This window comes from Nocardioides albertanoniae, assembly GCF_006716315.1.
GTDB lineage: Bacteria > Actinomycetota > Actinomycetes > Propionibacteriales > Nocardioidaceae > Nocardioides > Nocardioides albertanoniae.
Genome location: NZ_VFOV01000001.1, coordinates 4,411,260 through 4,638,680, shown reverse-complemented (window position 1 = coordinate 4,638,680; position 227,421 = coordinate 4,411,260). Strand labels below are relative to the sequence as shown.

Here is a 227,421-nt window from a genome sequence, read left to right as displayed (position 1 = left end):
TGGAGAGGGCTCACCCCGTCGCGGTCGGCGATGCTCGGGTCGGCTCCGTGCTCGAGCAGGCTGGTCACGATGCGCTGCCAGCGGTCGGAGCCCTCGCCGAGGATCACGGCCTCGAGGAGAGCGGTCCAGCCGAGGTCGTTGACGTGGTTGATGTCGATGGCGGTCTTCGCGACCCGCTCCACATACTCGGCGTGGCCGCGCTCGCTGGCGGGGATGATCGAGAGGCCGCCGTAGCGGTTGCGCACGGTCAGATCCGGGTCGGCGGTGAGCAGCAGTTCGGCCATCGGGACGCTGCCGGTGACCCCGGTGACCAGCCACGGGGTGTCGTGCCGGCCGTCGAGCGCGTCGGGGTCGGCGCCGAGGTAGACGAGCAGCCGGGCCGTCTCGACGTGGTCGTCGGTGACCGCGAGCAGCAGCGGCGTACGCCGGTTGCCGTCACGCGTCTCCAGGTCAGCGCCGTCGCGCAGGGCTGCAGCCGCCGAGTCGGCATCCCCGGCCGACGCGGCACGCAGGAGCTGAGATTCGCCGTCGGCGACCTCGGAGGAAGCCGTACGCAGCGTCGACACGATCGCGTCGAACCCGCGCTCCTCGGCGTGCTGGAGGGCGGTCTTCCCGTCCCGGCCCGCCTCGATCGAGATGTCCACGCCGGCCGCGACGAGCACGCGTACGGTGTCGGCCGCGTCCGGGCCGTCGTCACCCAGCACGATCGCCTCGTGCAGCGCGGTCCAGCCCAGGTTGTTGACGTGATCCAGGTCGATCCCGGCCTGCACCAGGCGCCCGACGATGTCGGCGTGCCCGCGCTCGGCGGCGCGGATCAGCGCGGTGCCGTCGTAGGAGTCCTTGGCGTTCACCTCGGCGCCGTTGCGCAACGTCAGGTCGAGCAGGTCGACGTAGCCCTCGCTGGCGGCGATGAGGTAGGCGCTCTGCTCGGTGTCGTCGGTGTGGTTGACGTCCGCGCCGGCCTGGATCAGCTCGCGGGCGCGGGCGACGTCGTTGTCCCATGCGGCCTTGATCAGCTGCTCGTTCATCCGCTTCTGCTCCTCGGGGTCGGGGGAGTTCTTGGTCGTCCCCTCCACCGGCTTGGCGTCGGCGGAGGAGGCGGACGGGCTGGCGGACGGCTCGGCGCCGTCCTCCGGCGCCGCGGCGCAGCCTGCCATGAGCACGGCCAGCACCGCGGACGCCGTCACGGTCGCCACTGTGCCGAAACCAGCCGGCGACCGTCGCAGAGAGGAGGTGGTCATCGCGGCATCCGAGCGGTGACGATCTCGTACGGCCCCTGCGCGGTCTGCTCGTCGAAGTGGCTGTCGACCAGCAGCATCCGGCCATCGAGCAGCTTGCCGGTGGTGAAGACGCGGTCCGGGTCGGTCGCCCGCGACGAGACGTGCTCGGCGGAGGTCGCGGACCGGTTCAGCTCGAGGTGCACGATCTGCTTGTCGAAGTTGCGGATCACGGCGAGGTCGCGGCCCTGCCGGATCAGGCCGTCGGCGTTGCGCAGGTCGGCGCCGTCGGTGTCGATCTCGCTGACCTCACCGGTGGCGATGTCGAAACGCCAGAGCTGGCCGGTGTTGCCCTGGGCGACGACGAACGCGGACTCGTCCGTGCTCGTCACGATGCCGCCGAGGTTGAAGCCCTCCTGCCGGGTGATCTGGTCGCTGCCGTCGGCCCACTCGGTGGCCTCCCAGCCGTTGTCGCCTTCGGCGACGCGGATGATCGTAGGGTCGTTGGAGTTGGTGAAGTAGGCGGCGCCGTCCGGCCCGATCGCGACGTCGTTCAGGAACGCGTCGTTGTCCGGGACGCGGAGGGCGGTGAGCAGCTCACCCCCGGGGCTGTAGACCCACAGGTCGGGGCGGTCGTTGCCGGTGCCGTTCGGACCACCGGCGATGTAGATGCGGCCCTCGTCGTCGACGGTGATGCCGCGGGCGGTGTAGCGGCCGTCGGCGCCGTCGCCGGCCAGCCACTCCTCGGCCTGGGCGCGGTCGGCGGAGCCGCGCTGGATCTCGCCGCCGGTGGCCTCGCTGACGTAGAACTTCCCGGACTCCTGGTCCACCCCGATGCCCTCGAACTTCGATCCGCCCTGGGCCGACGGGTCGCCCTCGAGCAGGTAGGTGGCCGGGCGGCCGGTGCGCTCGGCAGCGGTGGCCGTGCCGGCCGCGGTGGCGGTCAGAGTGGCCGAGACGGCGATGCCGGCCAGGCCTGCGATGGCGGCGACTCGGGACGTACGCATGGTGGTTCTCCTCCGGTTGGTCGAGCTGGTGCAACAACCTTCGCCGGGAGGGCGGGGTGCGGACATCGGGCGACCGGCGACGCCTGGATAGCCGGGCGGTGACACTCCGGATAGCCGATCGGATGATGCTGGCGCGACGCGGCCCGGCCTAGCCTGGGAGCACCATGACCGAGACTGCGGCGACGCCGACCCCAGTGCCCGCCGGTGGGAACGTGCCCGCGCGCGGGATCCTCGCCGGCCAGAGGCTGCTCGACCGCTGGCTCCACATCTCGCTGGTGGTGCTCGTCGTGGCCTCGGTCGTGCGCTATCTGCAGGGTCACGGCCTCGGCGACCAAGCGGCGGTGGTGCTGCCCGGCGCGGCCCTCCTCCTGGTCGCGTACGCCGCGGGCCGCCGCCTGACCGGCACGGCCGCGATCGTCTGGCTGGCCGCGGTCGTCGCCTGCTGGACGCTGCTGGCGCTGATCGCGCCGTCGTTCTCGTGGGCCGCGGTGCCGCTGGTCTTCCTGGCGCTGAGGGTGCTGCCGTTCCGCTGGGCCGTGGCCGCCACGGTGTTCCTGGTGGCGGTCGTCGCGGTCGCCTGGAGCCGGATGACCGGCCTGGCCGACCCGACGGTGCTGCTCGGCCCCGTCTGTGTCGCGGTGCTCGCGGTCACCGCCTACCGGGCGCTGGAGCGCGACGCGGCGACCCGGCGGGCGCTCCTCGCCGACCTCGAGTCGGCCCAGGACGAGGTGGCCGACGCCGAGCGCCGTGCTGGTGTGGTCGCCGAGCGCGCTCGGTTGAGCCGGGAGATCCACGACAGCGTCGCCCAGGGCCTGACCAGCATCAACCTGCTGCTCCAGGCGGCCGATCAGGAGTGGGAGGTGCGCCCCGACGACGCCCACAGCCATGTCGACCAGGCCGCCACCATGGCCCGCTCCTGCCTCGACGAGGCCCGCCGGGTCGTCCGCGACCTCGCCCCCGCCGAGCTGACCGGCGGATCGGCCCTGGTCACCGCCGTACGCCAGGTTGCCGGCGACGTCGCCGCGACCACCGGGTTGTCGGTCCCGGTCCACGTGCACGGCGAGCCGCACGAGGTCGGCGGCCGTGTCGCCACGGCCGTCGTACGCACCCTGCGCGGCGCCCTCGCCAACGTCGCCGAGCACGCTGCTGCGACGACGGCGGTCGTCTCCCTCACCTTCCACGAGGGCGGTGTCGCTCTGGACGTTCGTGACGACGGGGCCGGGTTCGATCCGGCCGCGATCAAGGAGTCCGACGGCCTGCGTGGGCACGGGCTGGCCGGCATGCGGGCCCGTGCGCGGCTGCTGGGCGGCGACCTGGCCATCGAGAGCGCGTCTGGTGAGGGCACCGTGGTCGCGGCATCGTTCTCGGCCGGACAGTTCGACAGCGAACAGGCCGCCAAGAAACAATCTGCTGCCAAACGATCCGATGTCGAACCATCCGCCTCCGACACCCAGGGAGAGCCTCGTGACTGAGCCACACATCCGGGTCGTGCTGGTCGACGACCATCCGGTCGTCCGGGCCGGCGTACGGGCCCTGGTCGACGGCCAGGACGATCTGGAGGTAGTCGGTGAGGCGGCCGACTCCGCGGAGGCCGTCGCGGTCGTCGCCGAGACCGAGCCCGACGTGGTGCTGATGGACCTCAGCCTCGGCGACGGACCGAGCGGCGCCGAGACCACCCGGATGGTCCGCGACCTGCCGTCGCCGCCGCAGGTGCTGGTGCTGACGACGTACGACACCGAGGCCGACGTGCTCGAGGCCGTCGACTCCGGAGCGGCGGGCTACCTGCTGAAGGACGCGCCACCTGACGAGCTCTTCCGGGCGATCCGTGGCACCGCCAGGGGAGAGACCGTGCTGGCGCCGTCGGTCGCGACCCGGCTGCTGCGGCGGGCCGCCTCGCCGACGCCGAAGGTGAGCCCGCGCGAGGTCGAGATCCTGCGGCTGCTCGCCAAGGGTCTGGGCAACAAGGAGATGGCCCGCGAGCTCCTGGTCAGCGAGGCGACGGTCAAGTCGCACCTCTCCCACATCTACACCAAGCTCGGCGTCGACACCCGCGCCGGCGCTGTCGCCACGGCCATCGAACGCCGCATCCTGCGGCCCTGACTTCCGTTAATCTCGGGGTCGTGCCGGTGAACATGCATTTGGTCGTGGGTTTCCTGCTGCTCTCAGCCCTGCTGTCGGCGGTCCCCGGGCCGTCCGTGCTCCTGGAGACCAGTCGGGCCATCACCCGTGGCCGCCGGTCGGCGATGTGGATCGTCTTCGGCAACGCGCTCGGTGGCATGGTGCTGCTCGCCTTGGTGCTCGCGGGCCTCGGCGCGATCGTCGCGACCTCGGCGCAGCTGTTCCTGGTGCTGAAGATCGTCGGCGCTGCCTACCTGCTGTGGCTCGGGATCGCGGCGATCCGCTCGGGTCTCTCGGCGCCGGACGAACAGCACCTCGATGCGGCCGACGAGCTACCGGCCAGGCGAGGCGCCGCCGTACGCCAGGGTTTCGCGGTAGGCGTCGCCAACCCCAAGAGCATCGTGTCCCTGATGGCAGTCCTACCCCAGTTCGTCGACCTCGACCTGGGCAACCCGACGCTCCAGATGCTGATCATCGGTCTGGCCGGCGGTCTCGCCCAGGTCGGCATCGAGACGATCTGGGTCGTCGCAGCCGGGACCTTACGGTCATGGTTCCAACGGCGACCCGTCCGGATCCGCTACCTCAAGGCAGCTGGGGGCGTGGCCATGATCGGCCTCGCCGGGAAGCTGGCAGTCGCTCGCTAGCGCCGACCTGGGGAGGGTGAGCCGCACCAGGTACGCCTCACCCTCCCCGGCTTCAGCAGGTCGCCAGCAGCATCGGCTCGAGCAGCAGGCCGAGGTCGTAGGGCGGCTCGGTGGCGCCGGTGTAGTCGCGGCCGGTCCACGCGAGGCTGATCTGGCGCTTGCCGTCGCGCGAGCTCCAGTTGATCGACTCGGTGCCGAAGTGCGCGCCGTCGTGGCCGTAGAGGTATTCGCCCTCCGTGCAGGGGTCTGCGACGCGATAGATGCCCAGCCCGTACTCGGGATCGGCGCTGCCCGCGCGAGGCGGGAGCATGGCGTCGACCGACGCCGGCGAGACCAGGTCACCGGTCAGCAGCGCCTCGTTGAGCGAGGCCAGGTCGCGGGTGGTGCTGGTCGCGGCGCCGGAGGCACGGAAGACGCTCGGGTCCAGGTCGGTCAGCGGCTGCCATCCGGTCTGGTCGATCGTGACCGCACCTTCGAGGAACGGACCACGGTTGTGCGAGGTCTCGGGGTAGTCGGACCGGTGCATCCCGGCCGGCTTGAAGATGCGCCGGCGCAGCAGGTCGTCGAGCTCCTGCCCGGTCTCCTCCTCGAGCATGACGCCGAGGGCGACGTAGCCGTAGTTGGAGTAGCTGAAGTCCGTGCCCGGCTCGAAGAGCCAGTCGACCGAGCGCATCGCGGCCAGGTGCTCGGCCTCGGTGTAGTGCTGCTTGACGGCGTCGATGAACTGCTCCCACGAGTCGGGGTCGTCGATGCGCGTCAGCAGCAGCTCCTCGGGCCCGCGCGGAGCGCCGGAGGTGTGGCTGAGCAGATGCTGGATCGTGACGCCGTCGGGGAAGATGCCCGGCAGCACGTCGTCGGCGGGCGTGTCGAGGGTCCACGTGCCCCGCTCGACCTCCTGCATGACCAGGGTCGCGATCATCGTCTTGGTGTTGCTGGCGACGTGGAAGCGGTCGCCGTCCTTGACCGGCTTGTTCTTCCCGACCTCACGTACGCCGCCGGACCCCGACCACTCCAGGTCGGGCGCCTCGACCCGGGCAGTCACCCCGACGGCTCCGTCGGCGATGAGGGAGTCGACGGCCGCGTCCAGGTCGGTGGCGGTTGGAGCCGCAGTCTTCGCCTGCAGGCCCTGCTTCGCGGCAGCTGCCCGCTCGGCGGCCGTCCGTTCGGCGATCGCGGTCGCCTCCCGGGTCAGTGCGGTCGGGTCCTGCCAGGTCGGGGAGGGCTTCGGTGCCGGATCGGCGTACGCCGCCGGGACGGCCGTCAGAGGGAGGAGCACCGCGGCCAGCGCCGCGGTGCTCGTGCGGAGGATCTTCCGAGACATGCCTGCTCCTGTCGTCGTTGACTGTCACAGGCATCGTTGCGCGCGCACACCCCGGCAGGCATCAGCCTCGAGACTGAGATCGGCGGCGCCGGCGTCAGTCTCTGAGCTGACGTCGAAGCGCGCGGGCCGCCTTGCCCTTGCGGGAGAAGAGGTCGCGGCGCTCGGCAGGAGTCATCGGGGCGAGCTTGTCGATGACCGAGGAGGGGAACCCGGCCACCTCGGGAGCCTCGCCGATCGGCACCGTGGTGTGGACGACCGGTGCTCCGGGCACGCCGCCGACGCCCTCGTCGTAGAGGTGCACCAGCGAGATCGCCTGGTGTCCGTCGACGGAGGCGGAGTAGCGGTCGACGGTCGCCGGAGCGGCCGTGTAGCAGCTCGCCGAGGCGACCGAGACCGGGATGCCGGCGAAGGTCGTGCTCGTCGAGTAGTGCAGGTGACCTGCGAGGATGGCGCGTACGTCGGTGCCGGCGAGCACCTCGGCCAGCCGGTCCTGGCCGTCGAGCTCGATGATCACGCTGGCCTCGTTGAGCGGCAGCGGCACCGGCGGATGGTGCATCGCCAAGAGGGTGCCATGGGGCGCGGGCTCCTTCAGCACGTCGGCGAGCCAGTCGAGCTGGGCGTCGGTGAGATCACCGTGGTGCCAACCGGGCACGGTGGTGTCCAGCACGACGATGCGCAGGCCGCCGATCTCGTGCACGCGGTCCTGCGGGGCGTCGGAGCTCTCGCCGAAGAGCACGTCGGAGTAGACCTCGCGCTCGTCGTGGTTGCCCATCACCCAGATGAGCTCTGCGCCGAGCTCGGCCGCGACGGGCTCGACCTGCTTGCGGAGGCGTACGTAGGCGTCGTGCTCGCCCAGGTCGGCGAGGTCACCGGTGAAGACGATGGCCTGGGGTGGCGTGACCATCCCGCGGAGCCGCTCGAGGGCGAGCCTGAAGCCCGGCTCGGGATCGACCTTGCCGAAGATCAGCCGGTCCCCGGCGTAGAGATGGGGGTCGGAGAGGTGGGCGATCGCGTGGCGCGGAGCGGGATACTGGCCGAATTGCACGTCCTCAGCCTAGAACGACGCCGAAGTGGCGGCGGGCTGGGAAACTCCGGATGCTCGGGAAAACGAGCAGGTGGCCCTGGCTGTGCCTTTCGGCACGTCCAGGGCCACCTGTCAGATTCGACCAAGTAGATCCGTAAGGGCTAGATCACCGGGTCGAGGGTGTGTCGTCTCAGAAGATTCCGAGAGCCGACATCGGGTTCGGGATCTGGTCCGTCGGGACGCCGTCGAGGGCCGCGCTGTCACGCGGCATCAGGAAGGAGACCTGGTCGAGCTCGTCGGAGGACAGCTCGGAGGGGAGGGCCCCACCGGCGATCTTGTCCATGACGATGCCGGGCGCACCGACGTAGACGCCGGCGACGACCATGGCGGCACCGGTGCCGACCTGGTGTGCGCCACCGTCCCAGTTGACCCACGCCTTCTTCTGTGCGGGGCTCAGGTCGCTGCCGGTGGCACCGGCGAGGATCAGGCCCGGGGCACCGACCCAGGCGCCGCTGACCATGCGGGCGCCGCCGCCGGTCACCTGGCCGGCGCCGCAGATGAAGTCGGCCCAGGCCTTCTGGCTCGAGGGCGAGAGGTCCGAAGCGCCGCCGGTGTTCTCCTCGACGCACTCGGTGGCGGTGCGGTTGTGGTCGTTGGTGTGCGTGAGCGGAGCCGCGTTGGCGGTCCCTGCGCTCATCGCGACGGCGACACCCGAGAAGGCGGCTACGGCCACGACGCGGCGCAGCAGCCCTGTCTTGTTGTTCATCTTGCTACCTTTCGATCAAACTAAATTGGATCAAACACATGCGAACGCGCCCCCGGATCGACGAAGCATGAAGTCGATACGTTCACGTACGCAGTGCGACGATATGGGAAATAAAAGAGATAACCGTTAGCGACACGGATGTTTCGGTGTCAACCAAAAGAATCCGAGGCCGAGACCAGTGACCTGGCCTGGTGGTCCGGTCGACGGTGACGGTCGGGAAGGGAGCTGCCGACCGGCACCGTCGCGGGCCGACTGGATCAGAGGGACCCGAGGGTCATCGGGTTCGGGATCTGGTCGGCGGGGATGCCGTCCAGGGCCGGGCTGTCCTGCGGGATCAGGAACGAGACCTTCTCCAGCTCGGCCGGCGAGAAGTCGGCCGGGCTCGCGCCGCCCTCGATCTGGTCGATGATGTAGCCGGGGCCACCGATGTAGGCGCCGGCGACGACCATGGCGACACCCATGCCGACCTTGTGGCCGCCCTCGTCCCAGTTCTGCCAGGCCATCATCTGCTCGGGGGTCAGCGGCTGGCCGGTGGCGCCGGCCAGGATGAGGCCCGGGGCGCCGACCCAGGCGCCGCTGATCATCTGGGAGGCGCCGCCGGCCGCGATGGCGCCGCCGGCGATGAAGTCGTCCCACGCCTTCTGCGTCGAGGGCGAGATGTCTGCCGACGAGACGGAGGCAGCGGTGGGCACCTCGGCGGTCGCCGGAGCGGCCGTGGCGGTGCCGGTGGTCAGTGCGAGAGCGACACCCGAGAAGGCGGCGACGGCCGCGGCGCGGCGGAGCAGCCCTGTGTTCTTGCTCATTTTCATACCTTTCGTTGGTCAGGCCGAATGGAAACAACATCAGCGACCACGGTGCGTCGGCGCTTGTTGCGTCGACTCGTCCCAGGCCGGTTACTGACGCTATGAATCCCAACAGATAGAGGGAGAGAACGACACGGTCTATCGGTTACCAAGCAGACGTAAACGTTCCATACCGATGGGTAATGCCGTTAGGGGGATATGAAGATGCGCCGTACGACTGAATTTCATCCAATGCACTGGTGAACGGAGCGCGCCGTCATGACTGCGTTCACCCCCGACGGCGAGCGTTGCGGTCATGGATCATGCTGCGGCCGTCGGGCTGGCCCTCGGCGCGTGTGTCCTCTTCTCCCTCTCCGCCGCGGTGCAGCAGAGCGCCAGCACCCGCGCCCCCGGGCGCAGCGGCGGGATAGCCGGCGTCGAACAGCTGATGCTCGCGCTGGTGCGCAACCCGCTGTGGGTGGTCGGTGCCGGGATCAACGCCGTCGGGTTCGGTACGCAGGCGGTGGCGCTCCATCTCGGGTCGGTCTCGGTGGTGCAGTCGGTGATGCCGACGCAGCTGCTCTTCGCGCTCGTCTTCGCGGCCGTTGCCGCTCGACACTGGCCGACGGTGGCCGACTGGGGCAGCGGTGCGGCCATCTGTGCCGGCGTCATCCTCCTGGTCACCGACGACCATCGCGGAGGCACCTATGCCGACGTCGGTCGGGTCGCGCTCTTCGCCGCGTTCGTGGCGGTGGTGATCTGCGCCCTCCTGCTGGTGGCGCACAGGTTCCCGCCGCCGATCGCGGCCGCGACCACTGCGGTGGCGGCGGGATGCTCGTTCGCGACTACCTCGGTGCTGCTGAAGATCACCGCCGACCGCGCCGCCACCGACGGCTTCCTGGGGCTGCTCACGCTGCCGGCGTTCTACGGCCTGCTGTGCACCTGCGGCCTGGGGATCGTGCTCACCCAGGCGGCGCTCGCCGCCGGACCGCTGCCCTGGGCGATGGCGGCGATGACGATCACCAACCCCACCGTCTCCTACGCCGCGGCCGTCATCGTCTTCGGGGCCTCGGCTCCCACGCTGTGGGTGGCGGTGTGTGCCGGGGCGCTGTTGGTCGTCGGGATCATCGGGCTCGCTCGGTCACGCTCGGCGGCGAGGTGGACCCCTGGGCAGCCGGGCGCGGCCGGATTCGTCCCGGACGAGCTCTCTGCACGGAAATGATCCGGTCGAAGATGATCCGCTGAGGAATCATCGGATCAGCAATGATCTGCTGAAGACTAGTCGTGCTCCTGCATCGACCGCGGCCACGAGCGCCGCCTCGTCGATCGGGGCTTGAGGTGCTCGGGGAGCGCGCTGATGTACGGCGCGGCATGGCGACAGGCGCTGCAGGTGACGTCGCGGTAGTCGTAGGAGGTCGACGGATCGTCTCCGTAGGCCCGGCACACCGCGCCGAAGGAGTCGGCGAAGTGAGTCTGCTGCGTCGGCAGCGTGGTCATTGGTACGGCTTCGACGGCGGTCGTCGAATCGCTCATGCTGGCCCCCCCGAGTGGTCATCGGCATCAAAGCCTGGGTCGCCGACGAGACCCCACGTCTCGTGGTTCATGCCGGCGGCGGCCGGCGTCCCCAGGCGAATCCCGTCCACCATAGGCCCGGAACGACCCGCCTACGTGTGGGCGAAACGTGAAATCTTGTGGAGATCCCGTTGCCTGTAGTGATCGCTCAGGCATAGCGCCGAGACCGTCGGGCCGCCTGGCGCTGCCGCGAACGTGCGAGCACATAGGTGGGCGCCGACTCCCGGGCGAGGCTCTCGTGGAGCGAGAGCATCTCCTCGATCGTCCGTGCCCACGGGAACTGCTCGGCCCGCTCGCGGGCCGCCTGGCGAGTCGCCGTCACCGGCCGCTCGGCGACATCGATGACGGCGTCGGCGAGCGCCGCGGGGTGCGCCGCGCCCCAGGCTCCGCACCGGCGGTCGACGAGCTCGCGGGCTCCGCCGCGATCGGCGGTCACCACCGGCGTACCGCTGGCCAAGGCTTCCAGCACGGCGAGCCCGAACGTCTCGCGGGGGCAGACGGAGAGCGCGACGTCGGCCTCGGCCAGGGCGCGGGCGATCCGCTGCCGGTCGGAGACGTGCCCGTGGAAGACGACCGGCGCATCGCCAGCGAGCGCCTCGATCTCCGCGCGGTGGGGCCCGTCGCCGTAGACATCCATGCGTACGTCGAAGCCCCTGCGATGCAGCTCGACCGCGGTGGCCACAGCGAGGTCGGGCGACTTCTCGCGGGAGAGACGCCCGACATGGATGAGGTTCAGGGTGTCGCCGCGGTGGGCGAGCGACGGCCGGAAGAAGTCGAGATCGACCCCGAGCGGCACCTGCGCGATCGGGCAGCCGACGGTCGCGGCCAGCGGCTCGAACTCGTGGCGGGCGTAGTCGGAGGTCACCAGCACCTGGTCGAAGGAGCGCACCAGCATCCGGTTGAGGAGCGCGGTGGAGACCTTCGAGGTGGTGTCCATGCCGGTGTAGGTGGGCATGTACTCGTCGAGCCGCTCATGCGAGAAGAGCACGGTCCCGATGCCCTGGCGCCGGGCCCAGCGCGAGACCGGCAGCATCGTGAACTTGTCGCTGACCTCGAGGCTGGTCGGGTTGAAGCGGCTGAGCACGTCGGTCACCCGCCACGGCTCGATGATCAGCCGGTAGCCGCCGCCGACCCGTGGGGCCCGCAGCTGAACGACCTCGCCGAGCTCGGTCGACGTGACCGCGTCGTAGGGGCCGGGCACGACGAGAAGACGGTCGTGGCCGGCGTCGAGGTAGCCACGGGCGAGAGCTTCCAGGGCCGTCTTCATCCCACCGGAGGTGGGGCCGACGAAGTTCGCGAGCTGAGCGATGAGCACGGCCACATCGTGGGGCACCCAGGTATCCCCACGGCGACCTCGATGTGACGCCGGCATGGCGGGGCAACGTATGAGGCGGCGTACGGGGCGACGTATGGGGCGAGGTACGGGCAGGGTTTTCGGCGCGGTCTCATCTGCCCGGGGGTAGCGTTTGGGCATGACCAACCTTGACCCACATCCCACCCCGGTCGAGTGTGTCGGGGGCACAGGTGAGGAAGGCGTCGAGATCCAGATCATCGCGCCGCGCGACGTCCCGCTGGGAGGCCCGCGGGCGATGAACGTACGCCGCACCCTGCCCGCCCGCGCGCGGTCGCTGATCGGGGCGTGGTGCTTCTTGGACCATTACGGTCCCGACGACGTCGTCGTCTCGGGCGGGATGGAGGTGCCTCCCCACCCGCACACGGGGCTGGCGACGGTCTCGTGGCTGTTCACCGGCGAGATCGAGCATCGCGACTCGGTCGGCACGGTCGCGATGGTGCGTCCGGGTGAGGTCAACCTGATGACGTCCGGCCGGGGGATCTCCCACTCGGAGAACTCGACCGCAGACACGACCGTTCTCCACGGGGCCCAGCTGTGGGTCGCGCTCCCGGACGAGTTCCGCGACGCCGAGCCGGCGTTCCAGAACCATCGGCCCACGCCGATCGAGCAGGACGGTGCGACCGTGCGGGTCTTCCTGGGGTCGCTCCTGGGCGCCACCTCACCGGTGCGGACCCACTCGGAGATCCTCGGCGCCGAGATCCTGCTCGAGCCCGGCGCGCGTCTCGAGATCCCGGTCGACGACCGTTTCGAGCACGGCGTGCTGGTGGACACCGGCGTCGTGGAGATGACGGGCGTGGGTGCGGCCGGTCCGGCCTCGGCGACGGTGGCGAAGGACTCGCTGGCCTACGCGCCTCCGGGAGCCGAGACGCTCGTCCTCCAGGCCGACGACGCCTGGACCCGGGTGCTCCTCCTCGGTGGGCCGCCGTTCGGCGAGTCGATCATCATGTGGTGGAACTTCGTGGGGCGCACCCACGAGGAGGTCGTCGCCTACCGCGAGGAGTGGCAGGACCAGATCACCCGCGGCGGTGCGGTCGTCGACGACTCGCAGGAAGTGGCCGACGGCCGCTTCGGGGTGGTCGAGGGCAACCATCAACGTCCGATCCCGGCACCCGCGCTCCCCAACGCCCGCCTCCGCTCCCGCTCCTAGACACGGGCGTCGAGTCGGCTCGTCAGAACGAGCCGACTCGACGGAGATCTCGGTCAGGACGAGCCGACTCGACACGTCGGGCCGACCCCCGAGCCCTCGGCCCAGCCACGCTCGAGCCCTAGACTCGTACGCGTGAATGTGGAGCAGCCCGACCCCGGAGTAGTCCTCGCCGTCGCCGTCGGTCGCAGCCGCAGCCAGGCAGCGCTCTTCGACCTCGCGGGGCGCGAGCTGGCAGGTGACACGCGCGACCATGAGGTCGGCATCTCCGCCGAGGCGCTGATGCCCGAGGTGGTCGAGCGGCTGACGAAGATGGTCACCGCGGTCGACCTGCCGGTGCTGGCCATCGGGATGAGCCTGCCCGGCGTGGTCAACCCGGATCTCGGTATGAGCATCGACACCCCGGCGATGGGCGGCTGGGACGGCGTACAGCTGGCCGTGTACTTCCAGTCGCTGACCGACGCCCCGCTGATCCTCGCCCACGACGCGCACGCGCTGGCGCGCTCGGAGCTGTTCAACGCCGACCATCCCGTACGCAACGCCTTGGTCGTCAAGGCCTCGACGGGCCTCGGCATGGGCATCATCGCCGACGGCAAGGTGATCACCGGAGCGCTCGGGGCGGCCGGCGAGATCGGCCACACCCGTATCGACGCGGCCGGTGACCGGCCCTGCCGCTGCGGTTCGACCGGCTGCCTGGAGACGGTCGCCTCCGGCTGGGCGCTGGCCCAGCGGCTCACCGACTCCGGCGTACCCGCCGGCCACGTACGCGACCTGGTGGCCGCCGCGCTCGCCGGCGACGCCGTCGCGCGCGGGCTGCTGCGCGAGGGTGGCCGCCAGCTCGGCGAGGTGGTGGCCACGGCCGTCAACCTGCTCAACCCCGAGGTGATCGTCATCGGGGGCGACATGGCGGGTGCCTTCGACCTCTACACCGCGGGCGTGCGCGAGAGCGTCTACGCGCGCGCCAACCCGATCGCCACGCGTGAGCTCACCTTCATGGCTCAGCTCCACGGCGACTCGTCCGGGCTGGCGGGCTGCGCCGCGATCGCGATCGAGCACGTCCTGCAGACCTGACCGACCACCGGCCACGGGTGAGGGCGCTCACGTTCTGCGGGCCCTCGTGCGGCGCTGCGACGGCGCCGACCTGCGGGATCGTTAACGTGGCCAGGTGATCACAGGTCTGCTCTGGCTGCTCGGCTGCCAGCTCGCCGGCACGGCGATCGTCGACGTCACCGGGATCCCGCTGCCGGGGCCGGTGGTCGGCATGCTGCTGCTCTTCATCGTGCTGGTCGTACGTCGACGCGGCGGCGAGGATGACCCGATCATCCAGGTCGGCGACTACTTCCTCTCCCACCTGCAGCTCTTCTTCATCCCGGCCGGTGTCGGCGTGGTCGTCTACTTCGCGATCATCCGCGACGCGGCGCTGCCGATCGTGGTCGCGCTGCTCGGGTCCTGGCTCCTCGGGCTGGCGACGGTCGGGTGGGTGCTCACCCTCGCGCTGCGCCATCTGCCCGGTGTCGGCTCCGAGGGCGCGCCGGGGGAGGAGATCGAATGACCCTCATCCTGTGGCTGTTCGTGACGGTCGCCGCCTACGAGCTCGGGCGATGGATCCGCAAACGCACCGGATCCTCGCTGGCGCAACCGGTGGCGATCGCGATCGCGATCATCGGTGTCCTGCTGGCGGCCAGCGGCACGGCGTACGACGACTATGCCGACGCCACCACGCTGATCAGCTTCCTGCTCGGTCCGGCGACGGTCGCGCTGGCGATCCCGCTCTACCACCAGACCGCGCGGCTGAAGGGCATGGTCGTACCGGTGCTGGTCGCGCTCGGAGCGGGCGCGGTCGTCTCGATGGTCAGCGGCATCCTGCTGGTGCGCTGGCTCGGCGGCAGCGACGCGCTGGAGCGCACGATGGCGACCAAGGCGGTCACGGCGCCGGTGACGATCGCCCTCGCCGACCGGCTGGGTGGCTACCCGGAGCTGTCGGCGTGCTTCGCGATCGTGATCGGCATCGTCGGCGCGATGCTCGGGCCGCGGCTGCTGACGCTCCTCGGTGTGCGTGACCCGCGGGCGCGCGGCGTCGCCGTCGGTGCGGTCTCCCATGGCGTCGGCACCGCTCGGATGCTCGAGGAGGGCCGTGTCGAGGGCGCCTTCTCGGGGCTGGCGATGGGGCTCACCGCGGTCGTGACGTGCCTTCTGCTCCCACTGGTGGCACACCTCCTCCTCTGAGCCTTCCCACGCCTTAACGTTGGTGCCATGGCTCGCGTGCACGCATTCACCGATGACGTCCTCGGCAGCCTCGACGCCGTCGGGGTCGCCGAGGCGGTGCGGCGCGGTGACTTCACGGCGCTCGAGGCGGTCGAGGCCGCCATCGCCCGGATCGACGCGGTCGACCCGGAGCTGGGGGCGATGGCCTACCGCACCTTCGACGGAGCGCGGGTGCAGGCCGGGTCGCCGCGCTCGGGTTTCTTCGCCGGTGTGCCGACGCTGATCAAGGACAACACCGACGTGCTCGGCGTGCCCACGCGCAACGGCACCGACTCCTACGCGGCCGGCCCGGCCGCCCGCAACGCCGAGGTCGTCAAGATGCTCGGCAAGCTCGGGCTGATCTCGCTCGGCAAGAGCCAGCTCTCCGAGTTCGGCTTCTCGGCGACCGCCGAGCACCCACGCTTCGGTCCGGTGCGCAACCCGTGGGACACCTCACTGGTCTCCGGTGCCTCCTCGGCAGGCTCGGGGGCCCTGGTCGCCGCCGGTGCCGTGCCGCTCGCCCACGGCAACGACGGCGGCGGCTCGCTGCGCATCCCGGCCTCCTCGTGCGGCCTGGTCGGGTTCAAGCCGACCCGCGACCGGCTCCCGAAGAACCCGATGTACGGCCTGCTGCCGGTCAACCTCGTCGTCGACGGCGTCCTGTGCAGGTCGGTGCGCGACGCCGCCGCGTTCATGCGGGAGGCCGAGCGGGCCCATCACACCAGCCTGCCGCCGATCGGTGACATCACCGGTCCGTCGGCGAAGCGGCTCCGGATCGCGATGTACACCGAGGCGCTCGGCCGGTCGGCCTCGCCCGAGGTCGCCGACCTGGTCAAGAAGACCGCCTCGGTGCTCGAGGAGCTCGGCCACGTCGTCGAGGAGGTCGTGCCGCCGGTGCCGGAGACCTTCGACGAAGACTTCGTCCTCTACTGGGGATCCCTGGCGGTGGCGCTGGCCAACGCGGGCCCGTTGCGTGGCCGTTCCTGGGACCGTACGCGGCTGGACAATCTCACCCTCGGCCTCTCCGCGGCCACGCTCAAGAACGCCCGGCAGGTGCCGGCCGCGATCAACCGGCTGCGCCGGTCCACCGCGGTCGCGGAAGGTTTCCACGCCGTCTACGACGTGGTGCTGACGCCCACGGTCGCGCACGTCACTCCCGAGGTCGGATATCTGGCGCCGACCCAGCCCTACGACCTGGTGATGAAGCGGCTGATGGACTGGGTCGCGTTCACGCCGTGGCAGAACGTGACCGGTGGTCCGGCGGTGTCTCTGCCGCTGCAGCAGACGGCCTCCGGAGTGCCTCACGGGATGATGTTCGGCGCTGCGCCAGGGCGGGAGAGTTTGCTCCTGGAGCTCGCTTTCGAGCTCGAGGAAGCGATGGGCTTCGCCGATTTGTTGAGCGCCCCGCCCCTGCCGTAACGTTCTCTCACGCAACGCCCCTTTAGCTCAGTCGGCAGAGCGTCTCCATGGTAAGGAGAAGGTCTACGGTTCGATTCCGTAAAGGGGCTCTGGAGTTCGGGACCCGCAGTAGGAATACTGCGGGCCTGATTCCTGTTGAGGCGGGGTAGCTCAGGCGGTTAGAGCGCACGACTCATAATCGTGAGGTCGCGGGTTCGATCCCCGCCCCCGCTACCGCCAAAGACCGCATCACCTCGATCAGCACCGTAAGGATTCTCCCGTGGCCAGCAAGAGCAGCGACGTTCGCCCGAAGATCACCCTCGCTTGCACCGAGTGCAAGGAGCGGAACTACATCTCGAAGAAGAACCGTCGGAACGACCCCGACCGCATCGAGCTCAACAAGTACTGCCCGCGTTGCCGCAAGCACACCGCGCACCGCGAGACCCGCTGAACCCAGCTTCACACAGAGCGCAACGCTGATTGGCGCTCCGAACGCCCCGCTCCGCCACTGAGTTCCAGATGGCAGCGAAGCGGGGCGTTCGTCATTTCAAAGCTCGAGAAGTCACTCCCGCAGGCCGAGAAGTCACCCCTGCAGGTCGAGACGTCGACGCGGTGCCAGCTCGACCTGCAGAAGTGACGCTTCGGGCGGCGTACGTGACTTCTCGACGGGCCACTAGAGTTGTACGCATGGCAGTCGATGGGTCGCTCGTAGGGCGCGTGTTTCCTCCGACCAGGCCCTATCGGGTCACCGAGGAGAAGGTGCGGGAGTTCGCTGCCGCCTCCGGTCTGGGCTGGGAGAGCGGCGACCAGGTGCCGGCGACGTTCCCGATCGTGCTCGCCTTCGACGCGATGAACGCCTTCCTCGACGATGTCGAGGTCGAGCTGTCCCGGATCGTGCACGGCGAGCAGAAGTTCTCCTACGCCCGGCCGATCGCGCCCGGCGACGTGCTCACCACCTCCCTGAGCGTCGCGACGCTGCGCCAGATCGGCGGCAACGACATCATCGGCACCGTCTCGGCGATCACCGACGAGGCTGGCGCGCTCGTGTGCACCACCTCGGCCACTCTGGTCCACCGAGCGGCGGAGGTCGCGTGATGGCGCTCGAAGCAGGCGCCGAGCTGGCCCCGAAGACCTATCCGATCACCCGAGCGTCGCTGGTGCGCTACGCCGGTGCGAGCGGCGACTTCAACCCGATCCACTGGTCCGACCGGGTGGCCACCGCGGTCGGTCTGCCCGGCGTGATCGCTCACGGCATGTTCACCATGGCCCTGGTCGCCCGCGCGGTCGCGGAGTGGACCGACGGTGCCGAGGTCGTCGACCTGGGCGCCAAGTTCACCAACCCGGTCGTCGTGCCCGATGACGACGAGGGCACCGCGGTCACGGTCGACGGCACGGTCAAGTCGGTCGACGACGGGCTCGTGACCATCCAGCTCACCGTGACCAGCGGCGACCAGAAGGTCCTCGGTATGCCGAAGGTGACCGTGCGTGCCTGAGAACGTGCCTGAGAACGTGCCTGAGAACCTCGCCGAACACACCACCTTCCACCTCGGCGGCCCGGCGGCCGAGTTCGTCACCGCGACGACCGAGACGGAGATCATCGAGGCGGTCACGGCCGCCGACGAAGCCGGCAAGAACGTGCTCGTGCTGGGCGGCGGGAGCAACCTGATCGTCGCCGACGCCGGGTTCCCCGGCACCGTCATCAAGCTCGCGACCACCGGTGTGGTGGCGGAGACGGTCGAGGGCGGCGTACGCGTGACCGTGGCGGCAGGGGAGGCCTGGGACGAGTTCGTGGCGACCGCCGTCGACAAGGGCTGGAGCGGCGTCGAGGCGCTCTCGGGCATCCCCGGCAGCGTCGGCGCCACCCCGATCCAGAACGTCGGTGCCTACGGCCAAGACGTGTCGCAGACCATCGAGAGCGTCAAGGTCTTCGACCGTGGGCTGCGCGAGCTGCGTACGTTCACCGCGGAGGAGTGCCGGTTCGGCTACCGCTGGTCGCTCTTCAAGGCAGACCCGGGCAGCAGCGTGGTCCTCGAGGTCACCTTCCGGCTGGGCACCGACGGCGAGACCGGCTCGCCGATCGCCTACGCCCAGCTCGCCGGCGCCCTCGGTGTCGAGCAGGGCACCCGGGTGCCGTCCAAGCACATCCGCGAGGCCGTGCTCGACCTGCGCAGCAGCAAGGGCATGGTCATCGACGAGGCCGACCACGACACCTGGTCGGCGGGCTCGTTCTTCACCAACCCGGTGGTCTCGCCCGACGACGTGCCCGAGGGCGCCCCCGCCTACCCCCAGCCCGACGGCTCGGTGAAGACGTCCGCCGCCTGGCTCATCGACCACGCGGGCTTCAAGAAGGGCCACGCCCCGGCCGGCCTGGAAGGCCGGGTCTCCCTCTCGACCAAGCACACGCTCGCCCTCACCAACCGCGGCAACGGCACCACCGAGGATCTCCTCGTCCTGGCGAGGGAGATCCGCGACGGCGTCGAGGCGGCGTACGGCATCGTGCTGGTCAACGAACCCGTCATGCTCGGCGTACGCCTCTGAACCTCCCTCCCACGCGGCGTCAGCGACGCTGCAGGAGCACGAGCACCTCGTGGTGGTCGGTGTTCGGGAACATGTCGAGCAGTCGCGCCGAGACGGGTCGCAGCGAGGGCATCTCACCCAGGTCGCGGGCGAGGGTGTCGACGTTGCAGGAGGAGTAGACGACGTGCTCGACCCCTGACGCCTCGAGCCATCCGGCGAGCGCGGAGCCGATGCCGCGCCTCGGTGGGTTGACGATGACCAGCTCGGGCGCGGTGGCCGAGGAGGTGGCGTACGCAGCGGCGTCGCCGGCCACCCAGCTGGTGCCGGAGAGGCCCAGGTCTGCGGCGGTCGAGGCGGCCGCCTCGATGGCCTGCTCGCTCGACTCGACGCCGAGCACCTCCCGGCCCGGCGCGGCGAGGTGCAGCCCGAAGCCACCGACGCCGCAGTAGAGGTCCCAGACCGACGTCGAGGCCACCGAGGTCACCAGGTCGCGGGCGTGACGGTAGAGGGCGGCCGCGACGGCGGTGTTGGTCTGGAAGAACGAGTGCGGGCGCAGCCGCAGCCCGATGCCGTTGACCTCCATCGTGAGCGCCTCACGATCGGTCAGGAAGATCTCCTCGGGCCCCTCGATCACGGCCTTGTGCTCCGGCTGGATGTTCGCCGAGGCGACGGCGATCGGCAGCTCCTCCAGGAGCGCGGGCAGGTGCTTGCGCAACCGGGAGATCGCCTCGGTCGAGCGCAGCACCCAGCGCACCATCAGCTCGCCGCTGGGCGCCTCGGTGAGGATCACGTGCTTGAGCTCGCCGCGCCGCTCCGGCACCGAGTAGGGCGTCATCCGTGCGGTGGTGACGAACCGTGAGAGCACCGGCAGCGCGGCCTGCAGCCCCGGCGTGTGCAGCCCGCAGGCCAGCAGGTCGACGCCGAGCCCGTCGTGCGACAGGATCCCCAGCGTCGGCGCCTCGACCGAGCCGGCGACGACCATCTTCGCCTTGTTACGGAAGCCGGCCTCCGGGCTCGAGACCGGCTCCTCCCAGCGCAGGTCGTACGCGGCGAGCGCGGTCTCGACCCGCCGCTGCTTCTGCGTCAGCTGATCCGCGTATGCCGTCTCCAGCCAGCGGCAGGAGCGGCAGGCACCCGCGGTGAAGTAGGCGCAGTCCATCCCTCAGAGACGGCTGCCCAGCATCGCGTCGACGCTGTCGAAGGAGCTGCTCTCGCCGATGCCGTTCACGACCATCACGATGATGAACACGATGTAGGCGATCCAGAAGAGCATGTAGAGCCCGCCGAAGATCGTGCCGATCAGGCCGGTGATGAAACCCGCCTGCGCGTTGCCGCGACCGCTGTAGGCGGCCGGGTTGGCGTCGATCTCGCGCATCACCCGCCGGCCCTTCGCCCAGCCGAACGGCGCGACGAAGACGCCGATGCCGCCGCACATGACCGAGAGGCAGAGCCCGACGATGCCGAAGACCATCGCCGTGTTGGCCTCGGGGTGCGGCGGCGCCTGCGGGTAGCCGTAGGGCGCCTGCGCGTAGGGCGGCTGCGGGGTGGCCCCGTATCCGGCAGGCTGGCCGTAGCCGGGCTGGTTCTCGGGAGGAGGCGTCGTCATCCTCAGATCCCGCTGTCGTAGGGCTCGTAGGAGGACGACGGGTCGTCGAAGCCGCCGCTGATGCCGATGATCACGAGGCCGACGATCAGCAGGATGCCGAGCACCAGGATCACGGTGCCGATGATGCCGAGGATGAAGCCGGCCTGCGCCTGGCCACGGCCGGTGAGGCCACCGTTGGACGCGTCGATCCGCTTCTTGGAAGCCAGGCCGAGGAACAGGGCGAACGGCGAAGCGAGCAGCGGCAGGTAGCAGGCGAGGCCGCCCGCGACGCCGATGATGCCCAGCACCATCGCCGTGGTCGAGCCGGAGTCGGGCTGGCCGACACCGGCCCCGTAGGGAGCCTGCCCGCCGTAGGGCTGGGCGCCGTAGCCGGGCTGGGCGCCGTAGGCGGGCGGCGGGGGCGGCGGGGTGCCGTAGGACGCTGCCGGCGGCTTCTGGTCGAAGGTCGCGCCACCGTAGGGGTTGGCCGGCTGCTCACCGTAGGTCTGGCCGTACGCCGGCTGCGTCGGGTCCGGCTGACCCGGCTGCTGGGCCTGCTCCGGGGCAGCGTCGGGCGAGGCCGGAGGCGGCGGGGTCGAGCCGTCGGCCGGCTGGTTGGGGTCGGGCTGGTCGTCGGACGGGTTCGTCATGTCCGACATTGTGTCTTAACTCTGCCGCTCGGTGGTCTGCGAGGGCGTGTTGATCCAGTCGTCGACCTCGGTGAGCAGCGTCTTCTTGGTCGCCTCGGGTGCGGCAGAGGCGGTGATCGACATCCGCGCCAGGTCGGCGAGGGTCTCGTCGGTGAGCTCGTGAGCGGCCCGCATGGTGGCGTACTGGGCGGCCAGGCGAGAGCCGAACAGCAGCGGGTCGTCGGCCCCGAGAGCCACGGTGGCCCCGGCGTCGAGCAGCTGCGGCAGCGGCACCGAGGTGAGGTCGGAGTAGACCCCGAGCGAGACGTTGGAGGTCGGGCAGACCTCCAGTGCGACGCCCGCCCGCACGATCTCGTCGAGCAGGGCCGGATCCTCGGCCGCACGTACGCCGTGGCCCAGCCGGGTCGCGTGCAGCGAGCCGAGCACGGTGCGGATGTGCTCGGGCCCGCGCAGCTCGCCGCCGTGGGGCATCAGCCGCAGCCCGGCCCGTTCGGCGATCCGGAAGGCGTGGTCGAACTCCTCGGTGCGCCCGCGACGCTCGTCGTTGGAGAGCCCGAACCCGACCACGCCGTGGTCGACGTACTGCCCGGCGAGGCGCGCCAAGATCCGCGCGTCCATCGGGTGCCGGGTGCGGTTGGACGCGATGATCACCGCGATCCCGAGCCCGGTCTCCCGCTCGGCGTCGGCGACGGCGTCGAGGACCAGATCCGTGAACGTGGTGATCCCGCCGAACTTCGCCGCATAGCCCGACGGGTCGACCTGGATCTCGAGCCATCTGCCACCGTCGCGTACGTCGTCCTCGGCGACCTCCATGACGAGCCGCCGGATGTCGGCCTCGGTGCGCAGCACCGACCGCGCCACGTCGTAGAGCCGCTGGAACCGGAACCAGCCCTTCTCGTCGGCCGCGCTCAGCGTCGGCGGCCAGTCGGAGACCAGCTGCTCGGGCAGCCGGATCCCGTCCCGGGCGGCCAGCTCGAGCAGCGTCTCGTGGCGCATCGCGCCGGTGAAGTGCAGGTGCAGGTGAGCCTTCGGCAGCGTACGCAGGTCGCGGCGGTCGTGCTCGGAGCGGTCACCGCTCATGCGAGCAGCTTCTCGGCCGCGGCCAGCTTCACGCACACGGTGACGACCTCCGTCGCTCCCTCGACCTGCTCCAACGGCGGGAAGCTCGGGGCCAGCCGGATGTTGGTGTCGTCCGGGTCGTGCTTGCCGGGGAAGGCCGATCCGGCCGGGGTCAGCGCGACGCCGGCACCCTTGGCGAGCTCGATCACGCGGGAGGCGGTGCCGGGCAGCACGTCGAGGCTGACGAAGTAGCCGCCGGCCGGTCGGGTCCAGGACGCCACGTCGAGCCCGGCGAGCTCACGGGCGAGCTCGTCCTCGACGGCGGCGAACCGCGGCGCGAGCAGGTCGCGGTGCTTGGCCATGTGCTCACGCACACCGGCCGCCGAGCCGAAGAACTCGGCATGGCGCAGGTGGTTGACCTTGTCGGGGCCGATCGCGCCGTGGCTGAGGTGGTCGAGCCACCAGGCGACGTTGTCCTTGGACCCGCCGAAGAACGCGACACCGGCGCCGGCGTAGGTCATCTTCGAGGTCGAGGCGAACAGCAGCGGCCGGTGCGGGTTGCCGGCGGCGTTGGCCAGCGAGACGATGTCGGCGGTCTTGGTCTCCGCCGGGGTCAGGTGGTGCAGCGCGTAGGCGTTGTCCCAGAAGATCTTGAAGTCGGGAGCTGCGGTCGGCATCGAGGAGAGCCGCTCGGCGATCTCCTGCGAGGTGACGTCACCGGTCGGGTTGGCGTAGGTCGGCACCAGCCACATGCCCTTGATCGACGCGTCGTCCTTGACGAGGGCCGCGATCGCCTCGGCGTCGGGTCCGTCGGCGCCCATCGGCACCGGCACCATCTCGATCCCGAACCACTTCAGCAGGGTGAAGTGGCGGTCGTAGCCGGGCACCGGGCAGACGAACTTCACCGTCTCCTCGCGGCCCCACGGGCGCTCGCTGTCGACGGCGCCGTGAAGCCAGAGGTAGGTCAGCGTGTCGCGCATCATCGTGAGGCTCGAGCTGCCTCCGGCGATGAGCTGGTCGGTCTCCAGGCCGAGCAGCTCGGCGAAGATCTCGCGGATCTCGATGCCGCCGGCGAGGCCGCCGTAGTTGCGTGTGTCGGTGCCGTCCGGGGCGGTCGTCGACTTGGGCAGCTGGAGCATGCCGTCGGAGAGATCGAGCTGGTCCGCCGAGGGCTTGCCCCGGGTCAGATCGAGCTTCAGGCCCTTGCTCACCAAGTTGTCGTACGCCGTGCGCTGCTCCGTTGCGAACGCTTCGAGTTCCTCGCGTGAGAGTTCGGCGAGGGGACGGGATTGAGAGGTCATGCCCGCAATCCTAGGGGTCACGGGTGCCCAGTTTGGAACGTGTTAACCCGAGTGCGTAGACTCACCGACGGTGGTCTTCCCACATGGTTAGTTGCGCCCTCAACCGCGCCTCTGATGCAGACCTCCGTAGGGCACTAGCTCAACTGGCAGAGCATCGGTCTCCAAAACCGAAGGTTGGGGGTTCAAGTCCCTCGTGCCCTGCAAAGCCGGACCAGCGATGGAAACGTTTCGAGAGAAGGTGACGGCGTGACGGACAGCAAGGCAGTCCCGACTCCGAACGAGAAGAAGTCGGAGAAACGCACCAGCATCCCGACGTTCTACCGCCAGGTCGTGGCCGAGCTCCGCAAGGTCGTGTGGCCGACGCAGCAGCAGCTCACGACGTACTTCATCGTGGTCCTGGTCTTCGTCCTGGTCATGATGGCCATCACGGCCGGCCTTGACCTCGGGTTCGGCAAGTTGATGTTCTGGGTGTTCGGCGGCCGCGACGCGTGATCGCGTGGGCCCCGGCCCGCGGACCACACCCGATATACACATTCAACGGTTTGGAGCAGCACGTGTCTGAGCAGGACTACACCGAGGAGACCGAGGTCCTCGAGGCGGCCGATGCCGCTGCTGACGTGCCTGCCGAGGCTGCGCCGGAAGAGGCCGCAACCGAGGAGGTTGCGCCCGAGGAGCTCACCGACGAGGCGGGCACCGAGGAGACCGACGCCGAGGAGACCGGCGACGAGACGTTCGACGAGATCGTCGAGGGCGAGGCCCCCGAGGCCTCCGACGACGACCCGCTCGAGGCGTTCCGCCGTGAGCTGTGGGCGAAGCCGGGCGACTGGTTCGTGATCCACACCTACTCCGGCATGGAGAACCGGGTGAAGTCCAACCTGGAGAACCGCATCGTCTCCCTCAACATGGAGGACTACATCCACGAGATCGTGGTCCCCACCGAAGAGGTCCCGGAGATCAAGAACGGCCAGCGCAAGATGGTCAAGCGCACCGTGCTCCCCGGTTACGTGCTGGTCCGGATGGACCTCACCGACGAGTCCTGGTCGGCCGTACGCCACACCCCGTCGGTCACCGGCTTCGTCGGTCACAGCCACCAGCCGGTGCCGCTGTCGATGACCGAGGTCGAGAACATGCTCGCCCCCGCCGTCGTCGCCCAGGCCGAGGCCGAGGCTGCCGCCGCCGGCGAGGCCGCCACCGCCACGCCTGGTGCCACCGGCACCGCCAAGAAGCCCATCGAGGTCGTCGACTTCGCCGAGGGCGACTCGGTCACCGTGGTCGACGGCCCCTTCGCCACCCTCCACGCCACGATCACCGAGCTCAACGCCGAGTCCCAGCGCGTCAAGGCGCTCGTGGAGATCTTCGGCCGCGAGACCCCCGTCGAGCTCTCGTTCAACCAGATCGAGAAGGTCTGAACGTACGCTTCGAGCGCCCTGCACCATGATGGTGCAGGGCGCTCGGCATTTGGTGACCCGACGCTAGCGACTGTTCAGGCGGGAGAAGCGCATGCTCAAGTGGGTGCTGGCCGCTGTTGGGATTGTCGTGGCGATGATCGCAATCTTCATCGGCGTCGTGCTGTTCCTCTTCAACAGAGAAGGGCCCGACATGAGCAACTTGACCGAGCTCCACAGTGCCGAGGTGCTCGATCTGACGGACCTGGGAAGCAGCTACCGGGTCGTCTATGAGTACACGTACCAAGGAGAGACCTTCTACGGCCGCAAGACGATCAACGGCAACAGCCTTCATCGCGGCAGCACGTTCGGCATCTGTCTTGACCCGTCCGATCCGGCCAAACACGCCCACACTCACACTGATTGTGGTCCCGGTGGACCTCTCGATCCGAAAGAAGGGCTCAAGGAGAAGCCTGAGCTCTGAGGGACTCCCTACGGCAGTGTGTTGATCAACCAGCGGACGTACCCGGAGATGTCGGTGACGACACCGGGGGTGGCGGCGTTGGCCTGGGGGACGGTCTTGCCGATCATCCGGATGCTGCATGCCTCGACGGCGCGGTTGGTGTCCCAGCCGGCGGCGAGGTCGGGGAACCGTGCGGACAGCTCGGCGGCGCAGATGGCGTGGCGCTCCGAGAGGGTGGCCCAGCTGCCGTCATCGGTCGGGGTCGCGCTGGGGGTGGGGGATGCCGGGGCGTCGGTGTCGGGTTTGTCGGCCGGCTGAGCGCCGGAGGTGGGTCGCGGCTTCGGCTTCGAGCTGGGCTTCGTCGCGCCGGGGCGCTTCTTCCCGGCGTCTGCGCCGTCCTTCGAGCGGCCCTTCGTGCCGGAGCCGGATGGGCTCGGCTCGGCGTGCGCCGGTGCGGCGGTGAGGGCGATGTCCTCGCTCCCGTAGGGGCTGTCGGCATAGCCCTTGGCGATCTTCAGCACCGTCGCGACGTACGCCTTGCTGTGGTTGTAGCGGCCGAGCGCGGCGCGCTTCCCCTTGTCGGTCGAGACGTCGTCGTCGCCGGAGCACAGATAGACGGCGGCGGCCAGGGCGGCATCGTCGATGTCCTGCGGGTCGCGCCGGCCGTCGCCGTCTCCGTCGACGGCCACCAACGGCCATGTCGCGGGGACGAACTGCATCGGCCCGACGGCCCTGTCGCCGCTGGTGAGCTTGTCGACGGCGCCACCGTCGGTGTCGGGCGCGGGGTCACCGGCGGGGGAGGTGAGCGACGGTCCGTAGATCGGGGGAGTGGCCCTGCCGTCGGCGTCGAGCCGGCTGCTCTTGAGGCGCCCGTGGTCGGACTCGACCATCCCGACCGCGGCGACGAGGGTCCAGTCGAGGGCGCAGGCGCGGTCGGCGGTGGTCACCACGGACGCCGCCCGCTGATAGGCGGCGAGCGCGGTCATCGGGATGCCGCTGCCGTCGGCCATCGCGATCGCGACGGCGCCGGTCCGCGCGCCCCGGTGGGCGCCCTGGGCCGGGGCGGGCTCGGTGAGGCTCGCCGGCTGCTCGATCGCGGAGGTCACCATGGCCTCTCCGCCGGGCAGCGTCACGGCCCCGCCGGGGTCGAACCCGGCTCCGGTGGTGGCGGCCGTCCAGCCGGCGGAGAGCGCGGCGAGCGGTACGAGCGCGGCGAACATGGACAGTTGACCGAGACGCTTGCTGAACAACGACACTCCCTCGTGAAATCCCCGGGGGAGTATGGCAGAACGATGTGTCGGTCGTCACCACAGGGTCCGTGGCGGCGCAGGTCGCGCGCTGATTTCGCGAACTCGGCCGAGATCACGGACAATCGACAAGTTGCGCGAGCAACACAGCAGGTGGCAGAGGCCGAAACGTACAAGCGGCTTCGTCATGACCACGAGAAGGAAGAGATCTCAAGAATGCCTCCGAAGAAGAAGATCGCAGCGCTCGTCAAGGTGCAGCTGCAGGCCGGCTCCGCGACCCCGGCTCCGCCGGTCGGTACCGCGCTCGGTCCGCACGGCGTCAACATCATGGAGTTCTGCAAGGCGTACAACGCCCAGACCGAGTCCATGCGCGGCAACGTCATCCCCGTAGAGATCACCATCTACGAGGACCGCTCGTTCACCTTCATCACGAAGACCCCGCCGGCCGCCGAGCTGATCAAGAAGGCCGCCGGCCTCAAGAAGGGCTCCTCGGTCCCGCACACCGACAAGGTCGGCAAGCTGACCAAGGACCAGGTCCGCGAGATCGCGACGACCAAGCTGCCCGACCTCAACGCCAACGACATCGACTCCGCGATGAAGATCGTCGAGGGCACCGCCCGCTCGATGGGCGTCACCACCGACTGACCGTGGGAGAGCCGCGCTGGCTCGCTAACCACATCTCCTCTTAACCACTAAGGAATTCATCATGCAGCGCAGCAAGACCTACCGCGCGGCGTCGGAGACGTTCGACCAGAACGAGCTCTACGCCCCGCTGGACGCGATCAAGATCGCCAAGTCCTCCAGCAAGAAGAAGTTCGACGAGACCGTTGACGTCGTCATGCGTCTCGGCGTCGACCCCCGCAAGGCCGACCAGATGGTGCGCGGCACCGTCAGCCTGCCCCACGGCACCGGTAAGACGATGCGCGTCATCGTCTTCGCCGCTGCGCCCGACAAGGCCGAGGCCGCCCGCGCGGCCGGCGCCGACGTCGTCGGTGGCGACGAGCTCATCGAGAAGGTCTCCGGCGGCTGGCTCGACTTCGACTCCGTCGTCGCGACCCCCGACATGATGGGCAAGGTCGGTCGCCTCGGTCGCGTGCTCGGCCCGCGTGGCCTCATGCCGAACCCGAAGACCGGCACCGTCACCCCGGACCCGGCCAAGGCCGTGACCGACATCAAGGGCGGCAAGATCGACTTCCGGGTCGACCGTCACGCCAACCTTCACTTCATCATCGGCAAGGCCTCCTTCTCCGAGGCTCAGCTTGCTGAGAACTACGCCGCTGCTCTCGAGGAGGTGCTTCGTCTGAAGCCGTCCTCCTCCAAGGGCCGCTACCTGAAGAAGGTCACCGTCTCCACGACCATGGGCCCCGGCATCCAGGTCGACCACAACCGCATCAAGAACGTCGCGGGTGAGGACGAGGCCTGAGCCTCTGGATCTCATCAGATGGACCGCCACCTTGAGGGGTGGCGGTCCATCTGCGTTCAAAGAGTCGTAGAGTGCGGCCCATGAATCTGCGGAAGCTGGCTGCTGCCCTCACTGTTCCTGCTCTGGGACTGGCTCTCACCGCGTGCGGCGGCGGTGATGAAGCGGGCAAGTCGCCCTCCGGTGCGAAGCTGGTCAAGGCCGATACCTTGACCATCTGCACGCACCTCCCCTACAAGCCGTTCGAGTTCAACGAGGGCGGCGAGGTCGTCGGTTTCGACATCGACGTGCTCAAGATCGCGGCCGACGCCGAGAAGCTCGAGACCGAGGTCGTCAACATCGGCTGGGAGACCATCGTCTCCGGTGAGGCGCTCAACTCGGGCAAGTGCGACGTCGCCGCCGGCGCGATGACGATCAACGAGGAGCGCCAGAAGGTCATGGACTTCTCCGAGCCCTACTTCGAGGCGACCCAGGCACTGCTCACCAAGAAGGGTGCCGGCTACGCCGCGCTCGACGACCTCGGTGGCAAGACCATCGCGGTCCAGGAGGCCACCACGGGTGCCGACTACGTCAAGGAGAACGCTCCCAAGGACACCAAGATCATCACGCTCGAGGACTCCGCGCTGATGATGCAGGCGGTCAAGTCGGGCAAGGCCGACGCCGGCGTCAATGACAACGGTCTGCTCTACGACTTCGTCAAGGACAACTCCGACATGGAGATCACCGGCGAGTTCCAGACCGGTGAGGCGTACGGCTTCTCGGTCAAGAAGGGCGGCAACGACAAGCTGGTCGACGTGATCAACAAGGCCGTCAACGACAAGACCGCCTACGACAAGGTCTTCAAGAAGTGGTTCGGGGAGGCTGCCGCCCAGTGACTGACGCGGCGGTAGTTCCCAAGAAGCGGCTCTCGCCCCGCCGACGTGCGGCACTGACCAGGTACGTCCAGTACGCCATCTTGGTGGCGATCGTGGTCGTCCTCGCGTTCATCGCCGACTGGGGCGAGATCCGGCGCGCGTTCCTCGACCTCGACATCGGGGCGCAGCAGTTCCCCAACGTCATCGTGACCGCGCTGAAGAACACGATCATCTACACCGCCTGTGGGTTCGCCTTCGGGTTGGCGCTCGGACTGGTGCTCGCGCTGATGCGGCTCTCGAGCGTCGGCCCCTACCGGTGGATCTCGACCGGCATCATCGAGCTCTTCCGCGGGCTGCCGGCGCTGGTCGTGTTCCTGGTGCTCGGGCTCGGGCTCTCGCTGGCCTTCGGGATCCAGCTCTCCAACCTCAGCACCGTGACGCTCGCGCTCGGTCTGGTCGGTGGTGCCTACATGGCCGAGACGATCCGGGCCGGCATCCAGGCGGTGCCGAAGGGTCAGTACGAGGCGGCGCGCACCCTGGGCATGACCCACACCCGGGCGATGGTCACCATCGTGCTGCCGCAGGCGTTCCGGGTGATCCTGCCGCCGCTGACCAACGAGCTGATCCTGCTCACCAAGGACTCCTCGCTGGTCTACATCCTCGGGCTCTCGCTGGACGAGTACGAGCTGACCGCGTTCGGTCGTGAGGCGATGAACTCCAACGCCAACCTGACCCCGATGGTCACGATCGCGCTCTGCTACCTGCTGATCACGGTGCCGCTCTCGATCGTCGTACGCCGCATGGAAGCCAAGTCAGGGAAGGCCCGCTGATGACTCAGACCGAAGCGACATCGGTCGCCGAGCGCGGCGCCGCCGCGATCGACGTACGGCAGCTGCACAAGTATTTCGGCAAGAACGAGGTGCTCAAGGGCATCGACTTCCACATCGGTCGCGGCGAGGTGGTCTGCGTGATCGGCCCCTCGGGGTCCGGGAAGTCGACGCTGCTGCGCTGCGTCAACCTGCTCGAGCAGCCCACCAGCGGCACCATCCTGGTCGAGGGCGACGAGATCACCGACCCGGACGCCGACGTCGACGCGCTGCGCGCCCGGATCGGGATGGTCTTCCAGCAGTTCAACCTCTTCCCGCACATGACGGTGCTGCGCAACCTCACCGTCTCGCAGGAGAAGGTGCTCAAGCGACCGCGGGCCGAGGCCACGCAGATCGCGAAGGCCAACCTGGAGAAGGTCGGTCTCTCCGATAAGGCCGACGCCTACCCGGCGCACCTCTCCGGCGGCCAGCAGCAGCGCGTCGCCATCGCGCGGGCGCTGTCGATGAGCCCCGACATGATGCTGTTCGACGAGCCCACCTCCGCGCTCGACCCTGAGCTCGTCGGCGACGTGCTGGCCGTCATGAAGGACCTCGCCTCCGAGGGCATGACGATGATGGTCGTCACCCACGAGATGAGCTTCGCCCGCGAGGTCGCCGACAAGGTGGTCTTCATGGACGGTGGCGTGATCGTCGAGGAGGGCGCGCCCGACGACGTGCTCGGCAACCCGCAGCACGAGCGCACGCAGGCGTTCCTCGCCCGCGTGCTCTGAATGCTCACCGAGGTGACTCGGTCCAGCTGTGCTTGCTTCGTGGAGCTCCGCGAAGCAAGCGGGCCGTGACTGAGCTACCTCGGTGAACATACGGCGGTCGCCGCCGCCGTGGTCGCGGTGAGCACGAGACAGAGGGCGGCTCCGGTGAGCCAGACCGTCGGCGTGCCGTGCGACATCAGACCCGTCGCGAGCATCGGGCCGACCGTCTGCGCGATCCCCCAGCAGGTGCCGTACGCCGCCAGATAACCCGCCCTCGACGCGTCGGTCGCCAGGCCGGCCACGAGTGCGATCGGCGGACCCAGGAGGAGCACCTCGCCGAGTGCCACGATCGCTGTTCCGAGGGCGAGGAGCGGCAGCGGTGCTGCGTACGCGATGACGGCGAAGCCGACGGCCATCAGCACGAGTCCGGCGCGGATGAGCGTGAACGGCCGGGAGGCGGCCCCGCGGAGCAGGCGTTGGCCGGCGATGGTGACGAGGGCGGCGACCAGCAGCAGCCAGCCGGTGGCGGCAGCGTCGTGCCCGCGGGCGGAGACGGTGAGCGGGAGGGCGATCGTGCTCAGGATCCATGCGGTCGCGAACCCGGTGCCGAGCGCGAGCATCGTCAGGAGCCGGCGGTCCCGCCAGGGGCTCGGCCCGGTCCGCACCATGCCGTCGCTCCGCGCGGTGGTGTCACGCACGAGGGCGAGCACGAGCGCCGCCGCGCACAGGCAGGTGAGCGCGTCGGCGACGAAGAGAAACCGCAGGTCGATGCCGCCCACGAGGGCCGCCAACGCTCCGGCGGCGACGCCGGCGACGGCCATCGCCGCGCCGTAGAGCCCGAAGGCCTGGGGTCGCCGCTCGGCCTCCACCGACTCCGCGATCAGTGCTTGGGAAGCCGGTTCGTAGATCTCGTAGGCCAGCCCGAGCAGCGTCGCGCCGATCAGCGCGCCGGTGATCCCGGGGGAGGCGGCGATGACCAGCTGGGCAGCCGCACAGGCGAGCAGCCCGATCACGATGGTCGCCCGGCGGCCCACTGTGTCGGCCATCCGGCCGCCGAGGAGCCGTGAGGGGATGGTGGCGACGCCGAAGGCGGTCACCACGGCGCCCGCGGTGGCGAGCGATGCGCCGTGCACCTCGACGAGGGCGACCGCCATGAACGCCATCGCGAACGAACCCAACCGGTTCACCGCCCTGGCGATCACCAGTGCGACGAGAGAACGCGGCCACCGCGTGCCCTGGTGACTGGTCAATGGTTGAATGACGGTCATGGAGGAGACGGTAGGGCCGGAACTCGTGACTGGTCAAATACATTTCGACAGTCACGTGCATACGGTGACCGAGCAAGCGTGCAAGCTCGTCAACGCCCTGACCCCGGGCCACGACGGCACCCGGGTCGTGGCGACGCCACCGGTCGGCCGGCGCGCCGAGGTCGTCCGTGACCTCCTCGCCCGCCCCGACTACAAGCCGCAGGTCGGTGAGGCCGCCGCCGACGGGATGGTCGCGCTCGCCGAGTCGCTCCGGATCGTGTTCGCCGCAGCGGCTGTCGGTGACCTCGACACGGCCGCCACCACCGTCAACGTGCTGCTGCGGGAGATGGGTTCGGTCCCGCAGCTCGATCGTGCCCGCGGCGGAGGCTGGGCGCTCCACTTCCACGGTCGCGAGCCCGACCTCGTCGTCGGCTGGGGTGCCGGCATCGCCGCCGGACTCGCGCTGGCGATCGGCTCCGACCTCGCCGGCCGCCTCGGCCTCTGCCAGGCCGACCCCTGCGACCGAGTCTTCGTCGACACCTCCAAGAACGCCGGCCGCCGCTTCTGCTCCACCCGCTGCCAGAGCCGCATGAAGGCCGCGGCGCACAGGGCCCGGCAGAAGTAGTCCCAGACGCTTCGGCCCTCATACCGGCGGGTAATGGGCGGAAACGTCCGGGACCATCTCCTAGGGTTGCGGCGCACAGGCCTACGCCGCGCTGACCGGCAGAGAGCCGCAGCCCTACTTCGACGTGATGGACCTGGTCGGGTTCCTCCCGCCGCCGGGCAAGCCACCGATCTGGTCGGACCCGGCGATGCTGGTCCGTCTCGAGGAGCGGCTCGCAGCGGTGCTGCCACGCTGCCAGTAGGGTCTGCGGCGTGTTGACGACGGACGACTACTTCGTGACCCTCGGTGAGCTGCAGTCGGAGTTCGCGGACGTGTTGAGCCGGGCCGACCCCGATCTGCCGGTGCCCTCGTGCGGTGACTGGTCGGTGGGGGACCTGGTCGATCATCTGGCCGGGATCCATCACTGGGCAGCGGCGATGGCGCTCGACGAGGACGAGGAGCCGCTGCCGGTGCCGTTGGACCTGGTCGCGACCTACCAGGCGCAGGCCGCCGGGCTGCGCGAGACGCTCACGACCCTGGGGCCGGAGGCGACCGGAAGGATCCTCAGCGGTCTGAGCGAGGACGGTCGTGGGCCCGTCTCGTTCTGGTTCCGGCGTCAGGTGCACGAGACCCTCATCCACCTCTGGGACATCCGGACGGCGCTGGGGCGCACGGCCCCTGAGGTGCCGGAGGAGCTCTGGGCCGACACCGTCGACGAGGTGGTGACGGTGATGTATCCGCGCCAGATCGCGCTGAAGCGTACGCGGAAGGTCGTCACCCGCATCGAGATCACCGCGTCCGATGTCGACCGTAGCTGGGCGATCGGGATGCCGAACGCGGTCCAGAAGGTCGCCGTCTCCGGGTCCGCGCGCGATCTGGCGTTGCTGCTGTGGGGCCGCTTGTCGCCGCAGTCCTCGAGTCTGGTCGTCACCGGTGACGCCGGGGCTCTCGCCGACGCCCTGACCCGCGCGATCGTCCCGTAGCCCGAGCGTCAGCGACCTGAGCGGAGCCTCAGCGACCCGCGAGGCGAGCTCGGTCGGCGCGACCGGTCCAGTGACCTACCCAGACCGCCCCGACGAGCGAGAAGATCCCGAGCGCGACGGGTGCGGCGGCGATCGAGAGCACGGCGGCCAGGCCGGAGACCAGGAGCGGTCCGCCGGTGCCGCCCAGGTCACCGCACAGCCGCCAGCCGCCCAGGAACTGCGCACGCCCGTCGGCCGGCGCCGCGTCGGCGCCCATCGTCATCACGATGCCCGAGCCGAGACCGTTGCCGAGGGCGATCAGCGCCATCACGGCGCCGAGGGTGAGCGCGTCGTGGGTGAGGGGAAGGAGCAGGCAGCCGACGCCGACGGTGACCACCACCGGGATCGCCACGACCTGACGCCCGCGGTGGTCGAGCAGCCAACCGCCCGGCAGGGTGAGGGCGATGTCGACCAGCGCGGCTCCGGCGAAGAGCAGCGACACCACCGAGGCGTTGAGGTGGATGTGGTCGGCCCACAGCGGGAGCAGACCGATGCGTACGGACCGGGAGATCCCGATGATCACGACCGCGACCCCGAGCGTGGCGAACGTGCGCCGATGGGCCCACAGCACGCTGCGTACGCTCAGATGCCCCTGCTCGCGCGTTCGGGACCGACCGAAGTCGGGCATCCACCCGCCGACCGCCGCGGAGCACAGCGACATCGCCGCGGCGAGCAGGAAGATCGAGGAGAGCCCGAAGAGGTGGATGAGGCCGGCGCCGATGAGCGGGCCGACGAAGACTCCGATGCGGAACGATCCGCCCAGCAGCGCCATCGCCCGGGCCCGGTGCGAGGGTGGGGTCGCGTCGATCAGGAAGCCCTGCCGGGCGATGAGGAACGCCGTCCAGCTCATCCCGCTCACGAACACCGCGACGGCCAGCACGATGACCGAGGTGCTCAGGAACGCCACCGTCATCGCGACCGCGTCGAGCGCCCCGGCGCCCATCAACGTACGCCGCTCCCCGATGCGCGCCACCAGCGAGCCGGCCGGCAGCGACGTCGCCAGCGAGCCGATCCCGAGCAGTGCCACCACGAACGCCGCCATCGACGCGTCCGCACCCAGGTCGGTGGCACGCAGCGCCAGGATGGGCATGACCGCACCGTGCCCCAGCGCGCTGACGATCGAGGGCGCGTACGCCACGACCGCGATGTCGCGGAACCGGAACTCCTCGGTCGTCTCCGTCGTCACACCTTTACTCTGCCCGATTCGTTACCAATGCTCACTATCAGGTCTGAGATGTGACCCTCGAACCTGCCGAGAAGTCACTCCTGCAGGCCGAAGCGTCACTCCCGCAGGTCGAGACGTCACGCGACGACGTCTCGACCTGCAGGAGTGACGCTTCGGCGAGGGGTGGTCACCAACGGGAGTGGATGGTCTCGCGGAAGTGGGTGTCGTAGATCCGGCGTACGCCGGCGAGCAGGTCGTCGGAGAGCGGCGGGAGGGAGCCGGCGGCGGCGTTGGCACGGGCCTGGGCGGGGTTGCGGGCACCCGGGATGACGGTGGTGACGCCGGGCTGCTGGGCGACCCAGGCGAGGGCGACCTGGGCCGGTGTCGCGCCGGCCGGGCCGTGTTCGGCCACCAGAGCGGCGAACTCCTGCGCGGCCTCGACCCCGGTGGCGAAGTCGACGCCCGAGAAGGTCTCGCCCACGTCGAAGGCGCCGCCGTCGCGATTGAAGGTGCGGTGGTCGTCGGCAGCGAACGTCGTCGACTCCGTGTAGCGGCCCGAGAGCAGTCCGGAGGCCAGGGGCACGCGCGCGATGATCCCGACGCCGGCGTCGGCCGCGGCCGGCAGCACGGAGTCGAGCGGCTTGTGGCGGAAGGCGTTGAGGATGATCTGGATGGACGCCACGTTCGGGCGGGCGAGGGCGGAGAGCGCCTGGTCGGACGTCTCGACGCTGACGCCGTAGGCGGCGATCACCCCCTCCTCGACCAGCCGGTCGAGGGCGTCATAGGTGGCGTCGGCGTCGATCGTCGCCGACGGCGGGCAGTGCAGCTGCACCAGGTCGATCGTGTCGACCCCGAGGTTCGCCCGCGAGCGGTCGAGCCACGTCCGGAAGTTCGCGAGCGTGTAGTTGGCCGGGACCTGATCCACCCGCCGACCCATCTTGGTGGCGACCATGAGGCCCTCGTGAGACGCGAGGAACCTGCCGATGACCTGCTCGCTGCGGCCGTCCCCGTAGACGTCGGCCGTGTCGAGGAAGGTCACCCCGTCGCCGACCGCCGCTTCCAGCACCGCGAGGGCGTCGGACTCGCTGACCTCTCCCCAGTCGGCTCCGAGCTGCCAGGTGCCGAGACCGATGATCGACGCCGAGCGACCGGCCCTTGCGAAGGTGTGGTTGTCCATGTCGCCAACGTACTGGTGCCGTCGATTTGGCGGCACTCGGCGGCGTACGCATAATTGATGCTCGAAACCAGAGACCGCCGGTTGTCAGGTGTGCATGCACCCGATCGAAGGCTCCGCGGATGCGGACGACCAGCGTAGGTGAAGAGCACGACGAGTTCGTACGTCACGCCCTGAGCCTGCGCTCGGGGCGTTTGTCGTTCATGGGCCCTCGCCGGTGGGATCGATTCCCGGAAGAAGGAGACCCATGGCGCGGGCTGAAAAGCAGGCTGCCGTTGCCGAGATCGCTGACGAGTTCAGCGCCTCGACCGGTGCCGTGCTGACCGAGTACCGCGGTCTCACCGTCGGCGACCTGAAGAATCTTCGTCGCTCGCTCGGTGAGCACGCAAACTACGCCGTGGTCAAGAACACGCTGACCAAGCTCGCTGCTGAGAAGAGCGGCATCAAGGGCTTCGACGACCTGCTGACCGGCCCGACCGCGATCGCCTTCATCAAGGGCGACGTCGTCGAGGCGGCCAAGGGTCTGCGTGACTTTGCCAAGGCCAACCCCAACCTTGTCATCAAGGGTGGATACCTCGACGGTAGGGCCATCGACGCTGCTGAGATCGGCAAGCTCGCCGACCTCGAGTCGCGCGAGGTCCTGCTCGCCAAGCTTGCGGGCGCGATGACCGCGTCGCTGTCGCAGGCTCTGTACGCCTTCAACGCTCTGCCCTCGAAGACCGCGCAGCTCGCTGCCGCTCTCGAGGCCAAGGCCGCGGAGGACCCCTCGATCCTCGCAGGTGGTGCCGCTGAGCCGGCTGCCGCCGAGGAGGCTCCGACCGAGGCCTGAAAGGCCCCTGTCGTAACTAACCACCACCTGTAATCCGGCACGCTGCACCCAAACCAGACGCAGCGGGCCACCAAGAAAGGAATGCCATCATGGCGAAGCTCACCACCGCCGAGCTGCTCGACGCTTTCAAGGAGCTCACCCTCATCGAGCTCTCCGACTTCGTGAAGGAGTTCGAGGAGACCTTCGGCGTCACCGCTGCCGCTCCGGTCGCCGTCGCCGCTGCTGGCGCCCCGGGCGCCCCGGCCGCCGCCGCTGAGGAGGCCAAGGACGAGTTCGACGTCATCCTCGAGTCCGCCGGCGACAAGAAGATCAACGTCATCAAGGAGGTGCGCGCCCTGACCTCCCTCGGCCTGAAGGAGGCCAAGGAGCTCGTCGAGGGTGCCCCCAAGGCTGTCCTCGAGGCCGCCAACAAGGAGACCGCTGACAAGGCGAAGGAGGCCCTCGAGGCCGCCGGCGCCACCGTCACCGTCAAGTGACCTGAGGGCTTCGGCCCTACGAGCCCGGGCTCGGCGGATTCCGCCGGGCCCGGGCTTTGTTACACGGTAGACACAGTTCGACCACAGATGAGCCAGGCCGCAGCGTGGGCCAGGCCGTCACCGCCCGCGGGTGGCTACTCCTGAGTAGCCACCCGCGGGTTGTTTTGGTTATCTTGGACACATACCGGGCGCGAAGGGTCGTAATCCGATCGTCGATGTGTTCGCTGGGGGACCTTGTCTCGGGTGGTGACCAACGTCTCCGTCCGCAGGGCAAAATGGTTTACAAAAGTGTGGCGTGTGTCGCAGGAGGGCCGTAACCCCCGTCACAATCTGCCGTTAATGGGGCAGTGGGGGCCTTGAGGGAGACCCTCGCGAACAGGAAGGGAGCCGGCCCGGATGGGTGTAGACGTAAAGATCGATGGGCTGACCAAGAGCTTCGGCAAGCAGCTCATCTGGAAAGACGTCACGTTGACGCTGCCTGCGGGCGAGATCAGCGTGATGCTCGGTCCGTCCGGCACAGGAAAGTCGGTGCTCCTCAAGACCTTGATCGGTCTGATCAAGCCCGACGAGGGCGCAGTGGTCATCGAGGGTGTCGACATCGCCACCTGCTCGGAGAAGGACCTCTACGAGATCCGCAAGCTGTTCGGCGTCCTGTTCCAGGACGGCGCCATGTTCGGCTCGATGGATCTCTTCGACAACGTCGCCTTCCCGCTTCGTGAGCACACGAAGAAGGGTGAGTCGGAGATCCGCGACATCGTCATGGAGAAGATGGACCTCGTCGGTCTCATCGGCGCCGAGAACAAGCTTCCCGGCGAGATCTCCGGCGGTATGCGTAAGCGTGCCGGTCTGGCGCGTGCGCTCGTCCTCGACCCCGAGATCCTGCTCATCGACGAGCCCGACTCCGGTCTGGACCCGGTGCGCACCGCGTTCATCAACCAGCTCTTCATCGACCTGAACGCTCAGATCGACGCGACGTTCCTCATCGTCACGCACGACATCAACTCGACGCGTACGGTGCCTGACAACATCGGCCTGCTCTACCACAAGCACCTGGCCATGTTCGGTCCGCGCGAGATGCTGCTGAGCTCCGAGGAGCCGGTCGTGCGTCAGTTCCTCAACGCGCAGACGATCGGTCCGATCGGCATGTCCGAGGAGAAGGACGCCGACGAGCTGGCCGCCGAGAAGGACATGGGCCTTCCGCCGCTGCCGCCGATCCCGATGCAGCTCGAGCCCTCCAACGGCATCCCGCGCACCTACCAGCGTCCTCCGGGCGCCTGGTGCCGGGAGAACGGCGTGACCCCGCCTCCGGGGTCCTTCCAGCCTGACCCGACGACCCCGATGTCCTCGTCTCAGGCCAATCCAACTGAGGCGCCTCACTGATGTCCTCTCTGACCGCCGCCAGGGTCCTGAAGCCGATCGGGACCGCTGGCACGCTCTTTGCGTTCGGGCTGGACGTGGGGCGAGCCGTGTTTCGGCGCCCCTTCCAGTTCCGTGAGTTCATCCAGCAGGCATGGTTCATCGCGTCGGTGACGATCGTCCCGACCGCGCTGGTCGCGATCCCCTTCGGTGCGGTCATCGCGCTGCAGGTCGGTGGGCTCGTGGTGCAGTTCGGTGCGCAGTCGTTCGTCGGGTCGGCCGCGGTCCTCGCGGTCGTCCAGCAGGCCGCCCCGATCGCGACCGCGCTGCTGGTCGCCGGTGCCGGTGGCTCGGCGATCGCTGCCGACCTCGGTGCCCGCAAGATCCGTGAAGAGCTCGACGCGATGATGGTCCTGGGCATCGACCCGATCCAGCGTCTGGTGGTCCCGCGTGTGCTCGCCGCGATGATGATCGCGGTCTTCCTCAACGGGCTGGTCTCGATCGTCGGCGTCATGGGTGGCTACGTCTTCAACGTCATCATCCAGGGCGGCACCCCGGGCGCCTACCTGGCCAGCTTCACCGCCCTGGCGCAGATGGCCGACCTGTGGCAGGGCCTGGCGAAGGCGCTCGTCTTCGGTCTGATCGCAGCGATCGTCGCCTCCTACAAGGGCATGAACGCCGGCGGTGGCCCGAAGGGCGTCGGTGACGCCGTGAACGAGTCGGTCGTCATCACATTCCTGTTGCTGTTCATCACCAACTTCGTGATGAGCGCGATCTTCCTGCAGATCATTCCGAGCAAGGCCGGTTAGGAGGGCGAGACGAATGGCGAACATCAAGTCGATCTACGAGAAGCCTGCCAAGAGCCTCGACCACCTCGGTGACGAGCTCGGCTTCTACCTGCGCGCGCTCTCGTGGTCCCCGCGGACCCTGACGCGCTACAAGAAGGAGATCCTCCGGATCCTCGCCGAGGTCACCCTCGGCTCCGGCGCGCTGGCCGTCATCGGCGGCACCGTCGGCGTGATCCTGGCGATGACCTTCTTCACCGGAGCCCAGGTCGGGCTCTCGGGCTACACCGCGCTCGACCAGCTCGGCACCAGCGCGTTCTCCGGCTTCGTGTCGGCCTACTTCAACACCCGTGAGATCGCCCCGCTGGTCGCAGGCATCGCGCTCGCCGCCACGGTCGGGTGCGGCTTCACCGCCCAGCTCGGCGCGATGCGGATCTCCGAGGAGGTCGACGCCCTCGAGGTGATGGCGATCCCGTCGCTGCCGTTCCTGGTGACCACCCGGATCATCGGCGGTCTGATCGCGATCGTGCCGCTCTACGTGGTGGGTCTGCTCTCCTCCTACGTCGCCACCCGGTTCACGGTGACGCTCTTCTACGGGCAGAGCGTCGGGACGTACGACCACTACTTCGACACCTTCCTGCCGCCCGGCGACGTGCTGTGGTCGTTCGGCAAGGTGCTGATCTTCGCCGTGGTGGTCATCCTGATCCACTGCTACCACGGCTACCACGCATCCGGTGGCCCCGCGGGCGTCGGCGTCGCGGTCGGCAAGGCGGTGCGCACCAGCATCGTCGCCGTCTCGCTGCTCGACCTGATGCTCTCCATGGCGATCTGGGGCTCCACCACGACAGTGAGGTTGGCGGGATGACGCAGACACTCACCTGGAGTCGGCAGAAGGGGAAGGTCCTCGGGATCATCTTCATCGTGTTGGTCCTCGCCGCGCTCGGCTTGACCTGGGCTCAGTTCACCAACAAGTTCGCCGAGTTCGAGAAGATCACGCTCAAGGCCGACCGCATCGGCCTCCAGCTCCCCGAGCGCGCCGACGTCAAGGTCCGTGGCCTGATCGTCGGTGAGGTCATCGACATGAAGCCGACCGACGGCGGCGCCGAGCTGACCCTGGGGCTGTTCCCCGACGAGGTCAGCAAGATCCACCCGGACGTCACCGGCGCGATCCTCCCCAAGACCCTCTTCGGGCAGAAGTACGTCTCGCTGATCCCGCCCAACACGGAGTTCACCGATCCGATCAAGCCGGGCGCAGTGATCAAGAAGACGAAGGTCGCCACCGAGGTCCAGGCCGTCCTGCGCGACCTCTACCCGCTGCTCCGTACGATCCAGCCGGCCGACCTCAACAACACGCTCAACGCGCTGGCCACCGCGCTCGAGGGGCGCGGCGACAAGCTCGGGGAGTCGCTCGACACCCTCGACTCCTACCTGAAGCGGCTGAACCCCGAGATCCCGGCGCTGATCGAAGACCTCGAGCTCGCCACGAAGGTCTCCGGCACCTATCAGGCGGTGCTGCCCGAGCTGGGCCAGATCCTCCGCAACACCATCGTCACCGCGACCACCCTCGAGGACCGTGAGGATCAGCTCAACAAGATGCTGACCGACGTGACCGCGTTCTCCAACACCGCTGACGACTTCCTCGACGACAACGGCGACACGCTGATCCAGCTCGGTCAGGTCGGCCGCCCGGTCACCAAGGCGCTCGCCCGCTACGCGCCGATGTTCCCGTGCCTCATCGGGGGCATGGACACACTGACCGACGAGTTCAGCGAGGTGTTCCGCAACTACACGGTCCACATCACGCTGGAGACGCTGCCACACCAGTCGCGTCCCTACTCGACCAAGGACAAGCCGCGCTACGGCGAGGACAGCGGTCCCAACTGCGGTGAGCTGCCGAACGCGTCCTGGAACCAGAAGAAGCCGTTCGCGCCATTTCCCAACAAGGACGACGGCGTCGACGAGCCCACCGGAAAGGGAGTCATGCGCTCCGCTACCGGGCCGACCGATTTCTCGGCCATGTCCTACGTCGGCACCTCGGCGGAGACCGACGTGATCAACGAGCTGTTCGCCCCGGGTATGGGCATGAGCGCCGACGAGGTCCCCGACCTCGGCGCGCTGATGCTCGGTCCGGCCGCACGTGGAGCCGAGGTGACCTACAAGTGAGCGCAGTGAAGCTCTTCGACGCCAAGACCTTCCAGGACTTCTGGAAGCTGATCATCTTCGTGATCGTCACGACGCTGGCCACGGGTCTGCTCGCGATCACGATCGGCAACGTCACCTTCGGTCAGACCGATGAGTACAAGGCGGTCTTCACCGACGTCACCGGCGTGAACAAGGGCGACGACGTACGCATCTCCGGGGTCAAGGTCGGCTCGGTCAAGAACATCGACATCTCCGACGACGCCCGCAGCGCGGTGGTCACCTTCTCTGTCGACCGCGCGCAGCAGATCGCGACGACGACCGAGGCGACGATCAAGTACCGCAACCTGATCGGCCAGCGCTACCTGGCGCTGACCAACCAGCTGGTCGGCGACGCGTCCGCGATGCAGGAGGGGCAGTCGATCCCCGTCGGGCAGACTCACCCGGCCCTCGACCTGACGGTGCTGTTCAACGGGTTCAAGCCGCTGTTCCAGGCGCTGTCTCCCAACGACGTCAACACGCTCTCCTACGAGATCGTCCAGGTCTTCCAGGGCGAGGGCGGCACCTTGGAGAGCCTGCTCTCCCACACGGCTTCGCTGACCTCGACGCTGGCCGAGAAGGATCAGATCATCAACGCGCTGATCGACAACCTGACCGAGGTGCTCGAGCACGTCGGTGACCGCGAGAAGGAACTCTCGAGCCTGATCGTGACGTTCCGCGACTTCGTCGGTGGTCTCAACAACGACCGCGAGGCGATCCTGGGCTCGCTCGACCAGATCTCCGCCCTCTCGGTGGAGACCGCCGACCTGGTGCACGAGGCGAAGGACCCGCTGCTGGGTGACCTGCGCGAGGCCAGGAGGTTCTCCGACAAGGTCGCCAAGGACAAGAAGGAGCTCAACGACGCTCTCGAGCTCCAGCCGATCAAGCTCGACAAGATCGGTGCGACGGCCAACTACGGCGGTTGGTTCAACTTCTACCTCTGTGGTCTGCGCGGCACCATCCGTGACCCCGAGGGCAAGGACCTCGACATTCCGATCTACAAGCCCGGTCAAGCGAGGTGCAACCTCGGATGATTCCGTTCCGCGAACGTAACCCCGTCAAGATCGGCGCCATCTCGATCGCCGTCCTCGTGATGATGATGGTGATGGCCTTCAAGGCCGACAGCCTCCCGCTGATCGGCGGTGGCACGACCTACTACGCCAACTTCTCCGAGGCCGGTGGCATGAAGACCGGCGACGAGGTCCGGGTGGCCGGCGTCCGCGTCGGCAAGGTCAACTCGATCGAGCTCGACGGCGACCAGGTCAAGGTCGGCTTCAAGATCCGCGAGAAGGTCAACTTCGGCGAGAAGTCCGGCGCCGGGGCTCGGGTCAAGACGCTGCTCGGCGACATGTACCTCGAGCTGCAGCCCGCGGGCGAGGGTCAGATGAAGGCAGGGTCCACCATCCCGGTCGACCGCACCGAGTCGCCCTACGACGTCGTCCAGGCCTTCGAGGGCCTGGCCGACACCTCGGCCAACATCGACAAGGACCAGCTCGCCGCAGCGCTCACCACGCTCGCCGACCTGACCCGTACGACACCTGAGGAGTTCCAGGCGGCGCTCACCGGTGTCTCCGACCTCTCGCGCAACCTGGCGGCGAAGGACGAGCGCATCGAGTCGCTGCTCACCCAGCTCGACCGGGTGACCAAGGTGCTCGACGAGCGCGACGACGACCTGATCACGCTGATGAACAACGCCAACCAGCTCTTCGCTGCGCTGGTCGAGCGGCGCGAGGCCGTCCACAACCTCCTGGTCTCGACCCAGCAGCTCTCCAAGGAGCTCTCCATGCTGGTCGACGACAGCCGCGCCGACCTCAAGCCGGCGCTCGAGAGCCTCGACGTGATCCTCGACGTGTTCACGAAGAACGAAGAGAACCTCGAGAAGTCGCTGCGACTGATGGCGCCGTTCTACAAGGTCTTCAACAACACTCTGGGCAACGGTCCGTGGTGGGACACCTACATCCAGAACATGCCTCCCGTCCCGGCTCTAACAGGGGGGAAGAACCCGTGAGCGAGCGTCAGCGAGTGAACCACAAGAACCTCTGGGCTACGGAGGTGGCGGCGTGAACAAGATCATCGTCCCGATCATCATCGGTGCCCTGATCGTCGCGGTCGGCTCCTGGGCCCTGGTGCGCGACACCGGCGAGAAGACGCTGGTGGCGCACTTCCCGCGCACGGTCTCCCTCTACGAGGGCAGCGACCTGCGCGTGCTCGGTGTGCCCGTCGGCAAGGTGACCGAGGTGAAGCCGAACGGCACCGACGTCAAGGTCACCATGGAATACGAGAACGACGTCGACCTGCCCTCCAACGCGAAGGCCGTCGTCATCTCGCCGTCGATCGTCGGTGACCGCTACGTGCAGGTCACGCCCGCCTACGACGGCGGCAAGAAGCTCTCCGACGGCGCGGTGCTGAGCACCGCGAAGACCTCCGTGCCGGTCGAGCTCGACCAGATCTACTCCAGCGTCGACGACCTGGTGGTGGCGATCGGCCCCGACGGCGCCAACAAGAACGGCGCGCTCACCGACCTTCTCCAGCAGACGGCGAAGAACCTCGGTGGCCAGGGTGAGAAGATCAACTCCACCATCGGCGACCTCGGCAAGCTGACCAAGACGCTCGACAACCGTGACGAGCAGTTCTTCAACTCCGCCGAGCAGCTGGAAGGTTTCATCGGCACGCTCGCCGAGAACGACCAGACCGTACGCGACTTCGCCCAGGCTCTCTCCGAGGTCTCCTCGATGCTGGAGGGTGAGCGTCACGAGCTGGCCGCGTCGATGAAGAACCTCTCCGAGGCGCTGACCAAGGTGACCCAGTTCGTGCGCGACAACAAGTCGATCCTGCGCGAGGACATCAAGAGCCTCAACCGGATCGGCAAGGTGCTCGTGCGGCAGCGCAAGGCGCTCGACGAGAGCCTCCACACGGCGCCGCTCGCGCTCAACAACCTCGGTCTCGCCTACAACCCGGAGACGGGCACGCTCGACACCAACGCCAACATCACGATGGTGCTCGACGAGATCCTGCAGAACCCTGCCTCGTTCCTGTGCAGCCTGGTCGACCAGGCGACCAACGGCAGCAGTGCCAAGACGTGCTCGGAGATCCGCCAGCTCCCCGGCCTGAACCGATCCGCGGCCATCGGTCTCGGCACCGGCTCCTCCTACGGGGTGCCCTACGACATGTCGCTCGGCGGCCTGGTGGAGGTGAAGGAATGAAGAAGACGATGAAGCGCGCCGCTCAGGCGTTCGTCGGTGTCGTCGCCGGTGCCCTGATGCTGAGCGGCTGTGGCACCTTCTCGGTCTACGACCTCCCGCTCCCGGGCGGCGTCGACGCCGGTGACAACGCCATGACGGTCACGGCTCAGTTCCAGGACGTCCTCGACCTGGTGCCGCAGTCGACGGTCAAGCTCGAAGACGTCGACGTCGGCAAGATCAACAAGGTGTGGCTCGACGACGGTGTCGCCACCGTCGAGATGAAGCTGAAGAAGGACGTCAACATCCCGGGCAACGCCCGCGCCTCGATCCAGCAGACCTCGCTCCTCGGTGAGAAGTTCATCTCCTTGGAGCAGCCCTCCGAGCCCGAGTCGACCAAGCTCGCCGACGGATCGATGATCCCGTTGTCGCAGACCGGCCGCAACCCGGAGATCGAGGAGGTCTTCAGCGCGCTGAGCCTGCTGCTCAACGGCGGTGGCGTGGCCCAGCTGAAGACGATCTCGACCGAGCTCAACAAGGCCCTCGCCGGCCGTGAGGACTCCGCTCGCTCGGTGCTGCACCAGGTCGAGGAGCTCGCCGCCGAGCTCGACAACAACAAGCAGAAGATCGTCTCGGCCATCGAGGCTCTCGATGCGCTGGCGAAGGCGACCAACGCGCAGATGGGTTCCATCGACGCGGCCCTCGACGAGCTGCCCTCGGCGCTCTCGAGCATCGACAAGCAGCGCGGTGACCTGGTCAAGATGCTCAAGGCCCTCGATCGGCTCGGCGACACCGGCGTACGCGTGATCCGGGCGTCCAAGGACAACACGATCGGCATCGTGAAGGATCTCAAGCCGGTGCTGTCGAACCTGGCCGACTCCGGTGACAAGTTCGTGCGAGCGATGAACACGATCCTGACCTACCCGTTCGTCGACCAGGCTGTCGGCGGTTCGCCCCAGGCTGCTCGCAACCTGCACATGGGTGACTTCGTCAACCTCGACGTCACCGTCGACCTCAACCTCGACACCCTGCTCGACAACGCTCCCGACCTCGGTGGCGCTGTCTGCTGGACCGTCGACGAGGTCAACCGCAACCTCGAGAAGGCCAACGGGGAAGACCTCGTCAACCTGCTCAAGCAGGTCAAGGACCTCGCGTGCGGCAAGAAGGGCCTCGCCGCTGCGGTGTCGGTGTGCCAGCAGAGCTTCACCGACTCGCTCACCGGCAAGTCGACCCTGGGCCAGCTGGCGACGGCGTGCGGCACGGCGGTACGAGAGGGCGTCGTCACCACGCTCAGCAACCTGCTCGGGTTGGACTCGACGTCCGGCGCGAAGGCGCCGAGCACCGGTGATGACAAGGGTCTGCTCTGCAACCTCCCGCTGATCGCCTGTCGTGCCGGGGCCAACGCGGACGGCACCCAGTCGGTCACGTACGAACAGCTGAGCAAGGAGCTCGACCCGGGTCTGACCTCGCTGATGATCCCGGCGTTGAGCACCTCGAAAAACACTCACGGGGAGGGCGTGTCATGATCACTCGCCGCACGAAGGTGCAGCTGATGGTCTTCCTGCTGATCACCCTCGTCGGGGTCAGCTTCGTCGGCGCGCGCTACGCGAAGCTGGGGTCCCTGTTCATCAAGGACAACTACGTCGTGACTGCTCACTTCGCGCAGTCCGGTGGCATCTACGAGGATGCCGAGGTCGACTATCGAGGCGTCAAGATCGGCCAGGTCGGTGAGCTCGTGCTCAACCGCACCGGCGTCGACGTGAAGCTGAAGATCGACAAGGACTGGCAGGGCAAGATCCCCGCCGACAGCCTCGCCGTGGTCGGCAACCGCTCCGCCGTCGGTGAGCAGTACGTCGAGCTGCAGCCGCAGTCCAAGGGCGAGCCCTTCCTCGAGGAGGGCTCCGAGATCGCCCGCGCCGCGACGACGACACCGCTGCCGACCGAGAAGCTGCTCGAAGACATCACCACGACGGTCAACTCCGTCGACCAGAAGGCGCTCACCACCACCGTCGACGAGCTCGGCAAGAGTTTCGCCGGCACGGGGCAGGACCTGCAGACCATCATCGACACCGGCACCGCCTTCGTGGAGACCGCCGATCAGAACTTCGGTCTGACCACGCAGCTGATCCGCGACAGCAACACGGTGCTCCAGGGCCAGGTCGACAGCACGTCGGCGATCAAGTCGTTCGCCAACGACCTGGAGCTGTTCACCGGCACGCTCGCGGGCTCCAACAAGGATCTGATCAAGCTGATCGAGAGCGGATCCGCGGGCTCCACCGAGCTGCGTACGTTCCTCGAGCAGAACAAGGTCGACATCAGCGAGCTCCTCAACGAGGTGCTGGTGACCGGCAAGGTGGTCAGGAAGAACCTGCCCGGCGTCAAGCACCTGCTCTCGATCTTCCCGACCGTCGTCGAGGGCAGCTTCGCCGTCGTCGACGTCGGCCACCCGGGCCTTGCCCAGGCTCACTTCGGGCTGGCGCTGACCACCCAGACGCCCTGTAAGCAGGGCTATGAGAGCACCAAGAAGCGCAGCCCTCTCGATCTCGAGAGCCGCCCCTTCAACACCGATGTCTCCTGCACCGAGGACCCGAGCAAGTCCAACCCGCGCGGATCCAGCCAGCTGCCGCGCGCCGCGGCCGGCGGCGCCGACTCGATGGGCAACTTCGACCCGGAGACCGGCAAGCTCACCTGGGGTGACGAGGAGACCAAGCCGGTCTCGAAGGCTGCCCCGACCTCCTACGGCAACGACTCGTGGAAGTGGCTCTACCTCCAGCCGATGGAGACCGAGTAGCCACACCAGCTCTCACACGCGGCCACCAGGTTCTCGGGACCCTGGACGCTGCTGAGTCCATCGTTTCGCGCGCAGCGTACGGTGATGACGCTTGGAATCGGCTCGTTGTCGAGCCACCACAGATCGAATGAAAGTGATCCCTTGAGCACCACCACCGAGCCCGTCCCCGACACGGAGACCGGCGCAGAGCCCGACCGGGCGGACGCCCGGCGAGGCGGTCTGCTGCGTTGGGGCATCCTGGTCCTGCTGATCGCAGTCATCCTCGCCGCCGGCGGCTATGTCGGCTGGCAGCTGACCCGCGGGGCGGACGACTCCGTGGTGAGCCAGCGCGAGCAGGTGATGTCTGCCGCCGACAAGTTCGTCGGTCGGGTCAACACCTACGGCCCCGACGACATCGGCAGCGACAAGAAGACGATGCCGGAATACCGCAAGAACGTCGGTGAGCTGCTCACCCCGAAGTTCGAGAAGAACTTCCTGAGCAACGTGGCCTTCGCCGAGGCCACCGTCGCTCAGCAGGGGGTCGGACGCACGACCAACGTGCACAGCACCGGTGTCGCCGGGCTCGACGAGGACAGCGCGACCGTCCTGGTCGTCGCCGAGCTCGCGGTCAGCTACCCGAAGTCGGAGGGCTCCAAGGAGCGCGTCGAGGCCGCTCGTCAGCTGGCGCGCACCGAGGTCGACCTCGTCAAGCAGAACGGGAAGTGGCTGGTCGACGACTGGTATCCCGCCGAGGAAGCGCCCAAGTCGGACAACAGCGAAGGGACGACGCCATGACGAGCCCGACCTGGTACGACCTGCTCGACGTCGAGCCCGACGCCGCCACCAGCGACATCCGCGCGGCGTGGAAGTCGGCGATCGCCGACCTCGATCCGACCGACCGTCGTTTCCGCCGGCTCAACGACGCTGCCGCGGTGCTCCTCGACGAGGACAAGCGCGCGGCGTACGACGCCGAGCTGGCCGAGCGTGAGGACGCAGCAGCCGACGAGGTGACTGAGGACGACTCCGAGGACGCCGCGCCCGAGGATACCGAGGCAGCCGCCGAAGAGGCCGACGAAGAAGCCGAGGTGGCACCGGTCGCCACCGCAGCCGACGGTGAGCCCGACGACGATGCCGATGACACGGACGACGCCGCCGACGCGGCTGGTGACGCCGACGACGACACCGACGCCGCCGACGAGAAGGCGTCGAGCGGCCGTACGCTTCCGCTGCTCCCGGTCTGGGCGCTGGTCGCCGCCGGAGCGCTCGCGCTGGCCGCGGTGATCGCCGCCGGCGTGGTGTTCTTCGGTCAGCCGAAGGTGACCACCGTCGCCAACAACAATGTCACGAAGAGCACGGCCGAGGGAGCGGTGGGCAAGGAGATCACCCGCAACCACAAGCTGCTCGTCGAGGAGGAGGGCGGCGACGCCCTCGCCGCCGCGAAGAAGTCGGTGGTGCCGCTGCTGTCCTACGACTACAGCAAGATGGACGAGTCGAAGAGCAAGGCTCACGCGGTGATCACGAAGAACTACCGCGAAGACTACGACCGGCTCTTCGCCGTGCTCGTCGACAACGTCCCCGAGACGAAGACCGTCGTGAAGACGCTCGCCCCGGTCGACGCCGGCGTCATCCGCGTCTCGGAGGACACCGTGCAGGTGCTGGTGCTGGTCGACCGCCAGGTCACCAACGCCCAGCGGAGCACGCCGATCGGCTACCAGGAGTACGCGATGCTCACCATGGCGAAGAGCGACGACGGGTGGCTGGTCGACAAGGTCGAGACGCAGCCCAGCCAGAAGTAGTCGGCCCCGGGACAGGTCCCGGTCAGCGCTTTGCGCTACCTGTCAAGTGATCGGAACAACAGTCCCGGACGGCGGACCGAATGGCGAGGATGCTTGACCCGGAGCCGCGATGAGCGCATGATCATCCGCGATGCTCGACAACGCAGTGTTCGGCAGCACCACGGTCGAACGCCGCAGGTGATGAGGCACGCCGGACTTTGAATTGGGTCCGGTGTTGTGAAGTGCGCTTTTGTGGCGTACGATGGCGCTTTGCGCATGCCCTCAAATGCCCCTCAGCCTGCCCGGTGGCTGTTCGGTGGTCGGCGTGCTGCGAATCCACCTGCGAACCTTGTCGAAGGATTCCTCTTGGCCGCGCGCACCTCGTCGGGTGACTCCACCCCTCGCCGCATCTCTTTCGCAAAGATCTCAGAGCCTCTCGAGCTTCCCAAGCTCCTCGCCCTCCAGACCGACAGCTTCGACTGGCTGATCGGCAACGAGCGCTGGCAGGAGCAGGTTGCCACCCGCGAAGCAGCGGGTGAGGACGTGTCTCACAAGTCCGGTCTACAGGAGATCTTCGAGGAGATCTCCCCGATCGAGGACTTCTCGGAGACGATGTCCCTCTCGTTCGAGAGCCCTGTCTTCTACGACCCCAAGTACACCGTCGAGGAGTGCAAGGAGAAGGACTTCACCTACTCCGCGCCTCTCTACGTCTCGGCGGAGTTCACCAACAACGACACTGGTGAGATCAAGGGCCAGACGGTCTTCATGGGTGACTTCCCGCTCATGACCGACCAGGGCACCTTCGTGATCAACGGCACCGAGCGTGTCGTCGTCTCGCAGCTCGTCCGGTCCCCGGGCGTCTACTTCGAGCGCACCGCCGACAAGACGTCCGACAAGGACATCTACACCGCCAAGCTGATCCCGAGCCGCGGCGCCTGGCTCGAGTTCGAGATCGACAAGCGCGACCTGGTCGGCGTCCGCCTCGACCGCAAGCGCAAGCAGAACGTCACCGTGCTGCTCAAGGCCCTCGGCTGGACCAACGAGCAGATCCGTGAAGAGTTCGGCGAGTACGAGTCGATGATGCTGACCCTGGAGAAGGACAGCACCACCGCGCAGGACGACGCGCTGCTCGACATCTACCGCAAGCTGCGCCCGGGCGAGCCGCCCACGCGTGAGGCCGCGCAGACGCTGCTGAACAACTACTACTTCAACCCGAAGCGCTACGACACCGCCAAGGTCGGTCGCTACAAGGTCAACAAGAAGCTCGGTCTCACCGAGGCTTTCGACCAGCAGACCCTGACCGTCGACGACATCGTCGCCACGATCAAGTACGTCGTCGCGCTGCACGACGGTCGCGAGCAGCTCGAGATGCCGCAGGGCATGATCGACATCGCCGCCGACGACATCGACCACTTCGGCAACCGCCGGATGCGTACGGTCGGTGAGCTGATCCAGAACCAGCTGCGTACCGGCCTTGCTCGTATGGAGCGCGTCGTGCGCGAGCGGATGACGACCCAGGACGTCGAGGCGATCACGCCGCAGTCCCTGATCAACATCCGTCCCGTGGTCGCTGCGCTGAAGGAGTTCTTCGGCACCTCGCAGCTCTCGCAGTTCATGGACCAGAACAACCCGCTCGCCGGCCTGACGCACAAGCGTCGTCTGTCCGCGCTGGGCCCGGGTGGTCTCTCCCGTGACCGCGCCGGCATGGAGGTCCGAGACGTCCACCCGTCGCACTACGGCCGGATGTGCCCGATCGAGACCCCTGAAGGTCCCAACATCGGTCTGATCGGTTCGCTGGCATCCTTCGGTCGGATCAACCCGTTCGGTTTCGTCGAGACGCCCTACCGCAAGGTGGAGAACGGTGTCGTCACCGACAAGATCGACTACCTGACCGCCGACGACGAGGACCGCTACGTCATCGCGCAGGCCAACGCGGCCGTCGACGCCAACATGAAGTTCGCCACCGAGCGCGTGCTGGTCCGCCAGCGCGACGGTGAGGTCTCCGAGCTCCTGGCCGACGAGGTCGACTACATCGACGTCTCGCCGCGCCAGATGGTCTCGGTCGCGACCGCGCTGATCCCGTTCCTCGAGCACGACGACGCCAACCGTGCGCTCATGGGCGCCAACATGCAGCGTCAGGCCGTTCCGCTGGTGCGCAGCGACTCGCCGCTGGTCGGCACGGGCATCGAGTACCGCGCCGCTGTCGACGCCGGTGACGTGCTCGTCGCCAAGAAGGCCGGTGTGGTCAAGGAGGTCTCCTCCGACCTGATCGAGACCCTCAACGACGACGGCACCTACACCAGCTACAAGCTGGCGAAGTTCGAGCGCTCCAACCAGGGCAACTGCGTCAACCAGCAGCCGCTGGTCGACGAGGGCGCCCGGGTCGAGGTCGGCTCGCCGCTGGCCGACGGCCCGGCGACCCAGGGTGCCGAGATGGCGCTGGGTGCCAACCTCCTGGTCGCCTTCCAGTCGTGGCAGGGCCACAACTACGAGGACGCGATCATCCTCTCCCAGCGTCTGGTGCAGCAGGACTACCTCACCTCGATCCACATCGAGGAGCACGAGGTCGACGCTCGCGACACCAAGCTGGGCCCGGAGGAGATCACCCGGGACATCCCGAACGTCTCCGAGGAGATGCTGGCCGACCTCGACGAGCGCGGGATCATCCGCATCGGCGCCGAGGTCACCACCGGTGACATCCTGGTCGGCAAGGTGACGCCGAAGGGCGAGACCGAGCTGACCCCGGAGGAGCGGCTGCTCCGCGCGATCTTCGGCGAGAAGGCGCGCGAGGTCCGCGACACCTCGATGAAGGTCCCGCACGGCGAGGAGGGCACCGTCATCGGTGTCCGCGTCTTCGACCGTGAGGAGGGCGACGAGCTGCCCCCGGGCGTGAACCAGCTGGTTCGTGTCTACGTGGCGCAGAAGCGCAAGATCTCCGTCGGTGACAAGCTTGCCGGCCGCCACGGCAACAAGGGCGTCATCGCGAAGATCCTGCCGGTCGAGGACATGCCGTTCATGGAGGACGGCACTCCGGTCGACGTCCTGCTGAACCCGCTCGGTGTCCCGCGTCGTATGAACATCGGACAGGTGCTGGAGCTCCACCTCGGCTGGCTCGCCCAGCAGGGTTGGGACCTCAACCTCTCCGACGACCCGGAGAGCTCCGACTGGAAGCAGCGCCTGATCAAGATCCACGCCGACAAGGCGGAGCCGGGCACCAAGGTGGCCACTCCTGTCTTCGACGGTGCGCGTGAGGACGAGATCACCGGTCTGCTCGCCTCGACCCTCCCCAACCGGGACGGTCAGCGTGTGGTCCGCACCGACGGCAAGGCCCGCCTCTTCGACGGTCGCTCCGGCGAGCCGTTCCCGGAGCCGGTCGCCGTGGGTTACATGTACATCCTCAAGCTGCACCACCTGGTCGACGACAAGATCCACGCGCGTTCGACGGGTCCGTACTCGATGATCACCCAGCAGCCGCTCGGCGGTAAGGCCCAGTTCGGTGGCCAGCGCTTCGGTGAGATGGAGGTCTGGGCGATGGAGGCGTACGGCGCCGCCTACGCCCTGCAGGAGCTCCTGACCATCAAGTCGGACGACGTGCCTGGTCGCGTGAAGGTCTACGAGGCGATCGTCAAGGGCGAGAACATCCCCGACTCGGGCATCCCGGAGTCGTTCAAGGTGCTCGTCAAGGAGATGCAGTCGCTGTGCCTGAACGTCGAGGTTCTGAGCCAGGACGGTTCGGCCATCGAGCTTCGTGACGCGGAGGAAGACGTCTTCCGTGCCGCCGAAGAGCTCGGTATCGACCTGTCCCGCCGCGAGCCCTCTTCCGTAGAGGAAGTCTGATCTGAATCCCCGGGTGGCATCCGGGCGTGATGCCCGGATGCCACCCCTCAGATCAGTCCTTACGAACTTTCCAAGAACTAACGAAGGAACTGGAAGCCACCGTGCTCGACGTCAACTTCTTCGATCAGCTCAAGATCGGCCTGGCCACCGCGGACGAGATCCGCGCGTGGAGCCACGGCGAGGTCAAGAAGCCTGAGACCATCAACTACCGCACGCTCAAGCCCGAGCGTGACGGCCTCTTCTGCGAGAAGATCTTCGGTCCCACCAGGGACTGGGAGTGCTACTGCGGCAAGTACAAGCGCGTGCGCTTCAAGGGCATCATCTGTGAGCGCTGCGGCGTCGAGGTGACCCGTTCGAAGGTACGCCGCGAGCGGATGGGCCACATCGAGCTCGCCGCCCCGGTGACCCACATCTGGTACTTCAAGGGTGTTCCGTCGCGTCTGGGCTACCTGCTCGACCTCGCCCCGAAGGACCTCGAGAAGGTCATCTACTTCGCGGCGTACATGATCACCTCGGTCGACGAGGACGCGCGTCACCGCGACCTGTCCTCGCTCGAGGCCAAGGTCGACCAGCAGCGCAAGATGCTGACCGGCCGGCTCGACGTGGCCATCAACGACCGCGCCAAGAAGCTCGAGACCGACCTGGCCGCGCTCGAGGCGGAGGGCGCCAAGTCCGACGTCAAGCGCAAGGTCAAGGACGGCGCCGAGCGCGAGATGAAGCAGCTGCGCGACCGCACCGAGCGTGAGGTCAACCGCCTCGACGAGGTCTGGGACACCTTCAAGAACCTGAAGATCCAGGACCTCATGGGCGACGAGCTGCTCTACCGCGAGATGAAGACCTGGTTCGGCAAGTACTTCGAGGGTCACATGGGCGCCACGGCGATCCAGAAGCGCCTCGAGAACTTCGACATCGCCGAGGAGGTCGAGAACCTCCGCGAGACCATCGCCACCGGCAAGGGCCAGCGCAAGGTCCGCGCCCTCAAGCGCCTCAAGGTCGTCGACGCCTTCCGCAAGACCGGCAACCAGCCGACCGGCATGGTGCTCGACGCCGTCCCGGTCATCCCGCCGGACCTGCGCCCGATGGTGCAGCTCGACGGTGGCCGCTTCGCGACCTCCGACCTCAACGACCTCTACCGTCGTGTGATCAACCGCAACAACCGCCTCAAGCGTCTCCTCGACCTCGGTGCCCCCGAGATCATCGTGAACAACGAGAAGCGGATGCTGCAGGAGGCCGTCGACTCGCTGTTCGACAACGGTCGTCGTGGCCGCCCGGTCACCGGGCCGGGCAACCGTCCGCTGAAGTCGCTCTCCGACATGCTCAAGGGCAAGCAGGGTCGCTTCCGTCAGAACCTGCTCGGTAAGCGCGTCGACTACTCCGGCCGTTCGGTCATCGTCTCCGGTCCGCAGCTCAAGCTGCACCAGTGCGGTCTGCCGAAGCAGATGGCTCTGGAGCTGTTCAAGCCGTTCGTGATGAAGCGCCTGGTCGACCTGAGCCACGCTCAGAACATCAAGTCCGCCAAGCGGATGGTCGAGCGCGCGCGTCCGGTCGTGTGGGACGTCCTCGAAGAGGTCATCACCGAGCACCCCGTGCTGCTCAACCGTGCGCCCACCCTGCACCGCCTCGGCATCCAGGCCTTCGAGCCGCAGCTGATCGAGGGTAAGGCCATCCAGCTTCACCCGCTCGTCTGCACCGCGTTCAACGCGGACTTCGACGGTGACCAGATGGCTGTCCACCTGCCGCTCTCGGCAGAAGCGCAGGCCGAGGCTCGCATCCTGATGCTCTCGACCAACAACATCCTCAAGCCGTCCGACGGTCGCCCGGTCACGATGCCGACCCAGGACATGATCATCGGTCTGTTCTTCCTCACCTCCGACCGTGAGGACGAGGTCGGCGAGGGCCGCGCGTTCTCGTCGCCGGCCGAGGCCATCATGGCCTTCGACCACCTCGAGATCACCCTGCAGTCGAGGATCCGGATCCGCCTCGACGACATCGTCCCGCCGATCGGCTACGACAAGCTGCCCGAGGGCTGGACCGAGGGCGACCCGCTCGTGCTCGAGACCACGCTGGGCCGGGTGATCTTCAACGACACCCTGCCGGCCGACTACCCCTTCGTGAACTACGAGGTCGGTAAGAAGCAGCTCGGCGCGATCATCAACGACCTGGCCGAGCGTTACACCAAGGTCGAGGTCGCCGCGTCGCTGGACGCCCTCAAGGACAACGGTTTCCACTGGGCCACCCGCTCGGGTGTCACGGTCTCGATCGACGACGTCACCACGCCGCCGAACAAGGCCGAGATCCTGGAGTCGTTCGAGAAGCAGGCTGCCAAGGTGCAGAAGCAGTTCGAGCGTGGTCTGGTCACCGACGAGGAGCGCCGTCAGGAGCTCGTCGAGATCTGGACCGAGGCCGCCAAGGTCGTCGGTGCTGCGATGGAGGAGGCGTTCGACCGTAAGAACCCGATCTTCATGCAGGTCACCTCGGGCGCTTCGGGTAACTTCAACCAGATCCGTCAGGTCGGCGCCATGCGAGGTCTGGTGGCGAACCCGAAGGGCGAGATCATCCCGCGGCCGATCAAGTCGAACTTCCGCGAGGGTCTCTCCGTCCTGGAGTACTTCATCTCCACCCACGGTGCTCGTAAGGGTCTGGCCGACACCGCGCTGCGTACCGCCGACTCGGGTTACCTGACCCGTCGTCTGGTGGACGTCTCGCAGGACGTCATCATCCGTGAGGACGACTGCGGCACCGAGCGTGGCCTGCCGAAGGTCATCGGTGTCGACGCCGGTGGCGTGGTCGTCAAGGACGACAACGCCGAGACCGCTGCGTACGCTCGTACGGCGGCTGTCGACATCGAGCACCCGGAGACCGGCGAGGTTCTCGCCGTCGCCGGTGAAGACCTGGGCGACGTCAAGATCGAGGAGCTGGTTCGCGCCGGCATCACCGAGGTCAAGGTCCGTTCGGTCCTCACCTGTGAGGCCCGCACCGGCACCTGCGCCAAGTGCTACGGCCGCTCGCTGGCCACCGGCAAGCTCGTCGACATCGGTGAGGCGGTCGGCATCATCGCCGCCCAGTCCATCGGTGAGCCCGGCACCCAGCTGACGATGCGTACCTTCCACACCGGTGGTGTGGCGTCGGCCGACGACATCACGCAGGGTCTGCCGCGTGTCGTCGAGCTCTTCGAGGCACGTACGCCGAAGGGCGTCACGCCGATCTCGGAGGTCGCCGGACGCATCGAGATCGAGGAGACCGACAAGGCCCGCAAGGTCCTGGTCACTCCCGACGACGGTTCCGACGTCATCGAGTACGTCGTCTCGCGCCGCTCGCGGCTGCGGGTCGCCGACGGTGACCACATCGGGGTCGGCCAGCCGCTGACCATCGGTACGCCGGACCCCAAGGAGGTCCTCCGTATCCTCGGTGTCCGCAAGACCCAGCAGCACCTCGTCGACGAGGTCCAGCAGGTCTACCGGAGCCAGGGTGTGTCCATCCACGACAAGCACATCGAGATCATCGTGCGGCAGATGCTGCGCCGGATCACCGTGCTCGAGTCGGGCGACACCAACCTGCTGCCGTCCGACCTGGCCGACCGGATCGACTTCGAGTCGGAGAACCGGCGCGTGGTCTCCGAGGGTGGCAAGCCGGCCTCGGGTCGTCCCGAGTTGATGGGCATCACCAAGGCCTCGCTCGCCACCGAGTCGTGGCTCTCGGCGGCCTCCTTCCAGGAGACCACCCGCGTGCTCACCGACGCTGCCATCAACGGCCGCTCGGACTCGCTGCGCGGTCTGAAGGAGAACGTCATCATCGGTAAGCTCATCCCGGCCGGCACCGGCCTCGAGCGCTACCGCAACATCAAGGTCGAGCCGACCGACGAGGCCCGCGCCGCGGCCTACTCGGTCACCGGCTACGACAACTACGACTACGAGTTCGGCAACACCGGCGGCCAGGCCGTCGCGCTGGACGACTTCGACTTCGGTTCCTACCAGTCGTAAGTAGTCATGCGTTGGCCCCGTCTCCCTCAGGAGACGGGGCCTTCGTTCGTTGGTGGGTCAGGGTGTCAGGCCTTGAGGGCGGCCAGGGCCTCGTCGGCATGGATCTCGGCCTTGAGCATGCCCTCGACCACGGCCTTGATGGTGCCGTCGGTCCCGATCGCGAAGGTCGTACGCTGCAGCGGACCGAAGCGCCCGAGCAGCGACGGCTTCACGCCGAACAGCTTGGCCGCCGAGCCCGCCGGGTCGGAGAGCACCGGGTAGTCGAGGTCGTGGTGGCTGGCGAAGCCGGCCTGCTTCTCGACGCTGTCCTTGCTGATCCCGATCCGTTGGGCTCCCACCTCCGCGAACTCGGATGCGAGGTTGCGGAAGTGACAGGCCTCCTTCGTGCACACGGTGGTCTCGGCAGCGGGGTAGAAGAAGACGACCACGGGCCCGTCGGCCAGCAGGGTCGAGAGAGTGACGGGCGTGCCGTCCTGGGACGGCAGCGTGAAGTCGGGTGCGGTGGCACCGATGGGGAGCGGCATGGCGCCCAACGTACTCCTGCGGGCCTGGATCACCACGGGTGAAAACTTTCTGAGATCGGGTGCAACGAAGCGGTCGCGCTGCGCGTCTCACGGATGGACGATGGTTGTCAGCACTTCATCTGCTACTCGGAGGAGCGAAGATGCGACACGTACGGCTGCTGGTGGTCGGCACCGGGATCCTCTGTGCTCTTGCGCTAGGGGGGTGCGGGTCGACGACGGACGGGGCTGTTGACGCGTCACAGCCTGCGTCGGAGACCGCTGATCCCACCGACGCAACCAGCGCACCATCGTCCTCGACTCAGTCCTCACCGGCGGCCACGGGGGGATCACCGGTGGGGACTGAGTCACCCTCTTCTTCGTCCAAGGCAGCGTCAAAGCCGGCGGCCGCCGACCCGGTGACGCCGAAGTGCACCGATCCCGACCTGAAGGCGGGCTATCGCAGCACCGACGCCGGCGCGGGCTCCCGCTTCGGTGAGATCACGCTGACCAACGTCTCCGACCACGCCTGCGCGCTGGCCGGGTTCGGTGGGCTCTCCTACGTGGGCGGCGGCGACGGCGACCAGGTCGGGAAGCCTGCGACGCGTGAGGGCTCGTGGCGCAAGGTCATCATGAAGCCCGGCCAGGTGGCGGTCAGCGCGATCTCCGAGGGCACCGCCGCCAACTATCCGTCGTCGACCTGCAAGCCGACGAAGGTCGACGGTTTCCGGGTCTACGTGCCCGACTCCTACGACTCCCAGTTCGTGGCGCACAAGACCACGGGCTGTGCGAGCAAGAAGGTCTCGCTGCTCTCGCACAAGGCGTTCCACTGAGCCGCTCCTGGGCTCTTCGAGGAATGGCAGGGCCGTCTGCCGTGAAATGACCTAGTGTCCGAGGTATGGCTGCTGACCTGGACAAACACGTCCGCGGGATCGTGGACAGCGTCGCCTACCTCGTGCTGGCGACATCCGACCCGGACGGCCGAGCGCGGACGTCGCCGGTCTACTTCTCCCACGACGGCTACCGAGACCTCTACTGGGTCTCGGCGTCAGACTCCCAGCACTCCCGCAACATCGTGCGCGACTCACGGGTCGCCGGGGTCATCTTCGACTCCTCGGTGCCGCCCGGCTCCGGGGCGAGCGCCGCCTACGTCACCGGGATGGCCCGCCAGGTGCCCGACTTCGAGCTCGAGAAGCGCTGCCAAGTGGCGTTTCGTCGCTTGGTCGGGACGGCACGGGCATTCGAGCCCCAAGAGCTGCGTGGTGACGCGTCGCTGCGGCTCTACGTGATGGACGTGGAGGTCTGGGAGGCACACCTGCCCGGGGTCGACCCGGAGGACGAGGCCGCGCCGGAGACCAGGGTCGAGGCCGACCCCGAGATCTGATCCGGGGGCGCCGGGCGGAAGAGGAGGTGGATCTCCCCGCGCAGCTCGAGCCGCTCGATGCCGATGTCGTAGACCGGCTCGAGGATCTCGGCACGGAGCACCTCGTCGACGGTGCCCCGGGCGGCGACCTTGCGCTGGTCGAGCAGGATCAGGTCGTCGCAGTAGCGGGCCGCCAGGTTGAGGTCGTGGAGCACCACGATCGAGGTCGTGCCCAGCGCGCGCACCAGCGACAGGATCTCGTGCTGATAGCGGATGTCGAGGTGGTTGGTCGGCTCGTCGAGGAGCAGATGGGTCGCCTCCTGCGCCAGCGCCCGAGCGATGAGCACCCGCTGTCTCTCCCCACCGGAGAGGCTGCCGAACGAACGCGGACCCAGGTGGCTGCCGCCGACCCGCGCCAGGCAGTCCGCGGCGATCTCCAGGTCGTGCTCACCGGCCCTCGCGAAGGAGGACAGATGCGGCGTACGTCCCAGGAGGACCATCTCGCCGGCGGTCAGCGTCGTGTCTGTGCCGGACTCCTGGACGACGACCGCCAGGCGGCGGGCGACCTCCTTGGCCGGCAGCCGCGGGAGATCGTCGCCGTCGATCCGGACGGTGCCGCGGCCGCGGAGGGCGCCGTAGAGCAGCCGCAGCAGGGTGGTCTTGCCGCTCCCGTTCGGGCCGATCAGGCCCAGCACCCGGCCATCCTGGGAGTCGACGGCGACGTCCTCGAGGATCGGGGTGGCGGCGTAGGACCAGCTGAGCCCCTCTGCCTCGATCATTGGCCGAACCTGTCGTTGATCCGCTCCAGGCCGTCGACCGAGAGCGCCGAGGGCGGCTCGGTGAAGTTGAACAGCTGCGCCATCACGTCGCCGTTCCTGACCGCGGTGAGATCCTCGGCCCCGGGCAGCTGGGTGATCGCCTTCTCGACGTCCTTCGGGTCGCCGGCGTTGTGGAGCAGGATGAGCACGTCGGGGTCGCGCTCGAGCAGGTCTTCGGTCGAGACCTCGAAGACCCGCTCGTCGACGTCGGCGAACACGTCGTCGAAACCGGCTGCCTCCAGCTGCGGGTGGGCCATCGACCTGGTGCCGTAGGCATAGGTCACGCCGCCTCCGACGGTCGGATAGAGCACCGCGGCCGTACGCCCCTCGCCGACCTGCTCCTTCTCGAGTGTGGTGACGCGTTTGCGCAGGTCAGCGATGGCCTTGTCGGCCACGTCCTGCTTGTCGAAGACCTTGCCGTAGGCCTCCAGCTGGGAGTAGACGTCGTCGAAGCCGGGGTCGTCGACGCCGTCGGGGCACATCGTGGGCTCCTCGAGGAGGTCGATGTCGACGGCGTCGAGGGTGGCGCGGGAGAGGTTGTCGACCTCGCCGAGCACCAGATCGGGCTCCTCGCCGATGACGACCTCTTTGGAGATCTGCAGGTGGCCGCTGGTGTCCATCTCGTCGGTGAGGAGCGGGATGTCATCGAGCTCGGCCCGGGTCTTGGTGTCGTAGTAGTCGGCGGGATAGTCGCCGGCGCGGGCGACGACGCGGTCCATCACGCCGAGGGTGTGCAGGTAGGGCACCGCCGAGCTCTTCAACATCACGACGCGCTCCGGAGGGGCATCGATGGTGACTTCCGCCCCGCAGTTCTTCGTCGTCAGCGGGAACCCTTCGGCGCCGGTGTGCTCGGCTGCGGAGCCGGTGCCGCACGCCGTGGTCGTGGCCAGCAGCAGGGCGGCCGGGGCGATGGCCCGGCGGATGAAGGTAGGGCGGATCACGGCGGTGGTCGTGAGGCGGGTCATGGGGTGGTCCTTGGGGTCGAGGTCAGGCGGCGCGCGCCGAGAAGCGCCGGATGAGGACGATGAGGAAGGGGGCGCCGAGCAGCGCCGTGACGATCCCGATGGGGATCTCCTGCGGCTGGAGGAGGACGCGGGCGACCACGTCGGCCCAGATCAGCAGGATGGCGCCCATCAACGCCGCCGCCGGGACGGCGGCCACGTGGGCGGCGCCGACGGCACGGCGGGCGAGGTGGGGCACGACGAGGCCGACGAACCCGATGCTGCCCGCGGCCGAGACCACGAGGCCGACGGCCAACGCCACCATGACCAGGAGCAGCGTGCGGAACCGGTCGGGGGAGATGCCGAGGGTGTGGGCGGTCTCGTCGCCGATCGCGAGTGCGTCCAGGCCGCGCCCGCACAGGGTCAGCAGCACGGTGGTGGCGAGCACCCCGATGGCGACGACCGCGAGCAGGCCGTCCCACTGCGCCAGGCCGAGCGAGCCGAGCAGCCAGAACATCACCGAGCGCGCGCCCTCGGCCGACCCGGAGGCGAAGATCAAGAAGCTGGTGAGGCCGTAGAGCAGGTAGCCGACCGCGACGCCGGAGAGCAGCAGCCGCAACGAGGTGACCCTGCCGCCGCTGCGCGCGAGGGCGAAGACCAGGAAGGATGCGGCGAGAGCGCCGAGGAACGCGGAGCCCGGCAGGGCGTACGTCCCGAGGCCGGTGCCCGCGCCGAAGAGGATCGCCGCGGCGGCGCCGCTGGAGGCGCCGGAGTTGATCCCGAGCAGGTAGGGGTCGGCGAGCATGTTGCGCACCATCGCCTGCAGGGCCATGCCGGTGACGGCCAGGCCCGCTCCGACCAGGCCGCCGAGGAGCACGCGGGGGAGGCGTACCTTCCACACGATCGCCTCCGCGGTCGCCTCCCAGCCGGTCTCCGGGAGCCCGAGAAGATGGTGCCCGAGGATCTGGGCGACCGTCGCCGGCGTGACGTACGCGGCGCCGAGCCCGACCGCGACGACGATGGTGATCGCGGTGGTCGCGGTGAGTGCGGCCAGCCAGATCGCGGCGCGCCGGCGACGGCGACGCACACCGAGGGGGTCGTGCACGTGGGGCCCTTCCGAGGTGCAGCGGGTGCTTGTTGCAAATATCTTGCAACAAGGTATCAGGCGCCGATCCGGCCGATGGTGAGGGTTCTGGATCGAGCGCTGGTGCGTTCTGGGAAGATAAGCAGCATGACCTCGTCCCTTCCGCACTCAGCTGACGTGCTCGTCGTGGGCGCCGGGCCCGCGGGCTCGGCGGCGGCGGCCTGGCTGGCACGCGCCGGGGTCGACGTCGTGCTGACCGATGCGGCGCTCTTCCCGCGCGACAAGACCTGCGGAGACGGCCTGACCCCGCGCGCGATCCACGAGCTCGTCCGGCTCGGCCTGGAGGACTGGCTGCGTGCCCATCCCGTCTCGAAGGGGCTGCGCGCGCACGGGTTCGGTCAGACGCTGCACCTGCCCTGGCCGGGCGGCAGCCTGCCCGACTGGGGTTCGGCGGTGCCGCGCACCGAGCTCGACGACCACCTGCGCACCGTGGCGATCAAGTCGGGCGCGACCGCCGTCGACGGCGTGCGCGCTGTCGACGTGCGCCGTGACGGCGACAGGATCGCGGCAGTGGTCTTCGCGACCGGCCGCGACGACGAGCGGGTCGAGGTCGCGTGCCGGTCGGTCGTCGTGGCCGACGGGGTGCGCTCCCCGCTCGGCAAGGTGCTCGGTCGCGAGTGGCATCGCGACACCGTCTACGGCGTCGCGGGACGGGCCTACATCGACTCCGACCAGGCCGACGACGAGTGGATCTCCTCCCACCTCGAGCTGCGTGACGAGTCCGGCCAGGCGCTGCCCGGCTACGGCTGGATCTTCCCGCTGGGATCGGGGGAGGTGAACATCGGTGCAGGCGCGTTGGCCACCTCCAAGCGACCGGCTGACGTGGCGATCAAACCCCTGATGAGGCACTACACCTCGTTGTGCCGCGACGAGTTCGGCCTCCGGGGCGAGCTGCGCGCGGAGAAGTCTGCGCTGCTGCCGATGGGTGGCGCGGTCTCGGGCGTCGCGGGCGCCAACTGGGCGCTGATCGGTGACGCCGCCGGATGCGTCAACCCGCTCAACGGCGAAGGCATCGACTACGGCCTCGAGACCGGGCGACTGGTCGCCGACGCCATCGTCGCCGGTGAGGACCTGGCCACCGCATGGCCGGCGACGCTGCGTGAGCACTACGGCGAGGCGTTCTCCGTGGCCCGCCGCCTGGCCGAGATCGCCACCCGACCCAAGCTCGTCTCCACGCTCGGACCTGCGGGGATGCGCTCCGACTGGCTGATGACGCTGGCGCTGCGGTGGATGGGCAACCTGGTCACCGACGACGACCGTGACCGGGCCGCCAAGGTCTGGCGCTGGGCCGGCCGCCGTTCGTTGGCCATCGACTCCCGTCCCCCGTTCAGCTGATGGCCGGGCGCAATCGGGGCCGCGGCGGGCGGCGACGCAAGCTTCCGCAGGTGCAGCGGGTGGGGGCCTATGCCGTCATCATCCGCGCCGGCGCGGGCGAGGAGCCCGAGATCCTGCTCAGCCGGCTCTCGGAGAAGGTGACGCCCGAGGAGCGCTGGACGCTGCCCGGCGGCGGGATCGACCACGGCGAGGACCCGCGTGACGCGGTGGTGCGCGAGGTCTACGAAGAGGCCGGAGTGCCGGTCGAGGTCGGCACCGAGGCGCGGGTGCAGTCGGTGCACCAGGCCAAGGCCTGGCGGCTGGGCCGGCGGGTCAACTCCCATGCCATCCGCATCGTCTACGACGGCTGGGTGCCTCACGACGCCCCGGAGCCGCAGACGATGGAGGTCGACGGCTCGACCGCGGAGGCGGCCTGGCTCCCGCTCGCAGCCGTGACGAGCGGTGAGATCCCGACGTCTCCGCTGGTCACCGATGCCCTCGACATGCACCGGCCGGCGCGGATGCAGCGGCTGGCGGCGTACGCGTTCATCACGCGGGCGTCCGACGACGCGATCCTGCTGACCCGCATCTCGCCGCGCGGCTATCACGCGGGCTCGTGGACCCTCCCGGGCGGCGGGCTCGACTTCGGTGAGCACCCGCGGGAGGCGCTGGTGCGCGAGGTCGCCGAGGAGTGTGGCCTCACCTGCGCGACCGGCAAGCTGCTCGACGTGCACGACGTCAACGTCGTCGGCACCGCGCCCAGCGGTCGCCACGAGGAGTTCCACGGCGTGCACCTCATCTTCGCGGCGACGGTTCCCGAGGATGCCGAGCCGCGGGTGGTCGAGCAGGACGGCACCACCGACGCCGTACGTTGGGTGAGCCGCGACGAGCTGGCGAGCCTGCCGCTCCTCGACGTGGTCACCGCCGCCCTCGACGCCGAGAAGAAGGCCGCAAGCTAGGCGTGACGGGTGCGGCAAGTCCGCACTGGGCCCGCGGCGTCGCTCCTAGCCCAGGTCGGCGTGGGTGCCGACGCCGTGCTGCTCGGCCGCGGCCAGGATCACTGCTGCCGCGGCGGCGTCCTGGACGCCGACGCCTACGGAGAAGTAGGTGACCGGGTCAGCGGTGCCGCGGTCGAGGGTGGCGGTGCCGGTCAGGAGCGCACCGAGGTCGGTGATCCGGTCCGGGTCGACCGACCCTGAGGCCAGGGCCTCGACCACGGGGCCGGAGTCGGTGAGCGCGGACGCGCGATAGTCGACCACCACTGTGGAGCGCGCCAGCAGCGACGGCGGCAGCTCGACGCGGTCGGGCGCGAAGGAGCCGACGCTGGCGACGACCGTGCCGTCGGTGACCCAGGCGTCCTCGATCACCGGCGTCAACGACGACGTGCAGAGCACCACGACGTCGGCAGCGCCGACGGCCGCCTCGAGCTCGCCGGCCACGGCGGCGCCGTGGTCGTCGGCGACCTCGGTCGCCACAGACGTACGCCGCCCCCAGACCGTGCGTGCAGCGCCAGGGTGGGAGACCGCGAAGGCGTCCAGATGGGCCCGTGCCTGGGCGCCGGTGCCGACGACGAGGATCCGGGCAGCATCCGGCGCCAGCTGCTGCATCGCGAGGGTGGTCGCCGCCGACGTACGCAGTGCGGTGACGCTGTCGCCGTTGATGATCGCCCGCGGTGCACCGGTCTCGGGATCGAGCACCGTGATGACCGAGTGCACCGCGCCGAGGCCGCGGGCGGCGTTGGCCGGGTTGACGCTGCCGAACTTGCTGACCGCCGGTGCGTCGGGAGCGAGCCGGGAGGAGTAGCAGAACGAGACCGACGAGTCCGGCCCCGGCACGAGCAGCCGGGGAGGCTGGCTCGCCTCGCCGGCGCCCAGTCGGGTGAACGCCTCGCGCTGGGCCTCCAGCGCGAGGCGGGGCGTGAACAGGCTGCGTACGTCTGCTGCGGAGAGGATCCTCACGGTCAGCCGCCGACCGCCGTCTTCTCCGAGGCCTCCTCGAGCACGACGTCCCTGGTCTCCTTGCCGATCAGCAGCGAGACCAGGGTGATCACGGCCATCACGGAGAGGTAGACACCGACCAGGAGCGGCGACCCGTCGGCCTGCTTCCACAGCGCGACCGCGATGAACGGGGCGACCGCGGCGCCGAGGATCGAGGCGACGTTGTAGGAGACGCCGGAGCCGGTGTAGCGCACGCTGGTCGGGAACAGCTCGGGCAGCAGCGCACCCATCGGACCGAAGGTGAGACCCATCAGGGAGAAGCCGAGCACCAGCCAGAGGAGCACGCCAGGGGTGCCGGCGTCGACCAGCGGCACCCAGAGCAGACCGAAGACGATGATCGCGAGGGTGACGACGATCAGCAGCCGGCGTCGACCGAACCGTTCGGCGAGCGGGCCGGAGACCATGGTGAAGATGCCGAAGAAGATCACGCCGAAGATCAGCATCAGCACGAACGTCGTGTAGCCGTAGCCCAGGCCGGGCACGGCGATGTCCTTGGCGGCGGTGCCGAACGAGAGCGAGAAGGCGGTCATCAGGTAGAAGAGCACGTAGGTCGCCAGCATGAAGAACGTGCCGAGCACGAGCTGCTTGCCCTGGTTGCGCACGACCGAGGCGAGCGGCACCTTGCGCACCAGGCCGGCGTCCTGGCTCTTGGTGAACACGTCGCTCTCGACCAGGCGCAGCCGCACCCACAGGCCGACGGCGACCATGACCGCGGAGAAGAGGAACGGCACGCGCCAGCCCCAGTCGAGGAAGGCCTGCGACGGCTTCGTCGGGTCGGCACCCTCGGCCGAGAGCAGCGCGGCGATGGTGAGGAACAGGCCGTTGGAGATGATGAAGCCCAGCGGTGCGCCGAGCTGCGGGAAGGTGCCGAAGATGGCGCGCTTGCCCGCAGGCGCGTTCTCGGTCGCGACCAGCGCGGCCCCGCTCCACTCCCCGCCGAGCGCGAAGCCCTGGGCCAGCCGCATCAGCACCAGCAGCGCGGTGGCGACCCAGCCGACCGACTGGTACGTCGGGAGAGCGCCGATCAGGAAGGTCGCGATGCCCATCGTGAGCAGCGAGATCACCAGGGTCGTCTTGCGGCCGAGGCGGTCGCCGAGGTGCCCGAAGAAGATCGCGCCGATCGGGCGGGCCACCATCGCGGCACCGAAGACGGCGAAGCTCGCCAGCAGGGCCGTGGTCGGGTCGCCGGCGGGGAAGAAGAGCGCCGGGAAGACGAGGACGGCGGCAGTGGCGTAGGCGTAGAAGTCGTAGAACTCGATCGTCGTGCCGATGAGGCTGGCGACGAGCACGCGTGAGCGTGGGTTGGCCGGTGTGGCGGTGGCGGACATGGTGATTCTCCGAGGTGAGGGTGGGGCCCGCCTCTCGCGGGTCATCCCATTATATGAGAGTCGCGTATCGTTGATTGAGACGGGTGTGGTTTCAGGTCACACGTTACGGCTGGTGACCGCGGACGGTGGTCGGATCGGTCAGATCGGTCTGTGAGAATGAGCGGGTGAACGCGACTGCCTCGGATCTGGTCAATGAGCTGCGCAACCACGGGATCAGCCGGGTCGACGACTCGCCCCTGGCGAAAGCGCTCTACTCCAGTGACGCGAGCCTCTACCGGGTGGTGCCCTCGGTGGTCGTGCGACCCCAGTCTCGTGACGAGCTGCTCGGGGTGCACGCTGTGGCCAGGTCGGTCGGCGCGCCGGTGACCATGCGCGGTGCCGGCACCTCGATCGCGGGCAACGCGGTCGGGCCGGGCATCGTCGTCGACACCCGCGACCTGCGTACGATCTACGAGATCGACCCGGAAGCGCGGACGGCACGGATCGACCCGGGCGTCATCCACGCCGACCTGCAGCGGGCGGCGGCGCCGCACGGGCTGCGGTTCGGCCCCGACCCGTCGACGCACACCCGCTGCACCATCGGCGGGATGATCGGCAACAACGCCTGTGGCAACCGTGCGCTCGGCTATGGGCGCACCGTCGACAACATCGAGGCATCGACTGTGCTCTTCGGCAACGGCGAGCAGGCGACCTACGCCGATGGCACCTCGGCCGGCGCGACGGCGGAGCGGTTGCAGGCGCTCGTGGGTGCCAACCTCGGCCACGTGCGCACGGAGTTCGGGCGCTTCGGGCGGCAGGTCTCGGGCTACTCGCTGGAGCATCTGCTGCCGGAGAAGGGTGGCCGGGTCGACAGGTTCCTGGCCGGCTCCGAGGGCACCCTGGCCACGGTGCTGGAGGCGACGGTGCGGCTCGTCGAAGACTCGCCTGGGCGGCTGCTGCTGGTGCTGGGCTACCCGACGATGCCGGAAGCGGCCGATGCTGTGCCCGCCCTCCTCGCGGTGGCGCCGGGGCGGCTGATCGCGTGCGAGGGGATGGACGCCCGCATCGCAGACCTGGTGCGTGCCAAGGGTCGCGGAGTGCCCGATCTTCCGCGAGGCGCCGGCTGGCTGATGGTCGAGGTGGCCGGTCAGGACGCTCCTGACCTGGTGAGACAGCTCGCCGCTGCGTCGAACGCGCTCGACTCCCGGGTGGTGACCGACCCGGCCGAGGCGGCCGCGCTGTGGCGCATCCGCGAGGACGGTGCCGGGCTGGCGGGAGTCTCGCTGCCGACGCCTGCCCACTCCGGCTGGGAGGACGCCGCCGTGCCGCCGGAGCACCTCGGCGCCTGGCTGCGCGACTTCGAGCAGATCCTCGCCGACTTCGGCCTGCACGGTTATCCCTACGGCCACTTCGGCGACGGCTGCCTGCACTGCCGCATCGACTTCCCCTTCGCGCCGGACGCGCCCGAGTCGGCGCAGGTGTTCCGCGAGTTCATGACCGCGTGCGCGACCCGGCTCGTCACCTACGGCGGCTCGCTCTCGGGTGAGCACGGTGACGGGCGGGTGCGTTCCGAGCTGCTCCCGCTGATGTACGACCAGACCTCGATCGACCTCTTCGAGCAGGTCAAGGCCATCTGTGACCCCGACGACCTGCTCAACCCCGGCAACATCGTGCGGCCGGCGTCGATCACCGACGACCTGCGTCCGACCCGGCCGCGCTCGTCGCCACGCACCAGCCTGCGGCTGATCCACGACTCCGGCGACCTGGGTGCGGCCGTGCACCGGTGCACCGGTGTCGGCAAGTGTGTCGCGCCCAAGCCCGCCGGGGTCATGTGCCCCTCCTACCTCGCCACGCGTGAGGAGAAGGACTCGACCCGCGGTCGCGCCCGGGTGCTGCAGGAAGCGCTCGACGGGTCGCTCGTCGGCGGGCTCGGCACGCCCGAGGTCAGCGAGGCGCTCGACCTGTGCCTGGCGTGCAAGGGGTGTGCGTCCGACTGCCCCACGGGCATCGACATGGCGACGTACAAGTCGGAGGCGCTGCACCAGAAGCACGACGTGCTCGGTGAGCGGCGGCCCCGGTCGCACGCGATGCTCGGTCAGCTGCCGAAGTGGGCGCGGCTGGCGGCGCCGTTCACGGGTCTCGCCAACGCGTCGCTGAAGGTCTCGCCGCTGGCGAAGATCGCCAAGAAGACCGCCGGGATCGACCAGCGGCGCTCCATCCCCACCTTCGCACCCAAGACGCTGAAGCGGTCGGCGGCGACCGCAAGGCTTCCGGAGACGCCCGACGTGTGGATCTGGGCCGACTCGTTCACCGACCACTTCTTCGCCCAGTCGGGTCACGGCGCGATCGCGTGGCTCGAGTCGCAGGGCCTGACCGTGCGCGTGATCGGCGAGAAGGCCTGCTGCGGACTCACCTGGATCACGACCGGCCAGCTCGACGACGCCCGCACGATCATGGAGAAGACCGTCCGTACGCTGGCGCCCTATGTCTCCTCCGGTGTGCCGGTCGTGGGCCTGGAGCCCTCGTGCACCGCGACGCTGCGGTCCGACTCGGTCGAGCTCTCGGCGCTGCCGGAGGCAGAGGTCGTACGCGACGGGATGCTCACCTTCGCCGAGCTGGTCACCCGGCTCGTCGACGAGGGGCGCGTGACGCTGCCCGACCTGACCAGCGTCGAGGTCGTCGCGCAGCCCCACTGCCACCAGCACGCGGTGCTCGGTTGGGCCGCCGACGAGGCGCTGCTGACCCGGGCGGGGGCGAAGGTCAACCGGGTCTCCGGGTGCTGTGGCCTGGCCGGCAACTTCGGGGTCGAGGAGGGGCACTACGAGGTGTCGGTGGCGGTCGCGGAGACCAATCTGCTGCCGGCGGTCCGGTCTCGTCCCGATGCGGTCGTGCTCGCCGACGGGATGTCGTGTCGGGTGCAGCTCGACGATCTCGCCTCCGTGCCGTCCATGCACCTCGCCGAGCTCTTCGCCTCGCGGGTCTGAGGCCGGCCGACCGGCGGCGCCCGCTGTAACACGTCGTTCGTAGAACTACTCGCCCTATTCAAACGACCGGATAGTCCTACGAACGACGTGTTACAGCAGGCGGGCGACCTCGCGTGGATGGGCGTTGCCGTCCGCTCGCGCCTAGACTGAAGCGGTGAACCCGCGTTATCGCCGAATGATCATTCCCGGCGCGCTGGTCGCCCTGCTGGTGCTCGTCGTGGTTGCGGGGGTGCTGAGTTGAGCAGGGAGTCCGAGCCGCTGCTGCGTGCGCTCAACCGGATGCGGTCGGTGATCCTCGACCCGGCGGCGCTGGTCAAGGCGGTCGCCTCGGGCAAGCAGCGTGGCACCACGCCGAAGTGGCGTCGTGCCGAGCTGCGCTACGTCGACCTCAAGGCCGGCCGGCAGCTGCAGATCACGACGTACGACGCGACCCAGGCGTTCACTGCGAATCATCCCGTTGGAGATAGTTCGGCATTGGACGATCTGCTCGACGTACCGTTCGCCAACTGGATCGTGACGACCGAGACCGAGCAGACCCAGGTCCAGGCGAAGACACCGACCACGGCCCTGGTCTCGACGACCGAGCTGAGTGCGCCGGTCGAGGCCGACCGTGGCCACGACCAGCCCAAGGAGCGGCTGCTGCCCGTGTCCGACCCGGTCTTCCGGGTGCTCGGGCTCTCCGACAAGGACGGGAAGCTGAAGCCCTCACGCCAGGCGAAGTATCGCCAGGTCGAGGAGTTCCTGCGTCAGCTCGACGCGGCCCTGACCGACGCGATGAAGTCGGGCAAGGTGCGTCGGCCGAGCACCGAGGAGCCGCTGCGCATCATCGACCTCGGCGCTGGCAACGGCTACCTGACCTTCGCCGCCCAGCGCTACCTGACCGAGGTGCGCGAGCTGCCCGTCGTCGTCACCGGCGTCGACGTCAAGGAGCAGTCGCGAGAGCACAACACCAAGATCGCGGCCGAGCTCGGGGTGGCGGCGGAGTTCGTGGCCGGGACCATCGACGGGGTGCAGCTCGACCAGCAGCCCGACGTGGTGCTCGCCCTGCATGCCTGCGACACCGCCACCGACGACGCCCTGGCCCGCGCGGTCGAGTGGGAGGCGCCGCTGGTGCTCGCCGCGCCCTGCTGTCACCACGACATCGCCGCCCAGCTGCGCAAGGCCCCGACCCCGGCGCCCTACTCGATGCTCACCCGCCACGGCATCCTCCGTGAGCGCTTCGCCGACACGCTCACCGACGCGCTGCGCGCGAGCCTGCTGCGCCTGGCCGGCTATCGAGTCGAGGTGGTGCAGTTCGTCGAGAGCCAGCACACCCCACGCAACACCATGCTCCGCGCGATCCGCACCGGGTCGCCGGTGAAGGGCGGCTCGGTGAAGAAGCAGTACGACGAGCTGGTGGCCGAGTGGGGCGTACGCCCCAAGCTCGGCGAGCTGCTCTCGGGCCGATGAAGGCGGTCGTCGCCGCCGGCGCGCTCGCGCTGGTGCTGATCTCGACCGTGCCCGCAGGTGCCGCCGGCGACGACGTGCTCTTCGCGTTCTCCGACCCGACGATCAGCGAGGCCAGCGCGCTGACCCCGCTCGGCAAGGGTCTCTTCGCCACCACCAACGACTCCGGCGACAGCGGCCGCGTCTTCACCGTCGACTCCCGCGGCGACACGGTCGGGGTGACCCGCTGGGCCGACGACCCGGTCGACGTCGAAGGCCTCGCGCCCGCCGGCCGTAACCGGGTCTGGGTCGGCGACATCGGCGACAACAGCAGCGTGCGCGACTCGATCAGCATCGCGAAGGTGCGGGTCGGGCGCGGAGACCGCACGACCTCGCCGACCGTCTACGAGCTCGTCTACCCCGACGGCGCGCACAATGCCGAGGCTCTGCTGGCCCACCCCGACGGGCGCGTCTTCGTCGCCACGAAGGACTGGGGTGGTGGGCGTCTCTACGCCGTGCCGAAGCATCTCGACCCCGATGGTCCCAACCGGCTGAAGGAGATCGGCCCGGTCCTGCCGATGGCCACCGACGGCGCCTTCTTCCCCGACGGCAAACACCTCGTCGTGCGCGGCTACTACTCCGCCGTCGTCTACGCCTGGCCCTCGATGGATCGGGTCGGCTCGTTCCGCACACCCGACCAGGAGCAGGGCGAGGCCATCGGCGTCGCGTCGAACGGCGATGTCGTCGTCACCAGCGAGGGCATCCGCGCTGAGGTGATCCGTGTCGAACCTGGACTGGTGAATCAGGCTCTCGGGACTGCCTCCGCCTCGACCGCACCCTCTTCCCCGGCTGACGAGTCTGAGAGCCCGGCCGAGGACGGCGACCCGAGCGAGGACGGCGGCGGTGACGCGGACGGTGGCGGCCCCGCCGGGCCGATCGCCCTGGTCGTGCTCGCCGCTGCTGCCGCTGCGTACGTCCTGCTGCGCAAGCGCAGATAGCGCCGAGCCGACTCGACCCGGGTCTTGATCAGAGGCGGTCGACGACCCAGTCGATGCAGGTGGTGAGGGACTCGATGTCGGCGGCGTCGACGGAGGGGTACATCGCGACGCGGAGCTGGTTGGTGCCGACGCCGCGGTAGGCGTCGAGGTCGACGATGCCGTTCTCGGCGAGGATGCGGCGCAGCAGGTCCTTGTCGATGCCGGTGTCGAGCTCGACGGTGCCGACGACGAGGGAGCGGTGGGCGGGGTCCTCCACGAAGGGGCGCACGTACGCAGCCTTCTCGGCCCAGGCGTAGAGCGCGTCGGAGGAGGCGGTGGTGCGGGCGACCATCGCGTCCAGCCCGCCGGAGGAGTTCATCCAGTCGAGCTGCTCGGCCATCAGGAAGAGCGTCGCGACGGAGGGGGTGTTGACGGTCTGGGCGCTGCGCGACTGCTTGATCGCCTCGGTCAGCGAGAAGAACGACGGGATGTGCCGCCCGCTCGCCGCGATCTCCTCGGCGCGCGCGATCGCGGTGGGGGAGAGCAGCGCCAGCCAGAGGCCGCCGTCGGAGGCGAACGACTTCTGCGGCGCGAAGTAGTAGACGTCGCTCTGGGTCACGTCGAGCGGCAGCCCGGCCGCACCCGACGTCGCGTCGACGATGGTGAGCTGGTCGGCGCCGGCGCCGGCGGGACGCACGACCGGGGCCATCACGCCGGTCGAGGTCTCGTTGTGGGTCCAGGCATAGACGTCGACCGCGTCGTCGGCACCAGGCACGGCCAACCCGCCCGGGTCGGCCGAGATCGCGGACGGGTCGGCCAGCCACGGCGCCGCCTTCGCCGCGGAGAGGAACTTCTTGCCGAACGCCCCGAAGACGGCATGCTGGCTGCGCTCGTGCACCAGGGCATAGGTCGCCAGGTCGAAGAACGCCACCGAGCCGCCGTTGCCGATGACCACCTCGTAGCCCTCCGGCAGCGAGAAGAGGTCGGCGAGACCGGACTGCACGCGGCGTACGAGATCCTTCACCGGCTGCTGCCGGTGGGAGGTGCCCACCACTGACGCACCGGTCGCGGCGAGGGCCTCCAGGCGGCCGGCGGGCACCTTGGAGGGGCCGGATCCGAAGCGACCGTCGGCGGGGAGGAGATCGGCGGGGATCTGCAGCGTCATAAACCCATTCTCGCAAGAGCCGGGCATGGGTCAGAATGCCGACGTGCCTGTTGAGATTCGCCGGGTCGCCTACGACCACCCGGATGCCCAGAAGCTGGTCGACCGGGTCCAGGAGTTCTACGTCGAACGCTACGGCGAACCCGACGACGACCCGACGCAGCCGGCGATGTTCGAGCCGCCCGCCGGCGCCTACTTCCTCGCCTACCTCGACGACGTCCCGGTCGCCTCCGGCGCATGGCGCCGCTCCGAGGAGGCCGCCCTCGGGGTCACGGTCACCGCCGAGTTCAAGCGGATGTACGTCGTGCCGGAAGCCCAGCGCCGAGGGCTGGCCAAGCGCATGCTCACCCACGTCGAGGCCTCCGCGCGCGAGGCCGGCTTCGCGGTCATGGTCCTCACCACCGGATCCTTCCAGCACGAGGCGATCGCGCTCTACGGCGCAAACGGCTACGTCGAGGTCGAGCCGTTCGGCTTCTACAAGGACGACCCGCTCGTACGCTGCATGGCCAAGCGTCTCGACGGCTGACTGACCCTCCCGAAACGCCGGAACCGACCGGCATGATGCCGGTCGGTTCCTCAGGCGTGGGTGGTCACTTCGCCCAGTCGGCGTTCCAGCCGTCGATCGCGTCGGCGGGGCGCGCGGAGGGGCCGGTGTAGATCGCGGAGGGACGGATCAGGCGACCGGTCTTCTTCTGCTCCAGGATGTGGGCCGACCAGCCGGCGGTGCGGGCACAGGTGAACATCGAGGTGAACATGTTGGCCGGGATCTGGGCGAAGTCGAGCACGATCGCCGCCCAGAACTCGACGTTGGTCTCCAGCACACGGTCGGGCCGGCGGGCGCGAAGCTCCTCGAGGGCGGCCTTCTCCAGGGCCGCGGCGACCTCGTAGCGGGGAGCGTTGAGCTCGCGGGCGGTGCGGCGCAGCACCCGCGCGCGCGGGTCCTCGGCGCGGTAGACGCGGTGGCCGAAGCCCATCAGGCGCTCGCCGGAGTCGAGCAGGCCCTTCACGTAGGCAGAGGCGTCGCCCGACTTCTCGACGTCCTCGATCATGCCGAGCACGCGCGAGGGCGCACCGCCGTGCAGCGGGCCGCTCATCGCACCGATCGCGCCGGAGAAGGCCGCGGCCACGTCGGCGCCGGTGGAGGTGATCACCCGGGCGGTGAAGGTGGAGGCGTTCATGCCGTGCTCGGCCGCGGAGGACCAGTAGGCGTCGATCGCGTGCGCGTGGGCCGGGTCGGCCTCGCCGCGCCAGCGGATCAGGAAGCGCTCGGCGAGGGTCTTGCCGTTGTCGACGTCACGCTGCGGGATGACCGGCAGGTGGATGTCGCGGGCCGACTGGCCGGCGTAGGAGAGCACCATGACGGCCACCCGGGCGAGGTCCTCGCGGGCCTGCGCGTCGGAGATGTCATAGGTCTGCCCGAACCCGAACGCGGGCGCGAGCATCGGGATCGCGGCCTGCACGTCGACACGCACGTCACCGGTGTGCACCGGCAGGTTGTAGGCCTCCGCCGGCGGCAGGCCCGGGCCGTAAGAGCCATCGATCAGCAGGCCCCAGACGTTCTCGAACGGCACGCGGCCGACGATGTCTTCGATATCGACCCCGCGATAACGCAGCGCCGATCCTTCTTTGTCCGGCTCCGCGATCTGGGTCTCGAAAGCCACGACGCCCTCGAGACCGTGCTGTACCTGGCTCACTGCCTTCTCCAATTCTTCTAGTGTCGCTCCGCATTCTGCCCCACTCGCCCAGCAGATAGGCTCGACGGCATGGATCTGGCGGCCGAGCTGGCAGCAGCACGAGAGAACTACACCCGCAGCGGGCTCCACGAGGACGACCTCACCAGGGACCCGTTCGAGATGTTCGAGCGATGGTACGCAGAGGCACGCGACGCGGGCATCGTCGAGCCCAACGCGATGGTGGTCTCGACCGTCTCAGCGGCCGGCGCACCCTCGTCGCGACTGGTGCTGCTCAAGGGGTTCTCCGAGGACGGTTTCACCTTCTTCACCAACACCGCCTCCCGCAAGGGCGAGGAGCTGGCGGCCAACCCGCGCTGCGCGGTGCTCTTCCCGTGGCATCCGCTGGAGCGCCAGGTGCGCATCGACGGGGTCGCCCACGAGCTGCCGCGGGCCGCGGTCGAGGGCTACTTCGCCCAGCGCCCGCGCGGCTCCCAGATCGGTGCCCACGCCTCCCACCAGAGCAAGGTCGTCTACGGCCGTGAGGAGCTCGAGCAAGCCTACGAGAGCGTCGAGGCACGCTTCGGTGACGAGTCGGTGCCGGTGCCCGCGGAGTGGGGCGGCTATCGCATCGAACCCGACGCGGTGGAGTTCTGGCAGGGCCGGCCCGGCCGGATGCACGACCGGCTCGTCTACCGGCGCGAGAGCGAGAAGTGGCGTACGGAGAGGCTGGCCCCGTGACCGGCATGCAGCGCGTCACCGAGGCGCTCGGCGGTCGGATCGCCTATGGCGCCGACTACAACCCGGAGCAGTGGCCGGAGGAGGTCTGGGACGACGACGTACGCCTCATGCAGGAGGCCGGGGTCAACCTGGTCAGCGTGGGGATCTTCTCCTGGGCCCTGCTCGAGCCGGCGCCGGGGGAGTATGACTTCGACTGGCTCGACCGGGTGCTCGACAAGCTGCACGACGGCGGCATCGCCGTCGACCTGGCGACGGCGACCGCGAGCCCGCCGCCGTGGTTCTACCGGCAGCATCCCGAGGCCGCGATGGTCGATGCCCAGGGCGTACGCCGGTCGTTCGGCAGCCGGCAGGTCTACTGCACTGCCTCGCCGGTCTTCCGGGAGGCCTCGACCCGGCTGGCCGCCGAGATGGCCAAGCGCTACCACGACCATCCGGCGGTGGTGATGTGGCACGTCGGCAACGAGTACGGCAACCACAACGCCCACTGCATGTGCGACGTCAGCGCGGTCGCGTTCCGGGCGTGGCTGCGGAGCCGCTACGGCACCGTCGAGGCGCTCAACGAGGCCTGGATGACCACCTTCTGGAGCCAGCGATACACCGACTGGGACCAGATCGACCCGCCGCGCGAGGTCTCTAACAACTCCCACCCCAACCCCGGCCACCAGCTCGACTTCTGGCGCTACTCCTCCGACGCGCTCCTGGAGCTGTTCAAGGCCGACGCCGACGCGGTGCGAGCGATCTCCGACAAGCCGCTGACCACCAACTTCATGGGGTTCTGGAAACACTCCGACCCGCGCCCGTGGGTGGCCGAGGAAGACCTGGTCTCCAACGACCACTACCTCCTCGCCGAAGACGACGACCGCACCCAGCAGCTCGCGATGACCGCCGACCTGACCCGCTCGATGGCCCACGGCGATCCGTGGCTGCTGATGGAGCACTCCACCTCAGCGGTCAACTGGCAGCCGCGCAACATCGCCAAGACCGCCGGCGAGATGCGCCGCAACTCCTTCCAGCACATCGCCCGCGGGGCCGACGGCGCGATGTTCTTCCAGTGGCGCGCCTCGCTGGGCGGTTCGGAGAAGTTCCACTCCGCGATGGTGCCGCACGCGGGCACCGAGAGCCGGCTCTGGCGAGACGTCGTACGCCTCGGGGCCGACATCGCCTCGATCGCCGAGGTCGCCGGCACCAGGGTCGAGCAGGCCAAGGTCGCGATCGTCTTCGACTGGACCTCGTGGTGGGCGGCGACCTTCGACTCCCACCCGTCGGTCGACGTCGACCCGATGACCACCGCGCGGGCATGGCACAAGGCCTGCTGGGCGCGCAACCTCGGGGTCGACATCGTCGGTGTCGCCGACCCGCTCGACGGCTACGACGTGGTCGTCCTGCCCGCGCAGTACCTCCTCGACGACGCCACCGTCGCCCGGTTGACCGCCTTCGTCGAGGCCGGCGGCACCCTGGTCGCGACCTACTTCACCGGCATCGTCGACGAGCGCGACCACATCCGCCCGGGCGGCTACCCGGGTGCTCTGCGCGACCTCCTCGGCGTGCGCATCGAGGAGTTCTGCCCGCTTCCGGAGGGCGACGAGATCGCCCTGACCTCCTACGGCACCGGCACGATCTGGAGCGAGCGCGGCCGCGCGCTCGGGGCCGACGTCCTGGCGACGTACGTCACCGGCGACTGTGCCGGCGACCCGGCCGTGACGCGTCGCCGGGTCGGCGAGGGCACGGCCTGGTATGTCGGCACCGAGCTCGGTGCCGAGGCCCTCGACACGCTGGCCGCCCAGATCCTCACCACGACCAAGCCGGTCGTCGACGGGCTCCCCGAGGGCGTCGAGGCCATCCGCCGGGTCGGTGAGCAGGGGGCGTACGGGGCGTACGTCTTCGTCGTCAACCACACCCACGAGGCCGTCATCGTGCCGGTGCGGGGCACCGACCTGCTGACCGGGAACGAAGCCGGCCCGCACATGGTGCGGGCCGGCTCGGTCGCGGTCATCCGCGAGGCGTAGGTTCCCCGGTCGACCGGGGAAACCTGGACTTGTCGGGTGTTTCAGTGCCCGTCAAGTCCATGGATACCCGGTCAACCGGGTATCTATGGGGCTGATGTGACTAACGCCCGACCGCCGCCTTCGCGTTGACGATGCCGTCGCCGTAGAAGCCGTTCGGCGCCTCGCCACCCTCGCAGGTGTGGGTGGACGTCGAGGTCGAGCCGTCGGGCAGGTGACGGACGTAGGTGTAGTCCGCCGGCACCGGGCAGGCCTTCTTGGTGGCCGACTTCCGCAGGATCTTCTCGACCTTGTCGGCGGAGAGGGTCTTGCCGGAGAAGTCGTGCTTGCCGTACTTCCCGACGATCAGCGCGGCCACGCCGGCGGCGTGCGGTGAGGCCATCGAGGTGCCCTGCAGATACTGGTAGTAGGAGCACTCGCCGCTGGAGCAGTCGGAGACCGCCCACGGCACCAGCACCTCACCCGTCTCCGGGTCGATCGCACCCTCGGCGACCGCGAGGTCGCGCGGGTAGGCGGCGAGGATGTTCGCGGCGTAGTCGCGCGTGCCCTCGGCCGTGTCGTACGCATCGCCACCAGGTGCCGCGACGTCGACGAAGCCGTCACCGAAGCTGGAGTAGTAGGACTTGCGCTCGGAGGGGCCGGTCGCGCTGACCGCGATCACCCCGTCGGCCTCGGTGGGCATCGAGACGCAGGACTCGGGGTCGAGCAGATCGCGGACGTAGGGCTCCTCGCCGGGCTCGCTGGCGAAGTCGGGGCTGCTCGCGTCGGTCTGCGGCTTGGTGTAGTCGATCGCCTGGTTGCCCGCGGCGGCCACCAGGGTGACGCCGCGCCGGTGGGCGTAGTCGAGCGCACGCTGCATCGCGGTGATGATGGTGGTCTGCTCGGCCTGGTCGGCGGCGGAGTCTGCCGGGTGGCTGGTGCAGTTGAACAGCCACGGGTCGACGTAGTAGCTCATGTTGACCACGTCGATGCCGTTGTGGGCGGCGTAGGTCAGCGCATCGACGGAGGGCTGCAGGAAGAAGTAGCCGGAGTCCTGGCCGACGCGCAGGTTGACGATGTCGGCCTGCGGGGCGACACCGGAGATGCCGACACCGTTGACGGGCGAGGCGATGGTCGAGGCGACGTGGGTGCCGTGACCGTTCTCGTCGACGTCGGCCGCGTCCTCACAGGAGCCGTCGGCCTCTTCCTCGCAGGGGCCGTCGACGGCGGCGCCGTTGGCGTCGGTGGGGATGTCGGTGGTGAAGTTGCGGCTCAGCCGGGCGTCGAAGTTGGGCGCGATGTCGGGGTGCGACCCGTCGACACCGGTGTCCATGATGCCGACCCGCACGCCCTTGCCGCGCTCGGTCTTGTTGGCCGCGCCGGCGTCGATCTGCTTCATGTCCCACTGCAGACCGGAGAGCGGCTCGCCCTTGGGCTTCGGCTTCGGAGCCTTGGGGCCGTGGCCCTTGGCCCCGGTGCGGAACTCGGTCTCGACCTTCGACACGTCCTGCTTGCGCGCGTCACGCGCGGCGTCGGGGGTGGTCGCTGCCACCACGCGGTCCTGAGCGGCGCCGACCAGCGCCTTCGAGGCGTCGGCCTTCGCGGCGAACCCTTCGCCGGCGGTGACCGTCGCGACCCCGATGTCCTTGTTCTCCGAGACGATCTCGCCGCCGGCGTCGCGGACCGCGGCCCGCGCGCTGGCGGCCGAGGAACCCTCGGCGTATGCCACGATGTAGCGGATCTCCTCGTCGGCGGTGGCGCTTCCCGAGTTCGCCATGACGAGCGTGCCGGTGACCCCCAGCGCGACCGCGGTCGCGCCTGTCAACAACCTACGCATGCTGCCTCCATTCCGGATTCGGTGGCCGATCTTGTCGAGACCACCGCTGTCGGGGCCCGTGTCGGCCCGGCAGTGGGCCCAGCATGCCCTAATCGGCATCCGGCGGACAGGGTTTCCGGAGAGGGGGTGGCCGATAAATGAGTTGTGAGTGAGTGCTCACTCACATAGGATCTGGCGCTGTGGAAGAACGACGTACGCGGGCCAAGCCGATTCCCGCCGCAGACCGACGTGCCGCGATCGTCGCGGCCACCGAGGCGCTCCTGGTCGAGCACGGCTCGGCGACGACCACGAAGCTGATCGCCGAGGCCGCCGGGGTCGCCGAGGGCACGATCTTCCGGCACTTCCGCGACAAGCGGGAGATCTACTGTGCGGTGGCCGAGAACGTCTTCAACCCGTCATCGACAGCTCATGTCATGGCAGAGGTCGTCGAGGGCGAGCCCGACATCGAGGGCAAGCTCCGGGCCGTGATCGACCTGCTCGCCGAGACGACCCAGCGCAACCTCATCATCATGATGTCGGTGCGCTCGGCGCTGGCCGAGGCGGCAGGGCACGACGGCCTGCGCCCGCCCGGCGGTTCGCCGAACACGTTGATCGAGGCCAACAAGACCTTGATCGACGATCTCGCCCGGCTGGTCTTCGAGCCACACGCAGCCGAGCTGCGACTCACGCCCTGGAAGGCCGCGATGGTGCTGCGCAGCCTCACGATCGGGGCCTGGCTCCCCGGTCTGAACCGAACGAACCAGCCGCTGAAGAGCGAGGACGTCATCGACGTGCTGCTCGGCGGCATCTTGAACAGAGAGACTCCCTGAATGCTCCTCCGACTGTTGCGGGACTATCTGCTCCCCTACAAGAAGTTCCTGGTCGTCATCGCGGTCTTGCAGCTCTTCTCGACGACCGCGTTCATGCTGCTGCCGAGCCTCAACGCCGACATCATCGACAACGGCGTGGCCGAGGGCGACACCGGCTACATCCTCCAGATCGGCGCGATCATGCTCGGCGTCGCGCTCGTGCAGATCCTGTGCTCGATCGCCAGCGTCTACTTCGCCGCGCGCAGCTCGATGAGCTTCGGGCGTGACCTGCGGTCGGCGATCTTCGCGAAGGTCGGCTCGTTCAGCGCCCGCGAGGTCGGCCGTTTCGGCGCCCCGTCGCTGATCACCCGCACCACCAACGACGTGCAGCAGGTGCAGATGCTCGCCGTGCTCACCTGCACGCTCGCGGTGATGGTGCCGATGATGATGGTCGGCGGCGTCGTGATGGCGATCCGGGAGGACGCCGAGCTCTCCTGGCTGCTCGCGGTCGTGATCCCCGCGCTGCTCGTCTCGATGGCGGTCATCGTGCGCGGGATGGTGCCCAACTTCCGCAAGGTGCAGGAGCGCATCGACGCGGTCAACCGCATCCTGCGCGAGCAGATCACCGGCATCCGGGTGATCCGGGCGTTCGTCCGTGAGCGTCAGGAGACCGAGCGCTTCGCGAAGGCCAACGACGAGCTCACCGACGTCGCGCTGCGGGCCGGACGCTGGATGTCGACGATGTTCCCGGTGATGATGCTGGTCATCAACGTCGCCAGCGTCGCGGTGATCTGGTTCGGTGGCATCCGGGTCGACAACGGCGAGATGCAGGTCGGCCCGCTGACGGCCTTCCTGCAGTATCTGATGCAGATCCTGATGTCGATCATGATGGGCACGTTCATGCTCATGCAGGTGCCGCGTGCGGCCGTCTGCGCCGACCGGATCGCCGAGGTGCTCGACACCGAGACCAGCGTGACCCCGCCCGTGGCGGGAGTCACCGAGATCACGCGTCACGGTCACGTCGACATGCGGGGCGCCGGATTCACCTACCCCGGCGCGGACCACCCCGTGCTCCAGGACCTCACCTTCGAGGCCCGGCCGGGGCAGACCGTCGCGATCATCGGCTCCACCGGTGCCGGGAAGACGACCCTTCTGGGCCTCGTGCCGCGGCTCTTCGACGCGACGGCGGGTGTCGTGGAGGTCGGCGGGATCGACGTACGCGACCTCGACCCGGCCACGCTGCGCAGCACCCTCGGGCTGGTGCCGCAGAAGGCCTTCCTCTTCACCGGCACCGTCCGCTCCAACCTGCTCCACGGCAAGCCGGACGCGACCGACGAGGAGCTCTGGCACGCGCTCGAGGTGGCCCAGGCCAGCGACTTCGTCGCCAAGATGGCGCCCGAGGACGGCACCGGCCTCGACGCCGAGATCGACCAGGGCGGCACCAACGTCTCGGGCGGTCAGCGGCAGCGCCTGGCGATCGCCAGGGCCCTGGTGAGACGGCCCGACATCTATCTCTTCGACGACTCGTTCTCAGCGCTCGACGTCGCCACCGACGCCCGCCTCCGCGCCGCGCTCGCGCCGGAGACGCGCAACGCCACGGTGATCGTGGTCGCGCAGCGGGTCTCGACCATCCGAGACGCCGACAAGATCCTCGTGCTCGAGGACGGAGTCATCGTCGGCGAGGGCACCCACGAGCAGCTGCTCGCCGACAACGAGACCTATCAGGAGATCGTCTCCTCCCAGCTCAGCGCAGAGGAGGCCGCAGCATGAGCGACCAGAAGAGCGGCCAGGAGAACGGCCAGATGAAGAAGACCGAGCGGATCGTACGTCCCGGCGGGCCCGGGATGGGCGCCGGTGGCTCGGTCGGCGACAAGGCGATGAGCTTCGGTCCCTCGGCCAAGCGCCTGCTGCGCCGGATGGCGCCGTTCAAGGTGCACGCCGTGGTGACGATCGTCCTGGCCGCGGTCAGCGTGACGCTGATGTCGCTCGGCCCGTGGCTGCTCGGCAAGGCCACCAACATCATCTTCGGCGGCATCTTCTCCAAGGAGCTGCCCGCTGGAGTCACCCAGGAGGAGGCCGTCGAGGGTCTGCGTGCGAAGGGTGACGACAAGCTCGCCGACATGCTCTCGGGGATGGACTACGTCACCCCGGGGCAGGGCGTCGACTTCGACGCGCTGCGCAACGCGCTGGCGATCGTGCTCGTCGTCTACCTGGTCGCGTCGCTGCTCTCCTTCGTGCAGGGCTGGATCCTCAACTCGGTCGTACAAGGCACCGTGAAGGGCCTGCGTGAGGACGTCGAGAAGAAGGTGCACAGCGTGCCGCTGTCCTACTTCGACAAGCAGCCCCGCGGCGAGCTGCTCAGCCGGGTCACCAACGACATCGACAACATCAGCCAGACGCTGCAGCAGACGTTCAGCCAGGTGCTGACCGCGCTGTTCACGCTGGTCACGGTCTTGTTCATGATGTTCTGGATCAGCCCGGTGCTTGCTCTGATCGCGCTGCTCGCGGTGCCGGTCTCGGTGCTCGTCACGCGCACGGTGATGAAGCGGTCGCAGGGTCAGTTCGTGGCCCAGTGGCGTCACACCGGCAAGCTCAACGGTCACATCGAGGAGACCTTCTCCGGCCACGACCTGGTCAAGGTCTTCGGCCGCCAGGAGGAGGTCGAGAAGACGTTCGCCGAGGAGAACGACAAGCTCTTCGGCGCGGCCTTCAAGGCCCAGTTCATCAGCGGGATCCTGATGCCGCTGATGATGTTCGTCGGCAACCTCATGTTCGTGGTGGTCTGCGTGGTCGGCTCGCTCCGCGTCGCGAGCGGAGCGCTGAGCCTGGGCGAGCTGCAGGCGTTCGTCCAGTACTCGCGGCAGTTCACCCAGCCGATCACCACCCTCGCCTCGATGATGAACCTGCTCCAGTCGGGCGTCGCCTCGGCCGAGCGGGTCTTCGAGCTCCTCGACGCCGAGGAGGAGTCGCCCGACGCCGGCGCCCCGCGCACCGGGGGCGCCGGTGCCGGTGAGGTCCGCTTCGAGCACGTCTCGTTCTCCTACGACGAGCACAAGCCGCTCATCGAGGATCTCTCCCTGGTGGCCCGTCCGGGTCAGACCGTGGCGATCGTCGGTCCGACAGGTGCCGGCAAGACGACGCTGGTCAACCTGATCATGCGGTTCTACGAGCTCGACAGCGGCCGGATCACTCTCGACGGCGCCGACATCGCCTCGATCCCGCGCTCCGACCTGCGTGCCCGCACCGGCACGGTGCTCCAGGACACCTGGCTCTTCGAGGGCACGATCCGCGACAACATCCTCTACGGGCGGCCGTCAGCCACCGAGGAGGAGGTGCTGGAGGCAGCCACCGCGACGTACGTCGACCGGTTCGTGCACTCGCTGCCCGACGGCTACGACACCCTGATCACAGACGGCGGCGGCAACCTCTCCGCCGGCGAGCGGCAGCTGGTCACCATCGCGCGAGCCTTCCTCGCCGAGCCGTCGCTGCTGATCCTCGACGAAGCCACCTCGTCGGTCGACACCCGCACCGAGCTGCTGCTGCAGCACGCGATGGCCGCGCTTCGCTCGGACCGTACGTCGTTCGTGATCGCCCACCGGCTCTCCACGATCCGCGACGCCGACCTGATCCTGGTCATGCGTGACGGCGCGATCGTCGAGCAGGGCAACCACGCCGAGCTGCTCGAGGCGGAGGGCGCCTACGCCGAGCTCTACCGGTCGCAGTTCCGGCACGCGATCGTGGAGGAGGAGCCGGCGACCGCATGAGCTGATCGCTCCGTGAAATAAACCCTTTGAACCCGCCACCCCCAGACGCCTACCGTTGAGGCACACGGGAAAGGAGGTGATCCGATCAGATGAAGAACGATTGGATGCGTGAGGTGGCTGCTCGCTAGCAGCGCCCCCAACGAGGGATGTGGGCTGGCAATCCAACAGCAGCCACCCGACCCGCAGGCGTACCGGACTCATCCACCGGGTTGGCCAGAGGCCCGCCTGCGGGTCGTCCCATTTCGGGCGACCCGTGGGCGACCGATGGGCGACCGATGGGCGACCGATGTGACCGATGACAAGTTGTAGATCGCAACTAACCCGGCGTATATTAGTTGCTGTTCGTCAACCAATTCTTGAGAGCCGGTCGTCACTTGTCAGAGTCTTCGCCCCAGTCGTCGTCGCAGGCCACCGCGGCCCCGCAGATGACCCACCGTCAGATCATGGAGGTGCTCTCCGGCCTCCTGATGGCGCTCTTCGTCGCCATGTTGTCCAGCACGTCGGTCGCCAACGCCCTGCCGCGGATCGTCACCGACCTCGGCGGCACTCAGGGTGGCTACACCTGGATCGTCGTCTCGAGCATGCTGGCGATGACCGCGACCACGCCGATCTGGGGCAAGCTCGCCGACCTCTACAACAAGAAGGTGCTGGTCCAGGCCGCGCTGGGTCTGTTCATCCTCGGCTCGGCGATCTGTGGGCTGGCGCCGTCGATGCCGGTGATCATCACCGGCCGCGTCATCGCCGGCCTCGGCATGGGCGGCATCGTCGCCCTGATCCAGGTGATCATCGCGACGATCGTCTCCCCGCGTGAGCGCGGCCGCTACTCGGGCTACATCGGCGCGGTCTTCGCGCTGGCCACCGTGATCGGGCCGCTCGTCGGCGGCGTGATCGTCGACTCCCCGTTCGGCTGGCCGGGCGTCTTCTACGTCGGTGTGCCGTTCGCCGTGGTCGCGTTCGTGCTGCTCCAGAAGACCCTCCACCTCCCGCAGGTGCGCCGCGAGGTCAGCATCGACTACCTCGGCGCGTTCCTGCTGGTGGCCGGCGTCTCGATGCTGCTGATCTGGGTCACCCTGGGCGGCAGCTCCTTCGAGTGGACCTCGCTGACCTCGTACGCCCTGGTTGCCGGCAGCGTCGTGGTGCTCGCTCTCGCGATCCTGGTCGAGGGCAGGTATGCCACGGAGCCGATCATCCCGCTGCGGCTCTTCCGCGACCGCACCATGGTGCTCGCCACCATCGCCTCGTTCTTCGTCGGCGCCGGGATGTTCGGCGCGACCGTCTACCTGCAGCAGTACTTCCAGACCGCGCGCGGCATGACGCCGACCCACGCCGGCCTGATGTCGATCTGCATGGTGCTCGGGCTCTCCGGTGCCGGGATGGTCACCGGTCGCCTGATCAGCGCCACCGGCCACTGGAAGCGCTACCTGGTCTTCGGCGGCATCATGCTGCCCATCGGCCTCTTCCTGCTCAGCACCATCGACGAGCAGACCAACATCGCCGTGGTCGGTGCGTTCATGGCCGTCGTCGGCCTCGGCGTCGGTGCGACCAACCAGAACCTCGTGCTCGCCGTGCAGAACAACCTCGCCAACAAGGACATGGGCGCCGGGTCGTCCGTCGTCGCCTTCTTCCGGTCGATGGGCGGCTCGATGGGCATCGCGGCGCTCGGTGCCGTGCTCTCCCACCGTGTCGAGGACGTCATCAGCGACGGCGTCCCCGAGCTGGTCGCCAGCGGCAAGGTCACGCCCGCCGAGCTCGAGGCCCTCCAGGGTGGCGGCCTCGCCGACCCGACTAGCATGCCGAGCGCTATGCAGACCCTCTACGAGCACGCTTTCGCCGTCGCCACCGCCGACCTGTTCCTGGTGGCCCTCCCGTGTGCGCTGATCGCGCTGGTCGCGATCGTGGCCATCAAGGAGGTCCCGCTCAAGACCACCAACGACGACGTGCTCGTCGACGCCGCCGCCCCTGAGGTCACCGCCGAGCTCGAGACCGGGGGAGCCGTCCGGCGATGAGCTCCACGGACAAGCCCGGTGACGGTGGCGGTGCGGAGATCCGCGACGAGTCGCTGAGCCGGCTCGAGGCGGAGATCGGGGTGCTCCTGTGGCGTGGCAAGCGCGTGCTGCGTGCCCGCGGCCGGATGCTTCACCCCGACCTTCCGCCCGGTGGCTACCTGATGCTGACCTGGGTCGCCGAGCACGGTCCGGTGCGGGCTTCGGCCCTGGTCGACGGCCTCGGTTTCGACAAGGGCGCGGTCAGCCGGACGGTGCAGTCGATGACCGACCTCGGCCTGCTCGAGCGTCATCCCGATCCCGACGACGGCCGGGCCAGCCTCGTCTCGGTGACCGACGAGGCGCGCCAGGGGCTCGACCGGGTGACACGAGAGCGTCGCGTACGTTTCGAGGACCGCCTCGCCGACTGGAGCCCCGACGAGATCGATGCACTCGGCGGTATGCTGGCCAGATACAACGAGGCCCTCGAGCACGAGGGCCCGTAAGGGATCGCAAGCGTGGTCTCGTGGGCAGGGCGACGTCGTCGGGGGCGGTTTCTGCCTGGTTCGGTTTTACTTATGCGAGGACGTAGGATTAATTCGTGAGCGATCTCATCGACACCACTGAGATGTACCTTCGCACCATCTACGAGCTGGTCGAAGAGGGGATCATCCCGCTGCGCGCTCGCATCGCGGAGCGTCTCCACCAGTCGGGCCCCACGGTCTCCCAGACCGTCGCCCGGATGGAGCGAGACGGCCTGCTCACCGTCGAGGGCGACCGTCACCTGCAGCTCACCGACGAGGGCCACCGTCTGGCCACCCGGGTGATGCGCAAGCACCGTCTCGCCGAGCGCCTGCTCACCGACGTCATCGGTCTCGACTGGGAGCTCGTCCACGAGGAGGCGTGCCGCTGGGAGCACGTCATGTCGGAGACCGTCGAGAAGCGCCTGCTCGATCTCCTCGGCGACCCGACCGAGTCCCCCTACGGCAACCCGATCCCCGGTCTCGACGAGCTCGGCGGCAAGGCCACCGGTGAAGACTTCATGGCCGGTGTCCAGTCGCTCACCGCCGCGGCCGGCGCCGAGCGCGTCACCGTGCTGGTGCGCCGCATCTCCGAGGAGATGCAGAAGGACGAGTCGTTGATGAGCGCGCTGCGCCGGGTCGGTGCGACCCCCGACCAGACGGTCGCGATCATGGCGACCGCCGACGGGGTCATGCTCGGCTCCGGCGGCGAGACGGCCGAGATCATCCCCGAGGCCGCCGACCACATCTTCGTCAAGGCTCTCTGAGCTCTCTCGGCCCCACGAATCGGCTCCGACGGGGCAACGTCGGGCCTACGTGTGCAACGTCCGGTGAAATTATCTCGACGTCGGCAGAATCTGGCACATGACTCTGGACCGATTAGGTCCTAGATGCTTATGTTTGACGTGCGCGGCCTGCTGAGGACCAGTTCATCGATCTGGCTTCAGCAGTTGTCATGTCGAGACTTGCGGGGGTCTCCGGAGGGGAGAGCTCTATGGAGGTCGTTCATCTGCCCGCTCGTGGTCGCGAGCTGGACGAGACGTTCCGCCCAGTTGCCGTCCATCACACTGACACCGGTCTGACCCGCCATCTCGAGCGCGGTGAGGAGATCGTGCTCACCGACCTCGGTGGAGACTTCCACAGCGCCAAGGTGCTGCTGATCGACGAGGGCCCGGTCTACCACTTCTTCATCGGTGCCAGACTCTCCGTCGACGAGGCCGCCGGGCGCATGTCGAGCCTGGCCGAGTCACGCTCTGCTTGATTCTGGGCGTGAGTCTCGGCGCGAGGCCAGATCGGCGAGGAACTCGCTGGTGCCGGTCTCGAGCTTGTACGCCGCTTCCGCGTCACCCCTGGTGGCGCCCCGGTTGACGATGACGACCGGGGTCGCGGCCTTCGCGGCGCGGCGTACGAACCGGTAGCCGCTCATCACCGTCAGGCTGGAGCCGGCGACGAGCAGCGCCCCGTCGCACGTGGCCAGTGCGTCGACCGCGTCCGTGCACCGGGCGACCCGGTCCTTGGGCACGTTCTCGCCGAAGAAGACGACGTCGGGTTTGAGGATCCCGCCGCAGATCTCGCAGTCGGGCACCACGAAGTCCGCGGTCTCCTCGAGGGCGACGTCACCGTCGGGCCGGGTCTCCACGTCGGCGTGCGCCTCGGCCCAGCCGACGTTGAGCGGCTCCATGCGCGCCTGGAGATCGCGGCGTGCGCTCACCGTGCGACACGACAGGCAGATGACGTCGGCCACCCGACCGTGCAGCGGCACGATCCGTCGGTTCGCCGCCGGCGAGGGCGCCGCCTGCTCGTGCAGCCCGTCGACGTTCTGGGTGATCAGCAGGTCGGGGTCGATCGCCGCGACCGCCCGGTGGCCGGCGTTGGGTGTCGCGTTGCCCATCCGCCGCCAACCGAGGTGGCTGCGGGCCCAGTAGCGCTGCCGCTCCTGCGGTCCGGAGATGAACTGCTGATAGGTCATCGGCTGCCGTGCCGGGCTGCCGGGACTGCGATAGTCGGGGATGCCCGAGTCGGTCGAGACGCCTGCCCCGGTCAGCACCACGAGCGGTCGGTCTTCGAGGAGTGCCATCGCCGCGGCGTAGCTGCTGGCCTCGGCGGGCGCCCCCAGGGTCAAGAGGCGTACCTGCCCTCGGCGCGGGCCCGGCGCTTGGCGGCCTCGACCTCGCGGTTCTTCTTGGGCGCGTTGGTGACCAGGTCGTCGAGAAGATGCCGGGTGATGTGGGCGATCTCGGCGACGGCGTGGTCGAAGGCCTCCTGGTTGGCGGCAGACGGCTTCGTGGTGCCGCTCACCTTGCGTACGAACTGAAGGGCGGCGGCGGCGACCTCGTCGTTGGTGGCGGGCGGCTCGAAGTTGTGGAGCGGGCGGATGTTGCGGCACATGCCGACAACGGTACTCGGATCGCCGCAGGTCAGGTGCGCACTCGCGTCACCGGGAACGCTCCGGCGGACGCGACGCGGCCGGGCCGCGGGGGCGCGGAGGCTTCGGGCCGGAGCCAGGGCGAGCCTGTCGCGCATCGTCGGCCGGCGACGTCGGCCGGGGCACGACGCCGTCCTCGAGCAGCTGGCTCGCCATCAGCGCGGCCTGCGTGCGGTGGCTGACGCCGAGCTTGGCCAGCAGCCCGGTGATGTGGTTCTTCACGGTCTTCTCCGCCAGCACCAGACGCTCGGCGATCTGCCGGTTGGAGATGCCTTCGGCGAGCAGCACCAGGATCCGCCGCTGCTGCGGGGTCAGGTCGGCGACCACCTCGTGCATCCGGCGCCGTGCCTCGACGTTGTGCACGACCTTGGCGGCGGCCTCGGGGTCGAAGAGCGTGTGGCCGCTGGCCACGAGGCGTACGCCGGAGACCAGGCTGGCCGCCTCGATCTGCTTGAGCACGTAGCCGGCGGCACCGGCCATGATCGCCTGGCTCATCACCTGGTCGTCGGCGTCGGTGGCCAGCACCAGGCAGCGGATCTCGGGCGTCATCGTCAGCGCCTCGCGGCACAGCGCGACGCCCGAGGAGTCGGGCAGATGGGCATCGAGCACCAGCACGTCGGGGCGGAGCGTGGCGATCAACGGCCGCGCCTCGGCCGCGGTGCGCGCCTCGCCGACGACCTCGATGTCGGTCTCCGCGAGCAGCACCGATCGCACGCCGACACGCACGACATCGTGACTGTCGACGAGCAGCACGCTGATCGTCGCGTCGCCCACTTGGCTCGTCTCGCTCATCTCATTGTTGTGGATGGTGTCGGGCCGTTCGTCGATGCTGGTCTATCGCAACGCGACCTGCCTCGACAAACGGCTCTAGCGTATCGCCAATGATGCAACATTTGATGACCTGGTGACCGTGCCTTCCGCAGAATTCCCGGCTTCTGGAAAGGTAGCGGGCATGACGACTTCTCGCGATCTCGACATCGTCCTGTTCGGTGCGACCGGGTTCACCGGCGGTCTGGTCGCCGGCTACCTCGCCGAGCACGCCCCCGACGGTCTCCGCTGGGCGCTCGCCGGCCGCTCGCCCGAGCGTCTCGCGGGTGTCCGTGACTCGCTGGGATCTGCCGATGTCGAGCTGATCGAGGCCGACGTCAACGACTCCGCCTCGCTGGCCACGCTCGCGGCGCGAGCCCGCGTCGTGATCACCACCGTCGGGCCCTACCTCGAGTTCGGCGAGCCGCTGGTGAAGGCCTGCGCCGAAGCCGGTGCCGACTATGTCGACCTGACCGGCGAACCCGAGTTCGTCGACCGGATGTTCGTGAAGTACGACGCCGTCGCCCGTGCCAACGGCGCCCGCATCGTGCACGCCTGCGGGTTCGACTCGATCCCGCACGACCTCGGCGCCTACTTCACGGTGCGTGAGCTCGCGGCCCGTGGCGAGATCACCGAGCCGCTGGCGATGAAGGGCATCGTCCGCTCCAACGCCACCTTCTCCGGCGGCACCTTCCACTCCGCGCTCGGCCAGATCTCGCGGCCGCGGGAGATGGCGGCGGCCTCACGGGAGCGCCGGGCGCTCGAGGAGCGGCCGGTGGGGCGCAGGTCGCGAGCGGCGAAGCCCAGCCTGGGTCGCGAACGCGAGCTGGGCTACTGGCTGCTGCCGCTGCCGACCATCGACCCGTTCATCGTCGCCCGCTCCGGGGCGGCGCTGGAGGCGTACGGGCCGGCGTTCAGCTACTCGCACTTCGCCGGCACCAAGACGTTGAAGTACGCCGTCGGCGGCGTGGTCGGGGTCAGCGGTCTGGCGCTCGCGCTGCAGGTGCCGCCGCTGCGCGCCAAGATCGGCGAGCGGGTCAAGCAGGGCAGCGGGCCGTCGCAGGGCCGCCGCGAGAAGTCGTGGTTCAGCGTCGACTTCGTGGGGGAGTCGGGTGACCGACGCATCCACACCAAGGTCTCCGGCGGCGACCCCGGCTACTCCGAGACCTCCAAGATGCTGGCCGAGTCGGCGCTCTGCCTCGCCTTCGACTCGCTTCCCGAGACCGCTGGGTCGGTGACCACGGCGGTCGCGATGGGGGATGCGCTTCTGACTCGTCTTCAGGCCGCTGGGATGCGGTTCGAGGTCGTCGAGGGGTAGTGCTTGGTGCCCCAGGCAAGAGTCGAACTTGCGACCTTTCGCTTAGGAGGCGGCTGCTCTATCCACTGAGCTACTGGGGCATACCCCGATATCTTGCCATGACGTTGGGGGATACTACGGTTTGGGGTTCGATGCGCACTGGGGCCAGACTTGGGGCCCTCGCGTAGGTTGAGTCACCGTCGATTCAACCCGAATCCCCCGAAGCCAAGCGACGAGTGACGGTGATCTATGCCTGACCCCATGCCTCCCCGACGAGGGGGCGAGGACTCAGGCTCGGGCGTGTCCGGATTCGAGTGGATGTACGGCGCCGAGGAGCCCGAGGCGAACGAGTCCGGGGGCACTCGGGCTCGTGGCGCGCGGGCCGCTGACGTGCCGACCGACCAGCCGTCGGCCGAGCCTGGTGGTGGTCGTCGTGCTGCCCGCCCGGCCGCCTCGGAGTTCGTCTCACCCCCTCCGCCCGCGCCTCCCTCGCCGTCTGCACCGTCTGCGCCGTCCCCATCGGGCGGCGGCCGTCGTGCGGCCCGCCCGACGCCACCGGCGCCTGCTGCCCCGAGCCAGCCGGAGCAGCCCCGCGCCGAGCGTCCGCATCCTGCTCCGCCCGCCGTGCCGGCACGGCGCGAGCCGACCAGGGCCGAGCGCTACCAGGCGATGGGCCGGGAGGCCTCTGGCGAGACGCCGCGGCCCGCTCCGCCCGCGCCCCAGGAGTGGAGCGATCCGGACGTCACCGCCGTGGCCCGTCCGCTGCGCGACAACCCGCGACCCGGCCGTCACGTTCCGACGCCTCCGCCCGCGCCGGCGCCCTCGCCCGAGGAGACCGCGGTCGCACCGGTGCAGGACTGGTATCGGCAGGAGACCTTCCCGCCCCCCGCTCCGCAGGCCCCCGACCAGCAGCTGGCGCCTTCCGCCGCCCGGGAGTTCGACTGGAACGATCCGGGTGCGGCCGCCGCCCCCGCCGACCAGCCGCTTGGCCGTACGTCCTCCCGCGGTGAGCTGCACGAGGCCCGCCACGACGACTACCCGCCCGCGCGGGGCCGGTCCGCTGCCTTCGAACCCGGCTACGGCGACGAGGCCTATGACGACTTCGGCCCGCGAGAGAGCTACCAGGATCCGTACGCCGCCTATCCGCCGGGCGAGCACGACGGCCACGACAAGCCGCGCATCGGTGTCTGGCAGGTCCTCGGCTCGACGCTGCTCGTGCTGGCCCTCGTCGTCGGGCTGTTCACGGTCTACACCTATCGGCACCTCAAGTCGAACATCGACACCGTGAGCCTGGAGGGTTCGGGCGATGTTGGTCCCAAGGAGCCGATCAACATCTTGGTGATGGGGTCGGACAGTCGTGACTGCAAGGGATGCAACGTCGACGGTCTCACCAAGGACGGGCAGCGCTCCGACACCAATATCCTGCTGCACCTCTCCGCCAACCGGAAGTTCGCCTACGGGGTATCGATCCCGCGCGACACCATGGTCGACCGGCCCTCGTGCAATCGTGAGGAGGGCGGAAAGGCGGCCGCAGCCGACTACGTGCGCTGGAACGAGGCCTACTCGACTGCCGGCCCCACCTGCACGATCGCTCAGGTGGAGTCCGTGGCCGACGACATGTGCGGCGCGAAGTGCGACGTACAGGTCAACCATGTGGTCGTCGTCGACTTCTCGAGCTTCAAGGGAATGGTCGACGCCATCGACGGGGTCGACGTCTGCCTTCCCCAAGAGGTCGACGACCCTTACACCGGCGCACACTTCGACGCCGGTGATCAGACGCTGTCAGGCAAGCAGGCGCTCAACTACGTTCGTCTGCGTCACGGTCTCGGTGACGGCGGGGACCTCGACCGGTCGAAACGCCAGCAGGCGTTCATCGGATCGATGGCGGCAAAGCTCCTCTCCGGCGACACCTTGTCGAGCCCGACGAAGGTGCTCGGTTTCCTCAATGCCGCGACCAAGGGTCTGACGATGGATGAGGGCCTCAAGGACAACCTCGACTCGATGGCGAAGATCGGATCCGGTTTCCAGAGCGTCGGGATGGAGAACATCAAGTTCCTCACCATCCCGACCGTTCCCGACCCCGACAACCCTGAAGCCACGGTCGTGCTCGACGAGGAGAAGGCCAAAAATGTCTTCAAGGCGATCGCCAATGACAAGCCGCTGACCAAGAAGATCGCTGCGGGTGCGCTTGATGCCGGCCAGGCATCGGGCGCCAAGAAGAGCGAAGGCTCTGGCGACGAGGGCAGTGACGGTGAGACCGCCGATCCTGCTCCCACCGGCGAGGCGGAGTCCGGGGAGACCACAGGCGATGCCTCCGACGGAGCGAGCAGCGGCGCCTCCGAGGAGGAGCTCGATCAGATCGCTGAAGATGCAAAGGCTGCCCGCGATCGCGCGGGACTGTGCTGATGGCTGAGGATTCCTCGCCCGACGAAGCAGGACAGTCGGAGAAGCCGGAGCCCAAGGAGCCGGAGTGGAAGCGCAAGCAGCGGCTGGCGCGGATCTTCGGTGACGTGCTCCCCGAGACGACTCAGGACGAGCGGGAGACCTCCGCGGAGTCGGGAGAGTCGGCCTCCGACCGTTGGCTGAAATCACAGGTGCCGCCCCACCACGGAGGGTGAGGCGGCACCGACGAGGTGTTGATCAGCGGGCGGCCAGGCTGTCGCGGATCTGCTTGAGCAGGTCGACCTCGGTCTCGCCCGGCTCGGGGTCCGGGAAGTAGCGCTCCTTGGCAGCGGTGTAGGGCTTGACGATGCCGAAGTAGACGACCGCGGCGAGGATGATGAAGGCGATCAGCGCGGTGAAGAAGGCGCCGAGGTGGACGCCGCCCGGGGCCCAGCCGGAGAAGTCGGGCGTGCCGCCGACCTTGCCGATCAGGTCCATGATCACCGTGACGGTCGCGGTCACGACCGTGGCGAACGCCCCGCCCATGATGAATGCCACGGCGAGCTTGATCAGGTCACCCTGGAGCAGAAACTTCTTGAAACCGTCCATTGTCGTGCTCTCCTGTTGATCAGTGTGTGAGGTGAAGGATACTCCCGGAATGCGGCGCTGACCGGGGAAGTCAGTAGGCGAAGGTGAGGTAACCACCCACCCCTGCGGACGTGACGTCCTCGACACTGCTCGCGGCCACTCCGACGATGACCAAGCGGCCTGTCGACGTGTTCGCTGCGCCGATCCCTTCGCTCTTCGCTTGTGCTACCGAATCATCTCCGGTCGGCTCAGCGCGGTGAGGGAGGCTGAGGATCAGCGTGTCGGTTGTGACCTGGGCGGTCTCGGCGGTGGCGGGGTCGGTGGCGTAGAGATCCACGGTGTCGCCCACCCGGAGCAGCCCCGCCATCTCGGCGTCGGGAAGCCTGACGGGCACCGCAACCAGGTCAGGACGGCCCTCCGTCAGGTCGGGACCGACGAGGCGTACGTCGGTGACCGGCTCGCCGCGTCGCAGGGGTGCCGCCAGGCGCTCGCCGATCGGAGTCTCGGCCAGGTCGGCGGGCAGCTGGGACGGGTCGGTCTCGACCTCGGTCAGGTCGGCGGCGCCGATGACGGCGCCGACCGGCAGATCTCGTGAGGCCACCGCCATCGTCGTGGTGTCGGGCGGGTGCGGCCTCGCGGCCGAGAGTCCGATCGCGACCGCTGCCGCGGTCAGCAGGAACGCCAGCAGGCGTCGATGGGCGAGAACCCCGCGGCGTACGCGGCGGGCGGATGTGGTGAGGCGTGTGAACATCCCGGCACGCTAAGCCGCCCCTGGCATCCCCGCACCTCGCTATCCACACCCCCAAGACCCCTGTGAACAACCCTGTGGATAACCCACTGCCGAGGGGTCACTTCTGCAGGCCGAGGCGTCACCAAGGTGACGTCTCGACCTGCAGAAGTGACCCCTCGGCCTGCACGAGTGACTTCTCGGCGGGCGGGGGAAAGAGTGAGTCAGTCGGAGGAGCTGGAGGTGGCGGGGGCCGGCGAGGAGGAGCTCGAGTCCGAGGACGACGAGGACGACGACGAAGACGTCGACGAGGTGGAGGACGAGCCGCTGGAGCGGGAGTCGGTGCGGTAGAAGCCCGATCCCTTGAAGACGACGCCAGCGGCGCTGAAGACCTTGCGCAGCTTGCCGCCGCACTCGGGGCACTCGGTCAGCGAGGCTTCGCTGAAGCTCTGGAACTGGTCGAAGGCGTGGCCGCACTCGGTGCAGGCGTACTGATAGGTGGGCACGGGTCTCCTAGAACAGAAATCTGGCACTCGACAGGCGCGACTGCCAATGTTAGCGAACGCCTAGTCGAAGCGCCGCATTCCCTCCGCGCTCGCGGCCGCGGCCACGGCCCGGTCGTGCGCCTCCATGGGCACCGTGACGCCGATCTCCCATGGATACAGCAGAGCGCAGGTGAGCGTGCCGACGGGCACCCGCCCGAGCACGCGGTCGTAGGAGCCGCCGCCACGTCCCATCCGGTTGCCGCGCGCGTCGACGGCCAGGCCCGGCACCAGCACGACGTCTGCCTGAGCGATCGCCGAGACCCCCAGTCGTTCACCGCCGGGCTCGAGCAGCCCCCGCGCGGCGCTGACCAGCGACCCGTCGTAGACCGCCCAGTCGAGGTCGTTGTCGGGCAGCAGGCACGGAAGCAGCACGCGCTTGCCCGCCGCGTCGAGCTCGTCGAGGAGCGGTCCGGTGCCCGGTTCGCTGCCGATCGAGACGTAGAGCGCCACGGTCGCGGCGCGGCGTACGTCTGGGATGTCTGTCACCACGTGCGCCAGTGCCCGGGCCAGCTCACCGAGCTGTGGCACCCCGATGCGTCCCCGGCTGGTGATCAGCTGGTCGCGTAGGGCAGTCTTTCGCCCGATGAAGTCGGCGGGGGCTGGACCATCAGAACCCGGAGGCGTGTGTGAATCCGACACGACGACAGCCTAGGCTTTCCCCCATGGGTAGCCCAGGTTTGGCCAAGGCAATGGCTAAGATGCGCGACGCCGGCGTGGATGACGTCGCGGTGCAGACGTTCGCACATTACTACCGCCAGCTCGAGCACGGTGAGACCGGGATGATTCCGGAGGACACCATCGAGCCGGTCGACATCCCGTCGATCCACGATGCCGAGGTCTCCGACGACGAGGCCCACACCGCCATCTCGACCACCGCGGTCATCAAGCTCAACGGCGGTCTGGGCACCTCGATGGGCATGGACCGCGCCAAGTCGCTGCTGTGCGTGCGCAAGGGGCTGAGCTTCCTCGACGTGATCGCGCGCCAGATCCTGCACATGCGCGAGAAGTACGACGTACGCCTCCCGCTGCTGCTGATGAACTCCTTCCGCACCTCCGAGGACAGTCTGGCCGCGCTCGAGCGCTACGAGGACCTGCCCGTCGAGGGGCTGCCCCTGGAGTTCCTGCAGAACCGCGAGCCGCGGCTGCTCGTCAAAGACCTCACCCCGGTCGAGTGGCCCAAGGACCCCGAGCTGGAGTGGTGTCCGCCGGGCCACGGCGACATCTACACCGCGCTGCTCGACACCGGCCTCCTCGACCTGCTCATCGAGCAGGGATACGAGCGGGTCTTCGTCTCCAACTCCGACAACCTCGGTGCGGTGCCCGACGAGAAGGTCGCCGGCTGGTTCGCCAAGAGCGGTGCGCCCTTCGCGATCGAGGCCGTACGCCGCACCCCCAGCGACCGCAAGGGTGGTCACTTCGCGCGGCGCAAGGCCGACGGTCGGCTCATCCTGCGCGAGACCGCGCAGACGCTCGATGCCGACAAGGTGACTCTGCAGGATCTCAACCGCCACAAGTACTGCTCGACCAACAACATCTGGTTCGACCTCAAGGCGCTCAAGAAGGTCCTGGCCGAGCGTGACGGCATCCTCGGTCTGCCGATGATCCGCAACGAGAAGACCGTCGACCCGGCCGACCCGAAGAGCGAGAAGGTCGTGCAGATCGAGACCGCCATGGGTGCCGCGATCGAGGTCTTCGAGGGCTCGCAGCTGATCGAGGTGGGCCGCGACCGGTTCGTGCCGGTCAAGACCACCAACGACCTGCTCGTGCTCCGCTCCGACGTCTACGACATCGGCGACGGCTTCGTGCTCGACCAGGTCGCCGACGAGGTGCCGTTCATCGATCTCGACGGTGACCACTACAAGTATGTCGCCAAGTTCGACGAGCGTTTCCCCGAAGGCGCCCCGTCCCTGCGCCATGCGACCTCGTTGACCGTCAACGGCGACTGGACCTTCGGCAAGGGCGTCCAGGTCATGGGTGCGGTCACCCTCGACGGAGCCAACGCCGAACGCGTCGCGCCCGCGACCGTCCTCTCCGACCCCGCGCACTAGAGTCTCCGGGGTGACACCCCAGGAACATCGCCAGCGCATTCTGGACGACCTCGAGCCGATGCCGGCCTACCCGCAGCCCCTGATGGACTGCCTCGGGCTGGCGGTGGCCGAAGACGTGCATGCGGGCGTCTCGCTGCCGGGCTTCGACAACTCCTCGATGGACGGCTACGCCGTGCACTACGCCGACGTCGCGACGGCGTCGGCCGATGCTCCGGTGCGGTTGCCGGTGGTCGGCGAGATCGGTGCGGGACAGGCCTCGGTGCTCGCGTTGCCGCCCGGTGCGGCGGCGAAGATCATGACGGGCGCACCGATGCCGGCGGGCGCCGACACGGTCGTGCCGTACGAGTGGACCGACCGTGGCGTCGCCGCCGTCGAGATCCGCCGCACTCCGGACGAGGCCCAGCACGTGCGCTACGCGGGTGAGGATGTCGCCAAGGGTGACCTGCTCGTGCCTGCGGGCACGGTGCTGGGGCCGCGCCACCTGGGCCTGATCGCATCCGTGGGCCGCGCGCAGGTGGCGGTGCGGCCGCGCCCCAGGGTCGTGGTGCTCTCCACCGGCACCGAGCTGCGCGAGCCGGGCGACAGCCTCGGGCACGACTCGATCTACGACGGCAACTCCTTCCTGCTGGCCGCGGCCGCCCGCCGCGCCGGCGCGATCGCCTACCGCGTCGGGATCGTGCCCGACGAGCCGCGGGCGTTCATGGCCGCCCTCTCCGACCAGCTCGTACGCGCTGATCTGGTGGTCACCTCCGGCGGTGTCTCGATGGGCGACTACGACGTCGTCAAGGAGGCGCTGACCCCGCACGGCGTGTGGTTCGGCCCGGTGGCCATGCAGCCGGGCAAGCCGCAGGGGTTCGGCCGCGTCGGCGAGGAGCGCGTGCCGGTGGTGTGCCTTCCCGGCAACCCGGTCTCCTCGTTCGTCTCCTTCGAGCTCTTCGTGCTCCCGGCCGTGCGCCGGCTGATGGGGCTGACCCCGGAGGCCCGCCCCGTACGCCGCGCCACGCTGACCCATCCCGTGCGCTCGGCGCAGGGCAAGGAGCAGTATCTGCGCGGTTGGTACGACGGCTCGCAGGCGAGCGTGTCTCCCGTCGGCGGGCCGGGGTCGCATCTGATCGGTGACCTCGCCGCCGCGAACTGCCTGATCGTGATCCCACCGGAGACGGTCTCTCTGGGTGAGAATGCCGAGGTGGACGTGATCGAGCTGGATGCGGAGTTCTGATGGCCGACAGGCTGACCCATGTCGACGAGGCCGGCGCCGCCCGGATGGTCGACGTCTCCGAGAAGGCCGTCACGGCCCGGGTCGCGACCGCTTCCGGGCGGGTGCTGGTCTCTGCGGAGGTCGTCGCGCTGCTCCGTGGTGAGGGTGTGCCGAAGGGCGACGCGCTCGCCGTCGCCCGCATCGCCGGGATCATGGGGGCGAAGAAGACACCTGACCTGATTCCGCTGTGCCACCCGCTGGCGATCTCGGGCGTCAAGGTCGAGCTGAGCCTCGCCGACGACGCCGTCGAGATCACCGCGAGAGTCAAGACCACCGACCGCACCGGGGTCGAGATGGAGGCGCTCACCGCCGTCGCGGTCGCCGGCCTCACCGTGGTCGACATGGTCAAGGCCGTCGACAAGGGCGCGGTCATCACCGACATCCAGGTCGAGACGAAGTCCGGCGGGAAGTCGGGCGACTGGCAGCGAGACCAGCAGCGAGACCAGCAGCGGGGCGGGCGATGAGCCTGCGCGCCAGCGTCGTGGTCGCCTCCAACCGTGCCTCGGCCGGCGTCTACGAGGACACCACCGGTCCGCTCCTCGTCGCCTTCTTGGAGGAGCTCGGCTTCGAGGTCGCACCCCCCGAGGTCGTACGCGACGGCGACCCGGTCGGTGAGGCGATCGCCCGGGCCGCGCGCGAGGGGGCGAGGGTGGTGCTCACCACCGGCGGCACCGGGCTCACCCCGACCGATCTGACCCCCGAGGTGACCCGCCCGCTGCTCGACCGGGAGATCCCCGGGCTCGCGGAGGGCATCCGGGCGGCCGGAGTGGCCAAGGGGATCCCGACGGCGTTATTGTCCCGCGGTCTGGCAGGTCAGATCGGAGCGTGCGTGGTGGTCAACCTTCCCGGTTCACGGGGCGGCGTGAAGGATGCGATCGACGTCCTGCGCCCGGTGCTGCCCCACGCGGCGGAGCAGTCGGTCGGCAGCGATCACTCCCGGGGCAACGGCCAGTGACCGATCCGGGCTGGCCCGCCGTGCTCACGCACGGTGCGGTGACCATCCGCCCCCTCGACCGCATCGACGCCAAGGCGTGGACCGAGGCACGCCGCCGCTCGGCGGACTGGCTCCACCAGTGGGACGCCACCGTGCCGCCCGGTTCGGCCGCGCGCCCGACGACGTTCGCCGGCCTCGTACGTCGTCTTCGCCGGCAGGCCAAGCGCGGCGCCACCTATCCGTTCGCGATCGAGGTCGACGGCCGGTTCGCCGGTCAGATCACGGTCAACAACATCGTGCGGGGCTCGGCGCAGTTCGCGTCGATCGGTTACTGGATCGACGTGCAGTTCGCCGGGCGGGGCGTGATGCCGTTGGCGGTGGCCCTGGTCATCGACCACTGCTTCACCACCGCGCGGCTGCATCGCATCGAGGTCTGCATCCGGCCGGAGAACATCAACTCGCTGCGTGTCGTGGAGAAGCTGGGCATCGACGAGATCGGCTATGCGCCCAGATTCCTGCACATCGACGGCGCCTGGCGAGACCACCGGATCTTCGCGATCACCGTTGAAGAATGTCACCAGGGGATGCTCTCCCGGCTCGGATTGTCACCTGAATGATGCCCTGACCTCGGCGTGTCTGTCTGAAATCACACAAGTCACACGCGACACACCACAGCACATCCGCTTACGGGCTGGTCAAGGCTCCTACGCTTCTTGACGTGGACCCGAGCGCACTCATCTTCGTCGCCCTCGCCGTGGCGTGGGCGGTGTACTTGGTGCCAAAAGCGCTCGAGCAGACTGCTAGTGCAGAGGACGGTGCCAGGAGTCGGGCCAGCGCCGCCATCTCCGCATCGCGCCGAATTCTGGCGCGGCGAGAGGCCACCGGCAAGAGCTCGACCGACCTGGTGACCGAGAAGTCGTCGTCGAAGAAGTCGGGGCAGAAGGCTGCTCCGTCCGAGGAGCCGGCCCTGCGGCCGGTGCCGATGGCCGTACGCCGCAGGGCGGGCCGAGACGCGGCCAAGCGCCGCAGCATCGTGCTCGGTGTGCTTCTCCTCGGCCTCGTCGTGGTCGGCGCACTCGCCGGTTTCGGTGTCGTCAAGCCCGTCTGGATCGCGATCCCAGGCGGGATCGTCGTCGCCTGGCTGGTCACCTGCCGGTTCAGCGTCCGCCACCAGCAGGAGATCTGGGCACGCACCCCGTTCCCCGCCGACGTCGCCGAGCCCGAGCCGGTCACCCCGCCCCGGGTCACCTTCGACATCGACCATGACACCGGCGACCTGGTCGCCGTCGTCGAGCACGACGACACCGGCGAGCAGATCCCCGAGGGTTCCTGGAAGCCGGTCGAGACCCCGCTGCCGACGTACGTCTCCAAGGAGGCGGCGCCGCGCCGCAGCGTACGCACGATCGACCTCGACGCCACCGGCGTGTGGAGCTCGGGCCGCAACGCCGCCGACTCCAAGCTCGTCCGCGAGGCCGAAGAGGCCGAGCGTGCCGCTGCCGAGGCCGCCGACGCGGCCCGCAACCGCGCCACCGGCTCCTGATGCCTACTGATTGGGAATCACCAGCGGCGAGGTGCTAACGTTTCACATCGCTTGGGGCTGTGGCGCAGTTGGTAGCGCGTCTCGTTCGCAATGAGAAGGCCAGGGGTTCGAATCCCCTCAGCTCCACCAAGAAATACCAGGTCAGAGCGGGCATCCGGCATCCAGAACCAAGGATGAACAGATGCCCGCTCCGCGTTTACTCCGCGAATTCAGCCAAACCACCGCTCAGCTCGAGACGACATGGTCGAGGTGCCTCGGGCCGTCTCGGCCACTCGCGGCAGGCTCGGTGCCTTGGGGTGCATGGACACCAACCACAACGCCCACGACAACCCCGACGCCTACGACGCCCACGCCGCGACTGCGCCGTTCGGAGACGTGCTCACCCTCTCCGAACTCTGCGCCCACCTCCACGTCCCCATCCAGACCCTCTACGACCTGCGCTCCCAGGGCCGCGGGCCGCGGGGATTCCGAGTCGGCCGCGAACTTCGGTTCCGGGCGGGCGAGATCGAGGCTTGGCTGGCCAGCCTGGAGGAGGAGGACGCCCAACGTCATCGTCCCGACGCGGAGGCCGGCTGACGGGGGTGAGCGGTGATGACTCGACCGCGCATCGACATCGGCACCTACGGCACGATCACCACTCGCCGTAAGGGTGAGAAGACGATCGCTGAGACCCGGGTGCGCGATGCCGACGGCAGGGTCCGGCAGGTTCGGGTCAGCCGAGAGACAGCACCGCAGGCACGGCGTGAACTCAAGAAGCGACTGCTACGCCGCCCCGGATTCGGTCACGCCGGCGACCTGCGCCCCGACGCGCCGTTCACCACCCTCGTCGAACGCTGGGACGCTGACCTGGAGACCAAGGAGCTGGCCGACGGCACCAAGGACCACTACCGCGACCAAGTCCGCCTGTACATCATGCCCGCGTTCGAGCACTTCACCCTCGCCGAACTCACCACAGGCCGAGTGGAGGCGCTACTCAATGCCCAGGAGGCCGACTCGCCCTCCCGCGCCCGCAAGACCCGCACTGTGCTCAACCTGCTCTTCGGCTACGCACTGCGCCACGACGCGATCAACCGCAACCCCGTCCAGGGCACCTCACGGCTGCGAGCGGTGAAGAACAAGCCGAAGGCGCTCACCCTCGAACAGGTCAGCAAGATCCGCGAGGCCGCCGCCAACTGGCGCACCCAGCCCGGGCTGCCGGGCCCGAAACCCGACGGCCAGGTCCGAGACATCATCGAGATCCTGCTCGGCACCGCGATGCGCCCGGGCGAGGTGCTGGCCCTGCGCCCCTGCGACATCACCGACGGCCCGGCCGGGATGATCGCCGCGGTCACAGGCACCGTGGTGCAGCGTAAGAAGAAAGGCACCTTCCGCCAGGAACGCCCCAAGACCGACTCCTCGAACCGGCTCGTCCCGGTCCCGGAGTTCGCTGCTGCGGTGATCCGCCGCCGGCTGCGCGGCGTCCCAACTGAGCGCACCATCTTCGCCGGCCGCACCGGTGGCCCGCTGGTCCCGCCCAACGTACGCCGCACCTTCCGCGAGTTTCTGGTCGACGCGGGCTTGGGTGACTCCGGGATCAGCCTGCGCTGGTACCGCCGCACCGGAGCAACTGTCATCGCCCGTGGCATGGACAGTGATGCGGCAGCCACGTTCCTGGGCCACACCTCATCGGCGATCACCGAAGGCTTCTACATCGAGGTCGACACCACCATCGACCGGACCCCAGCCTCCCACATGGAGCGCACCTTCCGCTGGGAGAGCCCCGACGGCACCCTGCTCACCCTCCCGCCCGCCCCCGGGGAGGACGACGTCATCGCGCGGGTCGAGCAGGAGGTTGATGACGGTGACGCCGCCGCGTGATGCTGTTCGGGCGTGTCGACGCCGGTGGTGATGGCCGGGCCCGTCACCAGTGCCGCATCAGCGCTCGGATCTGATCGGGGTCCAACCCGTATTCGGCCAGCCGCCGGAACACCCGCAGCCTCTTCGCGCGGGTCGCGGTTCGGCGTCGGTAGTCCTGCCCCCATGCCTGAGCGTCGGCGAGGATCAGCTCCTCGATGGCTTGATCCTTGGTCCAGCCGATCAACGGCCACCACGCCTCGCAAATCTCCGGAGGCAGGCCGTCAACCAGATCGGGCCATACGTCGACCAGAAGTGCAGCGTCGAGGTGCTCGAAGAGCTGCGTTTCGTCGCCGTAGCGCAACAGCCAGGCATAACCAGCAGCCCGCTTGTCGCGGTCACCCAGGGAGAACACCTTGTGATCGCGACCGTGCCATACCCATAGCGGCGCGAAGCACCGCTCGGGCGACAACCGCCACAGCCGGTTCGGCACCAGGGCCGTGGATCGCCCGGGCCCAGCGACCTCGATCTGGTGGAAGATGATCCGCTCGTTTAGAGCGAGCTCGAAGTCGAGGCAGCGCAAGATCCGCTCCAGGACCGCCAGGGTGGGCGACTTCGTGCCACGTTCGTAGGCCGACAGCGATGGCTGTGACGTTCCGCTTCGGCGCGCGAGCGTCTCTTGGGTCAGCCCGCGAGCAACGCGAGCGGCCTTCAACAGCGAGCCCTCGTGGCCGATGGCCATACCAAAACATAACTCTTCGGATCTGGCACGCTCAAGAGGCGTCTTTGTGCGGTGCACCTACCTGGTGACAACCAGGAATGGGGGACTCGATGAGCGTTGCAGACCAGTTTGGACTCGACGATCCAGCGTCACCGCTGCTCGCCGAAGCGCGAGAAGGATGGGAACGATGGTGCGCCGTCGACCCGCGCCTGGCCGTGGTCGATGACCTCGCGGACCTCAGAGAATGGACCCGCAAGGCCGATGTCGCGGACAAGACGGCGGTGTTACGGACTCTGGCGACTCTCACCGCCAGCGACCGGTCAGCAGTCGCAGCCCTGGTGTGGCTCCTGATCCCTGGAGCGTGCAGGGTCGCAGAAGGGCTGAGCGACCTGTCGCTCGACATCGATGCACTGGTCGCCTCCGAGCTGTGGGTGCAGGCCTGTCAGGCGCATCGGTTACGAACGCCGTGGCTGGCCCGGGCACTCCTGAACGCGACCCGACGCGAGGTCACAGCCTCCCTCGGTGTCGGCAGCCGTGCCGACCGCCACTGGAAGCATGTGCTGCTCACTGACGAGCTTGCCATGCTCGCGAGCTTCGCCAACGATCGCGCAGACCTGGAGGGGGAGGTCGCGCCGGAGGTGGAGTTGTGTGAGTTCCTCGACCAGGCAATCCGCGACCACGCTGTCGAGGAGGAGGATGTGCGCCTACTCCACGAGCTCGCCGCCGCCGCCGAGACCGTTAGCGCACCGCCACGTCGCGGACGACTCGGCTTGACCACACCTGCGGCCGTCGAGCTGGTAGCCCGCGACCACCCACAGGCGGCCCGTACGCTGCGGCGACGCGCTGCGCGTTCGTTGGACCGGCTGAAGATCTATGCCGCGGTGTGGACCGACGACACCAGCTGGGAGCGTGGGTGTTCAGAGCAGAAGGGCCGGGAGATCGGTGCAGCCTGACCCGGCAGGTCGTGATGACACGATCCTGTGGAGTCTGCATGAGGTTTGGCGCCTGGCAGCGGTTCGATTCTCACCAGCGGCGGTTCGGCCGGCGTTGTCGGGAGTGCCAGTAGATCCAGTCTCGCTCTTCTTTGCCGAGATCTGGTGGCGGCAAGCTTCCCCGTTGCTTGAAGTGCCACATGACCGACCGTGCGCCGAGGGTCGTCATGCCGTCAGCCAGGAGTGCCTTGAAGGCGTCGAGTGATGCTCGGGTGACCCGGTAGTGGGTCTGGCCTGGGGCGTAGAAGCGCCGGTCGAGGCACCAGCAGATCTCGTTGGCCTTCCAGATGGGGACGTCCAACTCCTCTGCAACCCGTCGGGCCGATACGAGCAGTTTGGGCGGGTCGGGCGGCTCCCAGTGCTCGGGCCGCATCTTCACCACCAGCCTTTCCTGGACTCTCGCGGCATCGAGTTCACCCAGGCGAGCAGCGATCCGTACACGATCCGATAGTTCCTCGCGCCCTCGCCGATGAAGACGCGGTCAAGATCACCGAGCGAGACTGCCTGACGGATCGCATGCTCAGGGAGACTGAGCATCCACGCGGCCTCCTTGACAGTGATGAGGATCTTCTCATCGTACGGATCGCTCACGTCGCCAGAAAACAGCGCGTCTCCTGCTGGCCGGCCTCCTCGGCGTCGCTTACCGGCTGGCGAGTCGATGGTGAGGTCGACCTCGGGTTTGGCCTCCTTCTTCTTCCCAGGCCGCTCGCGTGCCGGTGTTGTTGCAGGCGCCTTGGACACCGGATCGGGTTGCGACCAGAAGTGGCCGGGCGGGTATGCCCCATGCTCGAGGTAATGGAGGCCGGCGGTTGTGAGCGTTGCATGCCATCGGGGTCCACGGCCCCTGATCTTGACGAGCCTTCGCCTCTCCAGAGCGCGTGCGGTCAGCCGCTGCGGGTTCGTCGCTTCGCCGGCACCGGGATCCCTCGCAAGCCAGTTGAGCACCGCCAACTGGGTGTCATTGAGTCGTGCTGTCACGTGCCCTGAGCCTAGGGCGATGATTCGGGGACCATCGAGCAGAACCGCGGGTAGACCGGCTCCGGGCGCGATCCGACTGCGAGGCCGCGAACGCAGGACTTCTGCACCGCACGCAGCGGATGCTGCTGCCGAGACAGCGTCGTCAAGACCTTCACCGTGGCGAGGGACCTGTGGGGAATCGGCAGACTTCCCAGAAGACGAGGCTCTCTTGGAGCGAGATAGGGTCCGAACGTGACGGGGTGGGTCACAGGCCGAATGCCGAGGGGCTAGCGTGCCCGGCTGACTCGCGTCGTGACTGAAGCGGGTCGTGTGGGGTGAGTTTGCGGATGCGGTAGGTCAGGGCGGCGATGGCATGGCTCTCGGGCAGAGCACGGCTGGCGAGGGCACGGTCGAGCAGTCCGCTGGCGTCGTGGCCGCGGCGATGGAGTGTGTCGAGCATGCGGGCGAGTTCGATGGCCTCGCCTCTGGTGTGGTCGTCCTGGGCTGGGGTTCCTGTCCGGTGGATGATCAGTTCGTGCCAGCGGCGGACCGAGTCGCTGTGGCGAACGGTGAGCTGCCGTAACAGGTGGCGTTGGAAACGAGCGGCGATCGGGTCGTTGACGGCTGGCCCGGTCGGGCGCGGATCGTCCTCCGGCACGTCGTGGGCAGCCCGCCACAGCGCCACGGTGTCGTGGAGGTCGCCGAGGACATCGGCATACCGGGCGATCCAGGCGGGACGCTTCCCGTTCTTCATCGCAGTCGGTGCGTCGGCGCCATGTGCGTGGTTGAGGAAGCCGTCTGCGGTCACCTCGACGTGCCGGGCGCGCGCGGCGAGGTAGGGACCCCACGACTCGTCGCGCGCGAGGCCAGCGGGAACTGACGGGAGCCAGGGGAGCGGGCCCACGCCCGCCGCCTCGATGGCTTCCTCCCAACCGCTTCCGAGCACCCGTTGTGCTCCGGTGGTGACCGCGTCGCCATAACGTACGGAGGCGTCGTGGAGCTGGGTGGACCAGCTGCGACCGCGGCGGAGCGTGGTGGTGGCCGAGACCGCAGCCCCGTCACGAGCCACCACCTCGTCGAGGACCTGGATCGCGGTCAGCTGCTCCTCTATCCCTGGCAGCGTGCACTGCTCCCGATCGGCATCGACCGGATCGACCGGTTCGAGCACCACATGGACATGGTTCTCAAGCCGGCCGCGGGTCAGCATCGTGTACAGCATCTGCCGGTCCTCGCGGCCATCGACGATCCCGTGGACGACGTCGGTGGTGAGGCCTTGGGCGGTGTGGACGGTCGAGGCGTAGCCGAGCTCGACATGGTCGGCCACATAGTCAGCGGGCAGCACCGCGGTCAGGCCGGTGGTGGCGTGGCGGACGGTCAATGTGCCACGGCGGACGCGGGTGATGGTCCAGCGGTCACCGTTCTTGACCCAGTCGGTGCCAGAAACCGCGAGACGCCGCTGGTTGTGGCGGGTGATGATCGTGTCGCCGACGGATGCCTGGTTGCCATCGGCCAGCTCGACCTGGGTCCGCGGGTCGACGCCGCCGAGACGCTGGGTGCGTGCCAGTTGGTTGAGGGTGGCGACCATGTCTCGTGTGGGCGCCAGCATGAGTGCGTCCAGGCCATGCTCTCGGTCGTGTTGCCAGGCGGCGAGGACCTCGGCCATCGTCGTGTCCTCGTCGCCGGTGTGGACGCGGTCGTGGTCGAGGTAGAACCCGATCGCGGCCCGGTCGCCGTCGCGAAGGTCGAGGGAGGCTGCGGCCTCGCCGGGATCGATGAAGCGTACGACCTCCTCGAGCCGGTCGGCACCGTGCCGGTGGGCGATATCCCGCAGCACACCACCGGCACCGACCGCTGAGAGTTGCTGGTCATCGCCCAAGAGCCGGATCATGGCACCGCGTGAGAGGCAGAAGGTGACCACGCGGTCGAGGGTCAGGGTGTCGGCCATCCCTGCCTCGTCGATCACGACCAGGGTCTCGGGCCCGATGCGGGTGCTCAGTCCGTTGCGATGGTCTCGACCGGCGTGGTTGTGGGTGAGGATCTCGTCGTCGATCTTGGCGAGGGTCTCGCACGGCAGGCCAGTGGCGTCCTGGAGTACCTTCGCGGCGGCCGCGGACGGGGCCAGCCCGATCGCGTCATAGCCGTTGGCCGTCCACACCGCAGCCAAGACCTCGACCGCGGTGGTCTTCCCCGACCCCGCAGGCGCTAGGGCGAGCCGGACCCGGTGGCCGCCGGCCAGCGCATGCACCAGCGCACGTTGCCCGTCATTGAGCCGCACCCCGGCGACCGTGCTGGCCGCCAGGACGATGTCGATCTCCTCCGGAGAGAACGCGAAGTCGCTACCCAACCCGGCCGCGTCGACCAGCAGCTGTTCGGCTTGAAGGATCCGCTGACTGGTGTAGTGATCAGCACCGGTGTGCCGGTAGACACTGGTTCCGTCTGAGCGCCGCAGGCCACCCGGCTCGCGAAGATCGGCCCTCAGAAGGACGGGATCATCATCGGGTGTGAGAGGCACCGACATCCCCACGGCCGCGACCACAACATCATCAACCAGGGCGGGTAAGTCGTCGGCGGCGACCCTGCCAGATCCCGCCATTCGTACTTGGCGTTCGGCCTCGGCCCGTAGGTGCCAGCTCTGCCAGGTCGCTCGACGGGTTTCGAGCTCGGTGATCACGGCGACCGCCATTGCCCGGATCAGATGCGCTTCCATGGGTCCGCCAGAGCGCGGACCGCGATCCGACCGAGACACGTCCAGCGCCGTACGGATCATCGCATCGAGGGTCGACTCGCTCCCCAGGAACTCCGATGCCTGGCGGCGCCAAAGTCGTCGCTGATCGGCCTCGGCGCGCGGTTCGTGCTTGGGGGCACGCGTCTCGAGATTGGCCTGCTGCACCAGCCGGAGCCGTTCCGGCTCGGTCGGCGGCCGACCGTGCTCGACGACGAACGCGGTCACCAGGTCGTTCTCGCGGCGGTCGATGTCCCTGGCTCGCCGCGACCACAAGCGACACAGACGGGCGGAGACACCCACGGCCTCGCGGACCGGGCGCCGCTCTCGAGGATTCGCACGCTCAGTGAACGTGACACCGAGCGCTTCACCGAGCCGATACTCGAGCGCGGTGTTGTACGTCTCCGAGATCGCCACCGTGTGCTGAAACAACACACGCCCGTAGACCGTCAGCCATCGACCCGAGTGTTTCGCCTGCACCTTGTTCGCGACAGCCACATGAGTGTGGAGGTCCGGGTCGCCGGCACGCGAGTCCCGGTGACGGAACGCCGCCGCGATCAGACCCCGGGTCTCGACCTGCCGGACCCCATCGGTCCCTTCCCGGGTGAACAGCACGTCGTGCTCGACATAGGCCAACGCGTCGTGGACAGCGGCATCGTGGGCCTGCTCGATCGCCCGCGCAATCTCGGGTGGCGCGACCGCCCACAGCGCCGAAACCGACTTCACCGGACTGAAGGTCAGGTCGAACCCAGCCACTCCATCCGACCGTGTCCGCCGACCCAACGGCCGCCCAGCGACCGGATGCTCCCCGGCACCGAACAGGTGCCCCATCTGCCCGGCCGTCACCACATCGCCCGAGCCGATCCCGTCTCCGGCGAACGCGGCGAGCCCTGCCCCGACCCACTGGCCAGGTGCCTCGCCCTCGGCTTCGTAGTAGTCAGCCAACGCGGTGCTGCCGAGCTCGGTGGAGTCGCCAGCCGCCACCTGCCGGGTCAGGTACTCATACCCCGAGCCCGCGGCCAGCTTGTGGATCGTCATGGTCACACACCCCAGGGACGACGGAGGCCCGCGAGTGGCCCAGAGGAGCGGGAATGAAAGAGGTCTGCCCCGGCAGACGGGGATCTACCGGGATAGGCCAAGACTTGCGGCACTCCCACCGGGTTCGGCCTTTGCAACCGGGTAAGGAGCCGCGCGACAGCGTCCGCTGTCGAGCGTGTGTTCGTGGGCAACGTAACGGACAGTCCGGCGCCTCGGGGAACAACGGGAGTGACCATCGAGTGGTGAGGTTGCGGTGGCATCACCTTTGGAGCCGCTGCGGCGACGCGATTGGCGAAGCTTGGGGTAGTCCTTGGGCGAACTGGAGGACGACGATGCCGTTGAACATCGCTGCCCACGGGTCGATGTCTGTGACCTCTCCATCGATGATGCGAAAACCACTAGGTGCGTTCATCCAGGCATTGACCGAGATCACGCAGAATGTGCCGACCACACCGGCGATCGCCATCGGTATCACCATCAGCAGGTGTTGACGTGGCGGCATCCTGCCCCAACCATAGAGGTAGATCCCGAGGAAGATCGCCTCGACGAAGAACGAAAGGCCCTCGAGCGCGAACGGCAACCCGAGCACATCGCCGAATTCACCCATCAGCCCCGGCCACAACAAACCCATCTCGAAGCTCAGCACCGTGCCGGAGACCGCGCCGATCGCGAAGAGCACCGCCGACACTTTCGCCCAGCGCTGGGCGAGGCCGAGAGCTACCGCGTCCCCGCGCGCGATCCCGCGCCAGTGCGCGACGAAGATCATCGCTGGGAACGCGACCCCGAAACAAGCTAGGACGATGTGCCATCCCAGCGAGAGCGCCATCTGCTGGCGCGCGGGAAGGAGACCCTCAGGTTCCAGGGTCGTGGCCAATGGCAGCAGGTCCGTCAACACAGCTGTGCTCATGCCCCTTCAGGAGTGGCAGTTCGAGCCAGGCGCTCGTGGCGCGCTCGCGACGACCGATGACCTGAGCGCGTTGAGGATGGTGCTGTCTTCCAGGTGAGGAGAAGGGCCACGGCGAGCAGCAGCTCCGCGATGTCGCCTCCGAAGTACATCAGGTTCCCCGCAGCCTGCATCTCGGCGATGGGCTCCCTGACCTGGACAAGGAGGCCGGCGAAGATCAGTTGGGCCACTGTTGAGTGGATCGCGATAGAAACGGCGAGGACCACCAGTCTCAGGCGTACCGAGGCACGGCCCGGGGAGGGGTCGGGGCCTGCGATCGCCCAGGCGAACAGCAGTCCTGAGGCGAGGAGGTGGGCGTGGACGGCGATGTGGACGGCGTCGTGCTCAGTGCTCAGTGCGTACAGCGGGGTGAAGTAGAGGGCGATCAGGCCGCCACTGGTCAGCACCAGTGCCAAGAAGGGGTGGGAGAGCGCGCGGATGAAGCGCGTGTGCAGCAGCCGGCCTAGTCGTCGTGCTTGGCGGTGGGGGAGTTGGCGCAGTAACAGCGTGATGGGTGCTGCCAGCACAAGGGCCAAGGGAGCGATCATGGCCAGCAGCAGGTGCTGGGCCATGTGGCCGCCGAAGTCACGGTCGGCGTAGCCGTCGATTCCAGGGCTCAAAGCAAATATGATGAGGGCCGAGCCGAATAGGTAGAGCGCTATCCGGTGCATGGGCCAGCCACGGCGACCTCGTTCACGCAGACTCAACCATAGGTAGCCGATGGCCAAGGAAGCGACCAGCAACAGCGGAAACCAGACGCTCAGAACGCCTACGGTGTCGGTCCATATCCCGGTGTTGTGCCCCTCTGGCCCGTGGGCGAGTACGTCTGCCTGGGCGCGGGGCATCGCGGTGATGATGGAACTCACGGCGACCTCAGGAGCGGGTGGTGGTGGGGCGGTTCGGCGACTTCGTGGCGTCGGTGTAGCTGGCGCCGCGTTGCAGCAGCCATCCTGCGATCACCAGGAGCACCCCGAGAGCGAGGAAGGCCAGGTCCCACGCCATCTGGTTGTCTCCGCTGCGCACGTGGTGGATTCCAAGTATGTGATGGTCGATGATTCCTTCGACCAGGTTGAATACGCCCCATCCGACAAGGATCCAGCCCCACAGGGCTCGGGCGACCCACACCCTGCCTCGGGAGTGCTGGACACGGGAGTAGAGCAGGGCGATCCCGAGCAGGACCATGACCCAGGTGAAGGTGTGGAAGAGACCGTCCCACACGGTGTTCATCTGCAGGCCGTGCACGGTGGTTTCTGGGTAGTAGCGGATACCGACGTTGTCGGTGTTCGTGGAGGTCAACATGTGATGCCACTGCAGCAACTGGTGCAACAGGATCCCGTCAACGAACCCGCCAGCCCCAACGCCGAGGACGATTCCCGGTGTCATCAGGCTTCGCGGCTCGGTCATCGCGTTGGCAGACTGGGCATCGGTGGACACGGGACATCCCCTCCTAGGGTTCCTTTCGAGCCGCCCCAGTACCCCCTCAAAGGCCTCGAGATACGCACCTACGCGTGATGTCCGTGATCTCCGTCAGCGGGCCGAGCGGCGACCTTCGCGCCGGGCCGGCCTGTGGCACCACATCGATCCGACAAGAGACCCAGGATCACGCTCGGTGCGCTCGGGTGACTTGGGTTCGTCTCTCGACACCTGTACATTCTCCAAAAATCCATGGATAAAGGTCGTTGGAGGAGGGACTGTGCGCGCAGGGCATGAGGTTGCGGATGGGGTTGTCGTCCAGCTCGCCGAGGGCGAAAGGGACAAGATGACGATGGTGGTGCGAAACATCGAGAACCTTCTGGCAGCACTCGAACCCAGGTGTTCGATCGAGCTGGTCGCCCACGCTGCCGGGTTGTCCGCGGTGACTACCGGCTCTCCGGTCTCGGAAGAAGTTCTAGGTTTGATCTCTCGAGGGGTGCGCGTGGACGCATGCGGCAACACCATGCAGCGTCACGGAGTTGCTCGCGATCGGCTGCTGTCGGGCGTCAGTGTGGTGGAGTCGGGGATTGCGCATCTGGTGGTGCGCCAGCGCGAGGGCTGGGCCTATGTCCGCCCCTGAGCTGCGGCCGGGCTTCGCGGCTGTGTCGAACGGCGTGGTCGAAGACTTCGGCGGAGATCTGGTCTGCGGGGATGTGGCCCGAGACGAGACGGCTTTCTGGTGTGGGCGCAGGCTTCCCCGCACGTCTACAGCCCATGAGGCGTCCCGGTGACCGCCGCCGAGCGGCCACCTTCACCCGCGAGCGTGGCAGCGATTGAGCGGCGCCGGGCGCTTTTCGATGGGCTGGCCGTGGTGGGCAAAGCTCTGGGGAGCCCGCGGCGACTGGAGCTGATGGATCTGCTCGCGCAGGGCGAGCGAACGGTGGAGTCCTTGGCCCGGACTGCGGACATGGGGCTGACCAGTGTCTCGGCACACCTGCAAGTGCTCAAGCTGGCCAATCTGGTCGCGACCCGGCGCGAGGGAACCAAGGTGTACTACCGGCTGGCTGGAGATGACGTGGCGGATGTGTATGACCGGCTTCGTACGGTGGCTCTTCACCGCTCAGCCGACGTCGACCGAGCACGTGCCGCCTATCTGGGCCTTCCCGGCGACAGTGAGGTCGGGACGCTCTCACGAGAAGAACTGGTGGAGTTGATGCGCAACGAGCAGGTCACGCTTCTCGATGTCCGGCCCTGCGAGGAGTACCGGGCCGGGCACATCCCTGGCGCCGTCAGTGTGCCGCTGTCTGCCCTGCCCGACGATGCCAAGCTACTTCGGAAGGCACAGCAGGTCGTGACGTACTGCCGAGGCAGCTTCTGCGTGATGGCCCATGACGCGGTGCGCCTTCTCGCCGCCAGCGGAGTTGCCGCACGTCGGCTCGAGGACGGCATGCTGGAGTGGCGCACTCACGGGCACCCGGTCGAGACCGGCTTGGTCGAGAACCGTGAGGTTGAGAACGGCGAGGTGTCAGTGTGAACCGCGCTCGAGGCGGGACGGAGCTCGGTCAGGTCGGCGGATGGCGTCGCGCGTGGCGTGGGCCTCTGAACTGGTCGCGACGCAGGTGGCTAGTTGCTGCCGGCGCCGCGCTGGTCTTCACGGTTCTCGTGGCGATTCCAACTGACTTGGTCCCCAACCCGCTGTTCGGCAGGGAGATCGCGCCGACCTGGTGGTCCTGGCCGGCGCTCGCGACTTCCTCGCTTCTCGGGGGACTGCTCGTTGCAACCTATGTTGACGCTCCTAGCGCCATCGAGGATCAGGGACGTCGCCGGGGCTGGGTCGGCGGACTGCTGACGTACTTCGCCGTCGGCTGCCCGGTCTGCAACAAGCTGGTGCTGTTGCTGCTCGGGAGCGCGGGAGCCCTCACCTGGTTCGAGCCCGTCCAACCGTTCCTGCAGTTGCTCGCCGTGGTGCTCCTGCTGTGGGCCTTGCATGTGCGGCTCAAAGGAGAGCTGTCCTGCCCGGTCACCACCAACACCCTCAACACCGACCACGCCCCGTCCAACGACCACGCCCCGTCTATTGACACCGAGACCCCTGTCTCTGGAGGTAGTTCTCATGCCTGATGCGTCCGCGACCCGCAAGAGCCCCATCGTCCCGCTAGTAGTCGCCGCGGTAGCCCTTGTTGCGGTGGTCCTTACTCTCGTCACCTCCCGAGGCGAGGGGAGCGACGGGCCAACAGCGGCGGAGAGCGGGACAGGTGCGGCGGGCGCCCAGGCCGAGGGCCATGCTCTCGACGACGCTTGGGCGCAGCTGGTCAGGGGCGAGGAGGGCGACCCGATGGCGCTCGGCGATGTGGATGCACCGGTCGTGATGATCTCCTACTCCGAGTTCCAGTGCCCGTTCTGCGGCAAGTACGCCCGAGACACGGAGCCGATCCTCGTCGAGAAGTACGTCGACTCCGGGGTGCTGCGCATCGAGTGGCGAGATTTCCCCTACCTCGGGCCTGAGTCGACTACGGCTGCCCAGGCTGGCCGCGCGGCGGCTGCCCAGGGCAAGTTTTGGGAGTTCAGCAAGCTCATGTACGACAACCAGCTGCCGCCTAACAGCGGAAAGCTGACAGAGGACTACCTGGTCTCGATTGCCGACGACCTCGACCTGGACACCAACGAATTCCGCAAGGACATGGTCGCTCGCGGCACAAAGGATGCGATCAAGCAGGACCTCGCCGAAGGCCAGGCGATCGGGGTGACCGGGACGCCTGCCTTCATCATCAACGGCGTGCCGGTCATCGGCGCCCAGCCCACCGAAGTCTTCGAGCAGGCTATCGAGAAGGCCGCGGAGGAGACGGACGCAGACGGCTCATGACAGAAGTGAGCCTGATCGCGGCACTGGCAGCCGGCGTCCTCGCACTGCTCTCGCCGTGCAGCGCACTTCTGGTGCCGTCCTTTTTCGCCTATGCGTTCGGCACGACGCGGGCGTTGCTGGGACGCACCTCCGTCTTCTACCTCGGCCTGTGTGCCACCTTGGTCCCGCTTGGCACCGGCGCCGGCGCTGCCAGTACCTTCTTTTATGGACACCGCGCGACGCTGATCAGCGTCGCGGGCTGGCTGATCATCGGGTTCGGAGTCATGCAGCTCCTCGGCCGCGGGTTCACACTCCCGTTCGCGCAACGGCTCAACAACGCCGTGGCTCGACGCGGCGGCACCGGATGGGTCTCGACGGCCCTGCTCGGGGCTGTCTATGGACTGGCCGGATTCTGCTCCGGCCCTGTCCTGGGCGCCATTCTCACCGTCGCCGCTACGCAGGGTTCGCCCTGGCACGGCGGGGTCCTGCTGGCCGTCTACGCCTTAGGCATGGCGATGCCGGTATTCGTGCTCGCCTTGCTGTGGGATCGGTTTGACCTCGGTCACAAGAAGTGGCTGCGCGGCCGGTCGTGGCACTGGGGGATCTTCACCGTCCACACCACTAACCTGGCGTCGGGGTTGCTGTTCGTGGCGATAGGTGCGCTGTTCCTCCGCTACGACGGGACAGCCGGGCTGACTGGGGCACTCGGCTTCGGCGACCTAACCGACCTGGAGTTCATCGCCCAGCAGAAGATCTCTGAGTGGACCGAGCACATCCCAGCCTGGCTGGTCTTGACCATTGTGGCCGCCGCAGCAGGCTGGATCGCCTTCAGGAGAACGCGGCGGCCGCACGGGCACGATGGCGATTGCTGAAGGTCAGGCCTCGCTTCGGCGTGTTCCGTTCTGCGTAGGCAGCTTGGTCGCTGTCAACGGGTGCCAGTCCTGAAGATGGGCGATCGGCCGAACGTTGGCCTTCAGCCTCAGTCGGGGCATATTCGCAGCAACGACAGCGGGACGATCAGCAGCGCGACTTGTGGGAATTCCGGGAGGATACGAAGGTGGGCGGATCGGTCAGCCCACCTTCTTGCTGCTCTTCCTCACCGGCGCTCGCCGTCGTGTGCGGCCTGGGCGGGCTGCTTCGTCTCCAGCGCGGCGATCTCGGGGTGGTGGAGGTCGAAGGCCGGGGACTCCGAGCGGATCTTCGGGATGGAGGTGAAGTTGTGGCGCGGCGCGGGGCAGGCTGTTGCCCACTCCAGCGAGCGGCCCCAGCCCCAGGGGTCGTCCACGGTCACCAGCGGTGCCTTGCGGGAGATGTAGAGGTTGTAGAAGAAGGGCAGCATCGACAGGCTCAGCAGGAACGCGCCCATGGTTGAGACCTGGTTCAGGAAGGTGAATCCGTCGCTGGGCAGGTAGTCGGCGATGCGTCGCTGCATGCCGTCGACGCCGAGCCAGTGCTGGACCAGGAAGGTGGTGTGGAAGCCGACGAACAGCAGCCAGAAGTGGACCTTGCCGAGGCGCTCGTCGAGCATCCGGCCGGTCATCTTCGGCCACCAGAAGTAGAACCCGGCGAACATTGCGAACACGACGGTCCCGAAGACCGTGTAATGGAAGTGGGCGACCACGAAGTAGGAGTCGGAGACCTGGAAGTCGAGCGGCGGGCTCGCCAGGATGATGCCGGTCAGACCACCGAAGAGGAAGGTCGTCAGGAAGCCGATCGACCACAGCATCGGGGTGTCGAAGCTGACCGACCCGCCCCACATCGTGCCGATCCAGTTGAAGAACTTCACGCCTGTCGGCACCGCGATCAGGAAGCTCATCCCGGAGAAGAACGGAAGGTTGACCGCACCGGTCACGAACATGTGGTGCGCCCACACCGCCACCGAGAGGACTCCGATGCCGAGGGTCGCGGCCACCAGACCGACGTAGCCGAAGATCGGCTTGCGGCTGAAGACCGGGAGGATCTCGGAGATGATCCCGAAGAACGGCAGCGCGATGATGTAGACCTCGGGGTGACCGAAGAACCAGAACAGGTGTTGCCACAGGATCGGTCCGCCATGGGCGGTGTCGAAGACGTGGGTGCCGAACTGTCGGTCGGACTCGAGCATCAGCAGCGCCGCGGCAAGGATCGGGAACGCGATCAGCACGAGCAGTGCGGTGACCAACACGTTCCAGGTGAAGATCGGCATCCGGAACATGGTCATGCCCGGCGCGCGCATGGCGATGATCGTGGTGATGAAGTTGACCGAGCCGAGGATGGTGCCCAGACCGCTCATGTAGAGGCCCATGATCCACAGGTCGCCACCGACGCCCGGCGAGTATTGCGCGCTGGAGAGCGGTGTGTAGGCGAACCAGCCGAAGTCGGCCGCGCCGGTCGGGGTGAGGAAGCCGCTGGCCGCGATCAGGCCACCGAAGAGGTAGAGCCAGTAGCTGAACATGTTGAGCCGCGGGAAGGCGACGTCGGGCGCGCCGATCTGCAGCGGCATGATCACGTTGGCGAAGCCGATAAACAGCGGTGTAGCGAAGAGCAGCAGCATGATCGTGCCGTGCATCGTGAACAGCTGGTTGAACAGCTCGTCGTTGACGACCTGCTGACCCGGGAACGCCAGCTCCGAACGCATCAGCAGCGCCATCACGCCGCCGCCGAGGAACCAGACGAACGACGTGACCAGGTACATCTTGCCGATCAGCTTGTGATCCGTGGTCGTGAGTATGCGGACCAGTTGGCGGCCCAACGGCGTGCGCGGAGTTTTGGGTTTCAACGCCTGGCTGGTGCGAGGGGTGGTAGTGGTCATGTTCAGCTCCTCACCGGTCGAAGGCGCATGGCAGGTATATGCCGTCGATCGTCTGCTTGCTGGTGTTGATCTCGTCGGCGTGCATTAGGTCGGCGTGCATTAGGAGGTCATGGAATGGCGGCGGTCAGAAACCGTGACCGAGACTTGGTCAGGGCGGGTGAAGTCGGTGACCAGGCTGAAGCGGTCGCCTCGCACGATGGTCCGACGCCACTCGATGGGCTGCCCTCGCAGTTCGCCGGTCCGGTCGATCGAGAGTGCCGCGGTGTTATCGGGGATCCCGAGCAGGACTCGCTCTGCCGAGGTCGGCACCACAGCGCGGACCTCTTCTCGGCCACCGGTCAGCCGAAGATTGCACCGACGGTCGAGCGCCTCGTAAAGGGAGGTTTGGGTGAGGTCTGCTTCGAGCAGCGGCGCAGCCAGCCGAGCGGGCAGCCACACGCGGTCCATCGCGAGCGGTTCCTCATCGATAAGGCGAATCCGTTCCAGGTAGATCAGAGGCGTTGATTCCTCGACTCCGAGCCTGGTGGCCACGGTCGCGTCAGCGCGCGCGTCGAGTGTGCGCACGATGCTGTGCTGGCGACGTCCTGACGCTTCGACGGAGGCGAACAGGCTGTACAAGGTGCCTTGGGGCTGAGTGATCTCAGTGTTTGCGACCTTCGGTGTTCGGCCACGGGCGGCATCGACAAGGCCGCTCTCACGCAGCCGACGAAGCGCCTCGCGCACCGTGTGTCGGCTGACCGCGTACTCCTGGACCAGCACCATCTCACCCGGGAACGACTCGTTGAACTCACCTCGACGTAGGCGTCGCTCGACATCGTCCTTGACCTGAGCCCATAGCGGCATCGGGCTTTGGCGGTCAACAGCCCGGGCAGGGCCGGTGGACCGCTGGCCGCCATTTCCCCGCATGTCGCCTCCTGCACAGGAGCTTCGTGATGGTGGGCCCTGCCTTAGGTGGAAGGTCCACGTACCGTCGATGCAAATGTACGTACATCCGTATTCCCTCTGCAAGGGGTCCGCGAACCAGACCCCAGGGGCAGATCATGCGTCGGCCCGATCCTTGCGTTGCCGCTGCAGCGCTTCACGGACCCGTTGGACCTGGTTCGAACCTAGTGCGGCCTCGTCGGCGAGCGCGCCTAGGGCAGCGGTGACACCGACCAAGCTGGCGTAGATCGGAGGGCAGGTCGGGCAGCTGGCGAGGTGCGCTTCTAGCCGTGGGCGTTTCGCGGCCGAGAGTTCGTTGTCGATGTAGGCGCTGACTTGGGAGCGAGCGTCCCAACAGCGCAACGGCAGTTGATCCAGGGGGCGAGACTTCAGCTCTGCCAAGGCGGTGACCAGCATCATCCGTCCGCGACGCAGACGTTGCTTGGCGGCAGCCAGGGAGATGGACTGGATCGAGGCGATCACGGGCACGGTGAGGCCTTCCATGTCGTGGAGCACGACCGCGGACCGGTAGATGAAGGGGAGGGCCAACAATGCGTCGCGCAGCTCGTCGGCTGACTCTGCGCGCTCGATCACAACCGCGGCGTCCACGGTCCAGCTGTCGTCGCGCCAGGCCGCATCGGCCAAGGCTGCGACGTCCTCGCGGGGCGTTTCCCGCTGGCGGCGCCCCTGATCGATGGCGAGGTTGTGGAGGATGCCGCGCAGCCACGCTCCCAGAGGCGCTTCGTGCCGGTAGGTCTCGCGACGTTCAAGAGCACGGGCGAGTGTCTCCTGCGCCAGGTCCTCGGCTCTGTGACGGTCACCGGTGACCGACCAGGCGTAGGCCCCAAGCCGCGGGAGTTCCGCAACCAGCTGGTCGAGGAGGTCTGAACTCAACGGCGAGATTCACCCGCCGCGGTGGGGGCCGAGGGCGAGCGTCCTGCGCGGCCGAGGGTGCGGATCCCGAACGGCAGATACAGCGGACAGGTGCCGACCGCGGAGGTTGCGGCCATGACCGCCGCGAGCGCGTAGAAGATGAGTGACAGTGCACCGAGCGGGCCAAGGATGATCCCCGCGACAACGAGTACCGGCGCGATGACGAACAGGCGGATGGAGCGGTCTGCGCGTCCCATGTTGAGTTTCATCAGTCCTCCAATGGTGGTGGGTTTGTATCGGTAGACGCAGCACGGCTGCTTATCGATACAAACCGCGTGGCCCGAGTGGCCAGCGCGGCCGGACTGTCGGTCTCGAACGAGTCCGATGACCTCAAATGGTCGAGACGGTGCAAACGGCTGAGTCATCGTCCGTCGTTGAGGAGGTCATCGAACCGGCTGTTGGTGGCTCGAGCCGGAGGCCGGCATCTGGTCTCGACGTTGGTCGTCGGCCTTGCTCAGGCGAGGGCGAGGAACAGCTTCTCCATCTTCTTGACGTCCACGTCCTCCAGCCCTTCCTCGCTCTGTTCGAGGCACTGCTGCAGTCCGGTGGCAACGATGGCGTAGCCGGCGCGGGAGAGGGCCTTGTTGACAGCGGCCAACTGGGTCAGCACCGACTCGCAGTCGGAGCCTTCCTCCATCATCCGGATGACGCTGGCGAGGTGTCCGTTCGCGCGCTTCATTCGGGTGATGATCGCTTTGATCTCGGTGGGTTCGAGGTCCATCAGTTGTTCTCCAGGGCGGCCAGGGCCGCAGTCAGGCGCTGCCGTGCGTCGGTCGCGACAGTGCGGAGTGTGTCGCCGGCCTGGCCGGCGATAGACATCATCGCGTCGGGGTCGAAGGCCTCGACGACCGTGGTTGTGTCGTCGAGGGCACGCACGACCACGTTGCAGGGCAGCAGGGCGGCGATGGACGGTTCGGCTTGAAGTGCCTGGTGGGCCAGCTGGGGGCGACACGCGCCCAGGATGACCTGCGGGGCGACATCGACGTCGAGCTTGGCCTTCAGCGTTGCCTTGAGGTCAATCTCGGTGAGGATGCCGAACCCGGCGGCGGCAAGCTCGCCGCGCACCGCCTCGACCGCCTCCTCGTAGGGGTGGTTCACCGTGATCTGGAGCGTGTACTTCGTCATGGGCCGTTCCCTCCCGGGTACCGATCACTGCATGGGTGAGTGGTCTGCACCATCAACTGTACATCCCCCATGGGGGTTCTGTTACGCTCGAATCGTAACCCCCCGGGGGGTTAGATTGAAGTGGCAGCCACGAGCCGATTCGCCCAAGGAGTTCCCTTTCATGCGTGAGACCACCGTCGAGCACCTTGCCTCGGCCCTCGAGCAGGGCGCGACCCTGATCGACGTGCGAGAGCCCGCCGAGTACCGCCGTGGCCACGTCCCCGGCGCGGTCAACATCCCAATGAGTCAGCTGACGACCCGGCTCGGTGAGATCGACCGCAAACGTCCAGTGCACTTGGTGTGCGCCTCGGGCAACCGCAGCCGCGCGATGACCGAGGTTCTGACCGCAGCCGGCTACGACGCGACGAACGTCGCCGGCGGAACCAGCGCCTGGATCCGCTCCGGGCGATCGACCCAGAAGTGAGGCGAACCATGAACGAGCCCTCGAACATCACGAACACTGCATCCGGGAACAACGAGTCCGTCGCCCCTGCTTCGGCGACGGGGGAAGCGCAGCAGCGCCCGGTCACAGGCGTGACCGTACGCACTCTGGAGACCCCCTCCCTGGGCGACCGCACCTACGTCGTGCACGACGGCGAGATCGCCCTCGTCATCGACCCGCAGCGCGACATCGACCGGGTGCTGGAAGTGCTGGAGGCCGACGAGGTCCGGCTGACCCACGTCTTCGAGACCCACATCCACAACGACTACGTCACCGGCGGCCTGGCGCTCGCACGGGCCACCGGCGCGGCGTATCTGGTCAATGGCGAGGACGAGGTCTCCTTCGACCGCACCTCGATCACCGATGGTCAAGCCGTCGAGGTGGGCTCGCGGATGCGGGTCCGGGCGATCGCCACTCCCGGCCACACCTTCACCCACCTCTCCTACGCCCTCTCTCTCGATGGGCCTGACGGGGAGGAGCCGTACGCCGTGTTCACCGGTGGCTCCCTGCTTTACGGCGCCACCGGCAGACCGGACCTGCTCGGTGAGGAGCACACAGGCGAGCTCGTGCGCCACCAGCACGCCTCCGCCCACAAGCTCGCCGCTGAGCTGCCCGACGACGCCGAGGTCTACCCGACCCATGGGTTCGGCTCGTTCTGCTCCGCGACCCAGTCCGACGCCACCGCCTCCACCATCGGACAGGAGAAGCGGTCCAACCCCGTGCTGACTCAGGATGAGGAGACCTACGTCCGCGAGCTGCTGGACGGGCTGGGTGCATGGCCGGCCTACTACGTGCACATGGGCCCCGCCAACGCCGCCGGCCCAGACGCACCGGACCTTTCCCCTATTCGAGAAGCCGATGCGACAGAGCTGCGCCGCCGTATCGAGGCGGGCGAGTGGGTCCTCGACCTTCGCAACCGCAAGGCCTTCGCTGCCGGGCACGCCCCAGGCACGTTCAACTTCGGTCTCGACGGCGCCTTCTCGACCTATCTGGGCTGGCTCATCGAGTGGGGCACCCCGGTGACCCTGCTCGGGGAGACCGCCGAGGACGTCGCCACCGCTCAGCGCGAGCTGGTTCGTATCGGCATCGACCGACCGGCCGCCCACGCCACCGGCGGTCCGCAGAACTGGGCCGATGCAGAGCTCGGCAGCTTCCCCACTGCCACCTTCGCCGACCTGGCGCAGGTGCGCCATCACCGCGAGGTGGTCGTGCTCGACGTGCGCCGCACCGATGAGCACGAGGGAACCGCGATCGCCGGGGCCCTCAACATCCCGATCCACGAGGTGCCCTACCGCCTCGAGGAGATACCGGCCGGTGAGGTGTGGGTGCACTGTGCCAGCGGCTACCGCTCCTCGATCGCTGCCTCCTTCATCGCTGCCGCAGACCGCACCCCGGTCGCGATTCACGACTCATTCGAGAACGCAGAAAAGGTCGGCCTGCACATGGTCACCCCCGGGGAAGACCCCGACGGGTCCCACGCCTGAGATGACCCTGCTCCTCGCCGCAGCCGCCGGTGCGCTCATCGGGCTCTCCTTGGGGGCGCTCGGAGGTGGCGGATCGATCCTGGCCGTACCGGTGCTGATCTACCTGCTCGACCAGTCACCCGCCCAGGCGACCACTGGATCGCTGGTCGTGGTCGGCCTCACCTCCCTGATCGGGGCCGCCGCTGCCCACCGGGAAGGCAACGTGCTGCTCGGCCGCGGGTTCGTCTTCGGGCTGGTCGCCACCGGCGGAGCGGTGCTGGGAGCGGCGGCATCTTCCCGCGTCCCTGAGGATCTCTTGCTGGCCGCCTTCGCTGCCCTGATGCTGCTGGTCGGTGTGATCCTGGCGTGGCGTCAGATACGTCACGGTCAGGACAGTCAGAGCAGCCAGGACAGTCAGGACAGTGCCGCGGGGCATGCCGCCCGCCCCGCCCTAGATGACCCGATCATCACGTTCAGCCCGACCTTCGCCTGCCAGTGCCCCCGGGCGCTGAAGGTACTGGGCACCGCCACGATCGTCGGCGCCCTGACCGGGTTCCTCGGCGTCGGCGGCGGCTTCTTGGTCGTCCCAGCACTCCTGTTGGCGCTCGCGCTTCCCATCGAGTACGCCGCAGGCACCTCGCTGGTCGTCATCACCATCACCAGCGCCGCCGCCCTCGCCGTCCGATCCGGTTCCGGTGTCCAGCCGGACTGGACGGCCGTCATCGTCTTGACCGCGGTCTCCGCGGCGGCAGCCGTGGCCGGAGCACGACTGGCCGACCGGGTCGACACCGGCCGGCTCCAGGCGGCATTCACCGTCCTGGTCCTCGGCGTCGCCATCTACACCGCGACCCAGGCGCTGCCCGCGCTCGCCTGAACCCGGCCCCACGCATTCAAGTCCGCGTATCCCAAGTCTCACGTATCCAAGCTTGTCCATCACACACGGAACGGAACCTGCATGAGCACCACCACGGCCTCCAGCCCCACGGCCGGGCCCTCAACCCCGCCACCTACCACCGCCGGCCCCTTGGGACGTCTGGGGATCTGGGTCACCGAACACGCCAAACTCGTCACCGTGGTCTGGCTGTTGACCATCGTCGGCCTCGGCGCCTTCGCCCCTCAGGTCGAGCACAACCTCTCCGGTGCCGGCTGGCAGGCCAACGGCTCAGAGTCTGTGCAGGCTCGCGAACTCGCACGAGAACACTTCGGCGGCAACGCCTCATCCGCCATCCAGGTCGTAGTCCGCTCCACCGACGGACCGGTCACCGAAGGTGAGGGCCAGCAGGTCCTCGCCGAGGTCACCGACATCCTCGAGGCCGAACCGCGCATCGCCGACGTCCTCGCACCCACGCCGGGAGCCACCCTCTCCCAGGACGGCTCCACCGCGATCGTTCTGGCCGGCGCAGGCGCCGACACCAACGAGATGGTCCGCGTCGCCACCGACCTCAAGGCCGAACTTCAAAACCTCTCCACCGACACCGTCGAGGTCAACCCAACTGGGTCCTCGCTGCTATGGAGCGACTTCAACGAGGCCAACCTCGACGCCATGCTGAAGTCGGAGTTCATGTCCTGGCCGGTCACCCTGGCCATCTTGGTACTCGCCTTCGGCGCCCTCGTGGCCGCCGGACTCCCACTGATCCTCACCCTGGCCGGCCTTGTCGCCTCGGCCGGTTCCCTGGTGCTGATCAACGAGCTCGTGCCCGTCTCCATCTGGGCCATGAACTTCGCAATGATGTTCGCGCTCGCCCTGGGCATCGACTACGCCCTCTTCTTGGTCGTGCGCTACCGCGCCGCCCGCGCCGTACGCCGCGAGGCTAACCGCGCCGCCGGCCGCCCCGACACCCGCGAAGACCGACAGTGGGCTATCGCCCAGACCATGGACACCGCAGGCAAGGCCGTGCTGCTCTCCGGCCTCACCGTCCTCGTCTCGCTGTCCGCGGTCATGCTGGTGCCCTCGCCCTCCTTCCGCTCCATGGCCGGCGGCATCATGCTCTCGGTGGTCTTCGTCCTAGCCGCCACCCTCACCCTGCTGCCGCTGGTGCTGTTCGGCCTCGACGACCGAATCAACAAGCTCGCACTGCCCTGGTCCCGCGCTGGTGAGCACCGTTCCTCGGCATTCGCCGCCTGGGGCGAGCGACTCTGGAAGCGCCCCGTTGCCTGGGGCCTCCTCGCCACGGTCATCCTGCTCGCCCTCGCCGCCCCGATCCTCGGCCTGAAGACCGCCATGCCCTCCATCAAGGTGCTGCCCGAGGACGCTTCTGCCCGAGTCGGCTACAGCCAGGTCCAAGACGCCTTCGGCACCGGCGCCCCCGGTACTTTGCAGATCATCACCGACGACACCGACGCCTCGGCCGCCAGCGCAGCACTCAAGGACGACCCCGGCATCGCCGCTGCCATGCCTCCGATGCCGGCTGCCGACGACAGTGGACTGGTGCTGATCCAGGCCGTTCCCTCCGTGGACCCCTCCGACCCCGCACTCAGCGACACCGTCGACCGGCTCCGCGCAGACCTCCCCGACTCCGCCGTCCTCGGGGGCGCCCCCGTGGAGAACCTCGATCTCAAGGCGCAGCTCGACGAGTCCACCCCGCTGGTCATCGGCGTCGTGCTCGTCCTCGGCTTCATGCTGCTCCTCATCGCACTGCAGGCCCCGCTCATCTCCCTACTCGGCACCCTCGCCAGCCTGCTCTCCACCGCGGCGGCGTTCGGTGTCGCCCGGCTGATCTTCCAGGAGGGACACGGCGCCGACCTGCTCGGCTTCGAACCACAGGGCTTCCTCGACGCCTGGGCGCCGGTGTTCTTCTTCGCCATGATCTTCGCCATCGCGATGGACTACACCGTGTTCCTGCTCGCCTCGGCCAAGGAGCACTACGAGCGCTCCGGGGACCCCAAGCACGCCATGATCGGCTCACTTGCCCACTCCGGCCGGGTCATCTTCGCCGCCGGCGCGGTCATGGTCGCGGTCTTCTTCACCTTCGCCCTCTCCGGCCCCATCCCGCCCAAAGAAATGGGCGTCGTCCTCGGCCTCGCCGTCCTCCTCGACGCCTTCCTCGTCCGGCTCGTCCTCCTACCGGTCATGCTTCGCCTTACCGGCAAGGCCGCCTGGTACACCCCCGCCTCGCTGCGGAAGATCCTGCCTAACATCACCTTCGCCCATGACTGACCGCGGATCCGTGGGCAGGAACCCGATCGAAGGATCCGATTGTCATATACCGACAGTCAGGCGGGCGTCTCCCGGTACCTTCCGCCCGCTGGTCACCGCCGCGGTGCCCTCGTGCGCTCCCCGCTCATAGCCCGCGTGGTGCAACGCGCCGAGTGCGGGCGAGGGTCTTCTCATCCAGCCTGGCCATGCCACAGGGGCATTGGCTAGCGTTGTGGATCGCCTCAGATAGCGGAGCTCGGGCGTGCCTGAGCGAAGTGCTCGGCGTCGACTGTAACGAACACAGCCGTCGATGTGGCGGCGGTTCGCCCGTCGAGTGCGGTCACCTTGGCGTTCACGAACAGCTTACGGCCCTCGCGCCGATCTACCCGGGCCTCGAGTCGGTATGTCGTCCCGATCAGGACCGGCGCGAGGTATTCGACCACCAGTTGGCGAGTGACAGCTGGTTCTCCGACCAGGTAGAGCAGGAAGCCGTAGAGGTCGTCAAGGACGGTGGCGACCGCGCCGCCGTGCGCGATGCCGGGTGCGCCCACGTGGCGATCGTCGAAGATGTGGGTGGCCACCACGAGATCGCCTTCGCGATGCACGCTTAAGTGATGGCCATGAGGGTTGTCAACGCCGCAGCCCAGGCATTGCTCGTGGTGGGCCGGCAGGTGCGCGCCATCTGGATGGGGGCCGATTCTTTGCTGCAACGCAGTCATGAGTGCTTGAAGGTCAGCCACGGGTGCTGCCGTTCAGAAGGCGTGCCCAGGCGGTGAGCAGTTCTGCTTGCCGATCGGGATGTGGCGTCAACAGCCGTGCGACACCCCGTCCGAGGACAAGGTCCAAGGTCAAGCGCACTTCGATCGGGTCGTCGCTGATATAGGTGCGACAGATCTCAGCGAGCTCCGCGTTGACACGCTCCTCGGCTGGGACCAGCTCCTTACGCAAGCCGGGGTCTGAGCGCGCGGCCACCCAGAGCTCGAGACTGGCCGCGTACAACGGTCCGGACAGGGCCTCAGCTAGCAAACCCAACGCCGCTTCGCGTTCCTGGGTGACCGTCGTCAACTTCTGGAGTTGGGCCCCTTGTGGTGCGATCCGAGACATCTCCGTCCGCACCCTGCGCATGCGTTCTTGCGCTAAGTGCTCGACGGCGGCTACCACGAGTTGGTCACGGGTTCCGAAGTGGTGCAGTTGGGCCCCGCGGGACAGCCCGGCTCGCTCCGCCACGGCGACACTGGTGGTGCCGGCATATCCCAGGTCGGCAAGGCAGGCGATGGTCGCGTCCAACAGCGCGCGTCGGGTGGTGGCCGAGCGTTCGGCTTGTTTTCGCGGTCGTCGCGTAGCTACCTTCATGCCCGAAGCGTACATGCATGCATGAACGTATGTACTAGGCCGAGCTGGCTTTTCTGATCTGTGTTCCCTTAAGCCCAGGGTTCCGGATCTGGCGGGCAGGCCACCAGTTGTGGTCCTCAAGCAGGGCGGCACAGGCGGGAACGATGAGGCTGCGGACTACGAAGGTATCGAGCAGCAGTCCGGCTGCGACGGCGAAACCAGTCTCGACAAGCGTGACCACGGGAGAGGTGAGCAGCGCGATGAAGGTGCTCGCAAAGATGATTCCTGCGGATGTGATCACCGGGCCGGTCAGGGTCACTGCTTCGGCAACGGCGCCTCGAGTCAGGGTGGTGCCGTTCTCGCGCATTCGGCTCATGAGCAGGATGTTGTAGTCGGCGCCAACGGCGACGAGCAGCACGAACGTGATCACTGGGACGGCAAACTGGATGTCGTGGCCAAGGATGCCTTGGAAGACCAGTGTTGTCAGGCCAAGGGCCGCGGCGCAGGATAGCGCTACAGAGGCGAGCAGGTATAGCGGCGCGGCCAGGGAGCGCAGGGCGATGATGAGGAGGAGCAGGACGATCAGAAGCACCGCCGCGAGCACGAGTTTCGCGTCTTCGTACAGATAGCGGTTCAGGTCGGCGCCGAGTCCAGCGGCCCCGGTGCCGCTGACGGTTGCGCCTTCGAGACGTGTCCGATTCAACGCGTTTTCAGCGGCTGCCTGGGATTCTTCGAAGCGGCGCAGCCCATCCGGGCTAAGAGGATCTGAGTCACCGGTTACCTGGATGCGGGCAACGCGGCCATCGGGGCTCAGGAATACGCTGCGGGCGTAGGCGAAGCGCTGGTCGTCTAGGGCGCTCGCGGGCAGGTAGAAGCCACCAGCCTCTGGTGTGTCGGCCTGACGGTTGACCGTGCGCAGGTAGGACTCAGAGGTCTCCAGGTTCTGGGCGAGTTCCTTGGTCTGGCGGATGAGGTCCTTGATCCCCGGCGCAAAGGCCTCGGCGTTCTCAGCGATCTGGGAGGTGCCGTCCGCCATCTGCCCTAGACGCGCGCGCAGAAGGCGCTGTCCTTCGGTGATCCGGTCGGCACCCCGCTCGGCCTGGCTCAACCCGGAGGCGAGATCGTTGAGGCCATCGGCGAGGCTTCCTTGTTTGCGGGCGATCAAGTTCGCTCCGTTGGCTGCCTCCTGCAGTCCTGGGAGGAGTTCATCCTTCATGCCGCGGTGGATGTCGGCAAGTCCTTCCCTGGACCTGCGGCAGATCGGGTCTGTGGTGCACAGCAGGTCGCGGTCGAGTGCCTGGACGATCAGGCCGATGCTACTCACGACCACGGTGACTTGGTCGTGAGCGGTTTGGATGCCTGTGGCCAAGGCGGCAGCGCCGGTCTGCAACTGGCGGGCGCCGTGCGCTGCGTCACGCGTGCCCTCGGTAGCGCGGCCGAGACCGTTGGCGAGATCGCTGGTTCCGTTCGCAAGTCGGTCGGCGCCGCCTTGGGCGCGGCCGGCGCCGTCGGCCACCCGGCTGATCGCGTCGGCTAGCTGGGCGCTGCCCGAGGAGAGGCGTTCGAGATCGGGCTGACCCTCCTCCAAGCCATCGCTGGCCCGACCCAGCCCGGTGGCGAGGCGCTTGAGCTGTCGCGCGATCGACGCTGGTTCTAGTGGCTCACCTGCCGGCTGGGTGATGCTCCGGACGCTGGAAACACCATCGACCTTGGCCACGGCTCGGCTGACCTCGTTGAGGACTGCCAGATCCTTCGAATTGCGCATGTCATGTGTGGACTCCAGCAGCAGGTAGTCCGGGAGGGTCTCGTTGCGAGGGAAGTGGTCCTCCAGCACCGCCAACCCCTTGTTGCTCGGCGTGTCGGGCGGCTGGGAGTTCCGCTGGTCGTAGGAGATCACCATCGTCGGAAGGAACGCGGCAAGCACAACCAACACGGCGGTACCGGCAACAAGCACCCGGACCGGTCGGCGCGCCACGAGGCGGCCGACGCGTGACCACGCCGACGTCGGTGCTGGCGTGCGCGCCGGCCCGATCCTGGGGCCGAACCAGACCATCAGCGCGGGCGTGAAGGTCAGACTCACCGCAACGGTGACCGCGACGCAGATCGCCATCGGCGGTCCGGTGGTGGAGAAGATGGCCAGCTTGGTGAATCCCAGACATATCGCGGCGAGGATGACCGTTCCGGCGGACGCCACCAACGCCGGTCCTACTCTGGTGGCTGCCTCCTCGACGGCCGGCAGCGCGTCGACTCCGCGCCCGTATGCCTCGCGGAATCTGCTGATCAAGAACACGCAGTAGTCAGTGCCAGCGCCGAGCACGATGGCGGTTACGAACGCGTCGGTGTAGGTCGACAGCGACATTCCTTGCATCCCGGCCCATGCCAGCACTCCCCGCGCGCACGCCAGTGCCACCCCGATCGATACCAGGGAAACCAGTACAGTGGTGACGCGGCGGTAGATGATCAACAAGATGATGACCAGCAGCAGCCCGGAGACCACCGTGATCCGTACCGAGGCCTCGTTCACCTCGGTGGTCAGGTCGGTGATCATCGCTGGGTCCCCGGTCACATACGCGCTGCTGCCACGGGGCAAAGACAGGTCGGCGACCCGTTCTCGCAGCCAGTGGATGTCCTGTTCGGAGTCCGGCGATCCGATGCCACTGGTCAGCCCGGCCACCAGGTAGGCCGCCTGGCCGTCCTTGCTGACCAAGTGTCGCCGCGCGTCCTTGTTGCCGACGAAGTGCTGCACTTCGGAGACCCGCTCCTGGTTCGCACCCAGGGTGCGAACCAGGTCGCGATACGCAAGCGTGTCAGCCGCGCTCAGGCCGTTCTCGTTGCGGAACACGATGTAGGCAAATGACTCGGTGCGCCCCGAGCCGAACGCCTCGTCCATGTCGTGCAACGCGGTCAACGTCGGCGCGTCCTCGGGCAGAAAGGCCGCACTGCTGCGCTCGACCACCGACGGCAGCGACGGCAGGCCGAGAGTGACCGCTGCAGCCGCGACCAACCAGCCGACGACGACCAGACGCGGGAAACGGATTCCCGCCGTGCACAAACGGGCCAGACGACCCGGCGCCCCAGCATCCACGGATGCCTCCATGACTTGTATCTTGAGTTTGTACTCGCAGTACAACATAGGCTGAGGCTGCTGTCGATACCCTCCGAATACGCAGTGTCACTCGTCCGGAAAGGTGTGTGGAGATGCGGCAACTGCCTGCCTCCATCGCAAGCAAGCTCTACGGAGCCGCGGAACTGATCGCCGAGCGCGGAGTCGCCGAGGCCAAGATGGACGAAATCGCGGCTGCCTCCGGCATCCCTCGCGCAACCCTCTATTACTACTTCACCGGTAAGGATGAGATCCTCGCCTTCCTCCTCACCGACATGCTCGAGGCAATTGCTGGCGAGGTAGCGGCAGCTGTTGGGGCCACCGGAAGCGCCCGCGTCCGCCTCGAAGCTGCGGTCCAAGCCCAGATCGCCGTGATGCTCGACCAGCCCGCCGCATGTCGGGCGCTCGTTGGTGACCTCGGCCGAGCCACCAGACTTCCTGCGCTCGCTCACGCCCTCCAAGAAGCATTCCGCCGTCCCATCGAACAACTCCTTGCCGAAGGCGCCGCCGACGGATCGCTACACGTGCAGCCCCACCCAGAAGAGGCATCCCTGGCGATCTTTGGGGCCATCACAGTCGCCGGTCTGTATCACGCAGTTGAAGACAGCCGCCCCTCTGCAGAACAGGTTGCGAAACGAGTTCTCGGCGTTCTGATGCAAGGGCTTGGCGGCCAAAAGGAACCACGCACCACTGATTGCCCTGCTAGCGCGACTGACGCTCAGGCCTGATGGTGAGATGGCCTCTGAGTGCATGCCCGGGGGTAGCGCGATCACGACCTCGTTCCTCGGCTCCCTGCCGCCCCCACCGCTCAGTCTGACCCGACCTGGGACTAGTTGATGTGCCCGCTGAGAGGACACCCCAAGATTGGGTCGCTCGCCGAGGTCTCAATGCCTGTGCTGCCATGCAGGAGCCCACCTAGACCACCTGGCTCTGCGGAACCGGCGGACTGCGGCTGCATCAGGTCTGGTGATTCAGTGCGGAACCGTCACCACCTCAGGCATTCTTGTCGGAAGTGGCTTGGAGACTGGCCAGTCCATCGCTTGAAGGCATGTGAGAAGTTGGTCAGGTCGCTGAAACCGAGTTCAACAGCTATCTCGCTGACCGACAAGGATCGGTCGAGCAGCTTTAGCGAGGCCCGCTCCAGCAACGACGATTCGAGTATCTCTCGGAACGTGGTGCCCTCGTTGAGGAGACGTCGCTTGAGAGTGCTGGTCGAGATTGACAGTTCGTTTGCGACCGACTGACAGGTTTTTAGTCCGGGGCCCTCTTCTATCGACAGTCTTACCTTGGTCGCGTATGACGCCGGTCCGATCCGGTGCTCAAGGGATTTCGACAGATCGGCGATCGCGTGTCGGTATGCAACGGGGTCGGAGAACCGGCAGACCTCGTTCAGGACCTCCGTGGGCACATACAGGAACGTCATGGGCGCGTTGAAAACCAGGTGTCTTCCCAGCGCGTCCTCATGCTGGGTCGTGGAGGCGGGCGCCGGCCAACTGGTGTGCAGCCTGACGGTTGACACGTCGCCAGCGAGCATTCGGATCAACCGCAGGAGCGCGGAACCACAGTAGGTGACGACCAGGCAGTCCAGGTCCGGATCGCCCGTCTGACCTGTGAGCCCGACCGCAAGGCCGTCGTCATTCGGATGGAACCGCGTACTGACGGCCGTCGTAATCAAGGGAAGATACGTGAGCAGTTCCATGACCTCAGCGACCGAGCCCGCACTGATCAAGGGAAGACTCAATGGGCCGAATGAGGTCAGCTGGGCCTGATCTGCGAACGCATGGCCGAGGTGGGTCGCTTGATCGGCGTCCAGGTTGGGGTACACCTCCCGGAACCATCGAGCCGGTGCCTGGCCGCCGAGTTGCAGCAGGGTCGTCTCGTCGGCTCCCTCGCGAACCATGATGGCGCGGAACCGTGCGGCTGCCTCTGCGTCGAGAGTTTGGCTCTCGAGCAGCTGTGCGAAAGCCGTGTAGGGCACGCCCGCGTCGCTGCCGTTCAAAGACACTCCTTGAGCCGAAATCACAACTTTCTGACTCGTGTGACCATAGCCACAGGGCGCATCCGCGACAAGAGTTTGTCCAAGGCTTTGCGGCCCACAACAGCACCAGGAGAGTTGATCATGACAGTGGTTAGGTTTGTGTCACACGACGGGAAGACGCACGCGGTGCCCGTTGAGGAAGGGCAGTCGTTGATGCAGGTCGCGACGAACAACGCGGTGCCTGGCATCGACGGTGACTGCGGTGGAGAAGCTGCGTGCGGGACCTGTCACGTCATCGTTGATCCGCAGTGGTCCGAATGTGTCGGGCCGCCCGGCGCCGATGAGGAGGAGATGCTCGCGATGAACCCTGAGCGTGAACCGACCTCCCGGCTGTCTTGCCAGATGGTGGTCTCCGACGTGTGGGACGGGCTGAGCGTCCGGCTTCCCGAATTTCAGATGTGACGACGAGAACGGGTTGAAATGATGAAGATTCCTGAGGCAATCACGGCCAAAGTTCAATCCTCCATCCCGATGGAGCGCCAGATTCAGGGCGCGCATCTCTACGACAAGACCATGAGATGGGTGAGAGGTGCGAACGGCGACAGGATGTTCGTAGAACGTCCTATCCCGCCGGTCGACGAGGTGGAGCTCGCGGACATCGACGTCAGCAATCCCTTCCTGTATCGGCAGGGTCGATGGCAATCCTACTTCGAGCGCCTGCGCAACGAGGCCCCGATCCATTATCAGCCCAACAGCCCGTTCGGCCCGTTCTGGTCGGTCACTCGTCACGCCGACATCATCGCCGTTGACAAGAACCATGAAGTCTTCTCGGCCGAACCTTTGATCGTCATCGGTGTTCCACCTCGATTCCTCGACATCGAGATGTTCATCGCGATGGATCCTCCGCGTCACGACCTGCAGCGACAGGCGGTCCAAGGCGTTGTCGCGCCGAAGAACCTGCGCGAGATGGAGGGCCTCATCAGGACACGTGTCCGCGAGGTGCTGGACGATCTTCCTGTGGGTGAGCCCTTCAACTGGGTGCAGCGAGTATCAATCGAGCTGACGGGCCGCATGCTCGCCACCTTGCTGGACTTCCCGTACGAGCAGCGTCAAAAGCTCACCTACTGGTCAGACCTTGCGTCGTCGATGGAGCAGGCCAACGGTGGCCCCTCGGACAACGACGAAGTCTTCCATGGAATGCGCGACATGGCGCGAGGTCTCAGCGCGCTCTGGCATGACAAGGCGGCCAGGACTGCTGCCGGGGAGGAACCCGGCTTCGATCTGATCACCATGCTGCAGAGTGACGACAACACCAAGGATCTGATCGACCGCCCCATGGAGTTCCTCGGGAACCTGGTGCTGTTGATCGTCGGCGGCAACGACACCACCCGGAACTCGATGAGTGGCGGGGTTCTAGCGCTCAACCAGTTCCCGGACCAGTTCGAGAAGCTAAAGGCCAACCCCGACCTGATCCCCAACATGGTGTCGGAGATCATCCGCTGGCAGACGCCGCTCGCCTACATGCGCAGGGTCGCGAAGACCGATACCATCCTGAACGGCCAGTTCATCCGCAAGGGCGACAAAGTCGTCATGTGGTACGCGTCTGGTAATCGCGACGAGACGGTGTTCGATCGGCCAGATGAGCTGATCATCGACCGGCCAAACGCACGCAACCATATCGCCTTCGGATTCGGTGTCCACCGTTGCATGGGCAACCGGCTGGCCGAGTTGCAACTGCGCATTCTCTGGGAGGAGCTGCTCCCGCGCTTCGAGAACATCGAAGTCGTGGGTGAGCCGGAATACGTGCAGTCCAACTTCGTGCGGGGTATCAGCAAATTGATGGTCCGACTGACCCCAAAAAGCAGCGCATGACCGCACTGAGAACGGTGATTGTCGGAGCAAGCCATGCCGGCGCGCAACTCGCGGCCAGCCTGCGCCAGGAAGGCTGGGACGGCGAGATTGTCCTGGTGGGCGATGAGTCGCCAGTGCCCTATCAACGCCCACCACTGTCGAAGGCCTATCTGGCTGGGAAGAGCGCCTTCGAAGAGCTGGAAATTCGCAGTGCGGAGTTCTACGACAAGCGGAAGATTAGCCTTCTCGATGCGAGGGTCGAGGCGATCGACCGCTCTGCTGGCCACCTGACGCTGAGCAGCGGCCAGTCGCTGGCCTACGACCATCTCGCGTTGTGCACCGGCGCGCGTCCGCGACGGTTGCTCGTCCCAGGTGCCCATCTTTCCGGTGTTTGCTACCTGCGCACCGCCATGGACGTGGACCTGATCCGAGCAGCCGCCCAACCAGGAAGCGTGGCCGTGATCGTTGGCGGGGGGTACATAGGGCTCGAGGTGGCAGCCTCGCTGCGCGCCTTGGGGCTGGACGTCACCGTGCTCGAGGCGACCGAGCGTGTTCTCGAAAGAGTCACCGCTCCCGAGGTCTCAGCGTTCTTCCAACGGGTCCACCAAGAGGAGGGTGTGAGCATTCGAACCGGAGCCCTCGTCGAGGCCTTCACCGGTGAAACCAAGGTCCGCGAAGTGCTCCTGTCCAATGGCGAGGCCGTCCCTGCAGACCTCGTGATCGTTGGCATCGGTGTCGAGCCGAACACCGAGCTCGCCGCATCAGCCGGCTTGGAGGTCGACAACGGTATTGTGATTGACGACCGTGCTCGGACAAGTGACCGGAACATCGTTGCGGCCGGTGACTGCACGAGTCGATACATGGCCTCCTACGGCGGTCGGGTCCGCCTGGAATGCGTTCCAAGCGCGGGGGAGCAGGCCAAAGTGGCCGCAGCGACGATCTCTGGAAAGTCCAAGGAGATCGCTGCTCTTCCATGGTTCTGGTCGGATCAGTACGACGTCAAGCTCCAGATCGCTGGGCTCAACACCGGGTTCGACGAAGTCGTCCTCAGCGGTGACCCGAAACTGGACCGTGACTTCACCTGCTTCTACCTTCGTCAAGGCGAGCTAATCGCTGCGGATTGTGTCAACCGTCCCCGTGACTTCGTCGTCAGCAAGCGGCTTCTGACGCAGGCGTCTCGGGGCGTTGGGCGAGCCGAGCTGACTTCGGCTGTGAGTGACGCGGGTGCGTAATGCCGTGCGATCCGGGCTCGTCGCGAGCCGGGCGTGCTGGAGCGGAGGGCTCCGGGCCAACCGCGAATCCCATGGCAACGAAGAGTGGACCTATCGTCGAGAGGACATTCAATGACGACCTGCCTATCGCGTTCGGGCAGACAGAGCCCTGCGCGCGGTCCGAGACCAGTTGCCAGTCCGCGACCTCGCACCAGTTCGGGCAGGCTCCGGTCTCAAGTCGGTTCAGGAAACTGTCAGGCTCCCGTCTCTTGGCCACGTCATGGACTGCTCCCGATTCGGACCAGTCTCACCCGGGCCAAGAACAAGCGATGGGACAACGCCTCGCTACCGGTTCTCGCGGACGAGTATCCGATGACCTTGGAGCGAGGATGAGCTGCAGTCCGGCGTCGTTCCTTGAGGCGACTGAGTTCCTCGACATCGAGCACGAAGACATCCGCGCCTTCACCGAGGCCACCGTTGGTGACGCGTCCGGCGACAGGGAAAAGGCGAGGCGCCTCTTCGCTGCCGTCCGGGACCAAGTCTGGTACGACCCCTACACCGTTTCGGCCGACCCCGCCAACTACCGCGCGAGTTTCGTCCTCCAAGCGGGCCGTGCCTATTGCGTCCCGAAAGCGGTCCTCTTGACCGCAGTGTGCCGTGCAGCGGGAATTCCAGCGCGGTTGGGGTTCGCTGATGTGCGCAACCATCTGCAGACCGAATCACTGCGAAAGCTCATGGGCGGCACCGACCTGTTCGTCTATCACGGATACAGCAGTCTCCACATCGACGGGAGATGGCTCAAGGCCACCCCGGCATTCAACGTCGAACTATGCGCTCGTTTCGGCGTTCCACCTGTGGAATTCGACGGCGAGCACGACGCGCTCATGCACGCTTTCACTGGGGACGGAACCCAGCACATGGAGTACGTCCGCGAGCGCGGCGTCTATGACGACCTTCCCCTGGCCGCGATCCTGACCGAGCTTCGGAACACCTATGGATCGATGGTCGAGGCCTCGCCGCAGGCGATCGACGACGCCTTCACCGCAAAGCCCGCCAGCCAGGTCAAACCCGGTGGATCCTCACGCCGGTCCACTTCGCCTCAGGAGGATCAATGACCACCACAACGACCTCAAATAGCGCACTCGAGGTGCGCAACCCGTCCGACGGTCAGCTGGTGGGAACCGTGTCCGTTGACGACCGTGACGCTGTGAACCGCCGCGCCACGCAGCTCCGGCTGGCCCAACGTGCATGGGCCGAGGCTGGTCCGCGGCAGCGCTCCAAGTGGCTGCGCCTCTGGCGCGACTGGATCCTCACGCACTCCGATGAGCTCACCGACCTGCTGCAGGCCGAGACAGGCAAGGTTCGTCCGGACGCGCTCGTAGAGACGACCGCCTCGTGCGAGTTCATCACCTACTACGCCGACCATGCCGAGGAGTTCCTCGCCGACGAACGGGTCAAGACCGCGGGTCTACTCAGCCTGCCGAAACGACTGTCCAAGACCTACCAGCCCTACCCACTCGTCGGTCTGATCACCCCGTGGAACTTCCCGATCACCCTGTTCCTCATGGACGCAGCCCCCGCACTGGCTGCCGGTTGCGCGGTACTGGCGAAGCCCTCAGAAGAGACACCGCTGACCTGCGCGCGGGTCATCGACGGCTGGCGCGAGATCGGCGCGCCACCCGTTCTCGCACATGTCACAGGAGCCGGCGACACTGGTGCCGCAGTGGTGGATGCCGCCGACTTCGTCCAGTTCACGGGCTCGACAGCGACAGGGCGCCAGGTCGCCCTCCGCTGTGCTGAGCAGTTGAAACCGGTGAGTCTGGAGCTGGGCGGCAAGGATCCGGCGATCGTGCTGGAGGACGCCGATCTCGCTCGAGCGGTCGAGGGCGTCGCCTGGGGTGGCCTTTTCAACGCAGGGCAAGTCTGCATCTCCGTCGAACGCGTGTATGTCGTTGCTGCGGTCTACGAGGAATTCGTGGCCCGCCTGACACAGCGCGTGCAGTCCCTGACCCAGGGGGCGGATGCCGGCAACGATGTTGGTGCGATGGTCACCGCGAGACAAGTTGACATCGCGGATCGCCACGTCAGCGAGGCGGTGGCCGCGGGAGCGAAGGTAGTGGCCGGCGGCAAGCGGGGTGCGGCCGGGAACTACTACACGCCAACGGTCCTTGTCGACGTGGATCACACGATGTCCTGCATGACCGAGGAGACCTTCGGACCCACGATCCCGGTGATGTGCGTCGCCGACGAAGAAGAGGCCATCCGACTGGCCAACGACTCGACGTACGGATTGTCGGCGACCGTGTGGACTCGTGATCGTGCTCGCGCCCGCCGTGTTGCACGGCGCCTGGAGGTCGGCGCGGTCAACATCAACGATGTCTTCAGCAACCTCTTCGCGATGACGTTGCCTCACAGTGGCTGGAAGGCCTCCGGGATGGGCGCCCGGCTCGGAGGAGCCGACGGGCTGCACAAGTACTGCCGCGTCCGCGCGGTCACCGAGCCACGACTTCCAGTCCGGGCAAGAGAGCTCACGTGGTACCCGTACTCCGCCTGGCGTACGGCCATCGCCGCGAAGATGCTGCGCGCAGCAGCCGGACGCGGCCTGAGTCAACGCCTCGGCCAGAACAAGGAGCACCGCAGATGACGCACGCCACTTCCTTCCCCGCCAAGACGATCGCGATCACTGGAGGAGCCCGTGGCATCGGCTACCAGACGGCGAAGGAACTGACCGAACGCGGCCACCGCGTTGCCATCGGCGACATCGACGAGGCCCGTATCAAGAAAGCGGCGGACGAGCTCGGTATCTCTGTTGTGGGCCATCTCGACGTCACCCACCCCGACTCGTTCCGGGCGTTCCTCGACATGGTCGAGGAACAGCTTGGCCCCCTCGATGTGCTGGTCAACAACGCGGGCATCATGCCCACCGGACACGCTCACGAGGAGGACGACGCCGTCACCCGGCGACAGGTGGAGATCAACCTCCTCGGAGTGATCTTCGGGACCAAGCTCGCCCTCCAGCGGATGCTGCCGCGGCGGGCCGGACACATCATCAACACCGCATCGCTGGCCGGGGAACTGCCCGTGCCTGGCCTGGCTACCTACTGCGCCACCAAGTTCGCAGTCATCGGATTCACCGAGGCAGCACGGCAGGAGTACCGCAAGTCCGGGATCCAACTGTCCACCGTGCGACCGACATTCACCAACACCGAGCTCGTCGCCGGCACGGCCGGAGCCAAGGGGCTGCGCAACGCCGAACCCGAAGAGATTGCTCGCGCGACAGCCGAGCTGATCGAGCATCCCCGTCCCTTCGTACGGGTCACTCGCCTCGCCGGCGGCATGGTCGCAGCGATGAAGTTCGTGCCCGGACGGGTGGCGTCCGCGCTCGGCTCTGTCCTGGGCACGGACTCGGTCTTCCTCGACGACGTCGACATGGTCGCCCGCCAGACGTACCTCGACCGCATTCGGAACAACTGACCCCCAACTCCAGAACCATTCGGCACGAAGAGCACAAAGAGAAGGACGCCACATGCCCGTCAATGCCTTCATCCAGGACTACCCCCATCGACTGGGGGGACACTGCGGCTCCGGTGCGATGCGCGATCTGCTGCACTGGCACGGTCTGGGATGGGATGGACCGCCCAATGAGGGCCTGGTCTTCACGCTCGGCGGCGCTCTAGGGCTCTCGTTCCTCCGGTCGAGCGAACTCTTCCCCCCGCTGTACCTGGTGGGGCGAGGTGCTGACTTCGAAATCGATCTACCGACGCGACTGGGCGGTGTCGTGCAGGTCCTTACCACCGACGATCCCGCCGAGGGATGGTCGTGGGTCCGTAACGAACTCGACGCCGGTCGACCCAGCCTGATTTGGGGAGACATCGCCGAACTTCCGTACCTCCGTGTCCAGCTGCAGATGAGCCGTCACGACATCGTCGTCATCGGCTACGACGAAGACGAACAACTCGCCTACGTCGTGGACAACGACCGCGCCGAGGTGCAGAAGGTGCCTTTGGACGCCTTGGCCCGGGCACGGTCCTCAACGGCATTCCCACAACCCACGCGTCACTGCACGTACCGCATCACCTGGCCGCCGTCCCTGCCCGCCATCGAGGAAGCCGCCGCGGGCGCGTTCATCCAGTGTGCCGGCAACATGCGCGATCCGTCACAACACAGCATTGCCGGCCCCGCCACAGCCGCGGTCGGTGCCGAAGGCCTGAAGGCGGTTGCTCTGTTCGCTGACGACATCGCGACCTGGGCGGAACTTCCCGACGACGAACTCGGACTCTTGTTGTTCAGCCTGGGTGCCTTCATCGAGAAGGCAGGCACCGGCGGCGGGCTCTTTCGGCGACTGCTCGCAGATGGCTGCGCAGAAGTCGCACGTCTGACCGGCGACCAGGCGACCGCTGAGGCTGCGACCGAAGCTGCCCGTTGCGCACAGGGCTGGACAGAAGCCGCCCGCGCTGCGGTCAAGCGCGACACCCACCCACGTTCGCGGATTGACGACGTGGTCCTGATAGCCAGCCGGCTACCGGAGTTGGAGTTGCGTCTCGTCGAGTCCCTGGAGTCTGCCGCAACCTCCTTGGCGGCGGCAGATGGCTGATCATCGCCATTGACGTTCGAAGGTCGGCTATCTCGGAACAACTGTCCGTGCGGATCCACACACGAGTGAAGGAACCTTATGCAGAGCACGATGATGAACGTCCCGTTGACGACCACAGCAATCATGCGTCACGGCGCAGGCGTGCACGGGTCTGCAACGGTGCGGACGCTGCAACCCGATGGAACCGTAAAGGTCGGCACCTTCGCCGAGGTCGGCCGTAGGGCTGCGCAGTTGGCTCACGCGTTGCGAGGCTGCGGAATCACTGGCGATGATCGGGTCGCCACCTTCATGTGGAACAACCAAGAACACGTGGAGGCGTACTTGGCGGTGCCCTCGATGGGCGCGGTGCTCCACACCCTGAACTTGCGCCTCGCCGCGGAGCAGATCACCTACATCGGCAACCACGCCGAAGATCGAGTGATCATCGCCGATGGCAGTCTCGTACCCCTCCTGGCTCCGGTGTTACCGCAGATCACCAGCGTGCACACCGTCGTGGTGACGGGCGACGTCGATCTCACTCCGCTACGCAGCAAGGACGTCACGGTCGTGAGATACGAGGATTTCATCTCGGGTCAGCCCGAGGCCTTCGACTGGCCCGAGCTCGATGAAGGCACGGCGGCGGCCATGTGCTACACGTCCGGGACCACCGGCAATCCCAAAGGAGTCGCCTACAGTCACCGGTCGACCTACCTGCACTCCATGGCCGCCTGTCTCGCAGACGGCCTCGGTATCGGCGCCGGTGACCGCATCCTCGCGATCGTGCCCATGTTCCACGCCAACGCTTGGGGCCTGGTCTATTCCGCCTTCATGGCCGGTGCCGACCTACTCATGCCCGAGCGTTTCCTACAGGCCGAACCGCTCGTGCGCCTGATCGGTGCTGAGCGACCCACGATCGCCGGAGCAGTCCCGACGATCTGGAACGACGTCTTGAACTTTCTGGAGTCCAACCCAAGCCACGATGTGTCCTCGCTCGGTCTTGTCGCCTGCGGTGGCTCTGCGGTGCCCCTGCACCTCATGAAGACATTCCAAGAGAAGTACGGCGTGCAGATCGTCCAAGCATGGGGGATGACTGAGACCTCTCCGCTGGCCGCCGTCGCCCGTCCGCCCGCATCGCTCGACCCGTCCGAGCAGTGGCAACTGCGTGCCACCCAGGGGCGTCCGGTCGCTGGAGTGGAATTGAGGATCGTCGACGATGCGGGCCGAGTGCTGCCCAACGATGGCGCGGCGGTGGGGGAGTTGCAGGTGCGCGGGCCCTGGATCAGCGGCGCCTACTACCGGGAGGAGGACGACGGAGAGAGGTTCCACGACGGGTGGTTGCGCACCGGCGACGTCGGGCGCATCAACTCACGCAGCTTCGTCACGTTGACCGACCGCACCAAGGACGTGATCAAGTCCGGAGGGGAGTGGATCTCTTCGGTTGAGCTTGAGTTGCACCTCGCCGGTCACCCCGACGTTCTGGAAGCCTCCGTGGTGGGGGTTCCGGACGCGAAGTGGCAGGAGCGGCCACTGGCCGTCATCGCCGTACGCGAGGGCAGGGAACTCACACCGGCCCAGCTTCGTGACTTCCTCGAGGACAAGGTTGCCAGGTGGTGGCTGCCGGAGCGCTGGAGCTTCGTCGCCGAGGTACCGAAGACGTCGGTCGGGAAATTCGACAAGAAGCGCCTACGCGCACTGCATGCCGACGGCGAACTGGCCGTCATCGAAGTCTGAGAAGTATCGCTTCACTCGGACAACTCGAAGCCCGACGAATAGAGAAGTGACACGGATGACGGCGATTGGGAAGCACAGCAACCAGATGACGCCCGTTGGCGGTAGCGAAGGCGACGTATCCCGCGAGGGGGGAGTGATCTCTCGCTGGGCGGCGCACCTCGCCGGTCAGCGCCCGGTGGGGATCGGCCAGACGCTGCCCCCGCACTCGCCGGATTGCGCCGGATGCGGGCCGGATAATCCGGCCGGCCTGCATCTGCGTGCGGTCCGCACCGCGTCGGGAGTCGAAGCAGTCCACTGCTTCGACGAGGCGCATGTAGGAGCCCCAGGTATCGCGCATGGAGGAGCGGTCGCACTCGCGTTCGACGACTTGTTTGGGTTCGTGCTCTACACGGTCGGATCGCTCGCCGTCACTCGCAGCCTTACCGTCGAGTACCGAGCACCGTTCCGGTTGCGCCAGCCGTACACCTTCTGCGCCAACGTGGCCCAACGGGAAGGACGACGGCTGCTGCTCCACGCCGAGGCGCGGGACGACAATGGACGGGGGGTCGGATCCGCCGAGGCCACCTTCGTGGTCGTCGGTGCTGAACATTTCGCCGCGAACGCTGGACAAGGAATGAGCCCCGGCGAATGCGACCTGCAGATGAGAGATCCGAGAGGTCCGAGCAACGTGCCCAGTTCAGTAGCGGTGTCCTACGTGCACAGCCAGCCATCGGTGGAGGTCCAGTGAGGTTACCTGCGTTTCTACCTGGGTGGGGCGTGGCGTGGTGGATCGCGTTCTTGGTCTGCAAGCCGGCGTTGGTCTTGGTGCGCCGTCGGGACTGGCATGGCGTTGAACAGATCCCATCCAGCGGCGGCGTGGTGCTCGCCGTGAACCACGTTTCCCATGTTGACCCGCTGCTCATTGCCGAGATGGTGCTCGCGAACGGAAGGACTCCGGCATTCCTTGCCAAGAGCAGTCTGTTCGGCGAGCGCATCGTGGGGTGGTGGTTCCGTGCCGCCGGGCATGTGGAGGTTGACCGTTCTCGTGGCGCGGACGGATTCGGCGCCGCCTTGACATCTCTCCGCGGCGGTGCGCTTCTTGTCATCTATCCCGAAGGATCGATTACGAGAGACCCCGACGGCCGCATGATGGATCTCAAGACAGGAGCGGTGCGGCTGGCACTCGAGTCAGGAGCACCGTTGATTCCGGTGGTGCAACGAGGCGCTCAAGAGATCCTGCCCGCCTATAGCCGGCGCCCGAGGCTGTTCAAGCGGACGACCGTCAGTATCAACGTCGGTCGTCCGCTGGACCTTACCGATCTCAGAGAGCAAGGACTTGAGCCTGAAGCGGTCAGCGCAGGAACACGTCGGCTGGCCGACACGCTTGCCCGAATGTTGGAGCAATTGTCGGACGGGCGCGGCACCGGTCTGTCTCCGTCGCTCGACTTGCACGTGGGTGGTGACGATCACAAGCGGTCACGCGACGACTTCGCCCGCCAGCAACTGCGATGCCTAGATGCGTCACAGAGCGGTCCGTAGTAGGCCCGACTGGTTGGGTCCTCCAGGGCGGCGAACGCGGGGAGGAAGAACACGCGTTTGAGCTGCAGCCGGACCTCGGGCCGGTACATCAGGCCCTTCGGGACTGCTGCACGTAATGGTGACAGTTGGGTTAGGACGCCCGGGTGAAGGTTGGGGTCATGATGGTCTCGCAGTCGATCAGGGTCAATTGGGCGAGTCGTGCTTGGCGTCGGCGGCGGTGGTCTTCGGATCGCGGCGGCTCAGGCCAGGTTGTCAGGTGAATGAAACAGCTCCCGGTGCTGGATCGCCAGCCGGAGCTCGTCCCCGGTCTTGGCTACCGGCCGGTCCAGTAGATCCTCCGCCCGGCCAAGCCGATACCGGATGGTGTTGCGGTGCACGCAGAGTTCCTCGGCTGTGTCCTCCACGCTTCCACCGTGTGACAGGAAGGCTAGAACCGTTTCGCGTATCCGTGCCGTCGGCTCATCGGATGAACCCAGCGGCCCCAGCACACGATCGACGAACCGGTCGACCTCGGGACTGCAGCCGAGCAGCGCAAGGAGCTCGATCTGCTCGTAGCGCATGACAGCTGCTGATCCACCGCCACTCGTGGCGGCCTCAAGGGTGCGTCGGGCATCATCGTGGCTGCTGACGAACCCCGCCTGGCCGGGGGCGGGTGTGCCGGCGTACAGTGCTGCGCTGATGCTCACCAGGTCGGGGGCGAGGTTCTCGAGACCGCCTAGATCCGGCTGGTCACGCGTGCCGATCCAGGCCCACAGTTGACGGCCGCCGGGGTGGACTACAAGAGGACTACTCCCGCCGAGTAGGCTCGCTACCTCGTGGACGATACGTTCGAGCCCGTCGATGGCATAAGCGTCGGCGGTCTCCAGGATCAAGGCGGTGTGCCTCACCGACATCGGATAGCCGCCCAGAGCGGCCGAGGCGCGCCGGGGGTCGGTGGGCTCGTTAGCCAAGAGGGCCTTCACGACTTCGTACTGCCTCGCCGCCACGCCCTTGGTGCGGCGGGAACTCTCGGCATGGAAGATCTCGGTGGAGTCTGTGATCGCTCCGTCGATCCATGAGCTCGCGCGGCCCCAGAAGAAAATGAGCAGCGCAGCATGGTCGATCTGGTCGGTCGGCAGTGCGTTGACGACGCCGGTGACGTAGTGCCATGACTCCTGCTGAGCCACTCTGTACATCTTGATCAGAAGCTCCAGCGGCAGTTGACGGCCGGCGACCTCACGAGCCAATTGACTGCCCGCTTTAGGCAGGTGGGCGTGGAAATCGGGTTGGCCGAAGGCCGCTAGGAAAGCAAGCCAGTGCTCCCTGACGGCGTCCTCCAGGAGCGCGAAAAAATCCGGCGCCGAGGCGAGTTCGGGCAACTCGCGCCGGATCGCGCTGCTGGTCCGGGTGACCCACCGTTCGACCATCTCCGGGCGCAATTCGTCGGCGACGAACCGGGGGAGCCAGGTGGCGAAATCGGCGGGAAGAGCATCGATGGACAACTGAAATCCCTCCCGGATTGGGTAGCGCTGGCTTGCCAGGCTAGCCCAATTTGTGACCCCGGCCACGTCGTGATCGCGTCAGTGCTGCGGCACGGCCTAGTTTGCGGAAAGGCATGGAGCGGTTGTCGTGTTGCACAGTCCGGGCGCCCATATTTGGTGCTGCCTACAAGAGGTCTCCGCGAGCCCGGTGTTGAACTTCGCAAGCCCAGTCATGTGACGGGTGACACGTTTCCAAAGGACTGAAAGTGATGTTCCGGTGAACGCATCGAGCCCTGAACAGGTCTACGACGTCGTCGTGGTCGGCTCCGGCTTCGGCGGCTCGGTCGCCGCTCTGCGACTGGTCGAGAAGGGCTACCGGGTGCTGGTGCTCGAGGCCGGTCGCCGGTTCCGCGACGAGGACTTCGCGGCGACCTCCTGGGATGCCCGGAGGTTCCTGTTCGCGCCTCGGATCGGCTGCTTCGGGATCCAGCGCATCCGGCTCCTCCGCGACGTGGTCGTGCTGGCCGGCGCCGGCGTGGGCGGTGGGTCGCTGGTGTACGCGAACACGCTCTACGAGCCGCGCTCGGACGCGTTCTACCGCGACGCTCAGTGGTCCCACATCACCGACTGGCGCGACGAGCTGGCTCCCTACTACGACCAGGCAAAACGCATGCTCGGGGTCCGGCCCAACCCGACGACCACCCGGCCCGACGAGATCATGGGCGAGGTCGCCGCCGAGCTCGGCGTGGCCGACACCTACGGTCCCGCGCCGGTCGGGGTCTTCTTCGGTCGCGGTGACACGTTGGAGCCGGGCGTAACGGTCGCCGACCCGTACTTCGGCGGGGTCGGCCCCGACCGCACCGGTTGTCTGGAGTGCGGCGAGTGCATGACCGGATGTCGGCACAACGCGAAGAACACGCTGCTGAAGAACTACCTCCATCTCGCCGAGCGGGGTGGTGCCGAGGTGCGGGAGCTCACCACCGTCGACAGCATCACCCCGTACGACTGCGGCTACCGCATCGCGGTTCACGAGTCGGGCGGCTCGCGCCGCCGCACCGCGCACACGATCACGGCCGACCAGGTCATCATCGCTGCCGGCACCTGGGGTACGCAGGAGCTGCTGCACACCATGAAGCAGCGCGGGCTCCTACCCGGCCTCTCGGACCGGCTCGGTGAGCTGACCCGCACGAACTCCGAAGCGCTGTGCACCGCGAGCATGCGGCCCGGAGCCCGGATCGACGGCGACCTCAACCGCGGCGTCGCCATCACCAGCTCGATCCACCCCAACGACCACACCCACATCGAGCCGGTGCGCTACGGCGCCGGCTCCGGGTTCATGGGGTTGCTCACCACCGTCATGACCGACGGCGGCGGCCGGGTGCCCAGGGCGCTGAAGTGGATCGGCCAGATCCTGCGCCACCCCGTCCAGTTCCTCGGTCACTACCTGGGGATCCGCACCTGGGCGGAGCGTACGGTCATCGCCTTGGTCATGCAGACCAGCGACAACTCGATCACCGTCTTCGGCAAGAAGCGGCGCTTCGGTCGCGGGGCGCTGCGGCTGTCCTCGAAGCAGGGCCACGGCGAGCCGAACCCGACCTGGATCCCGGTCGCCAACCAGGCGATCCGCAGCATCAGCGAGAAGATCGACGGCCGGCCGTTCTCGAGCATCGGCGAGATCTTCAACATCCCGATGACGGCCCACTTCCTTGGTGGCTGCGTCATCGGGGACAGCGCCGAGAGCGGCGTCGTCGACCCCTACCACCGCGTCCACGGCCACCCTGGGCTGCACATCACCGACGGCTCGACGATCTCCGCCAACCTCGGCGTGAACCCGAGCCTGACCATCACCGCGCAGGCCGAGCGCGCCATGTCCTTGTGGCCGAACAAGGGCGAGACCGACCTGCGCCCGCCGCTCGGTGCCGCATACGAGCGGATCGCGCCGGTCGGCCCGAAGCAGCCGATGGTGCCGGCCGAGGCGCCGGCCGCGTTGCGGCTTCCGGTGGTCGAGATCAACGGTCGGGCCGCTTCATGACGGCCACCCAGACAGACCGGATGGAGCCGTCCGGTCCCCGCGGCATGACGCCCGAGCGTCAGCGGATCGCCGCCGAGGCGCTCCAGTCGAACGCCCTCTTCAAGGCTCTGGCGTCCTTCGGCGACTTCTACGCTTTCGTCGTCTCGGTCTTCCGCAAGGGGTTCACGCACAGCTTCCAGTTCCGCGAGTTCGTCTCCCAGGCCTGGTTCATCACGACCGTCTCGTTCTGGCCCGCGCTCCTGGTCGCGATCCCGTTCTGCGTCGTCATCATCTTCCAGGTCAACCAGCTCCTGATCGAGATCGGCGCGGTCGACCTCGCCGGGGCCGGGGCCGCCGTCGCCGTCGTCCGTGAGATCGGTCCGATCGTCAGCGTCCTGGTCGTCGCCGGTGCCGGGGCGACCGCGATCTGCGCGGACCTGGGCTCCCGCAAGATCCGCGAGGAGATCGACGCGATGACCACGCTCGGGATCGACCCGATCCACCGGCTCGTCGTGCCGCGCGTGGCCGCCTCGACCCTGGTGGGCATCGCCCTCAACGGACTGGTGACCGTCGTCGGCCTGGTCGGCGGCTACTTCTTCTCGGTGGTGCTGCAGGGCGCGACCCCAGGGCTCTACCTCAACGACCTCACCCTTCTCGTGGGCTTGTCAGACTTCATCGCAGCTGAGGCGAAAGCCGCGATCTTCGGACTGCTGGCCGGGTTGACTGCCTGCTACCTGGGCCTCAACGCCAAGGGCGGCCCCAAGGGCGTCGGGGAAGCGGTGAACCAGACAGTCGTGTTCGCGTTCATGCTTCTGTTCGCCGCCAACAGCGTGATCAGCACCCTGTTCCTCCAGTTCAAGTTGGGAGCCTGAGATGGCGGTCAACGCATCAGCACTCCGCGAGCTCGGCGAGCAGCTCGCCTTCCATGCACGCGCCTACTCCCACGTCCCTCATGCCTTCCACCGCTACCGCAAGGAAGTCGTCCGGCTCCTGGCCGAGGTCGCGATGGGAACCGGGGCCTTGGCACTGATCGGCGGGACCGTTCTCGTGATCGGGTTTCTCACCGCGGCGTCGGGCATCGAGGTCGGCCTGCAGGCGTACACCTCCTTCGACAACATCGGCGTCTCCGCGCTGTCGGGATTCTTCTCGGCGTACTTCAACACCCGCGAGGTGGCTCCGATCATCGCCGGGATCGCGCTCACCGCGACCGTCGGCGCGGGCTTCACCGCCCAGATCGGCGCGATGCGGGTCTCAGAAGAGATCGATGCGCTCGAGGTGATGGCGGTGCCGCCGGTGCCCTACCTGGTCACCACCCGGATCATGGCCGGGCTCATCGCGGTCATCCCGCTGTACGCCATCGCGGTGATGATGTGCTGGCTGGCGACCCGGCTCGTGGTGACCGTCGGCTACGACGAGGCACCGGGTACCTACCAGCACTACTTCGACACCTTCCTGATCCCCGGCGACCTGTTCCTGTCCATGTTGAAGGTCACGATCATGGCGCTGGTCGTGGTCTCGGTGTGCTGCTACCACGGATTCAAGGCCGCGGGCGGACCCGCCGGCGTCGGCCGTGCCGTCGGCCGCGCCGTGCGGTCGGCCCTCATCGCCATCATGTTCGTCGACCTGATCTTCGGCATCGCCATCTGGGGCGGTCCGTCGGTCCACATCGCGGGGTGATCGGGCATGGTTGATCGTCACGTCACGTACGGCCTCACCTTCATCGCGCTGATCCTCGCGCTGATCGTCGGCACCGTCGCCAGCTATGAGGGCGTCTTCCGCTCCACCGTCCCGCTCACCGTCTCCTCCGACCGGGCCGGTCTGACTTTGGCCCCGGGGGCAGCGGTCAAACTCCGAGGTGTGGTGATCGGCCGGGTCGGTTCGGTCGACCATGACGCCGGCGACGGGGTCTCGATCCAGCTCGAAATCGACCAGGACGAGCTCAATCAGATCTCCAGCGACACCACCGCCGAGATCGTCCCGCCGACAGCGTTCGGAGCAAAGTACATCCAGCTCAACCCCGGTGAGCCGGGCGCCGAGCGGATCCAGGCCGGGTCCACGATCGACGCCGACCGGGTCACGGTCGAGGTCGACGAGGCGTTCGAGAACCTCACTCAGGTACTGGACACGGCCAAGCCTGCCGAGGTCGCGGCCGCGCTCACCGCCGTCTCGCAGGCGGTCGACCAGCGCGGCGAGGACATCGGGCTCCTGATCACCCAGACCAACGGCTACCTCACCTCGTTCAACCCCTATCTGAGCACCCTCACCAGCGACATCAGGTCGGGCGCGAGCGTCGCTCAGACCTACGACACCGCGCGGCCCGACCTGGTGGCCCTGGCCGACAAGGCTGCGGTGACCAGCAGGACCCTGACCACCCAGCAGAAGTCGCTGCACGCCTTCGAGGTCAGCCTGTACTCCTTCGACAACAGCGCGAGCCAGCTGCTGGACAGCTCGGGTAGGCGGCTGACCACCACGTTGAAGCTGACCGCCCCGGTCGCTGACGTAGTCGAGCGCTACTCGCCGGAGCTCCCGTGCACGATCCTCGGCCTCGCCTCGGCCAACAAGCTCGCCGAGGCCGCCGTCGGCGGCACACATCCGGGAATCACCACGATCACCCGCATCGTCCCGGGTCGCGATCCATACACGTACGAGCGCAACCTGCCGAAGATCGGCGACACCAGGTCTCCCGAGTGCTACGGGCTTCCGTACGTCACCGAGGAGGAGGCACAGGCTGCGGTGCCGACCTTCGCAACCGGCGCCAACCCCTACGCGGGCAAGCAGCCCACGGTCCAGGAGAACACGCTCACCACGCTGCTCGGCCTGCTGGCCGGTGGCGCCAACGCCGCAGGAGGTAAACAGTGACCAGCAACAGTAAACTTCGGCGCCGGGAGCGTTCCGACCTGATCAAGTTCGGAATCTTCTTGGTGGTCGCGGCGCTGTTCACCTACTGGGTCGGTGTGGTGACGGCCGCGCATCGCCCCGGCGACCGGGTTACGTACGATGCCGTCTTCGCCAACGTGTCGGGTCTCCAAAAGGGCGACTCGGTCCGGATCGCCGGCGTGGACGTCGGCAAGGTCACGGCCCTGGCAGTCCAGCGCGACGCGACCGTGCGCGTCTCCTTTGACGTCCCGCGGGACCAGAAGCTCAACGCCTCGACCGAGGCCACGGTGCAGTACCGGAACCTCATCGGCGACCGGATCGTCCAACTCAGCCGGCCCGACCCGGACGCCAGACCGATCAAGGCCGGCGACACCATCCCAATATCCCAGACCAGGCCGGCCCTCGACCTCGACCTGCTGCTCAACGGGTTCAAGCCGCTCTTCGCGGGCCTTGCCCCGGCGCAGATCAACGCCTTCTCCGGTGACCTGATCAAGATCCTCCAAGGGCAGAGCTCCGCCATCTCCACGCTGGTGCAGCGGGCGGCCTCGCTCACCACGACGCTCGGGAACCGCCAGGAGCTGATCGGGGAGGTGATCCGCAACCTCAACACTGTCGTCGGCACCCTCGATGACAAGCGCGAGACCATCCAGGCGCTCATCGACCAGTTCAGCAAGCTTCTCGACGGTCTCGAGCAGCAGGACACCCAGATCCTCGATGCAGCGGCGCAGACCGACCGGTTCGCCCGTGACGCGGCGTCACTGGTCGAGGCGGGCAGGGAAGACCTGGCGGCCGACCTTACTCAGCTCACCAAGACGGCGAACGGCATCAACCAGGAGCAGGCCACTCTTCAGCAGGTCCTGCAGAAGCTGCCGAACCACTACGCGGCGATCCAGAACACCGCCTCGTACGGCAACTACTTCAACTTCTTCCTGTGTGGGGTCCGGATCCAGACCGAGGCCACCATCACGACTCCCTGGATCATGTCCGACACGCAGAGGTGCAAACGATGAGCGTCCGTACGCCCTCCCAGAACGCCGCCCGAGGCCTGATCGGCACCATGGCGATCGCCCTGGTGGTCACCGCCAGCCTCAACTACAACAAGCTCCCGCTCGTGGGCAACGGTGACATCATCCACGCCGCCTTCACCGAGGCCGGTGGCCTCAAAGGTGGAGATGCCGTGATGGTCTCCGGCGCCCAGGTGGGCAAGGTTCGTGACGTCCGTCTCGATGGCGACGAGGTCGTCGCCGACTTGGTCGTCACCGAAGGTGATGTCGACCTCGGCGGCAAGACCGAGGCACGCATCATCACGGTCACGCTCCTCGGCCGGGCCGCCGTCGAGCTCGTCCCCTCCGGCAGCGGGCGGCTGAGTGCCGGTGACACGATCCCGACCTCCCGGACGTCCTCGCCCTACAACCTCACCGCCACGCTGAACGAACTGACGACGACCACGGCGGACATCGACAAGGCACAGCTGGCCGGCGCGCTCGACCAGGCCAGCGCGGCTCTGAGCGGAACCCACGACGACGTCGGGCCCGCTCTGCGAGGTGTCACTGAGCTCACCGCCGCCGTCGAACAGAACGACGACCAACTTCGCGCCCTGCTCGCCCGCGCCTCACGGGTCTCGGGCGTCCTCGCCAGTCGCAACGAGCAGATCGAGACCCTACTTGTCTCCGGACAGTCGCTGCTCCAGCAGCTCAACGCTCGCCAGGCCGTCGTAGTGAGCCTGCTTAGCAGCGTGCAGGACCTCTCCACGCAGCTGCGTGGACTCGTCGACGACAACCGGGCCACCCTCGGCCCGGCACTGGACCAGCTCGATGCGGTGGTCACTCTGCTCAACCGGAACAAGGCGGCTCTCCAGGACGCCATCACCGGCCTACGCGGGTACGTCACCGGGTTCGGGGAGGCCATCTCGACCGGACCGTGGTTCGACGCGTACATCCAGAACCTCACCTCGCCAGGCACGCTGGTGCCGATCGTCTCGGGGGTCGTGAAATGACCAACTCCTCCAGTCTCCTGCTGCGCCGTGTCCTGATCGGGCTCGCGCTACTGCTCCTCGCCACGGGCGGCTACTACACGGTCAAGGACACCCGCTCGACGGTGCTGACCGCGGTCTTCAGCAACGCCGACGGGCTCTACGAGGGCGACGACGTCAAGGTCCTCGGCGTCGCCGTCGGCCGGGTCACCGAGGTCGATCCGCAAGACGACGGCGTACATGTGAGGATCGAGGTCGAGGGCGGGCAGCGGATTCCGGCCGAGGCCAACGCCGCGATCGTCTCCCCGAGCCTGGTCAGCGGACGGTTCGTCCAGCTCTCACCGGCCTACACCGACGGCCCGGCGATGCCCGACGGTGGCCAGATCCAGCTGGACCGCACCGCGGTGCCGGTCTCGTTCGACGAGGTCAAGAAGCAGCTCACCGACCTCGCCACCGCGCTCGCTCCCGATGGCTCCGGCAAGCAGCCGCTCCGGACCGCCATCGAGACCCTGGACGCCAACCTCCGCAACGGCAACGCCGAGCAACTGAGCGAGGCAGTTGAGGGGCTCCGCAGCGCCACCGCGACCCTCTCGGACGGGCGCGCCGACATGTTCACGACCGTCTCCAACCTGAACAGCTTCACCAAGAACCTCGCTGTCAACGATGCCGCCGTGGCCGGGTTCACCGAGCAGCTCAGCGAGGTCTCCGCGGTGTTGGCCGCCAACCGGCGCGAGCTCACCAAGGCGATCGAGGAGCTCTCCGCGGCACTGGTGGCGACGGGTGAGCTCACCCACGACAACCGCGGCAGGATCAAGAACTCCGTACGCGACCTGAACCTGCTCAGCGCTGCCCTCGCGGACCGATCCAACCAGCTGGCGGCGATCCTGCACATGGCTCCGACGGCCTTGATCGATCTCTTCAACGTCATCGACAAGCAGGCAATCACCGGCCGGGCCTCACTGACCGGGCTCAACGACGCCGCCCAGCTCGTCTGCGGCGCCGTGCTCGGTGCCGGCGGCACGGCACAGCAGTGCCGTGATGCGCTCGCGCCGCTTGTCGACCTGATCAAGACCGCCCAGCAAGGCACGACCGGGCCAGGCGCGACGGGGCCAGGCACGGGGCAGCCAGAGATGGACCCACCGGCCGACCCGGGGCGACCGCCGACACCGCTCCCTGACCTGGGCTCGGGCCTCGACGGGGTACAACCCCTCTTGCCCGGCCTGCTCGGCACCGACCTCGGAGGCGACCGATGAAGACACAGATCCTGGCCACCATGGCCGCAATCGTGGTCGGCCTGACCGGCTGCACGAGCCTCCAGCCGAACGATCACACACTTCCCGGCCAGCCCGGCGTCGGCGGGGACGGCTACACCGTCACCGTCACCTTCGACGAGGTCGCGAACCTGGTGCCGAACTCCGCCGTGCAGATGGACAACGTCGTCATCGGCACCGTCGCCGGCATCAGCGTCTCGGACTGGCAGGCAAAGGTCCGGCTCCGGCTGATGAAATCTGCCCGCGTCCCGGCCGATGCCACCTTCGCGATCGGACAGAAGACCCTGCTCGGCGCCCAGTACATCGACGTCAGCGCGCCCGGGCCAGCCCCGACACCGAGCAGCGCCGACAGCATCGCGGCAGCGGCGGAGCGGACCGAGATACTGCAGCACGGCGCCCGGGTTCCGGTCACCCAGACCGGTACCTACCCGGCCACCGAGCAGGTCCTCGGCGCGGTGGCGCTACTGCTCAACAACGGCGGGTTGTCGCAGATCGAGACCATCACCTCCGAGCTGGCGACCGCGCTGGACGACCGGGTCCCCGACACCCGCAACCTGGTGCGACGGACCAACGAGTTGCTCGCGGTGCTCGACGATAACAAGAGTGAGATCGTGCAGGCGCTCGAGGCGCTCGACCGGCTCTCCGCCGGCCTCGCTAAGGACCGGACGGTCCTGGCGAACGCGATCGACGATATCGCTCCGGGGCTGCGTGCGCTCGAGGAGGAGCGGGAGAGCCTCGTCCGCGCTGTCACCCGGACCGGCGAGACCGGAGATCGGGCGACCAAGGTCATCCGGGCCAGCCGTACGGCTCTCCTCACGAACCTGGACGCCCTGCGGCCCATCCTGACCAGCCTCGGCAAGGTCGGCGACTCCATCCCCGAGGCGCTCAAGCTCGCTCTGACCATCCCGTTCCCCGCGATGACCACGACCAACGCGCTGCGTGGCGACTACGCCAACCTCTTCGCGACGCTCGACCTCCGCGGCTCGAGCCTCACCGAAACCTGGCTCACCGGATTCGGGCCGACCGGCCTGCCTCCCGTTGGCGCCGCCCCCACGTCGACACCCATCCCGAGCACGTCCGACGACAGCGGCTGCCTGATGGCGAACCTGGGGGGCTGCTGATGCTGCTGACGAGACTGGTGAAGCGGCAGTTGGGCGTCTTCGCCTGCCTGACGGCTCTCGCGCTCGGGCTGATGGTCTTCACCTATGCGAGAGTCCCGGCGATGCTCGGCATCGGGGTCTACCAGGTCACCGCCGAGTTCAAAGATGCCAGCGGGCTCTACGAGAGCGCCCTGGTCACCTATCGGGGCGTCAAGGTCGGGCAGGTGACCGACCTTGAGGTGACCCCGCGAGCAGCCGTCGCCACTCTTCGTCTCGATGATGGCACCAGGATCCCCGGCAACGTTGACGCTGAGCTCCACAGCACCTCCGCGGTGGGGGAGCAGTACGTCTCCCTGGTCTCGCCGTCGACCACCAAGGCGGCCTTGAGCGCCGGGGACGTGCTACCAACTTCACGCACCGTCGACATGCCCCAGATCGCGCCCGTCCTGGATGCCGTCAACCACCTGCTTGAGTCCGTGCCGCAGCGACAGACACGCAACGTACTGGATCAGGTCGACACCGGCCTCGGGTCGAGCAGCGAGGACGTCGGCCGGCTGATCGAGGAATCCAGCACGCTCTTGGACACAGCCCAGCAGGAGGTCACCTCGACGACCGAGCTGATCCGCGCCCTGGAGCCGGTGCTCGCCACCCAGCAGGAGATGGCGCCGCAGACCGTGTCGTCGATGTCGTCGCTCCGCGCGCTCACCAAGGAGCTCGCGGCGAACGACGCCGACCTGCGCTCGCTGCTCCGCGACGGGCGTACGGGTCTGGACAGCACCGCCGCGACAGTTGATGACCTCCAGACCACGCTGCCGATGCTCTTGGACAACTTGATGGTCAACGGCGAGGTGCTCAACACCTATCTTCCGCAGCTTCAGCAGACCCTGGTCGTGTACCCCGCCACGATCGGACGACTTCAACAGACGGTCAATCCGCGGGCGAAGGAGGGCGACGTGAAGCTGGACCTACGCGCAGGCGTCAACAATCCACCGTCATGCACGACGGGATACCTGTCCACCGACGATCGACGCAGCCCGTCCGAAGAGAACGTACGCAAGGTCGACCCGCTCGCGCACTGCGAGACCGCGCCCAGCGACCCGTCTTCGGTGCGGGGCGCTCGCAACCAGCCGTGTCCGAATTCCAGCGCGCGGGGCCATCTACCCTCCTCGTGCGGGCTGGAGTTCGGCAAGGGGCGCTGGCCCGAGGGCGACGATCCGAACGCGCCAAAGGCTCCGGCAGGTGAGCCGTCGTCGACGGGGACGACGGACGCATCTGAGGACAACTCCTGGAAGCAGTTGTTCCTCGAGCCGGTCGGGCTGTGGTGACGATGTCCAGACTCTCCACAAGGACCTTCGTGCTCCTGCTGGTGCTAGGCATCGGGCTGCTCGTGTTCGCCGGGCAGCGCGCTTGGTCCTGGCGCGAGGACGTAAGCGCGGAGCATCAGCGAGCGGCGGCCGTCTCGGCGGCTTCCACCGAGGTCACCCGACTGATCTCGGTCAGCGCAGAGGACTCGGAGGCGGCCTTCGAGTCCCTTCTCGACGGCGCGACCGCCTCCTTCCGCAGCGACCTGAAGCAGCAGGCAAGTGCGCTGCAGAAGGCGCTGAAGGCCAACAAGGTCGACGCCGAGGGCGAGGTCGTCTCGGCCGGTGTGGCGCGCTCGACCGACGAGCAGGCGACGGTGTACATCGCGGCGACCGGCACGGTGTCGAACTCGGGCACGAAGGCACCACAGCAACGTGACTACCGGGTCAAGGTCGAGATGCGGAACGTCGAGGGCCGCTGGCTCGTATCCGGACTGGAGTTCATCCCGTGACCATCGATGAGACCGAGATGCCAACAGCCCTCTCAGAAGAGACCGAGGTGGACGAGCACGTGGACAAGTCGCGACCGCCCGAATCCGGTCGGCTCCGGCTCGACCTGGGGGGAAGACTGCTGCGCTGGGCGGTCGTGCTGCTCGTGATCGTCGGACTGGCCGCGGCGATAACCTTCGCCGCGCTCGCCGGTCACGCCTCGGACCGCGCTCGGGACCGAACCGATGCGCTCGCCACGGCCAAGAGCCGGGTGCCCGTCCTGCTGAGCTACGACCACCGCACGCTCGAAGCAGACCTCGACCGGTCCAAGAACCAGACCACCGGCCGGTTTCGCACCGACTACACCAAGCTGCTCGAAGGCCCTGTCGCCAAGGCAGCGACCCAGAAACAGATCTCCACGAAGGCGACCCTCTCCGGGGCAGGCGTCGTCGAGGTCGCCGGGCCGCGGGTCACGGTCCTGGTCTTCATCACGCAGACCACGATCGCGCCTGGAGCCGAGCCCAGCGTCAGTGCATCGCGCGTCGAGGTGAAGATGCAAAGGGTCGGCAACGGCTGGAAGGTGGCTGGGCTCACGCCCCGCTGACCGGACGACAACCCGCGAGTGGAGGCATTGGTATGGGTGTAGACGTAAAGATCGAAGGGCTGACCAAGAGCTTTGGTAAGCAGCTCATCTGGAAGGATGTCACGCTGACGCTGCCTGCGGGCGAGATCAGCGTGATGCTCGGCCCGTCCGGCACGGGTAAGTCCGTGCTCCTGAAGACGCTGATCGGTCTGATCAAGCCCGACACGGGCTCGGTGGTCATCGAGGGCGTCGACATCGCCAGCTGTTCGGAGCGAGACCTCTACGAGGTCCGCAAGCTGTTCGGCGTGCTGTTCCAGGACGGCGCCATGTTCGGTTCGATGGACCTGTTCGACAACGTCGCGTTCCCCCTTCGTGAGCACACGAAGAAGAGCGAGTCCGAGATTCGCAACATCGTCATGGAGAAGATGGACCTGGTCGGTCTCATCGGCGCCGAGAACAAGCTTCCCGGCGAGATCTCCGGTGGTATGCGCAAGCGTGCCGGTCTGGCGCGCGCTCTGGTCCTCGACCCCGAGATCCTGCTGATCGACGAGCCCGACTCCGGTCTGGACCCGGTGCGTACGGCGTTCATCAACCAGCTCTTCATCGACCTGAACGCGCAGATCGACGCGACCTTCCTGATCGTCACCCACGACATCAACTCGACGCGTACGGTGCCGGACAACATCGGCCTGCTCTACCACAAGCACCTGGCCATGTACGGACCCCGCGAGATGCTGCTGAGCTCCGAGGAGCCCGTCGTGCGGCAGTTCCTCAACGCCCAGACGATCGGCCCGATCGGCATGTCGGAGGAGAAGGACGCCGACGAGCTGGCCGCCGAGAAGGACATGGGCCTGCCGCCGCTCCCGCCGATCCCGATGCAGCTCGAGCCGTCCAACGGCATCCCACGCAAGTACCAGCGTCCGCCGGGCGCCTGGTGCCGCGAGAACGGTGTCACCCCGCCGCCGGGGTCGTTCCAGCCCGACGAGACACAGGCCTTATCTGGCGCTCGTGTACTTCAGATGGAGTCGTCGCGACCGTCCGTAGCAGGGACGTCTGGCGAGTTGTTCACGTAGAAACGCTCGCCGCCGACGTTTCTAGCGGTTCTTGTCGCAGCGAGACCGGGTTGGACTGATCGCTCAACTGTTGGCACAGTCGGCCATGGTTTCCGCTGCAGGCGGCATCTCATACTGCTGCTTCGCCCGAATCACATCGAGGCACGGCCACCATTGCCGCGATGGGCCACGACCATCCCGGTAGCCACATCGCTGCCTGAGACTGTCGGTCAGACCTCGGAACTCGCGTTCGCGGTTGGCGGAGCGAAACAGCAGGCGAAAGCATCGAGACCCTCGGCGGCTGCATCGAGCAGCGCGGGAATCGCATCGTCCTCGAAGTCATCGGTGCCCACGTGTTCGGCCAGCCGCTCACGCGCCCGATCCAGGATGGTCCGACACAGCTCTGCCTTGGAGTCGAAATACCTGTAGAGCACGACGCGCGTGCCCCGTGCCTCATCGGCGACATCGCCCGGGCTTGTCTCGGCGAAACCTCGTGGCGCGCAGGGCCGCGTTGGACGCGGGACCGCTGTTGCCGGCGGGCACCTGAATTCGCAGAACCATCCCCGCCCGGTGTCGGCGCACCGCCGCTTTCGCCCCGCAAGTACTCGCACTTTTCGCGCCAGCACCCGCTCGATGGGCCAGTGCGCTCGAGTTGAGGCCGGGTGCGTCGGGTCGCGTGGGTAGAACCGCGCGATGAACTCAACGTCTCCAGTGCTCATCGACTCCTATCCTCACCGCGGTACGCCGCTCACCGCGGAGGACGTCGAGCGGATCGCCGCCGCGATCACCGCCACCCACGCTGCGACCACCCGCACCGTCTACGCCTCCGCCTGGCGCCGATGGGAACGCTGGTGCACGCACCGCGGCATCGCTCCGCTCGGCGAGGAGGGTCCCGGCGCCGGCCGTCGGGGCGCCGACCCGGTCGCGGTGTGCGCCTACCTCGCCGAGACAGCCGCTGACGGGCTCTCGGCCGCGACTGTCGACCTGGCTTGCTCCGCGATCGGCTACCACCACCGATGTCGCGACCTGACCGATCCCACCGCGACCGTAGCCGTTCGCCAGGTACGCCGCGGCCTGCACCGCATCCTTGGGACCGCGCCACGCCGACCCGCCCATCCAGTCGGCCCCGAAGAGATCGGCCAGCTCCTCGCCGCCATCGACCGTGACAGCCCGGTTGGTGCGCGAGACGCCGCGGTCATCCTGCTCGGCTTCGCCGGCGCGCTGCGCCGCTCCGAGCTCGCGAACCTCACACTCGCCGACCTCGAACCCAAGCCCGGCGGACTGTTGCTCCGCCTGCGCCGCTCGAAGACCGACCCCGATGCTCGCGGGCAGGTCGTCGGGATCGCACCGGGCCGCCACCGCGACACCGACCCGATCACGGCCCTCGACGCCTGGCTCGCCCATCGAGGACCCGGGCAGGGCCCGGTCTTCACCAGCTTCCGCAACGGCGCTCCGCCGCTCCAACCGATCTCCGGCAACGTCGTCACGAGTGTCGTCAAGCGCTACGCCGAGGCCGCCGGGCTGACCGGCCGCATCACGGCTCACTCGCTGCGCGCAGGACACGCCACCACCGCCGCCATGGCCGGCGTCGGCATCGACCGGATCGCCGCCCAGGCCAGGCACCGACGCATCGACATCCTCATCGACCGCTACATCCGACCAGCCCAAGCGCTGCACGCCACTTCCAGCCGCCACCTGGGCTGTGACCGGTTCGCGTTCGTAACGCGCACGATGTGGTCGCTTTGCGAAACGTCAATGCTGGCGGGTGTCTTGCATTGAGCCATGCAACCATGGATAAAAACCACTCACTCTCCCTGCGAGAGTGTATGGTTTTTATCCATGGTGGGATTGGAGTCACTTCCAGTGACGTTCACGACACGAGCGGCCCTGCGAGCAGGGGCGCATCCGCGGGACCTGTATCGATGGCGGGACGATGGCGATGTCATCGAGCTCTCGCGAGGTGTGTTTCGTAACGCGGCAGCGCCGGAGCCCTCGTTCCCTGACCTGTTGGCCGTCGGCATGAGGGCTCCGCACGCGATCGTGTGCTGCGTGAGCGCTGCGGTGGCCCACGGTCTCAGTGACGAGATGGAACCTGCGGTCCAGATCGCGATCGCGTCCGGGCGAAACCTGGCCCGCATCACCTTCCCGCCGACGACGGTGTTTCGGTTCGATGCTGAGACCTTCGAGCTCGGACTCTCGCAATTGGAGGTCGCGCCGGACGAGTTCACGCGAATCTACGATCCCGCTCGGACAGTGGTGGACCTGATGCGCCTGCGGCACCGACTCGGCGAGCCGGTGGCGCACACGGTGCTCAACAGGTACTTGGAATCGCCAGGAGCGAAGCCGGGGCGGGTGCTGGAGTACGCCAACGCCCTCGGGGTCGTCGGGCCGGTGCGGTTGGCACTCGACATCGCGGGGGCACGATGAGTCGGCCGACGCGAGAGTCGGCGGCCGGGCGCGCCTACTTGGATCTGCAGAACCGAGCTCGGCGGGAGCGCAGGCGTACCCAGGACCTGTTGACGATGTACGTCGTGGAGCGATGGCTGGCCCGGATGAGCGCATCGCCATACGCCGGTGACTTCGTCCTCAAGGGCGGGATGCTCCTGGCGAGCTTCGGGAGTCGGCGCCCGACCACCGATGCGGACGCTTTGGCTCGGAACATGCCGGCCGACGAGAGCGCCGTCGCGGCCCGGGTGGTCGAGATCGCAGGTCTGGCCGACCCGGACGACGGAGTGGTTTACCTGACCGAGACCGTCAAGACGGCGATGATCCGAGACGACGCGCTCTACTCCGGTGTCCGCGTGACCATGGACGCGACGCTGGGCACGGCGCAGCTGAAGCTCAAGCTGGACATCAACTTCGGAGATCCAGTGACACCGGAGCCATCAGTCGTCGAGCTGCCTGCGCTGCGACCCGGCGCACCGCCGGTGCGGATATTGGGGTATCCGATCGCGACCGTGCTGGCGGAGAAGATCTCGACCGCGATCGACCTCGGGCCGGCGAGCACAAGAGTGCGGGACTGGGCCGACATCTACACCCTGGTCACGACCCATGACCTCGACGGTGCCGAGGTGAGCGCGGCAGTGGCGGCCACCATGAACTTTCGAGGGGTCGTCGTCAGATCGCTGTCTGAGGCGATCGGTGACCTCGTGAAGGTCCGGGCCTCAGCGTACGTCGCGTATCGACGCGGGCTCGGCGCCGATGGCGAGCATCTCCCCGCGACATTCGAGGAAGTCGTGGAGACGGCGGTCCGGTTCGCCGACCCGGTGCTGAGTGCCGGCACCCCCGGCGCTGCGCAGTGGCGGGCGGAGGCCCGGACGTGGTCCTGAACTCCGCGAATACTCCGCGAAAACCCTGTCGAGAGACCCCGAGATCGGGCGAGGAGATGAGGTAATGTCGACCTCGTCATCGAAAACGATGACGGATGTTCGCCCAGGTCAAACGGTGGTTTCTCAGAAACTGGTCGAGAAACCACGAGAGATGCGGCACCCGGCGAAGGGCGCCAGGCACCAAGAGAAGGCCAGGGGTTCGAATCCCCTCAGCTCCACAAGCCAGAACCCCGTCTGATCTGCGGAAACGCAAGTGATCAGACGGGGTTCTTTGTGTTTAGTCTTACCGTTCCGGCGAAGATTCCCCCCGGATTCCCCCCGCGCCGTTCAGGCGGGCCAATCCAGCCTCGTCGGCGACGGTTCCGAGGTGGTGCAAGTAGATGTTCGTCGTGGCGATCGACGCATGCCCCATCCATGCCTGCACCGTCGTTGCGGGGACACCCTTTGCGAGCCAAAGACAGGCAGCGGTGTGCCGCAGATCGTGGATCCGCCGGCCATGCGAGATGAGTTCCCAATCGACGGCACGCTTGACGGCGCTCGCGTGCAGTCGATGCCCAGTGGCGGTTACGAAGACCAGGTCTCGGCTAGTGCGCCCGGCCATGAGCCCCATGACGGTTGGGAGTACCCGATCGGCGAGCGGGACGAACCTCGACTTGCCCGACTTGGTTCGTTTGGCCTCGCCTCCTTCAGGGGCGGCGCGCCGCACGTAGATGCCCGGAATCGGCTGCAGCGCGATGTCGCTAACTCTCACTTCGCGCAGTTCAGACCACCGAAGCCCGGTCCAACCCGCGACCAACAGAATGTCCGCGAGCCGGGCCAGGTCGCGGGCCCTGTCCGTGGCGCGGATCAGGCTCACCGAATCGCGGGAGGCGAGCTGGGCGGCGTCTGCGACGAGAGTTTCCAACTCGGTCTCGCTGAACGGCTGCATTTCCGTCTCGACCTCGCTCGCCTTGGGCACCCTGGTTGGGGTTACAGGGTTGTGCTGGACCATGCGCTCGCGCACTGCCCAGGCGAAGAAGGACGACAGGGAGGCGCGGTATCGCTTGACTGACTTCTCGGCGAGCCCGCTGCGGAGCAGTGACACCAGTGCGCGCGAGACCTCGCGTTCGGTGACGCTGCCGATCTGAAGGGCTGCGAGGGAACGGGGCATTGATCGAACAAGCGTTCTAACATGGTGTCATGCGCGAGGCGACACCTATACACGTCTGGGTTGACGTGACTGGCGCGTGGGGATACCACTCGAGCCCCGGCATCTTGCTGATGTGGCAGAAGAGCCACCAGGGCGAGTGGGAGGGGTGGGTCATGTACGCGTCGACGTACTCCACCGGCCACGGTCTGAAAGCGCACGTTACGCAGTCGTGGGTCAATGCCGCGCACATCCGAGAAGCCGACAGCCGTCCGCCGTCCTCATAGCTCTGCCGCCAAGCGGGCATGGGCGCCCTCGCTGATGATCACGAGGCGGGCCTTCTTCAGCCCCAAGTGCCTTGATCGTGACAGTCGGGCCGACTGAGTTGACTAGAGGGCGAGGCGAAGCTCAGGGAAAGTGTGGGGTGTTCCGCTGGTTGTGCAATTTAAGGAGTCGCTCCAACAGGTGCATGGCTTCCTTGGTCGGCCACAACGCGCGTGTGAGGTCACTGGTCATCCGGACTGAGATCACGTCAGGGTCGTCAGTCGCGAGGTGTTCTTGCTCTAGGAACAAGAGACTGGACCAGAACCGGCCGTGGGTGAATCCAGAACAAAGACGCCAAAGGAACTCTGTCGAGAGTTCTTGGTTGCCTCCTTCAGGGTTGGTCGCGTCGGCATACTTCACCACCTCTGTGGCGGTGAAGCCGCGGCCGCGAAATTTTGGAGGAACGGCACCAAGCGACCGCTCGGCGATCTCCTCCAGTCGCTTCAGTCTGTCCTCCCCGGAATGCTGCGTGACACCCAGCACCTCGATGGCCCGGCTCCGGTCTTGGATGTTCTGTACGTGCCACCGCAGTGTCCGTTCGACCCTGACGGGTCTCGATGAAGGGCCGAGGATCCAGAGCGCAGTCGCGAAGTCTTCGATCGCCGCTCGTGCAAGCACGAAGTGCGTCGCCTGATGGAGTACCGGCCGGTCGGAGCTCTCAGGCGGGCGTCCCCAGATGAGATGTCGAATGCCGTTGAGGTTGTCAATGCCGGCGCTGAGCAGCATCTGGATCACATGGCTGGTGTGGAACGGGTTGGCCTTGCGGTCATCGGCTGCCAGCGGCGTACCGAATCGCGCGGTGAGCGCCTGGTCCTCAAAGCGCGCCACCGCGGCATCGATACCAGCGACAACCTCGGGCCATCGCTTAAGGGCCAACTCCTCGAGACGGCGGGCTGTCTCCGGATCCGGGCCAAGGCTGTCATCGGTCACTCTGCGATGCTGTCAGCAAGCCGGGCAATTGTGGTACGGCTTTTCGGTTTGGTGGGAGTTGCTCGAGGGCTAGTGCGAGGCTTGGGGCGTGGACAAGACAACTCTCAGCCTGATCATCGGCAGTTTCGCGGCCCTGGTGGCGGTGGGCAATGTGTTTTGGAATGTCTACTCGTGGAGGCATACCGGTGCGCGCTTGCAAGTCAAGGCGACCTCATTCGTGTTTGCGGACTTCCTGACCAGCGATCAATGGTTTGTCGCAATCGAGGCCACCAACAAAGGACGGACCGCAACAACCGTGACTGCTCTGGGCTTTGAGATCCCGAAGGGCGGCGTGATGATTCTTACGGAGCCTGCCGTCCGCATCGACCGCCTGCCTAAGCGCCTGGAACCAGGCGAGACGGTGATCTACCCGGTTAGCCCGGACGATGTTCGGAAGGCGGCCACGGCCCAGGACGTTGACCCGACGGCGTGCATCCCTTACGCGCTCTGTGGGCACGGACGATTCCAAGGGAAGATAGATGCTAACGCCCGCGACCTACTGGTCGACGAACCGCAGTAGTAGTCCGGCCCCCAACCTCATGTTCGAGCGGCCTGCACGGGCGAGACTAGGTGCTGCCCGGTTCTTGGCGCCTCGTGCGGAGGGACCTGGACGCACGGTGCGAAATCTTGCGGATGGGGCCAACTCTGCGTGGAGGTTCTGTGTTGATCATGTCCTCGAGTGCTGTGACAAGGCGTGCGCGGTTCTCGACCAGCGATGCGTAGGCCTCGTTCACCTCGTTCACCGAGTACGAGCGCCCTGGGGCAAGGATGTCCTGCAGGGAACCGGTGCCCTCGGCGTAGTCGGGGAGTGAAATCTGCAATCTCGCGTCGATTCTCTCTGCGAGAGCGTGCTGGGCAATGCCGAGGAGCAGATAGGAATGCTCGAAGTGTTTGAAAAGATAAAGGCGCGCCTGCTGCATGCGCCGTTCAGCTGATGGGCGAAATATGACTCGATCGGCAAGCCACCGGGAACGCGTCAGAGACTCGACGAAAGCCTGGATGGCCTCCTTTAGATCGCTGATCTGTTCGGTCGTGAGTCGCGCTGCGATCTGCTCACGGCTCAGAGTCGCACCCCCCGGTGGGTGCACGGCTTCGTAGATGGCCTTGACCGCATGCCGCAAGCCGGACGGGCTCTCGTCGAAGACGAGCGCATGGCCAAGGTCCAGGACGGCTTGCTCCCAACGCTCGTCATGTCGCCGTCGGGTCTCGACGTGCGGGACGAGGAGGAGTTGAACCATGAGGGAGCCGGCGAGCGCGATCAGGGCGCCGACCACTACGGGGAGCAGTTGACCTATCGACATCGAACTAGGCCAAACCTAGTCGCCTCGACCGGTGAGTTCGTCTTCCAGGTCAGAAACCACTCTCACCGGAAGTTGACACTCCGAGGCGATAAACTCGGCGGCCCTATTCAAACGCGCCCGAAGGAACTCGTCTAGCGACGTGGCGAGGTCTCCCGACGCGGCTTCTATCTCGTCGCGGGAAAGAAACTGTCGCGCAAGGTCCTCGGAGTGCTCAGACGCCAAGACAAAACTCAGGGTGAGCAGATGTGGCGGCGCTACGGTGGACTTGTCGCTTGATCCTCTGGGAATCAGACTACGGGGCGTGGGGAGTACGACGTCTGCATCCTGGCGTGACTGCTCCACTGACGCGCCCAGGGTGCACAGCCAGGCGCGGTGTATTGCGCCAGCAGACTGCTTCGTCGCGTCGCGGAAGACTGTCCAATCCAGATTGATGCTACTCCCTGCGAATGCATCGCCTTGATGGCTCAACTGTTTGTAGTCCGCCTGTGCGACGGTGTTAGATCCAACCGCGTAGCGCGACGTTAGGCAGGACGTCCAGAACCACCGCTTCATCTTAAGTACTTCGGCATGGTCGATTTCGCGTGACCAGATATGAGCGGCCAGAACTACCATGAGGCTGTTATATGGAAGAAATTCTTGCTTTAGGACGCCAAGTTCATGGAATGAGAAGCGAACGGCTTTTGCTAAGGCCTCGACCGCTGAATCCCAGAGGTCATGAATGATGGACGGTGTCAGCGTCAACACTGCGGACGCCCTCACGTCCTCGTGCGCCCGCAGTGTGATCACCTGCAGTGGGGCTAAACCATCATCGCCATAGAATCGGCCCAATTCTGGATGAAAGTTGCGGGCCTCTTCCCATTTGACTCGCAAGTTGAATTCGGGCGTGAATGACTTGGCGACCATCAAGTCGAATGCGCCAAGCTGCTGTCCGGTCTTGTTGACCCGTTCAAAGATCCTAGCGACCGCGGCAGGGTGAGTGCCCTTAGCGATGTAGAGTGCTGGCATCCGATATCTGTAGAGGCCAGAGAGGTGTTCTCGATACATCTCTGTGAGCTGCTTTGTGACAGCTTCGTCTGGCGCCGCAGCGTCTCGCCAATCAAAGAATCGAGTAGATGAGCGCAAGGCGCTAACAGGGAGGTACCCGCCCTCAAACTGCTCTTTCGGAGTTGCGTAGTGCCGATCCCATACTGATCGCTTGAATGTTCTAAGCGCGCCATCCACTGAGTCGATGTCGCCCCACTGTAATTTCTGGCCAAGGCTCACGGCATGTACCGAATCGCTCTGGTCATACAGCGCGGCATACAGCGAAGTAAGGCGTTGTTGTCCGTCTAATACGATCATATTTGGAACGCCGACAAGTTCTGGCGCAAACTCAAAGCGCCGAGGCGAATAGAAGTTCTGGTTCTCCGGGTTTCCCTCAACGAGTAACAGACTCCCCATGGGCCAACCATTCAAGACTGTTGCTAGTAATGCCCGAATATCGCTGTCGGACCAGTCGAAATCGCGCTGGAAGTTCGGCAGAGCCACTTCGCCCTTTGAAATGCCTTCGAGGATCTCTAGCAGGTCGGGGTCATCGATGATCGTCCTTTTCGCCATGTCTATGCTCCCGCTCCGGCAAGTGGCACTGAATCCGATTCATCAAGGCGGTCAATTCCACGCTTCAGCGAGGTGACCACAGATTCTCGTGAGTCAGACGAGAATACAATAAAAAGGGGGGTGTCGTTACCTGGATCATCGGCAAGCGAGGCAACGATCCATTCTCCGCATTGGAGTATCAACCCTTGTGTGATTCGATCGTGTGGAACTACGACGATCTCAGATCCCTTCTCCTTGCACCCATTAGACCGCCACTGACTCTCGAGGCTTTGTGCTAGCGGCTCAGCGGAAGGTCCGTCCAACACATGTATCTTGACCGTCCTCTTTTTTGCCCGACTAGCCTCAAGAATGGCCGGCCAAGGGCCACCCCTAAGCAAGTGTTCGTTGCCAACGGCAACCGATATTGGCAACTCGCCGACGCAGGCTTGACGCCAGTCAACCTCGGACAAGCCACGCACGCCTTTGATGCCTGCGTGGTGAACCTCGGAACTAAGGTTGGCGGTCTGGAGAACGTCGCGAACATACAGCGGCTTTAGGATGAGCTCAGTAATGAGAAGGGCGCCCACGATCGAAAACCCGGCAGACGCTAGCGAGGAGAGCGCAAGGCTCCAGAATTTGTCCGTAACGAAATAGTCGACCCCGACGAGGACAACGGAGAGCAGTAAGGAGGCCAAGCTCCAGGCACCAAGCGCCGTCTTGAGAGCTCGCGCCGACTCGAGTGGTGAACCCCTACCCATCGCTTGCCGACCCTCTCGTGTAGCGCTTCCTGCCCAGCAAGATAGTGCATGCATCTCGTGAGACGCAGCACAACTGGATCTCCCGCAGCCGTTCGCGTGGAACGCGCCGCCACAACGCGCTCCCGTCGAGCGTCGGCCGCCGCGCACGTCCTGATGACCGGTGGCTGCCGCTGCACCCCTTGCGAGGTCGACTCCACCGCCTCGAGCCCGAAACCTGTGACAGCTCGGCACCACTACCAAGGTTTAGCCTGCGGCGGCGCGACCGATGGGGTCGAATAGGTCCATGGTGACCGAGTTCGACCTGCGCCAACGCCCCAGCGGCGAGATCGAGAGGCTGGCGCTTCTTGAGTACGTCATGAGCACAGACGACCGGATTGAGCGCCACTTCTTGGAGGTCAAGTCCGACGTGGATCTCACCCGCAAGGCTGGGCGAGGGAAGGTCGCCAAGTTCATTCTGGGAGCAGCGAACCGCGAGCCCGCCGTTGCTGATGGCTACTTCGAGGGCCACGCCTTGATGGTTCTCGGAGCGGCGCATGGGGCGGCGACGGGCATTGAGGGCTTCGAAGCCAAGGACCTCCACCACGATGTGACTGCGTGGATTGGCACGGACGGCCCGCGGTGGGGATTCGATCGGATTCCGCTCGAGGGTAGTCGGGACGTGATCGTCGTCGACGTGTGGCCGCCAACGGGTGACATTTGGGCGTGCCGAGCTGATGGTGAGGATGAGTCTGCCACGAGGCTCCGAAACGGAGAGATATATCTGCGGGTCGATGGTGAAACTCGGGCGGCCACTGGCAACGAGAAGCACGCGATGTTCCTGCGTCTCAAGCAGATGGCTCAGGCATCGAAAGCTGGTGGAGTCGCGGTCGCTGTCGTTGGTCGCGTGGAGGCGGTTGGAGTCGACCTAGACGTGCTTGATGAGGCCATTGTTCGCCGCGCACGGCAGATGCGACAACACGACAAGGCGTTTCCCACGCCTCGCCGCATTCTCGCAACAGGGGTCGATCTCTGGGAGCGCAATGCCCGGATTCAGCCGGCCAAAGGTCTGGTGGCGATCGCAGCTGCCATTAGTCCAGGGATCCAGATCGAAGTCTGCAACAAGATGAAGACGTACCTGCAAGAGGTCCAGATCGAGGTGAAGTTCGACGGCAACATCACTGCGGGCTGGTGTAGTGACGACGATCCGAACCTGTTCCCAGAAACACCGATCCCGTGGAAGACCGCTGAGCCCCAGCCTCTGCCGGTGATGCCGTCCGATGCGGAAATGGCGCAGGTATGGCGGTCGTCAGCGAGCAGCGATGCAGACCGTGAGATCCGGGTCAAGCAGGCGAGGCCAGCGGTGTTGACGATCGACGTGCGAGTACTCCGGCCGCACGAGGTTTTCGAGACTGAACCACGCGAGGTGGCGTTGGTTGTGCTTGTCGGAGATGAGAACGATCCGCCATCGGAGATCCTCTGCACGTATCGAGTGTCAGCCTCCAACATGGATGACCTGATCTACGGCGAGTTCGTGGTCCCGGTGGAGTACGGCGACTGGCGCGAACCGGTCCGCCAGTTCATCAGCGAAGACCGCCCCTAGCGAGCATGCTGGCCCGCCGTTGTCGCCACCGATGGGATCAATCATGGTTTCGGAATCATGCGACGGTTCGGCTACGCAAGCGAACAGGATGAACCAGGCAGGGAGCAGTCGGACGCTTCCGACGAGGACGAGAGCGATCGGCGATGACCCATCATTAGGCTCCACGGGAACCGATGGGTGACCTGCCTGCCTGGTCGATGTGTTCCCCCCGGATTCCCCCCGAGGGTGGAATGTGGTGCAACAGATGCAACGTCTGATGCCCCTTGTAAGCGCATGATGCTGGGACGACATGCCTTCGCAATGAGAAGGCCAGGGGTTCGAATCCCCTCAGCTCCACCAACAAGAACCCCGTCTGATCTGCGGAAACGCGGAAGGTCAGGCGGGGTTCTCTGGATTTGGTGCTGCCGTTCCGGGGGAAGGTCGCCCTGATTCCTCCCGAGACGTTCAGACGAACCAATCCATTCTTGCCCGGCGGGCATTCCTGACAGACTGTCGTCATGGATCGCGAGGAGATCGTGCGGCTGCGGCGGGTGCGCGACCTGATCGACCGGGAGTACGCGGAGCCGCTGGACCTGCAGCGGCTCGCGGGCGAGGCGTACATGTCGGTCGGGCACTTCCAGCGGCGGTTCAAGGAGGCGTTCGGCGAGACGCCTTACTCCTGGTTGATGACGCGGCGGGTGGAGCGGGCGATGTCGTTGTTGCGGCTGGGGGAGCAGAGCGTGACCGAGGTCTGCATGGCCGTCGGGTGTACGTCGCTCGGATCGTTCAGCGAACGGTTCTCCGAGCTGGTCGGGATGTCGCCGAGCGCCTATCGGAGGCTGGACCATGCTGACCTCGCCGGTATCCCCGGTTGCATCTCCAAGCAGGTGACCCGCCCGCACCGAAGGTGATCATTTTCGGAGAAGCATCGAGCCGGCGCCCGTCGGTAGCGTCACCGGCATGAACACAGCAACCAGATCCATATCTCTCAACAACTGTTTCGTCATGGTCGATGACCCGGACGCCGCGCTCGCGTTCTACCGCGACGCGGTCGGGCTCCAGGTGAAGACGGATGTCACCAACGGTGACTTCCGCTGGCTCACGGTCTGCGCCCCCAGCCAGCCGGACGTCGAGATCACCATCTCCAAGATCGGCTCCGGATTCCCGATGTCGGACGCCGACCGGGAGGCGCTCGGCGACCTGATGGCCAAGGGCCTTCTCTCCGCGCTGATCTTCGACGTCGACGATGTCGACGCCGTTTTCGAGCACATCCGGTCGACGGGCGCCGAGGTGCTCCAGGAGCCCGCCGACCAGTTCTACGGCGTGCGCGACTGCGCGTTCCGTGACCCGGCGGGCAACATGATCCGGTTCAAGGCCGACAAGCCCGAGGTGGCTGACCTTCCCGGCGCCGGCGATCGCGGCGAGGGCTGAACCGTGTGCCGCCCGGGTTGGCACAGCTCAGCGCTGCGGGCGGACCATTCCGCTCTCGTAGGCGAGCACGACGATCTGGACGCGGTCGCGCAGCCGCAGCTTCGACAGGATCCGGCCGACGTGGGTCTTGACGGTGGCCTCGCCGAGGAAGAGGCGGGCGGCGATCTCCGCGTTCGTCGCGCCGCTGGCGACCTCGCGGACGATCTCGCGCTCGTGCGCCCGTGGGGCGAGCGGGTGCCCGGATGGGTGCCCGGCCTGAGCGGGCGGTCGGTCCACCCGCTGGTCGTGGCCGTGCCGGCGATGCTCGGGGCGGTGACGCTCACCGTGCTGTGGACGGTTGCGATCGGTCGGGCGCCGTTCGGCGACTTCTTCGACTACTTCTCCTCGCCGTGGACCAAGGCCCTCGTGGCCGTGTGCTACCTGCCGCTGCTCGCGTGGGGTCCGCTGCTCGCAGCGCTCACGATGAGCTACTACCGCCGGCGGTCGTCGGAGGGCGCGTCGTCGGAGGCAGCGGTCGCGACCGCCTCGCTCTCCACCGGGCGCCGCGACCAGTAGCTCGCCAGGGTCGAGCCGCTCACGTTGTGCCACACCGAGAAGATCGCTGCGGGCAGGGCGGCCGCGGGTGCGAAGTGGACGGTGGCCAGCGCTGCGGCCAGCCCGGAGTTCTGCATGCCGACCTCGATGCTGATCGCGCGCCGGCTCGTGACCGGCATGCCGCACACGCGCCCGACCGCGTATCCGAGCGTGAGGCCGGCGACGTTGTGGAGCACCACGGCGAGCACGACGAGCAGGCCGACCGAGACCAGCGTGGAGGCGCTGCCGGCCACGACGGCCAGCACGACCGCGGTGATGCCCACGACCGAGACCAGCGGCAGCACGTCGACGACCCGTTCGACGAGCTTCGGCAGGAGCAGCCGGAGCACGAGCCCGATCAGCACCGGCACGAGCACGATCTTCACGATCGAGACGAACAGGTCGCTGGCCGAGACGGGCAGGTCCTCACCGACCAGCAGCAGCACGAGCAGGGGCGTCAGCAGGGGCGCGAGCAGCGTCGAGACCGACGTCATCGCCACCGAGAGCGCCGTGTCTCCGCGGGCGAGGAACACCATCACGTTCGACGCGGTGCCGCCCGGCGCGCAGCCCACCAGGATCATGCCCGCGGTGAGCACCGGGGAGAGATCGAGCGCGTGCGCGATGCCCCAGCCGAGCAGCGGCATCACCGTGAACTGGGTCGCGACGCCCAGCAGCAGGGCCCACGGCCGCCGGCCGATGATCGCGAAGTCGACGGGCCGCAGCGTCATGCCCATCCCGAGCATGATGATCTGCAGGAGCACCGGCACGGCCCCGGCCCAGCCGTCGAAGGTGCTCGGCGTGGCCAGCGCGATCGCACCGGCGGCGAGCACGATCAGGGCGAACCATCGCCCGACGAACGCGCTGACCTGTCGCACTGTGTTCATGGTCGCATCGTAGACAGTCCGGCGCCGCCTCCTGCGGACGGTTCTGCCCTCTGAAACGGCGCTGAGAGCGAGGCCGGAAACGAGGATGGAGCGACGTACGCCGCCGGCGCTCAGCCGGCCGGCCAGTGCGCGTTCGCGTGCGTGAGCGCCGGCTTCTCCAGCGCCGCGACCAGCCGCTCGAAGAGCGCTGCCGCGGCGGGCGCGCTCCAGCCCGGGGCGAGCACCTCGTGGGGCAGGCCGGGGTCGCGGAACGGCAGCTTGCGCCACCGGCCGACGATGTCGAGATAGGTGGTGAAGGCGTGCCGGCCGGAGGGCGCCTCGCTCTCCAGCCGGTCGGCGAGGTCGCTGTGGGCGGCGATGAAGTCGCGATAGCTCTGGTCGATCGCGGCGAGGTCCCAGCTGCTGTAGACGAGCTCGGTGAGGTCCTGGGTGCCGTGGTAGCCGCCGACGAAGATCGCGGCGTACGACTCGAGCCCGAGCTCGGTCACCGCCCGCTCGGCCGCCTCGCGCATCCGCGCGGGGGCGATCCACAGGGCGGTGCCGACGTTGCCGAAGCCCAGGTGGGAGAGGTGTGCCCGCAGCTGGTGCCGCTTGGCGCGCATCGCCTCGGGCACGCCGAAGTTCACGATGCACCAGCCATCGGCGAGGTCGGCGGGCTTGCGGGCGTGCCAGATGACCTCGTCGCCCGCGGCGAGCGTGGTCAGGGCCGTCGAGGTGAGCGCGTATCCACGGATGCCGCCGCGCGACTCCGAGGTGAGCCAGCCGTTGCGCTTGAGCCGGTGCACCGCGGTGCGTACGGACGGCGCGTCGAGCCCGGCCTGGGCGAGGAGGTCGACAGCGCCGGCGATCGGCATCCAGTCACCGAGCGGTCGCACGACGGCGCCGAGGAAGGTCACCACGGTGGTGCGCGAACGTCGGTGCTGCTGGGTCGTCGGCTCGGCCTTCGTCACCCGCGGCATTCTGCCGGACTCTCCCTAGGCTCCCCGCGCACCCATCTCACGTGGACCTGCTCGGGCGCGCCGTCCCTGAGCAGCTGCAGCCGCGGCGGGATCTTGTCGCTGCGCGCGGTCGGCGGCTTGCGCTGCCCGGCCGCCCACGACACCGGCCAGTCGGCCGCCTCGCCGTGATAGTCCTGCTCGGCCGCGGCGTGCAGCGTCCAGCTGGGGTCGAAGAGATGGGTGCGGCCGAGCGCGCAGAGGTCGGCACGGCCGGCGAGCAGGATCGAGTTGACGTCGTCGTAGGACGAGATCGCGCCCACCGCGATCACCTTCGCGCCGGCGGGCTCGGCGACCAGGTGGCGGATCTTGTCGGCGAACGGGGTCTGGTAGGAGCGACCGAAGTCCGGCTTCTCGTCCTTGCTCACCTGGCCGGAGGAGACGTCGACGGCGGCCGCTCCGTGACCGACGAAGGCGCGGGCGATCTCCACGGCGTCGTCGTCGGTGTTGCCGTCGGGCATCCAGTCGGTCGCGGAGATCCGCACGGTCACGGGGATACGCGACGGCACCGCGGCCCGTACGGCGTCGAAGACCTCGAGGGGGAACCGGAGCCGGTTGTCCAAGGGGCCGCCGTAGTCGTCGTCGCGGTGGTTGGCGATAGGCGAGAGGAACGAGCTGAGCAGGTAGCCGTGGGCCGCGTGCACCTCCACCAGGTCGAACCCGGCGTCGACGGCGCGCCGCGCGGCCGCGACGAAGTCGGCGACCACCTGGTCGAGGTCGGCGCGCGTCGCCTCGCGTGGCACGTGGCAGCCGTCGCCGTAGGGGAGCGGCGAGGGGCCGATGACCTCCCAGTTGCCCGAGGTCAGCGGCTCGTCCATCCCCTCCCACATCAGCCTCGTCGAGCCCTTGCGGCCGGAGTGGCCCAGCTGCACGCCGATCTTGGCGGTGGACCTGGCATGCACGAAGTCGGTGACCGTACGCCACGCGTCGCGCTGCTCGTCGTTCCACAGTCCCGGGCAGCCGGGCGTGATCCGGCCCTCCGGGGAGACGCAGGTCATCTCGGTCATCACCAGGCCGGCGCCGCCGAGCGCCTTGGAGCCGAGATGCACGAGGTGGAACTCGTCGGGGACGCCGTCGGTCGCGGCGTACATGTCCATCGGCGAGAGCATGACCCGGTTCTTCAGGTCGAGCTCGCCGATGCGTACGGGCTGGAACATCGCCGGCCGCACCTCGCCGGCACCTTGGTGGCGGGCGAACTCCGCCTCCATCCGGGCGGCGAAGTCGGCGTCGCGCTCCTCGAGGTTCGCGAAGGTGATCCGGCGCGACCGGGTCAGCAGGTTGAAGACGAACTGGGCGGGCTCCTGGTCGGCGTACATGCCGATGTTCTCGAACCACTCCAGCGAGGCCTGGGCCGCGCGCTGCGTCGACTCCACGACCGGCTTGCGCTCGCTCTGGTAGGCCTCGAGCGCCTCGTCGAGACCGGCGTGCTCGTGGAGGCAGGCGGCGAGGGCGAGGGCGTCCTCCATCGCGAGCTTGGTGCCCGACCCGATCGAGAAGTGAGCGGTGTGGGCGGCGTCGCCGAGCAGCACCACGTTGCCGTCGTGCCAGTGCTCGTTGCGTACGGTCTGGAAGCTGGTCCACCGGGAGCTGTTGGTCAGGATCGCGTGCCCGCGCAGCTCGTCGGCGAAGATCTCGGCGATCCGGTCGACCTGGCTCTCGGCACCGTCGAGGCCGGCGCGGCGCCACACGTCCTCGTGCATCTCCACGATGAAGGTCGAACCGCGCTCGGAGTAGGGGTAGCCGTGGATCTGCATCGTGCCCCACCGCGTCTGCTTGACGAAGAACTGGAACGCCTCGAAGACCAGGTCGGTGCCGAACCAGATGTACGTGTTCTTCCGGTGGTCCAGGCTGGGGCCGAACCGGTCGGCGTACTTCGTGCGGATCCGCGAGTGGACCCCGTCGGCGGCCAGCACCAGGTCGTACGCCGCGCGGAGCTCGTCCGGGTCGGGCGCCTCGGTGCGGAAGTGGATGGTGACGCCGAGCTCGACGGCTCGCTGCTGCAGGATCTGCAGCAGCTCCTTGCGTCCCATCGCGGCGAACCCCTGACCGCCGACGGTGAACGAGTCGCGGCGACCCTCCCGGTCGGTGACGGTGACGTCGATGTCGGTCCAGCGCGCGAAGCGTTGCTCCATCCGGTCGTGCACGACCTGGTCGGCACCCTCGATGCTGCCGAGGGTCTCGTCGGAGAAGACGACTCCGAAGCCGAAGGTGTCGTCGGGGGCGTTGCGCTCCCAGAGGGTGATCTCGTGACCGGGGTCGAGGCTCTTCATCAGGGTGGCGAAGTAGAGCCCGCCGGGACCGCCCCCCACGATCCCGATCCTCATGCAGAGCCCTCCGACTCGACGATCTGACGCAGCTTGAAGTGCTGCAGCTTTCCGCTGGTGTTGCGCGGCAGCGCGGGGATGAAGCGGATGTCGCGGGGGCGCTTGTAGGCAGCCAGCCGCTCCTTGACGTGCTGTTGCAGCTCCTCCGCCTTCGCGTCGTCGCCGCTGACACCGTCGCGGAGCACCACGAACGCGCAGACGACCGCGCCGCGGTCGGCATCGGGCCGGCCGACGACGCCCGACTCGACCACGTCGGGATGGGTGCCGAGCGCCTCCTCGACCTCCGGTCCGCCGATGTTGTAGCCCGAGGAGACGATCATGTTGTCGGTGCGCGAGCGGTAGAAGAAGTAGCCGTCGTCGTCGCGGAGGAAGGTGTCGCCGGTGATGTTCCAGCCGTTGACGACGTAGCCGCGCTGGCGCTCGTCGTCGAGGTAGCGACAGCCGACGGGGCCGATCACCGCGAGCCGGCCCTCGACTCCCGGGCCGACCTCGCTGCCGTCGGCGTCGAGGATCGTGGCTCGGAATCCGGGCACGGGCCGCCCGGTCGCCCCGGGGCGGATGTCGTCGCCGGCCGCGGAGATGAAGATGTGGAGCATCTCGGTGGCGCCGATGCCGTCGATCACCCGCAGCCCGAGCTCGCGCTCGAGCTCCTCCCAGGTGGCCTGGGGCATGTGCTCGCCGGCGGTGACCGCGACCCGCAGGCCGCCGAGCCGTCCGATCCGACCCGACTTGAGGATCTGCTTGTAGGCCGTCGGCGCGGTCGCCAGCGCGGTGACGCCGTGCTCGGCGACCAGGTCGGCGAGCTCGACCGGCGTCACCTTCTCGGTGAGCAGCGCGCAGGCACCGGCCCGGAGGGCGAAGACGACCAGCATGCCGAGGCCGAAGGTGAACGCGAACGGAGCCGTGCAGGCGACCAGGTCGTCCGGCTCGAGCCGCAGCGTCGTACGCCCGAAGGTGTTGTCGATCGACAAGATGTCGCGGTGGAAGTGGGTGGTGACCTTGGGTACGCCGGTCGTGCCCGAGGTCGGGCTGAAGAGTGCGACGTCGTCGGCCGCGGTGTCGGCGGCGGCGAAGTCGGCCGCCTTGGTGAGCACTCGTCTGGTCAGATCGTCGTCGGCGTCGCCGCCGAAGGTGACCACGGTGAGCCCGGGCGCGCTCGCGTCCCTGACCGCGTGGACGTCGTCGACGAAGCGGTGGTCGACGAGGGCGATCGCCGGCCGGGTCTTCTCGACGATCGGGGTCAGCTCGGTCGCCCGCAGCGCCGCCATCGTGGTCACCACGATGCCGCCGGCCTTGAGCACCCCGAGCCAGGCCGCCACGGTCCACGGGTTGTTCGGTGAGCGCAGCAGCACCCGGTTGCCGGTGACCAGGCCGAGGTCGTCGACCAGGACGTGCGCGATCTGGTTTGCGCGGGTCTGCAGCTCGCCGTAGGTCCAGGTCGTGCCGTCGGGGGTGCGCAGGGCCGGCCGGTCCGCTCCGTGCAGTGCTGTGGGTACGTCGATGAGCTCGGTGGCCGCGTTGAGCCGGTCGGGATAGTCCAGCAGCGGGGTCGTGAACTCCAGCGTCGGCCACTGGTCGGCCGGTGGCAGGTGGTCGCGGGCGAAGGTGTCGGTGTAGCCGGTCGCACCCGAGGTGATCATGCCGAGGCTCCTTCGCGGATCATGCCCTCTTGCACGACGGTCGCGACGAGCACGCCGTCGGTGGTGAAGAAGCGACCGACGGCCGTGCCGCGGCCGTGCTCGACCGAGACCGCGTCCTGGGCGTAGAGCAGCCAGTCGCCCATCGTGACCGGCCGGTGGAACCACATCGCGTGATCGAGGCTCGCGGTGACCAGGCCTTCGTCGGCCCAGGCCAGCCCGAGCACCCGGAGTGCCGGCTCGAGGATCGTGTAGTCGCAGACGTACGCGAGGGCCGCGGTGTCGCGCTGCTCGTCGGTGAGTCCTGCGACGGGCCGGAGCGGGTCGTACGGCTTCACCCAGAGGGCCTGGTGGGGAGCTCGCTCGCCCTCGACGCTCAGGTAGACGGGCCCGGGGAGGTGTCGCATGTCGAAGCTGCGGCCACCGGACCAGTAGGCCTTCGAGGTCTCGGTCATGGTGCCGCCGGAGCGGTCGGCGAGGTAGTCCGCCGACGTCGGCAGGGTCTCGGGTCCGGGGATGTCGGGCGGCATCGTCGCCTGGAAGCTGCCGCCGGGCGCGCCGGCGGCGAAGCTCGCCAGGCACACGTAGACGGGCTTGCCGTTCTGGAAGCCGCGCACCTGCCGGGTGCTGTAGCCGCGACCGTCGCGGAGCACCTCGACCTCGTAGCGCACCTCGGCCCCGATGTCGACCGGCCGCATGAAGTAGGAGTGCATCGAGTGCATCGACTTGCCGTCGGTCACCGACCGGGAGGCGGCGACGAGAGCCTGGGCGACCATGTCGCCGCCGTACGCCTTCGGCCACGGGCAGGGCTGGGTGGTCGCGGCGAAGGCGAGGTCGAAGAGCTCCGGCTCGCACACCTCGAGGGTGACGGCGTCGGTGAAGATCGCGCTCGTCTCCTGGGTCGCGGTCGTGGTCATGGCCGCTCCGTCCAGTCGCGGAGGTCGGCGTCGTCGACCTGCGGGAGGTTGACCACGATGTTGTCGGGCGTGCGGGTGGTCATCCAGGTGAGCGGGTTGTTGCGGTCGAGGTTGCACTCGACGTGGGGCAGGAACGGCGGCACGAACACCCAGTCGCCCTCCGACATGTCGAGGTAGTCCTCGAACTTCTCGCCGAAGTAGATCCGGGCGCGGCCCGAGAGCACGTAGCCACCCGTCTCGGCCTCGCCGTGGTGATGAGGCACCGAGCGGTAGCCGGCCAGGTTGTGCACCTTGCCGAACCAGAGCCTCGTGGCCGGTGTGTGCTGGATGCTGATCCCGCTCACGCGGGTCGCGCCCTCGCTCTGGCCGGTGCGGTCGGGCTCGGAGCCGGCGCGGGTCACGACCGGCACGACGAGCCCGCCTTCGGTCGCGTACGTCGTGTACGTCGTGCCGTCGTTGTCGTCGCTGTTGTCGACGGCGTGGCTGCTGTTCGGATCCATGGTGGTCCTGTCTGCAGGGGAGGTGCGGTCCCATGGGGTCTGCGTGTTTCAATTTCTGCACGAACGTTGTGGGCATGTCAATAGATGCCCTACCGTCGACCCATGCACACCGACCTCACGCCGACCCCGGTGAACCCCGCGTCGCTGCCCGCGCCGCGCGGCTACTCCCACGGCACGCTGAGCGGCAACACGCTCTACCTCGGTGGCCAGACCGCGCTCGACGAGCAGATGCGCATCGTGCCCGGCGGCATCGTCGAGCAGTTCCGGGCGGCGTTCGGCAACGTGCTGACCACGCTGCGGGAGGCCGGCGGCATCCCGGAGGATCTGGTCTCGATCACCATCTATCTGACCGACATCCCCGACTACCAGCACCACGGCAAGGAGATCGGTGCGGTCTGGCGCGAGCTGGCCGGGCCGGTCTACCCGGCGATGGCAGGCATCGGCACCACCGCGCTGTGGCAGCCCGAGGCGATGATCGAGATCCTCGGTGTCGCCGTCATCCCCGACGAGCGTCTGGTGGCTCCAGGAGGGGGTCAGGCAACGACGCCGTCGAGCGCGTCGGCGGCGGTGCCGAGCGACCAGTAGCGCCGGTCGTGGTGCAGGAGCGGGCGCACCGAGGCGCCCGCATCGCTCAGGTCGACCGTGTCGACCTCGAGCAGCACCAGCCAGGCCTCACCGGCGGGCACCACGCGGGTCACGCGCCCGTAGAAGCTCGCGGCGGCCCGGTCGAGCACCGGAGGCCGTCCCGGCTGGAACGTCCAACCCTGCTCGTCGGTGAACCGCGGCGCCGTCCGGTGGGCGAAGGCGGCGGCGAGGGTGGCCTGGTCGTCGTCGAGGACGTGCACGGCCAGCTCACCGCATCCGACGATGGCCGGCCCGGACCGGCCGGCACGCGAGACCGAGAACGAGAGGAGCGGCGGGTTCGCGCTCACCGAGGAGAGGCTCGAGATGGTGACCCCGACCGGACCCGCCTGGGTCGATGCGGCCACGATGGCCACGCCCGTGGGGTATCGGCGGAACCCCGCCTTGAACCGGTCGGCGAGTGCGTCGCTCAAGCCGTCCTCCTCTTCTCGTGGCCGTCTCGGCCGCAACGTACATCATCTGGTCGGTGCCTTCGTCGCGACGTTAAGACATCAAGTGTGGTTGAGGTCCAGCCATCAGCGACGTGACCTTCCACTCATCGTCGGGCGGTCGTGCCGGTCAGTATTTCTGTGTCTGTCGCACGAGACCGCGCCCTAAGGTGAGGTCATGACCGTGCCTCCTGCTCCGGGACCCCGCTGGCTCGGGGACGCCGGCCAGATCACGCTCGCGGCCGGGCTCGCGCTGGTGCTGCTTCCGGTCGGGTGGAGCTCGGTCGCCGACGGGGAGGTCGCGCTCGGCTGGGAGGTGGCACTCCTGGGTGCGCTGATCGCGCTGCACGCCGCCGTCGCCACCGCGCGACGCCGGCCGCGGCCGTCCTTCGTCGTCGGCGCGGTGGCCGAGCTGGTGATGGTCGCCGCGCCCGACCTGAGCGGTCCGACCGCGGCGGCGGCCGGGAGCGACTACGGTCCGCTGCTGCTGCCCAGCGGCCTGTGCTTCTTCGTGCTGCTCTACGCGGTGAGCGCGCGGGAGCCGAGGCCGTGGCCGGGGGTCGCGCTCGGCATCGGGCTGGTGGGGTGCCTGCTGGCCGTCGTACGCCTGTGGCGGTTCGACGGCACCGGGCTGGAGGGGTGGACCTGGTGGCTGATGGTGGCCACCGCGACGGTCGCGGCCACGGTGGCGGCATGGGCCCTCGGCCGGTTCCAGGCCACCCGGGCCGCCTGGACCGACCAGCTCGCCGACCGTGCCGCCGCCGACGAACGGCAGCGCATCGCGCGCGAGATGCACGACGTGGTGGCTCACTCGCTGGCAGTGGTGGTCAGCCACGCGGAGGCGGGGCGGATGGTCGTCGCGCAGCAGCCGGAGCGTGCCGGCGACATCCTCGACACGATCTCGACGACCGGACGGGAGGCGCTCACCGAGATGCGCGGGCTGCTCGGTGTGCTCGGCGGTGACCGGGAGTCGCCGACCACGCCGCAGCCGGGCCTCTCCGACCTCGACGACCTGGTCGAGCGGATGCGCGGCGCCGGGTTGCAGGTGAGCTATGCGGGCGCCGAGCCCGGTCCGGTCGCTCCCGCGCTCGGCCTGACCGCCTACCGCGTCGTGCAGGAGGCGCTCACCAATGTCACTCGCCACGCCGGCGCCGGAGCGGCCGCGACGGTGACGGTGACCCGCACCGACCGGCAGCTGGAGGTCGACGTGCATGACGACGGCGTCGCGGGCCAGAGCCTCCAGAGCCCGTCGGGGCGTGGCCTCCGCGGGATGCGCGAGCGGGTGGCGGCGGTGGGCGGCAGCCTCGAGGCGGGCCCCGACGGCGACGGATGGCGCGTGCACGCCATGATGCCGCTATGAGCGAGCCACAGGACCCGATCCGGGTCGCGATCGCCGACGACCAGGAGCTGATGCGTTCGGCGCTGCGGATGATGGTGGAGACCCAGCCCGACCTCGAGCTCGCCGGCGAGGCGGCCGACGGTCACGAGGCGCTCGCCCTGGTGCGTACGAAGCGGGTCGACGTCGTGCTCATGGACCTGCGGATGCCCCGCCTCGACGGGATCCAGGCGACGGCGGCCATCACCGGCGAGCGGCCGGCCACGCGGGTGGTCGCGCTGACCACCTTCGACCTCGACGACTACGCCTTCCCGGCGATCCGCGCCGGCGCCAGCGGCTTCCTCCTCAAGGACGCCCGCGCCGAGGAGATCGTCGACGCGATCCGCACCGTTCATGCAGGTCACGCGGTGGTTGCGCCGTCGACGACGCGGCGTCTGCTGGAGCACGTCGCGACCGCCCCGGCCGCCGACAGCGGTCGTGCCGCCGACATCCGCGCCGCGCTCACACCCCGCGAGCTCGACACGCTGCTCGAGATGGCCACCGGCGACAGCAACGCCGAGATCGCGCGGCGCATCCACCTCTCCGAGGCGACGGTGAAGACCCATGTCGGCCACGTGCTCGCCAAGCTCGGGCTGCGCGACCGGGTGCAGGCGGTCGTGCTGGCCTACGAGGCCGGGCTGGTCGGCCACCGCAGCTGAGCTCAGCCCGGCTGAGACCGCCTCATCCTGGAGGATGAGAACCGCGCGACCTGGGGGCGAAGTGCCCACGCTCGGCGCGGACGAGTGTGGAGCCATGACCACACGCACCGCCCCCAGAGGGCACACATCGACCACGCTGAGCCTGATCAGGAAGGGCCCGCTTCCCTCGGGCGCCTACGCGGGTCAGGCCTGGCGCATCCACGAGATCGCCACCGACTTCGACCTGGAGGACGTCTGGGCACTGCCCGTGCAGGGCGGGCCCGACGACTTTCCCCGCTTCGTCGAGGCGGTGATGAACGGCGACGAACGCGACTTCCCCGCGGCGTACCGTCTCCTCTTCGCCGTGCGCTGGGCCCTGGGCCGCGTGCTCGGCACCGACACGCACGAGCACGGCCTGGAGGAGCGGGTCGAATCTCTGCACGACCGGCTCCCCGCGGATCTCGGCGAGCACCCCGCACCCGTGCGGGAGGAGAGCCCGTTCCGCCCGCTCTACCTGACCGATCGGGAGTACGCCGCGGAGATCGCCAACCGCACCATGCACGGTGTGCTCCACATCGGCTGGGTCGAGGACGCGACCGCGTCCGACGGTTTCAGCGCGCAGCTGAGCGTGCTGGTGCGACCCAACGGCCTGTGCGGCGAGGCCTACATGGCGTTCATCAAGCCGTTCCGCTATCTCGTCGTCTACCCGGCGATGCTGCGCACGTTCGAGCAGCGCTGGGAGTCGGCTGCCGCCGAGAGGAGCGTGGCCTGATGAGCACCGTGACGATGCACGCGAACGAACGTACGTGGCGGGGTTCTGCCGTGCTGCGGTCGGCGCCATGGGTGGCCGGCGCCTGGTCGCTCGCCTTCGGCGCCCTGACCGGTCTGGCTCTCATCGGCCGCACGCCCGACCCGTGGGTGCCCGAGGCCGCCTCGGCGCTCGGTGGCCTCAGCGGTGGCCAGATGTCGGCGCTGATCGCCTCGGCCGCGCTCGTCACCCTGGTCGCCGGGGCGTTCGCCGTCAGATCGAGAGGTGCACCCGAGCGCGGCGACCGCCCAGGTGCGCACCGGTGGCTGGGGTGGCTGCTGATCGGCGTCGGGCTCGTGGTGGCTCTGGTCATCTCCGACGTGCGCGCGCTGTCGTTCCTCGGGTATCTGCCGCAGACGCTGATGGCGCTGATCGATGTCGGCCCGGCCGCGGGCCACATCAACTGGGAGCTGGTGCTCGGCTCGGGCAAGGCGCTCGCCCACGTCGTGGGTGGGCTGGCGATCGTGGGCTCCGGCATCCGCGTGCTCCAGCGTTCGGAGCAGCACGGTCGGCTCGACTGGAGCCGCTGGGCGCGCTGGGGGCGCCCAGCTGTCACGGTCGCGATCATCATCCCGATGTTCTATGCCGTCACCCGGATGGCCTGGGCGATCGACGTGCCGTTCGGGATCCGGCCCGAGATGCTGGACGAGCTCGGTGAGGGTCGCTGGGCAGGGCTCGGGCTGGCGCTCTCCGCCGTCGCCGGATGCGTCCTCACCTGGGGCCTGGTGGCCCGCTGGGGCGAGGTGTTCTGGCGCTGGGTGCCCGGCATCGGAGGCCGTTCGGTGCCGGTGGCGATGGCTCTGGTGCCCGGGTTCCTGGTCGCCGCAGCCGTGACCTCCGCGGGGCTGTCCTTCTGGCGGATGGCCGTCGCGGACGACCTCTGGACCGTGCCCGGCACCAATGCCGACTGGGCCGCGTGGGCTCCCGAGATGCTCTGGCCGCTGTGGGGTGTCGCGCTCTCCGTCGCCTGCCTCGCCTACCTGGGGCGGCGCACCGCTCAGGTGCGGTAGCGGTGACGAGATCCCCGCTCTGCCTGGAACGTCCGGGTCGAGCGGGGCTCGACGATTTCGGAGCCGCCCTAGTGTGCAGCGTCCAGTTGAACACTCGGCCACGACTAAGTTAAATCTTGAACCTGCCGGTGACGGAGCGTCATCGACCACGGACCATGGTCCCATGCGAATCCGTCCCCCACGCGTCGGTCGCCCGCGTTCGGAGAGCTCGAACCACTCGGCCGGTCAGGGCGACCCGGCGCCATCGCAGGGCATCAGCCTCGCGACCCGGCTGACCCAGGAGAGCCGGGTCCTGCCTGACGAGGCCTCCGACATCGTGGCCCAGCTGGCCCGCATCCTCACCGCCGGTCATGCCAGCGGGCACGTGCACGGAGACGTACGTCCGGCCACGATCGGCTTCGGGCCTGACGGTCGGGTCGTGTTCATCAGTGCACCGGCCCCGCGAGCGGGGGAGAGCCTGCCCTACCTGGCGCCCGAGCGGATCGAACGCCAGCGGCCGGGCACGGCCAGCGACATCTACGCGCTGGGTGCGGTGTTCTTCGAGCTGCTCGTCGGTCGTCCGCCGTACGCCGGGCGAAGCCCCGAACGCATCGGCTCGCTCGTGACGGTGCCGGGCCAGATCGACGGCCTCGTCACCGCGATGCTCGCCGACGAGCCGGTCAAACGCCCGAAGGCCGAGGAGGTGCTGGCGGTGCTCGAGAGCGGGGTCGACGCGCCGCCGAAGAGGATCGTCGCGCCGTCCGCGCGCACCTGGCGCAGCGGCAGGTTCTCGCCGCCCGTGCTCGGTGCGCTGATGGTGCTGCTTCTGACCGGGCTGGTCTTCGGCAGCTGGGGGGCGCTCCGGGCGGGCGAGGCGGCGTCGACGATGGGCCGCGCCGAGCCGCTGGCCGAGATCCTGCCGACCAGCTTCGCGCTCGCCTTCAACCTCTCGGTCGAGCGCGACGCGCTGCGCAGCAGCGGACGGGTGTCCGCGGAGTTCCTCAAGGTGACCAACGAGTCCATCAAGGCGTGGACCCGCGAGGTCGACGGGATCGAGGCCAGCGACGATCCGGGGCTGCGGCGGCGTACGGAGAGGACGGCGGCAGCGCTCGAACGTCTCTCCGACTTCCGCGTCGCTGCCCGGCTGGGTGACAGGGCGAACGCGGACGCCGACGTGGCGACCTACACCAACGCGGTCAACGGTCTCTTCGACCTGGCCGCTGAGCTGCCGACGTTCCAGGACGACGACCTGGCCAGGCAGGCGAGGAATCTGGAGTCGATCGGACCGGTCTCGGAGGTGCTCGGCTTCGAGCGCAAGATCATGGCGACCGCGCTGCGCAAGGGCGAGATCAGCGAGAAGGGGATCTCCGACCTCAGCGCGGCCCAGAGCTCGTGGACGACCCACTCGGAGTCGATCTACGAGGACGCGGCGCCGCCGACCCGCAAGGCGCTCGACTCCATCTCGGGTGGCTCGTTCGCCTACGGGTCCTACGGCGTCACCTCGCAGCGCGCGGTCATCCGTGTGCTCAACGCCCGAGACGTCGACGACGTGGTCAGGCAGCTGAAGGACGGCTCCGCCGGCGTCGCTGTCGACCAGTTCTGGCTCGCCGACGCCGCCACCTTCGTGCAGGACCTCAAGAACGTCATCGTCGACGCGGCCCAGAAGCTGGCCGACGACATCGATGCGAAGCACAGCAGCGCGCAGAACCGGCTCAACGGCTGGCGAGTGCTCATCGTGGTCAGCCTGGTGGCCCTCGCCGCTCTCGGCGTCGCCACCTACCGGGCGAGACGGCGATCAGGTGAGGCGTAATCTGGCGAGTCGGCCAGACATCGATGGAAATCATCGGTGCGTAAACGAGACGCACAGGGTGTGAGTCAGACAACATATGCGAATGCGCACGCGCCCTCCGATCGCAGGTAGATATCGCCTGCACCGACTCATCGGCCGCGGCGGGATGGGCGAGGTCTGGCAGGCAGCCGACATCAGGCTCGAACGCTGGGTGGCTGTGAAGGTCGTGGAGACCTCCGCCGACCCCAAGGTGACCGAACGGTTCCGGCGCGAGGCGCTCTCGACGACCGCGGCCAGCCACCCGGGCACGGTGCAGGTGCACGACGTCGGCGTGGAGAAGACCGAGTTCAGCAGCATCGTCTACCTGGTCATGGAGCTGCTGCCCGGACCGACCCTGGCCGAACGGCTCGGGAAGCAGGGACGGTTCTCGGTCGAGGAGGCCTACGAGGCCATCCTCCAGGTCGCGCGCACGCTCACTGCGGTGCACTCCTCGGGGATCATCCACCGCGACATCAAGCCCTCCAACCTCGTCTACGACGGCGACGGCCGGATCCGGGTGCTCGACTTCGGCATCGCGCAGCTGGCCAGCCACGAAGCCGAGCGGCTCACCTCGACGCGCCACGTGATGGGCAGCCTGCCCTACATCTCGCCCGAGCAGGCCGCCGACAACGTGGTCGGCCCGCCCAGCGACATCTACGCGCTCGGCTGCGTCTTCTTCGAGCTGCTCACGGGGCGCGCGCCGTTCGCGGGCTCCGAGCCGGTCTCGATGATCTACCAGCACGTGACGGCGCCGGTGCCGCGTGTCAACGACGTCGTGAAGGTGCCGCCGGTCGTCGACGAGTTCGTGGCGTCGATGATGGGCAAGGACCCCTCACGGCGTCCGACCGCGGGTGAGGTCGTCGCCTTCGCCCGTAGGCCAGGGGCCGTGACCCTGACGGCCGGCGGACCGGGCAGTCGGGAGCTGGGTGGCGCCCAGTCGGTGGCGAGCCCGCTGGCGCTGCCGTCCCGCTCGACGGCGACTGCGGCGGGCGGGGGTGCGGGTGCGGGCGAGTCGGAGCGGCGTACGCCTCGATCCCACGCGGCTCCGAAGGAGAAGCTGCTCCGCAAGCGGGTGCTCGGCGCGCTCGTGGTGCCCGCGGTGATCGCGATGGTGCTGGGCGGGATGACCTTCGTGGACGCGTTGAAGGAGCGCAGCGTCTCTCAGCCGGCGGTGACCATCGCCGAAGCGATGCCGGAGAGCTACGAGCTCGGGATGGACCTGATCTTCGAGCGCGACGCGATGAGTGCCGATCAGGTGCCCGACGCGGTGCAGCAGGCCTATCGACGGGTGACCGACGACTCGATCGACGCGTGGCGCGCGGACATCGACAAGGTCGATCTCGCCGCGGCCCCGAGCCTGCGTGACCGGGTCGAGCGCACGTCGTCGGTGCTGCAGGCCATCGACGCCTATCGAGACGATCTCGAGCGGGGCGACAAGGCGAGCAGCCAGGCCGCACTGGCCGCCTACACCAACACCGCCTACGACCTGTTGGACTTCGCTTCCGAGATGCCGAACATCCGCAACGAGAAGATCTACAAGCAGATCATCAACCTCAAGCACGTCCGGTCGGCGTCGGAGTCGTTGGGTGTCGAGCGTGCGGTGATGGTGCCCGCACTCCTGACCGGCCAGATCGACGAGGAGCCGCTGGAGTCGCTCAGCAAGGCGCGTACGTCCTGGCAGATCAACTCCCGGACGTTCTACGACGACACCCCGGAGGCGTCGCAGAAGTCGCTCGACAAGATCTCGGGCGGCACGTTCGCCGACGGCTCCCGCGGTGTGGTCTCCCAGAACGCCGTCGCCCAGGTCATCAACGACGGATCCGTCGCCAAGGCTGCCGCCGCGCTGGAGGCCCATGGCACCGGTGCGCCGGCGGTGCAGGTCTGGGCCGACGACATGACCCGCTTCATCCAGCGGCTCAAGGACACCATCGTCAAGATGACGCTGACTTTCGTCGACGACGTCGAAGCCGAGGACCGAGGCGTCGAGACCAAGCTCGTGCTGAGCGCGGTGACCGCCGTGCTGGGCCTCATCGGCACGCTCGCGCTCCTCGCCGGGATCTTCGTCGTACGCCCCATTCGCGGCCGTCGGCGGTCGGTGGAGACTCGAACCGCCGGCTGAGCCTCAGATCATCGCGGTCAGGCTGGCGATCAGCATGTCCCAGCGGCTCTCGACGTCGAAGCCCATCTGGCTCAGCAGCGCCCATCCGAAGCCGACGACCGCGTAGAGAGTGATCGGCGTCATCACGATCCACTCACGGATCGAGCCCGCGTCGCCGAGGATCGGGAGTGCGAGGTTGCCGCCGCGGGTCCACATGTTGTCGAAGGGAAGCCACTTGTTGCGGGTGATCCACCTCGGTGGTCTGTTGGCCAGGGGCCAGAACAACGGGATACCCATCGTCGTCAAGAAGTCGCCCAGCAGATGCACCGTGCAGCCCAACGCGACCGAGAAGGGCATCCACCACCATTCCTCGGGCGCGAAGACGGCGATGATCGTCGCCAACGAGACCGCGGCGATCCACGGCCAGAGCACACCACGCCGGGTGAGCTTCAGCGCGTCCATGGCGAAGGCGACCAGCAGCACGCACATGATGCCGGGGCCGATCAGTACGCTGCCGAACCGTTCGGTCTCGAGCGAGAGCGTCCCCGCGCCCCAGGCCAGGGCGGTGAACACGAGCACGCCGAGGATGGAGTGGGTGCCGTTGCGGTGGCCGCCGGAGAGGTGTCCGACGAGCTTGGTCAGACCCTCCGTGACCGGAGGCAGCGAGTTGGCGATCGTGCCGTTGTGGTGGTCGGCGTCGGGAAGCAGCGCTGCCCCGGCACAGACCAGGGTGCCGGTCATCACGCCGATGTCGGAGACCCCCGGATAGCACCCGAAGGCGATCGGTGCCGTCGATGTCACTGCGATCCACGCGGCCGCGCCGGAGGCCGCGTGATGCCCGCCCATCATGTGAAGTTGTGTCCCTCTCCAGTGTTCCCCCGCGAAATGATCGCGGCCGAACGTACCGGTCGAACGGCGGTCGCTCGACCGTGGGGGCGGTGTGTCTGCGGGACGAGATTCGAATCACTGTTCGACGAGCCGAGGGGTGCGGTTCGGGCCGGGATCCGAATAGGATGCGCGGTCATGACGACTACCGGTGCCGAGGGTGATGCCCGTCGCGCGCCGTGGACCTTCGAGACCAGCCGGTGCGCGGCCGCGGTGACTCCGGAGGCGATCGAGTTCCGGTTCATGGTGACCGCCCCCGACGGCACGCTGAGCGAGATGATGCTCTCCGTCGGCCGCCACGACATGCCGGCGCTGCTCGAGGAGGTGGCCTTCGAGATGCCCGAGGCGCTCGAATGGATGTCGAGCGCGATCATGACGGTCGCCCGGGAGCGGCGTCTGGCCGAGGAGGCCTCGTCGGTCCCGCACCAGCGCGGGGCATAACCTCGCGTCGGGCAGGGTTGTCCCTGCGACACGACTCGATCCGAGGAGAGAACTGTGACCACGACGCACGACTTCGACGCGACGGCTGCCGACGGCAGCACTGTCCCGCTCGGTGACTACCAGGGCAAGCTGCTGCTCATCGTCAACGTGGCGAGCAAGTGCGGTCTGACCCCGCAGTACGAAGGTCTGGAGGCGCTCTACCGGGCCACCAAGGACCAGGGCGTGGAGGTGCTCGGCTTCCCGACCAACCAGTTCCTCGGCCAGGAGCCTGGCTCCGACGACGAGATCCAGGACTTCTGCAAGACGAACTACGACGTCACCTTCCCGGTCCTGGCCAAGGTGGACGTCAACGGGGAGCACGCCGAGCCGCTCTACGAGTTCCTCCGCGCCGAGGCGCCCGGTGACTGGGGTCCGCACCTGGGCCCGTTCTACGAGCACGTCAAGGACCTGACCCCTGGCACCGAGCCGGGCGACATCAAGTGGAACTTCACCAAGTTCCTCATCGGGCGCGACGGCGAGGTCATCAAGCGGTACGAGCCACCGGTGACGCCCGAGGAGATCCGCGAGGATCTCGCGCAGTATCTCTGAGCCAAGACCCGACGGCGCTCGATCCCGGTGTCTGCCGGGTCGAGCGCCGTCGTCGTCGGATAGTTGATCAGGGGATAGTTCGGCACCGGATGGTTCGTTAAGATCTAGTTCATGACCGGACCACGTATCGACCTGCTGTTTCTGCTCAACCAGTCCGCTCACGCCTTCGCGGCTCAGGTCGGCGAGGCGCTGGCTGGCCTGGAGCTCTCGGTGCGGGAGTACTGCGTGCTGATGAAGGCCGCCGAGGGGGAGTACACCCAGAACGCCGTGGCCGAGATGGCGATGCTCGACAAGACCACGATGGTCACCACGCTCGACAACCTGGAGCGTCGCGGCCTCGCTGTGCGGCGCGTCTCGAGCACCGATCGCCGCGCGCGCATCGTCGCACTCACGCCGACCGGCTCGGCGCTGCTCGAGCAGGCCTCCAAGGCCTACAACGCCGCCGTCGCGGCAGCCCTCGAAGGTCTGGCGCCGAGCGAGGGCGAGGCGTTCATCGAGGCGCTCCAGCATCTGGTCGAGGGGCCGTGGGCGACGCCGTCGCACACGATGACGCTGAGGCGTCGTGCGCCGGCCTCCGGCAGCTGAGAAATAGGTCCACAACCGAATATCCCAAAATAGATTGTTTCATAACAAACAATCTTCTATGGTCGTATCCATGACGACCAAGACAGTCGCGCTCGCGACCCTTGCAGCGACTCAGCTGATGGTGATCCTCGACGGCACAGTGGTGACCGTCGCCCTACCCGCGATCCGCGACGACCTGGGCTTCGGCGACGCCGCACTGTCCTGGGTCGTCAACGGCTTCCTCCTCGCCTTCGCGATCGCCCTGCTCCCCGCCGGCCGAGCAGGCGACGTGCTCGGCACCCGCACCGTCTTCCTCGCCGGCTTGAGCCTCTTCACGTTCGCTTCGGCCTGGTGCGGCATCGCCTGGGATCCGGTCTCCCTGGTGCTCGCCGATTCGTCCAGGGCCTCGGCGGTGGCATCGCCTCGGCCGTGGTGCTCGGCATGATCGCCGGCCTCTACACCGAGGCCCGCGACCGGCTCCGTGCCTTCGCCGTGCTCGCCTTCGTGGGTTCGATCGGCGCTTCGGTCGGCACGGTCCTGGGCGGCGTACTCACCGAGGTCGCCTCCTGGCGCTGGGCCTTCCTGATCAACGTGCCGCTCGGGGTGATCGCTCTGGTCGTGGCGCTCCGCGCGGTGGAGGGTACGCCGCCCACCGGTGCCACGGGCGGCCTGATCCCACGCGGCCTGTTCGCCGAGCGTCGGTTCGGGATCGCCAACCTGATCCTGCTCACGGTGACCTTCGGCGGGTTCACGTTCCAGTTCGTCACCACCCTCTACCTCCAAGACGTGCTCGGCTTCGGCGCGCTCGTGACGGGCCTGGCGTTCCTCCCGGTCAGCACGGTGATCGCCGTCGCGAGCCTCGGGTTCAGCGCGGCGCTGGCGGAGCGGTTCGGTTCCGAGCGCATCCTGGTGGCCGGCATGCTCGGGTTCGTCGTCGGCACGCTCTACCTCGTGCGCCTGCCCGGTTCGCACGGCTTCGCGCTCGACGTGCTCCCGGGCGCGATCGTGATGGCGCTCGGTTTCGGGCTGGCGATGCCGCAGGTGACGTCGCTCGCGATGAGCGCGCTGGCGCCGGAGCATGCCGGGATCGGGTCGGGGCTGGCCACCACCACTCAGCAGGCCGGCGGCTTCCTCGGCACCCTGATCGCCGCAGGCCTGGTCACGACCGTCGGCTACGGCGCCGCCTACGCTTCGGCGTCGATCGCGCTCGCCGGCGGAGCGATCCTCGCGGCGTACCTGCTCGTGAATGCGGCCCGCGCCCGTGACCCGAAGGTCGCCGAGCGCGCGCCCGACGAAGCCGCCAGTCTCTGATCTGATCAGAAGCCGCCCGACCCTGGTGCTACCTCCGGACCGGGAGCACCAGGGTCGACGGGTTCGTCTTCGTGTGGTGGACCGTGAGGACGCCGGCGGCACCGCGGGCCAGCTGCTTCACGTTGGGCAGCAGGTGCGGGGCGTCGTAGGAGTGGACGGTGACGCGCAGGCGATGGCCCTTCTTGATCACGGCGCCGGTCGGAAAGACCTCGACGGGCACCCGGTAGATCTCGCCGGGCGTGACAGCCTGCTCGGCCTCGCGGGTGAACGGGTGCCAGGGCTGGATGACCTGGCCGTCGAGCCGCCTCGACTTCGAGTCCGTCACGGCTCGGTGGCGCAGGGTCTGCCAGCCGCCGGTGATCCGGTCGACCGCGCCGTCGGGGGCGACGTCCTCGACGGAGACCGAGACCAGGCCGTCGGTGCCGGTCGTCGAGATCGATAGGTCGGCGTTGATCGGGCCGGAGACTGCCAGGTCGGTCGTCGCCGGCGAGGTCTCGTACGAGACACCGAGCGCGTCGTTGACGCGGTTGTCGGTCGTGCAGCCAGGGATCGCGGCAGCGCCCGCGGTCCACTGCGACGTGCTGCGGGAGCAGAGCCCCTGCACCGGCAGCGGCGCGACGGAGTCACCGCCGGTCGGCTTCAGCGCCGACCCGAGGGCGTACGTCTCGGCCTCGACCTCAGAGCCGAGCCAGGAGCGCTGGGTGCGCCACGTGCCGGAGCCGATCTCGTGGTAGGTCACCGGGGCGACATCGGTGTCGAGGGCGGGGTCGGGCGTGCCCTTGATGTGGGTGTCGAACCAGCGCAGCGCCATCTCGTCCAGGTTGTTGATCCCGCTGCCCTCGAGGCCGGCGCCGGTCGCCGCCTCGGCGTGCGTCCACGGCCCGATGAGCAGCTTGGTGTCGACGCCGTTGCGCTGCATCCGGTCGAAGAGCATCGGCGCGCCGCGCTGGAAGATGTCGTACTGCCCGGCGGTCACGAACGTCGGCACGTCGATCTCGTCGACCACGCTCAGCGGCGACCGCTTCGTGTAGAACGGGCCGTCGTACGCCGCGTCGCCGGCCAGCGCAGCGGTGGCGAGCATCGGCACCTGGAACCCGAGCGCGCCGCCGGCGTGCTGCAGCAGGGTGAGCAGTGTCGCCTCGGGCTTGGTCTCGTTGACCGCCGGTGGCACGAGCCCTGAGCCGGTGACCAGGCCGAGCCAGAGCGGGATGAACCCGGCGTCGATCTGCCCGCCGGAGGCGACCACGTCGCGGTAGATGTCGCCTGCCGGGACGATGGGGAACATCGCCTTCAGCCCTCGCGGGTGCTGGGCGGCGGTGAAGAACTGGTTGATCGCCATGTAGGAGGCGCCCCACAGGCCGAGCTCGCCGTTGCTCCAAGGGCGCGCCTTCGACGTCGCCCAGTTGGCCACCTCCAGCCCGTCCTTCTGCTCGCGGTCGCCGAAGGAGTCCCACTGGCCGGCGGACGAGCCGGTGCCGCGTACGTCGGTCTGGACGGTGACATAGCCCCGCTGCACGAAGTAGTCGCCGCCCGCGCTGGCGAGGTTCTTGTTGTAGGGGTTCTGGGTCAGGAGCACCGGGAACCGGCCGGCTGCCGGGGTGCCGTCGTCGTCGGCCGGGCGGCGGATGTCGGCGCGAAGCACGACACCGTCCGACATCGTGAGCTCGACGTCCTTCTCGACGCTCACGCCGTACGTCGCGGGTCGGGGTTTCCACGCAGCGGCCGCCGACCCTTCGAGCGGATCAGCGGCGGCCGCCGGCGAGAGGGAGGTCGAGATCAGAGCCAGGGACGGAAGCAGGAAAGTCAGGACGCCGAGTTTCATGACTCACTCCAGTGTGTGGTGGGTATCACACGTCAAACGAGGAGCGAAATCCGGGGTTACGAGACCTCGGTCGGATATTGGATCGTGAGACTAAGTAGTCAGGGCCGGAGCGCCGGTGTGATCGATGACCGGTGCGCCCGTGGCGGCCGCGACCTCGTCGTAGCTCACGCCCGGCGCCAGCTCGACGAGTTCGAACGAGCCCTCGGACGTGCCGACGTCGAGCACACCCAGATCGGTGATGACCCGCTTCACGATGCCGCGCCCGGTCAGCGGCAGGTCGCAGGCGCTCAGCAGCTTGGGGGCGCCCTTCCTGGTGACGTGCTCCATCAGCACGATCACGCGTCCGGCTCCGGAGACCAGATCCATCGCGCCACCCATGCCCTTGACCATCTGGCCGGGCACCATCCAGTTGGCGATGTCACCGTTGGTCGCGACCTGCATCGCGCCCAGCACGGCGACGTCGATGTGGCCGCCACGGATCATCGCGAACGAGGTCGCCGAGTCGAAGTACGAGGCGCCGGCGAGCACGGTCACGGTCTGCTTGCCGGCGTTGATCAGGTCGGGGTCGACCTCGTCCTCGTAGGGGAACGGGCCGACGCCGAGGATGCCGTTCTCGGCGTGGAGCACGACCGTCGATGTCTCCGGGATGTAGTCGGGGATCAGCGTCGGCAGCCCGATCCCGAGGTTGACGTAGTCGCCGTCCTGCAGCTCCTGCGCGGCGCGAGCGGCCATCTGGTTGCGGTCCCAAGCCATGGCTCAGGCCTCCTTCGTGTCGGTCGTGGGCTCGGTGGGGCGCTCGCCTCGCGTCGTACGCTTCTCGATGTCCTTGCGTGCGGCCTGCTCGGGCGTCAGCGCCACGATCCTCTGCACGAAGATCCCCGGCAGATGTACGTCGGCGGCGGCGATCTCGCCGACCTCGACGACCTCCTCGGCCTCGACGATCGTGATCCGTCCGGCCATCGCCGCCGGCACGTTGAAGTTGCGGGTGGAGGCGTTGAACTGGGCGTTGCCGGCCCGGTCGATGCGGGTCGCGCGCACCAGTGCGACGTCGGTGACGATGCTCTCCTCGAGCACCATCTGCCGGCCGTGGAACTCCCTGACCTCCTTCGGTTCGGAGGCCTCCGCGATCGTGCCGTCGGGGTGGTAGCGGTAGGGGAGGCCTCCGTCGGAGACCATCGTGCCGACGCCGGTCGGGGTGTAGAAGGCGCCGATCCCGCTGCCGCCCGCGCGCATCCGCTCGGCCAGCGTGCCCTGCGGGGTGAGCTCGAGCGTGAGCTCGCCGGTCAGATACTGCCGGCCGAACTCCTTGTTCTCCCCGATGTAGCTGGCGATCACGCGGGAGATGCGGTGGTCGTCGAGCAGCAGTCCCAGGCCGGCGCCGTCGACGCCGCAGTTGTTGGAGACGACCGTCAGGTCGTCGGCGCCCTGCTCGCGCAGCGCCTCGATCAGGAACCACGGGATCCCCACCAGGCCGAAGCCGCCGACGGCCAGGCTCGCGCCGTTGTGAACGTCGGCGACCGCCTCCGCGGCCGATCCGACCACCTTGTCCAGACCCATATTTCTCCGCTCCCTCATGCTGGGACCGTACGCGTGCTTTCATGACTTGAGAAGTATCCATTTGCTGATTATTGACACTTCTGACGTCTTGACGTCTCTATGGCGCGAACAATGCGTGGGCGAGGCTATTGCGATAAGTTCGCATTTAGCGTTCTCCGTCGTCTCGGAGATCGCGCACACCCACCCCACGCAGATCCAAGAGGTGCCCATGCACGTCCCTGACGGCTTCCTCGACGCTCCGACCTCGATCGCCACCGGCGCCGTCGCTGTCGTCGCGGTCGGCGTCGCGCTCCGCGGCGCACGGCGCGAGCTCGACGACAAGACCGCCCCGCTGGCGGGGCTCGTCGCCGCATTCGTCTTCGCGACCCAGATGCTCAACTTCCCGGTCGGCGCAGGCACGAGCGGCCACCTGATGGGCGGCGCCTTGGCTGCCGTGCTGGTCGGCCCATGGACCGGGGTGCTGTGCGTCTCGGTCGTGCTGATCGTGCAGTCGCTGCTCTTCGCCGACGGCGGCATCACCGCGCTCGGCACCAACATCTTGCTGATGGCGGTCACGACCGTCGTGGTCGGCTGGTTCGTGAGCCGGGTGCTGATCAAGGTGCTGCCGAAGCGGGTCGGCCTCGTCGCGCCAGCGGCCGCGGTGGGTGCGTTCTTCTCCGTCCCGGCGGCGGCGCTGCTGTTCACCGGTTTCTACGCCGTCGGTGGCACTGCCGACATCTCGCTGACGACGCTGGCCACCGCCATGCTCGGGTGGCACACCGTCATCGGCCTCGGCGAGGCCGCCATCACGTTCCTCGCCGTGGGCGCGATCCTCTCCGTACGTCCCGACCTCGTCTACGCCGCGCGAGGCGTGATCGCCGAGCGCGACCTGGTCATCAAGCCGAAGGAGTCGGTCGCGTGAACGCCTCGACGAAGAACGGCCAGAAGAGGGCCGTGCCGTTCAAGTGGGTCGCGATCGGCATCGCCGTCGTCGCTCTGCTCCTGGCCGGTGTCGTCTCTTATTACGCCTCGGCCGACCCCGACGGCCTCGAGTACGTCGCCGGCAAGACGGGCTTCCTCGACAGCGCCTCCAACCACGGTGCGGCCGACGGCCCGCTGGCCGACTACTCGGCCAAGGGAGTCGACAACTCTCGGCTCTCCGGCGGTCTGGCCGGCGTGATCGGCACCGTCGTGGTGCTCGTCGGCGCGGGCGGGCTCGCCCTGGTCGTACGTCGCCGCTCCTCGTCCTCGTCCTCGTCGGGGGAGTAGGACCGTGTCGCTGCCCGCACATCTGAAGGTGGTGGCTCTGGTCGGCTTCATGCTCGTCGTGGTCGCTACGCCACGGGAGTGGTTCGCGGCGTACGCGATCTTTCTCGCCGTGCTCGTGGCTGTCGCCGTGGCGGCGCGGGTGCGTCCGGGGTGGCTGATCAAGCGGATGGTCGTCGAGACGCCGTTCGTGGTCTTCGCGGTGCTGATGCCGTTCATCGCGCAGGGGCCGCGGGTCGATGTGCTCGGTCTGAGCTTGAGCGAGTCGGGGCTGCTCTCGGCGTGGGGACTGCTCGCCAAGGGCACCCTCGGTGTCATCGCTGGGCTGCTGCTGGCCGCGACCACCGCACCTCACGAGCTGGTGCGCGGGCTGGAGCGGTTGCGGCTGCCTCAGCAGCTGGTGCAGATCATGGCCTTCATGGTGCGCTATCTCGAGGTCGTGACCGACGAGATGCGCCGGATGTCGGTGGCCCGGGCCTCGCGGGGTTTCGTCGCCCGCAACCCGCTCCACTGGCCGGTGCTCGCCCGGTCGGTCGGCGCCCTGTTCATCCGCTCCTTCGAGCGTGGCGAGCGTGTGCACCTCGCGATGGTCTCCCGCGGCTACACAGGCAGAATGCCGACCATGGACAAGGTGGAACGACGATGACGACGCCGGTGCTCGAGGTGCGCGGCCTGGCCTTCGCCTATCCCGACGGTCATCAGGCACTCTTCGGTGTCGATCTGCACGTCCACCGCGGCGAGCGGGTGGCGCTGCTGGGCCCCAACGGCGCCGGCAAGACCACGCTCGTCCACCACCTCAACGGCATCCACCTCGCCGGTGCCGGCTCGGTCGCGGTGAGCGGTCTGCCGGTGACCAAGGCCAACATCAAGGAGATCCGCCGCCGCGTCGGCATCGTCTTCCAGGACCCCGACGACCAGCTCTTCATGGGCACCGTCCGCGAGGACGTCGCCTTCGGCCCCGCCAACCTGGGCCTTCGCGGCGAGGCGTTGGAGGCGAAGGTCGCCGAGGCGCTCGCGAAGGTCGGCATGGAGGAGTTCGCCGACCGGCCGCCCCACCACCTCTCCTTCGGCCAGCGTCGCCGTGTCGCGGTGGCCACGGTGCTAGCGATGGACCCCGAGATCCTGGTGCTCGACGAGCCGTCCTCCAACCTCGACCCTGCCTCCCGCCGCGAGCTCGCCGACATCATCCGCGATCTCGACGTCACCGTCCTGATGGTCACCCACGACCTGCCGTACGCTCTCGAGCTCTGCGAACGCTCGGTCATCCTCGACGGCGGCGTCGTCGCCTCCGAAGGCCCCACAGTCGACGTACTCTCCGACGCAGACCTCATGCGCGCCCACCGCCTCGAGCTCCCCTTCGGCTTCGACCCCGTCGCCGCCGCCACCACCCTCTGACCGAGGAGTCACCCCTGCAGGGTGAGAGGTCACTCGTGCAGGGTGAGGCGTCGCTCGTGCAGGGTGAGGAGTAACTTCTGCAGGGTGAGGTGTCACCCGTGCAGGTCGAGAGGTCACGCCTGCCAACTCGACCTGCAGGACTGACGCTTCGACCTGCAGAAGTGACGCCTCGACCTGCACACGTGACTTCTCGACCTGCAGAAGCGACGTCTCGGCGGGGGAAGGTCAGTCGGCGAGGCGGCGGGAGCGGTAGTGGATCTTGGCGCTGACGTAGCCGCGCCAGCCGACGAGGGTGAGGCCGAGGAAGAGGATCGAGACGACGAGGAAGGCGGGGGCGAGGCCTTCGCCGGTGAGTCCGCGGAGCACCATCCCGATGGCGTACGTCCCGAGCCAGACCAGCACGCCGGCCGGCCAGGCGCGCGTGGCGGGCCAGCGACGCCAGGCGAGCACCGCCCAGGCCACGGCGAGCCCGACCAGGAAGGGCCAGGCGATGCGGAGCACGACGAGCGCGGGGCCGGCGTCGTGCGACTGGCGGCCGGCGAAGGCGAAGAGGAGCACGAAGAAGACGTCGACGACGAAGGCAGCGACCGCCCACCTGGGCGCGAGCCCGGCGATGAGAGGCGAGTGGTCGTCAGGCTTCGTGGAGGGCATGGAGCACAGCCTACGAGCAGGCTCGCAGGCGCACCTACGAGGCCAGCCAGGCCCCGTTGCGCATCACCCGCGTCGGCCGTAGCGACTCGTCGGTGAGCACCAGGTCGGCTCGCGCGCCCACGTCGAGCCTGCCGGCGTCGAGACCGGCGACCGAGGCCGGCCGCAGGCTGGCGGCCTTCATGAGCATCGCCAGGTCGATCCCCGCGCCGGCATGTCGACGCACCTGGTCCAGGAGTCGAGAGGTGCCGCCCGCGATCGAGCCGTTGCCGGTGCCGTCGGCGATGCGGGCGACCCCGGAGCGTACCTCCACCGAGAGCGGACCGAGCTGATAGTCACCGTCGTCCATCCCGGCCGCGGCCATCGCATCGGTGACGAGCACGACCGCGCCGGGCACCATGGACATCACGGAGCGGACCGTCTCGTCGTCGAGGTGTACGCCGTCGGCGATCAGCTCCACGCACGCATCGCCCACACCGGCGGCCCCCAGCGAGCCGAGCACGGGGCCGGGGTCGCGATGGTGAACAGGCGGCATCCCGTTGAACAGATGGGTGACCAGGCTGCCCGCACCGGCGAGAAACGAGCGGGTCAGCGCGGCGTCGGCCGCGGTGTGGCCCAGCGCCACGACGGCGCTGGAGTCGGCGAGCACGGCGGCCACCTCGTCGGCGCCGGGCAGCTCGGCGGCGAGCGTCATCATCCGCAGATGTCCGCGTCCGGCCGCGACCAGCTCGCGGGTCAGGCCCGCGTCGGGGGCGAGAAGAAGCGACGGGTCGTGGGCGCCGCGGCACGAATGAGCGAGGAACGGACCCTCCAGGTGGATCCCGGCGATCAGCCCCGAGTCGGCGGCGTCCGCCAGCACCGAGACGACCTCCAGCAGACGAGCCGGTGCGTCGGTGACGGTCGAGGCGAGCAGCGTGGTCGTGCCGGCGGTGTGGTGCACCCCGGCAGCCGTCGTGATCTCCTCGAGCGAGGTGGAGTGGAAGGACGCGCCGCCACCGCCGTGATTGTGCAGGTCGACGAGCCCGGGCAGCAGGATCCCCGACGACTCCGGATCGCCGTCAGCCGGCGCGCGCACCTGCGAGATCGCCCCCGAGGCAACCGTGACGACGACGTCGTCGAAGCCACCCGGCCGAGGCACCCGGCCGCGTACGACATGGTCTAGATCCATCGTTTGAACCAGATTCTCGTGAGCCAGTCCTGTCGGGTGAGCATCTCGTCGGTGTAGATCGGCCAGAACCAGGCGAAGTTGCAGACCACCAGGGCGACGAAGATGCCGACCGCGATCGCGCCACCGAACCGGCGACGGATGCCGGGCGTGCCGGGCGCCCCCGGAGGCGCTCCGGCGCGGGAGGGTGGTCGGTCCAGCAGCTTGCCCAGACACAGGCACAGGCCGAGCACCAGGAACGGCAGGGCGATGATCATGTAGAACGAGAAGATCGGGCGGCCGGCATATTGCAGCCACGGCAGCCACGTCGAGAGCACCCCGACCACGGCGACCCCGAACCGCCAGTCACGCGCGGCGACCCACATGAACGCCGAGACGATCAGCGCGAGGAAAGCACCCCACCACAGCACCGGGGTGCCGAGCAGCAGCACCTGCCGCAGGCACGTGCCGGCCTCTTGGGAGCCGGCACCGTCGGGGTCGGTCTTCGGCGTCGCCTCGCACCTCTCGCCGCGCGACTTCTCGCCGGAGAGGATGCCGGTGTCGGCGGCGACCCCGACAGGCCTGTTCAGCAGCAGCCAGCCCGCCGGGTGCGACCCGTAGGTGTGCTCGGCGCACTCCAGGAAGTGGGTGTGGAAGGTGTAGACGTCGCGGTGGTAGTACCAGAGCGAGCGCAGCGACTGGGTGGCCTCGCCGAACCCCGACGCGTCCGGCTCGGTCGCGGTCGGCCAGCGCTTCTCGTTGAGGTTGTCGGGCACGTAGGACTTGTCCTCGCAGTGACCCTCGCCGGTGTAGCGCGTGTATTGCGTCGCCGAGAGCGACTCCTCATAGACGTCGGCGTGGGCCATCCACGGGATCCACGTCATCACGTAGACCGCGAGCGCGACCCCGACCAGGTGCACGAACGCCGTCGGACCGTCCGCCACGCACGCACGCAGCCAGGAGAGACGTACGCCGAAGGAACGGCGCATCCCCGCTGACCAGGCCACATAGAGCAGCCCGAAGGCGGCCAGCGGATAGAGCGCCTCCCACTTGCAGCCGATCGCCAGCCCCCACGCGATGCCCGAGCACAGGAGCCACGGGCGGAACAGCAGGCGGCGGACCGGGCCCCACGCGCCCGGCTCGGAGAGCTGAGCAGGCACGAGCGCGGCGAAGCGCCGTCGGCACCAGTCGCGGTCCATCACCATCAGGTGCACCGCGAGGAGCAGGAAGAAGGCGACGAAGAGGTCGAGCAGAGCCAGCCGCGAGAGCACGAACGCGAGCCCGTCGAAGGTGACCAGGATGCCGCCGATGATGCCGAGCAGCATGGAGCCGGAGACGCGGCGTACGAACCGGATCGTCAGCAGCACCAGCAATGAACCGACCACGACAGAAGCGATCCGCCAGCCGAACGGATCCATACCAAATAGTTTGATACCGACCGAAATGATCCATTTGCCGACATCCGGGTGGACGATCATCGACGGTCCGTCGGCGAACTGGCCGGTCAGCCGCCCGGCCAGGATGTTGTCGTCGGCGCCCTCGATGAAGTTGCGGGCGTAGCCGAACTTCGACAAGGCCCAGGCGTCCTTGGCGTAGTAGGTCTCGTCGAACGCGAAGACCTTCGGCGTGCTCAGATGCCACAACCGCAGCAGGAACGCGAGCGCGGTGATCCCGATCGTCGCCGCCCAACCGGCCCGGGCGGAGCCGTCGAAGCGCTGTCGGGCACGCTCCCAGGCGGTCGGCAGCGGGTGTCCCGAGGGGGTGCTGGCCAGGCCCTCCATGGGCTCCGGCTCCTCGGTCACCGTCGTCGTCACGAGGGAACCATATAAGCCTGCAACAATATCGGTGTGGTAGATCCAGAGGACGGCGTGCTCGTACTTGCGGCAACCCCGATCGGACGCGTCGAGGACGCCCCGCCCCGGCTGGCCTCGGAGCTGGCCACCGCCGACGTGATCGCCGCCGAGGACACCCGCCGCCTGCGCCGGCTGACCACCGATCTCGGTGTCGAGATCAAGGGTCGCATCGTGTCCTACTTCGAGGGCAACGAGAGCTCGCGCACCCCGACCCTGCTGGCCGATCTCCTCGACGGCAACCGCGTGCTGCTGGTCACCGACGCCGGCATGCCCAGCGTCTCCGACCCCGGCTACCGCCTCGTCGCCGCCGCGGTAGAGGAGGACGTACGCGTCACCGCTGTGCCCGGCCCCAGCGCCGTGCTGACCGCCCTGGCCGTCAGCGGCCTCCCCGTCGACCGGTTCTGCTTCGAGGGCTTCCTGCCCCGCAAGGCCGGCGAACGCGGCCGCCGCCTCGCGAGCCTCGCGAAGGAGGAGCGCACCATGGTCTTCTTCGAGGCGCCCCACCGCACCGAGGCCGCCCTCGCAGCCATGCGCGACGCCTTCGGTGACCAGCGCGCCGCCGCGGTCTGCCGCGAGCTGACCAAGACCCACGAAGAGGTACGCCGCGGCCCTCTCGCCGAGCTGGTCGGCTGGGCCGCCGAAGGCATCAGGGGAGAGGTCACCATCGTCGTCACCGGCGCCGACCCCTCCGCCGAGATCGGCAACGATCCCGAGAGCCTCCGTGAAGCCGTCGCCGACCTGGAGCGCGAGGGCCGCACCAAGAAGGAAGCCATCGCCGAGACGGCCAAGCGCGCGGGCGTGCCCAAACGCGAGGTCTACGATCTCGTGCACAAGAGCATGTAGAAGACTGGTGAGCATGAGCTTCGCCCCGGCACCCGAGCCGCTGCCCGCACCGGTCGTCGACAACCACACCCACCTCGACATCGTGCGGGGCGAGGAGAGCCTCCCGGTCGAGGAGGCGCTGGCCCAGGCGGCCGCGGTCGGTGTCACCAGGGTCGCCCAGATCGGCTGCGATCTTCCCGGTGCTCGCTGGGCGGTGGAGGCCGCCGCGACGTACGACAACATGGTCGCGGGCGTCGCGCTCCACCCCAACGACGCTCCTCACCAGCCCGACCTCGAGGCCGCGCTCGACGAGATCGAGAAGCTTGCCGGCGCGCACGAGAAGGTGCGCATCGTGGGCGAGACGGGGATGGACTTCTTCCGCACCGACGAGGACGGCCGCGAGACCCAGGCCTACTCGTTCCGGCGCCACATCGACATCGCCAAGCGTCTCGACAAGACGCTGATGATCCACGACCGTGACGCCCACGACGCGGTGCTCGAGGTGATCGACAGCGTCGGCGCCACCGACCGCTGGGTGATGCACTGCTTCTCCGGCGACCCCGAGTTCGCCCGCCGGTGCCTCGATCGCGGCGCCTATCTCTCCTTCGCCGGCACCGTCACGTTCAAGAACGCTCAATATCTCCGCGACGCCCTCGCCATCACGCCCCAGGACCGCATCCTGGTCGAGACCGACGCTCCGTTCCTGACGCCTCACCCGCACCGCGGAGCGATCAACTCGTCCTACATGATCCCGCTGACGATGCGGGTGATGGCGCAGACGCGGGGCGAGGATCTCGAGGAGCTCTGCCACGCGGTCAACACCAACACCGAGACCGCCTTCGGCGGCACCTGGTAGCACTCCGAGAACGCCAGAAGGAAGACAAGGAGAAGGGCCCGAGGCGATCGCCTCGGGCCCTTCGACGTGGATCAGGTCAGGAGACGTTGATCTTCATCGTGCCCTTGCGCTCGTCGGAGGAGAGCACCTGGATCTTCACACCGCTGCCGGCGGTCTTGGTCGAGTGCGCCGGGTTGGCCTCGTTCCAGTAGGCCGTCTCCGAGCTGTCGTCGAACGTGCTGACGCCCTTGCGGCTCGGCACGTCGAGGACGTTGTTCTCGGCGTCCGCGACCTCGCTCTCGAGGTGCAGCCGGTCGGTGCGGTCGACATCGAACGTCGAGTCGTAGCCCTGCATCCGGTTGCGGGACAGGGTGCCGTCGGACCACTTCTGGGCGCCCGCGGTGGCGTCGACGACCAGCGCCTGCCCACCACCGGGGTGCTGGGAGGTGTTGTTGTCGGTGAACGCGCCGTTCTGGAACCAGATCAGCAGGCCGTCCTGGTAGGCGTAGTGGTCGACCTTGTCGGGCGCGGTGACCCCGTAACCGAAGTTGTACGGGCCGGTGGCCAGGGTCTTGTCGTAGCCCTTGTACTGCCGGTTCTCGGCGATGTAGGAGCGCGAGAACGTCTCGGTGTAGGAGCCGTCGGTGATGCCCATGTACTCGTTGACGGTCCAGTCGTCGAACGACGAGAAGTCCGTGCTGTACGCCGAGCCGACCGCGAGGTCGTCGATGGCGAAGCCGTAGTAGGCGACGCCGCCGTCGTTGGAGGTGCGGAAGCGGAGCTTCACGTTCTGCCCCGCGTACGCAGCCAGGTCAGCAGTCAGGTCGACGTACTCCTCCGGGTTGTGGTCGGCGCAGTTGCCGTCACAGGTGCTGTCGGAGGTGCCGCTGATGCCGTTGTTGTAGTCGGCCTCGGACAGGTTCGTTGCCAGCGGCGAGCTCCAGGTGGTGCCGCCGTCGGTCGAGGCCTCCACGAAGGTGAAGTCGTACTCCGCTTCGAGGTCGTACTTCACCTTGGCCGAGAGCGTGCCGCCCTCGGGCACCGCGATCTCCGGGCTGACCGCGGTGGCCGTACGGTCATCGCCCCTGCCGGAGTAGAGGAAGGTCTTGCCCGACGTGCCGGAGCCGACGTCGTGGGTCGCCTCGCCGTCGGGAAGGTTGACGACGAGCGCCTGTGGGGTCTTGTCGCCGGTGTCGTGATAGCTCGGGCCGAGCGTCAGCTTCTTGGAGGAGCCGGCCTCGACGGTGTCGTAGTTGAGCCAGCCGAGGAAGAGCTTCTCCGGGGCGCCCATGTGGTTGGGGGTGGTGCCGATGGTGCCGTCACCGTGACCCAGCCAGGAGCCGGAGCTCATCAGGGTCCAGAAGCCGGTGCCGTTCTCGCCGCCGTTGGTGTCGTAGAAGTCCGGCAGGCCGAGGTCGTGGCCGAACTCGTGGGTGAAGACGCCCAGGCCGCCGTTCTCGGGCTCGGTGGTGTAGTCACGGATCCAGATGTCGGTGTTGCCGATCTTGACGCCGCCGGCCTTCGGGAAGTCGGCGGGGCCGTCGGAGCCGGAGGCGTTGGCGGCCCAGCGGTGCGACCAGATGGTCCACGGGTCGGCGCCGGCCTCCTCGCCCTCGCCGGAGTGGATCGCCTGGAAGTGGTCGATGTAGCCGTCGGGCTCGTTGAAGTTGCCGTCGCCGTCGAGGTCGTAGCGGTCCCAGATGTCGTAGCTCTGGAGGTACTCGGTGATCTCGGCGTCGGTCTTGCCGGAGGCCTTCTGCGCGTCGTACCAGGCGTTGGCGCTGTCCTGGATGTAGTTCTTCATCGACGCGGCGCTCTCGTCACCGGTCTCGTCCTGGTAGTAGGACTCGGCGTGCGGGAGGGTCACCCAGTCGCTGACGTCGCCCTTGAGGTCGAAGCGGCCGCTCGACATCTCCTTGTAGGCGTTGTGGAAGGACTCGGCGCCCTTCGTCTCGTTGAAGAACATGTCCTTGTAGTGCTGCTGGGAGAAGTCCTTCTCCCAGTAGGTCGAGTTGTCGTCCTCGCCGGGCGCCTCGATCTCGTTGTGGAGCGGGCCCGAGGTGTTCTCGGGGAAGGCCGGGTTGCCGCCCTCGCCGAACTCGACCAGGAAGCTCAGCAGCTGGGACTGCTCGGTGGGCTCGTGCTCCACCCAGTGGGCGTTCTTGCCCGAACCCATCTTGACGACCTGGCTGCCGTTCTTGGTGACCGTCTTCTTCTCGCCCGAGGCGACGGCGGTGGCGGCGTTGGACTTGAGCTCGCGGCGCTTGGTGTTGAGCGCATCGGGCTTGTCATCGACCTTCTGCTTCACCGCGGCTGCTGCTCGGGTGCCCGTTTCCTCGGCGGCGCTGGCCGACGAGTGAGCCAGGGCCACTGGCGTCACGCCGGCGACCGCGACCGCGGCGATAACGCTGGTAAGGCGTCTGTTCATCGTTCCTCCGGAGTCTGGTGACATCGCGCACATCTGCCTACCCGAGAACCGACCGGCACGACGGGCCATCACGACACAGATGACCTCGGAGTACCTCACCAAGCAATGCAGGCGCCTGTAAAGGATTTGTCGCCTATTGGTCAACCGGCACGATATTTCGTGGCGGGATTACGACATTTACCCGGATCAACCGGCTTGACCTGCGGTTTTGATGTGGTGAATCGCACGCATGTTGTTTGGCTTGTCGGGTATTGACAGCTGTCTAGACCAGTCGAACGATGCCGATATTGCATCCTTGTGATTGCTTCCGGAATGGACAGAAGACTTGCATTTAACCGATTGGTTTTGTTCCTCTGGTCGGCGAGAAAGCCGGGATCGGGATAGATCCGGACGGTGTTGGGGAGGGCCTCAGCGCGCAGATCATTCGATCTCGTAACGCCGTTCGCCCGTGCCCGGAGAGCGCAAACATCGGAGCAACGTGTCCGTCAGCAGCATCAACTCGCGGATCCGCAACATCGCATCCACCCGCCGGCGCAAGGCCATCCTGGTCGGCGGGCTCGCCGCAGCAGTGGTCGCCGGAGGGGGCGCTGCGTACGGCGTGAAGACGTCCCAGACCGACGTCATCGTCTCGGTCGACGGCAAGGCCAAGGACGTCAGCGTCAACGCCGACACCGTCGGTGATGTTCTCGAGGCCGAGGGCATCAAGGTCGGCGACCGCGACGCGGTCGCTCCCTCGACCGACACCAAGGTCGAGGACGGCAGCGCGATCAGCGTGCGCTACGCACGGCAGCTGAGCCTCGAGGTCGACGGCAAGGACCAGGAGCACTGGGTCACCGCGACCACCGTCGGCGGTGCGCTCTCCGAGCTCGGCCGTGACTTCGACCGCGCCAAGCTCTCCACCAGCCGCGGCGCCTACATCGGCCGCGACGGGATGTCGCTCGACGTCGTCACCCCGAAGACCGTCAAGGTCGAGCTGGCCGGCAAGAAGGCCAAGAAGGTCGACGTCGCCGCGATCACCGTCGGCGATGCGCTCAAGGAGCTCGACGTCAAGCTCGAGCGCCGCGACAAGGTCAGCCCTGCGGCCGACAAGACGCTGAAGAGCGGTCAGAAGATCGTCTACACCGACTTCTCCTCCAAGACCCAGAAGGTCGCCCGCGAGACCGTCGAGGCTCCGGTCAAGGAGCAGGAGGACCCGTCGCTGCCCGAGGGCGAGACCAAGGTCGTCGAGGAGGGCTCCGACGGGGCCCGTGCGGTGACCTACCGCGTCGTCTACAAGAACGGCGAGGCCGTCTCCAGGAAGGTGCTCGAGCAGAAGTCGCTCGAGAAGGCCGAGACGCGCGTCGTCAAGGTCGGCACCAAGGTGGAGGAAGAGCCTGCGCCCAACTTCGCCGGCGGCAGCAGCGTCTGGGACCAGCTCGCCCAGTGCGAGTCCGGCGGCAACTGGTCGATCAACACCGGCAACGGCTACTACGGTGGTCTGCAGTTCAACGCCGAGACCTGGCACGCGTACGGCGGCAGCGGTCTCCCGCACGAGAACAGCCGTGAGGCCCAGATCGCGGTCGCCGAGAAGGTCCGCGACGCCAACGGTGGCGGCTACGGCTCCTGGCCCGCCTGCTCGCAGAGCATGGGCCTGCCGCAGTAATCCAGCCGCGAGTCGGCGCATCTGCCCCAGAGATCGGGCTCGAGTCGGCGCGTCTGCCCCAACAACGTGGGACAGACGCGTCGACTCGGCGTTGTGGGGCGGGACAGATGCGCCGACTCGGCGTGGTGGGGCCTACGCTGTGGTCATGACCGACCGCACTCCGCCGCGCCTGTTGGGTCCGGCGGAAGTCAGGTCGCTGGCGGCTGAGCTCGACCTTCGCCCGACCAAGCAGCGTGGGCAGAACTTCGTCATCGACGCCAACACCGTGCGCCGGATCGTTCGCGAGTCCGGCGTCGGCGCCGATGACGTCGTGGTGGAAGTCGGCCCCGGGCTGGGTTCGCTGACCCTCGCCATCCTCGAGACGGGCGCGAAGGTCACCGCCATCGAGATCGACGCCGACCTCGCCGAGCGGCTGCCGCGAACCATCGACGACTACGCCCCCGCCCAGGCCGGCGCGTTCAGCCTGGTGCACGCCGACGCTCTGAGGGTGGAGTCGGTGCCCGGACCGCCGCCCACCGCGCTGGTCGCCAACCTCCCCTACAACGTCTCGGTGCCGGTGCTGCTGCACCTGATGTCGCTGCTGCCGTCGTTGGAGCGCGGCCTGGTGATGGTGCAGTCCGAGGTCGCCGACCGACTGGCCGCCAAGCCGGGCTCGAAGGTCTACGGAGTCCCCTCGGTCAAGGCCGCCTGGTATGCCGACGTACGCCGCGCCGGCGCGATCGGCCGCAACGTCTTCTGGCCGGCACCCAACGTCGACTCCGGGCTCGTCGCCTGGACCCACCGTGAGCCTCCGGCCGGTGCTGTCGGGTCGAGCTCAGGCGGATCCGTGACCCGCGAGGAGGTGTTCGCAGTGGTGGACGCAGCCTTCGCGCAACGCCGCAAGGCGCTGCGCGGCGTACTCAAGCCTCTGGCCGGCTCCGCCGCGGCCGCCGAGTCCGCGCTCGTCGCGGCCGGTGTCGACCCGCTCGCCCGCGGAGAGTCGCTGACCATCCACGATTTCGTACGCATCGCCGACTCGCTGCGGTCCGGTGATGTCGTCGAGGAGCCCCGATGAGTGTCACCGTCCGTGCGGCCGCGAAGTTCAACCTGCACCTCGGGGTGGGGGCTGTGCGCGACGACGGCTTCCATCCGCTCGCGACCGTCTACCACGCGATCGGCCTCTACGACGACGTCAGCGTGAGCGACGCCGATCGGTGGGAGGTCGTGGTCACCGCGGAGGACCGCATCGCGGTGCACGAGGTGCCGACCGGTGACGACAACATCGTGGTGCGGGCCGGGCGGGCGCTCACCGAGCACCACGGCATCGGCAACGCGGCACGGATCGCGATCCACAAGGGCATCCCGGTCGCCGGCGGCCTGGCCGGCGGATCAGCCGATGCGGCCGCCACGCTCGTCGCGCTCGACCGGCTGTGGTCGCTGCAGACCTCCGACGACGACCTGCTGAGCCTCGCGGCCGAGCTGGGCTCCGACGTACCTTTCGCGCTCGTCGGCGCCACCGCCATCGGCCGCGGCCGCGGCGAGATCGTCGCGCCGGTCGCCGACAACGGCGCGTGGTGGTGGGTCGCTGTCGGCAACGAGCAGGGCCTGTCGACCCCGTCGGTCTATCGCGCCTTCGACGAGCTCACCCGCGGCGGATCAGGCGACCCCGAGGTGCCCGAACCCTTGCTCGCCGCCCTGGAGAAGGGCGACGTGGAGCTTCTCGCCGAGGCTCTCGCCAACGATCTTCAGGCGCCGGCACTCGCGCTGCGTCCTGACCTGGCCCAGACCTTCGCCGACGCCGAAGAGGCCGGCGCCCTCGCCGTGCAGCTCTCCGGCTCCGGCCCGACCGTGCTGCTGCTCTGCCGCGACGCCACCCACGCCCGCGAGGTCGCCGGCGCGATGCAAGCCCTGGACCACCCCCGCGTCTGGACCGCCCCCGGCCCCGTCGCCGGCGCCCACGTCATCACCTACTGACTCCGGATCCTGTCGAGAAGTCAGGTCTGCAGGTCGAGTTGGCAACTCCGTGCCAACTCGACCTGCAGGAGCGACGTCTCGGCGGGGTGGGTCAGGCTGCGCTGGAGATGACCTCGTCGGAGATGGCTGCGGCGGCACGTCGCAGGTGGCGGGTGATGCTGGCGGCGTTGAAGCCGGAGGGGTTGCCGGAGATGGAGACGGCGGCGATGGCGCGTCCGTCGACCATGATCGGCACAGCGGCGCTGACGATGCCGAGCTGAGCCTCTTCGCGGTCGAACGCGATGCGCTCGCTGTTGGTGCGTCGGAGCTCGGCGAGGAACTTCGCCGGGTCGCCGTGCGAGTGCCTGGTACGCCGCACCAGCCCTGACTCGAGCACTGCTGCGATGTGCGTGCGGTCGCTGAAGGCGAGGATGGCCTTGCCGAGCGCGGAGCACGCGGCAGGTGCGCGCCCGCCGACGTACGTCTCGGTCTGGATGCCGCCACGTCCGGCGATCTTCTCGAGGATGACGACGTCGGTGCCCTCGAGGATGGCGAGCTGGACGGACTTGCCGGTCGCCACGAAGAGCTCGGCCAGATGCGGCATCGCGGTCTCGCGGATGCCCTGAGGCCGGCAGATCTGCACGGCGTTGCCGAGCTCGAAGAGCCTGCGCCCGAGCACGTAGTGGCGACCGGTGCGCTCGACGTAGCCGCTCTGCTCGAGCTGCCGCAGGAGCCGGAACGCGGTGGACTTGGGTAGGCCGGCGGTGCGCGCGATCTCGCTCACGCCCAGCTTGGGACCAGCGCCGAGAAATGCCTCCAGGATCTGGAGGGCCTTCGTCGCAGACGGGGTCGCCGAGGGGGTCGTTCTCTCGGCGCCTTCATGGTCGTGCTGACTAGCCAGGGAGGGGATAGCAGTGACGCTCATGGGGGGCTCCTTTACTGAGGCGGAGACACCATGAAAGGGGGATCTGGTGGCTCCAACTCTCTGTGACACCAGTCACTGTAACGATCGTTCCGGAGGTTGAGCCGGAAATGTCGGATAAATCTCATTCCTGACCTGCGAAGATAGATGACACGGCATGCAGTTGTATGCGTTTCCGACCGTTAGCGTCGTAGATCCTCTGTGGGTCTACGGTAGTTGGTCAGTGACTGCTCTGTGCATGAAACGACCGGGCCATGATCAGGTGAGCCAGCAGGTCTGATGTCGTCTCTGGTGGCATGTCGGTGCCGTCGAGCGCCTCGGCGAAGAGGAGTCCGTCGCCGATCGAGACCAGGAGAGTGGCCATCTCCTCGGCGTCGGGCGGGTCGACCTCGAGAGCGCCGCGGATCCAGCGGGCCAGGTCGTCGCGGGTCTGGTGGCGGACGGCCACGAACCTGTCGCGGCCGGGCAGCGGCTCGGCCCGCTTGGGGAGCACGAGCATCAACCCGATGCGCAGGAACGGGGGCAGGTCGCGCAGGCTCGCCACGAGCGGGGTCAGCATGACGGGGAGGTCGGTGGCCCGGTCGACATCCGCGCCCAGCGGCAGCCACGAGGACTGTGCGCGGTGCCAGGCCCGGTAGGAGTCGTCGACGGCCGCCGAGAACAGGTCGTCCTTGTTCTCGAAGTGCCAGTAGACCGAGGATGCCCGCATGCCCGCCGTGGCACAGATCCGGCTGATCGAGGCGCCCTCGTAGCCGCTCTCCGCGGCCACCTCGAGCGCTGCCGCGATCAGTCTCTCGCGGCTGCTGCTCCCGATCTCGTACGTCATCGGCGGCCGTGCCGCCACGGCCGGCGAGACCTCGGGCGCATCCCGGAGGTGGTCGGCGATCTCGACGAGACCGTCGGCGAGACGTCGCAGGAGCGGGTCGAGGTCGGCGTTCTCGTCGGTCTGGAGGTGGACGAAGAGGCCGTCGTGTGCGGCGAGGGTCAGTTGCGCGATGGTCTTGACGTGTGCGGACGGAAGGTCGGTCGCCTGTGACCACCACTGCTCGAACTCGGCCCGCACCTGCGCGCGGATCCGGAGGAAGCGCTCCCGTGGGCCGTCGCCGACCGTCGGCCCGGACTCGATGGCGAGGATCAGCCCCATCCGCCACCAGTCGGCCTTGGCGTCGCCGGTGCCCGAGGTGGTGCGGCGGATGTTGGCGAGCAGCGCCTCGCGCAGATCCTCGCCGTCGGTGGCCGGCGCCCAACGTCGCCCGCCCCGGCGCCATCGTGCATGGCCGTGCTCGAGGGCCTCGGCGAGCAGCTCGTCCTTGTTGGAGAAGTGCCAGTAGAGGGACGACGGCGGCAGCTGGGTCGCGCGGCGCACCAGCGCCATCGTGGTGCCGACATAGCCCCTGGCTGCGGCGAGGCCGAGCGCGGCGTCGAGGATGACCTGCCTCGAGCCATGACCGCGACCCCGAGGCACCTTGTCCGACATTGCACCGAGTGTAGGGATTCGGTCCTGGGTGTGGGCCACGGCGTGCCGCTGGGCGGGCGTGATCGGATCTGGTCCGGGGCCCGCGATGATGGCCGCCTCACCACTCTCGGGGACAATGGGAGGCGATATGGCGAACCTCCTCAACCTCGAGCACGTCTCCAAGGCGTACGGCATCCGGCCCCTTCTCGACGACGTCTCCCTCGGCATCAACGCCGGTGAGCGGATCGGCATCGTCGGCCGCAACGGCGACGGGAAGACGACGCTGCTGCAGGTGATGACCGGCCTGGAGGAGCCCGACTCCGGCCGGGTCTCGCGCCAGCGCGGGCTGCTGGTCGGCTTCCTGCACCAGGGTGACCAGCTCGTCGACTCCCACAGCGTGCGCGAGGCCGTGCTCGGTGGGCGCTCGGACCACGAATGGGCCGGCGTACCCGCTCTGCGCGAGATCGTGGAGCAGCTCTTGGCCGGGATCGACCTCGACCGGGCGGTGGTGGGGCTCTCCGGCGGCGAGCGCCGTCGCTGCGCGCTGGCGGAGCTGCTGCTCGGCGACCATGACCTGATCGTGCTCGACGAGCCCACCAACCACCTCGATGTCGAGGCCGTCGCCTGGCTCGCCTCGCACCTGGCCAAGCGCACCTCCGCGCTCGTCGTGGTCACTCACGACCGCTGGTTCCTCGATGCGGTCTGCCAGTTCACCTGGGAGGTGCACGACGGGGCCGTCGACGCCTATGAGGGCGGCTATGCCGCGTTCGTGCTCGCCAAGGCGGAGCGGTCTCGCCAGGCGGCCGCCACCGAGGTGCGCCGTCAGAACCTCGTCCGCAAGGAGCTGGCCTGGCTGCGTCGCGGCGCCCCGGCGCGTACGTCGAAGCCGAAGTTCCGCATCGACGCCGCCAACCAGCTCATCGAGGACGTACCTCCGCCCCGTGACCGCTTCGAGCTGCAGAAGTTCGCCACCCAGCGGCTCGGCAAGGACGTCATCGACGTCGAGGACGTCGACCTCTTCCGCGGCGAGCGGCAGCTCCTGTCGCACGCCACCTGGCGCATCGGCCCCGGCGACCGGATCGGCATCGTCGGCGTCAACGGCGCCGGCAAGACCTCGGTGCTGTCGCTGCTCGACGGCTCCCTCCCGCCGGCGGTCGGGAAGGTACGCCACGGCCGCACCATCGCTCTTCAGCACCTGACCCAGCAGCTCGACGACCTCGACCCCGAGGCGCGGGTGCTGCCGACGGTGGAGTCGATCAAGCGGGTCACCAAGACGACCGACGGTCAGGAGCTCTCGGCGACCTCGATGCTCGAGCGCTTCGGGTTCACCGGTGACAAGCTGGTCACCCGTATCGGAGACCTCTCCGGTGGCGAGCGCCGTCGCTTCCAGCTCCTGCGGCTGCTGCTGACCGAGCCCAACGTGCTGCTCCTCGACGAGCCCACCAACGACCTCGACATCGATACGCTCAACGTGCTCGAGGACTTCCTCGACGCCTGGCCCGGCACCCTGATCGTCGTCTCCCACGACCGTTACTTCCTCGAGCGCGTCACCGACTCCGTCTGGGCCCTGCTCGGCGACGGCCAGATCTCCATGCTTCCCAGAGGCGTCGACGAGTATCTCGAGCGCCGCCTCCCCATCCCCGCGCCGAGCGGGGGAGCCACCGCCGAGACGTCAGGCCTGCAGGCCGAGACGTCATCTGTGCAGGCCGAGACGTCACCGTCGAGCACCGCGAAGGCCAAGCCCGGCTCCGCCGAGGAGCGTGCCGCGAAGAAGGTCGTCGCTCGCATCGACAAGCAGCTCGAACGTATCTCCGAGCAGCAGCAGAAGCTCGAGCTCGCGATGGCCGAGGCGGTCAACGACTACACCAAGCTCGCCGACCTGAGCGCCGAGCTCGACAAGCTCTCCGCCGAGAAGGACGACCTCGAGATGGAGTGGCTCGAGGCCGCCGAGGTGCTGGAGTAGCCCGCGGCTGCGTACGCCATGTGTGCCGAGTCGGCGCATCCTGACAAGATTTCGCGTCGAGTCGGCTCGTCATAACGAGCCGACTCGACGGGGTTTTCGGTCAGAACGAGCCGACTCGGCGTACGGGGTCAGGACGAGAACGGGACGAGCAGGCGTCGCAGCAGGTCGGTGAGGTGGCCCTGCTGATCGTCGGAGAGGCCGTCGAGGAACTCGCGCTCGGCGGCGAGCAGGGCCTCGAAGGCGCTGTCGACGGTGGCCTTGCCGTCGGGGGTGAGGCGTACGAGCACGCCTCGGCGGTCGGCCGGGTCGGGCAGGCGTTCCACCAGCCCGCGCGCGGTGAGCCGGTCGACGCGGTTGGTCATCGTGCCGCTGGTCACGAGGGTCTCGCGCAGCAGCCGTCCGGGGGAGAGCTCGTAGGGGGCGCCCGCCCGGCGCAGTGCGGCGAGCACGTCGAACTCCCACGACTCGATCCCGGATCCGGAGAATGCGTCGCGTCGGGCGAGGTCGAGATGACGAGAGAGCCTGGAGAGCCGCGAGAAGATCTCGACGGGCCCGAGGTCCAGGTCGGGTCGCTCGTGTGCCCAGGCCTCGCTCAGGTCGTCGACTTCGTCGCGCATGACCAAACCCTAGCCCAGGACCGCTCCATCGAGAATCTTGACATCGAGACAAGTCGGGTGGAGGATCGATATATCTTGACATCAAGACAAACCTAAGGACGTACGCCATGCCCGCATGGGATCCCGAGCGCTACCTCACCTACTCCGACGAGCGGGCGCGCCCGCTCGTCGACCTGCTTCGCCGCGTCGACGCCGATCAGCCGAACGATGTCGTCGATCTCGGCTGCGGCCCGGGCAACCTGACTGCCCTTGCGGCGGCCCGCTGGCCGGGCGCGCGCGTCGTCGGCGTCGACTCCAGTGCCCCGATGATCGACAAGGCGCGCGCGAGCGTCGACGGGGTCGACTTCGCAGTCGCCGACCTGCGTGACTGGGCCGAGTCGGCGCAGCCTGCCTCGGTCGACGTGCTCCTCTCCAATGCCACCCTCCAGTGGGTCCCCGGCCACCTGGATCTGCTCCCGATCCTCGCCGGCACGGTCAAGCGAGGTGGCTGGTTCGCCTTCCAGGTGCCGGGCAACTTCGCCGAGCCCAGCCATACGCTGCGCGCGGAGCTCGCCGCCGAGGAGCCGTACGCCGCCCATGTCGAGCATCTCGAGGCGCCCGGGTCGCACGATCCGGCCGACTACTACGACGCACTCGTGGGGGAGGGGTTCGAGGTCGACGCCTGGGAGACGACCTACCTCCATGTGTTGACCGGCGAGGACCCCGTCTTCACCTGGATCTCCGGGACCAGTCTGCGACCGACGGCGGCGGCGCTCGAGAAGGTGGGACTGTTCGAGCCTTTCGCCGATGAGCTCCGAGAACGTCTGTCACGGGCCTATCCCGTACGAAACGATTCGGTAGGAAACAGTTTCGTCCTGCTCCCGTTCCGTCGCATCTTCGTCGCTGCCCGCAGGCTGACGTCATGATGCGCATCCACCATGTGCAGGTCGGGATGCCTGCCGGTCGGGAGGGCGACGCCAGGATCTTCTATGCCGACGGGCTCGGGCTGGTCGAGGTGCCGAAGCCGGCGGAGCTGGCCACACGTGGCGGCGCCTGGTTCCGCTCGCCGGGTGGCGCGGAGATCCATCTCGGCGTCGAGGATCCGCACCGGCCGCAGGCCAAGGCCCACCCTGCTCTCGCAGTCGAGACCGAGGCGGATCTCGAAGCCGTCGGGGCGAGGCTCGCCGGCATGGGCTTCGAGGTCGACTGGAGTCAGCGCCACAACGCCGGTGACTTCCAGCGTTTCCACGTGCACGATCCGTTCGGCAACCGCGTCGAGATTGTGTGGCAGGTCACGGACTAGCACGATCTCCGGCTCCGCGTAGGCGAAAAGCAGAATCAGCCGAAAACCGAGCCGTAACGCCTACTGGTCTGGACCGTTGTCCCCCGGGGGATGCAACGACGATGCCAGGAATGATGCAAGAAATGATGGAAGGCAAGACTTTGACTGACGACGTGACCGTCCCCCAGCCTCGGGACGCGGAGACGACGAGCGTGGTCAATCGAGTCCGCAGGGCTCAGGGCCAGCTCGGTGGCGTGCTCCGCATGATCGAAGACGGCCGCGAGCTCGCCGATGTGGTCGGCCAGCTCAAGGCAGTGACCCGCGCTCTCGACAAGGCTGCCTTCGCGCTGCTCTCCAACGAGCTGCGTCGCGCCCACTCCGACGGAGATCGTCCGGAGCAGATCGAGGAGCTCGAGAAGGTCTTCCTCTCCCTCTCCTGATCTCGGGCCAGGAGAGGGGAGGAGGTTACCCTCGGGTAACCTATCCAGCATGAGCCAGCTCTACGACCTCTGGAAGTCCTTCAACCGCGTGCCGGTTGTGGGCAAGCGAGCATTCTCGGTCGCGTTCGCGAAGAAGGCGCCCTACTTCGGCAGCATTCACCCGCTGGTCAACCAGCTGCGGCCGAACTACGCCGAGGTCATCGTGCCCAACCGCAAGGGCAACCACAACCACATCGGCACCGTGCACGCCATCGCGCTGTGCAACGGCCTCGAGATGGCGATGGGCGCGCTCGCGGAGGTCACCATCCCGCGCGACAAGCGCTGGATCCCCAAGGGCATGACCGTCTCCTACACCGCCAAGGCGTCCACCGACATCACCTGCATCGCGGAGACCGACCAGGAGCAGTGGGACACCGCCGACGGCGACCTCGCCGTGCGCGTCAAGGGCGTCCGCGAGGACGGCACCGTCGCCATCGAGGGCACCATCAACCTCTGGGTGACCCCGAAGAAGAAGTAAGACCTCAGCCCGCGAAGCGGGTACGCAACAACGGCCCGCTGCCCCGAAGGGCAGCGGGCCGTTGTTGCGTCCTCAGCCGGACAGATCCTCAGACGGTGCCGGACATGCCCGTCGCAGGAGCGGTCTGCACCTCGGGGTCATCCGCGGCACCGACCGGGCCCGCGGTGTGGCCTACTCGTCGCGTACGTCCCTCGATCCAGTTGGCCACCAGGCCGAGGATCGTATTCAGGATGATGTAGATGAGAGCGACCACGATCGCCGCCGGGATCAGGTTGTGGAAGTTTCCATCCAACTGCTTGACCTGGCTGAGCAGCTCGCTGTAGCCGAGCACATAACCCAGCGCGGTGTCCTTGAGGAGCACCACGAGCTGGGCGATGATCGCCGGCAGCATCGACCGAACCGCCTGCGGAAGCAGGATCGTACGCATCACCTGACCCGAGGTGAGGCCGACAGCGGAACCCGCCTCGGTCTGCCCCTTCGGAAGTGCGTGTACGCCGGCGCGGATGATCTCCGCGATGACCGAGCCGTTGTAGAGCATCAGACCGAGCACGACAGCCCAGAAGATGCTGGTCGGTACGATGCCGAGTGACGGCTGCATGAAGTAGATGAAGAACATCAGCAGCAACATCGGGATCGAGCGGAAGAACTCGACGACGACGCCGCACGGGATGCTGATGATCTTCCGCTCCGAGAGTCGCCCGACGGCGAAGACGAACCCGAAGGCCAACGCGAGCAGCGAGCCGAGCGCAAAGGCGCTCAGTGTGCCTATCAGCCCCGGGATCAGAAGGTTGTTCCACACGTCGGCGTCCAGGAACGGCGTCCACTTCTCGCCTTCCCACTGCCCGGTCTCCTCGAACTTGGAGTACACAAGCCACGCGACGTATCCAAGTATGGCCAGTGCGACCCCGGAGTAGACCCAGTTGAGTGCCTTGGCGCGTGGCCCGGGAGCGTCATAGAGAACTGAGGCACTCATCGGATCACCGCGAATTTCTTGGAGGCCCAACCGGCGAGGAAGCCGACAGGCAGGGTCATGATCATGAATCCGATCGAGAAGATGATGAAGATCAGCACGATCTGGTCTGCCTCGTTCTCCATCATCGTTCGCATCTGGCCGGAGGCTTCGTTGACGCCCGTTGCCGTGACGACGCCGATCGTGACGGCCACGGTGGTGTTCTTGATCATCGCGATCAAGACGCTGGCCAACGGGTTGAGCACCGACCGCAGCGCTTGCGGGAGGACGATCAGCCGGAGGTTCTGAGTGAAGGTGAGGCCGATTGCCCGAGCCGCTTCAGCCTGTCCGAGCGGCACGGTGTTGATCCCGGAGCGCAGCACCTCGCAGATGAACGTGGAGGTGTAGATCGAAAGCGCCAAGACCGCGAGCTGGAAGTTCTGCTCGTTGAGAGGATCTTCCTGGCTCGCGCCCAACTTGAGCTGGTAGAAGAGCCCGAAGAGAGCAAAGAACATCACCAGCGTCAGTGGCGTGTTGCGGAACGTGTAGACGACCGCGGCGCCGACCCAGCGAAGTACCGGAACCGGGGAGACCCGGAAGACGGCGAGCACGACGCCGAGCAGCAGTGCGAAGATGCCGCTGAAGACGGCGAGTCTCAGGGTCAGCCCGAACGCTTCGAGGATGGCAGACCCATACTCGGAGAAGAGGTCCATGAGGTCCTTCCAGGAATGGCGATGCGTTTCAGCTCATGCCGAGCCGGCGCAGTTCGGTGCCCGCATCGCTGCGGTCCGTAGTGCGCCGACTCGGTTTCGCTGAACGCTCAGTAGCGGTCGACCTTCGGCGGCGCCGGAAGCTCGTAGCCGGACTTGCCGAGGTTGTCGTTGAAGGCCTTCTCCCAGGCGCCGTCCTCGAAGGACTTCTCGATCAGGTCGTTGATCTTGTCGCGGTCCTTGCTGCCCTTGGGCAGGCCGACACCGTAGTTCTCCTCGGTGAAGGGCTGACCGACGATCTTGAACTCGTCGGGGAACTCCTCAGCGTAACCCGCGAGGATGATGTCGTCGGTGGTCAGTGCGTCGATCTGGCCACCCTGGAGCGCGGTGATGCACTTGCTGTAGGAGTCGAACTCCTGCGGCACTGCGCCGTACTTGTCCTTGACCGTCTGCGCGGAGGTCGAACCGGTGACCGAGCAGATCTTCTTGCCCTTCATGTCCTCCGGGCCCTTGATCGAGGAGTCGTCCGCGCGAATCAGGAGGTCTTGGCCGGCGACGTAGTAAGGACCGGCGAAGTCGACCTCGGCCTTGCGCTCGTCGGTGATCGAGTAGGTCGCCAGGATCATGTCGACGCTGCCGTCCTTGAGGAACGTCTCGCGGTTGGCGGAGACCGCTTCCTCCCACTGGATCTGGTCCTCGTCGTAGCCAAGACCCTTGGCGATGTACTTCGCCATGTCGACGTCGAAGCCGGCATAGGTGCCGTCGGCCTTCTTGAAGCCGAGACCGGGCTGGTCGTACTTGATGCCGATCTTGATCTTGTCGCCACCGGCGTCGGAGCCGGAGTCGCTGCCGCCGCAGGCAGCGAGCGAGCCGGCGAGCGCGAGGGCGCCCACGACCGCGGCGATCTTCTTGAACTTCATCGAATCCACCTTCTGGGATATGAGTGTTGGTGCGTTGCAGGGTTCGCGAGCCGAGGCTCACCCGAGACGTACGTCAGTGCTTGAGGATCTTGCCGAGGAAGTCTTTGGCGCGGTCGGACTTCGGGTTGTCGAAGAACTCGTTGGGGGTGTTCGACTCGACGATCTGGCCGTCGGCCATGAAGACGACGCGGTCGGCGGCGATGCGGGCAAAACCCATCTCGTGGGTGACGACGATCATCGTCATGCCCTCCTTTGCGAGGCTGACCATGACGTCAAGCACCTCCTTGACCATCTCCGGGTCGAGGGCGGAGGTGGGCTCGTCGAAGAGCATCACCTGCGGCTTCATCGCCAGCGCCCGCGCGATCGCGACGCGCTGCTGCTGACCGCCGGAGAGCTGCGCGGGGTACTTCGAGGCCTGGGGCCCGACGCCGACGCGGTCGAGCAGCTTCGTCGCCTCGGCCTCGGCGTCGGGCTTCTTCAGCTTGCGCACCTTCATCGGACCCAGCGTGACGTTCTGCAGGATCGTCTTGTGGGCGAAGAGGTTGAAGCTCTGGAAGACCATGCCGACCTCGGCGCGCAGCTTGGCCAGGCCCTTGCCCTCCGCGGGCAGCTCCTTGCCGTCGAGCTTGATCGTGCCGGAGTCGATCGTCTCCAGGCGGTTGATCGTGCGGCACAGCGTCGACTTGCCGGAGCCGGAGGGTCCGATCACCACGACGACCTCGCCCCGCTTGATCTCCAGGTTGATGTCCTGGAGCACGTGCAGATCGCCGTAGTGCTTGTCGACATGGTCGAGCACCACCAAAGCGTCTCCGGAAGGTGCGCTGGTGGGTTCTGTGTCAAGCACGGTCATGCCGCAGACCTAACCACATCCTGCATTGCACATCCATGACTTGGTCCCCGGGTATCGGTTACAAGCGGATAACTGGTCGGGATTTCCTGCCGTCGGGCCTCGCCGCCGTACTCTTGAAGGCGCTATGACCGTGTCCACCGCCTCGAGCTCAGCGTCGGCCCGTACGTACGAAGTCCGCACCTACGGCTGCCAGATGAACGTCCACGATTCCGAGCGCCTCTCCGGGCTGCTCGAAGATGCGGGCTATCAGCGGGCGAGCGAGGGTGCGCAGGCCGACGTGGTCGTCTTCAACACCTGCGCCGTGCGGGAGAACGCCGACAACAAGCTCTACGGCAACCTCTCCCACCTGGCCCCGATCAAGGAGGCCAACCCCGACCTCCAGATCGCCGTCGGCGGCTGCCTCGCGCAGAAGGACCGCGACACGATCACCGCCAAGGCGCCCTACGTCGACGTCGTCTTCGGCACGCACAACATCGGCTCGCTCCCGGTGCTGCTCGAGCGTGCGCGCGTGCAGGACGAGGCGCAGGTCGAGATCCTCGAGTCGCTCGACGTCTTCCCCTCGACGCTGCCCACGAAGCGCGAGTCCGCGTACGCCGCGTGGGTCTCGATCTCCGTGGGCTGCAACAACACCTGCACCTTCTGCATCGTGCCGTCGCTGCGGGGCAAGGAGAAGGACCGCCGCCCCGGCGAGATCCTCGCCGAGATCGAGGCGCTGGTCGCCGAGGGCGTCACCGAGGTGACGCTGCTGGGCCAGAACGTCAACGCCTACGGCGTCGAGTTCGCCGACCGGCAGGCCTTCTCCAAGCTGCTGCGGGCGTGCGGTGACATCGAAGGTCTCGAGCGCGTCCGGTTCACGTCGCCTCACCCGGCAGAGTTCACCGACGACGTCATCGAGGCGATGGCCGAGACGCCCAACGTGATGCCGTCGCTGCACATGCCGCTGCAGTCCGGGTCCGACAGGGTGCTGAAGGCGATGCGTCGCTCCTACCGGTCGACCAAGTTCCTCGGCATCATCGAGCGCGTGCGCGCGGCCATCCCGCACGCCGCGATCACCACCGACATCATCGTCGGGTTCCCGGGGGAGACCGAGGAAGACTTCCAGGGCACCCTCGACGTGGTGCGTGAGTCGCGCTTCGCCTCGGCCTTCACCTTCCAATACTCCAAGCGCCCCGGCACCCCGGCCGCCGCCCTCCCCGACCAGGTCTCGCCCGAGGTGGTCAAGGACCGCTACGGCCGTCTCGTCGACCTCGTCAACGAGATCGCCCACGAGGAGAACCAGAAGAACGTCGGACGCACGCTGGAGCTCATGGTGGCCGAGGGCGAGGGCCGCAAGGACTCCGAGACCCACCGGCTCTCCGGCCGCGCTCCCGACAACCGGCTGGTGCACTTCAGCTCCGCTGGTGCCGACGGCGTACGCCCCGGCGACATGGTCAAGGTCGAGATCACCTACGCGGCGCCGCACCACCTGGTCGCCGACAACCCCGTGCTCGAGGTACGCCGCACGCGTTCGGGCGACGCCTGGGAGGCCCGCCAGGGGCGAGCCGAGGCCGACACCGCCTCGGTCGGTCTGGGCATGCCGTCGATCGGTGTGCCGGCACCGCTGCCGCCCGCGCCGGCGTGCGGCTGAGCCTGGCCACTGAACACGGCAGGTCGTTCGGGCGGAGGCCGCACGAACGGCAAATTCTGCGAGCAACCCCTCTGCTCGGCCGTATTTCTGCCCTAACCTGAGGCAACTTTGTCTCAGGAAGGGATACCCCCATGTCGATTCCCAAGCTGGCAAGCAGAGCAGCAGCGATGGGCGCACTCGGTGTGCTCGTGGCATCAGGTCTGGCCGCTGCGGCGCCCGCGACCGCGATCCAGGCGGCAGCAGGAGGCGGTGCCTGCTTCGACCCCGCCGCGGGCGGAGCCGCTCGTGTCGCCGACGGCACCAAGAAGGTCCACGACACCAACCACCTGACCCGCTCGCAGGCCGCGGCCAAGGAGAAGGCGCTCGACGACGCGCTGGCGGCGAAGGGGAAGAAGGGCGGCGGCGCCGACCTCGGCCCGACGACCATCCCGACCTACGTGCACGTCATCCAGGAGGACGCCACCACCGGCGCGATCCCGCAGGCCAACATCGACGCCCAGATCGACGTGCTCAACGCGGCGTACGCCGGCACGCCGTTCTCCTTCGAGGTCGCCGGCCAGGAGACCACGATCAACCCGGACTGGTATCCGATCATCTCCGGGTCGAGCGGTGAGCGTGAGATGAAGTCGACCCTGCGTCAGGGCGGTGACAACGCGCTCAACATCTACCTCGGCGAGATCGACGACGGCCTGCTCGGCTGGGCCACCTTCCCGGCCAAGAAGATCTCCTCGCAGGACGGCGTGGTCATCCTCGGGGAGTCGCTGCCCGGTGGATCGGCGGCGCCGTACGACGAGGGCGACACGGCCACGCACGAGGTCGGTCACTGGCTGCACCTCTACCACACCTTCCAGGGCGGCTGCAGCGGTCAGGGCGACCAAGTCAGCGACACCCCGGCGGAGGCGGCGCCGGCCTTCGGATGCCCCGAGGGGTCCGACACCTGCACGGCTCCGGGGCTCGACCCGATCCACAACTTCATGGACTACACCGAGGACGCGTGCATGGACGAGTTCACGCCGGGTCAGGTGCAGCGCATGATCGACGGATGGGTCGCGTACCGCGCCTGATCCTTCGCTGAGATACGTCGAGCGCCGAGCCCTCGCGGGCTCGGCGCTCGATCGTTGTGGTGCTGGCTCAGCAGTGCTGCCCCAGGCTCAGGTCAGTACTGCGACTGGCCCTGGTCGCCGCCCTGCGGCTCGTTGCCGTAGCCACCCTGGTTGCCCTGCTCCTGCTGCTGCTCGCCGCCGAAGCCGCCCTCGGACTGGCCGCCCTGCTCGCCGCCGAAGCCCTGCTCCTGCTGCTGGCCGCCCTCGGAGCCGCCGAACTGGCTGCCCTGCTCCTGCTGCTGCTCGCCGCCGAAGCCGCCCTCGGACTGGCCGCCCTGGTCGCCGCCGAAGCCCTGCTCCTGCTGCTGGCCGCCCTCGGAGCCGCCGAACTGGCTGCCCTGCTCCTGCTGCTGCTCGCCGCCGAAGCCGCCCTCGGACTGGCCGCCCTGGTCGCCGCCGAAGCCGCCCTCGGACTGGCCGCCCTGGGACTGCTCGTTGCCGAAGCCACCCTGCTCCTGCTGCTGGCCACCCTCGGAGCCGCCGAACGAGCCGCCCTGGTCCTGCTGCTCGCCACCGAAGCCGCCCTGGCTGGACTGCTCCTGCTGCTGGCCGCCCTGCTGCTCGTTGCCGAAGCCGCCCTGGTTGGACTGCTCCTGCTGCTGGCCACCCTCCTGGCCGAAGTTCTGCTGGTCGTCGCTGTTGCCGTAGTTCTCAGACATGGTGGTCCACACTTCCGAGTCGTATTGCTGTGACCGGATTAGGAGCGTGCACTGCAGGCTCCTCCCCCCGGTTGCCCCCGGCGGGGGCAGGATGAATCCACCTCGACCGTTCCACGTGACAGCACATGTGGCAACAGGTCGTTAACGGTGTTTCGATAAATGCACGGTAAAATGTCGTCGTCGGGTAACGCTCCGGAAACGCAAGACGGGGAGCGACCCGGTGGGTCGCTCCCCGTCTCGGGGTCGTGCCTGGATCAGTTGTTGTTGTTGTCGCCGCCGTCCAGGCCCTCCGCGTGCTCCTTCGCGGCGTCGACACCCTTGTCGATGTGCTCGCCGTACTTGCCGCCGGTCTTCTCGTCGGCGAAGTCGCCGGCCTTGTCGAGGCCCTCTCCGACCTTGTCGGAGCCGACCTTGTCGACGCCCTTGTTGGCGAGATCCTTTGCCTTGTCCAAGAAGCTCATGCTTCCCCCTCTGGATCGGTGGCTCCCGTTTTGAGCCGACTTCCAGCCACACTAACCACATGCAGTACGCGAGCAACAGGGGGACACGCGACCCGGATGACCTGCACGGACTAGTCGAGCAGGGATCTTCTGCCCTGTCCGAGGCTCCGATCGTGGCCGTCGTCGGCGCCACCGCGGCGGGTAAGACGTCGCTCTCCCTCGACCTCGCCGAGGCGCTCGACGGTGAGGTGATCAACACCGACGCGATGCAGGTATATCGGGGGATGGACGTCGGCACCGCGAAGCTGCCGCTCGACGAGCGGCGTGGGATCACCCATCATCTGCTCGACCTCCTCGATGTCACCGAGCCGGCCTCGGTCGCCGAGTTCCAAGGCCTCGCTCGTGGTGTGATCGCCACGCTTCGAGAGGCGGGGAAGGTGCCCGTGCTGGTCGGCGGCAGTGCCCTCTACACCCGGGCGATCCTGGATCGTTTCGACTTCCCCGGCACGTCGTCGGCGGTGCGCGAGCGTCTGGAGGGCGAGCTCGAAACCGCAGGTGAGAAGGCACTTCATGACCGACTTCGTGAGCTCGACCCGGCGTCCGCGGACCGGATCGAGGTCGACAACGGTCGCCGCGTCGTACGTGCCCTGGAGGTCATCGAGCTGACCGGTCAGCCGTTCAGCGCCACCCTGCCCGAGCAGGTCTACCACGACCCGGCGTCGATCCAGATCGGTGTCGACATCTCCCGCGAGCAGCTCGACTCCCGCATCCGTCAGCGCGTCGCGGAGATGTTCGAGGCCGGCTTCGTCGACGAGGTGGCCGGCCTCCTCGAGGGCGACCGGACGTTGTCGAGGACCGCCATGGCTGCGATCGGCTATCGGGAGGTCGCCGCTCATCTGACCGGGTCGATGACGTTGTCGGAGGCGAAGGAGCGCACCGTCATCAGGACCCGCCAGTTCGCGCGTCGCCAGGACGCCTGGTTCCGCAAGGATTCACGCGTCGTTTGGGTCGCGTTCGACGACCCCGGGCGCGTCGAGAAGGCCCTCGAGGCGGTGCGGGCGGTCTCGGCCTGAGCAGCGCTGAGCAGGACTCGAGCAAGATCGGTCGGGTGCGTACGTCTCCTCGTGGGTCAGACTGGAGACGTGAGCGAGCCGGGGGAGACGAGCGGGAGCCGCCGCGACCGCCTGCGTGAGCTGTTGGACGCGGTGCTCGACGGCGCCGACGACGGCACCCCGCGCACGTTGGCGCAGATGGCGGGGGACGCCTTCACCTCGCCCTACCACTTCAACCGGATGCTCTCCCGGGGCGCGGGCGAGCCGCCGGTGGCGATGCGGCGCCGGGTGATGCTGGAGCGGTCCGCGTGGCAGCTGCGGCACGGCGGCACGGTGACCGACGCGGCGTGGGCGGCCGGATATGAGTCGCTGGAAGGGTTCTCGCGCGCCTTCGCCAAGGCCTTCGGACACCCGCCGAGCACCGCCGCGGCCAGCCACTGGCTGCCGGCTCCCAACGGCATCCACTTCCATCCGCCCGAGTCGCTGTGGGTCGACTCCCAGGAGCAGGTGCTCTCGCCGCTGACCGAGCAGCTGGTGATGCACGACCTCGACGACACCCGGGCGCTGCTCGAGCAGGCCTCGGGGCTGTCTGCCGACGTGCTCGCGGAGGTGCGGTTGCCGGGCCGCGTGGTGCTGGAGTGGGACGGACCGGAGGAGTCGCTCATCCAGGTGCTGGAGGCCACCGTGTGGGCCAAGGAGTGCTGGGTCGCCTCCATCGAGGGCCTCTCGATGCCGGCCCGCGACCGCTCGGACGACGTCGCTGCGCTGATCGACCAGCACGAGGCCGTGGGCGCGCGATGGCTCGCCGTCGTACGCGACATCGAGCGGCGCGGAGCCTGGGAGGACCGGCTCGTCGACGCGCTGTGCGAGCCGCCGGAGAGCTTCCAGATCGGGTCGGTGGTCGCCCACGTCCTGACGTACGCCGCTCATCGGCGTCTGCTCGCCAGGGCGATGCTCCGAATGGCCGGTGTCGAGGTCGACCGGGGCGACCCGATCGAGTGGCTGCGGGCTCGCCGGGGTGAGGTGCCGCCTCCTACGATAGGCGCGTGACCCCTACCTGGACCGAGATCAGCACCGTCGACGAGCTCGTCGAGCTGGTCGGCACCCCCCACGAGCGGGCTGTGACCAAGGGGCGTCCGGCGCTCCTCGAGATCGACAGGGAGTGGCTCGCGGCGACCCCGTTCTGCGTGGTCGCGACCTCGGACGACTCCGGCAGCTGCGACGCCTCGCCGAAGGGCGACCCGGCCGGCTCGCTCGTGCACGTCATCGACGACAAGACGATCGCGATCGCTGAACGGCCCGGCAATCGACGTGTCGACGGCTACCGCAACGTGCTCGCCAACCCCCACGTCGGACTCAACTTCCTGATCCCCGGCCGTGGCGACACGCTGCGCATCAACGGCCGCGCGCGACTTGTCTCCGACGCGCCGTTCTTCGACGAGATGGTCGTCAAGGGCAAGCGGCCGATCCTCGCCCTGGTCGTCGACATCGACGACATCTTCTTCCACTGCGCCAAGGCGTTCCTGCGGTCGGGCCTGTGGGACCCGGAGACCTGGAACCCCGACCACCTCCCCAAGCGCGCCGTGATCGCCAAGGAGGTCGAGAAGGACGCGCGCACCCTGGCGGAGATGGAGGACTACTACCGCACCGACACCTACTCGAAGTTCCTCTACTGATGACGTACGCATTCGTGAAGGGGCACGGCACGGAGAACGACTTCGTGCTGCTGCCCGACCTGGACGGCTCGGTGCACGGCGCGCTGACCGACTCGGAGATGGCCGACCGGGTCCGGAGGCTGTGTGATCGCCGAGCCGGCCTCGGTGCCGACGGGATCCTGCGGGTGATCCGCACCGCTGACTACGACGGTCCGGACCGGCCGGTGAGCGATGCGGAGTGGTTCATGGACTATCGCAACGCCGACGGCACGCTCGCCGAGATGTGCGGCAACGGCACCCGCGTCTTCGCCGAGTATCTGCGCTCGGCAGGTCTCGCCGGCGACGAGATCACCTTCGCCACCCGCGCCGGCGACAAGACGCTGCGCGCCTCGGGCGACATCTGGACCGCCGACCTGGGCTCCCCGAAGCTGCTCGGAGCGACGCAGGTCAGCGTCGCCCACCACTTCTGGCCCGCCGCCAACGTCGACATGGGCAACCCGCACGCCGCCGCCGAGGTCGAGTCGATCGACCCCGAGGGCCCGGTCGGCGACCTCTACGACACCCCGGTCTTCGACGAAGACGTCTATCCGCGCGGGGTCAACGTCGAGTTCTTCGCCCGCGTCGCCGAGCGACATGTCGCGATGCGCGTCTTCGAGCGAGGCTCCGGCGAGACCCGCTCCTGCGGCACCGGCGCCTGCGCGGTCATGGTCGCCGCCGCCGAGGCCGACGGTCTCGCCGGCGAGCGTGACGCCGACGTGACCTACCGCGTCGACGTACCCGGCGGCACCCTCCAGGTCACCTGGACCACCGACGACCGCATCCTCCTCGCCGGCACCGCCCTCCTCGTCGCCGAAGGCACCACCACCCTCTGACCCTCCGCCGAGACGTCACCCCTGCAGGTCGAGGCGTCCCCCTGCAGGTCGAGGCGTCACTTCTGCAGGTCGATGCGTCGGGTCTGCAGGGTGAGAAGTCACCAAAGACCTCTCGACCTGCGTACGTGACTTCTCGGCCTGCAGGGGTGACCTCTCGGCCCGCGTACGTGACTTCTCACCCTGCGTACGTGACTTCTCACCCTGCAGGAGTGACCTCTCGGTGAGATGGTTAACGGGTATTCACCAACGGTGGTCGGGGTCACGTCTAGGGTGCTGCCCATGGAGTTGACTGATAGCACAGCGATCGTGACGGGGGCGGCCAGCGGGATCGGGGCGGCTACGGCCCGGGCGTTGGCGGCCAAGGGTGCGACGGTGATCGTCGCGGACATGCAGAAGGACAAGGGCGAGGCGCTGGCCGAGGAGATCAAGGGGCTGTTCGTGCCCGTTGACGTCACCGACAGCGAGCAGATCACCAACGCGGTGGAGCGGGCCGTCGAGGTCGCGCCGCTCAAGGCGGTGGTCAACTCGGCCGGGATCGGGTGGGCTCAGCGCACCATCGGGCGTGACGGCCAGGTGTCGTCGGCGCACGACCTGGATGCATACAAGAAGGTCATCGCGATCAACCTGATCGGCACCTTCGACATGTGCCGCCAGGCGGCGAGCTTCATCAGCCGCAACGAGCCCGACGCCAACGGGCAGCGCGGCGCGATCGTCAACCTGGCCAGCGTGGCGGCCTTCGACGGTCAGATCGGGCAGGTGTCCTACTCCTCGTCGAAGGGTGGCGTCGTCGGGCTCACCCTGCCGCTCGCCCGCGACCTCTCTGCGTCGGGGATCCGGGTGAACACCGTCGCCCCCGGGCTGATCGACACCCCGATCTACGGCGAGGGTCCGGAGTCGGAGGCGTTCAAGGCCAAGCTCGGCGAGAGCGTGCTGTTCCCGCGTCGTCTCGGCGTGCCGGAGGAGCTCGCGAGCATGGTCGTCGAGTGCCTGACCAACGACTACATGAACGGCGAGACGATCCGCGTCGACGGCGGCATCAGGATGCCTCCGAAGTAGTAGACGCCAGGTGCTACCCCGTCGGCTGGCGCACCGATAGTGTGTGCGCCAGCCGCGGACATCTGGGACTGCCCCGCGGGGTATCGGAGCAAGGGGAGTTCGAATGTCCGGCAAGGCCGGCAGCAGCACGTCGAAGGCGCTCGCGATCATCGAGCCCGAGGCGCCTGCGGAGCCCGAGGCAGAGGTCGAGCCGCGGTTCACGAAGCAGACGATCGGGGTCGTCGCCGGTGCCGTCGGCGTCCTGGCGCTGTGCCTGCTGACCACCGCGATGGTGACCAGCGGCAAGGCCACCCAGACCGTCACCAGGTCGTGCACGGGCCCGCAGATGAACGTCGCGGCGGCTCCCCAGGCGGCCAAGGTCCTGCGCAAGATCCTCGACGACGCAGGCTGCAAGCAGATCGAGGTCAAGGCGACCGAGGCCGACCAGGTGCTCTCGCCGATGGCCCTCGGTGACGATCTGCCCGACGTATGGATCCCCGACTCCTCGCGTTGGCTCGACCGGATCAGTCCGGCCGAGGAGCCGGTGACCCTACGGTCGTCGATGGCGTCCTCGCCGGTGGTTCTCGTCTCCGGTGACGGCCTGATCCGCAGGTCCTACGCGGAGGCTTTCGCCGACGACGACCTGCTGGTCGGCGACCCTCAGCGGATGATGAGCGCGCTCGGCACCGTCATCGCGGGCGAGGCGAACCCTGCGAACGCCGCCAAGCTGAAGTCGTACGCCGACCGGATCGCCTCCGACGAGGACGGCAGCGCACCCACCGACTCCGGCCGGCTCGCCGAGCTGCGCACAGTCGCGAGCGGCGTGACCGCGACCAGCGAGCAGCAGTGGTCGAGCTATGCGCCGATGCTGAAGGCCAGCGCGCCGAAGGAAGGCACCGTGGTGCTCGACTACCCGGTCATCCTCACCGCCAACTCGTCGCGTCGCAACACCCTCGCCTCCTCGATCACCAACTTCGCGCGCGTGCTCGACAGCGATGCCGCCGACGAGACGCTGACGAAGGCCGGCTTCCGCACCTCCGGCGCCGGCAAACCCTCGCCCAACGTGGGTGCCTTCACCGAGGTCGACCCGGCCACCGTGAAGAAGACGGCCGCCGAGTGGAGCCAGCGGCTGCGGCCGACGCGGGGCATCGCCGCGATCGACGTCTCCGGGTCGATGGCCTTCCCCTCGGGCGACGGCGTGACCACCCGGCTCCAGCTCACCCAGGCGGCGGCCGCGGAAGCCATCAAGGACCTGCCGGCCACCGCGGCGATCGGGCTGTGGGCCTTCTCCGAGGAGACCGAGGGCAAGCTCGGCGGCGACCACGCCGCGCTCGTGCCGACCCGGTCGCTCGGCACGAAGGGGCAGCGTGACCTGCTCTCCAAGGAGATCGCCGGCCTCACCGCCCGCACCGGCGGCGGCACCGCCCTGCACGACACCACGCTGGCCGCCTACGAGGCTGCCGTCGCCTCCTACGACCCGCTCGCCTCCAACACCGTGCTGCTCTTCACCGACGGCACCAACGAGGATGCCGACTCGATGGACCTGGCCGAGCTCGTACGCCGGTTGAAGGCTGCCTCCGATCCCCACCGACCCGTGCGCGTGATCGGTGTCGGGATCACCGCCGACGCCGACATGGGAGCGTTGCGCACCATCGCCGAGGCGACAGGCGGGGCGGCGTACGTCGCGGAGCGACCGGAGGATGTCGGCTCGGTGCTCCACGAGGCGATCGGCCGACG

Annotated in this window: 220 protein-coding genes, 5 tRNA genes and 3 pseudogenes (2 of these 228 running past the window's edge); 146 read left to right on the top strand and 82 right to left on the bottom strand. The window is 67.9% G+C overall.

What is annotated here, in order from left to right; translation table 11 throughout:
- On the bottom strand, positions 1–1,241 hold the 5' portion of the coding sequence (locus FB381_RS22235) for an ankyrin repeat domain-containing protein (protein WP_246088267.1). The gene continues 76 nt to the left of window position 1, outside the view; only the first 1,241 of its 1,317 coding nucleotides appear in the window; the start codon lies at positions 1,239–1,241; its stop codon lies off the left edge, out of view.
- Positions 1,238–2,224 (bottom strand): SMP-30/gluconolactonase/LRE family protein, encoded by a 987-nt coding sequence (locus FB381_RS22230; RefSeq protein WP_141782255.1) that lies wholly within the window; start codon positions 2,222–2,224, stop codon positions 1,238–1,240. Before FB381_RS22230 ends, FB381_RS22235 begins: the two co-directional genes overlap by 4 nt.
- Positions 2,225–2,388: 164 nt before the next feature.
- On the opposite strand from FB381_RS22230, the gene FB381_RS22225 reads away from it, so the two are divergent.
- Genes FB381_RS22225 through FB381_RS22215 form a run of 3 tightly spaced genes read left to right on the top strand, consistent with a single transcriptional unit; the run spans position 2,389 to position 4,986 of the window.
- The gene (locus tag FB381_RS22225) at positions 2,389–3,696 is read left to right on the top strand and encodes a sensor histidine kinase (protein WP_141782254.1); all 1,308 of its coding nucleotides are present in this window, start codon (positions 2,389–2,391) and stop codon (positions 3,694–3,696) included.
- Positions 3,689–4,324, top strand: a complete 636-nt coding sequence (locus FB381_RS22220) for a response regulator (protein ID WP_246088266.1) — start codon at positions 3,689–3,691, stop codon at positions 4,322–4,324. The genes FB381_RS22225 and FB381_RS22220 overlap by 8 nt, the downstream gene beginning before the upstream one ends.
- Before the next feature lie 32 nt (positions 4,325–4,356).
- Entirely contained in the window at positions 4,357–4,986 is a 630-nt protein-coding gene (locus tag FB381_RS22215) for a LysE family translocator (protein ID WP_246088333.1), read from the top strand.
- A 52-nt stretch (positions 4,987–5,038) separates the two neighbouring features.
- Here FB381_RS22215 and FB381_RS22210 read toward each other — a convergent pair whose 3' ends face one another.
- From FB381_RS22210 to FB381_RS22195, 4 genes are all read right to left on the bottom strand, one after another.
- Entirely contained in the window at positions 5,039–6,307 is a 1,269-nt protein-coding gene (locus tag FB381_RS22210; protein WP_141782251.1) for a serine hydrolase domain-containing protein, read from the bottom strand.
- 94 nt (positions 6,308–6,401) lie between these two features.
- Positions 6,402–7,352: a metallophosphoesterase gene (locus FB381_RS22205; RefSeq protein ID WP_141782250.1), complete on the bottom strand. Its 951-nt coding sequence runs from the start codon at positions 7,350–7,352 to the stop codon at positions 6,402–6,404.
- Positions 7,353–7,521: 169 nt separating this feature from the next.
- Complete coding sequence (locus FB381_RS22200; RefSeq protein ID WP_141782249.1) at positions 7,522–8,097, bottom strand: type III effector; 576 nt, start codon at positions 8,095–8,097, stop codon at positions 7,522–7,524.
- A 257-nt stretch (positions 8,098–8,354) separates the two neighbouring features.
- On the bottom strand, positions 8,355–8,900 hold the full coding sequence (locus FB381_RS22195) for a type III effector (protein ID WP_141782248.1): 546 nt from the start codon (positions 8,898–8,900) through the stop codon (positions 8,355–8,357).
- A gap of 295 nt (positions 8,901–9,195) precedes the next feature.
- Between FB381_RS22195 and FB381_RS22190 the strand changes: the two genes are divergently transcribed.
- Positions 9,196–10,101 carry a DMT family transporter gene (locus FB381_RS22190; RefSeq protein WP_141782247.1) on the top strand — a complete coding sequence of 302 codons (906 nt, stop codon included), beginning with the start codon at positions 9,196–9,198 and terminating at the stop codon, positions 10,099–10,101.
- A 56-nt stretch (positions 10,102–10,157) separates the two neighbouring features.
- On the opposite strand, the gene FB381_RS22185 is transcribed toward FB381_RS22190, so the two are convergent.
- Both FB381_RS22185 and FB381_RS22180 read right to left on the bottom strand, forming a co-directional pair.
- The gene (locus tag FB381_RS22185) at positions 10,158–10,412 is read right to left on the bottom strand and encodes a hypothetical protein (protein WP_141782246.1); all 255 of its coding nucleotides are present in this window, start codon (positions 10,410–10,412) and stop codon (positions 10,158–10,160) included.
- A gap of 187 nt (positions 10,413–10,599) precedes the next feature.
- Complete coding sequence (locus FB381_RS22180) at positions 10,600–11,718, bottom strand: glycosyltransferase (protein ID WP_425465461.1); 1,119 nt, start codon at positions 11,716–11,718, stop codon at positions 10,600–10,602.
- A 205-nt stretch (positions 11,719–11,923) separates the two neighbouring features.
- Between FB381_RS22180 and FB381_RS22175 the strand changes: the two genes are divergently transcribed.
- From FB381_RS22175 to FB381_RS22125, 11 genes are all read left to right on the top strand, one after another.
- Positions 11,924–12,952 carry a pirin family protein gene (locus tag FB381_RS22175; protein ID WP_141782244.1) on the top strand — a complete coding sequence of 343 codons (1,029 nt, stop codon included), beginning with the start codon at positions 11,924–11,926 and terminating at the stop codon, positions 12,950–12,952.
- Between the two features lie 132 nt (positions 12,953–13,084).
- Positions 13,085–14,020, top strand: a complete 936-nt coding sequence (locus tag FB381_RS22170; protein WP_141782243.1) for an ROK family protein — start codon at positions 13,085–13,087, stop codon at positions 14,018–14,020.
- A gap of 94 nt (positions 14,021–14,114) precedes the next feature.
- The gene (locus FB381_RS22165; protein WP_141782242.1) at positions 14,115–14,501 is read left to right on the top strand and encodes a CidA/LrgA family protein; all 387 of its coding nucleotides are present in this window, start codon (positions 14,115–14,117) and stop codon (positions 14,499–14,501) included.
- Positions 14,498–15,175: an LrgB family protein gene (locus FB381_RS22160; RefSeq protein ID WP_141782241.1), complete on the top strand. Its 678-nt coding sequence runs from the start codon at positions 14,498–14,500 to the stop codon at positions 15,173–15,175. Before FB381_RS22165 ends, FB381_RS22160 begins: the two co-directional genes overlap by 4 nt.
- A gap of 27 nt (positions 15,176–15,202) precedes the next feature.
- The gene (locus FB381_RS22155) at positions 15,203–16,612 is read left to right on the top strand and encodes an amidase (RefSeq protein ID WP_141782240.1); all 1,410 of its coding nucleotides are present in this window, start codon (positions 15,203–15,205) and stop codon (positions 16,610–16,612) included.
- Positions 16,613–16,628: 16 nt separating this feature from the next.
- Positions 16,629–16,701 (top strand) — tRNA-Thr (locus tag FB381_RS22150).
- 50 nt (positions 16,702–16,751) lie between these two features.
- Positions 16,752–16,825, top strand: a tRNA-Met gene (locus FB381_RS22145).
- A gap of 46 nt (positions 16,826–16,871) precedes the next feature.
- Positions 16,872–17,042 (top strand): 50S ribosomal protein L33, encoded by a 171-nt coding sequence (gene rpmG / locus FB381_RS22140; protein WP_091042824.1) that lies wholly within the window; start codon positions 16,872–16,874, stop codon positions 17,040–17,042.
- 236 nt (positions 17,043–17,278) lie between these two features.
- Complete coding sequence (locus FB381_RS22135) at positions 17,279–17,686, top strand: FAS1-like dehydratase domain-containing protein (protein WP_141782239.1); 408 nt, start codon at positions 17,279–17,281, stop codon at positions 17,684–17,686.
- Positions 17,686–18,084: a MaoC/PaaZ C-terminal domain-containing protein gene (locus FB381_RS22130; protein WP_141782238.1), complete on the top strand. Its 399-nt coding sequence runs from the start codon at positions 17,686–17,688 to the stop codon at positions 18,082–18,084. Before FB381_RS22135 ends, FB381_RS22130 begins: the two co-directional genes overlap by 1 nt.
- Positions 18,077–19,129: a UDP-N-acetylmuramate dehydrogenase gene (locus FB381_RS22125; protein ID WP_246088264.1), complete on the top strand. Its 1,053-nt coding sequence runs from the start codon at positions 18,077–18,079 to the stop codon at positions 19,127–19,129. Before FB381_RS22130 ends, FB381_RS22125 begins: the two co-directional genes overlap by 8 nt.
- Before the next feature lie 19 nt (positions 19,130–19,148).
- Here the strand turns inward: FB381_RS22125 and rlmC are convergent, their stop codons facing one another.
- From rlmC to FB381_RS22100, 5 genes are read right to left on the bottom strand one after another with little or no spacing between them, the layout of a single operon-like run.
- Positions 19,149–20,267 carry a 23S rRNA (uracil(747)-C(5))-methyltransferase RlmC gene (gene rlmC / locus FB381_RS22120; protein ID WP_141782237.1) on the bottom strand — a complete coding sequence of 373 codons (1,119 nt, stop codon included), beginning with the start codon at positions 20,265–20,267 and terminating at the stop codon, positions 19,149–19,151.
- A 3-nt stretch (positions 20,268–20,270) separates the two neighbouring features.
- Positions 20,271–20,714: a DUF4190 domain-containing protein gene (locus tag FB381_RS22115; RefSeq protein WP_211352512.1), complete on the bottom strand. Its 444-nt coding sequence runs from the start codon at positions 20,712–20,714 to the stop codon at positions 20,271–20,273.
- A gap of 2 nt (positions 20,715–20,716) precedes the next feature.
- Complete coding sequence (locus tag FB381_RS22110; RefSeq protein WP_141782236.1) at positions 20,717–21,343, bottom strand: DUF4190 domain-containing protein; 627 nt, start codon at positions 21,341–21,343, stop codon at positions 20,717–20,719.
- A 15-nt stretch (positions 21,344–21,358) separates the two neighbouring features.
- On the bottom strand, positions 21,359–22,423 hold the full coding sequence (locus FB381_RS22105) for an adenosine deaminase (RefSeq protein WP_141782235.1): 1,065 nt from the start codon (positions 22,421–22,423) through the stop codon (positions 21,359–21,361).
- The gene (locus FB381_RS22100; RefSeq protein ID WP_141782234.1) at positions 22,420–23,703 is read right to left on the bottom strand and encodes an aspartate aminotransferase type Ic; all 1,284 of its coding nucleotides are present in this window, start codon (positions 23,701–23,703) and stop codon (positions 22,420–22,422) included. Before FB381_RS22100 ends, FB381_RS22105 begins: the two co-directional genes overlap by 4 nt.
- A 128-nt stretch (positions 23,704–23,831) precedes the next feature.
- Here FB381_RS22100 and FB381_RS22095 point away from each other — a divergent pair.
- From FB381_RS22095 to FB381_RS22080, 4 genes are all read left to right on the top strand, one after another.
- Positions 23,832–23,904, top strand: a tRNA-Trp gene (locus FB381_RS22095).
- 45 nt (positions 23,905–23,949) lie between these two features.
- Entirely contained in the window at positions 23,950–24,195 is a 246-nt protein-coding gene (gene secE / locus FB381_RS22090) for a preprotein translocase subunit SecE (protein WP_141782233.1), read from the top strand.
- A 62-nt stretch (positions 24,196–24,257) separates the two neighbouring features.
- A complete protein-coding gene (gene nusG / locus FB381_RS22085; RefSeq protein WP_246088263.1) occupies positions 24,258–25,112 on the top strand; it encodes a transcription termination/antitermination protein NusG in 855 nt (284 codons plus the stop codon).
- Positions 25,113–25,203: 91 nt separating this feature from the next.
- Positions 25,204–25,572, top strand: a complete 369-nt coding sequence (locus tag FB381_RS22080) for a hypothetical protein (protein WP_141782231.1) — start codon at positions 25,204–25,206, stop codon at positions 25,570–25,572.
- A gap of 8 nt (positions 25,573–25,580) precedes the next feature.
- On the opposite strand, the gene FB381_RS22075 is transcribed toward FB381_RS22080, so the two are convergent.
- A complete protein-coding gene (locus FB381_RS22075; protein ID WP_141782230.1) occupies positions 25,581–26,801 on the bottom strand; it encodes a lytic transglycosylase domain-containing protein in 1,221 nt (406 codons plus the stop codon).
- Positions 26,802–27,014: 213 nt separating this feature from the next.
- On the opposite strand from FB381_RS22075, the gene rplK reads away from it, so the two are divergent.
- The 5 genes from rplK (at position 27,015) to FB381_RS22050 (ending at position 30,669) form a co-directional block, all read left to right on the top strand.
- On the top strand, positions 27,015–27,443 hold the full coding sequence (gene rplK / locus FB381_RS22070; RefSeq protein ID WP_141782229.1) for a 50S ribosomal protein L11: 429 nt from the start codon (positions 27,015–27,017) through the stop codon (positions 27,441–27,443).
- Between the two features lie 61 nt (positions 27,444–27,504).
- On the top strand, positions 27,505–28,221 hold the full coding sequence (gene rplA, locus FB381_RS22065; protein ID WP_141782228.1) for a 50S ribosomal protein L1: 717 nt from the start codon (positions 27,505–27,507) through the stop codon (positions 28,219–28,221).
- An 80-nt stretch (positions 28,222–28,301) separates the two neighbouring features.
- Positions 28,302–29,093: a transporter substrate-binding domain-containing protein gene (locus FB381_RS22060; RefSeq protein WP_141782227.1), complete on the top strand. Its 792-nt coding sequence runs from the start codon at positions 28,302–28,304 to the stop codon at positions 29,091–29,093.
- Positions 29,090–29,902 (top strand): amino acid ABC transporter permease, encoded by an 813-nt coding sequence (locus FB381_RS22055; RefSeq protein WP_141782226.1) that lies wholly within the window; start codon positions 29,090–29,092, stop codon positions 29,900–29,902. The genes FB381_RS22060 and FB381_RS22055 overlap by 4 nt, the downstream gene beginning before the upstream one ends.
- Positions 29,899–30,669 carry an amino acid ABC transporter ATP-binding protein gene (locus tag FB381_RS22050; RefSeq protein WP_425465460.1) on the top strand — a complete coding sequence of 257 codons (771 nt, stop codon included), beginning with the start codon at positions 29,899–29,901 and terminating at the stop codon, positions 30,667–30,669. The genes FB381_RS22055 and FB381_RS22050 overlap by 4 nt, the downstream gene beginning before the upstream one ends.
- Positions 30,670–30,743: 74 nt before the next feature.
- On the opposite strand, the gene FB381_RS22045 is transcribed toward FB381_RS22050, so the two are convergent.
- The gene (locus FB381_RS22045; RefSeq protein ID WP_141782224.1) at positions 30,744–31,916 is read right to left on the bottom strand and encodes an MFS transporter; all 1,173 of its coding nucleotides are present in this window, start codon (positions 31,914–31,916) and stop codon (positions 30,744–30,746) included.
- Between the two features lie 64 nt (positions 31,917–31,980).
- Between FB381_RS22045 and FB381_RS22040 the strand changes: the two genes are divergently transcribed.
- Together FB381_RS22040 and FB381_RS22035 are read left to right on the top strand one after the other, a co-directional pair.
- Positions 31,981–32,520, top strand: coding sequence for a CGNR zinc finger domain-containing protein (locus FB381_RS22040; RefSeq protein WP_246088262.1), 540 nt, complete (start codon positions 31,981–31,983; stop codon positions 32,518–32,520).
- Positions 32,521–32,771: 251 nt separating this feature from the next.
- Positions 32,772–33,482: a maleylpyruvate isomerase family mycothiol-dependent enzyme gene (locus tag FB381_RS22035; protein ID WP_141782222.1), complete on the top strand. Its 711-nt coding sequence runs from the start codon at positions 32,772–32,774 to the stop codon at positions 33,480–33,482.
- Positions 33,483–33,510: 28 nt separating this feature from the next.
- On the opposite strand, the gene FB381_RS22030 is transcribed toward FB381_RS22035, so the two are convergent.
- Together FB381_RS22030 and FB381_RS22025 are read right to left on the bottom strand one after the other, a co-directional pair.
- A complete protein-coding gene (locus FB381_RS22030; protein WP_141782221.1) occupies positions 33,511–34,707 on the bottom strand; it encodes an MFS transporter in 1,197 nt (398 codons plus the stop codon).
- Between the two features lie 166 nt (positions 34,708–34,873).
- On the bottom strand, positions 34,874–35,863 hold the full coding sequence (locus tag FB381_RS22025; protein WP_141782220.1) for an aldo/keto reductase: 990 nt from the start codon (positions 35,861–35,863) through the stop codon (positions 34,874–34,876).
- A gap of 244 nt (positions 35,864–36,107) precedes the next feature.
- On the opposite strand from FB381_RS22025, the gene rplJ reads away from it, so the two are divergent.
- From rplJ to FB381_RS21950, 15 genes are all read left to right on the top strand, one after another.
- Positions 36,108–36,689: a 50S ribosomal protein L10 gene (gene rplJ, locus FB381_RS22020; protein ID WP_141782219.1), complete on the top strand. Its 582-nt coding sequence runs from the start codon at positions 36,108–36,110 to the stop codon at positions 36,687–36,689.
- 89 nt (positions 36,690–36,778) lie between these two features.
- Positions 36,779–37,165, top strand: a complete 387-nt coding sequence (gene rplL, locus FB381_RS22015; protein WP_141782218.1) for a 50S ribosomal protein L7/L12 — start codon at positions 36,779–36,781, stop codon at positions 37,163–37,165.
- Positions 37,166–37,561: 396 nt separating this feature from the next.
- The gene (locus tag FB381_RS22010) at positions 37,562–38,545 is read left to right on the top strand and encodes an ABC transporter ATP-binding protein (RefSeq protein WP_141782217.1); all 984 of its coding nucleotides are present in this window, start codon (positions 37,562–37,564) and stop codon (positions 38,543–38,545) included.
- On the top strand, positions 38,545–39,330 hold the full coding sequence (locus FB381_RS22005) for an MlaE family ABC transporter permease (RefSeq protein ID WP_141782216.1): 786 nt from the start codon (positions 38,545–38,547) through the stop codon (positions 39,328–39,330). Before FB381_RS22010 ends, FB381_RS22005 begins: the two co-directional genes overlap by 1 nt.
- A 13-nt stretch (positions 39,331–39,343) precedes the next feature.
- Positions 39,344–40,171, top strand: coding sequence for an MlaE family ABC transporter permease (locus FB381_RS22000; protein WP_141782215.1), 828 nt, complete (start codon positions 39,344–39,346; stop codon positions 40,169–40,171).
- Positions 40,168–41,469: an MCE family protein gene (locus FB381_RS21995; protein ID WP_141782214.1), complete on the top strand. Its 1,302-nt coding sequence runs from the start codon at positions 40,168–40,170 to the stop codon at positions 41,467–41,469. Before FB381_RS22000 ends, FB381_RS21995 begins: the two co-directional genes overlap by 4 nt.
- A complete protein-coding gene (locus tag FB381_RS21990) occupies positions 41,466–42,518 on the top strand; it encodes an MCE family protein (protein ID WP_141782213.1) in 1,053 nt (350 codons plus the stop codon). The genes FB381_RS21995 and FB381_RS21990 overlap by 4 nt, the downstream gene beginning before the upstream one ends.
- Positions 42,515–43,492, top strand: coding sequence for an MCE family protein (locus tag FB381_RS21985; RefSeq protein WP_141782212.1), 978 nt, complete (start codon positions 42,515–42,517; stop codon positions 43,490–43,492). The genes FB381_RS21990 and FB381_RS21985 overlap by 4 nt, the downstream gene beginning before the upstream one ends.
- Before the next feature lie 52 nt (positions 43,493–43,544).
- Positions 43,545–44,687, top strand: coding sequence for an MCE family protein (locus FB381_RS21980; RefSeq protein WP_141782211.1), 1,143 nt, complete (start codon positions 43,545–43,547; stop codon positions 44,685–44,687).
- Positions 44,684–46,189: an MCE family protein gene (locus FB381_RS21975; protein ID WP_141782210.1), complete on the top strand. Its 1,506-nt coding sequence runs from the start codon at positions 44,684–44,686 to the stop codon at positions 46,187–46,189. Before FB381_RS21980 ends, FB381_RS21975 begins: the two co-directional genes overlap by 4 nt.
- Positions 46,186–47,454: an MCE family protein gene (locus tag FB381_RS21970; protein ID WP_141782209.1), complete on the top strand. Its 1,269-nt coding sequence runs from the start codon at positions 46,186–46,188 to the stop codon at positions 47,452–47,454. The genes FB381_RS21975 and FB381_RS21970 overlap by 4 nt, the downstream gene beginning before the upstream one ends.
- Before the next feature lie 141 nt (positions 47,455–47,595).
- Positions 47,596–48,228 (top strand): hypothetical protein, encoded by a 633-nt coding sequence (locus FB381_RS21965; protein ID WP_141782208.1) that lies wholly within the window; start codon positions 47,596–47,598, stop codon positions 48,226–48,228.
- Entirely contained in the window at positions 48,225–49,229 is a 1,005-nt protein-coding gene (locus FB381_RS21960) for a J domain-containing protein (RefSeq protein WP_141782207.1), read from the top strand. The genes FB381_RS21965 and FB381_RS21960 overlap by 4 nt, the downstream gene beginning before the upstream one ends.
- A 345-nt stretch (positions 49,230–49,574) precedes the next feature.
- Positions 49,575–53,045: a DNA-directed RNA polymerase subunit beta gene (gene rpoB / locus FB381_RS21955; protein ID WP_141782206.1), complete on the top strand. Its 3,471-nt coding sequence runs from the start codon at positions 49,575–49,577 to the stop codon at positions 53,043–53,045.
- A 101-nt stretch (positions 53,046–53,146) separates the two neighbouring features.
- Positions 53,147–57,025 carry a DNA-directed RNA polymerase subunit beta' gene (locus tag FB381_RS21950; RefSeq protein ID WP_141782205.1) on the top strand — a complete coding sequence of 1,293 codons (3,879 nt, stop codon included), beginning with the start codon at positions 53,147–53,149 and terminating at the stop codon, positions 57,023–57,025.
- 65 nt (positions 57,026–57,090) lie between these two features.
- Here the strand turns inward: FB381_RS21950 and FB381_RS21945 are convergent, their stop codons facing one another.
- The gene (locus tag FB381_RS21945; protein WP_141782204.1) at positions 57,091–57,549 is read right to left on the bottom strand and encodes a peroxiredoxin; all 459 of its coding nucleotides are present in this window, start codon (positions 57,547–57,549) and stop codon (positions 57,091–57,093) included.
- A gap of 332 nt (positions 57,550–57,881) precedes the next feature.
- Between FB381_RS21945 and FB381_RS21940 the strand changes: the two genes are divergently transcribed.
- Both FB381_RS21940 and FB381_RS21935 read left to right on the top strand, forming a co-directional pair.
- On the top strand, positions 57,882–58,358 hold the full coding sequence (locus FB381_RS21940; protein WP_170225271.1) for a DUF4232 domain-containing protein: 477 nt from the start codon (positions 57,882–57,884) through the stop codon (positions 58,356–58,358).
- A 65-nt stretch (positions 58,359–58,423) separates the two neighbouring features.
- A complete protein-coding gene (locus tag FB381_RS21935; RefSeq protein WP_141782202.1) occupies positions 58,424–58,909 on the top strand; it encodes a pyridoxamine 5'-phosphate oxidase family protein in 486 nt (161 codons plus the stop codon).
- Here FB381_RS21935 and FB381_RS21930 read toward each other — a convergent pair.
- From FB381_RS21930 to FB381_RS21920, 3 genes are read right to left on the bottom strand one after another with little or no spacing between them, the layout of a single operon-like run.
- Positions 58,807–59,667 (bottom strand): ABC transporter ATP-binding protein, encoded by an 861-nt coding sequence (locus FB381_RS21930; protein ID WP_141782201.1) that lies wholly within the window; start codon positions 59,665–59,667, stop codon positions 58,807–58,809. The genes FB381_RS21935 and FB381_RS21930 overlap by 103 nt on opposite strands.
- A complete protein-coding gene (locus FB381_RS21925; protein ID WP_141782200.1) occupies positions 59,664–60,671 on the bottom strand; it encodes an ABC transporter substrate-binding protein in 1,008 nt (335 codons plus the stop codon). The genes FB381_RS21930 and FB381_RS21925 overlap by 4 nt, the downstream gene beginning before the upstream one ends.
- A 22-nt stretch (positions 60,672–60,693) precedes the next feature.
- On the bottom strand, positions 60,694–61,752 hold the full coding sequence (locus FB381_RS21920) for a FecCD family ABC transporter permease (RefSeq protein ID WP_211352511.1): 1,059 nt from the start codon (positions 61,750–61,752) through the stop codon (positions 60,694–60,696).
- Positions 61,753–61,878: 126 nt separating this feature from the next.
- Between FB381_RS21920 and FB381_RS21915 the strand changes: the two genes are divergently transcribed.
- Together FB381_RS21915 and FB381_RS21910 are read left to right on the top strand one after the other, a co-directional pair.
- Positions 61,879–63,126 (top strand): geranylgeranyl reductase family protein, encoded by a 1,248-nt coding sequence (locus FB381_RS21915; protein WP_141782199.1) that lies wholly within the window; start codon positions 61,879–61,881, stop codon positions 63,124–63,126.
- A complete protein-coding gene (locus tag FB381_RS21910; RefSeq protein WP_246088261.1) occupies positions 63,126–64,064 on the top strand; it encodes an NUDIX domain-containing protein in 939 nt (312 codons plus the stop codon). Before FB381_RS21915 ends, FB381_RS21910 begins: the two co-directional genes overlap by 1 nt.
- Positions 64,065–64,109: 45 nt before the next feature.
- Here the strand turns inward: FB381_RS21910 and FB381_RS21905 are convergent, their stop codons facing one another.
- Positions 64,110–65,063 carry an ornithine cyclodeaminase family protein gene (locus FB381_RS21905; protein WP_170225270.1) on the bottom strand — a complete coding sequence of 318 codons (954 nt, stop codon included), beginning with the start codon at positions 65,061–65,063 and terminating at the stop codon, positions 64,110–64,112.
- Positions 65,064–65,065: 2 nt separating this feature from the next.
- Positions 65,066–66,430, bottom strand: coding sequence for an MFS transporter (locus FB381_RS21900; protein WP_141782197.1), 1,365 nt, complete (start codon positions 66,428–66,430; stop codon positions 65,066–65,068).
- Positions 66,431–66,594: 164 nt separating this feature from the next.
- Between FB381_RS21900 and FB381_RS21895 the strand changes: the two genes are divergently transcribed.
- From FB381_RS21895 to FB381_RS21885, 3 genes are all read left to right on the top strand, one after another.
- Positions 66,595–69,393 carry an FAD-binding and (Fe-S)-binding domain-containing protein gene (locus FB381_RS21895; RefSeq protein WP_141782196.1) on the top strand — a complete coding sequence of 933 codons (2,799 nt, stop codon included), beginning with the start codon at positions 66,595–66,597 and terminating at the stop codon, positions 69,391–69,393.
- 237 nt (positions 69,394–69,630) lie between these two features.
- Positions 69,631–70,842, top strand: coding sequence for a class I SAM-dependent methyltransferase (locus FB381_RS21890; RefSeq protein WP_246088260.1), 1,212 nt, complete (start codon positions 69,631–69,633; stop codon positions 70,840–70,842).
- Entirely contained in the window at positions 70,839–71,816 is a 978-nt protein-coding gene (locus FB381_RS21885; protein ID WP_141782195.1) for a hypothetical protein, read from the top strand. The genes FB381_RS21890 and FB381_RS21885 overlap by 4 nt, the downstream gene beginning before the upstream one ends.
- A 28-nt stretch (positions 71,817–71,844) precedes the next feature.
- On the opposite strand, the gene serC is transcribed toward FB381_RS21885, so the two are convergent.
- Positions 71,845–72,960, bottom strand: a complete 1,116-nt coding sequence (gene serC, locus FB381_RS21880) for a phosphoserine transaminase (RefSeq protein ID WP_141782194.1) — start codon at positions 72,958–72,960, stop codon at positions 71,845–71,847.
- Positions 72,961–73,003: 43 nt separating this feature from the next.
- Between serC and FB381_RS21875 the strand changes: the two genes are divergently transcribed.
- The gene (locus tag FB381_RS21875; RefSeq protein ID WP_211352510.1) at positions 73,004–73,483 is read left to right on the top strand and encodes a GNAT family N-acetyltransferase; all 480 of its coding nucleotides are present in this window, start codon (positions 73,004–73,006) and stop codon (positions 73,481–73,483) included.
- Between the two features lie 64 nt (positions 73,484–73,547).
- On the opposite strand, the gene FB381_RS21870 is transcribed toward FB381_RS21875, so the two are convergent.
- Positions 73,548–74,651 carry a citrate synthase 2 gene (locus FB381_RS21870; protein ID WP_141782192.1) on the bottom strand — a complete coding sequence of 368 codons (1,104 nt, stop codon included), beginning with the start codon at positions 74,649–74,651 and terminating at the stop codon, positions 73,548–73,550.
- A 69-nt stretch (positions 74,652–74,720) separates the two neighbouring features.
- Here FB381_RS21870 and pdxH point away from each other — a divergent pair, with 69 nt between their 5' ends.
- The gene (pdxH, locus tag FB381_RS21865) at positions 74,721–75,368 is read left to right on the top strand and encodes a pyridoxamine 5'-phosphate oxidase (protein WP_141782191.1); all 648 of its coding nucleotides are present in this window, start codon (positions 74,721–74,723) and stop codon (positions 75,366–75,368) included.
- Positions 75,369–75,373: 5 nt separating this feature from the next.
- Entirely contained in the window at positions 75,374–77,374 is a 2,001-nt protein-coding gene (locus FB381_RS21860) for a beta-galactosidase (protein ID WP_141782928.1), read from the top strand.
- 100 nt (positions 77,375–77,474) lie between these two features.
- Here FB381_RS21860 and FB381_RS21855 read toward each other — a convergent pair whose 3' ends face one another.
- Positions 77,475–79,187: a S8 family peptidase gene (locus FB381_RS21855; RefSeq protein ID WP_141782190.1), complete on the bottom strand. Its 1,713-nt coding sequence runs from the start codon at positions 79,185–79,187 to the stop codon at positions 77,475–77,477.
- Between the two features lie 179 nt (positions 79,188–79,366).
- Between FB381_RS21855 and FB381_RS21850 the strand changes: the two genes are divergently transcribed.
- The 7 genes from FB381_RS21850 (at position 79,367) to FB381_RS21820 (ending at position 87,503) form a co-directional block, all read left to right on the top strand.
- A complete protein-coding gene (locus FB381_RS21850) occupies positions 79,367–79,996 on the top strand; it encodes a TetR/AcrR family transcriptional regulator (protein ID WP_170225269.1) in 630 nt (209 codons plus the stop codon).
- Positions 79,997–81,745, top strand: a complete 1,749-nt coding sequence (locus FB381_RS21845; RefSeq protein WP_141782188.1) for an ABC transporter ATP-binding protein — start codon at positions 79,997–79,999, stop codon at positions 81,743–81,745.
- Complete coding sequence (locus FB381_RS21840; protein ID WP_141782187.1) at positions 81,742–83,739, top strand: ABC transporter ATP-binding protein; 1,998 nt, start codon at positions 81,742–81,744, stop codon at positions 83,737–83,739. Before FB381_RS21845 ends, FB381_RS21840 begins: the two co-directional genes overlap by 4 nt.
- A 425-nt stretch (positions 83,740–84,164) precedes the next feature.
- A complete protein-coding gene (locus FB381_RS21835) occupies positions 84,165–85,745 on the top strand; it encodes an MDR family MFS transporter (RefSeq protein ID WP_141782186.1) in 1,581 nt (526 codons plus the stop codon).
- Complete coding sequence (locus FB381_RS21830) at positions 85,742–86,227, top strand: MarR family winged helix-turn-helix transcriptional regulator (protein WP_141782185.1); 486 nt, start codon at positions 85,742–85,744, stop codon at positions 86,225–86,227. The genes FB381_RS21835 and FB381_RS21830 overlap by 4 nt, the downstream gene beginning before the upstream one ends.
- A 95-nt stretch (positions 86,228–86,322) precedes the next feature.
- On the top strand, positions 86,323–87,009 hold the full coding sequence (locus FB381_RS21825; protein WP_141782184.1) for an iron-dependent transcriptional repressor DtxR: 687 nt from the start codon (positions 86,323–86,325) through the stop codon (positions 87,007–87,009).
- 227 nt (positions 87,010–87,236) lie between these two features.
- A complete protein-coding gene (locus FB381_RS21820) occupies positions 87,237–87,503 on the top strand; it encodes a hypothetical protein (protein ID WP_141782183.1) in 267 nt (88 codons plus the stop codon).
- On the opposite strand, the gene FB381_RS21815 is transcribed toward FB381_RS21820, so the two are convergent.
- The 3 genes from FB381_RS21815 to FB381_RS21805 are packed head-to-tail and all read right to left on the bottom strand — an operon-like array spanning position 87,489 to position 89,459.
- Positions 87,489–88,364 (bottom strand): Sir2 family NAD-dependent protein deacetylase, encoded by an 876-nt coding sequence (locus tag FB381_RS21815; protein ID WP_246088259.1) that lies wholly within the window; start codon positions 88,362–88,364, stop codon positions 87,489–87,491. The genes FB381_RS21820 and FB381_RS21815 overlap by 15 nt on opposite strands.
- On the bottom strand, positions 88,361–88,630 hold the full coding sequence (locus FB381_RS21810) for a DUF2277 domain-containing protein (RefSeq protein WP_141782182.1): 270 nt from the start codon (positions 88,628–88,630) through the stop codon (positions 88,361–88,363). The genes FB381_RS21815 and FB381_RS21810 overlap by 4 nt, the downstream gene beginning before the upstream one ends.
- Positions 88,631–88,676: 46 nt before the next feature.
- A complete protein-coding gene (locus FB381_RS21805; protein WP_141782181.1) occupies positions 88,677–89,459 on the bottom strand; it encodes a response regulator in 783 nt (260 codons plus the stop codon).
- Positions 89,460–89,619: 160 nt separating this feature from the next.
- Between FB381_RS21805 and FB381_RS21800 the strand changes: the two genes are divergently transcribed.
- Positions 89,620–90,792 carry a saccharopine dehydrogenase family protein gene (locus FB381_RS21800; RefSeq protein WP_141782180.1) on the top strand — a complete coding sequence of 391 codons (1,173 nt, stop codon included), beginning with the start codon at positions 89,620–89,622 and terminating at the stop codon, positions 90,790–90,792.
- 4 nt (positions 90,793–90,796) lie between these two features.
- Here FB381_RS21800 and FB381_RS21795 read toward each other — a convergent pair.
- Positions 90,797–90,872, bottom strand: a tRNA-Arg gene (locus tag FB381_RS21795).
- A 199-nt stretch (positions 90,873–91,071) separates the two neighbouring features.
- On the opposite strand from FB381_RS21795, the gene FB381_RS21790 reads away from it, so the two are divergent.
- On the top strand, positions 91,072–93,177 hold the full coding sequence (locus FB381_RS21790) for an LCP family protein (RefSeq protein ID WP_141782179.1): 2,106 nt from the start codon (positions 91,072–91,074) through the stop codon (positions 93,175–93,177).
- Positions 93,177–93,389 carry a hypothetical protein gene (locus tag FB381_RS21785; protein ID WP_141782178.1) on the top strand — a complete coding sequence of 71 codons (213 nt, stop codon included), beginning with the start codon at positions 93,177–93,179 and terminating at the stop codon, positions 93,387–93,389. Before FB381_RS21790 ends, FB381_RS21785 begins: the two co-directional genes overlap by 1 nt.
- 22 nt (positions 93,390–93,411) lie before the next feature.
- Here the strand turns inward: FB381_RS21785 and FB381_RS21780 are convergent, their stop codons facing one another.
- The 4 genes from FB381_RS21780 to FB381_RS21765 all read right to left on the bottom strand — a co-directional run bounded on the left by FB381_RS21780 (position 93,412) and on the right by FB381_RS21765 (position 95,652).
- Positions 93,412–93,762, bottom strand: coding sequence for an MscL family protein (locus FB381_RS21780; RefSeq protein WP_141782177.1), 351 nt, complete (start codon positions 93,760–93,762; stop codon positions 93,412–93,414).
- Between the two features lie 70 nt (positions 93,763–93,832).
- On the bottom strand, positions 93,833–94,492 hold the full coding sequence (locus tag FB381_RS21775; protein WP_141782176.1) for an SAF domain-containing protein: 660 nt from the start codon (positions 94,490–94,492) through the stop codon (positions 93,833–93,835).
- Between the two features lie 200 nt (positions 94,493–94,692).
- Complete coding sequence (locus FB381_RS21770; RefSeq protein WP_141782175.1) at positions 94,693–94,974, bottom strand: FmdB family zinc ribbon protein; 282 nt, start codon at positions 94,972–94,974, stop codon at positions 94,693–94,695.
- A gap of 60 nt (positions 94,975–95,034) precedes the next feature.
- Complete coding sequence (locus tag FB381_RS21765) at positions 95,035–95,652, bottom strand: 5-formyltetrahydrofolate cyclo-ligase (RefSeq protein ID WP_246088258.1); 618 nt, start codon at positions 95,650–95,652, stop codon at positions 95,035–95,037.
- A 23-nt stretch (positions 95,653–95,675) separates the two neighbouring features.
- Between FB381_RS21765 and FB381_RS21760 the strand changes: the two genes are divergently transcribed.
- The 9 genes from FB381_RS21760 (at position 95,676) to FB381_RS21720 (ending at position 102,650) form a co-directional block, all read left to right on the top strand.
- Positions 95,676–97,061: a UTP--glucose-1-phosphate uridylyltransferase gene (locus tag FB381_RS21760; protein WP_170225268.1), complete on the top strand. Its 1,386-nt coding sequence runs from the start codon at positions 95,676–95,678 to the stop codon at positions 97,059–97,061.
- A 10-nt stretch (positions 97,062–97,071) separates the two neighbouring features.
- Positions 97,072–98,280, top strand: coding sequence for a molybdotransferase-like divisome protein Glp (glp, locus tag FB381_RS21755; protein WP_141782173.1), 1,209 nt, complete (start codon positions 97,072–97,074; stop codon positions 98,278–98,280).
- Positions 98,280–98,783 carry a cyclic pyranopterin monophosphate synthase MoaC gene (moaC, locus tag FB381_RS21750; RefSeq protein WP_141782172.1) on the top strand — a complete coding sequence of 168 codons (504 nt, stop codon included), beginning with the start codon at positions 98,280–98,282 and terminating at the stop codon, positions 98,781–98,783. Before glp ends, moaC begins: the two co-directional genes overlap by 1 nt.
- Positions 98,780–99,274: a MogA/MoaB family molybdenum cofactor biosynthesis protein gene (locus FB381_RS21745; RefSeq protein ID WP_141782171.1), complete on the top strand. Its 495-nt coding sequence runs from the start codon at positions 98,780–98,782 to the stop codon at positions 99,272–99,274. The genes moaC and FB381_RS21745 overlap by 4 nt, the downstream gene beginning before the upstream one ends.
- Positions 99,275–99,312: 38 nt before the next feature.
- Positions 99,313–99,870 carry a GNAT family N-acetyltransferase gene (locus FB381_RS21740; RefSeq protein WP_246088257.1) on the top strand — a complete coding sequence of 186 codons (558 nt, stop codon included), beginning with the start codon at positions 99,313–99,315 and terminating at the stop codon, positions 99,868–99,870.
- A 101-nt stretch (positions 99,871–99,971) separates the two neighbouring features.
- The gene (sepX, locus tag FB381_RS21735) at positions 99,972–100,793 is read left to right on the top strand and encodes a divisome protein SepX/GlpR (protein ID WP_141782169.1); all 822 of its coding nucleotides are present in this window, start codon (positions 99,972–99,974) and stop codon (positions 100,791–100,793) included.
- Between the two features lie 53 nt (positions 100,794–100,846).
- Positions 100,847–100,922, top strand: a tRNA-Ala gene (locus FB381_RS21730).
- Positions 100,923–101,093: 171 nt separating this feature from the next.
- Positions 101,094–101,369 (top strand): helix-turn-helix transcriptional regulator, encoded by a 276-nt coding sequence (locus FB381_RS21725; RefSeq protein ID WP_008362766.1) that lies wholly within the window; start codon positions 101,094–101,096, stop codon positions 101,367–101,369.
- A gap of 15 nt (positions 101,370–101,384) precedes the next feature.
- Positions 101,385–102,650 (top strand): site-specific integrase, encoded by a 1,266-nt coding sequence (locus tag FB381_RS21720; RefSeq protein ID WP_008362764.1) that lies wholly within the window; start codon positions 101,385–101,387, stop codon positions 102,648–102,650.
- A 43-nt stretch (positions 102,651–102,693) separates the two neighbouring features.
- Here FB381_RS21720 and FB381_RS21715 read toward each other — a convergent pair whose 3' ends face one another.
- Positions 102,694–103,368 carry a helix-turn-helix domain-containing protein gene (locus FB381_RS21715; protein ID WP_008362762.1) on the bottom strand — a complete coding sequence of 225 codons (675 nt, stop codon included), beginning with the start codon at positions 103,366–103,368 and terminating at the stop codon, positions 102,694–102,696.
- A gap of 89 nt (positions 103,369–103,457) precedes the next feature.
- Here FB381_RS21715 and FB381_RS21710 point away from each other — a divergent pair, with 89 nt between their 5' ends.
- Positions 103,458–104,300 (top strand): hypothetical protein, encoded by an 843-nt coding sequence (locus tag FB381_RS21710; protein WP_141782168.1) that lies wholly within the window; start codon positions 103,458–103,460, stop codon positions 104,298–104,300.
- A 70-nt stretch (positions 104,301–104,370) separates the two neighbouring features.
- Here the strand turns inward: FB381_RS21710 and FB381_RS21705 are convergent, their stop codons facing one another.
- The 6 genes from FB381_RS21705 to FB381_RS21680 form a co-directional block, all read right to left on the bottom strand.
- Positions 104,371–104,721 (bottom strand): hypothetical protein, encoded by a 351-nt coding sequence (locus FB381_RS21705; protein ID WP_008362758.1) that lies wholly within the window; start codon positions 104,719–104,721, stop codon positions 104,371–104,373.
- A complete protein-coding gene (locus tag FB381_RS21700; protein WP_008362755.1) occupies positions 104,715–105,317 on the bottom strand; it encodes a hypothetical protein in 603 nt (200 codons plus the stop codon). Before FB381_RS21700 ends, FB381_RS21705 begins: the two co-directional genes overlap by 7 nt.
- A 244-nt stretch (positions 105,318–105,561) precedes the next feature.
- Positions 105,562–109,056, bottom strand: a complete 3,495-nt coding sequence (mobF, locus tag FB381_RS21695; RefSeq protein WP_040756910.1) for a MobF family relaxase — start codon at positions 109,054–109,056, stop codon at positions 105,562–105,564.
- Positions 109,057–109,315: 259 nt separating this feature from the next.
- Entirely contained in the window at positions 109,316–109,963 is a 648-nt protein-coding gene (locus FB381_RS21690) for a cytochrome ubiquinol oxidase subunit I (RefSeq protein WP_141782167.1), read from the bottom strand.
- Complete coding sequence (locus FB381_RS21685) at positions 109,960–110,865, bottom strand: cytochrome c oxidase assembly protein (protein ID WP_008362751.1); 906 nt, start codon at positions 110,863–110,865, stop codon at positions 109,960–109,962. The genes FB381_RS21690 and FB381_RS21685 overlap by 4 nt, the downstream gene beginning before the upstream one ends.
- A gap of 7 nt (positions 110,866–110,872) precedes the next feature.
- The gene (locus tag FB381_RS21680; protein WP_246088332.1) at positions 110,873–111,382 is read right to left on the bottom strand and encodes a DUF2243 domain-containing protein; all 510 of its coding nucleotides are present in this window, start codon (positions 111,380–111,382) and stop codon (positions 110,873–110,875) included.
- Between the two features lie 310 nt (positions 111,383–111,692).
- Between FB381_RS21680 and FB381_RS21675 the strand changes: the two genes are divergently transcribed.
- The 5 genes from FB381_RS21675 to FB381_RS21655 all read left to right on the top strand — a co-directional run bounded on the left by FB381_RS21675 (position 111,693) and on the right by FB381_RS21655 (position 115,126).
- Complete coding sequence (locus FB381_RS21675; RefSeq protein ID WP_008362746.1) at positions 111,693–112,052, top strand: DsrE family protein; 360 nt, start codon at positions 111,693–111,695, stop codon at positions 112,050–112,052.
- Positions 112,053–112,199: 147 nt separating this feature from the next.
- Positions 112,200–112,946 (top strand): ArsR/SmtB family transcription factor, encoded by a 747-nt coding sequence (locus FB381_RS21670; RefSeq protein WP_246088256.1) that lies wholly within the window; start codon positions 112,200–112,202, stop codon positions 112,944–112,946.
- A 128-nt stretch (positions 112,947–113,074) separates the two neighbouring features.
- On the top strand, positions 113,075–113,533 hold the full coding sequence (locus FB381_RS21665) for a hypothetical protein (RefSeq protein ID WP_008362743.1): 459 nt from the start codon (positions 113,075–113,077) through the stop codon (positions 113,531–113,533).
- Positions 113,534–113,747: 214 nt separating this feature from the next.
- Entirely contained in the window at positions 113,748–114,275 is a 528-nt protein-coding gene (locus FB381_RS21660) for a DsbA family protein (protein WP_211352509.1), read from the top strand.
- Positions 114,272–115,126, top strand: coding sequence for a cytochrome c biogenesis CcdA family protein (locus FB381_RS21655; protein WP_008362740.1), 855 nt, complete (start codon positions 114,272–114,274; stop codon positions 115,124–115,126). Before FB381_RS21660 ends, FB381_RS21655 begins: the two co-directional genes overlap by 4 nt.
- A gap of 224 nt (positions 115,127–115,350) precedes the next feature.
- Here the strand turns inward: FB381_RS21655 and ctaD are convergent, their stop codons facing one another.
- The 6 genes from ctaD to FB381_RS21625 all read right to left on the bottom strand — a co-directional run bounded on the left by ctaD (position 115,351) and on the right by FB381_RS21625 (position 120,024).
- Positions 115,351–117,045, bottom strand: coding sequence for an aa3-type cytochrome oxidase subunit I (gene ctaD, locus FB381_RS21650; protein ID WP_008362739.1), 1,695 nt, complete (start codon positions 117,043–117,045; stop codon positions 115,351–115,353).
- Between the two features lie 99 nt (positions 117,046–117,144).
- Complete coding sequence (locus tag FB381_RS21645) at positions 117,145–117,951, bottom strand: GntR family transcriptional regulator (RefSeq protein ID WP_246088255.1); 807 nt, start codon at positions 117,949–117,951, stop codon at positions 117,145–117,147.
- A 132-nt stretch (positions 117,952–118,083) separates the two neighbouring features.
- Positions 118,084–118,860 (bottom strand): sigma-70 family RNA polymerase sigma factor, encoded by a 777-nt coding sequence (locus FB381_RS21640; RefSeq protein WP_008362735.1) that lies wholly within the window; start codon positions 118,858–118,860, stop codon positions 118,084–118,086.
- Positions 118,857–119,108 carry a YgaP family membrane protein gene (locus FB381_RS21635; RefSeq protein WP_008362733.1) on the bottom strand — a complete coding sequence of 84 codons (252 nt, stop codon included), beginning with the start codon at positions 119,106–119,108 and terminating at the stop codon, positions 118,857–118,859. The genes FB381_RS21640 and FB381_RS21635 overlap by 4 nt, the downstream gene beginning before the upstream one ends.
- Before the next feature lie 245 nt (positions 119,109–119,353).
- Positions 119,354–119,620 carry a metal-sensitive transcriptional regulator gene (locus tag FB381_RS21630; protein ID WP_008362732.1) on the bottom strand — a complete coding sequence of 89 codons (267 nt, stop codon included), beginning with the start codon at positions 119,618–119,620 and terminating at the stop codon, positions 119,354–119,356.
- Positions 119,620–120,024, bottom strand: a complete 405-nt coding sequence (locus FB381_RS21625) for a DUF302 domain-containing protein (protein WP_008362729.1) — start codon at positions 120,022–120,024, stop codon at positions 119,620–119,622. Before FB381_RS21625 ends, FB381_RS21630 begins: the two co-directional genes overlap by 1 nt.
- 160 nt (positions 120,025–120,184) lie before the next feature.
- On the opposite strand from FB381_RS21625, the gene FB381_RS21620 reads away from it, so the two are divergent.
- The 4 genes from FB381_RS21620 (at position 120,185) to FB381_RS21605 (ending at position 125,125) form a co-directional block, all read left to right on the top strand.
- A complete protein-coding gene (locus FB381_RS21620) occupies positions 120,185–120,487 on the top strand; it encodes a rhodanese-like domain-containing protein (RefSeq protein WP_008362726.1) in 303 nt (100 codons plus the stop codon).
- Between the two features lie 110 nt (positions 120,488–120,597).
- The gene (locus FB381_RS21615) at positions 120,598–121,989 is read left to right on the top strand and encodes an MBL fold metallo-hydrolase (protein ID WP_050800994.1); all 1,392 of its coding nucleotides are present in this window, start codon (positions 120,598–120,600) and stop codon (positions 121,987–121,989) included.
- A gap of 1 nt (position 121,990) precedes the next feature.
- Positions 121,991–122,842, top strand: coding sequence for a sulfite exporter TauE/SafE family protein (locus FB381_RS21610; protein WP_008362724.1), 852 nt, complete (start codon positions 121,991–121,993; stop codon positions 122,840–122,842).
- 81 nt (positions 122,843–122,923) lie between these two features.
- Positions 122,924–125,125, top strand: coding sequence for an MMPL family transporter (locus FB381_RS21605; protein WP_008362723.1), 2,202 nt, complete (start codon positions 122,924–122,926; stop codon positions 125,123–125,125).
- Positions 125,126–125,346: 221 nt separating this feature from the next.
- Here FB381_RS21605 and FB381_RS21600 read toward each other — a convergent pair whose 3' ends face one another.
- From FB381_RS21600 to FB381_RS21590, 3 genes are read right to left on the bottom strand one after another with little or no spacing between them, the layout of a single operon-like run.
- Positions 125,347–125,823, bottom strand: a complete 477-nt coding sequence (locus FB381_RS21600) for a PaaI family thioesterase (RefSeq protein WP_008362722.1) — start codon at positions 125,821–125,823, stop codon at positions 125,347–125,349.
- A 13-nt stretch (positions 125,824–125,836) separates the two neighbouring features.
- Positions 125,837–126,457, bottom strand: coding sequence for a TetR/AcrR family transcriptional regulator (locus FB381_RS21595; RefSeq protein ID WP_170225267.1), 621 nt, complete (start codon positions 126,455–126,457; stop codon positions 125,837–125,839).
- A gap of 34 nt (positions 126,458–126,491) precedes the next feature.
- Complete coding sequence (locus FB381_RS21590; protein ID WP_141782166.1) at positions 126,492–129,533, bottom strand: MMPL family transporter; 3,042 nt, start codon at positions 129,531–129,533, stop codon at positions 126,492–126,494.
- Between the two features lie 101 nt (positions 129,534–129,634).
- Between FB381_RS21590 and FB381_RS21585 the strand changes: the two genes are divergently transcribed.
- A complete protein-coding gene (locus tag FB381_RS21585) occupies positions 129,635–130,267 on the top strand; it encodes a TetR/AcrR family transcriptional regulator (RefSeq protein ID WP_008362719.1) in 633 nt (210 codons plus the stop codon).
- A gap of 257 nt (positions 130,268–130,524) precedes the next feature.
- On the opposite strand, the gene FB381_RS21580 is transcribed toward FB381_RS21585, so the two are convergent.
- Positions 130,525–131,544, bottom strand: coding sequence for a helix-turn-helix domain-containing protein (locus FB381_RS21580; RefSeq protein ID WP_378878377.1), 1,020 nt, complete (start codon positions 131,542–131,544; stop codon positions 130,525–130,527).
- Positions 131,545–131,658: 114 nt separating this feature from the next.
- Here FB381_RS21580 and FB381_RS21575 point away from each other — a divergent pair, with 114 nt between their 5' ends.
- From FB381_RS21575 to FB381_RS21530, 10 genes and pseudogenes are all read left to right on the top strand, one after another.
- Positions 131,659–131,979, top strand: coding sequence for a 2Fe-2S iron-sulfur cluster-binding protein (locus FB381_RS21575; RefSeq protein WP_040756907.1), 321 nt, complete (start codon positions 131,659–131,661; stop codon positions 131,977–131,979).
- Positions 131,980–132,000: 21 nt separating this feature from the next.
- Positions 132,001–133,374, top strand: a pseudogene (locus FB381_RS21570) (cytochrome P450); the annotation flags it as partial.
- 11 nt (positions 133,375–133,385) lie between these two features.
- On the top strand, positions 133,386–134,600 hold the full coding sequence (locus tag FB381_RS21565; protein WP_040756905.1) for an NAD(P)/FAD-dependent oxidoreductase: 1,215 nt from the start codon (positions 133,386–133,388) through the stop codon (positions 134,598–134,600).
- Between the two features lie 368 nt (positions 134,601–134,968).
- The gene (locus tag FB381_RS21560; RefSeq protein ID WP_008362709.1) at positions 134,969–135,694 is read left to right on the top strand and encodes a transglutaminase-like domain-containing protein; all 726 of its coding nucleotides are present in this window, start codon (positions 134,969–134,971) and stop codon (positions 135,692–135,694) included.
- A complete protein-coding gene (locus FB381_RS21555) occupies positions 135,691–137,223 on the top strand; it encodes an aldehyde dehydrogenase family protein (protein WP_008362707.1) in 1,533 nt (510 codons plus the stop codon). Before FB381_RS21560 ends, FB381_RS21555 begins: the two co-directional genes overlap by 4 nt.
- The gene (locus FB381_RS21550) at positions 137,220–138,053 is read left to right on the top strand and encodes an SDR family oxidoreductase (protein WP_008362705.1); all 834 of its coding nucleotides are present in this window, start codon (positions 137,220–137,222) and stop codon (positions 138,051–138,053) included. Before FB381_RS21555 ends, FB381_RS21550 begins: the two co-directional genes overlap by 4 nt.
- Positions 138,054–138,105: 52 nt before the next feature.
- The gene (locus FB381_RS21545) at positions 138,106–139,173 is read left to right on the top strand and encodes a BtrH N-terminal domain-containing protein (RefSeq protein ID WP_008362703.1); all 1,068 of its coding nucleotides are present in this window, start codon (positions 138,106–138,108) and stop codon (positions 139,171–139,173) included.
- A 78-nt stretch (positions 139,174–139,251) separates the two neighbouring features.
- The gene (locus tag FB381_RS21540; protein WP_008362701.1) at positions 139,252–140,883 is read left to right on the top strand and encodes a long-chain fatty acid--CoA ligase; all 1,632 of its coding nucleotides are present in this window, start codon (positions 139,252–139,254) and stop codon (positions 140,881–140,883) included.
- Positions 140,884–140,938: 55 nt separating this feature from the next.
- Positions 140,939–141,610 (top strand): PaaI family thioesterase, encoded by a 672-nt coding sequence (locus FB381_RS21535; RefSeq protein WP_008362700.1) that lies wholly within the window; start codon positions 140,939–140,941, stop codon positions 141,608–141,610.
- A gap of 29 nt (positions 141,611–141,639) precedes the next feature.
- Positions 141,640–142,401, top strand: coding sequence for a lysophospholipid acyltransferase family protein (locus FB381_RS21530; RefSeq protein ID WP_008362699.1), 762 nt, complete (start codon positions 141,640–141,642; stop codon positions 142,399–142,401).
- Positions 142,402–142,640: 239 nt separating this feature from the next.
- On the opposite strand, the gene FB381_RS21525 is transcribed toward FB381_RS21530, so the two are convergent.
- Entirely contained in the window at positions 142,641–143,882 is a 1,242-nt protein-coding gene (locus FB381_RS21525; protein ID WP_008362698.1) for a PucR family transcriptional regulator, read from the bottom strand.
- A 256-nt stretch (positions 143,883–144,138) separates the two neighbouring features.
- Between FB381_RS21525 and FB381_RS21520 the strand changes: the two genes are divergently transcribed.
- From FB381_RS21520 to FB381_RS21465, 12 genes are read left to right on the top strand one after another with little or no spacing between them, the layout of a single operon-like run.
- Positions 144,139–145,893 carry a GMC family oxidoreductase gene (locus FB381_RS21520; protein ID WP_008362697.1) on the top strand — a complete coding sequence of 585 codons (1,755 nt, stop codon included), beginning with the start codon at positions 144,139–144,141 and terminating at the stop codon, positions 145,891–145,893.
- On the top strand, positions 145,890–146,744 hold the full coding sequence (locus tag FB381_RS21515) for an MlaE family ABC transporter permease (RefSeq protein WP_008362696.1): 855 nt from the start codon (positions 145,890–145,892) through the stop codon (positions 146,742–146,744). Before FB381_RS21520 ends, FB381_RS21515 begins: the two co-directional genes overlap by 4 nt.
- 1 nt (position 146,745) lies before the next feature.
- Entirely contained in the window at positions 146,746–147,549 is an 804-nt protein-coding gene (locus FB381_RS21510; RefSeq protein WP_008362695.1) for an MlaE family ABC transporter permease, read from the top strand.
- Between the two features lie 6 nt (positions 147,550–147,555).
- On the top strand, positions 147,556–148,731 hold the full coding sequence (locus FB381_RS21505) for an MCE family protein (protein WP_008362694.1): 1,176 nt from the start codon (positions 147,556–147,558) through the stop codon (positions 148,729–148,731).
- The gene (locus tag FB381_RS21500) at positions 148,728–149,759 is read left to right on the top strand and encodes an MCE family protein (protein WP_008362693.1); all 1,032 of its coding nucleotides are present in this window, start codon (positions 148,728–148,730) and stop codon (positions 149,757–149,759) included. Before FB381_RS21505 ends, FB381_RS21500 begins: the two co-directional genes overlap by 4 nt.
- Positions 149,756–150,745 (top strand): MCE family protein, encoded by a 990-nt coding sequence (locus tag FB381_RS21495; protein ID WP_008362692.1) that lies wholly within the window; start codon positions 149,756–149,758, stop codon positions 150,743–150,745. Before FB381_RS21500 ends, FB381_RS21495 begins: the two co-directional genes overlap by 4 nt.
- Entirely contained in the window at positions 150,742–151,974 is a 1,233-nt protein-coding gene (locus tag FB381_RS21490; RefSeq protein ID WP_008362691.1) for an MCE family protein, read from the top strand. Before FB381_RS21495 ends, FB381_RS21490 begins: the two co-directional genes overlap by 4 nt.
- Positions 151,971–153,113 (top strand): MCE family protein, encoded by a 1,143-nt coding sequence (locus tag FB381_RS21485; RefSeq protein WP_008362689.1) that lies wholly within the window; start codon positions 151,971–151,973, stop codon positions 153,111–153,113. Before FB381_RS21490 ends, FB381_RS21485 begins: the two co-directional genes overlap by 4 nt.
- A complete protein-coding gene (locus FB381_RS21480; RefSeq protein ID WP_008362687.1) occupies positions 153,113–154,417 on the top strand; it encodes an MCE family protein in 1,305 nt (434 codons plus the stop codon). The genes FB381_RS21485 and FB381_RS21480 overlap by 1 nt, the downstream gene beginning before the upstream one ends.
- Before the next feature lie 2 nt (positions 154,418–154,419).
- Complete coding sequence (locus tag FB381_RS21475) at positions 154,420–154,905, top strand: hypothetical protein (protein ID WP_008362685.1); 486 nt, start codon at positions 154,420–154,422, stop codon at positions 154,903–154,905.
- Positions 154,902–155,486, top strand: a complete 585-nt coding sequence (locus FB381_RS21470) for a hypothetical protein (RefSeq protein WP_008362682.1) — start codon at positions 154,902–154,904, stop codon at positions 155,484–155,486. Before FB381_RS21475 ends, FB381_RS21470 begins: the two co-directional genes overlap by 4 nt.
- Positions 155,487–155,518: 32 nt before the next feature.
- Positions 155,519–156,538, top strand: coding sequence for an ABC transporter ATP-binding protein (locus FB381_RS21465; protein WP_008362680.1), 1,020 nt, complete (start codon positions 155,519–155,521; stop codon positions 156,536–156,538).
- 209 nt (positions 156,539–156,747) lie between these two features.
- Here the strand turns inward: FB381_RS21465 and FB381_RS24505 are convergent, their stop codons facing one another.
- Positions 156,748–157,236, bottom strand: coding sequence for a TetR/AcrR family transcriptional regulator (locus FB381_RS24505; RefSeq protein WP_141782164.1), 489 nt, complete (start codon positions 157,234–157,236; stop codon positions 156,748–156,750).
- On the opposite strand from FB381_RS24505, the gene FB381_RS21455 reads away from it, so the two are divergent.
- From FB381_RS21455 to FB381_RS21445, 4 genes and pseudogenes are all read left to right on the top strand, one after another.
- Positions 157,211–158,296: a tyrosine-type recombinase/integrase gene (locus tag FB381_RS21455; protein ID WP_141782163.1), complete on the top strand. Its 1,086-nt coding sequence runs from the start codon at positions 157,211–157,213 to the stop codon at positions 158,294–158,296. The genes FB381_RS24505 and FB381_RS21455 overlap by 26 nt on opposite strands.
- Before the next feature lie 3 nt (positions 158,297–158,299).
- Positions 158,300–158,479, top strand: a pseudogene (locus tag FB381_RS24545) (type IV toxin-antitoxin system AbiEi family antitoxin domain-containing protein); the annotation flags it as partial.
- An 87-nt stretch (positions 158,480–158,566) separates the two neighbouring features.
- Positions 158,567–158,944: a type IV toxin-antitoxin system AbiEi family antitoxin domain-containing protein gene (locus tag FB381_RS24370; protein WP_246088252.1), complete on the top strand. Its 378-nt coding sequence runs from the start codon at positions 158,567–158,569 to the stop codon at positions 158,942–158,944.
- A gap of 125 nt (positions 158,945–159,069) precedes the next feature.
- A complete protein-coding gene (locus FB381_RS21445; protein ID WP_211352508.1) occupies positions 159,070–159,846 on the top strand; it encodes a nucleotidyl transferase AbiEii/AbiGii toxin family protein in 777 nt (258 codons plus the stop codon).
- A gap of 283 nt (positions 159,847–160,129) precedes the next feature.
- On the opposite strand, the gene FB381_RS21440 is transcribed toward FB381_RS21445, so the two are convergent.
- Together FB381_RS21440 and FB381_RS21435 are read right to left on the bottom strand one after the other, a co-directional pair.
- The gene (locus tag FB381_RS21440; RefSeq protein ID WP_141782162.1) at positions 160,130–160,996 is read right to left on the bottom strand and encodes a tyrosine-type recombinase/integrase; all 867 of its coding nucleotides are present in this window, start codon (positions 160,994–160,996) and stop codon (positions 160,130–160,132) included.
- Between the two features lie 384 nt (positions 160,997–161,380).
- On the bottom strand, positions 161,381–162,226 hold the full coding sequence (locus FB381_RS21435) for a hypothetical protein (protein WP_141782161.1): 846 nt from the start codon (positions 162,224–162,226) through the stop codon (positions 161,381–161,383).
- 88 nt (positions 162,227–162,314) lie between these two features.
- Between FB381_RS21435 and FB381_RS21430 the strand changes: the two genes are divergently transcribed.
- Positions 162,315–162,785 (top strand): hypothetical protein, encoded by a 471-nt coding sequence (locus FB381_RS21430; RefSeq protein WP_141782160.1) that lies wholly within the window; start codon positions 162,315–162,317, stop codon positions 162,783–162,785.
- Positions 162,786–162,831: 46 nt separating this feature from the next.
- On the opposite strand, the gene FB381_RS23990 is transcribed toward FB381_RS21430, so the two are convergent.
- Complete coding sequence (locus FB381_RS23990; protein ID WP_170225266.1) at positions 162,832–163,539, bottom strand: hypothetical protein; 708 nt, start codon at positions 163,537–163,539, stop codon at positions 162,832–162,834.
- Between the two features lie 42 nt (positions 163,540–163,581).
- A complete protein-coding gene (locus FB381_RS21420) occupies positions 163,582–165,162 on the bottom strand; it encodes a DUF262 domain-containing protein (protein WP_141782158.1) in 1,581 nt (526 codons plus the stop codon).
- Between the two features lie 1,020 nt (positions 165,163–166,182).
- Here FB381_RS21420 and FB381_RS21415 point away from each other — a divergent pair.
- The 3 genes from FB381_RS21415 to FB381_RS21405 all read left to right on the top strand — a co-directional run bounded on the left by FB381_RS21415 (position 166,183) and on the right by FB381_RS21405 (position 168,888).
- The gene (locus FB381_RS21415; protein ID WP_141782157.1) at positions 166,183–167,478 is read left to right on the top strand and encodes a hypothetical protein; all 1,296 of its coding nucleotides are present in this window, start codon (positions 166,183–166,185) and stop codon (positions 167,476–167,478) included.
- Between the two features lie 497 nt (positions 167,479–167,975).
- On the top strand, positions 167,976–168,368 hold the full coding sequence (locus tag FB381_RS21410) for a helix-turn-helix transcriptional regulator (protein ID WP_141782156.1): 393 nt from the start codon (positions 167,976–167,978) through the stop codon (positions 168,366–168,368).
- A gap of 49 nt (positions 168,369–168,417) precedes the next feature.
- The gene (locus FB381_RS21405; protein ID WP_141782155.1) at positions 168,418–168,888 is read left to right on the top strand and encodes a VOC family protein; all 471 of its coding nucleotides are present in this window, start codon (positions 168,418–168,420) and stop codon (positions 168,886–168,888) included.
- Between the two features lie 27 nt (positions 168,889–168,915).
- Here the strand turns inward: FB381_RS21405 and FB381_RS24365 are convergent.
- Positions 168,916–169,101: pseudogene (locus FB381_RS24365) on the bottom strand (response regulator transcription factor); the annotation flags it as partial.
- A 72-nt stretch (positions 169,102–169,173) separates the two neighbouring features.
- Here FB381_RS24365 and FB381_RS24360 point away from each other — a divergent pair.
- A complete protein-coding gene (locus tag FB381_RS24360; RefSeq protein ID WP_246088250.1) occupies positions 169,174–169,443 on the top strand; it encodes a hypothetical protein in 270 nt (89 codons plus the stop codon).
- Here FB381_RS24360 and FB381_RS21395 read toward each other — a convergent pair.
- From FB381_RS21395 to FB381_RS21370, 6 genes are all read right to left on the bottom strand, one after another.
- Complete coding sequence (locus FB381_RS21395) at positions 169,359–170,345, bottom strand: bile acid:sodium symporter family protein (RefSeq protein ID WP_141782153.1); 987 nt, start codon at positions 170,343–170,345, stop codon at positions 169,359–169,361. The two genes, FB381_RS24360 and FB381_RS21395, sit on opposite strands and share 85 nt — an antisense overlap.
- A gap of 110 nt (positions 170,346–170,455) precedes the next feature.
- Positions 170,456–171,295, bottom strand: a complete 840-nt coding sequence (locus tag FB381_RS21390; RefSeq protein ID WP_246088249.1) for a PaaX family transcriptional regulator — start codon at positions 171,293–171,295, stop codon at positions 170,456–170,458.
- Positions 171,292–173,649: a bifunctional salicylyl-CoA 5-hydroxylase/oxidoreductase gene (locus FB381_RS21385; RefSeq protein ID WP_246088248.1), complete on the bottom strand. Its 2,358-nt coding sequence runs from the start codon at positions 173,647–173,649 to the stop codon at positions 171,292–171,294. The genes FB381_RS21390 and FB381_RS21385 overlap by 4 nt, the downstream gene beginning before the upstream one ends.
- 11 nt (positions 173,650–173,660) lie before the next feature.
- Positions 173,661–175,304, bottom strand: coding sequence for an AMP-binding protein (locus FB381_RS21380; protein WP_141782150.1), 1,644 nt, complete (start codon positions 175,302–175,304; stop codon positions 173,661–173,663).
- A complete protein-coding gene (locus tag FB381_RS21375) occupies positions 175,301–176,218 on the bottom strand; it encodes an acyl-CoA thioesterase (protein ID WP_141782149.1) in 918 nt (305 codons plus the stop codon). Before FB381_RS21375 ends, FB381_RS21380 begins: the two co-directional genes overlap by 4 nt.
- Positions 176,215–176,718, bottom strand: coding sequence for a cupin domain-containing protein (locus FB381_RS21370; RefSeq protein WP_141782148.1), 504 nt, complete (start codon positions 176,716–176,718; stop codon positions 176,215–176,217). Before FB381_RS21370 ends, FB381_RS21375 begins: the two co-directional genes overlap by 4 nt.
- A 102-nt stretch (positions 176,719–176,820) precedes the next feature.
- Here FB381_RS21370 and FB381_RS21365 point away from each other — a divergent pair, with 102 nt between their 5' ends.
- Positions 176,821–177,303 (top strand): RidA family protein, encoded by a 483-nt coding sequence (locus FB381_RS21365; protein WP_141782147.1) that lies wholly within the window; start codon positions 176,821–176,823, stop codon positions 177,301–177,303.
- On the opposite strand, the gene FB381_RS21360 is transcribed toward FB381_RS21365, so the two are convergent.
- Positions 177,252–177,773 (bottom strand): flavin reductase family protein, encoded by a 522-nt coding sequence (locus tag FB381_RS21360; protein WP_170225265.1) that lies wholly within the window; start codon positions 177,771–177,773, stop codon positions 177,252–177,254. The two genes, FB381_RS21365 and FB381_RS21360, sit on opposite strands and share 52 nt — an antisense overlap.
- 193 nt (positions 177,774–177,966) lie before the next feature.
- On the opposite strand from FB381_RS21360, the gene FB381_RS21355 reads away from it, so the two are divergent.
- From FB381_RS21355 to FB381_RS21330, 6 genes are all read left to right on the top strand, one after another.
- Positions 177,967–179,148, top strand: coding sequence for a sensor histidine kinase (locus FB381_RS21355; protein WP_141782145.1), 1,182 nt, complete (start codon positions 177,967–177,969; stop codon positions 179,146–179,148).
- Positions 179,145–179,822 carry a response regulator transcription factor gene (locus tag FB381_RS21350; protein WP_141782144.1) on the top strand — a complete coding sequence of 226 codons (678 nt, stop codon included), beginning with the start codon at positions 179,145–179,147 and terminating at the stop codon, positions 179,820–179,822. Before FB381_RS21355 ends, FB381_RS21350 begins: the two co-directional genes overlap by 4 nt.
- Positions 179,823–179,916: 94 nt before the next feature.
- Positions 179,917–180,573: a DUF2867 domain-containing protein gene (locus tag FB381_RS21345; protein WP_141782143.1), complete on the top strand. Its 657-nt coding sequence runs from the start codon at positions 179,917–179,919 to the stop codon at positions 180,571–180,573.
- Positions 180,573–181,619, top strand: coding sequence for a hypothetical protein (locus FB381_RS21340; RefSeq protein WP_141782142.1), 1,047 nt, complete (start codon positions 180,573–180,575; stop codon positions 181,617–181,619). The genes FB381_RS21345 and FB381_RS21340 overlap by 1 nt, the downstream gene beginning before the upstream one ends.
- Positions 181,620–181,782: 163 nt before the next feature.
- A complete protein-coding gene (locus FB381_RS21335; RefSeq protein WP_170225264.1) occupies positions 181,783–183,408 on the top strand; it encodes a serine/threonine protein kinase in 1,626 nt (541 codons plus the stop codon).
- Positions 183,409–183,490: 82 nt separating this feature from the next.
- A complete protein-coding gene (locus FB381_RS21330; protein WP_170225263.1) occupies positions 183,491–185,545 on the top strand; it encodes a protein kinase domain-containing protein in 2,055 nt (684 codons plus the stop codon).
- Between the two features lie 3 nt (positions 185,546–185,548).
- Here FB381_RS21330 and FB381_RS21325 read toward each other — a convergent pair whose 3' ends face one another.
- Entirely contained in the window at positions 185,549–186,370 is an 822-nt protein-coding gene (locus tag FB381_RS21325) for a metal-dependent hydrolase (RefSeq protein WP_246088247.1), read from the bottom strand.
- Between the two features lie 177 nt (positions 186,371–186,547).
- On the opposite strand from FB381_RS21325, the gene FB381_RS21320 reads away from it, so the two are divergent.
- The 5 genes from FB381_RS21320 to FB381_RS21300 all read left to right on the top strand — a co-directional run bounded on the left by FB381_RS21320 (position 186,548) and on the right by FB381_RS21300 (position 189,313).
- Entirely contained in the window at positions 186,548–186,850 is a 303-nt protein-coding gene (locus FB381_RS21320; protein ID WP_141782138.1) for a hypothetical protein, read from the top strand.
- A gap of 54 nt (positions 186,851–186,904) precedes the next feature.
- On the top strand, positions 186,905–187,438 hold the full coding sequence (locus FB381_RS21315) for a glutathione peroxidase (protein WP_141782137.1): 534 nt from the start codon (positions 186,905–186,907) through the stop codon (positions 187,436–187,438).
- Positions 187,439–187,549: 111 nt separating this feature from the next.
- Positions 187,550–188,023: a MarR family winged helix-turn-helix transcriptional regulator gene (locus tag FB381_RS21310; RefSeq protein ID WP_141782136.1), complete on the top strand. Its 474-nt coding sequence runs from the start codon at positions 187,550–187,552 to the stop codon at positions 188,021–188,023.
- Positions 188,024–188,093: 70 nt separating this feature from the next.
- The gene (locus FB381_RS24500) at positions 188,094–188,447 is read left to right on the top strand and encodes an MFS transporter (protein WP_170225262.1); all 354 of its coding nucleotides are present in this window, start codon (positions 188,094–188,096) and stop codon (positions 188,445–188,447) included.
- Positions 188,444–189,313 (top strand): MFS transporter, encoded by an 870-nt coding sequence (locus FB381_RS21300; protein ID WP_281285081.1) that lies wholly within the window; start codon positions 188,444–188,446, stop codon positions 189,311–189,313. The genes FB381_RS24500 and FB381_RS21300 overlap by 4 nt, the downstream gene beginning before the upstream one ends.
- A 28-nt stretch (positions 189,314–189,341) precedes the next feature.
- Here FB381_RS21300 and FB381_RS21295 read toward each other — a convergent pair whose 3' ends face one another.
- From FB381_RS21295 to FB381_RS21285, 3 genes are all read right to left on the bottom strand, one after another.
- Positions 189,342–191,135, bottom strand: a complete 1,794-nt coding sequence (locus FB381_RS21295) for a CocE/NonD family hydrolase (RefSeq protein WP_141782133.1) — start codon at positions 191,133–191,135, stop codon at positions 189,342–189,344.
- A 90-nt stretch (positions 191,136–191,225) separates the two neighbouring features.
- The gene (locus FB381_RS21290) at positions 191,226–191,888 is read right to left on the bottom strand and encodes a 3-oxoacid CoA-transferase subunit B (protein WP_141782132.1); all 663 of its coding nucleotides are present in this window, start codon (positions 191,886–191,888) and stop codon (positions 191,226–191,228) included.
- Between the two features lie 3 nt (positions 191,889–191,891).
- Positions 191,892–192,710 (bottom strand): CoA transferase subunit A, encoded by an 819-nt coding sequence (locus tag FB381_RS21285; RefSeq protein WP_246088246.1) that lies wholly within the window; start codon positions 192,708–192,710, stop codon positions 191,892–191,894.
- A 190-nt stretch (positions 192,711–192,900) separates the two neighbouring features.
- Between FB381_RS21285 and FB381_RS21280 the strand changes: the two genes are divergently transcribed.
- The 4 genes from FB381_RS21280 to FB381_RS21265 are packed head-to-tail and all read left to right on the top strand — an operon-like array spanning position 192,901 to position 195,332.
- Positions 192,901–193,593, top strand: a complete 693-nt coding sequence (locus FB381_RS21280) for an energy-coupling factor ABC transporter permease (RefSeq protein WP_141782131.1) — start codon at positions 192,901–192,903, stop codon at positions 193,591–193,593.
- Entirely contained in the window at positions 193,590–193,940 is a 351-nt protein-coding gene (locus FB381_RS21275; RefSeq protein ID WP_141782130.1) for a PDGLE domain-containing protein, read from the top strand. The genes FB381_RS21280 and FB381_RS21275 overlap by 4 nt, the downstream gene beginning before the upstream one ends.
- Positions 193,941–193,944: 4 nt before the next feature.
- A complete protein-coding gene (cbiQ, locus tag FB381_RS21270; protein WP_246088245.1) occupies positions 193,945–194,583 on the top strand; it encodes a cobalt ECF transporter T component CbiQ in 639 nt (212 codons plus the stop codon).
- Positions 194,580–195,332 (top strand): energy-coupling factor ABC transporter ATP-binding protein, encoded by a 753-nt coding sequence (locus FB381_RS21265; RefSeq protein ID WP_141782129.1) that lies wholly within the window; start codon positions 194,580–194,582, stop codon positions 195,330–195,332. The genes cbiQ and FB381_RS21265 overlap by 4 nt, the downstream gene beginning before the upstream one ends.
- 225 nt (positions 195,333–195,557) lie before the next feature.
- Here FB381_RS21265 and FB381_RS21255 read toward each other — a convergent pair whose 3' ends face one another.
- The 3 genes from FB381_RS21255 to FB381_RS21245 are packed head-to-tail and all read right to left on the bottom strand — an operon-like array spanning position 195,558 to position 198,938.
- On the bottom strand, positions 195,558–195,983 hold the full coding sequence (locus FB381_RS21255; protein WP_141782128.1) for a DUF3054 domain-containing protein: 426 nt from the start codon (positions 195,981–195,983) through the stop codon (positions 195,558–195,560).
- A gap of 34 nt (positions 195,984–196,017) precedes the next feature.
- Positions 196,018–197,148 carry an N-acetylglucosamine-6-phosphate deacetylase gene (locus FB381_RS21250; RefSeq protein ID WP_141782127.1) on the bottom strand — a complete coding sequence of 377 codons (1,131 nt, stop codon included), beginning with the start codon at positions 197,146–197,148 and terminating at the stop codon, positions 196,018–196,020.
- Positions 197,139–198,938 (bottom strand): dolichyl-phosphate-mannose--protein mannosyltransferase, encoded by a 1,800-nt coding sequence (locus FB381_RS21245; protein ID WP_141782126.1) that lies wholly within the window; start codon positions 198,936–198,938, stop codon positions 197,139–197,141. The genes FB381_RS21250 and FB381_RS21245 overlap by 10 nt, the downstream gene beginning before the upstream one ends.
- A 33-nt stretch (positions 198,939–198,971) precedes the next feature.
- On the opposite strand from FB381_RS21245, the gene rsmI reads away from it, so the two are divergent.
- Both rsmI and FB381_RS21235 read left to right on the top strand, forming a co-directional pair.
- Positions 198,972–199,820 (top strand): 16S rRNA (cytidine(1402)-2'-O)-methyltransferase, encoded by an 849-nt coding sequence (rsmI, locus tag FB381_RS21240; RefSeq protein ID WP_141782125.1) that lies wholly within the window; start codon positions 198,972–198,974, stop codon positions 199,818–199,820.
- A gap of 13 nt (positions 199,821–199,833) precedes the next feature.
- Positions 199,834–200,655: a TatD family hydrolase gene (locus FB381_RS21235; RefSeq protein WP_170225260.1), complete on the top strand. Its 822-nt coding sequence runs from the start codon at positions 199,834–199,836 to the stop codon at positions 200,653–200,655.
- A 76-nt stretch (positions 200,656–200,731) separates the two neighbouring features.
- Here FB381_RS21235 and FB381_RS21230 read toward each other — a convergent pair whose 3' ends face one another.
- Positions 200,732–203,062 carry a M6 family metalloprotease domain-containing protein gene (locus FB381_RS21230; RefSeq protein ID WP_141782123.1) on the bottom strand — a complete coding sequence of 777 codons (2,331 nt, stop codon included), beginning with the start codon at positions 203,060–203,062 and terminating at the stop codon, positions 200,732–200,734.
- Positions 203,063–203,540: 478 nt separating this feature from the next.
- Here FB381_RS21230 and FB381_RS24495 point away from each other — a divergent pair, with 478 nt between their 5' ends.
- The 3 genes from FB381_RS24495 to FB381_RS21215 all read left to right on the top strand — a co-directional run bounded on the left by FB381_RS24495 (position 203,541) and on the right by FB381_RS21215 (position 206,657).
- Positions 203,541–204,704 (top strand): resuscitation-promoting factor, encoded by a 1,164-nt coding sequence (locus tag FB381_RS24495; RefSeq protein WP_141782122.1) that lies wholly within the window; start codon positions 203,541–203,543, stop codon positions 204,702–204,704.
- Positions 204,705–204,849: 145 nt separating this feature from the next.
- Positions 204,850–205,758 (top strand): 16S rRNA (adenine(1518)-N(6)/adenine(1519)-N(6))-dimethyltransferase RsmA, encoded by a 909-nt coding sequence (rsmA, locus tag FB381_RS21220; RefSeq protein WP_141782121.1) that lies wholly within the window; start codon positions 204,850–204,852, stop codon positions 205,756–205,758.
- Entirely contained in the window at positions 205,755–206,657 is a 903-nt protein-coding gene (locus FB381_RS21215) for a 4-(cytidine 5'-diphospho)-2-C-methyl-D-erythritol kinase (protein ID WP_141782120.1), read from the top strand. Before rsmA ends, FB381_RS21215 begins: the two co-directional genes overlap by 4 nt.
- Positions 206,658–206,748: 91 nt before the next feature.
- Here the strand turns inward: FB381_RS21215 and FB381_RS21210 are convergent, their stop codons facing one another.
- Both FB381_RS21210 and FB381_RS21205 read right to left on the bottom strand, forming a co-directional pair.
- The gene (locus FB381_RS21210) at positions 206,749–207,561 is read right to left on the bottom strand and encodes an IclR family transcriptional regulator (protein WP_141782119.1); all 813 of its coding nucleotides are present in this window, start codon (positions 207,559–207,561) and stop codon (positions 206,749–206,751) included.
- 217 nt (positions 207,562–207,778) lie between these two features.
- A complete protein-coding gene (locus tag FB381_RS21205; protein WP_170225259.1) occupies positions 207,779–209,035 on the bottom strand; it encodes a TetR/AcrR family transcriptional regulator in 1,257 nt (418 codons plus the stop codon).
- Between the two features lie 127 nt (positions 209,036–209,162).
- Here FB381_RS21205 and FB381_RS21200 point away from each other — a divergent pair, with 127 nt between their 5' ends.
- Positions 209,163–210,977, top strand: a complete 1,815-nt coding sequence (locus tag FB381_RS21200; protein WP_141782117.1) for an ABC-F family ATP-binding cassette domain-containing protein — start codon at positions 209,163–209,165, stop codon at positions 210,975–210,977.
- A 128-nt stretch (positions 210,978–211,105) separates the two neighbouring features.
- On the opposite strand, the gene FB381_RS21195 is transcribed toward FB381_RS21200, so the two are convergent.
- Positions 211,106–211,594 carry a MarR family winged helix-turn-helix transcriptional regulator gene (locus FB381_RS21195; protein ID WP_141782116.1) on the bottom strand — a complete coding sequence of 163 codons (489 nt, stop codon included), beginning with the start codon at positions 211,592–211,594 and terminating at the stop codon, positions 211,106–211,108.
- A 107-nt stretch (positions 211,595–211,701) separates the two neighbouring features.
- Here FB381_RS21195 and FB381_RS21190 point away from each other — a divergent pair, with 107 nt between their 5' ends.
- The 4 genes from FB381_RS21190 (at position 211,702) to FB381_RS21175 (ending at position 213,812) form a co-directional block, all read left to right on the top strand.
- Positions 211,702–212,499, top strand: coding sequence for a methyltransferase domain-containing protein (locus tag FB381_RS21190; RefSeq protein WP_141782115.1), 798 nt, complete (start codon positions 211,702–211,704; stop codon positions 212,497–212,499).
- Complete coding sequence (locus FB381_RS21185; RefSeq protein ID WP_141782114.1) at positions 212,496–212,876, top strand: VOC family protein; 381 nt, start codon at positions 212,496–212,498, stop codon at positions 212,874–212,876. Before FB381_RS21190 ends, FB381_RS21185 begins: the two co-directional genes overlap by 4 nt.
- Positions 212,877–213,028: 152 nt before the next feature.
- A complete protein-coding gene (locus FB381_RS21180; RefSeq protein ID WP_141782113.1) occupies positions 213,029–213,295 on the top strand; it encodes a metal-sensitive transcriptional regulator in 267 nt (88 codons plus the stop codon).
- A gap of 49 nt (positions 213,296–213,344) precedes the next feature.
- Positions 213,345–213,812 carry a hotdog fold domain-containing protein gene (locus FB381_RS21175; protein ID WP_141782112.1) on the top strand — a complete coding sequence of 156 codons (468 nt, stop codon included), beginning with the start codon at positions 213,345–213,347 and terminating at the stop codon, positions 213,810–213,812.
- Positions 213,813–213,900: 88 nt separating this feature from the next.
- Here FB381_RS21175 and FB381_RS21170 read toward each other — a convergent pair whose 3' ends face one another.
- The 4 genes from FB381_RS21170 to FB381_RS21155 form a co-directional block, all read right to left on the bottom strand.
- Entirely contained in the window at positions 213,901–214,785 is an 885-nt protein-coding gene (locus FB381_RS21170) for an amino acid ABC transporter permease (protein WP_141782111.1), read from the bottom strand.
- On the bottom strand, positions 214,782–215,474 hold the full coding sequence (locus FB381_RS21165; protein ID WP_141782110.1) for an amino acid ABC transporter permease: 693 nt from the start codon (positions 215,472–215,474) through the stop codon (positions 214,782–214,784). Before FB381_RS21165 ends, FB381_RS21170 begins: the two co-directional genes overlap by 4 nt.
- A gap of 107 nt (positions 215,475–215,581) precedes the next feature.
- On the bottom strand, positions 215,582–216,391 hold the full coding sequence (locus FB381_RS21160; RefSeq protein WP_141782109.1) for a glutamate ABC transporter substrate-binding protein: 810 nt from the start codon (positions 216,389–216,391) through the stop codon (positions 215,582–215,584).
- A 73-nt stretch (positions 216,392–216,464) separates the two neighbouring features.
- Entirely contained in the window at positions 216,465–217,241 is a 777-nt protein-coding gene (locus FB381_RS21155; protein ID WP_141782108.1) for an amino acid ABC transporter ATP-binding protein, read from the bottom strand.
- A 124-nt stretch (positions 217,242–217,365) separates the two neighbouring features.
- On the opposite strand from FB381_RS21155, the gene miaB reads away from it, so the two are divergent.
- The gene (gene miaB / locus FB381_RS21150; RefSeq protein ID WP_141782107.1) at positions 217,366–218,868 is read left to right on the top strand and encodes a tRNA (N6-isopentenyl adenosine(37)-C2)-methylthiotransferase MiaB; all 1,503 of its coding nucleotides are present in this window, start codon (positions 217,366–217,368) and stop codon (positions 218,866–218,868) included.
- A 131-nt stretch (positions 218,869–218,999) separates the two neighbouring features.
- Positions 219,000–219,932 (top strand): zinc metalloprotease, encoded by a 933-nt coding sequence (locus FB381_RS21145; RefSeq protein WP_141782106.1) that lies wholly within the window; start codon positions 219,000–219,002, stop codon positions 219,930–219,932.
- A gap of 92 nt (positions 219,933–220,024) precedes the next feature.
- Here FB381_RS21145 and FB381_RS21140 read toward each other — a convergent pair whose 3' ends face one another.
- A complete protein-coding gene (locus tag FB381_RS21140) occupies positions 220,025–220,630 on the bottom strand; it encodes a hypothetical protein (protein ID WP_141782105.1) in 606 nt (201 codons plus the stop codon).
- Positions 220,631–220,884: 254 nt separating this feature from the next.
- Positions 220,885–221,091, bottom strand: a complete 207-nt coding sequence (locus FB381_RS21135; protein ID WP_141782104.1) for an antitoxin — start codon at positions 221,089–221,091, stop codon at positions 220,885–220,887.
- Between the two features lie 152 nt (positions 221,092–221,243).
- On the opposite strand from FB381_RS21135, the gene miaA reads away from it, so the two are divergent.
- The 6 genes from miaA to FB381_RS21105 form a co-directional block, all read left to right on the top strand.
- A complete protein-coding gene (gene miaA, locus FB381_RS21130) occupies positions 221,244–222,143 on the top strand; it encodes a tRNA (adenosine(37)-N6)-dimethylallyltransferase MiaA (RefSeq protein ID WP_246088244.1) in 900 nt (299 codons plus the stop codon).
- A 69-nt stretch (positions 222,144–222,212) separates the two neighbouring features.
- The gene (locus tag FB381_RS21125) at positions 222,213–223,172 is read left to right on the top strand and encodes a helix-turn-helix transcriptional regulator (protein WP_141782102.1); all 960 of its coding nucleotides are present in this window, start codon (positions 222,213–222,215) and stop codon (positions 223,170–223,172) included.
- A complete protein-coding gene (locus FB381_RS21120; RefSeq protein WP_141782101.1) occupies positions 223,169–223,798 on the top strand; it encodes a pyridoxamine 5'-phosphate oxidase family protein in 630 nt (209 codons plus the stop codon). Before FB381_RS21125 ends, FB381_RS21120 begins: the two co-directional genes overlap by 4 nt.
- Entirely contained in the window at positions 223,798–224,649 is an 852-nt protein-coding gene (gene dapF / locus FB381_RS21115; RefSeq protein ID WP_141782100.1) for a diaminopimelate epimerase, read from the top strand. The genes FB381_RS21120 and dapF overlap by 1 nt, the downstream gene beginning before the upstream one ends.
- A gap of 279 nt (positions 224,650–224,928) precedes the next feature.
- Positions 224,929–225,705: an SDR family NAD(P)-dependent oxidoreductase gene (locus FB381_RS21110; RefSeq protein WP_141782099.1), complete on the top strand. Its 777-nt coding sequence runs from the start codon at positions 224,929–224,931 to the stop codon at positions 225,703–225,705.
- A 103-nt stretch (positions 225,706–225,808) separates the two neighbouring features.
- Positions 225,809–227,421 carry the 5' portion of a substrate-binding domain-containing protein gene (locus FB381_RS21105; RefSeq protein ID WP_141782098.1) on the top strand. Its footprint extends 4 nt past the window's final position, so 1,613 of the gene's 1,617 nt are visible here — the first part of the coding sequence; it begins with the start codon at positions 225,809–225,811; its stop codon lies beyond the right edge, outside the window.

Coding starts and splice junctions, on each gene's coding strand:
- FB381_RS21540 (WP_008362701.1), top strand. CDS start 139,252: ATGCAGAGCACGATGATGAACGTCCCGTTGACGACCACAGCAATCATG.
- FB381_RS22225 (WP_141782254.1), top strand. CDS start 2,389: ATGACCGAGACTGCGGCGACGCCGACCCCAGTGCCCGCCGGTGGGAAC.
- FB381_RS21820 (WP_141782183.1), top strand. CDS start 87,237: ATGGAGGTCGTTCATCTGCCCGCTCGTGGTCGCGAGCTGGACGAGACG.
- FB381_RS21915 (WP_141782199.1), top strand. CDS start 61,879: ATGACCTCGTCCCTTCCGCACTCAGCTGACGTGCTCGTCGTGGGCGCC.
- FB381_RS21395 (WP_141782153.1), bottom strand. CDS start 170,345: ATGAACACAGTGCGACAGGTCAGCGCGTTCGTCGGGCGATGGTTCGCC.
- FB381_RS21165 (WP_141782110.1), bottom strand. CDS start 215,474: ATGGACCTCTTCTCCGAGTATGGGTCTGCCATCCTCGAAGCGTTCGGG.
- FB381_RS21845 (WP_141782188.1), top strand. CDS start 79,997: ATGCTCCTCCGACTGTTGCGGGACTATCTGCTCCCCTACAAGAAGTTC.
- FB381_RS21170 (WP_141782111.1), bottom strand. CDS start 214,785: ATGAGTGCCTCAGTTCTCTATGACGCTCCCGGGCCACGCGCCAAGGCA.
- rsmA (WP_141782121.1), top strand. CDS start 204,850: ATGACCGACCGCACTCCGCCGCGCCTGTTGGGTCCGGCGGAAGTCAGG.
- FB381_RS21575 (WP_040756907.1), top strand. CDS start 131,659: ATGACAGTGGTTAGGTTTGTGTCACACGACGGGAAGACGCACGCGGTG.
- FB381_RS21680 (WP_246088332.1), bottom strand. CDS start 111,382: ATGACACCGGGAATCGTCCTCGGCGTTGGGGCTGGCGGGTTCGTTGAC.
- FB381_RS22060 (WP_141782227.1), top strand. CDS start 28,302: ATGAATCTGCGGAAGCTGGCTGCTGCCCTCACTGTTCCTGCTCTGGGA.
- FB381_RS21590 (WP_141782166.1), bottom strand. CDS start 129,533: ATGGAGGCATCCGTGGATGCTGGGGCGCCGGGTCGTCTGGCCCGTTTG.
- FB381_RS21110 (WP_141782099.1), top strand. CDS start 224,929: ATGGAGTTGACTGATAGCACAGCGATCGTGACGGGGGCGGCCAGCGGG.
- FB381_RS22110 (WP_141782236.1), bottom strand. CDS start 21,343: ATGACGAACCCGTCCGACGACCAGCCCGACCCCAACCAGCCGGCCGAC.
- FB381_RS22210 (WP_141782251.1), bottom strand. CDS start 6,307: ATGTCTCGGAAGATCCTCCGCACGAGCACCGCGGCGCTGGCCGCGGTG.
- FB381_RS21280 (WP_141782131.1), top strand. CDS start 192,901: ATGCACGTCCCTGACGGCTTCCTCGACGCTCCGACCTCGATCGCCACC.
- FB381_RS21985 (WP_141782212.1), top strand. CDS start 42,515: ATGATTCCGTTCCGCGAACGTAACCCCGTCAAGATCGGCGCCATCTCG.
- FB381_RS21175 (WP_141782112.1), top strand. CDS start 213,345: ATGAGCCAGCTCTACGACCTCTGGAAGTCCTTCAACCGCGTGCCGGTT.
- FB381_RS21485 (WP_008362689.1), top strand. CDS start 151,971: ATGAAGACACAGATCCTGGCCACCATGGCCGCAATCGTGGTCGGCCTG.
- FB381_RS21250 (WP_141782127.1), bottom strand. CDS start 197,148: ATGGATCTAGACCATGTCGTACGCGGCCGGGTGCCTCGGCCGGGTGGC.
- FB381_RS21415 (WP_141782157.1), top strand. CDS start 166,183: ATGGTGACCGAGTTCGACCTGCGCCAACGCCCCAGCGGCGAGATCGAG.
- FB381_RS22190 (WP_141782247.1), top strand. CDS start 9,196: ATGGATCATGCTGCGGCCGTCGGGCTGGCCCTCGGCGCGTGTGTCCTC.
- FB381_RS21885 (WP_141782195.1), top strand. CDS start 70,839: ATGAAGGCGGTCGTCGCCGCCGGCGCGCTCGCGCTGGTGCTGATCTCG.
- FB381_RS21375 (WP_141782149.1), bottom strand. CDS start 176,218: ATGACCACGACCGCGACCCAGGAGACGAGCGCGATCTTCACCGACGCC.
- FB381_RS22180 (WP_425465461.1), bottom strand. CDS start 11,718: ATGAAGACGGCCCTGGAAGCTCTCGCCCGTGGCTACCTCGACGCCGGC.
- FB381_RS22135 (WP_141782239.1), top strand. CDS start 17,279: ATGGCAGTCGATGGGTCGCTCGTAGGGCGCGTGTTTCCTCCGACCAGG.
- FB381_RS21710 (WP_141782168.1), top strand. CDS start 103,458: ATGAGCGTTGCAGACCAGTTTGGACTCGACGATCCAGCGTCACCGCTG.
- FB381_RS21805 (WP_141782181.1), bottom strand. CDS start 89,459: ATGAGCGAGACGAGCCAAGTGGGCGACGCGACGATCAGCGTGCTGCTC.
- FB381_RS21365 (WP_141782147.1), top strand. CDS start 176,821: ATGCACACCGACCTCACGCCGACCCCGGTGAACCCCGCGTCGCTGCCC.
- FB381_RS21630 (WP_008362732.1), bottom strand. CDS start 119,620: ATGGACCTCGAACCCACCGAGATCAAAGCGATCATCACCCGAATGAAG.
- FB381_RS21555 (WP_008362707.1), top strand. CDS start 135,691: ATGACCACCACAACGACCTCAAATAGCGCACTCGAGGTGCGCAACCCG.
- FB381_RS21200 (WP_141782117.1), top strand. CDS start 209,163: ATGGCGAACCTCCTCAACCTCGAGCACGTCTCCAAGGCGTACGGCATC.
- FB381_RS21505 (WP_008362694.1), top strand. CDS start 147,556: ATGGTTGATCGTCACGTCACGTACGGCCTCACCTTCATCGCGCTGATC.
- FB381_RS21190 (WP_141782115.1), top strand. CDS start 211,702: ATGCCCGCATGGGATCCCGAGCGCTACCTCACCTACTCCGACGAGCGG.
- FB381_RS21145 (WP_141782106.1), top strand. CDS start 219,000: ATGTCGATTCCCAAGCTGGCAAGCAGAGCAGCAGCGATGGGCGCACTC.
- FB381_RS22005 (WP_141782216.1), top strand. CDS start 38,545: ATGTCCTCTCTGACCGCCGCCAGGGTCCTGAAGCCGATCGGGACCGCT.
- FB381_RS21215 (WP_141782120.1), top strand. CDS start 205,755: ATGAGTGTCACCGTCCGTGCGGCCGCGAAGTTCAACCTGCACCTCGGG.
- ctaD (WP_008362739.1), bottom strand. CDS start 117,045: ATGACCACTACCACCCCTCGCACCAGCCAGGCGTTGAAACCCAAAACT.
- FB381_RS21340 (WP_141782142.1), top strand. CDS start 180,573: ATGAGCACCGTGACGATGCACGCGAACGAACGTACGTGGCGGGGTTCT.
- FB381_RS21605 (WP_008362723.1), top strand. CDS start 122,924: ATGAGCACCACCACGGCCTCCAGCCCCACGGCCGGGCCCTCAACCCCG.
- FB381_RS21775 (WP_141782176.1), bottom strand. CDS start 94,492: ATGTTCACACGCCTCACCACATCCGCCCGCCGCGTACGCCGCGGGGTT.
- FB381_RS21515 (WP_008362696.1), top strand. CDS start 145,890: ATGACGGCCACCCAGACAGACCGGATGGAGCCGTCCGGTCCCCGCGGC.
- serC (WP_141782194.1), bottom strand. CDS start 72,960: ATGACGCTGCAGATCCCCGCCGATCTCCTCCCCGCCGACGGTCGCTTC.
- FB381_RS21925 (WP_141782200.1), bottom strand. CDS start 60,671: ATGACCCGCCTCACGACCACCGCCGTGATCCGCCCTACCTTCATCCGC.
- FB381_RS21445 (WP_211352508.1), top strand. CDS start 159,070: ATGAGCGCATCGCCATACGCCGGTGACTTCGTCCTCAAGGGCGGGATG.
- FB381_RS21810 (WP_141782182.1), bottom strand. CDS start 88,630: ATGTGCCGCAACATCCGCCCGCTCCACAACTTCGAGCCGCCCGCCACC.
- FB381_RS21960 (WP_141782207.1), top strand. CDS start 48,225: ATGACGAGCCCGACCTGGTACGACCTGCTCGACGTCGAGCCCGACGCC.
- FB381_RS21255 (WP_141782128.1), bottom strand. CDS start 195,983: ATGCCCTCCACGAAGCCTGACGACCACTCGCCTCTCATCGCCGGGCTC.
- FB381_RS22025 (WP_141782220.1), bottom strand. CDS start 35,863: ATGGACAACCACACCTTCGCAAGGGCCGGTCGCTCGGCGTCGATCATC.
- FB381_RS22175 (WP_141782244.1), top strand. CDS start 11,924: ATGACCAACCTTGACCCACATCCCACCCCGGTCGAGTGTGTCGGGGGC.
- FB381_RS21440 (WP_141782162.1), bottom strand. CDS start 160,996: ATGCCCCGTTCCCTCGCAGCCCTTCAGATCGGCAGCGTCACCGAACGC.
- FB381_RS21835 (WP_141782186.1), top strand. CDS start 84,165: ATGACCCACCGTCAGATCATGGAGGTGCTCTCCGGCCTCCTGATGGCG.
- FB381_RS21840 (WP_141782187.1), top strand. CDS start 81,742: ATGAGCGACCAGAAGAGCGGCCAGGAGAACGGCCAGATGAAGAAGACC.
- FB381_RS21265 (WP_141782129.1), top strand. CDS start 194,580: ATGACGACGCCGGTGCTCGAGGTGCGCGGCCTGGCCTTCGCCTATCCC.
- FB381_RS21690 (WP_141782167.1), bottom strand. CDS start 109,963: ATGAGCACAGCTGTGTTGACGGACCTGCTGCCATTGGCCACGACCCTG.
- dapF (WP_141782100.1), top strand. CDS start 223,798: ATGACGTACGCATTCGTGAAGGGGCACGGCACGGAGAACGACTTCGTG.
- mobF (WP_040756910.1), bottom strand. CDS start 109,056: ATGACGATCCACAAGCTGGCCGCGGGCTCGGGGTATGAGTACCTGACC.
- FB381_RS21160 (WP_141782109.1), bottom strand. CDS start 216,391: ATGAAGTTCAAGAAGATCGCCGCGGTCGTGGGCGCCCTCGCGCTCGCC.
- FB381_RS21410 (WP_141782156.1), top strand. CDS start 167,976: ATGGATCGCGAGGAGATCGTGCGGCTGCGGCGGGTGCGCGACCTGATC.
- FB381_RS21975 (WP_141782210.1), top strand. CDS start 44,684: ATGAAGAAGACGATGAAGCGCGCCGCTCAGGCGTTCGTCGGTGTCGTC.
- FB381_RS22010 (WP_141782217.1), top strand. CDS start 37,562: ATGGGTGTAGACGTAAAGATCGATGGGCTGACCAAGAGCTTCGGCAAG.
- FB381_RS21655 (WP_008362740.1), top strand. CDS start 114,272: ATGACAGAAGTGAGCCTGATCGCGGCACTGGCAGCCGGCGTCCTCGCA.
- FB381_RS21560 (WP_008362709.1), top strand. CDS start 134,969: ATGAGCTGCAGTCCGGCGTCGTTCCTTGAGGCGACTGAGTTCCTCGAC.
- FB381_RS21600 (WP_008362722.1), bottom strand. CDS start 125,823: ATGACTGCGTTGCAGCAAAGAATCGGCCCCCATCCAGATGGCGCGCAC.
- FB381_RS21830 (WP_141782185.1), top strand. CDS start 85,742: ATGAGCTCCACGGACAAGCCCGGTGACGGTGGCGGTGCGGAGATCCGC.
- FB381_RS21135 (WP_141782104.1), bottom strand. CDS start 221,091: ATGAGCTTCTTGGACAAGGCAAAGGATCTCGCCAACAAGGGCGTCGAC.
- FB381_RS22080 (WP_141782231.1), top strand. CDS start 25,204: ATGCTCAAGTGGGTGCTGGCCGCTGTTGGGATTGTCGTGGCGATGATC.
- FB381_RS21935 (WP_141782202.1), top strand. CDS start 58,424: ATGGCTGCTGACCTGGACAAACACGTCCGCGGGATCGTGGACAGCGTC.
- FB381_RS21785 (WP_141782178.1), top strand. CDS start 93,177: ATGGCTGAGGATTCCTCGCCCGACGAAGCAGGACAGTCGGAGAAGCCG.
- FB381_RS21725 (WP_008362766.1), top strand. CDS start 101,094: ATGGACACCAACCACAACGCCCACGACAACCCCGACGCCTACGACGCC.
- FB381_RS21565 (WP_040756905.1), top strand. CDS start 133,386: ATGACCGCACTGAGAACGGTGATTGTCGGAGCAAGCCATGCCGGCGCG.
- FB381_RS22100 (WP_141782234.1), bottom strand. CDS start 23,703: ATGACCTCTCAATCCCGTCCCCTCGCCGAACTCTCACGCGAGGAACTC.
- FB381_RS21290 (WP_141782132.1), bottom strand. CDS start 191,888: ATGGCTTGGGACCGCAACCAGATGGCCGCTCGCGCCGCGCAGGAGCTG.
- FB381_RS21610 (WP_008362724.1), top strand. CDS start 121,991: ATGACCCTGCTCCTCGCCGCAGCCGCCGGTGCGCTCATCGGGCTCTCC.
- FB381_RS21715 (WP_008362762.1), bottom strand. CDS start 103,368: ATGGCCATCGGCCACGAGGGCTCGCTGTTGAAGGCCGCTCGCGTTGCT.
- FB381_RS21930 (WP_141782201.1), bottom strand. CDS start 59,667: ATGATCGAGGCAGAGGGGCTCAGCTGGTCCTACGCCGCCACCCCGATC.
- FB381_RS21300 (WP_281285081.1), top strand. CDS start 188,444: ATGATCGCCGGCCTCTACACCGAGGCCCGCGACCGGCTCCGTGCCTTC.
- FB381_RS21495 (WP_008362692.1), top strand. CDS start 149,756: ATGAGCGTCCGTACGCCCTCCCAGAACGCCGCCCGAGGCCTGATCGGC.
- FB381_RS21195 (WP_141782116.1), bottom strand. CDS start 211,594: ATGCGCGACGAAGTCGACGACCTGAGCGAGGCCTGGGCACACGAGCGA.
- FB381_RS21620 (WP_008362726.1), top strand. CDS start 120,185: ATGCGTGAGACCACCGTCGAGCACCTTGCCTCGGCCCTCGAGCAGGGC.
- FB381_RS22160 (WP_141782241.1), top strand. CDS start 14,498: ATGACCCTCATCCTGTGGCTGTTCGTGACGGTCGCCGCCTACGAGCTC.
- moaC (WP_141782172.1), top strand. CDS start 98,280: ATGGCCGACAGGCTGACCCATGTCGACGAGGCCGGCGCCGCCCGGATG.
- FB381_RS21945 (WP_141782204.1), bottom strand. CDS start 57,549: ATGCCGCTCCCCATCGGTGCCACCGCACCCGACTTCACGCTGCCGTCC.
- FB381_RS21535 (WP_008362700.1), top strand. CDS start 140,939: ATGACGGCGATTGGGAAGCACAGCAACCAGATGACGCCCGTTGGCGGT.
- FB381_RS21350 (WP_141782144.1), top strand. CDS start 179,145: ATGAGCGAGCCACAGGACCCGATCCGGGTCGCGATCGCCGACGACCAG.
- FB381_RS22045 (WP_141782224.1), bottom strand. CDS start 31,916: ATGACCGTCATTCAACCATTGACCAGTCACCAGGGCACGCGGTGGCCG.
- rplA (WP_141782228.1), top strand. CDS start 27,505: ATGCAGCGCAGCAAGACCTACCGCGCGGCGTCGGAGACGTTCGACCAG.
- FB381_RS21855 (WP_141782190.1), bottom strand. CDS start 79,187: ATGCGTAGGTTGTTGACAGGCGCGACCGCGGTCGCGCTGGGGGTCACC.
- FB381_RS21320 (WP_141782138.1), top strand. CDS start 186,548: ATGACGACTACCGGTGCCGAGGGTGATGCCCGTCGCGCGCCGTGGACC.
- FB381_RS22000 (WP_141782215.1), top strand. CDS start 39,344: ATGGCGAACATCAAGTCGATCTACGAGAAGCCTGCCAAGAGCCTCGAC.
- FB381_RS21325 (WP_246088247.1), bottom strand. CDS start 186,370: ATGGGCGGGCATCACGCGGCCTCCGGCGCGGCCGCGTGGATCGCAGTG.
- FB381_RS21405 (WP_141782155.1), top strand. CDS start 168,418: ATGAACACAGCAACCAGATCCATATCTCTCAACAACTGTTTCGTCATG.
- FB381_RS21155 (WP_141782108.1), bottom strand. CDS start 217,241: ATGACCGTGCTTGACACAGAACCCACCAGCGCACCTTCCGGAGACGCT.
- FB381_RS21140 (WP_141782105.1), bottom strand. CDS start 220,630: ATGTCTGAGAACTACGGCAACAGCGACGACCAGCAGAACTTCGGCCAG.
- FB381_RS22185 (WP_141782246.1), bottom strand. CDS start 10,412: ATGAGCGATTCGACGACCGCCGTCGAAGCCGTACCAATGACCACGCTG.
- FB381_RS21420 (WP_141782158.1), bottom strand. CDS start 165,162: ATGGCGAAAAGGACGATCATCGATGACCCCGACCTGCTAGAGATCCTC.
- rplK (WP_141782229.1), top strand. CDS start 27,015: ATGCCTCCGAAGAAGAAGATCGCAGCGCTCGTCAAGGTGCAGCTGCAG.
- FB381_RS21210 (WP_141782119.1), bottom strand. CDS start 207,561: ATGAGCGTCACTGCTATCCCCTCCCTGGCTAGTCAGCACGACCATGAA.
- FB381_RS21780 (WP_141782177.1), bottom strand. CDS start 93,762: ATGGACGGTTTCAAGAAGTTTCTGCTCCAGGGTGACCTGATCAAGCTC.
- FB381_RS21510 (WP_008362695.1), top strand. CDS start 146,746: ATGGCGGTCAACGCATCAGCACTCCGCGAGCTCGGCGAGCAGCTCGCC.
- FB381_RS22105 (WP_141782235.1), bottom strand. CDS start 22,423: ATGAGCGGTGACCGCTCCGAGCACGACCGCCGCGACCTGCGTACGCTG.
- FB381_RS21625 (WP_008362729.1), bottom strand. CDS start 120,024: ATGACGAAGTACACGCTCCAGATCACGGTGAACCACCCCTACGAGGAG.
- FB381_RS22115 (WP_211352512.1), bottom strand. CDS start 20,714: ATGACGACGCCTCCTCCCGAGAACCAGCCCGGCTACGGCCAGCCTGCC.
- FB381_RS21380 (WP_141782150.1), bottom strand. CDS start 175,304: ATGATCACCTCGGGTGCGACCGGCTACACCGACACCTTCGCCCGCGAC.
- FB381_RS22130 (WP_141782238.1), top strand. CDS start 17,686: ATGGCGCTCGAAGCAGGCGCCGAGCTGGCCCCGAAGACCTATCCGATC.
- FB381_RS22200 (WP_141782249.1), bottom strand. CDS start 8,097: ATGAACAACAAGACAGGGCTGCTGCGCCGCGTCGTGGCCGTAGCCGCC.
- rlmC (WP_141782237.1), bottom strand. CDS start 20,267: ATGGACTGCGCCTACTTCACCGCGGGTGCCTGCCGCTCCTGCCGCTGG.
- FB381_RS21595 (WP_170225267.1), bottom strand. CDS start 126,457: ATGAAGGTAGCTACGCGACGACCGCGAAAACAAGCCGAACGCTCGGCC.
- FB381_RS21310 (WP_141782136.1), top strand. CDS start 187,550: ATGACCGGACCACGTATCGACCTGCTGTTTCTGCTCAACCAGTCCGCT.
- rplJ (WP_141782219.1), top strand. CDS start 36,108: ATGGCGCGGGCTGAAAAGCAGGCTGCCGTTGCCGAGATCGCTGACGAG.
- FB381_RS21720 (WP_008362764.1), top strand. CDS start 101,385: ATGACTCGACCGCGCATCGACATCGGCACCTACGGCACGATCACCACT.
- FB381_RS21465 (WP_008362680.1), top strand. CDS start 155,519: ATGGGTGTAGACGTAAAGATCGAAGGGCTGACCAAGAGCTTTGGTAAG.
- FB381_RS21970 (WP_141782209.1), top strand. CDS start 46,186: ATGATCACTCGCCGCACGAAGGTGCAGCTGATGGTCTTCCTGCTGATC.
- FB381_RS21585 (WP_008362719.1), top strand. CDS start 129,635: ATGCGGCAACTGCCTGCCTCCATCGCAAGCAAGCTCTACGGAGCCGCG.
- FB381_RS21185 (WP_141782114.1), top strand. CDS start 212,496: ATGATGCGCATCCACCATGTGCAGGTCGGGATGCCTGCCGGTCGGGAG.
- FB381_RS21800 (WP_141782180.1), top strand. CDS start 89,620: ATGACGACTTCTCGCGATCTCGACATCGTCCTGTTCGGTGCGACCGGG.
- FB381_RS24500 (WP_170225262.1), top strand. CDS start 188,094: ATGACGACCAAGACAGTCGCGCTCGCGACCCTTGCAGCGACTCAGCTG.
- FB381_RS21480 (WP_008362687.1), top strand. CDS start 153,113: ATGCTGCTGACGAGACTGGTGAAGCGGCAGTTGGGCGTCTTCGCCTGC.
- FB381_RS21235 (WP_170225260.1), top strand. CDS start 199,834: ATGAGCTTCGCCCCGGCACCCGAGCCGCTGCCCGCACCGGTCGTCGAC.
- FB381_RS22155 (WP_141782240.1), top strand. CDS start 15,203: ATGGCTCGCGTGCACGCATTCACCGATGACGTCCTCGGCAGCCTCGAC.
- FB381_RS21355 (WP_141782145.1), top strand. CDS start 177,967: ATGACCGTGCCTCCTGCTCCGGGACCCCGCTGGCTCGGGGACGCCGGC.
- FB381_RS21330 (WP_170225263.1), top strand. CDS start 183,491: ATGCGCACGCGCCCTCCGATCGCAGGTAGATATCGCCTGCACCGACTC.
- FB381_RS21760 (WP_170225268.1), top strand. CDS start 95,676: ATGGGTAGCCCAGGTTTGGCCAAGGCAATGGCTAAGATGCGCGACGCC.
- FB381_RS22195 (WP_141782248.1), bottom strand. CDS start 8,900: ATGAGCAAGAACACAGGGCTGCTCCGCCGCGCCGCGGCCGTCGCCGCC.
- FB381_RS21455 (WP_141782163.1), top strand. CDS start 157,211: ATGAACTCAACGTCTCCAGTGCTCATCGACTCCTATCCTCACCGCGGT.
- FB381_RS22215 (WP_246088333.1), top strand. CDS start 4,357: ATGCATTTGGTCGTGGGTTTCCTGCTGCTCTCAGCCCTGCTGTCGGCG.
- FB381_RS21370 (WP_141782148.1), bottom strand. CDS start 176,718: ATGGATCCGAACAGCAGCCACGCCGTCGACAACAGCGACGACAACGAC.
- pdxH (WP_141782191.1), top strand. CDS start 74,721: ATGGATCTGGCGGCCGAGCTGGCAGCAGCACGAGAGAACTACACCCGC.
- FB381_RS21900 (WP_141782197.1), bottom strand. CDS start 66,430: ATGTCCGCCACCGCCACACCGGCCAACCCACGCTCACGCGTGCTCGTC.
- FB381_RS21490 (WP_008362691.1), top strand. CDS start 150,742: ATGACCAACTCCTCCAGTCTCCTGCTGCGCCGTGTCCTGATCGGGCTC.
- FB381_RS21230 (WP_141782123.1), bottom strand. CDS start 203,062: ATGAACAGACGCCTTACCAGCGTTATCGCCGCGGTCGCGGTCGCCGGC.
- FB381_RS21335 (WP_170225264.1), top strand. CDS start 181,783: ATGCGAATCCGTCCCCCACGCGTCGGTCGCCCGCGTTCGGAGAGCTCG.
- FB381_RS21545 (WP_008362703.1), top strand. CDS start 138,106: ATGCCCGTCAATGCCTTCATCCAGGACTACCCCCATCGACTGGGGGGA.
- FB381_RS21745 (WP_141782171.1), top strand. CDS start 98,780: ATGAGCCTGCGCGCCAGCGTCGTGGTCGCCTCCAACCGTGCCTCGGCC.
- FB381_RS21860 (WP_141782928.1), top strand. CDS start 75,374: ATGCAGCGCGTCACCGAGGCGCTCGGCGGTCGGATCGCCTATGGCGCC.
- FB381_RS22230 (WP_141782255.1), bottom strand. CDS start 2,224: ATGCGTACGTCCCGAGTCGCCGCCATCGCAGGCCTGGCCGGCATCGCC.
- FB381_RS21645 (WP_246088255.1), bottom strand. CDS start 117,951: ATGCGGGGAAATGGCGGCCAGCGGTCCACCGGCCCTGCCCGGGCTGTT.
- FB381_RS21205 (WP_170225259.1), bottom strand. CDS start 209,035: ATGTCGGACAAGGTGCCTCGGGGTCGCGGTCATGGCTCGAGGCAGGTC.
- FB381_RS21345 (WP_141782143.1), top strand. CDS start 179,917: ATGACCACACGCACCGCCCCCAGAGGGCACACATCGACCACGCTGAGC.
- rplL (WP_141782218.1), top strand. CDS start 36,779: ATGGCGAAGCTCACCACCGCCGAGCTGCTCGACGCTTTCAAGGAGCTC.
- FB381_RS21550 (WP_008362705.1), top strand. CDS start 137,220: ATGACGCACGCCACTTCCTTCCCCGCCAAGACGATCGCGATCACTGGA.
- FB381_RS21995 (WP_141782214.1), top strand. CDS start 40,168: ATGACGCAGACACTCACCTGGAGTCGGCAGAAGGGGAAGGTCCTCGGG.
- miaB (WP_141782107.1), top strand. CDS start 217,366: ATGACCGTGTCCACCGCCTCGAGCTCAGCGTCGGCCCGTACGTACGAA.
- FB381_RS21285 (WP_246088246.1), bottom strand. CDS start 192,710: ATGAGGGAGCGGAGAAATATGGGTCTGGACAAGGTGGTCGGATCGGCC.
- FB381_RS21475 (WP_008362685.1), top strand. CDS start 154,420: ATGTCCAGACTCTCCACAAGGACCTTCGTGCTCCTGCTGGTGCTAGGC.
- FB381_RS21910 (WP_246088261.1), top strand. CDS start 63,126: ATGGCCGGGCGCAATCGGGGCCGCGGCGGGCGGCGACGCAAGCTTCCG.
- FB381_RS21660 (WP_211352509.1), top strand. CDS start 113,748: ATGGCGCTCGGCGATGTGGATGCACCGGTCGTGATGATCTCCTACTCC.
- FB381_RS21635 (WP_008362733.1), bottom strand. CDS start 119,108: ATGAAACTCAACATGGGACGCGCAGACCGCTCCATCCGCCTGTTCGTC.
- FB381_RS21295 (WP_141782133.1), bottom strand. CDS start 191,135: ATGAAACTCGGCGTCCTGACTTTCCTGCTTCCGTCCCTGGCTCTGATC.
- FB381_RS24505 (WP_141782164.1), bottom strand. CDS start 157,236: ATGAGCACTGGAGACGTTGAGTTCATCGCGCGGTTCTACCCACGCGAC.